184 protein-coding genes, 1 tRNA gene and 2 pseudogenes (1 of these 187 cut by a window edge) are annotated in these 230686 nt (G+C 53.5%); 113 read left to right on the top strand and 74 right to left on the bottom strand.

Annotated elements, in window-relative coordinates; translation table 11 throughout:
* Positions 1–1298 carry the 5' portion of an IucA/IucC family protein gene (locus LZ463_RS10765; RefSeq protein WP_241455629.1) on the bottom strand. It extends 502 nt beyond the left edge of the window, so the window shows 1298 of its 1800 coding nt (coding positions 1–1298); the start codon lies at positions 1296–1298; the stop codon falls past the left edge of the window.
* A gap of 65 nt (positions 1299–1363) precedes the next feature.
* Between LZ463_RS10765 and LZ463_RS10760 the strand changes: the two genes are divergently transcribed.
* The 5 genes from LZ463_RS10760 (at position 1364) to LZ463_RS10740 (ending at position 6844) form a co-directional block, all read left to right on the top strand.
* Positions 1364–1528, top strand: coding sequence for a hypothetical protein (locus tag LZ463_RS10760; protein WP_241455628.1), 165 nt, complete (start codon positions 1364–1366; stop codon positions 1526–1528).
* A 415-nt stretch (positions 1529–1943) separates the two neighbouring features.
* Positions 1944–2411, top strand: a complete 468-nt coding sequence (locus LZ463_RS10755) for a MarR family winged helix-turn-helix transcriptional regulator (RefSeq protein WP_241455627.1) — start codon at positions 1944–1946, stop codon at positions 2409–2411.
* Positions 2412–2493: 82 nt separating this feature from the next.
* Positions 2494–4044 (top strand): efflux transporter outer membrane subunit, encoded by a 1551-nt coding sequence (locus tag LZ463_RS10750; protein ID WP_241455626.1) that lies wholly within the window; start codon positions 2494–2496, stop codon positions 4042–4044.
* Positions 4041–5282 (top strand): HlyD/EmrA/EmrK family protein, encoded by a 1242-nt coding sequence (locus LZ463_RS10745; protein WP_241455625.1) that lies wholly within the window; start codon positions 4041–4043, stop codon positions 5280–5282. Before LZ463_RS10750 ends, LZ463_RS10745 begins: the two co-directional genes overlap by 4 nt.
* Positions 5282–6844 carry a DHA2 family efflux MFS transporter permease subunit gene (locus tag LZ463_RS10740; protein ID WP_241455624.1) on the top strand — a complete coding sequence of 521 codons (1563 nt, stop codon included), beginning with the start codon at positions 5282–5284 and terminating at the stop codon, positions 6842–6844. Before LZ463_RS10745 ends, LZ463_RS10740 begins: the two co-directional genes overlap by 1 nt.
* A gap of 926 nt (positions 6845–7770) precedes the next feature.
* Here LZ463_RS10740 and LZ463_RS10735 read toward each other — a convergent pair.
* Both LZ463_RS10735 and LZ463_RS10730 read right to left on the bottom strand, forming a co-directional pair.
* A complete protein-coding gene (locus LZ463_RS10735) occupies positions 7771–7983 on the bottom strand; it encodes a tautomerase family protein (protein ID WP_241455623.1) in 213 nt (70 codons plus the stop codon).
* 61 nt (positions 7984–8044) lie between these two features.
* The gene (locus LZ463_RS10730) at positions 8045–8785 is read right to left on the bottom strand and encodes an SDR family oxidoreductase (RefSeq protein ID WP_241455622.1); all 741 of its coding nucleotides are present in this window, start codon (positions 8783–8785) and stop codon (positions 8045–8047) included.
* A 121-nt stretch (positions 8786–8906) separates the two neighbouring features.
* On the opposite strand from LZ463_RS10730, the gene LZ463_RS10725 reads away from it, so the two are divergent.
* Positions 8907–9830, top strand: a complete 924-nt coding sequence (locus tag LZ463_RS10725) for a LysR family transcriptional regulator (RefSeq protein WP_241455621.1) — start codon at positions 8907–8909, stop codon at positions 9828–9830.
* Between the two features lie 99 nt (positions 9831–9929).
* Here LZ463_RS10725 and LZ463_RS10720 read toward each other — a convergent pair whose 3' ends face one another.
* On the bottom strand, positions 9930–10283 hold the full coding sequence (locus tag LZ463_RS10720) for a DUF1428 domain-containing protein (RefSeq protein WP_241455620.1): 354 nt from the start codon (positions 10281–10283) through the stop codon (positions 9930–9932).
* Positions 10284–10717: 434 nt separating this feature from the next.
* Between LZ463_RS10720 and LZ463_RS10715 the strand changes: the two genes are divergently transcribed.
* The 3 genes from LZ463_RS10715 (at position 10718) to LZ463_RS10705 (ending at position 13344) form a co-directional block, all read left to right on the top strand.
* A complete protein-coding gene (locus LZ463_RS10715) occupies positions 10718–11482 on the top strand; it encodes a creatininase family protein (protein ID WP_241455619.1) in 765 nt (254 codons plus the stop codon).
* Between the two features lie 276 nt (positions 11483–11758).
* The gene (locus LZ463_RS10710) at positions 11759–12229 is read left to right on the top strand and encodes a cache domain-containing protein (RefSeq protein WP_241455618.1); all 471 of its coding nucleotides are present in this window, start codon (positions 11759–11761) and stop codon (positions 12227–12229) included.
* Positions 12230–12594: 365 nt separating this feature from the next.
* Positions 12595–13344 carry a hypothetical protein gene (locus LZ463_RS10705; RefSeq protein ID WP_241455617.1) on the top strand — a complete coding sequence of 250 codons (750 nt, stop codon included), beginning with the start codon at positions 12595–12597 and terminating at the stop codon, positions 13342–13344.
* 566 nt (positions 13345–13910) lie between these two features.
* On the opposite strand, the gene LZ463_RS10700 is transcribed toward LZ463_RS10705, so the two are convergent.
* The 3 genes from LZ463_RS10700 to LZ463_RS10690 form a co-directional block, all read right to left on the bottom strand.
* Positions 13911–15887, bottom strand: a complete 1977-nt coding sequence (locus tag LZ463_RS10700) for a reverse transcriptase family protein (protein WP_241455616.1) — start codon at positions 15885–15887, stop codon at positions 13911–13913.
* Positions 15888–16414: 527 nt separating this feature from the next.
* Positions 16415–18070 carry an SWIM zinc finger family protein gene (locus tag LZ463_RS10695; protein ID WP_241455615.1) on the bottom strand — a complete coding sequence of 552 codons (1656 nt, stop codon included), beginning with the start codon at positions 18068–18070 and terminating at the stop codon, positions 16415–16417.
* Positions 18067–21405 (bottom strand): hypothetical protein, encoded by a 3339-nt coding sequence (locus LZ463_RS10690; RefSeq protein WP_241455614.1) that lies wholly within the window; start codon positions 21403–21405, stop codon positions 18067–18069. The genes LZ463_RS10695 and LZ463_RS10690 overlap by 4 nt, the downstream gene beginning before the upstream one ends.
* A 286-nt stretch (positions 21406–21691) precedes the next feature.
* Between LZ463_RS10690 and LZ463_RS10685 the strand changes: the two genes are divergently transcribed.
* Both LZ463_RS10685 and LZ463_RS10680 read left to right on the top strand, forming a co-directional pair.
* Positions 21692–21889, top strand: coding sequence for a hypothetical protein (locus LZ463_RS10685; protein ID WP_241455613.1), 198 nt, complete (start codon positions 21692–21694; stop codon positions 21887–21889).
* Between the two features lie 76 nt (positions 21890–21965).
* Positions 21966–23072 (top strand): patatin-like phospholipase family protein, encoded by a 1107-nt coding sequence (locus LZ463_RS10680; protein WP_241455612.1) that lies wholly within the window; start codon positions 21966–21968, stop codon positions 23070–23072.
* An 11-nt stretch (positions 23073–23083) separates the two neighbouring features.
* Here the strand turns inward: LZ463_RS10680 and LZ463_RS10675 are convergent, their stop codons facing one another.
* Complete coding sequence (locus tag LZ463_RS10675; protein ID WP_241455611.1) at positions 23084–23428, bottom strand: hypothetical protein; 345 nt, start codon at positions 23426–23428, stop codon at positions 23084–23086.
* Positions 23429–24319, bottom strand: coding sequence for a LysR family transcriptional regulator (locus LZ463_RS10670; RefSeq protein ID WP_241455610.1), 891 nt, complete (start codon positions 24317–24319; stop codon positions 23429–23431).
* A 121-nt stretch (positions 24320–24440) separates the two neighbouring features.
* Between LZ463_RS10670 and LZ463_RS10665 the strand changes: the two genes are divergently transcribed.
* The 4 genes from LZ463_RS10665 to LZ463_RS10650 all read left to right on the top strand — a co-directional run bounded on the left by LZ463_RS10665 (position 24441) and on the right by LZ463_RS10650 (position 29358).
* Entirely contained in the window at positions 24441–25304 is an 864-nt protein-coding gene (locus LZ463_RS10665) for an MBL fold metallo-hydrolase (protein ID WP_241455609.1), read from the top strand.
* A 725-nt stretch (positions 25305–26029) separates the two neighbouring features.
* A complete protein-coding gene (locus tag LZ463_RS10660) occupies positions 26030–26914 on the top strand; it encodes a hypothetical protein (protein WP_241455608.1) in 885 nt (294 codons plus the stop codon).
* Positions 26915–26975: 61 nt separating this feature from the next.
* A complete protein-coding gene (locus LZ463_RS10655) occupies positions 26976–28148 on the top strand; it encodes a Cut8/STS1 family protein (protein WP_241455607.1) in 1173 nt (390 codons plus the stop codon).
* Positions 28149–28179: 31 nt separating this feature from the next.
* Positions 28180–29358, top strand: a complete 1179-nt coding sequence (locus LZ463_RS10650; RefSeq protein ID WP_241455606.1) for a hypothetical protein — start codon at positions 28180–28182, stop codon at positions 29356–29358.
* A gap of 326 nt (positions 29359–29684) precedes the next feature.
* Here the strand turns inward: LZ463_RS10650 and LZ463_RS10645 are convergent, their stop codons facing one another.
* Together LZ463_RS10645 and LZ463_RS10640 are read right to left on the bottom strand one after the other, a co-directional pair.
* Positions 29685–29894: a hypothetical protein gene (locus LZ463_RS10645; RefSeq protein ID WP_241455605.1), complete on the bottom strand. Its 210-nt coding sequence runs from the start codon at positions 29892–29894 to the stop codon at positions 29685–29687.
* Positions 29895–30187: 293 nt separating this feature from the next.
* Positions 30188–31120, bottom strand: coding sequence for a helix-turn-helix domain-containing protein (locus LZ463_RS10640; RefSeq protein ID WP_241455604.1), 933 nt, complete (start codon positions 31118–31120; stop codon positions 30188–30190).
* A gap of 188 nt (positions 31121–31308) precedes the next feature.
* On the opposite strand from LZ463_RS10640, the gene LZ463_RS10635 reads away from it, so the two are divergent.
* The gene (locus tag LZ463_RS10635; protein ID WP_241455603.1) at positions 31309–32292 is read left to right on the top strand and encodes a hypothetical protein; all 984 of its coding nucleotides are present in this window, start codon (positions 31309–31311) and stop codon (positions 32290–32292) included.
* Between the two features lie 129 nt (positions 32293–32421).
* Here the strand turns inward: LZ463_RS10635 and LZ463_RS10630 are convergent, their stop codons facing one another.
* The gene (locus tag LZ463_RS10630; protein WP_241455602.1) at positions 32422–33303 is read right to left on the bottom strand and encodes a LysR family transcriptional regulator; all 882 of its coding nucleotides are present in this window, start codon (positions 33301–33303) and stop codon (positions 32422–32424) included.
* A 98-nt stretch (positions 33304–33401) separates the two neighbouring features.
* Between LZ463_RS10630 and LZ463_RS10625 the strand changes: the two genes are divergently transcribed.
* Entirely contained in the window at positions 33402–34343 is a 942-nt protein-coding gene (locus LZ463_RS10625; protein ID WP_241455601.1) for a DMT family transporter, read from the top strand.
* 13 nt (positions 34344–34356) lie between these two features.
* Here the strand turns inward: LZ463_RS10625 and LZ463_RS10620 are convergent, their stop codons facing one another.
* Positions 34357–35085 carry a metallophosphoesterase family protein gene (locus LZ463_RS10620; protein ID WP_241455600.1) on the bottom strand — a complete coding sequence of 243 codons (729 nt, stop codon included), beginning with the start codon at positions 35083–35085 and terminating at the stop codon, positions 34357–34359.
* Positions 35086–35258: 173 nt separating this feature from the next.
* Here LZ463_RS10620 and LZ463_RS10615 point away from each other — a divergent pair, with 173 nt between their 5' ends.
* The 4 genes from LZ463_RS10615 (at position 35259) to LZ463_RS10600 (ending at position 39447) form a co-directional block, all read left to right on the top strand.
* Positions 35259–35831, top strand: coding sequence for a hypothetical protein (locus tag LZ463_RS10615; protein WP_241455599.1), 573 nt, complete (start codon positions 35259–35261; stop codon positions 35829–35831).
* A gap of 300 nt (positions 35832–36131) precedes the next feature.
* A complete protein-coding gene (locus LZ463_RS10610) occupies positions 36132–37799 on the top strand; it encodes a serine hydrolase (protein WP_241455598.1) in 1668 nt (555 codons plus the stop codon).
* A gap of 116 nt (positions 37800–37915) precedes the next feature.
* On the top strand, positions 37916–38317 hold the full coding sequence (gene gloA2, locus LZ463_RS10605) for an SMU1112c/YaeR family gloxylase I-like metalloprotein (protein ID WP_241455597.1): 402 nt from the start codon (positions 37916–37918) through the stop codon (positions 38315–38317).
* Positions 38318–38706: 389 nt separating this feature from the next.
* Positions 38707–39447 (top strand): hypothetical protein, encoded by a 741-nt coding sequence (locus tag LZ463_RS10600; RefSeq protein ID WP_241455596.1) that lies wholly within the window; start codon positions 38707–38709, stop codon positions 39445–39447.
* Between the two features lie 338 nt (positions 39448–39785).
* Here the strand turns inward: LZ463_RS10600 and LZ463_RS10595 are convergent, their stop codons facing one another.
* From LZ463_RS10595 to LZ463_RS10585, 3 genes are all read right to left on the bottom strand, one after another.
* Positions 39786–40523 carry a substrate-binding periplasmic protein gene (locus tag LZ463_RS10595; RefSeq protein ID WP_241455595.1) on the bottom strand — a complete coding sequence of 246 codons (738 nt, stop codon included), beginning with the start codon at positions 40521–40523 and terminating at the stop codon, positions 39786–39788.
* A 111-nt stretch (positions 40524–40634) separates the two neighbouring features.
* Positions 40635–41858, bottom strand: coding sequence for a M20 family metallopeptidase (locus tag LZ463_RS10590; protein WP_241455594.1), 1224 nt, complete (start codon positions 41856–41858; stop codon positions 40635–40637).
* Positions 41859–41862: 4 nt separating this feature from the next.
* Positions 41863–43152: an allantoate amidohydrolase gene (locus tag LZ463_RS10585; RefSeq protein WP_489686104.1), complete on the bottom strand. Its 1290-nt coding sequence runs from the start codon at positions 43150–43152 to the stop codon at positions 41863–41865.
* Between the two features lie 549 nt (positions 43153–43701).
* Between LZ463_RS10585 and LZ463_RS10580 the strand changes: the two genes are divergently transcribed.
* From LZ463_RS10580 to aroQ, 3 genes are all read left to right on the top strand, one after another.
* Positions 43702–45033 (top strand): C4-dicarboxylate transporter DctA, encoded by a 1332-nt coding sequence (locus LZ463_RS10580; RefSeq protein WP_241455593.1) that lies wholly within the window; start codon positions 43702–43704, stop codon positions 45031–45033.
* 181 nt (positions 45034–45214) lie between these two features.
* Entirely contained in the window at positions 45215–45928 is a 714-nt protein-coding gene (locus LZ463_RS10575; RefSeq protein ID WP_241455592.1) for a GntR family transcriptional regulator, read from the top strand.
* A gap of 6 nt (positions 45929–45934) precedes the next feature.
* Entirely contained in the window at positions 45935–46570 is a 636-nt protein-coding gene (gene aroQ / locus LZ463_RS10570; RefSeq protein WP_241455591.1) for a gamma subclass chorismate mutase AroQ, read from the top strand.
* 12 nt (positions 46571–46582) lie between these two features.
* Here the strand turns inward: aroQ and LZ463_RS10565 are convergent, their stop codons facing one another.
* Complete coding sequence (locus tag LZ463_RS10565) at positions 46583–47257, bottom strand: hypothetical protein (RefSeq protein WP_241455590.1); 675 nt, start codon at positions 47255–47257, stop codon at positions 46583–46585.
* A gap of 268 nt (positions 47258–47525) precedes the next feature.
* Here LZ463_RS10565 and LZ463_RS10560 point away from each other — a divergent pair, with 268 nt between their 5' ends.
* The 4 genes from LZ463_RS10560 (at position 47526) to LZ463_RS10545 (ending at position 52132) form a co-directional block, all read left to right on the top strand.
* Entirely contained in the window at positions 47526–48041 is a 516-nt protein-coding gene (locus LZ463_RS10560) for a rhodanese-like domain-containing protein (protein ID WP_241455589.1), read from the top strand.
* 21 nt (positions 48042–48062) lie between these two features.
* Positions 48063–49091 (top strand): serine O-acetyltransferase EpsC, encoded by a 1029-nt coding sequence (epsC, locus tag LZ463_RS10555; RefSeq protein WP_241455588.1) that lies wholly within the window; start codon positions 48063–48065, stop codon positions 49089–49091.
* Positions 49092–49332: 241 nt separating this feature from the next.
* Positions 49333–50286 (top strand): family 2A encapsulin nanocompartment shell protein, encoded by a 954-nt coding sequence (locus tag LZ463_RS10550; protein WP_241455587.1) that lies wholly within the window; start codon positions 49333–49335, stop codon positions 50284–50286.
* Positions 50261–52132 (top strand): family 2A encapsulin nanocompartment cargo protein cysteine desulfurase, encoded by a 1872-nt coding sequence (locus LZ463_RS10545; RefSeq protein WP_241455586.1) that lies wholly within the window; start codon positions 50261–50263, stop codon positions 52130–52132. The genes LZ463_RS10550 and LZ463_RS10545 overlap by 26 nt, the downstream gene beginning before the upstream one ends.
* 89 nt (positions 52133–52221) lie before the next feature.
* On the opposite strand, the gene LZ463_RS10540 is transcribed toward LZ463_RS10545, so the two are convergent.
* Together LZ463_RS10540 and LZ463_RS10535 are read right to left on the bottom strand one after the other, a co-directional pair.
* A complete protein-coding gene (locus LZ463_RS10540) occupies positions 52222–52779 on the bottom strand; it encodes a hypothetical protein (RefSeq protein WP_241455585.1) in 558 nt (185 codons plus the stop codon).
* Positions 52780–52859: 80 nt separating this feature from the next.
* Positions 52860–53774, bottom strand: a complete 915-nt coding sequence (locus LZ463_RS10535; protein WP_241455584.1) for a LysR family transcriptional regulator — start codon at positions 53772–53774, stop codon at positions 52860–52862.
* 104 nt (positions 53775–53878) lie between these two features.
* Between LZ463_RS10535 and LZ463_RS10530 the strand changes: the two genes are divergently transcribed.
* Genes LZ463_RS10530 through LZ463_RS10520 form a run of 3 tightly spaced genes read left to right on the top strand, consistent with a single transcriptional unit; the run spans position 53879 to position 55293 of the window.
* Positions 53879–54520, top strand: a complete 642-nt coding sequence (locus LZ463_RS10530) for a chromate transporter (protein WP_241455583.1) — start codon at positions 53879–53881, stop codon at positions 54518–54520.
* Positions 54513–55046, top strand: coding sequence for a chromate transporter (locus tag LZ463_RS10525; RefSeq protein ID WP_241455582.1), 534 nt, complete (start codon positions 54513–54515; stop codon positions 55044–55046). Before LZ463_RS10530 ends, LZ463_RS10525 begins: the two co-directional genes overlap by 8 nt.
* A gap of 25 nt (positions 55047–55071) precedes the next feature.
* The gene (locus LZ463_RS10520) at positions 55072–55293 is read left to right on the top strand and encodes a hypothetical protein (RefSeq protein WP_241455581.1); all 222 of its coding nucleotides are present in this window, start codon (positions 55072–55074) and stop codon (positions 55291–55293) included.
* Between the two features lie 90 nt (positions 55294–55383).
* Here the strand turns inward: LZ463_RS10520 and LZ463_RS10515 are convergent, their stop codons facing one another.
* A complete protein-coding gene (locus tag LZ463_RS10515) occupies positions 55384–60402 on the bottom strand; it encodes a hypothetical protein (RefSeq protein ID WP_241455580.1) in 5019 nt (1672 codons plus the stop codon).
* 557 nt (positions 60403–60959) lie between these two features.
* Here LZ463_RS10515 and LZ463_RS10510 point away from each other — a divergent pair.
* Positions 60960–63374 (top strand): phosphocholine-specific phospholipase C, encoded by a 2415-nt coding sequence (locus LZ463_RS10510; RefSeq protein WP_241455579.1) that lies wholly within the window; start codon positions 60960–60962, stop codon positions 63372–63374.
* 203 nt (positions 63375–63577) lie between these two features.
* Here LZ463_RS10510 and LZ463_RS10505 read toward each other — a convergent pair whose 3' ends face one another.
* Positions 63578–63901 carry a DMT family transporter gene (locus tag LZ463_RS10505; RefSeq protein WP_241455578.1) on the bottom strand — a complete coding sequence of 108 codons (324 nt, stop codon included), beginning with the start codon at positions 63899–63901 and terminating at the stop codon, positions 63578–63580.
* Positions 63902–64353: 452 nt separating this feature from the next.
* On the opposite strand from LZ463_RS10505, the gene LZ463_RS10500 reads away from it, so the two are divergent.
* Both LZ463_RS10500 and LZ463_RS10495 read left to right on the top strand, forming a co-directional pair.
* A complete protein-coding gene (locus LZ463_RS10500; RefSeq protein ID WP_241455577.1) occupies positions 64354–64695 on the top strand; it encodes a hypothetical protein in 342 nt (113 codons plus the stop codon).
* 101 nt (positions 64696–64796) lie between these two features.
* Positions 64797–65132 carry a hypothetical protein gene (locus LZ463_RS10495; RefSeq protein WP_241455576.1) on the top strand — a complete coding sequence of 112 codons (336 nt, stop codon included), beginning with the start codon at positions 64797–64799 and terminating at the stop codon, positions 65130–65132.
* Between the two features lie 260 nt (positions 65133–65392).
* Here the strand turns inward: LZ463_RS10495 and LZ463_RS10490 are convergent, their stop codons facing one another.
* The gene (locus tag LZ463_RS10490; RefSeq protein WP_241455575.1) at positions 65393–66037 is read right to left on the bottom strand and encodes a formylglycine-generating enzyme family protein; all 645 of its coding nucleotides are present in this window, start codon (positions 66035–66037) and stop codon (positions 65393–65395) included.
* Positions 66038–66910: 873 nt separating this feature from the next.
* Here LZ463_RS10490 and LZ463_RS10485 point away from each other — a divergent pair.
* The 3 genes from LZ463_RS10485 to LZ463_RS10475 are packed head-to-tail and all read left to right on the top strand — an operon-like array spanning position 66911 to position 69936.
* Positions 66911–67933 (top strand): phospholipase C/P1 nuclease family protein, encoded by a 1023-nt coding sequence (locus LZ463_RS10485; RefSeq protein WP_241455574.1) that lies wholly within the window; start codon positions 66911–66913, stop codon positions 67931–67933.
* 8 nt (positions 67934–67941) lie between these two features.
* Positions 67942–69318: a peptidylprolyl isomerase gene (locus LZ463_RS10480; protein WP_241455573.1), complete on the top strand. Its 1377-nt coding sequence runs from the start codon at positions 67942–67944 to the stop codon at positions 69316–69318.
* Positions 69319–69345: 27 nt separating this feature from the next.
* On the top strand, positions 69346–69936 hold the full coding sequence (locus LZ463_RS10475; protein WP_241455572.1) for a hypothetical protein: 591 nt from the start codon (positions 69346–69348) through the stop codon (positions 69934–69936).
* A gap of 142 nt (positions 69937–70078) precedes the next feature.
* On the opposite strand, the gene LZ463_RS10470 is transcribed toward LZ463_RS10475, so the two are convergent.
* Both LZ463_RS10470 and LZ463_RS10465 read right to left on the bottom strand, forming a co-directional pair.
* Positions 70079–71206: an HAF repeat-containing protein gene (locus LZ463_RS10470; RefSeq protein ID WP_241455571.1), complete on the bottom strand. Its 1128-nt coding sequence runs from the start codon at positions 71204–71206 to the stop codon at positions 70079–70081.
* A gap of 486 nt (positions 71207–71692) precedes the next feature.
* A complete protein-coding gene (locus LZ463_RS10465; RefSeq protein ID WP_241455570.1) occupies positions 71693–76771 on the bottom strand; it encodes a phosphorylase family protein in 5079 nt (1692 codons plus the stop codon).
* Between the two features lie 496 nt (positions 76772–77267).
* Here LZ463_RS10465 and LZ463_RS10460 point away from each other — a divergent pair, with 496 nt between their 5' ends.
* Entirely contained in the window at positions 77268–79373 is a 2106-nt protein-coding gene (locus LZ463_RS10460) for a hypothetical protein (RefSeq protein ID WP_241455569.1), read from the top strand.
* Between the two features lie 80 nt (positions 79374–79453).
* Here LZ463_RS10460 and LZ463_RS10455 read toward each other — a convergent pair whose 3' ends face one another.
* Complete coding sequence (locus LZ463_RS10455) at positions 79454–82276, bottom strand: choice-of-anchor Q domain-containing protein (RefSeq protein ID WP_241455568.1); 2823 nt, start codon at positions 82274–82276, stop codon at positions 79454–79456.
* Between the two features lie 498 nt (positions 82277–82774).
* Here LZ463_RS10455 and LZ463_RS10450 point away from each other — a divergent pair, with 498 nt between their 5' ends.
* Complete coding sequence (locus LZ463_RS10450) at positions 82775–84205, top strand: diguanylate cyclase domain-containing protein (protein ID WP_241455567.1); 1431 nt, start codon at positions 82775–82777, stop codon at positions 84203–84205.
* 191 nt (positions 84206–84396) lie between these two features.
* Positions 84397–84613, top strand: a pseudogene (locus LZ463_RS10445) (transposase); the annotation flags it as partial.
* Positions 84614–86195: 1582 nt separating this feature from the next.
* Here LZ463_RS10445 and LZ463_RS10440 read toward each other — a convergent pair.
* Positions 86196–87656, bottom strand: a complete 1461-nt coding sequence (locus LZ463_RS10440) for an efflux transporter outer membrane subunit (RefSeq protein ID WP_241455566.1) — start codon at positions 87654–87656, stop codon at positions 86196–86198.
* Positions 87657–87774: 118 nt separating this feature from the next.
* On the opposite strand from LZ463_RS10440, the gene LZ463_RS10435 reads away from it, so the two are divergent.
* The 5 genes from LZ463_RS10435 to LZ463_RS10415 all read left to right on the top strand — a co-directional run bounded on the left by LZ463_RS10435 (position 87775) and on the right by LZ463_RS10415 (position 95054).
* Positions 87775–88458: a TetR/AcrR family transcriptional regulator gene (locus tag LZ463_RS10435; RefSeq protein WP_241455565.1), complete on the top strand. Its 684-nt coding sequence runs from the start codon at positions 87775–87777 to the stop codon at positions 88456–88458.
* A gap of 83 nt (positions 88459–88541) precedes the next feature.
* A complete protein-coding gene (locus tag LZ463_RS10430; RefSeq protein WP_241455564.1) occupies positions 88542–89651 on the top strand; it encodes an efflux RND transporter periplasmic adaptor subunit in 1110 nt (369 codons plus the stop codon).
* A complete protein-coding gene (locus LZ463_RS10425) occupies positions 89648–92716 on the top strand; it encodes an efflux RND transporter permease subunit (protein ID WP_241455563.1) in 3069 nt (1022 codons plus the stop codon). The genes LZ463_RS10430 and LZ463_RS10425 overlap by 4 nt, the downstream gene beginning before the upstream one ends.
* 41 nt (positions 92717–92757) lie before the next feature.
* Positions 92758–93567, top strand: a complete 810-nt coding sequence (locus LZ463_RS10420) for an oxidoreductase (protein ID WP_241455562.1) — start codon at positions 92758–92760, stop codon at positions 93565–93567.
* A 74-nt stretch (positions 93568–93641) separates the two neighbouring features.
* On the top strand, positions 93642–95054 hold the full coding sequence (locus LZ463_RS10415; protein ID WP_241455561.1) for an OmpP1/FadL family transporter: 1413 nt from the start codon (positions 93642–93644) through the stop codon (positions 95052–95054).
* A gap of 191 nt (positions 95055–95245) precedes the next feature.
* Here the strand turns inward: LZ463_RS10415 and LZ463_RS10410 are convergent, their stop codons facing one another.
* The 3 genes and pseudogenes from LZ463_RS10410 to LZ463_RS10400 all read right to left on the bottom strand — a co-directional run.
* Entirely contained in the window at positions 95246–95914 is a 669-nt protein-coding gene (locus LZ463_RS10410; RefSeq protein WP_241455560.1) for a TetR/AcrR family transcriptional regulator, read from the bottom strand.
* A 337-nt stretch (positions 95915–96251) separates the two neighbouring features.
* Entirely contained in the window at positions 96252–96653 is a 402-nt protein-coding gene (locus tag LZ463_RS10405) for a YybH family protein (protein ID WP_241455559.1), read from the bottom strand.
* Positions 96654–96744: 91 nt separating this feature from the next.
* Positions 96745–96945: pseudogene (locus tag LZ463_RS10400) on the bottom strand (TetR/AcrR family transcriptional regulator); the annotation flags it as partial.
* 114 nt (positions 96946–97059) lie between these two features.
* Here LZ463_RS10400 and LZ463_RS10395 point away from each other — a divergent pair.
* From LZ463_RS10395 to LZ463_RS10325, 15 genes are all read left to right on the top strand, one after another.
* Positions 97060–97953, top strand: coding sequence for an NAD(P)/FAD-dependent oxidoreductase (locus LZ463_RS10395; protein WP_241455558.1), 894 nt, complete (start codon positions 97060–97062; stop codon positions 97951–97953).
* A 50-nt stretch (positions 97954–98003) separates the two neighbouring features.
* Positions 98004–98381, top strand: a complete 378-nt coding sequence (locus tag LZ463_RS10390) for an antibiotic biosynthesis monooxygenase family protein (protein ID WP_241455557.1) — start codon at positions 98004–98006, stop codon at positions 98379–98381.
* A gap of 57 nt (positions 98382–98438) precedes the next feature.
* Positions 98439–99239, top strand: coding sequence for an SDR family NAD(P)-dependent oxidoreductase (locus tag LZ463_RS10385; RefSeq protein WP_241455556.1), 801 nt, complete (start codon positions 98439–98441; stop codon positions 99237–99239).
* Between the two features lie 110 nt (positions 99240–99349).
* The gene (locus tag LZ463_RS10380; RefSeq protein WP_241455555.1) at positions 99350–100213 is read left to right on the top strand and encodes a class I SAM-dependent methyltransferase; all 864 of its coding nucleotides are present in this window, start codon (positions 99350–99352) and stop codon (positions 100211–100213) included.
* Positions 100214–100636: 423 nt separating this feature from the next.
* The gene (recA, locus tag LZ463_RS10375; RefSeq protein WP_241455554.1) at positions 100637–101677 is read left to right on the top strand and encodes a recombinase RecA; all 1041 of its coding nucleotides are present in this window, start codon (positions 100637–100639) and stop codon (positions 101675–101677) included.
* A gap of 102 nt (positions 101678–101779) precedes the next feature.
* Positions 101780–102238, top strand: a complete 459-nt coding sequence (recX, locus tag LZ463_RS10370; RefSeq protein WP_241455553.1) for a recombination regulator RecX — start codon at positions 101780–101782, stop codon at positions 102236–102238.
* 600 nt (positions 102239–102838) lie between these two features.
* Positions 102839–103426: a DUF2889 domain-containing protein gene (locus tag LZ463_RS10365; RefSeq protein WP_347176257.1), complete on the top strand. Its 588-nt coding sequence runs from the start codon at positions 102839–102841 to the stop codon at positions 103424–103426.
* 31 nt (positions 103427–103457) lie between these two features.
* Entirely contained in the window at positions 103458–104639 is a 1182-nt protein-coding gene (gene sucC / locus LZ463_RS10360; protein ID WP_277624024.1) for an ADP-forming succinate--CoA ligase subunit beta, read from the top strand.
* 18 nt (positions 104640–104657) lie between these two features.
* Positions 104658–105539 (top strand): succinate--CoA ligase subunit alpha, encoded by an 882-nt coding sequence (gene sucD / locus LZ463_RS10355; protein WP_241455551.1) that lies wholly within the window; start codon positions 104658–104660, stop codon positions 105537–105539.
* Between the two features lie 242 nt (positions 105540–105781).
* Positions 105782–106588 carry a Stp1/IreP family PP2C-type Ser/Thr phosphatase gene (locus LZ463_RS10350; RefSeq protein ID WP_241455550.1) on the top strand — a complete coding sequence of 269 codons (807 nt, stop codon included), beginning with the start codon at positions 105782–105784 and terminating at the stop codon, positions 106586–106588.
* A 29-nt stretch (positions 106589–106617) separates the two neighbouring features.
* Entirely contained in the window at positions 106618–107223 is a 606-nt protein-coding gene (locus LZ463_RS10345) for an FHA domain-containing protein (RefSeq protein ID WP_241455549.1), read from the top strand.
* A gap of 461 nt (positions 107224–107684) precedes the next feature.
* A complete protein-coding gene (locus LZ463_RS29070; RefSeq protein WP_277624016.1) occupies positions 107685–108155 on the top strand; it encodes a pilin in 471 nt (156 codons plus the stop codon).
* A gap of 254 nt (positions 108156–108409) precedes the next feature.
* Positions 108410–108880, top strand: coding sequence for a pilin (locus LZ463_RS29065; protein ID WP_277624015.1), 471 nt, complete (start codon positions 108410–108412; stop codon positions 108878–108880).
* Positions 108881–109375: 495 nt separating this feature from the next.
* Positions 109376–109846 carry a pilin gene (locus tag LZ463_RS29060; protein ID WP_277624014.1) on the top strand — a complete coding sequence of 157 codons (471 nt, stop codon included), beginning with the start codon at positions 109376–109378 and terminating at the stop codon, positions 109844–109846.
* 211 nt (positions 109847–110057) lie between these two features.
* Positions 110058–113084, top strand: coding sequence for a tetratricopeptide repeat protein (locus LZ463_RS10325; RefSeq protein ID WP_241455548.1), 3027 nt, complete (start codon positions 110058–110060; stop codon positions 113082–113084).
* A 36-nt stretch (positions 113085–113120) separates the two neighbouring features.
* On the opposite strand, the gene ggt is transcribed toward LZ463_RS10325, so the two are convergent.
* From ggt to LZ463_RS10290, 7 genes are all read right to left on the bottom strand, one after another.
* Positions 113121–114860 carry a gamma-glutamyltransferase gene (ggt, locus tag LZ463_RS10320; protein ID WP_241455547.1) on the bottom strand — a complete coding sequence of 580 codons (1740 nt, stop codon included), beginning with the start codon at positions 114858–114860 and terminating at the stop codon, positions 113121–113123.
* Positions 114861–115019: 159 nt separating this feature from the next.
* Entirely contained in the window at positions 115020–115607 is a 588-nt protein-coding gene (locus LZ463_RS10315; protein ID WP_241455546.1) for a 50S ribosomal protein L25/general stress protein Ctc, read from the bottom strand.
* Between the two features lie 119 nt (positions 115608–115726).
* Positions 115727–116689 carry a ribose-phosphate pyrophosphokinase gene (locus tag LZ463_RS10310; RefSeq protein WP_241455545.1) on the bottom strand — a complete coding sequence of 321 codons (963 nt, stop codon included), beginning with the start codon at positions 116687–116689 and terminating at the stop codon, positions 115727–115729.
* 121 nt (positions 116690–116810) lie between these two features.
* Positions 116811–116887: transfer RNA gene (locus LZ463_RS10305), tRNA-Gln, on the bottom strand.
* 81 nt (positions 116888–116968) lie between these two features.
* Positions 116969–117826, bottom strand: a complete 858-nt coding sequence (gene ispE, locus LZ463_RS10300) for a 4-(cytidine 5'-diphospho)-2-C-methyl-D-erythritol kinase (protein WP_241455737.1) — start codon at positions 117824–117826, stop codon at positions 116969–116971.
* A complete protein-coding gene (lolB, locus tag LZ463_RS10295; RefSeq protein ID WP_241455544.1) occupies positions 117826–118461 on the bottom strand; it encodes a lipoprotein insertase outer membrane protein LolB in 636 nt (211 codons plus the stop codon). The genes ispE and lolB overlap by 1 nt, the downstream gene beginning before the upstream one ends.
* A 151-nt stretch (positions 118462–118612) precedes the next feature.
* Positions 118613–120427 (bottom strand): tetratricopeptide repeat protein, encoded by a 1815-nt coding sequence (locus LZ463_RS10290; RefSeq protein WP_241455543.1) that lies wholly within the window; start codon positions 120425–120427, stop codon positions 118613–118615.
* Positions 120428–120582: 155 nt separating this feature from the next.
* Here LZ463_RS10290 and mutM point away from each other — a divergent pair, with 155 nt between their 5' ends.
* From mutM to LZ463_RS10255, 7 genes are all read left to right on the top strand, one after another.
* Positions 120583–121404 carry a bifunctional DNA-formamidopyrimidine glycosylase/DNA-(apurinic or apyrimidinic site) lyase gene (mutM, locus tag LZ463_RS10285; RefSeq protein ID WP_241455542.1) on the top strand — a complete coding sequence of 274 codons (822 nt, stop codon included), beginning with the start codon at positions 120583–120585 and terminating at the stop codon, positions 121402–121404.
* A gap of 115 nt (positions 121405–121519) precedes the next feature.
* Positions 121520–123457 (top strand): dynamin family protein, encoded by a 1938-nt coding sequence (locus tag LZ463_RS10280; RefSeq protein WP_241455541.1) that lies wholly within the window; start codon positions 121520–121522, stop codon positions 123455–123457.
* A 9-nt stretch (positions 123458–123466) separates the two neighbouring features.
* Positions 123467–124714, top strand: coding sequence for an A/G-specific adenine glycosylase (gene mutY, locus LZ463_RS10275; protein WP_241455540.1), 1248 nt, complete (start codon positions 123467–123469; stop codon positions 124712–124714).
* 59 nt (positions 124715–124773) lie between these two features.
* Positions 124774–126279, top strand: coding sequence for an alpha/beta hydrolase (locus LZ463_RS10270; RefSeq protein ID WP_241455539.1), 1506 nt, complete (start codon positions 124774–124776; stop codon positions 126277–126279).
* Positions 126276–127118 (top strand): ABC transporter ATP-binding protein, encoded by an 843-nt coding sequence (locus LZ463_RS10265; RefSeq protein ID WP_241455538.1) that lies wholly within the window; start codon positions 126276–126278, stop codon positions 127116–127118. Before LZ463_RS10270 ends, LZ463_RS10265 begins: the two co-directional genes overlap by 4 nt.
* Positions 127115–128278 carry an ABC transporter permease gene (locus tag LZ463_RS10260; protein WP_241455537.1) on the top strand — a complete coding sequence of 388 codons (1164 nt, stop codon included), beginning with the start codon at positions 127115–127117 and terminating at the stop codon, positions 128276–128278. The genes LZ463_RS10265 and LZ463_RS10260 overlap by 4 nt, the downstream gene beginning before the upstream one ends.
* Positions 128279–128425: 147 nt before the next feature.
* The gene (locus LZ463_RS10255; RefSeq protein WP_241455536.1) at positions 128426–128944 is read left to right on the top strand and encodes a hypothetical protein; all 519 of its coding nucleotides are present in this window, start codon (positions 128426–128428) and stop codon (positions 128942–128944) included.
* Here LZ463_RS10255 and LZ463_RS10250 read toward each other — a convergent pair whose 3' ends face one another.
* From LZ463_RS10250 to ilvA, 8 genes are all read right to left on the bottom strand, one after another.
* Positions 128945–130066 (bottom strand): WD40/YVTN/BNR-like repeat-containing protein, encoded by a 1122-nt coding sequence (locus tag LZ463_RS10250; protein WP_241455535.1) that lies wholly within the window; start codon positions 130064–130066, stop codon positions 128945–128947. It abuts the gene before it with no gap.
* An 85-nt stretch (positions 130067–130151) separates the two neighbouring features.
* A complete protein-coding gene (gene rapZ, locus LZ463_RS10245; protein WP_241455534.1) occupies positions 130152–131015 on the bottom strand; it encodes an RNase adapter RapZ in 864 nt (287 codons plus the stop codon).
* Between the two features lies 1 nt (position 131016).
* Positions 131017–131958 (bottom strand): HPr(Ser) kinase/phosphatase, encoded by a 942-nt coding sequence (gene hprK, locus LZ463_RS10240; protein WP_241455533.1) that lies wholly within the window; start codon positions 131956–131958, stop codon positions 131017–131019.
* A 136-nt stretch (positions 131959–132094) separates the two neighbouring features.
* Complete coding sequence (locus LZ463_RS10235; RefSeq protein WP_241455532.1) at positions 132095–132568, bottom strand: PTS sugar transporter subunit IIA; 474 nt, start codon at positions 132566–132568, stop codon at positions 132095–132097.
* A 101-nt stretch (positions 132569–132669) separates the two neighbouring features.
* Positions 132670–135342: an EAL domain-containing protein gene (locus tag LZ463_RS10230; protein WP_241455531.1), complete on the bottom strand. Its 2673-nt coding sequence runs from the start codon at positions 135340–135342 to the stop codon at positions 132670–132672.
* A gap of 225 nt (positions 135343–135567) precedes the next feature.
* Positions 135568–136194, bottom strand: a complete 627-nt coding sequence (locus tag LZ463_RS10225) for a hypothetical protein (RefSeq protein WP_241455530.1) — start codon at positions 136192–136194, stop codon at positions 135568–135570.
* Positions 136195–136239: 45 nt separating this feature from the next.
* The gene (gene queF / locus LZ463_RS10220) at positions 136240–137088 is read right to left on the bottom strand and encodes an NADPH-dependent 7-cyano-7-deazaguanine reductase QueF (RefSeq protein ID WP_241455529.1); all 849 of its coding nucleotides are present in this window, start codon (positions 137086–137088) and stop codon (positions 136240–136242) included.
* Between the two features lie 20 nt (positions 137089–137108).
* Complete coding sequence (ilvA, locus tag LZ463_RS10215; protein WP_277624021.1) at positions 137109–138680, bottom strand: threonine ammonia-lyase, biosynthetic; 1572 nt, start codon at positions 138678–138680, stop codon at positions 137109–137111.
* A gap of 109 nt (positions 138681–138789) precedes the next feature.
* On the opposite strand from ilvA, the gene LZ463_RS10210 reads away from it, so the two are divergent.
* The 3 genes from LZ463_RS10210 (at position 138790) to LZ463_RS10200 (ending at position 141675) form a co-directional block, all read left to right on the top strand.
* Positions 138790–139281: a YqaA family protein gene (locus tag LZ463_RS10210; RefSeq protein ID WP_241455527.1), complete on the top strand. Its 492-nt coding sequence runs from the start codon at positions 138790–138792 to the stop codon at positions 139279–139281.
* A gap of 6 nt (positions 139282–139287) precedes the next feature.
* A complete protein-coding gene (locus LZ463_RS10205) occupies positions 139288–140139 on the top strand; it encodes a metallophosphoesterase (RefSeq protein WP_241455526.1) in 852 nt (283 codons plus the stop codon).
* Between the two features lie 234 nt (positions 140140–140373).
* Entirely contained in the window at positions 140374–141675 is a 1302-nt protein-coding gene (locus tag LZ463_RS10200) for an HAD family hydrolase (protein ID WP_241455525.1), read from the top strand.
* Between the two features lie 127 nt (positions 141676–141802).
* Here the strand turns inward: LZ463_RS10200 and LZ463_RS10195 are convergent, their stop codons facing one another.
* On the bottom strand, positions 141803–142954 hold the full coding sequence (locus LZ463_RS10195; RefSeq protein ID WP_241455524.1) for a beta propeller repeat protein: 1152 nt from the start codon (positions 142952–142954) through the stop codon (positions 141803–141805).
* Positions 142955–143650: 696 nt separating this feature from the next.
* Here LZ463_RS10195 and LZ463_RS10190 point away from each other — a divergent pair.
* Genes LZ463_RS10190 through LZ463_RS10180 form a run of 3 tightly spaced genes read left to right on the top strand, consistent with a single transcriptional unit; the run spans position 143651 to position 148475 of the window.
* Positions 143651–147622, top strand: a complete 3972-nt coding sequence (locus LZ463_RS10190) for a DUF3683 domain-containing protein (protein ID WP_241455523.1) — start codon at positions 143651–143653, stop codon at positions 147620–147622.
* Positions 147622–148059, top strand: coding sequence for an HIT family protein (locus tag LZ463_RS10185; protein ID WP_241455522.1), 438 nt, complete (start codon positions 147622–147624; stop codon positions 148057–148059). The genes LZ463_RS10190 and LZ463_RS10185 overlap by 1 nt, the downstream gene beginning before the upstream one ends.
* A complete protein-coding gene (locus LZ463_RS10180; protein ID WP_241455521.1) occupies positions 148056–148475 on the top strand; it encodes a gamma-butyrobetaine hydroxylase family protein in 420 nt (139 codons plus the stop codon). Before LZ463_RS10185 ends, LZ463_RS10180 begins: the two co-directional genes overlap by 4 nt.
* Positions 148476–148563: 88 nt before the next feature.
* Here LZ463_RS10180 and msrA read toward each other — a convergent pair whose 3' ends face one another.
* Positions 148564–149301 (bottom strand): peptide-methionine (S)-S-oxide reductase MsrA, encoded by a 738-nt coding sequence (msrA, locus tag LZ463_RS10175; protein WP_489686103.1) that lies wholly within the window; start codon positions 149299–149301, stop codon positions 148564–148566.
* A gap of 202 nt (positions 149302–149503) precedes the next feature.
* Here msrA and LZ463_RS10170 point away from each other — a divergent pair, with 202 nt between their 5' ends.
* Positions 149504–150985, top strand: a complete 1482-nt coding sequence (locus LZ463_RS10170; protein ID WP_241455520.1) for an aldehyde dehydrogenase family protein — start codon at positions 149504–149506, stop codon at positions 150983–150985.
* A gap of 2 nt (positions 150986–150987) precedes the next feature.
* On the opposite strand, the gene LZ463_RS10165 is transcribed toward LZ463_RS10170, so the two are convergent.
* Together LZ463_RS10165 and LZ463_RS10160 are read right to left on the bottom strand one after the other, a co-directional pair.
* On the bottom strand, positions 150988–151689 hold the full coding sequence (locus LZ463_RS10165; protein WP_241455519.1) for a hypothetical protein: 702 nt from the start codon (positions 151687–151689) through the stop codon (positions 150988–150990).
* 10 nt (positions 151690–151699) lie between these two features.
* Positions 151700–152734, bottom strand: coding sequence for an NADP-dependent oxidoreductase (locus tag LZ463_RS10160; RefSeq protein WP_241455518.1), 1035 nt, complete (start codon positions 152732–152734; stop codon positions 151700–151702).
* Between the two features lie 116 nt (positions 152735–152850).
* Here LZ463_RS10160 and LZ463_RS10155 point away from each other — a divergent pair, with 116 nt between their 5' ends.
* From LZ463_RS10155 to pcp, 11 genes are all read left to right on the top strand, one after another.
* A complete protein-coding gene (locus LZ463_RS10155) occupies positions 152851–153759 on the top strand; it encodes a LysR family transcriptional regulator (RefSeq protein WP_241455517.1) in 909 nt (302 codons plus the stop codon).
* Between the two features lie 148 nt (positions 153760–153907).
* On the top strand, positions 153908–154642 hold the full coding sequence (gene ubiE / locus LZ463_RS10150; RefSeq protein WP_241455516.1) for a bifunctional demethylmenaquinone methyltransferase/2-methoxy-6-polyprenyl-1,4-benzoquinol methylase UbiE: 735 nt from the start codon (positions 153908–153910) through the stop codon (positions 154640–154642).
* A gap of 40 nt (positions 154643–154682) precedes the next feature.
* Positions 154683–155582: a Tim44 domain-containing protein gene (locus tag LZ463_RS10145; protein ID WP_347176256.1), complete on the top strand. Its 900-nt coding sequence runs from the start codon at positions 154683–154685 to the stop codon at positions 155580–155582.
* A 233-nt stretch (positions 155583–155815) separates the two neighbouring features.
* The gene (locus tag LZ463_RS10140) at positions 155816–156388 is read left to right on the top strand and encodes a ubiquinone biosynthesis accessory factor UbiJ (protein WP_241455515.1); all 573 of its coding nucleotides are present in this window, start codon (positions 155816–155818) and stop codon (positions 156386–156388) included.
* Positions 156385–157950, top strand: a complete 1566-nt coding sequence (gene ubiB, locus LZ463_RS10135; RefSeq protein WP_241455514.1) for a ubiquinone biosynthesis regulatory protein kinase UbiB — start codon at positions 156385–156387, stop codon at positions 157948–157950. The genes LZ463_RS10140 and ubiB overlap by 4 nt, the downstream gene beginning before the upstream one ends.
* A gap of 21 nt (positions 157951–157971) precedes the next feature.
* Entirely contained in the window at positions 157972–158586 is a 615-nt protein-coding gene (locus tag LZ463_RS10130) for a methyltransferase (RefSeq protein ID WP_241455513.1), read from the top strand.
* A gap of 240 nt (positions 158587–158826) precedes the next feature.
* A complete protein-coding gene (locus tag LZ463_RS10125; RefSeq protein WP_241455512.1) occupies positions 158827–159852 on the top strand; it encodes a patatin-like phospholipase family protein in 1026 nt (341 codons plus the stop codon).
* A 127-nt stretch (positions 159853–159979) separates the two neighbouring features.
* The gene (pssA, locus tag LZ463_RS10120) at positions 159980–161329 is read left to right on the top strand and encodes a CDP-diacylglycerol--serine O-phosphatidyltransferase (RefSeq protein WP_241455511.1); all 1350 of its coding nucleotides are present in this window, start codon (positions 159980–159982) and stop codon (positions 161327–161329) included.
* 98 nt (positions 161330–161427) lie between these two features.
* Positions 161428–162159 (top strand): DUF969 domain-containing protein, encoded by a 732-nt coding sequence (locus LZ463_RS10115; RefSeq protein WP_241455510.1) that lies wholly within the window; start codon positions 161428–161430, stop codon positions 162157–162159.
* Complete coding sequence (locus LZ463_RS10110) at positions 162156–163139, top strand: DUF979 domain-containing protein (protein WP_241455509.1); 984 nt, start codon at positions 162156–162158, stop codon at positions 163137–163139. Before LZ463_RS10115 ends, LZ463_RS10110 begins: the two co-directional genes overlap by 4 nt.
* Before the next feature lie 20 nt (positions 163140–163159).
* Positions 163160–163810: a pyroglutamyl-peptidase I gene (gene pcp / locus LZ463_RS10105; RefSeq protein WP_241455508.1), complete on the top strand. Its 651-nt coding sequence runs from the start codon at positions 163160–163162 to the stop codon at positions 163808–163810.
* A 4-nt stretch (positions 163811–163814) separates the two neighbouring features.
* Here the strand turns inward: pcp and LZ463_RS10100 are convergent, their stop codons facing one another.
* From LZ463_RS10100 to LZ463_RS10080, 5 genes are all read right to left on the bottom strand, one after another.
* Entirely contained in the window at positions 163815–164162 is a 348-nt protein-coding gene (locus tag LZ463_RS10100) for a hypothetical protein (protein WP_241455507.1), read from the bottom strand.
* Positions 164163–164379: 217 nt separating this feature from the next.
* Positions 164380–165414 (bottom strand): WD40/YVTN/BNR-like repeat-containing protein, encoded by a 1035-nt coding sequence (locus LZ463_RS10095; protein ID WP_241455506.1) that lies wholly within the window; start codon positions 165412–165414, stop codon positions 164380–164382.
* A 103-nt stretch (positions 165415–165517) separates the two neighbouring features.
* Positions 165518–166927 carry a DUF4407 domain-containing protein gene (locus tag LZ463_RS10090; protein ID WP_241455505.1) on the bottom strand — a complete coding sequence of 470 codons (1410 nt, stop codon included), beginning with the start codon at positions 166925–166927 and terminating at the stop codon, positions 165518–165520.
* 7 nt (positions 166928–166934) lie between these two features.
* Positions 166935–167705, bottom strand: coding sequence for a LytR/AlgR family response regulator transcription factor (locus LZ463_RS10085; RefSeq protein ID WP_241455504.1), 771 nt, complete (start codon positions 167703–167705; stop codon positions 166935–166937).
* Positions 167698–168948, bottom strand: coding sequence for a sensor histidine kinase (locus LZ463_RS10080; RefSeq protein ID WP_241455503.1), 1251 nt, complete (start codon positions 168946–168948; stop codon positions 167698–167700). The genes LZ463_RS10085 and LZ463_RS10080 overlap by 8 nt, the downstream gene beginning before the upstream one ends.
* Positions 168949–169162: 214 nt before the next feature.
* Here LZ463_RS10080 and LZ463_RS10075 point away from each other — a divergent pair, with 214 nt between their 5' ends.
* Together LZ463_RS10075 and LZ463_RS10070 are read left to right on the top strand one after the other, a co-directional pair.
* A complete protein-coding gene (locus LZ463_RS10075) occupies positions 169163–169783 on the top strand; it encodes a DUF4337 domain-containing protein (protein WP_241455502.1) in 621 nt (206 codons plus the stop codon).
* A gap of 260 nt (positions 169784–170043) precedes the next feature.
* The gene (locus LZ463_RS10070; protein WP_241455501.1) at positions 170044–170661 is read left to right on the top strand and encodes a hypothetical protein; all 618 of its coding nucleotides are present in this window, start codon (positions 170044–170046) and stop codon (positions 170659–170661) included.
* Between the two features lie 12 nt (positions 170662–170673).
* Here LZ463_RS10070 and LZ463_RS10065 read toward each other — a convergent pair whose 3' ends face one another.
* The 4 genes from LZ463_RS10065 to LZ463_RS10050 form a co-directional block, all read right to left on the bottom strand.
* The gene (locus tag LZ463_RS10065) at positions 170674–171501 is read right to left on the bottom strand and encodes a substrate-binding periplasmic protein (RefSeq protein ID WP_241455500.1); all 828 of its coding nucleotides are present in this window, start codon (positions 171499–171501) and stop codon (positions 170674–170676) included.
* A gap of 263 nt (positions 171502–171764) precedes the next feature.
* Positions 171765–174107, bottom strand: coding sequence for a DUF6600 domain-containing protein (locus LZ463_RS10060; protein ID WP_241455499.1), 2343 nt, complete (start codon positions 174105–174107; stop codon positions 171765–171767).
* A 210-nt stretch (positions 174108–174317) separates the two neighbouring features.
* Entirely contained in the window at positions 174318–175070 is a 753-nt protein-coding gene (locus tag LZ463_RS10055) for an SDR family NAD(P)-dependent oxidoreductase (RefSeq protein WP_241455498.1), read from the bottom strand.
* A gap of 34 nt (positions 175071–175104) precedes the next feature.
* Positions 175105–176064: a LysR substrate-binding domain-containing protein gene (locus tag LZ463_RS10050; protein ID WP_241455497.1), complete on the bottom strand. Its 960-nt coding sequence runs from the start codon at positions 176062–176064 to the stop codon at positions 175105–175107.
* 107 nt (positions 176065–176171) lie between these two features.
* Between LZ463_RS10050 and LZ463_RS10045 the strand changes: the two genes are divergently transcribed.
* Entirely contained in the window at positions 176172–176597 is a 426-nt protein-coding gene (locus LZ463_RS10045; RefSeq protein WP_241455496.1) for a VOC family protein, read from the top strand.
* Positions 176598–176757: 160 nt separating this feature from the next.
* Here LZ463_RS10045 and LZ463_RS10040 read toward each other — a convergent pair whose 3' ends face one another.
* Positions 176758–177735, bottom strand: coding sequence for an alpha/beta fold hydrolase (locus tag LZ463_RS10040; protein ID WP_241455495.1), 978 nt, complete (start codon positions 177733–177735; stop codon positions 176758–176760).
* A gap of 87 nt (positions 177736–177822) precedes the next feature.
* Here LZ463_RS10040 and LZ463_RS10035 point away from each other — a divergent pair, with 87 nt between their 5' ends.
* Positions 177823–178464 (top strand): TetR/AcrR family transcriptional regulator, encoded by a 642-nt coding sequence (locus LZ463_RS10035; RefSeq protein ID WP_241455494.1) that lies wholly within the window; start codon positions 177823–177825, stop codon positions 178462–178464.
* Between the two features lie 59 nt (positions 178465–178523).
* On the opposite strand, the gene LZ463_RS10030 is transcribed toward LZ463_RS10035, so the two are convergent.
* The gene (locus LZ463_RS10030; protein WP_241455493.1) at positions 178524–180512 is read right to left on the bottom strand and encodes an OPT family oligopeptide transporter; all 1989 of its coding nucleotides are present in this window, start codon (positions 180510–180512) and stop codon (positions 178524–178526) included.
* A gap of 279 nt (positions 180513–180791) precedes the next feature.
* Here LZ463_RS10030 and LZ463_RS10025 point away from each other — a divergent pair, with 279 nt between their 5' ends.
* A complete protein-coding gene (locus LZ463_RS10025; RefSeq protein WP_241455492.1) occupies positions 180792–182003 on the top strand; it encodes a hypothetical protein in 1212 nt (403 codons plus the stop codon).
* Here LZ463_RS10025 and LZ463_RS10020 read toward each other — a convergent pair.
* The 3 genes from LZ463_RS10020 to LZ463_RS10010 all read right to left on the bottom strand — a co-directional run bounded on the left by LZ463_RS10020 (position 182000) and on the right by LZ463_RS10010 (position 184210).
* Positions 182000–182686 (bottom strand): flavin reductase family protein, encoded by a 687-nt coding sequence (locus tag LZ463_RS10020; protein ID WP_241455491.1) that lies wholly within the window; start codon positions 182684–182686, stop codon positions 182000–182002. The two genes, LZ463_RS10025 and LZ463_RS10020, sit on opposite strands and share 4 nt — an antisense overlap.
* Before the next feature lie 90 nt (positions 182687–182776).
* Complete coding sequence (locus LZ463_RS10015; RefSeq protein ID WP_241455490.1) at positions 182777–183574, bottom strand: type IV pili methyl-accepting chemotaxis transducer N-terminal domain-containing protein; 798 nt, start codon at positions 183572–183574, stop codon at positions 182777–182779.
* A gap of 165 nt (positions 183575–183739) precedes the next feature.
* A complete protein-coding gene (locus LZ463_RS10010; protein WP_241455489.1) occupies positions 183740–184210 on the bottom strand; it encodes an Lrp/AsnC family transcriptional regulator in 471 nt (156 codons plus the stop codon).
* 133 nt (positions 184211–184343) lie between these two features.
* Between LZ463_RS10010 and LZ463_RS10005 the strand changes: the two genes are divergently transcribed.
* Positions 184344–184961, top strand: a complete 618-nt coding sequence (locus tag LZ463_RS10005) for a LysE family translocator (protein ID WP_241455488.1) — start codon at positions 184344–184346, stop codon at positions 184959–184961.
* A 38-nt stretch (positions 184962–184999) separates the two neighbouring features.
* On the opposite strand, the gene LZ463_RS10000 is transcribed toward LZ463_RS10005, so the two are convergent.
* Complete coding sequence (locus LZ463_RS10000) at positions 185000–185308, bottom strand: putative quinol monooxygenase (RefSeq protein ID WP_241455487.1); 309 nt, start codon at positions 185306–185308, stop codon at positions 185000–185002.
* Positions 185289–186167 (bottom strand): helix-turn-helix domain-containing protein, encoded by an 879-nt coding sequence (locus LZ463_RS09995; protein ID WP_241455486.1) that lies wholly within the window; start codon positions 186165–186167, stop codon positions 185289–185291. The genes LZ463_RS10000 and LZ463_RS09995 overlap by 20 nt, the downstream gene beginning before the upstream one ends.
* Before the next feature lie 95 nt (positions 186168–186262).
* Between LZ463_RS09995 and LZ463_RS09990 the strand changes: the two genes are divergently transcribed.
* Positions 186263–186853 carry a DUF938 domain-containing protein gene (locus LZ463_RS09990; protein WP_241455485.1) on the top strand — a complete coding sequence of 197 codons (591 nt, stop codon included), beginning with the start codon at positions 186263–186265 and terminating at the stop codon, positions 186851–186853.
* Positions 186854–186895: 42 nt separating this feature from the next.
* Here the strand turns inward: LZ463_RS09990 and LZ463_RS09985 are convergent, their stop codons facing one another.
* The 3 genes from LZ463_RS09985 to LZ463_RS09975 form a co-directional block, all read right to left on the bottom strand.
* Positions 186896–187210, bottom strand: coding sequence for a single-stranded DNA-binding protein (locus tag LZ463_RS09985; protein WP_241455484.1), 315 nt, complete (start codon positions 187208–187210; stop codon positions 186896–186898).
* A gap of 98 nt (positions 187211–187308) precedes the next feature.
* The gene (locus LZ463_RS09980; RefSeq protein ID WP_241455483.1) at positions 187309–188307 is read right to left on the bottom strand and encodes a spermine/spermidine synthase domain-containing protein; all 999 of its coding nucleotides are present in this window, start codon (positions 188305–188307) and stop codon (positions 187309–187311) included.
* A gap of 46 nt (positions 188308–188353) precedes the next feature.
* Entirely contained in the window at positions 188354–188617 is a 264-nt protein-coding gene (locus tag LZ463_RS09975) for a hypothetical protein (RefSeq protein WP_241455748.1), read from the bottom strand.
* Here LZ463_RS09975 and LZ463_RS09970 point away from each other — a divergent pair.
* The 3 genes from LZ463_RS09970 to LZ463_RS29285 all read left to right on the top strand — a co-directional run bounded on the left by LZ463_RS09970 (position 188531) and on the right by LZ463_RS29285 (position 189881).
* Positions 188531–189262 carry a fused MFS/spermidine synthase gene (locus tag LZ463_RS09970; RefSeq protein ID WP_347176258.1) on the top strand — a complete coding sequence of 244 codons (732 nt, stop codon included), beginning with the start codon at positions 188531–188533 and terminating at the stop codon, positions 189260–189262. The genes LZ463_RS09975 and LZ463_RS09970 overlap by 87 nt on opposite strands.
* A 64-nt stretch (positions 189263–189326) precedes the next feature.
* Entirely contained in the window at positions 189327–189680 is a 354-nt protein-coding gene (locus tag LZ463_RS09965; protein WP_277624013.1) for a YkgJ family cysteine cluster protein, read from the top strand.
* A 51-nt stretch (positions 189681–189731) separates the two neighbouring features.
* Positions 189732–189881 (top strand): DUF4279 domain-containing protein, encoded by a 150-nt coding sequence (locus LZ463_RS29285; protein WP_489686102.1) that lies wholly within the window; start codon positions 189732–189734, stop codon positions 189879–189881.
* 38 nt (positions 189882–189919) lie between these two features.
* Here LZ463_RS29285 and LZ463_RS09960 read toward each other — a convergent pair whose 3' ends face one another.
* The 3 genes from LZ463_RS09960 to LZ463_RS09950 form a co-directional block, all read right to left on the bottom strand.
* Positions 189920–193747, bottom strand: coding sequence for an AAA family ATPase (locus tag LZ463_RS09960; protein ID WP_241455481.1), 3828 nt, complete (start codon positions 193745–193747; stop codon positions 189920–189922).
* Positions 193744–194991 carry an exonuclease SbcCD subunit D C-terminal domain-containing protein gene (locus tag LZ463_RS09955; protein ID WP_241455480.1) on the bottom strand — a complete coding sequence of 416 codons (1248 nt, stop codon included), beginning with the start codon at positions 194989–194991 and terminating at the stop codon, positions 193744–193746. Before LZ463_RS09955 ends, LZ463_RS09960 begins: the two co-directional genes overlap by 4 nt.
* A 94-nt stretch (positions 194992–195085) precedes the next feature.
* Positions 195086–196228: a GNAT family N-acetyltransferase gene (locus LZ463_RS09950; RefSeq protein WP_241455479.1), complete on the bottom strand. Its 1143-nt coding sequence runs from the start codon at positions 196226–196228 to the stop codon at positions 195086–195088.
* A 252-nt stretch (positions 196229–196480) separates the two neighbouring features.
* On the opposite strand from LZ463_RS09950, the gene LZ463_RS09945 reads away from it, so the two are divergent.
* Entirely contained in the window at positions 196481–197470 is a 990-nt protein-coding gene (locus LZ463_RS09945) for a M20/M25/M40 family metallo-hydrolase (RefSeq protein ID WP_241455478.1), read from the top strand.
* A gap of 81 nt (positions 197471–197551) precedes the next feature.
* Here LZ463_RS09945 and LZ463_RS09940 read toward each other — a convergent pair whose 3' ends face one another.
* On the bottom strand, positions 197552–198232 hold the full coding sequence (locus tag LZ463_RS09940; protein ID WP_241455477.1) for a Bax inhibitor-1/YccA family protein: 681 nt from the start codon (positions 198230–198232) through the stop codon (positions 197552–197554).
* 410 nt (positions 198233–198642) lie between these two features.
* Between LZ463_RS09940 and LZ463_RS09935 the strand changes: the two genes are divergently transcribed.
* From LZ463_RS09935 to LZ463_RS09890, 10 genes are all read left to right on the top strand, one after another.
* Entirely contained in the window at positions 198643–200067 is a 1425-nt protein-coding gene (locus LZ463_RS09935) for a high affinity choline transporter 1 (protein ID WP_241455476.1), read from the top strand.
* 80 nt (positions 200068–200147) lie between these two features.
* Positions 200148–200477: an FmdB family zinc ribbon protein gene (locus tag LZ463_RS09930; protein ID WP_241455475.1), complete on the top strand. Its 330-nt coding sequence runs from the start codon at positions 200148–200150 to the stop codon at positions 200475–200477.
* An 83-nt stretch (positions 200478–200560) separates the two neighbouring features.
* A complete protein-coding gene (locus tag LZ463_RS09925; protein ID WP_241455474.1) occupies positions 200561–201163 on the top strand; it encodes a DUF502 domain-containing protein in 603 nt (200 codons plus the stop codon).
* A gap of 61 nt (positions 201164–201224) precedes the next feature.
* The gene (gene aspS, locus LZ463_RS09920) at positions 201225–203027 is read left to right on the top strand and encodes an aspartate--tRNA ligase (protein WP_241455473.1); all 1803 of its coding nucleotides are present in this window, start codon (positions 201225–201227) and stop codon (positions 203025–203027) included.
* A gap of 43 nt (positions 203028–203070) precedes the next feature.
* Positions 203071–203871 (top strand): CsgG/HfaB family protein, encoded by an 801-nt coding sequence (locus tag LZ463_RS09915; protein ID WP_489686107.1) that lies wholly within the window; start codon positions 203071–203073, stop codon positions 203869–203871.
* Positions 203872–204154: 283 nt separating this feature from the next.
* Complete coding sequence (locus LZ463_RS09910; RefSeq protein ID WP_241455471.1) at positions 204155–204637, top strand: cache domain-containing protein; 483 nt, start codon at positions 204155–204157, stop codon at positions 204635–204637.
* Between the two features lie 189 nt (positions 204638–204826).
* Positions 204827–205276, top strand: a complete 450-nt coding sequence (gene nudB, locus LZ463_RS09905; RefSeq protein WP_241455470.1) for a dihydroneopterin triphosphate diphosphatase — start codon at positions 204827–204829, stop codon at positions 205274–205276.
* A gap of 19 nt (positions 205277–205295) precedes the next feature.
* On the top strand, positions 205296–206111 hold the full coding sequence (locus LZ463_RS09900) for an endonuclease/exonuclease/phosphatase family protein (protein ID WP_241455469.1): 816 nt from the start codon (positions 205296–205298) through the stop codon (positions 206109–206111).
* The gene (locus LZ463_RS09895; protein ID WP_241455468.1) at positions 206108–207271 is read left to right on the top strand and encodes a phospholipase D-like domain-containing protein; all 1164 of its coding nucleotides are present in this window, start codon (positions 206108–206110) and stop codon (positions 207269–207271) included. Before LZ463_RS09900 ends, LZ463_RS09895 begins: the two co-directional genes overlap by 4 nt.
* On the top strand, positions 207268–208068 hold the full coding sequence (locus LZ463_RS09890; protein WP_241455467.1) for a DUF429 domain-containing protein: 801 nt from the start codon (positions 207268–207270) through the stop codon (positions 208066–208068). Before LZ463_RS09895 ends, LZ463_RS09890 begins: the two co-directional genes overlap by 4 nt.
* Here LZ463_RS09890 and LZ463_RS09885 read toward each other — a convergent pair.
* Positions 208017–208955: a hypothetical protein gene (locus LZ463_RS09885; protein WP_241455466.1), complete on the bottom strand. Its 939-nt coding sequence runs from the start codon at positions 208953–208955 to the stop codon at positions 208017–208019. The genes LZ463_RS09890 and LZ463_RS09885 overlap by 52 nt on opposite strands.
* A 116-nt stretch (positions 208956–209071) precedes the next feature.
* On the bottom strand, positions 209072–209710 hold the full coding sequence (locus LZ463_RS09880) for a TetR/AcrR family transcriptional regulator (protein WP_241455465.1): 639 nt from the start codon (positions 209708–209710) through the stop codon (positions 209072–209074).
* Between the two features lie 315 nt (positions 209711–210025).
* Between LZ463_RS09880 and LZ463_RS09875 the strand changes: the two genes are divergently transcribed.
* From LZ463_RS09875 to LZ463_RS09845, 7 genes are all read left to right on the top strand, one after another.
* Positions 210026–210403 carry an RNA-binding S4 domain-containing protein gene (locus LZ463_RS09875; protein ID WP_241455464.1) on the top strand — a complete coding sequence of 126 codons (378 nt, stop codon included), beginning with the start codon at positions 210026–210028 and terminating at the stop codon, positions 210401–210403.
* 240 nt (positions 210404–210643) lie between these two features.
* Positions 210644–211246: a TetR/AcrR family transcriptional regulator gene (locus tag LZ463_RS09870; protein WP_241455733.1), complete on the top strand. Its 603-nt coding sequence runs from the start codon at positions 210644–210646 to the stop codon at positions 211244–211246.
* A gap of 66 nt (positions 211247–211312) precedes the next feature.
* Positions 211313–213103, top strand: a complete 1791-nt coding sequence (locus LZ463_RS09865; protein WP_241455463.1) for an acyl-CoA dehydrogenase C-terminal domain-containing protein — start codon at positions 211313–211315, stop codon at positions 213101–213103.
* 57 nt (positions 213104–213160) lie between these two features.
* Positions 213161–215548 (top strand): 3-hydroxyacyl-CoA dehydrogenase/enoyl-CoA hydratase family protein, encoded by a 2388-nt coding sequence (locus tag LZ463_RS09860; protein WP_241455462.1) that lies wholly within the window; start codon positions 213161–213163, stop codon positions 215546–215548.
* A 178-nt stretch (positions 215549–215726) separates the two neighbouring features.
* On the top strand, positions 215727–216923 hold the full coding sequence (locus LZ463_RS09855; RefSeq protein WP_241455461.1) for an acetyl-CoA C-acyltransferase: 1197 nt from the start codon (positions 215727–215729) through the stop codon (positions 216921–216923).
* A 72-nt stretch (positions 216924–216995) separates the two neighbouring features.
* Positions 216996–217868 (top strand): alpha/beta hydrolase family protein, encoded by an 873-nt coding sequence (locus tag LZ463_RS09850; protein WP_241455460.1) that lies wholly within the window; start codon positions 216996–216998, stop codon positions 217866–217868.
* 22 nt (positions 217869–217890) lie between these two features.
* Positions 217891–218667, top strand: coding sequence for an enoyl-CoA hydratase (locus tag LZ463_RS09845; RefSeq protein WP_241455459.1), 777 nt, complete (start codon positions 217891–217893; stop codon positions 218665–218667).
* 143 nt (positions 218668–218810) lie between these two features.
* Here LZ463_RS09845 and LZ463_RS09840 read toward each other — a convergent pair whose 3' ends face one another.
* A complete protein-coding gene (locus LZ463_RS09840; protein WP_241455458.1) occupies positions 218811–230606 on the bottom strand; it encodes a non-ribosomal peptide synthetase in 11796 nt (3931 codons plus the stop codon).
* Positions 230607–230686: the final 80 nt, after the last annotated feature.

Genomic DNA, 230686 nt, shown 5'->3' with positions numbered 1-230686 from the left:
AGCAGGACACCGTGGCGCAGCATCAGGTGCAGAAAGGGGGGGAGCATGGATTTGAGCAGGGCGGTAACCCAGTTTTCCGTACCGTTCTGTTGCAGCCAGGGGGCAATTTCCATGGTCCCGTCAGTGCGTACGGCAGTCAATGCCGTGCAGGGGAACACCTGCTCGCCCGCTTGCAGTATGGTTGTTGGCGCTGTACGCCAGATCGCCCCCAGCAGTCCGTAGTTGATATGATGCGCCACGCCAGGTTTGAGTGTGATGCCCATGGGTTCAGACAAGAGGCTGAAACGGCAGCTTTGCCGCAAATACGGGTCATGCTGGCAGATATCTTCCAGCCAGGCACTGATCAGCGGTGCATTGCAGACATGGTGATCAGACAGGATGCGGTCAGCAGAACTGTTGGCAATGGCCAGCGGCAGCTTGAGGTTGTAACGGGACTGTGCTGACAGATTGCTTAAAGAACGTATCGATTGCTGTGGCAGGAAATCTGGTCCGGCTGCGCCCAGGTCAAGCAGGGTGGCGTCGGCCAGCCAGTGCGCGTACTGGATTTGCAGGCTGTGCTGCCAGTGCCAGGGATGAACTGGTAACAGGTAGTAGACTGCGGGGTCTTGTGACTGTGCCCTTACTTGTTGCTCCAGCCTGTGCAGTTCATCACTGCCGGTTTCATGCGCCAGGAAGCTTGCATAATCGCGTCCGTCCATACTGTGGATATCGCAGATGTCCTTGCGGATTGCCAGCCAGCGGAGTTGTAGGGTATTGCCGAATTCCGGCCCATATTGCGCATGGTCGTCAAGACTGAAACCTATGCGCGAGCGATAGCAGGGGTGATATAAATGGCCTTCACCAAATAGCGCTTCCTGCTTGGCATAGGGCAGCTCAAGCGCCGGGCGACGCGGTACTGTCAGCGATCTTGCCTGCTTGGCCGCAGTGTGCAGCAGCTCATTGGTGAAGCGTCGGACTTTGTCATCGTCAGTCCGTAAATGTCTGAGCAGGTGACCTGCCACGCTGGCGATATCATGTTGAGCTGTGCCGGTGCGACTGTCCAGCAAGGGACCGAGAAGGCGTGTGCGACCAAACGCGCTGCCGGTATGCGCTGCGATCTGGTAATCGAGCGCTTCGCCGCCAGCATTTCTTCCCCGTATGTGCAGCACGGCTTTGCCGCGCCCGCCGTCCTCGTGATGATGCTCCAGGTGAGCATCAAGTGCTCCTTCAAAATAAAAACTTTCTATGAACTGGCGCAGGGTGCGTTCTATGGCTGCTTCGATGGCAAGGGGGACTGTCGTTGGTGCAGGATTGGGCATGGTCGTCTTCATTTATGTAAGCATGGCGGGCCGTGTGCAGACGCGGCTATCGCATGAGGTAATGGTTGATTATTGTTTTACTGCGCTGGCCGGAGCAGAACCAGGGCGGGACGGTCAGGCTCGGTACCGGTGCAGCAGGCCATGCCGCAGAGGTTGGCGGTGTCGCGAGAGTGTGGTATGCCAGGGCCGGACGTGATGCGCCGTGCCGGTTGGATGGAAGAATGCGATAAACATGATTGCCCCGCTGAAACTGGATAAATGAAACTGAATACGTGTTTCACACTATCTGCCCACGTCGGATGCTGGCGAACGTGTTTTGCTTGGGGGCTGGCGCTAATGGGGATGGTGAGATTGCTAAACTGGAATCATTATAAATGAGAATCATTATCATTTGTTGATTTTTTTTGAATAAATTTACTTGCAGCCAGCCCGCTCGGTAATTGCAAACAATGTTGATATTTCTGCGCATGGCTGGTGAATTGTCATTGTCAACTGATGGCGTCAGCCTGGTTTTTCGGTGCGTCTTCCCTATGAAAGCGTGCCGGTGTGAAGCGGGGAGAATGTTTTTTCACTTCGTCTGCAAACTTTTAAAATCTGGTATAGACTGTTGACTAGTCAATGATTATTTAATGATTGGATGCAGTCATGAGTACAGAGAACCAGCAGCCTGAGGTGTATTCCAAACAGGTCGAGGATAGTGTCGGCTACCTGATCGCCAGGGCGCGCTCGATGCTGTCACGGGCCATAGAAGAAGCCTTGCGCGAGCTTGATATCACCCACGCCCAGGGCGGGGTGTTTTTGATGTTGTCGATCGGCCAATGCAATACGGCGGCTGACCTGGCGCGCGACATGTTTATCGACTCTGCCGCTATGAAGCGCACACTCGACAAGCTCGAAGCCAAGGGTTTTATACGCCGTTATACCGATGCCTCAGACAAGCGCCTGTTCAAGCTGGCGCTGACAGAAAGCGGCAAGGCCATGGCGGCACGCCTGCCGCCTATCTACGCCAGCGTGCTGGATATTGGTTTTACCGGCTTTGCGCCGGAAGAAATCCAGTTCCTCAAATACCTGCTGCGCAAACTGCTGGCCAACCGGTCTTTGTTAGAGACTTGATAATCATTGCATAGGCAATTAAATTTTATTGCTGTAAGCAAACTCTCTGTATGAAATTCTCGTTTATTAAATAGTGTTCATCATGAAAAAACGCACGTTCAACACCGGTACTGTCCAGCATGCCTTGCGGTTGCTGGCAGCGGGCAGCGCCCTGGCCCTGCTGTCTGCCTGTGTCAGTTTCCAGGGCATACAAAGCCAGGCGCAACTCAAGACATTGACAGCTGACAGTGGCGGCTTCCCTGATCAGGGCGGTAACGCTGCCTGGCCGGACAGCACATGGGCAACGACCATCGGTGGTGCTGAGCTGCAGGCATTGATCGATACGGCTTTGGCCAACAACCCCAGCCTGCAGGTTGCCGCGGCCCGCCTGCGCGCAGCGCAAGCCATGAGCAGTCTGGTTGGCGCCAACGAAAAACCAACAGTTACCCTCAACGGCGAAAGCACTTACCAGCGCTTTACCGAACATGGCCTGGTGCCGCCGCCACTGGCCGGTACGTATGAAAGCAATAACCAGATCAGCTTCAATGCCTCTTATGAGCTGGATTTCTGGGGCAAGCACAGTGCCGAAATGCGCAGCGCCCTGTCGCAGGAAAAAGTCGCCGAAGCCGAAGGCCAGAGCGTACGTCTGATGCTCAGCAATGCCATCGCCCGTGCCTGGCTGCAAATGGCCAGACAATATGCGCAACTGGAACTGAGCAAGCAGCAACTGGCTGTGCGCGAACAGTTTGACAACCTGACCCGGCAGCGCGTGGCTGCAGGTCTTGATACCAAATCTGACACGCAGCAAAGCCTGATCCAGTTGTCCAGTCTCAAGAATGACATCGCTCAATGGCAGGAAGCCATTGCCCTCACGCGCAACCAGATCGCCGCACTGCAAGGTCTGGGACCGGAACAGGGCAAGTTGATAGCCACGCCACAGTTCCGGCAGGTGACAGACAGCGCCTTGCCCGGCAAGCTGCCGCTGGAATTACTGGGCCGCCGTCCTGACATCGTTGCTGCACGCTGGCGCGTCGAAGCCGGGCAGGGCGACATCGATGTCGCCAAGACCCAGTTCTACCCCAACATCAACCTGGTCGGTTTTGCCGGCTTGTCCAGCCTGGGTTTGAGCAACCTGGCCAAGGCGGGCAGCGGCATCATCGGTGTCGGCCCCAGCCTGCACCTGCCCATCTTTGAAGGTGGCCGTCTGCGTGCGCAATTGAAGGGCAAGGTCGCCGCTTATGACATTGCTGTTGCCACCTATAACCAGAGCCTGACCGACGCTTTGCATGAAGTGGCAGACCAGGTGCAAATATTGCAAGCAAGCCAGGCACAGCTGGTTGAGCAAAGGTCTGCAGAACAGGCCGCCCGCGTCAGCCTGCAACTGGCGCAGCAAAGGCAAAAGGTGGGTACCGCCAACAAACTGCCCGTGCTGGCAGCCGAGAGCGCCGTACTGGCCCAGCAAAAAACCTCGCTGGAACTGGCAGTGCGCCACACCGAAGCACAGATCAACCTGATCAAGGCGCTGGGTGGCGGCTATAAAACGGACGCTGCCACCAGCCCTGCCGCGAGTCAAGCAAGTAACAAGGCAGATAACAAGATCAAGAACACCTCAGTCAACACCACAGCAGCAAACACTTCGGAGGCCGCGTCATGAACGCCCCAGCACAAAACAAACCAGTCACTGTTTCACCACAGGCAGAATACACGACAGAAAAAAACGGCAAGCGCCGCATCCTGCTGATCATCGTCACCCTGCTCATCCTGATCGCCCTCGGCGCCTATACCGTCTGGTGGTATACCGTAGGCCGCAATTTTGAACATACCGAAGACGCCTATGCCGCCGGCAACGTCGTGCAGGTGACGCCGCAGGTGGCTGGCACAGTCGTCGCCATTCATGCTGACGATACCGAGCTGGTGCAGATGGGTAAACCGCTGGTTGAACTCGACAAGACCGACGCCAAAGTGGCCGTCGATCAGGCAGAGGCGCAACTGGCGCAAACCGTACGTGAAGTGCGCGTACTGTTTGCCAATAATGGCAGCCTGCAGGCCAATGTCAGCCTGCGCAACACCGAAGTGGAAAGAGCCAAGGCCGACCTGGCGCGTCGCAGCCAGTTGCTGAGCACAGGTGCGGTATCATCGGAAGAACTGGAACATGCCCGCAATGCCGTCAAGAGCGCAGAAGCCGCCCTGCAAGCCGCCAATGAGCAGTTGACATCGAACAAGACCCTGACAGAAAACACCACCGTCACCCAGCACCCGAATGTCTTGCGTGCTGCCGCCCGTGTGCGTGAAACCCTGCTGGCCTTGAGTCGCACCACCTTGCCTGCGCCCACCACCGGCTATGTCGCCAAGCGTGCCGTACAGGTCGGCCAGCGCATTGCTGCCGGCTCGCCTTTGCTGTCCATCGTGCCTTTGAATACCTTGTGGGTGGATGCCAACTTCAAGGAAGTGCAACTCGCCCACATGCGCATCGGCCAGGACGTGGAACTGCATTCCGACCTCTACGGTAGCGACGTCACCTATCACGGCAAAGTGCTGGGCATGTCTGCCGGTACCGGTTCCGCCTTCGCCCTGTTACCGGCGCAAAACGCCAGCGGCAACTGGATCAAGGTCGTACAGCGCGTACCGGTACGCATCACCCTGGACCCCAAGGAGCTGGAAGCCCACCCGCTGCGCATAGGTGTATCGATGCAGGTGCAGGTCAATATTTCGCAACAGCAGGGTGCACCGGTCACGGCCGCAGCACGCGCTGCACCGGCTTACCAGACGGCTGTGTTTGAACAGAATGGCAAAGATGCAGACCAGCGCATCGCCAGCATCATCGCCGCCAATCTGCCAGCTGGCAAAGCGGCTGCTAACGATCATCATGGCAACACCACCAAGGCACAATAATGAGTAACGCTCCACGCTCCCCGCAGGCACCGCACCCGCCGCTCAAAGGCGGGCAGCTGGGCATGGGCACGCTGGCTTTGTCGCTGGCGGTGTTCATGAATGTGCTGGATTCATCGATTGCCAACGTCTCGATACCGGCCATCTCCGGCAATCTTGGCGTGTCGCCACAACAGGGCACCTGGGTGATTACCTCGTTTGCCGTGGCGAATGCGATTTCGGTACCGCTGACTGGCTGGCTGACCACGCATTTTGGCCAGGTCAAACTGTTTCTGTCATCGATACTGCTATTCGTGCTGTCATCCTGGTTGTGCGGCATGGCGCCGAACATAGAAATACTGATTGCCGCCCGTATCCTGCAAGGTGCGGTCGCCGGCCCCATGATCCCGTTGTCGCAGGCTTTGCTGCTGGGCAGTTATCCGCCGACCAAAAGCTCCATGGCCCTGGCCTTGTGGGGGATGACCACCCTGGTCGCGCCCATCATGGGGCCTTTGCTTGGTGGCTGGATATCAGACAATTATTCCTGGCCCTGGATTTTTTACATCAACATCCCCGTTGGTCTGTTCACCGCCTGGGCCACCTGGTCCATCTATCGCAAGCGTGAATCTGCCATCAAGAACCTGCCCATCGACAAGGTTGGCCTGGCCTTGCTGGTGATCTGGGTAGGTGCTTTGCAATTGATGCTTGATAAAGGCAAAGAGCTGGACTGGTTCAATTCCGGCGAGATCATCTTGCTGACCGTGATTGCCGTCATCGGCCTGATCTATTTCGTCATCTGGGAACTGGGGCAGGATCATCCTGTGGTTGACCTGTCGCTGTTCAAGGGCCGTAACTTCAGTGCCGGTGTCATCGCCATCTCGATTGGTTATGGCCTGTTCTTTGGCAGCCTGGTCATCATGCCGCTGTGGTTGCAAACCCAGCTGGCCTACACCGCGACTGAGGCGGGTAAGGTGATGGCGCCGGTCGGCATTTTTGCGATCATCCTGTCACCGATCATCGGCAAGATTCTGCCCAAGGTCGACGCACGCAAGGTAGCCTCCACTGCCTTCATGGGCTTTGCCCTGGTGTTCTTCCTGCGTTCGCATTTCAATACTGACGTCGATACTGCCACGCTGCTGATACCGACGCTGATACAGGGCGCGGCGATGTCGATGTTCTTCATCCCGCTGACCTCCATCATCCTGTCGGGCCAGGCGCCGGAGAAGATACCGGCCGCATCAGGTCTGTCGAACTTTGTGCGCATCATGTGTGGCGGTATGGGCGCATCGATCATGACCACCATCTGGGACAGCCGCAGTACTCTGCATCATGCACAAATTGCCGAAAACACCGGCAGCAGCTTCCCCAACTTTGTGCAGACCGTGCAGGGATTGATGCAGCAAGGCATACCGGAGCAGGGGGCCTATGCCATCATCGACCGCACCATCAATATCCAGGCCAGCACCATGGCGGCGACCGATATTTTCTGGATGTCTGCCTACATGTTCATCGGCCTGATCGGCCTGGTCTGGCTGACCAAGCCCAAGAAATCGGCGGCACCGGTTGATGCGGGCGGGGCGCATTGAGGTGGTTTTTTTGAGGGGCCGCAGCTTGGGCTGGGCCTCGTTAGGGTAGAGCTTCATCATTCCAATTTTTGCCCTCAAAATTGGTTTTTTACGATGTTGTACGTGTTAAGTCTTTTTTGCTTGCATAAGTTGATTGGCGATTGCCGGCCGGGGGTAGCCCGGCGGCTACTCACTTTTCTTGTCTCGCCAAGAAAAGTAAGCCAAAGAAGGCGACCGAGGCATCGCTGCCCCTGCGGGGTTCCCTTTGCTGCAAGTCAAAAAATGGGAAAGTCCGAAAACTCGCTAACGCTCAAACATCGGCCTTTCTTTTTCCATTTTCTGCCTCGCAGCAAAGGCATCGACACATCGGAACGACAAAGATCAAGAGCAACCCCAAAGTCAAAAACAACGTCAATACAACCAGCATTCAAATTTAGGAATACAGAGCTAATCGACCGTTATGGGGTTGAGGTTGCTTTTGACTTTCGCTGTTCCGATGTGTCGATGCCGATTGTGCGGTACAGAAAATGGGAGAAGAAGAGCCGATGTTTGAGCCGCAGGCGAGTTTTCGGATCTTCCCATTTTTTGTACCGCACAATCGGGAACCCCCTTTAGGGGGCAAGACGCCTCGGTCGCCTTCTTTGGCTTACTTTTCTTGGCGAGACAAGAAAAGTGAGTAGCTGTCGGGCTACCCCCGACCTGCAATCGCCAATCAACACATGCAGGAAAAAAGAATGAACATGCACAACATCGTACAAACCAATTTTTGAGACCGAGTGTTGGGCTGATAAACCATTAGCCCAACCTACGAAGCTCTAGCCTGGCGAGGCCAGGCCCAACCCACGATTGCGAATGCAAAAAAATCCGTTTAATTGTGTGACCTTTTTCCTTGCCCTATTAATTTCCGGGCCAAGTGTCTGACCGATAAAGCTCCAACGACAAGCGCTCTAATTCTTCTTCATCCCCATCTTCTCCAGCGTCAATGTTTCATCCGCCCGCCCCCAGCCGCCATCGGCGACTTCTTCTACCAGCACCATGGTGTATGGCCGCACGCCTTCACCGAAATAGTCGACAAACATGGCTGTAGTGCGGTGGATGATTTCCTCCTTGCGGGCAGCATCAAGTATGCCTTCAGGGAATTTGAAATTGGCAAATGGCATGAGATTCTCCTTGTTTAAGAATTGCGTATTGAAATGTGTATTGAAAGAAATAAAATAAGGTTCAGGCGAAACCGCCGTTGACGCGCAAGATTTGCGCATTGACCCAGGCGCCGTCAGTGCCGGCCAGGAAGGCGACAGCAGCGGCGATTTCTGCCGGTGTGCCTATGCGTTCCATCGGGGCCATTCTGGCGATATTACTGACCTGCTCTTCGGTCTTGCCATTGAAGAACATCTCTGTCCCCACCGGGCCAGGGGCGATGGCGTTGACCGTGATATCGCGCCCGCGCAATTCATTGGCCAGCACATGTACCAGGCCTTCGACGCCTGCCTTGCTGGCGATGTAAGGGCCATAGGCGGGGAAGGATTTTGCAATCACGCTGGTGGACAGCGCAATGATACGGCCGCCTTTTTCCACATGCCGTGCCGCCTGTGCCAGCACCAGGAATGCGCCGCGCAAATTGGTCGCGATGACCTTGTCAAACGCATCCAGATTGCTGGCATCAATGCTTGCCATGGGCATGACGGCTGCATTATTGACGACCACATCGATGCGGCCAAATACGTCTCTGGCCGTGGCAAACAATTGCGCCACGTCTTCTGGTCTGGCGATGTCGCCCTGTACCGCAATCGCCCGGCCACCGGCAGCGTGTATGGCGTTGACGGTTTCTTGCGCCTTGACGGCATTGCCCGCGTAATTGACGACGACGGCAAAACCGTCCGCCGCCAGGCGCAGTGAGATGGCCTGCCCTATACCGCGCGAGCCGCCGGTGACGATCGCTGTTTTACTTGCTTCTTTGTTCATGATTTCTCCTGGCTGTTGATAAGGCAGCGTCATACTGCCGCCCGGAAAGTACTTTAATCATTCAATACGACAAGATAAATGCTGATAAACTCAGAACATAATTCAATCCAGCTCAACAATCATGGACCGTCTTGATACCCTGCAACTATTCACCCGCATTGTGGAAACCGGCAGTTTCAGCCGCGCGGCGGACATGCTGGATGTGCCGCGCGCCAGTGCCACCCACGCCATCAAGCAGCTTGAAACACGCCTGGGCACGCGCCTGCTGGAGCGCACTACGCGCCATGTGCGTACGACCCTGGATGGCCAGGCTTTTTATGAACGCTGCGTGCATATCATCAGTGAACTTGATGATGCCGAAGCATCCATGCGTCATGTCGCTGCCAACCCGCGTGGGGTCTTGCGGATCGATATGCATGGCACCCACGCCACCCAGATCGTACTGCCGCGAATACATGAATTCCGTCAGCGTTATCCTGGCATAGACATCGTCGCCAGCAGCGGCGACCGCCTGGTGGACCTGGTGCGCGAAGGCGTCGATTGTGTGATACGCGGTGGCAATCCGCGTGATTCAACATTGGTGGCGCGCCGCCTGGCGCTGATGCCGCAAGTGATTTGCGCCAGCCCGGCTTATCTGGCCAGATGTGGTACCCCGCATCACCCGGACGACTTGATGGCGCACCAGGTCGTCCGCTTTTTTTCCAGTACGGCAGCGATTGATTACCCTGTCGCCTTGAACATAGATGGGCAAGTGAAAGAGTTTGATATCGGCGGCTGGATCACAGTCAACGATGCCGAGAACTATGTCACCTGCGCAGAGAGTGGTTGCGGCCTGATACAACTGCCGCGCTTTCACATTGAAGAGCAACTGCGCACCGGCCGCCTGGTGGAAGTGCTGGCAGACTGGCAAAGCCCGCCTTTACCGGTTACCGCGCTCTACCCCTACCGCCGCCAGCTGTCACCGCGTGTGCGTGTGTTTGTGGATTGGCTGGTAGATTTGTATGCGCAGAAGTTCGGGGTGCTGCCTGTCACACCAAGCGGATAAGCCGGCTGATGGACATTCGTACACCGGTGTTGTGAATCAGATTTCTTGCGCAACAGATCTGATGAATGTCCGATATTTCTTCGGCCGGCAATCAACAAATCACAAATCCACAAATACCTCAAACCCGCCATAAATCATGCGCTTGCCGTCGCAGGGCATGGGGTTGTTTTCCTGGCTCAGGCGCGGGTCTTGCATGACTTTTTCCCAGGCGGTATTGCGTACTTCCTTCGATGGCCAGGTCATCCAGGAAAAGACCACGGTTTCGTCTTCCTTGCATTGCACAGCCAGCGGGAAGGAGGTCAGTTTGCCGGGCGGCACATCATCTCCCCAGCATTCGACAATGGACAGGGCGCCGTATTCCTTGAAGACCGGTGAAGTTTTTTCCGAGTACAGGCGGTAGGCTTCGCGGTTGGCATTGGGGACAGCAAGTACAAATCCATCGACGTAGCTCATGGTAAAACTCCTTCAGAAAATGCAGGGGGCAGGGCGGGGAAGCCCGTTTCGAAAAGCTGGCTGGTACGGGTGACGTGAGCACATTCTAGATCAAAGCATGGATAAGAGAAAATTTTTATTTCGCAAAAAAATCACATCATTTTGCCGCTCTTTTTACAGGCCCAGGCCGGGCCCTGCCTTTTCCCGGCCTGGCCCCGGAATTTCCGGAACTGGCCCCGAAATTTCCGGAACGAGCCGTGCTGATTCCCTTAACCTGATTCCTTTAACCTGATTCCTGATTCCCTCCACCCCGGTTCCGTGCTGCGCACGGGGCTATGTCTGGCCAGCAATAAAAATTTGTCGCATTCAAAAAAATCAGGCAAGATGCCGCATCCGTTTGCCTGTCGGTCCTTCCAGGCCGTCTGATTGCCCTGAACTTTTTGTGAGAAAAAAACATGCGTCTTGCCTATTCCACCTGGCCTGAAATCACTGCCTTTATCGCTGGCTGCAAAACTGTCGTCATCCCGATAGGCTCGAACGAACAGCATGGTCCCATGGGCTTGCTGGGTACCGACTGGATGTGCCCTGAAATCATCGCCACGGCTGCTGAGAAAGTGGCGCTGCAAGGCAGTGAACCGATGATGCTGGCGCCCACCTTCAACATCGGCATGGCGCAGCATCACCTGGGTTTTGCCGGGACAATTTCATTGCGGCCATCGACCTTCATGGCTGCCATTGAAGACTGGGTTTTGTCGCTGGCGCGTCACGGCTTTGACCACATTTATTTTTTGAACGGCCATGGCGGCAATATCGCCACCATCGAAGCCGCCTTCTCGCAGATTTATGCCCACTACTCGTACAACAACAAGACTTGTCCGCTGACACTGAAGTTGCGCAACTGGTGGGATCTGCCCGGTGTGGCGGCGCTCTGTCATGAGATGTTCCCGGCAGGCCACGGTTCGCATGCCACGCCATCAGAAATTGCCGTCACCTACGCGGCTTATCCTGACCAGGTACGTACAGTGGAACTGACACCAAAGATACCGCCAACCGGCCCTATCCTGGACGCCCTTGATTACCGCGCCCGCTTCCCTGACGGCCGCATCGGCGCTGATTCAAGCCTGGCGACAGTAGAACTGGGGCAGCAGATCATCAGCACGGCAGTGCAGGGTCTGCTGACGGATATCAGGGAGTTCAGTGCACAGGTCAAACCTGCCTGAAACCAGCGATATAAAGCTTTATCGACTTGCCTTATCGACTCATATTGTTGACTCATCTTATCGATTTCATATCATCGTTAAGGCAAGTTCAGCGTACTATACTTTCTGACTGAAAAATCTGTTATTGTTTCTCCTGTGGCAAGGTGAAGACAAACGGGTTTGAACTTTGTGATCTGGGTATTTGCCTGCAAAGCTCAAGCTGGTTTTTCCACCTTTATATACCACTCTCAAACGGCCATTTGCGCCCGAGGGAATATCTATAAACGAGGAGACATCATGAAACGCTTTTTCAGCACTGCATTGTTTGCCCTGTCCGTTTTATTCTTCCTGCAGGCGCCTGCCTTCGCCGCTGACCGGGCCACAGCGCAAGACGCGACCGAGATGATCAAGAAGGTCATTGCCTTCTACAAGGCCAATGGTCCCGAAAAAACCTATGCTGCCGTCAATGACCCCAAGGGCCAGTTCATCTACAAGGATTTATATGTCTTTGCCGGTACAGTCAAACCCGGCGGCGTGACCCTGGCCCATGGCGGCAATCCCAAACTGCTGGGCAAACCACTTGGTGAATTGCGAGATGGCGATGGTAAATTCTTCGTCAAGGAAATCAATGAAGTCGCCGGCAGCAAGGCAGGCAAGGGCTGGGTAGACTACAAATGGCCGAACCCCGTCACCAAGGCGCTGGAACAGAAAAGCACTTATGTAGAGCGGGTGGATGACATTTATTTCGCCTGTGGTATTTATAAATAATCGCCTGATGCGGGTGGGCGACGCCACGGCTTTGATGCGCTGCTACCCGCAATTATCCGTTTGATAAATTTCGTCCGCAGAGTCGCAGCGCAATAATCAAGCCATGCCATGGCTGCTATTCACCTCGGGATATCTGAAAAACCATCTGATAAGCCGGCAACGACATGAAACAGATTGCCTTCGGGCGCAGTCACACTTCAGCGATAAAAATTGATAAAATACCGCGGTTTGCCTGTTAAATCGCTGTCTTGGTGTGTTTTCAGATATGTTGATCCTGTCATTCTGAAACTGTTTTCTGCTCTGGTAAACGCCATCACCAGCTCGTTCTGCTGTTCTATTTTCCCTCTATCTGGATTTGATTTTTTATGCCTTACATCGGAGTTGGACTACACGTCCTGGTAGCCTTGTTTTTTGCCATTCATGCAGTACGTCACGGTCGTGAACTATACTGGCTGATGATTTTGTTCCTGTTCCCCTTGCTTGGTAGCGTGGTGTATTTCTTCGCAGTGTTCCTGCCATCGACACGCATAGAGCATGGTGTGCGCAAAACCATGCATGCCGCTGTCAAGACCCTGGACCCGGGGCGTGGATTGCGTGATGCACAAAAAGAATTTGACCTGGTGCCGACTGCACAAAACCAGATGGTACTGGCGGCCGCCTACCTGGCCGCTGGTGATACTGCACAGGCGGTACATCACTATGATATTTGCCTGCAAGGCCCGTTTGCCCATGCCGGTGACATACGTCTGGGCGCAGCAAATGCCAGGCTTATGCATGGCCAGGCAGCAGGCGCCATCGACCTGCTGACGGCATTACGCCAGGAACAGCCAGCTTATCAGCCTGAACAAGTGTCGCTGCTATTGGCGCAAGCTTATGCCAACGCCGGACGCCAGCAAGACGCCGGGGAAGAACTGGCTGCGGCAACAAGTCGTTTTGGCAGCATGGAAATCAAGGCAGAGTATGCGATCTGGGCCTTGCAGGCTGGCCAGCGTGACAAGGCTGATACTGCTCATGCAGAAATAAAGCAGGCGATGAAATACTGGAACAAACACACCAAATCATTGAACAGGGATTTGATCAAGCGTCTCAACAGCGCGTTTTCTGGCCGCGCCTGATCAATAAGTTGATCAGCAGCCAGACGAATGCAAAAAGGGGGTAGTGCTGCAATACCGTGCAGCATTGCCCCTTTTTAGTATCGAGTCAGATACAGCGGCAAGTCGGCGCTCACCTTATCGCCATCCGGCTCCCCCTCTTTTGATACCGTTAGTAAGGCGGGCTTGAGCTGACATGCCTGGCAAAAAAAATGAAAATATTGAAAATTGATCGATTAAATAACAATATTTTAAAAATGCCGTTCGCTGATGTGTCACCACTGTATTTCAATACCGGTGCATGCTGACTTATTCACTGACATTGTCAGGACCATGTAAAGCTGCGCTTGTCCCTCAACCTGGTGACTGCATTCCTTCATTGTCATAGCGGTCAAATGTTGGATACAATCAATCATTGGCACGCTTGACCAGATCATGTTTGACCGGGTTCCAATGAATGTAATCGACGTGCCTGACAAGATCTTCATCGTCACGAATCTGATGCTCCCCGAAACGTTTTTTGCCAGACGCCAGGCTCCCTTCTTAGAACCTGTTGACGACCTGTAGCGAGCGTGCGCACCGGGGTTTCATTATCGGAACAGCACACAAGCCACCAGTACCAGCATGATCCACATGAACTTGCTACGGCCACTGATGATGGAGAGCGCCAGCAAAGGCAGGCCAAGGATCACGGGGTACAGGCTCTTCAGTTGCAGCGTGAAGAAGACGCATAAGAATAACTGGAAGAGGATCGCAAACAGCCTGGCGTTACGCTTGTTGTTCAGCTTGCTTTGCTCGGTCGCGTTATAGGTCTGATTGCCATCATCTGCCTGCCCTGGTCGGGTATTGCCGGCGCTCACATTCAGGTTGACCGGTGCGGTACGGCCCGCTGTTTGCTGACGTCCGTAATCCGGTGTGGCCGTACCCTGTCTGGACGCTTTGGCTGCTTTGGTCGCTTGCACAGCTTCCTGTTTGAGAGCTTTTTTCGCTTCAGCCACTTGCTGTGTCGTCAGTTCCAGTACCGGTGCAGCGGGTTCTTTGATTTGCCACCAGTCCTGGCCGTTGGCGCGCTCTGGTGTCTTGCCCTCAGCGAGCTGCTGACGCAGGCTGGGCCTCGTCGGGCGCGTCACTGCCGGGGCAGCATGTTGGGCGCGCAGCTGTTTTATCTTTTGCAGCCAGGGCTGGCCCTTGGCCGGGTTGACCATGCAGATATAGCGGGCATAACCTTCCAGCGCGGCCAGCACATCGGTATTGCCATTCCAGTGCAAACCGGCTGGCCCTTTCTTTTCTACCTGGTGTACGGTTGCGCGAAAGCGATGCAGGGTCTTGGCGTCGATGGTCGGGCTATGGTTGACGACGATACCGGTCACTTCCTGCTTCTGGCTATAGCGCATGATGCGCTGCTTGTCAGGGTGCAGGGTAAAGCCTTCATCGGCGATGATCTGCTTGACGCGCCACAACAGTTTGCCCACCGGTGGTCGTTCTTTTTGCTTGCTCGAAAACGTCAGGTCGTCGGCATAACGGGTGTAGACAAAACCCAGCTTGGTCGCTGCGGCATGCAGGCGTTTATCGAGTGTATGGCACAGGATATTGGTGATCATGGGGCTCGACGGTGCACCCTGCGGCAGGCTGCGTTTTTTTCCGGCGACATAGTATTTCTGCCTGTCGACGCGCACTTCTTCACTGGCCTGCTCAGTACACAGCAGGCCCAGCACGGTGGCAATATGGTCGCCGTAACCAAGCGACTTGAATACCCCTTTGACACGCTGGTAATCAATGCTGGGGAAGAAGTCTTTCAAATCCAGATTGATGACCACAGCCTGGCCCACATGTGGCGTGGCATTGCTGAGTATGGAATGCTGCGGCAAGAAGCCATGGGCTGCCGGATGGCAAGGCACTTTGGCCAGGATGTGATCAAGCACCCAGTACTGGCAGCGCTTCAGACGTGGCATGGGCGCAGAGATGATGCGCTGGCCGCCGGTTTTTTTGGGGATGGCAAAACGCTGGTAATGACTGACCTGGCTGACCTGGCGCTGAAAACTCATGAAGCGCAATTCTGCCAGCGGTATGCCTATCGCCGTTGCCAGCTCGCTTGCGCTTTGCAGCAAGGGCAATTGATGACGGGCCAGCTTGTCGGTGTTGGTAGCGGTATAGTTGAGACCGCCGGAAACACCTTCCCCCAGATAAACGATATCGGTCTTGCGCTTTTCTTGCCAGGCCAGCGCCTTGGCGTAGCGCAGTTGCGCATGTTTCTGGCGGGTCTGTTCGCGTTTTTCTTTTGCTGCCGCCATGCGTTGCCTGCGCATTTCACGCAGGGCCGCCTTGGGGTCTTGTACACGGTGCAGTTGCTCGCTGAGTGCACGCAGGGTCGTGCTCAGTTCCGCTTCGCGCGTAATGATTTCATCCGTCAGTGTCGGCTTGCCGGTATCAGCGGGCCAGAACCCGAGGCGGCGCATCTCTTGCAGGACCACGGCGTCTTTGGTGGTTGTGCGCAGATGGGCGTACAGCTCATCGCGTGTCATCTGGGACAGCGGTTTTACCGGTGCTGATTGCTGTTGTTGTGTCATGACTCTGGACTCATCATCCCTGCCTGATCGCAGGAAGACTCTTGTGTTCAAAAAACGGTGAGTCAGTCAGTAAAAAGGAAAGCGGCAGGAAGCTCATCGAAGAGCCTTCAGACTGAGAGGCTCCACTCGACGCCGTATCGCACTACCGGCGCGAATGGGGTTCACGGAATCCACATCGTCATTGCGCCGGTAGTGTGATACGGCACAGTGAAGAGAAACTCAGTGATGCATAGCTAAGCAAACTACATGAATGGCGATACACCATCCGGATTGCAAGAGCCTTCCTGCCTGCTGCGATTTTACTGACTAAGCTACCTCCTGTAAATGCGTACTGTTTGCTGCTTACAAAAAATTACTTATTGATGCCTGAGTTGTCCAGGGTTGATGTTTTTGCAGCCTGGGTCAGACCTCGCAGGTTGGGCTAGCGCCTTATCAGCCCAATACCCGGTCGTCAAAAACGTACACGGCTAGCAATCGTTGGGCTGATAGAGCATTAGCCCAACCTACGGAGCTGCAAATCAAACCACTCACTTCCCGTTCGCCACCTGCCGCACGGCCAGCATATGCTCGCAAGGCCCGCGGAACATACGGTTGCGTACATAGAAATCACAACTGCAAAGCCCGTCGACCAGTCTGTCATCATTGTCCAGCCTGATCATGGTCTTGCGCAGTTTTTTGGTGTTTTCCATGTTGGCGCTGACACTGGCCTGCCATTCCATGCCGCCATCGGCAATTCTGGCAGACTGCAAATCAAGCAGCAGGTTTTTGTGCACCAGCCGGGCGGCCAGCGATTCGCGCTCGCTGGCAAAGCGCAGGCTGGCTACATCAATTGGTTCGCGCACCAGGTCGCGCCAGCGGGCTACATCGTCAGCGGCGTCATACACCACACGCCCGGCCTGCATCAGGCCAGTCAGGGCAGAGGCCACCAGCTTGCTGTCAATTTGCAGCTGCTGCGCCAGATTATCGGTACTGGCTGACCAGCGCGTGGACAAGGCATGGGCCACCGCCTGCGAAGTCGCGGCGTCAACATCCAGCCTTGGCGCCAGCAAATCAAACTGCCCGGCGCGTGACCAGTCATTGGCAGTCCAGCCGGACAGGCCAAGGGTGTAGTCCATGTCAGGCAGATGGGCAATCCAGAAGCTGGGCAGGCCCGTACCCATCAACATAACGCTGAAGCTGTCGGCGACGGCGATCAGTCTTTCCAGCGTCAGCAGGCGACGACGGCCCCAGATGCGGACTTCTGCCGCGTTCTTGCCGGTAAAGATGGAACGCTGACACACCAGTTTGACGCCCCAGGGTTCAAACAGCATCTGTACCGGCTGGCCAGGTTCAAGGATGAAACGTATCGAGCGTGGTCCCACGCGTTCCGTCTTGCGGCGCAGGACATGGCAGATGCTGTGCACATCCATGGGGTGCAATGTCAGCCTGTGGGCAGGCAGTGACATGGCCGTGCTGACCTGTAAAAAGCCGCGCATCCAGCTGTCAGGCAGGTCTATCTTGGCCTCATGGTACTGATCGTCCTTGCCGGTCTGCACCTTGAAGCCGTCGGCCTGGATTTCAAAGCGGGTCTCCTTGTAGGCGCGTATCTTCTGGAATTCCTGGTACAGGTCTTCGGAGTAATCGATATTGGTCGTGCCGCAAGAAAATTCACCGAGGTGCCTGAATACATCATGGCGACAACTGAGGCTGGCATAGGTTGACTCATCGCGGCTGAAACATTCAAAGAATACCTTGTCCGGATGCACAGTGATGACCGGGTCGAGGACGATCCACATGTCACGGTTTTCTTTGTACAGGTAATCAAAGTAGGCGCGCTGGGCCTTGTAGAAAGGTTGCATCAGCCTGAACTTTTCTTCCTGCACCTTGGTCAGTTCTGAACGCAAGAGCTTGACCCTGGCTGACAGCTCTTTTTCCTGCGCCATGAAGTCGGCCAGCAGGCTGGCTTCGTTTTCTGCCAGCCAGGCAAAATAGGCGGTACGATCCTTGGGCTGGGTGCGCAGGTCAGATACCACCACGTCATGCAGGGCGCTGATACCTTCGCGGTAGGCCAGGGCCAGTGAAGGTTGCAGGGTGGCAGCAAAATAAGTTGGCGTGCGTAGAGTGTCCGGCGCAAACTGCATGGACGTTGCCGTGGCGCTGTCATTGACCTGACTGTTGCCAAAATAGCGGTATTGAAACTTCATGCGGACTCCGCAATCGTGTTGTCTATGGTGTTGCCAGTGACATGGTTTCTCGGTGCCATCACCTGCAAGGGCCAGTCATCCGCCTGGGCCACGGCTGGGTACTGTGCCTGCAACTGTGTCAGGCCGAGTATGTACTGGGCCTTGTCCTGTATCGCCACGGTCAGGACCTGACGGGTAAAAATCTGCGCGACAAAACGGGCATGATCTTCCGACAGCAAGCCCTGGCCTTGCAGGAAATGGATGACGCGGTTCTTGACCGTACGCGCCTTGTTGACATGCGACAGCACGCTCAGGAAGTAAGGCCGCAATTGCTGCAGATGCTGCAATGCCTGCGTCATGTCAGGCGCATTGCTGACGCTCTGCTCCAGCCACTGGCTGACAAACAGTTGCATGCTGGCGGCCGGATGCTGGCTCAGGTTCAGCACATAATCTGCCGCTTCTTCCACGCGGAAATGACGGGTGATCAATTGTCTGCCCAGTCTTTGCACTGCGGCTTGCTGGTGGTCGCACAGGGCCAGCAGCTGGTTCAGTGTCCATTCTTCCGCAGTGATATGGCTGGCGAAATAATCCGTTGCAAAAGCTCTTGTTTCCGGCCAGCGCGTATCCAGTATGCGCAGGGCATCGTTCAGTTGCTGCCTGACTTCTGCCAGGTGAGTAGTGAAATAAGTTTGCGCCTGCAGGCGCACCTGCAAGATCGCATGCCTGCCGAGCAAGGCCCATTGCAGCACACTGAGGCTGGCAGCCAGTGTACCTTGCGCATGTGCGAGCAAGATACAACCCAGCTCTTGCGCACCTTGGCTGCGCGCCTGCAACAGACGCCACTGCATATCCGCAGGCAGGGCCAGCGTTGCCGTCAGCAAGGGGCCTTGGCACCATTGGATGATGTCGGCATGTACGCTGGCATTTTCATCAGCAATATCGCTGCGGAACATGACGTCAATCAGGTGGGGTAGCAGCCTGTCAGTAAATGCCGTGTGCGTCGCAAGCTGTGTAATCACCGGCGTCATGGCAGCCCTGACGCGGGCATCGCTGGCAGTGGCCAGGCTGGCGACCAGGTCGGGCTGCTCCTGCAAGATGCTGGCGGGCAGGGCGGCAAACAGACGGCTGCCCAGGCTTTGCCGGCCAGGGTCGGCATGCTGCAACAGATCACGCAAGGTATCTGGTGCGATATGGGCAATGCCTGCCGGATGGGCCAGCAGGACGTCGGTCACCAGCACCTGTTGCCAGAACTGCTGTGCCAGCAAGAGATTGCACCAGGCCAGCAGGTCAGCATCCGGCAATTGCGCCACGTGATAGTCCAGCAGGTTTTGGATCAGCCACTGCAGGTCATTTAGTAGCGGTGCGGCTTGCGTATCCTGCAAGCGGCTGGTGTTGGCCCAATGCAGCATGTGATTGAGCAGGATTGCACGCGTCGCCGCTACGGCACTTTGCGCCAGCAGGCGGCAGGCGGCACGCACGCGTGGCATGGGGCTGACGATCATGGTCAGCAAGAGGCCGGCATCCTGGGCATAGCGTTCCGGTGCTTGACTGATGTAGTCAAGGGCAAAGTCGGCTGCCGGTTCATAATCAGCAGTCAGCAGGATGCTGAGCCAGCTCAGGTCCGGCGTCTGTCCGGCAAAACGCAGCTTGATATTGCTGAAGGCAAAGTCCTTGGTCGGCAGGTAAGGGCTTTGCAGTAATCCCTGTAAAGTGCCTGCTTCGAGCTGTACACAAAAATCCTTGTTGTCGATCAGTGCCCTGGCGGCAAAGGCGTGCACACCCAGGCACTGGCTTCGTTGCAACAGACGCAGTAACTGATCGGGGGCGGCGTCCCATAAATGCGGGTAGGCTTCAAGGCGCTTGTCGCGCTGCGGGTAAGCCGGATAAGTGGCCGGGTCGGCTGCTGCTTCCGGGCTGATGGCCTGCCACCATTTGCGTGCCGTACGGCTGGTGGTGAATGGATTGTCAGGGTTGTCATGCCGGTGCAGCAAGTGGTTGAACACCATCCAGCTGGCATAGGGGCCGTTGTAGCGCAGCTCTACATCATAGGCGCGGCGCTGGCGGTTCCATTCCATCAGGCGCTGGATATGCGGTTTGTCTGCCTGCACATCGTCACAGGCCAGCAGGACACCGGTCGCCATGTGGACAAAATCCGGGCTGGACAATGCGCCCAGACGGCGCAGGGTACGCCAGCTGCGGCGGCGCAGGTAGTCACGCGTCAGCTTGGAATAAGCAACCCGGGTATTGGGCTTTTTGACTTCATCAGAGTATCTGACATAGCGTCTGTCCAGATAGACATGGCTGTCATGAGCGGCTGGTGCAAACAGCGGCCAGGACTTTTCAAAGCGTTGATGCAGGACGCCAAACAGCTCTGCATCAGCACGGAATTCTGCCAGCTTGTAAAGATGCCGGAAGGCACGGTACACCAGCAGGCTGACCGGCAAGTTCTTCAACTGTTGCACCAACAGCGGTCGCGCCAGTGCATAGATGCCGGCCTGGGCCATGCAGTCAAGCTGCTCCAGCCAGTCGTCATGGCGCCAATGCTTCCAGTTCTTGGCCGACAGCAGGCACAGCACCAGTTCTTGCAGACCTGCATCGACATCGCTTTTTTCATGCGCTGCCAGCCAGGCATCGTGCAAGTCCGCTGGCCACTGGCCCAGCAGGCTGCGTGCATGGTTCTGGCGTTCTTCTGTACTGCACAGGGCCAGCCAGGCATGCAGGGCAATGTGCCTGACGTGCTCATCTTTGGAGCGCTGGCTCAGCTCATGCATGGCTTGCGCAGCACCGGCATCACCACAACGGCCTATGGCGTGGGCGATGCAATAGTCGAGAATAGGTTCACCGCTGGCAATCAGCTCGACCAGGCGTGGCACGGCGGCAGCCAGGCGGCGCTCGCCTATGCGCCAGACGGTGCGGCTGCGTTCCGCACGGGACAGGCCAGACCAGGCGCGCGGATGCAGGCGGTCAAGCAGGATCTTTTCCTGCTCTTGCTGAGACTGTGGTTTGGCAATCTTTTGCACCAGGGTCTGTGATGAGTGTCCCCACTGCATGGCATCATCCCTGGCAGTTGTCGTGGGCGCAACATCAGGCGGGCTGTCGGCTGCCGTATCTGCATAACCCTGTTCCAGCTTGCTGGCCAGCAGCGCGGAAAAGATATTCTGTGCTTTGTCGAGGCTGACAGGGAAGGGCGTCTTGCTGCTCTCTTGCCATTCGGCATCAGGGCTGCCTTCGCGCAGGTTGACCAGGTACAGCGCGGCTTGTCCTTCTGCCTGTGGCGCCTGGCATAACTCGATTTCACAATGCCGCACAGACGGCTTGCTGCGTACCAGTTTTACCAGTTTAATCATGCCTTGCATAAACAAGCTCCGACCCAAGATAATGACGATAGCCATGGCAAGGCAATGCAACGTGCGGCAAGAAGGTTTGCCACTGCACCTGACTGTACCTGGCTATAAAAGCGAAGCATTATGTCATCTTTATTTCTTGCTGCAATAGATACTTACTTTTAGCTACAAAAGCACACATCCGGCAGGGATGGGTAAAATCCCGCCATGTTAGAATGAAGGTGGCAGTCAATCCTGCAGTTCTTTATCTGTATTCTTTACCCCTATTTTTTACCCCTATTTTTTGACAGGAAAAACCATGCATTACCGTCTGATCTCCCGCAACAATGAAAGTCACATCACCAATGTAACCGAAGCCGGTGACGACTTCCTGGCAGCTGTCAGCCATGGAGCCAAGCTGCGCCATGAACTCAATGCACCTTACCAGGTCGACGTGTTTTCCGTGACACATGACGGTGAAGAACACAAGCTGGCGCAACTTGGCGGCTTTGTCTGAGGTTTACGTCTGCACCTGGCCGTAACGCGGCCCTCCTTTCCTGCATCATCGGTATTTATTGATCACGAGCAAGTAAATGGCTGACCAGAACACAGTATTGATATTGCAGGGCGGCGGCGCCCTGGGTGCTTACCAGGCCGGCGTCTATGAGCAATTGCACGAAGCCGAAGTCCCGGTCGAATGGGTCATCGGCACCTCCATCGGCGCGATTAACAGCGCCCTGATTGCTGGTAACGAACCGCAGAACCGTATCCGGCAATTGCATGCCTTCTGGGACAGCCTGGCCCCCGATGCTGTCCATCGCGAAAATTTCTGGCCTGCCATGACACCATGGATGAATATCGCCGGCAATTTCAGCACCCTGTCTGCCCTGACGCAGGGCGTGACTGGTTTTTTCAAGCCACGCTTTGGCGCTGCCTGGGACATCAACGCCAGGGTACCGCTGGACCAGACCGGTTTTTACGACACTTCGCCACTCAGAACAACGCTGGAAAAATACGTTGATTTTGATTATCTCAACGACAGCCCCATACGCATCAGTGTGTGTGCCGTTGACATTGACGATGGCCAGGGCGTGATTTTCGACAGCAAGAAACAAACCATTTTCCCTGAACACATCATGGCCAGCGGTGCGCTGCCACCTGGCTTCCCACCTGTCAAAATCGGCGACCGCGCCTATTGGGATGGCGGCGTGTATTCCAATTCACCACTGGAAGTGTTCCTGGAAGAAGAAAGAAATGCCGACGCCCTGTGCTTCATGATAGACCTGTGGGACCCGACCGAAACCCGCCCCGCTTCCATTGCTGACGCCATGACGCGTTACAAGAACATTCAGTACGCCAGCCGTTCAAAAGAACACTTGCTGACCCATCAGAAACTGCAGGACCTGCAGCGCGCCATTCGCGAACTGAGCCATCACCTGCCAGCTGCTGAACGCAATAAGGCAGAACTCAAGCCGCTGATGGCGATGGGCTGCGATCACACCGTCAATGTCGTCCACCTGATCATGAAGGCTCTGCCTGATGATCATTACTTCAAGGACGTTGATTTCAGCATGGGCACCATGCAGACCCGTTGGGCTGCCGGCATCCACGATTGCAAGCGGGCACTGCGTCACAAAACCTGGCTCAAGCCGCTGCCGCCGCATGCAGGACTGGTCATCCATGAACTGGTGCAGGAGTGAAGACCTGATCTTCAGACGATAAGTCCCGCCATCAACCGCGTTGCCCGGCAGTCGTTGCAGGTACGACTGCCGCAATAAAAGGGGGAACTTGCCCCGCCTCCATCTGTCCATGAACTGTTTGCAGTTTGATGAAGCAACATCAGGTAAGACATCCTGTCTTTCATCTCTCCAGTAATGGGCACAATCATGAAATCATTCAAAGTTTGCGTCAAAACCATGCGCTGTCTTGCCTGTCTCGTCGTGGCGGCCTGCCTGGGTAAAGGAGTCGTGGCAGCAGAATCAATGGATAAACCCCTGAACATCCCTTTGACATGGGATGAAAGAGCATCACTAATTCCAGCAGCTTTGTGATCCATTCACCACGGTCTGCCCGCAAATTCCGCGACCAGAAAATCGAGCAAGGCCCTGACTGCTGGCGACAGATGCCGGCGTGAAGGGAAGAGGGCGTAGATACTCATGCTGGGCAATTGCCAGCCTGGCAGCACAGTTTGCAGTGCATCGGTTTGCAGGTGGTCAGCCATCAGGTAGGTCGGCTGCATGGCGATGCCGCCGTCGGCCAGTGCGGCCTGTAACAGCACCGTGGCATCATTGGCGCTGAAATGGCTGTTGATATCGATGGCAACCTGCTCGTCGCCGCGCGTAAAACGCCAGGTGTTTCTGCCAAAATTGGCATGGCTCAGGCAGCGGTGCGCCAGCAGGTCTTCTGGTCTTTGCGGTGTACCCATTTTGCGCAGATAGGCCGGGCTGGCAACCAGTACCGATTCACAGGCGGCCAGCGGCCGCGCGATCAGCAAGGGATCAGGCTCGCTGCTGATGCGTATGGCCAGGTCTATGCGCGCCTCCACCAGGTTGAGCGCGCCATCGCCCACATGCAGGTCTATCTTCAGCCTGGGGTGTTGTGACAGGAACCTGCTGATCGCCTGCGCCAGATGGCTGAAGGCAAACGACATGCTGCAGGTCAGCCGCAACTGGCCGCGCAGTTCGGCATCGTCACTGCTGGTTTCTTCTTCCATGTCATCCATCAGCGCCAGCATCTGCTGGCTGCGCCGCAGGCATTGTTCACCGGCATCAGTCAGGGTCACGCTGCGCGTAGTTCTTTGCAACAGGCGGGCTTGCAGCCAGGCTTCCAGCTCGCTGACATAGCGCGTCACCATGGCGCGCGACATGTCCAGCTTGTCCGCTGTCGCACTAAAGCTGCCGCTTGCCGCCACCTCGCAAAACACCCGCATTGCTGTCAATCTGTCCATAATTTGCTCGATTTTTGAAACAGTTATGTGCATTTTACCCAATTTATCTGGCCGGAAATTGAAATTAAACTGTCTGTACTGAATCGTTCAGGATTCTCAAACTCAACAACCGGAGCCCACCATGTTACGCACCACTCTCATCGCCGCCACCCTTGCCGTCACTTTTGCTTCTGCCCAGGCAGCCAGCCCCTTGCAGGTCAAGGTCTACAATGCCGACGGCAACAGTTTTAACGTCAATTCCACCCTCGTTTATGGCGACAAAGAAGCCATGGTCATCGACGCCGGCTTCACCCGCGCCGACGCCCTGCGCATCGCCGCCAACGTGCTCGACAGTGGCAAGCAGTTGAAGACCATCCTGGTCAGCCAGGCCGACCCTGATTATTACTTTGGCGTTGAAGCGCTGAAAGAAATCTTCCCCCAGGCCGAAGTCGTCGCCACCCCTGCCGTGCTGGAAAAATTGACAGCCAAGGTCGCCGGCAAAGTCGCCTTCTGGGGGCCAAAGATGGGCGCCAACGCCCCACGCACACCCTTCCTGCCCAAGGCCCTGACAGGCAACAGCCTCAGTATCGACGGTGAAACCGTAGAACTGCGCGGCAGCCAGGGCCTGCTCGCGCACCGCCCTTACTTCTGGATACCATCAATCAAGGCCATCGTCGGCAACATCGGTGTATTCGGCAACATCCACGTCTGGACCGCCGACACCCAGACCACCGCAGAACGCAGCGCCTGGGTGGCGCAACTTGATGAAATGGCCGCACTGAAACCGCAAATCGTCGTCCCCGGCCACATGAAGCAAGGCACCGCCATTGACGCCAGCGCCATCAGCTACACCAAGAATTACCTGCTGACATTTGAAAAAAATGCCGCTGCCACCAAGACCGGTGCAGAACTGATCGATGCGATGAAAAAAGCTTACCCAGATGCGCCACCGGGCCTGTCACTTGATATTGGCGCCAAGGTCAATAAGGGTGAGATGAAGTGGTGAGATTGAATGTTTCTTCGACGTAATGCGCACAAATGAATGTGCACAAATTCGTAGTGAAAGTTGATTGCCCACGGCATGATGAAATGCTGGGGTGAGCAACGAAAGACACTGGGCTCCTGCCTGCGCAGGAGCGACGGGTGTGAGGTTGTCAGCTGCAATCCGGCAATTCGAATACACAGGAGCGTGATTCACCTTCCATATCAGTTGGCACTGCATCGCAGGTAGATGTACGCAGGTAGATGCAATATCGCCAGCCTCAAAATTGTCGCTCCTGCGCAGGCAGGAGCACAGCGGCGTTCGTTGATCACTGATTGATGTGCCATGCTGACCAGTGATTCAACCAATCCCCAATCCCCAATCCCCAATCCCCAATCCCCAATCAAGGTTTGCACAGTTCCCTGTCAAATTCACCTGCTCCATACATCCGAACAATCGGACTTCTACTGACGGTCTCACACGCGTCGCTATGCATATTTTACGCGTAAAAAATATTTCTTTGACATGTAAAAATAATATCTTTATACGCCAAAGTGATGTTTTCCTGTGAAAAGTAACGCTTTCCCTACTGGCACATAGATTGCAATAAAGACATTTAGGAAACGCAATTTTCCTGTTTTAACCCATTGCATCCATCCGGTATGGATGTGCATGGCGACCGAGTGGGGTGACGCAGATGACGAGCCTGCCCCATTCATTTCATTGACGTACGAATGAAGGAGTTTATCTTGAGTACTGACATTTTTCGCACATCACTTTCACCGCCTCCCGGTGTTGCCGTACAGACTACAAAACTGGCCGACAACCTGCAGTCGATGATCACGGCGCAAGCCATGCTGAGACAGACGGTTGAGATCGTCCAAAACGCCCCCGGACCGGTTCAACAGCAACTCGCACCACTCTTGTCGCAGTTCGTTTTTCCGTTATTGAACATGGGACAGACTGCCAGGCAGGACCTGGAGTTGGTCGCCGCTCGGATGTCCGCATTCATCAGCGATCTTGACCAGGCAGCCGACCAGGTGCAGGGGCAATCGGGCTTCATGCTGCATGTTCTGCTCAGCGGCAACTTCAACGCGCTGGAGATCGGGGCCACGGCGATCCAGGCGGCAGCAAACAATGCCAGCCAGATGCTGACCAATTTTCAGAATACTGCGGACAACGCTTCGGCCGCACTGAACAGTTACAAGCAGAAACTGGAACAGGAAGATGAGAGCCTGCAGCAAAAGGCGCAAAGCCTGGAACAGCAGATGCACGACATGACCAGCGGCAATTGCTGCGAACAGATCGGACATGCCTTCCAGATGGCATTTGGTCACCTCAGGGATGAACTTGAAGAGACCGCAGGCGAGATCCGGCAGGCTGAATATGTCCTCTTGCTCAACAACAATGCCATCAACGGGCTGTCACAGATGGTTGGTCGGCTTGGCGATATCTCGTCGGTGGCGACAGCCCTGGAAGTAAGCTGGCGCAGCATGGCCGACGGGATAGGAACCTTGCAGCAAGACCTCGAAACGCTGCTTGCAGATACCACCCCCGCCGATGTCGAAGCGGACCTTGACTATGCCAAATCAGATTGGCAAGCCGTGGCAGCCACACTCGCCAAAGTTTCTTGAACGCGAATTATTCGCGCACATTTTTATCACCAACGAATTCTTAAATCAGGAGTAATACATCATGGCCACAACAACCAACACATCCGTCCTCGCTGCTAAACTAGGCACCGGCAAATTGCAACAGAACATAGGCAGCATTGGCGCCTATCAGCAGATCATGCAAGCCTTTGTGAACTACATTACCTCTGTCGGTGTGCCCCCGCAGTTACCCGCCAATGACAACGTTCCAGCCAGCGTGACCAATGCCGCCAACGCGGCAATCACGCAACTTGGCGCTGATTTCAAGGCGGCGCAGGCAACGGCCAGCGGGCTGTCGACCCAGATCAACGGCATCACAGACGTGGTCACGGCCGCCGCCACCTATACCCGTCACAGCGAAATCACGATAGGTCAGATCACTCAGTCTATTATCGATTATAAAAAAGGCGGCACACTGGACCGTGACCAGCTGTCCTCATTGCTCCAGCGTATGGCGCAGAACGCAACCCGTCTGGAATCGAGCGTACAGACCGCGCACACCAACACCGACAGTGCCGTCAAATCACTGCAAAGCTGGGAAGCCAAGCTGAACACCGACTTCCAGTCGTTGCAAAGCGCAATCCCGCCAGCGGATGGCAAGGTGCTGAACCTGTCGACATTAACCGAAGCGCAGGCTGCCAAGCAATTGAGCGACCAGGTCGATTCGCTCAATGCAGACATTGCATCGCTGCAGAAAGACATCAACTGGCTGACCTTCGGTGAGGTGTCGGTAGGCGTCGTCGGCGGCCTGATCGCCATCACTAATTTCTGGAACCCGATCGGCTGGGCAGCAGCGGGCCTCACCGCTTTTGGCGAGGTCGAGATGGTCGGCAAGAAGGCGGCGGATATCGCACAAAAAAACACCGACATGCAAAACCTGGGATTGACCGAGGATGAACAGGCCATCCTGCACCCGCTGTATTCGATCAAGAATGCCGTGGCCCAACTGGGTACCGGTGTTGACGCGGCGGAGGCGATTTCAAAAGAACTGTTGTCGATGAAAGATGATTTTGTTGCAGCCGCAGCAGACATTGACAGCTTCATCAATGACGTGACTTCCAATGCCAGCGCCGACGATCTGGCAAGTGATGCTGCCTACGTCAAGTCTGACTACGATGCCCTGCAAACCTTGTGCAATACGCTCATGACGCCAGTGCCCACACAAGTGGTTTCGCAATCGCAGATGACCAAAGTCGTCAATGCAAACATATCTTGATAAGACAGCACAGATGCCCAGGAGATAAAAAATGACCGTTAATATTTTTGATGTGCCGGACAAGCTGGTTGCCCACGTGGTCCAGGCGACTGCTTACGGGCAGAATACGCAAACCGCCAACCTGTTGCTTGAATCAGCGAAACCTGCAGTGCCACAGGCGAACTCAACGCTCAACAAGGAGCAACTGGCCCTGATCATGAACGCGATTGACACGCATTTTGACAGTGCTCAACAGATCGCCACTCAGTGGGAAGTCGGCGACCCACTGGTCGAGACGGCCGCGATCAAGGATAACGTGCAGGGTGCGCTGCTGGCCTTTGCCCGGTTTGGCCAGCATATGGATCTGGAATACGGCAACCTGATCAAGGCCGCCTACAACAAGGACGAAGCCGGCGTGCAAAATGAACTCAGGCGTTTCAAGGGCATACTGGAAGAACTGCTGGCAGAGAACAAGGGCGCCGAGACCTCGATATCGGAATATGAAACCTCACTGGCCGCGGCGCTGAGCGCGTTCAATACGGACTTCGATAAAGTTCTGGCCGAAGTTGGTACGGTGGCGACGGCCATCAGTGGACTGAAGGATAAAATAGCGAGCCTTCAGGGCAATATTGCCGAAAACAATGCGGCGGTGCTCAATACTTTCATTGACACTGCAGGCACTGAGATCGAGCAGGGTGTGACGATTGCCGGCGCTGCGGCAGAAGAAAACATCAGTGGTATCGTTTCAGCGGGTGTGCAGATGGGCGTGGCTTATGTAAAGGGTTTGATAAAAATCATCGAACTCAACGACAAGACGCTGCAAGACCTGCTTGACATCCGCAAGCTGGGTACCGAGATCGGCGAGGATGAAGTGATTCTGGTGACACTGCTGAACATCGGCACCATGCTGACCTCGCTGGGTGCAACCAGGGGCTTGCAACTGACCGTGGTGAGCGATGTGATCGACTATTTCACACAGCTTGACGAGAGCATCGACAGCCTGTTAAAGGACCATGCAGGTAATCTGTCGGCGCAGATAGACACGACCAATTATTCACCTGCAACGGTAGGTTTGAAGAACCCTGCCTTCCCTCCATGGAATGTCATTGTACCGGTGGACAGGGCGGCACGCGTTTTCCAGAAAGTCATGTCACTGGAACCCACGATCTTTGATGACAAGACCCAGTTTGCCAGCCTTGGGAGCAATGCGGTTGGCAGCCTGGCTGCCTGATATGTTGCTGTAGATTGCTTACCTTGGAGTGACATCGGTTTGCCTGACGCAGGACGTATTTGCGACAGGCAAACCCTCGGCTTCTCTCTCAATGATGAGGTGAGCAACCAAAGACACTGGGCTCCTGCCTGCGCAGGAGCGACGATTTTTAGGGCTAGTCATATTACCAATACCTGTGATGTTCTGCGCTTGATATTAAGGGTAAACTGCTGTATCCGTGCATCCGAATTACCAAGACCTTGCTGGTGACCTCACACCCGTCGCTCTTGCGCAGGCAGGAGCCTAGCGGCGTTCGTTGATCACTGATACAGAGCTTGCGACACGACTCAGCCAGGCTCCCCTCGTCCCTCGCTCAAGCCCCGCACAATCTCCTCCGCCAGACACTCCACCGCAGGCGAGCTGTTCTTCCTGCCTTTGATCAGCACAATGTCGAGCGGCTCTATCGGTTTCAAACCTTCAGCCTTGCCCAGCCTGACCAGGTGGGTTGGGGCGCTGCATTCTGACAGGGCGGCGATGGCCAGGCCGGATTCAACCATGGCCAGCAGGCCAAGCAGGCTGGGGCCGCTGTAGGTGGCGCAATAGGGGCGGGCGCTTTCTATTTGAAAAAAATGCCGCCGCCACTAGGACTGGCGCAGAACTGATAGACGCGATGAAAAAAAGCCTGCCCGGACGCGCTACCAGGCCTGTCGCTGGATATTGGTGCCAAGGTCAACAAGGATGAGGTTAAGTGGTGAAAATGATTCACCATTGAAGGAATGCGCCCCTACTGTGCCAGGGCAATTTTGGTTGCCAGAGACGCATGGGCTCTTGTTACAGACTCTGGAGCCTGTTAATACGCCAGGGAGATATGCAATGACATGTCACGCTTTTGGTGCTCATCACCTTCGGGCAGTTTTGGATAGATTTCAAAGAATCCCGAAGTGCCAAACGTTTCCTGATGGTTTTGGAACCAGGTCAAAACCCGGGGTCTTAGTTTTTCCAAACCTTCCAGATAGCTACCGTGCAGCGAAAATACAATGAACCTTGAAGGCGGGCTGATGAATTCAATCCAGCCTGATGGTGTTGGCGTGTTCATATCCGGTGCCTCGATTGCGCAGCCATAGCGGATCTGGTCGACAGGTGTGATATCCGGGTCATCGTAAATAACACCATAATATGGTCCTTTTACGCGAGCCAGAATTTCTTTGGTTTCCAAAGTGAACGCGGACCAGTGCTGTGGTACCTGCACATAACTGCCAACATATCGGCGTATCCACAACCGTAATGGCTGTTCTCGGTTGACTCGCCAGGCAGGAATGGTAAATGCCTCCTTGTTCAAATACAGATGCTGGTTGCGCTTTAAAGTTGCGGCACGCATTTTAAGTGGTGAAATATGCCAATGCTTGCTAAACGCGCGGGTGAATGACTGCTGACCACTATATCCAAGATTAATTGCAATATCTATGAAGGATTGCCTGGTCAGGCAAACAAAGGACGCAGCCGTTTCCAGCTTGATGCGTGTAATGAACTGATCAAGACTCTTGCCCGTTCCATGCTTGAACAACCTGAGCAATTGAAAACGGCTCAAACCAGCCTGGTCTGCCAGATCTTGCACGCTGACAATGGCTTCGCCGTCAAATGCCTGGGTGTAAATTGTCTTTTCTATGGTGGCAATGATGGATAGAAGTTGCGAGTTCATAACTGAGATCCTTGCGCACAATGTGTAAAAAAATGCATTTTCGGATGATATATCATTTGTGCAACAATTTTGAGGATGTCGCATTCTAGCCCAGTTCAATAAGCGGGGATATCTTGCAGTAAAGCATCTCAATTGGAGTGAAAAATAGGCAGGAGCGAACTGGCAAAAAGCAGGTGGTTGTCCTGTCGACTGTTGGTTCGATACCTCAGCCTATGCAGGGTTTGCCTCAGCGTTATTTTTTTGAATCATTCACAGAAAAAGGGAGATGGAAAATGAGCTTAGTTCCAGTATATGAATATTATGCCGAAGGTATTTGGCGCTATATGTATAGCCAAGATGCAAAAATTAAAAACGGTTGGACCAAAGGGGATCTCGTTTTTTTTGCAGAGAAAGAACAGCTGGCCACTAACACACCGATATATAGCCACTATGCTGAAGATCCATGGCGTTTCAATTATTCTCGTTCAGCCGAAGTGAGTAACAATTGGAAGAAAGGTGGCATTGAATTCTATGGTCAGAAAGACCCTGGAACAGGAATGATGCCTGTATTTCTTTATTATGCTGAAAATCCGTGGCGTACTATGCTCTCCATGAACCCCGACCATGGTAATGGATGGACCAGGGATGCAATACTCTTTTATGCCCTTCCAGGTGCAGCGGCGATTCGTTGCGCCGGCGCTGATATTGAATTCTTGGATCCGGTTATACCAGATGCGCGGCCAGACCTGATTGGTTCACAACTGATTTTGAATGATGAAGGCACAACGACCATCGTCCAGCAGATCAGTATGAGCCGGCGCATGACATCGGTATTCGAATGGAGCCTTAGTCAAAAAATCACCGATAGTTATAATGCTAAAGTAACAGGGAATTTGGATAAGTTTGGTGGAATTGAAGCGGGATTCAAATTAGGGATTGAGCTCGGCGCCAAACAGCAGTGGACTACTTCCCAGGAAACTGTGTATGAAATTAATGAGTCTGTCACTGTACCTCCATTGTCCAGAGTCAAGGTAACTGGCGTTGTGAAATGGCTCGATCAGGTTATTTCGCCTTTTAAAATGACGATGAAAATGGTTGCTGCTGATGGCCTCAAATTATCAGGCAAAGAAGTCGCAGATATTTTTCTATGGAAAAACCCAGAAATTTCACTGATTTCCACAACCAATGACACTGCGCTGTTTGCGATATACGGCAAATTTACAGGCTCTTATGGGTTGGAGACCGAGATAAAAACAGAGCGTGTAGCGCCTGTATAAACGCTTGTATGAATTTTGAAAATCTTGCCTTAAACACATCAGAATTCTGAAAAAATAGAAATGATTTTTATTGACTCGGACTAAATAATAGATTTTTTGAAAAGGAAGGTGAGCGGCACTACGCTCACCTCATTTTTTGCCAGACAACTCAAAACCTGTCCCGCTCAAGCCCCGCACAATCTCCTCCGCCAGACACTCCACCGCAGGCGAGCTGTTCTTCCTGCCCTTGATCAGCACGATGTCGAGCGGCTCTATCGGTTTTAAGCCTTCGGCCTTGCCCAGCCTGACCAGGTGGGTGGGGGCGCTGCATTCGGCCAGGGCGGCGATGGCGAGGCCGGCTTCGACCATGGCCAGCAGGCCCAGGAGGCTGGGACTGCTGTAGGTGGCGCAATAGGGGCGGGCGCTTTTGTCGAGGGCGGCCAGGGTGTGTTCGCGGGCGACGCAGCCTTTTTCATACAGGGCGACGGGTAGCGGTGTTTTTTTCCAGGCGGCGTGTTTTTCTGCAGCAACCCAGACCATGGATTCACGGCGGATGAAGTGGCCGTCCAGGCCTGCGCCGCGCGTGACAAAAGCGAGGTCGATCTCGCCTTTTTTCAGCAGGGGTTTGAGCAGGGTGCTTTGCAGACAGACCAGTTCTATCTCTACCTTGGCGAACATTTTTGAAAATCTTTCCAGCACCGGTGGCAGCAGCGTGGCGATGTAATCGTCCGGTGCGCCTAGTACGACCTTGCCCACGACTTCTTGCGTACGCAGGGCCGCCACGGCTTCATGGCTGGTTTGCAGCAACTGGCGGGCGTAGGGCAGCAGGGTTTCGCCAGCCAGTGTCAGGGCGATGCGGCGGGTGTGTCGTTCAAACAGGGGCTGGCCCAGACTGGCTTCAAGCTTGGCGATCTGCATGCTGACGGCTGCCGGTGAGCGGTACACACTGTCTGACGCCGCCGCAAAGCTCAGGTGTTCTGCAGCGGCGACAAAGGTGCGTAGCTGGCCCAGGTTCAATTCAGGATTTTTCATGATTCAGTTTTTCGAAAGAATAACTTCAGTTTAATCAGCTTGTCTGAAGTGAATTGAAAGCTGATGATAACGCAAATGATCTGATACCGGAGCAGTCCATGCAGCAATCCAACAGCAATAATATGACCAGCCATCAGGGCGGACACAACGCCAGCCTGAGCTATGTTGCCGCCATGCTGATGCTGGCCAGCCTTGGTGTGTTTTTTCATGAAGCCGGGTTGGATGCCATCACCACAGTATTTTTCCGCTGCCTGTTTGCAGCATGGGCGCTGGGTCTGTACTGCTGGCAACGGGGCATGCTGGTCAGGCGCAACCTGGCTGGCAAAGGGCTGGCCCTGGCCGGCTTTGGCGGGATGCTGATGGTATTGAACTGGGTTCTGTTTTTCCAGGCGATCAGTCATATCGGTATCTCGCTGGCGACCATTATTTTTCATGTGCAGCCTTTTCTGGTGCTGCTGCTGGCAACTGTGTTTTTACATGAAAAAATCAGTTTACAGCAACTTGCCTGGGTGGGGCTGGGGTTTGCGGGTTTGCTGCTGGCTTGCGGATTACAAACCGCAAGCCAGGATAGGGGGGCTCATGACTTCACCGGTTTGCTGTGTACGCTGGGTGCTGCACTGGCCTATGCTGGTGTGACGCTGACCACGCGGGCCATGCAGAAAAGGCAGTCCGTACCTGCCATGCCACCACATCTGATCGCCCTTGTGCATTGCCTGGTGGGTGTGGTCTTGCTGGGTGGTTTTGTCCACTTGCCTGCATCGGGCGTCAGTTACGCACAATGGGCCTGGCTGGCGGGTATGGGTTTGCTGCCGACGGCGCTGGCCTATGTGTTGATCTATGCTGCTCTGCCGCGCATGCAGACCAGTGCGATTGCCGTGCTGACTTTTATTTATCCGGCGGCGGCAGTTGGTGTCGATTACCTGGTGTATGGCCAGCATGTCAACCTGATGCAGATGGCCGGGCTGTTGCTGATCGTGCTGGCCAGCCTGGGTGTCAGTCTGAACTGGCGCTGGAGTATGCGTCTGTTGGCAAGGCCATGAATTCAGTACAGATTCAACGACGCCGGTTCAGTATGGCCCAGGGGATTTCATGGTCCAGCTCACCGGCGACGATGACATTGCCGTCGATGTCGGATATGCCGCGCAGGCCAACGCCAAAAGCCTGGAAGCCCAGCCTGGTATCATGGCTGCGGTAGTCGATGCGGTCATGGTGGTGGCCATGGAAGCTCTTGCTGACCTGCATGTGCTGGGCCAGTTCGTCTATGCTGGCAAAGCCGTGCGGATGGGCGCTGGGAGCCTCGTGGCTGACCAGGATGTCGGCCTTTTGCTGGGCCAGATGATGATAGTCACCCGGGAAGATGGAACTGTAATGCTTGCGCGGCAAGCCATTACGCCAGCGGTTGTCTTTGCTGCTTTTGGCGACATACTCTTTCTGTGTCAGGAAATTCTTATGTCCCGGTGGCATCCAGATATGGCCACGAAACACGCCGCCCAGTCCGGCTACCCTGCGGCCTGCAATCTCGACCACGCGACCATGCAGGTTGCGTTTTGCCAGACTGGATCCAAACAGGTGATCATAGACCTTGTCGGTATCGGTATCATGGTTGCCATGTATATACCAGACTTCGGTCAGGTCGAGTATGCTGGTCAGTTCCTGTTCAAGCGGCCGCTTCAGTTGCAAGTCACCTAAAAAGATGACAGCGGCTGGGCGATTGCTCATCACAGCATGGATGACATGCTGGAAGTTGCCGTGCGTGTCACCACAAAAATAGATTGCTTGCATAAGGGTTTGCTGGAATTGCTGGTAAAGTAACGCCGTGTTCAGTGTCAAAATAATGACGAATCAAGTGGTATTCAATATACCTCAATTTCACTTTCACATAATTTATTGCAGAATTTGTTACCGAATTTAATTCAATCATTGGTAAATAATCTATGTTTTCATGGCGTACTCTGTTGATTATATTGATCCTGGCCGGCGGTTTTCATTACTGGCGTAACCGTCCCTTGCCGGTGCCGCCAGGCAGTATTGCGCCAAATGAACCGGTACAGGTCAACCTCAGCAATGGGCCGGAATACCAGCATAATAATTACAGCATGAAGGCGCTGGCCGACTTTACGGTCGAAGCGCGGGTCTTGTCCAAGCAGACGTATTCATCAGACCGCGAAGCAGAACTGGCGCCGGTGGACCTGGCGCTGGGCTGGGGTTCCATGTCTGACACGGCGGTGCTGAACCAGCTCAGCATCAGTCAGAGCAACCGCTTTTATTTCTATCGCTGGGAAAACCAGCCGCCCCGCCCGCCGCAAGAAATTGCCACGCACAGCGCCAATATGCACCTGATACCAACTTCGCCCGAGCTGGAAAAAAAGATGCGTGATGTACGCGTGGGCCAGGTCGTCAAAATCCAGGGCAAACTGGTGGAAATCCACGCGCCTGACGGCTGGCGCTGGCGTTCTTCCATGACCCGTGACGACACCGGCGCAGGCGCCTGTGAGGTGATACGGGTGGAGGCAATAGAGGTGCATTGATGGGGAGCTGCTAAAGTCTGCCTGTCTGTCCGCCACATCCTGAGGTGACGAAATCCCTGCGTCTTTTGAATCCTGTATAAAACTTCCAGGAGCAGGGGTTCTTGCCCTATTCCATATCTTTACATTTTGTTTACACTTGTCCCCTCAGTGTTTACAACAACTTTAGGCGCACATAACTACACTTGTGCATGCGTCTGATTGTTGTAACTATGGCACTTGCTCGCATAAAATCCCAGGCGTTTTACTCCATATGTCCCGGTGCTATCCAGGAAGACCTTTATTCAACCACAAGGAAAAACAATGAAATTCCGTTTGTTGATGGGCAGTCTGTTGAGTTCGCTATTATTTATCCCTGCAGCGCAGGCTGATGAGATTGCCGCCAACCTGCAAAAAACGGCCAGCCAGCGCGCCAGCAGCGGGGCGGTACCTGGCCTGGTGGTTGCCACCATTGTCGGCAAAGATCAGCAGGTGCAGGGCTACGGCGTGCTGTCAAAAAAAATGCCGCAAAAGCCGGATGCCAAAACCGTGTATGAAATCGGTTCTGTCAGCAAGACCTTCACCGCCACCCTGCTGGCTGACATGGTTGCCCAAGGCAAGCTCAAGCTGGATGACAGTGTGGCCAGTCTGCTGCCTGACTACAGCATCCCCCAATACCAGGGCAAATCCATCAGCCTGCTGGACCTGGCGACGCAAACCTCCGGTCTGCCGCGCATGCCCGGCAATTTTGCACCCAAACAATATGACAACCCTTATGCCGATTACACGGTAGCCAATCTCAAGGACTTCATGCAAGGCTACAAAATGACGCGTGCACCCGGCAGCCAGTATGAGTATTCCAACCTGGGTTTTGGCTTGCTGGGCCAGGCCCTGGCCACACGCGCAGGAATGAGTTATGCCGACCTGGTCAAGGCGCGCATCACCGGCCCGCTGGGCATGCCGGATACCGGCATCGCCCTGACACCAGCCATGCAAACCCAGCTTGCACCTGGCCACGACAGCTATGGTGGCCCGACTGCCAACTGGGACATCCCGACCCTGGCCGGTGCGGGCGCGCTGCGCTCCAATGCGCAAGACATGCTGCGTTACCTGCAAGCGCATATGCAAGCCGCTGCCAACACTGCAGCCGCAGATGCCATACCGAAGGGATTGCGTCTGACCCAGCAAGCGCACAGAACTGGCGGCATTGCTGGCACCCAGATAGGTTTGGCATGGCACATGCAGGTGGTACGCGGACAGCATGTTATTTTCCATAGCGGCATGACGGGTGGTTATGCCTCGTTCATAGGATTCACTGCCGACGGCAGCCGTGGTGTTGTGGTACTGGCCAATGCAGCTGTCACAGTCGATGATGTCGGCTTCAATGGTTTGGTGCCACCCTCAGCGCCGGTGACAGAAAAAGAGGTTCGTATTGCCGCTAGCGATATGTCTGACTATACGGGCCGTTACCAGCTGGCGCCAGGCGCCATACTGCAAATCACGGCAGGCAAGGAGAACTTGCTGGCACACATTACCGGCCAGCCCCAGGCGCCGGTTTTCATGCGCAAGAAGGACGAATTCTTTTACAAGGCCGTTGAAGCCAGCCTGCATTTTGAACGTGATGCCAATGGCAGGATCAAAGGCCTGTCCCTGCATCAGGATGGTCGTGTCATGCCCGCACCGCGCATAGGTGACGCCCTGCCGGAACCCGCAGCACGTGCAGAAATCAGCCTGCCTGCCGATGCGCTCAAGCAGTATGCGGGCAGTTATGCCCTGGCTCCCAGCTTCAAGATCAGTATCACCGAGGACGGCGGGCAGTTGTTTGCCCAGGCAAGCAACCAGCCGCGCCTTCCGGTATTCGCCTCTGCCCGTGACGAATTCTTCTACAAGGCGGTGGATGCGCAACTGAGCTTCAAACGTAATGCTGCCGGTGCGGTGACTGGCCTGGTGCTGCATCAGAATGGCAGGGACATACCTGGCCCGCGTGAATAAAACTCTCTCGGTCTGAAGCGATGTGATCTGGATGGCGGCCTGTGTCGCCATCCATTTGCCGCGCGGGGTTATACTGCAAGCCTGATTGCTACCCCCACTGCACCCTGTTCAATATCATGCTGCTACGCATACACCACGCCGCCATCATTTGTTCTGACTACCAGCGGTCGAAAGATTTCTACATCAACATCCTGGGCCTGCGCATTGTCGCAGAACATTACCGTGCTGCCCGCGATTCTTACAAGCTGGACCTGGCCTTGCCGGACGGGTCACAGCTTGAACTGTTTTCTTTCCCCAATTCACCCGCCAGACCCAGCAGACCTGAAGCCCAAGGCTTGCGCCATCTGGCATTTGCCGTTGCCGACGTGGCGCAATGCAAACTGGCGCTGGAAGCAAAGGGTGTGGCAGTGGAAGAGATACGCAGGGACGAATTTACCGGCAAGCTTTACACCTTCTTTGCTGACCCGGATGACTTGCCGCTGGAACTGTATGAGACCGCTGGCGCTACAGTTCTCTGAATACGGAAGTGCCTCCATGCAATGAGCACAATGTACCCCAAACCCTCATTCCCGCCTGTCCGGCTATTATGACTTTACCGGGGAGGCAGACCAGCAATATGGTTTTGATTATCTGGTCAGCGCAGGCTGATTTAGGCGGGTGTAACTGTTGACAATGTGCCAGTGAGTATCTGGCAGCCGTCCGTTTTTTTCTGCGCGGACGGCTGGCAATAAGCCCTGGCGTTGATGAAAATCTCATGTCGCTGAGGTACTGTGCTGCAGTACCTCAAGGGCTGGTCAGTGCTACTTGTCATCGCAGGCTGGTGTTTGTTCTGTAAAATGAGGACACTCTGCGTCCTGGCATGAAGCCGATCAATTCATCATGCAATCATTTTCCGGGATATCAGACCATGCGCCAACATTCTGCATCTTCAATCACATCTGCCAGTCTGGGTTTGCTGGCCTGTATGGTTTTCAATCATGCATGGGCACAGACCACGACCCCTGAAGAAGAGACGCAAAGCGTTGAAGTCAAGGCCGTCAAAGACCCTGCCATCATGCCTTATAAAATGGCGTATGAGACCATCACCAAGGTACGTGCCGCCAGCAAGGACAAGGTGGAAATGCTGTTCAGGGCCACCGTCAAAACCGGCATGCAGCCGGTGCCGGACCTGAGCATTTACCTGGATGGCCCCAATACCCGGCGCAAAATCGATATCAGTCCCACAGGTTTTATCCATGTCCCGCTTGATACGGCAGCCCTTGCCGACGGCGCAGATTTTGTCACCAACAAAAAGCGTGGATCATTCAATGTACATATGCAGTTTGTCCCCAAACTGGGGGGCGACACCATCAAATATAGCGAGATCACCGAATCGATAGCGGCCGCCCGCGCCGCCCTGGCCGAGATCGTGCCCTGGTACTGGCGTATCTTCATTCCTTCGGTACGTGAAATCGGCATTTGCTACCCTGACAAGGACCAGGTAGTGAGCATGACCGGAACGGAAGAAAGCAGCCGCCCGGCCACGAAGGAAGACAAGGACATGCTGCAGAATAAAATCTATTGCGCCAGTTTTTCAGCGAAGGAAGCCAGCCTTGACAAGGATGGCATTATCACACCGGCACCAGGGTGGTCGGCGATATTCCGGTAAGGACTTGCCGGGACAAGTCATCGTTCATTGATACTTGCGATCCGTACATCGTGTATACGGGTATACGGATCGCTGATGAGTTTGCAATAAACCTTATAGGACTTACGCAAAACGGGCTCAAAGCTTGCAGCTTACCGTACTTCCCAATTCGTCATACCCGCGCAGGCGGGTATCCATGCTTGATCAGCCTCGCCCATCTTACTGTCTGCGCGAGTTGATTAACGATGGATTCCCGCTGAAAGCACGCGGGAATGACGATTTTGGGCGCATCGTGCCAATTTAGATGTAGACATGGCCGACGCAAAAACCGTCTGGGGCAATTTTGCGTAAGTCCTGCCTTATTTGAAGTTGATCGCCTTGTTCAGTTTTCCCATTACCTCATCTGGCACGTTCTTGCTGCAAATCAGGTAACGCTCGCCACCATCGGGCATGTCGCTGGTCTTGAACTGGATGAACTTGTCCTTACCCGTATTCGATTGTTCTATCAGGTAATTGGCTTCTTCCGGCGCGGCAAACATCAGGTCGGCGGATTTGGCGGCAACCAGTTGCAACATCTGGGTATTGGTACCGTTTGATACCACCGTCTGTGGTTTGATCTTTGCGAGTGCGGTATCGATGTAATGGCCGTAAGAGAATTTCTCCTTGATCAGCACCTTGATGCCAGGCATGCTCAAAACCTCGTCGAGTTTTGCACCGTCTTTCACTTTGACGGTGCTGTTCAACAGCAGGACTGGCGGTTTGTCGCGGTACAGGGCTTTGCTGAATCTGGCAAAGCCCTCACGCTCTTCGGTTTTATACCAGCCTATTGCACAGTTTTTTTCCTTGTTTTCCTGCACCATCGCCAGTTGCCGGTTGGGCGGCGCCTTGGCCCAGGTCACAGCAATGCCTGCCGCCTTGAAGGCATTGGCTGCCGGTGTCGCCGTCAGGCCAGAGGCAGAGCCGTCAGACTCTTCCACGATATACGGCGGGCGCACATTGTAGTTAAGTACGATCTTGTCATCGGCCATACCAGGGCCTGTTATTGACAGGGCAGCCAGTGCCGTCAGGATGGTAATGGAGAAATTGCGCTGATTCATGGATACCGCCTTTCAAAAGAGGGATCATCAACCGATTGCTATTGGTCAGTATGCCTGACCAATAACATCATAGGTGATGGGAGTGGTAACTGCTGTGGAAATGCTGCTGCTTTATTGCAATAAATCCGCCAGACTGCGTGCAATCACCTTGGTCGCCTTGCGCAAGTCTTCCAGGTCCAGACGCTCATCGGCCCGCTTGGCATGGGATTCCAGCACCGTCCTTGGCCCCGCACCATAGATGACCCCAGGGATGCCCGCTTCCGAGAACAGCCGCACATCGGTGTAGAGCGGCGTACCCAGGGCCGGAATCGCTTCCCCAAACACGGTCTCACCATGCTGTTGTATCGCGGCTACCAGCGGTGTATTGCCCGGCAGCGGACGCATGGAGTTCGCCAGCAGGATGCGTTTGACCTCAACACGGATGCCGGGCAGCTCTGCCGCGGTATCGCTGATCAACTGGCGCAGCGTCGCTTCAACCTCTGCCGGATCTTCTTCCGGTATCATGCGACGGTCCAGCTTGAAGCTGACACGGCCAGGGATGACATTGGTATTGGTGCCGCCTTCTATCACTCCCACATTCAGGTAAGGATGGGTAATGCCTTCCACTTTGGAGGTGACCTGCTTGTACAGGGTGTTCTGTGCATACAGGGCATTCAGGATTTTGACTGTTGCCTGCAAGGCATCGATGCCAGAGTCAGGGATGGCTGCATGGGCCATCTTGCCGTGGACCGTCACTTCCATCTGCAAACAGCCATTATGGGCAGTGATGACCTGGTAAGAGAAACCGGCAGCAATCATCAGGTCAGGCTTGATCAAGTTATGTTTCAACATCCAGCCCGGGCCGACTTCACCACCGAATTCTTCATCATAGGTAAATAGCAATTCCAGCGTACCGGCAGTCGGTCTGGCAACCGCTTCCAGGGCACGCAGGGCAAAGGTATAGGTCGAGAAATCGCATTTGCTGACAGCCGTGGCGCGGCCATAGATCTTGCCATCGATGATCTCGCCGCCATAGGGGTCTTTGGTCCAGCCCTCACCGGGTGGCACCACGTCGCCATGGGCATTGAGCAGCACGGTCCTGCCGGGGCCATAAGTCCGGCGCACCAGCAGGTTGGTGATGCTTTGCAGGCCGGCGGCCTTGACTTCGCTGTCGGGGACGGCATGTTTTGTTGCAACAATCCCCATGTCCTGCAACAGGTCAGCGGTGCGTTCTGCGTGCGGGGCATTATTACCGGGTGGTGTGTCTGTCGGCACGCGCACCAGTTCTTGCAGGAACTTGACCTGCTCGTCGAAGTGGGCGTCTATCCAGGCGTCGAGTTGTTGATGTTTGTTCATCGTCTTATTCCTCCGTAGGGAAGTGGGCAGTAAAGTGTTCAGCAAAATAAGTGAATGCCTGTGCGGCCAGAGCGGCATCTTCTGCTGTCATGATTTCATCGGGATGATGGCTGATGCCGCCATTGCCGCAGCGTACAAACAGCATGGCGACATCGGTAATGGCTGCCATCGCCATGGCGTCATGGCCGGCGCCCGAGGGCAGGTGGCGCACGGGCAACTCGCAATGCTGTATGGCGCTGGCGACCTGTTGCTGCAGCCAGGGTGCACAGGGCACACTGGGTGCATCATGGGTCTTGCGCACGGCAAACTGTACGCGGCGGCGGTCAGCGATGCGCTCAATTTCTGCCAGCACATCGGCTACGGCCTGTTCACGCACCGCATCCTGCTCGGCGCGTATGTCGATGGAAAACACGGCCTTGCCCGGCACGACATTGGTGGCCCCGTTGGGTACGGTGAACTGACCAACCGTGCCGACCAGGCCGGGTATGCCCTGGCAGCGTTTTTCTATATACAGGCCGACTTCGGCAGCGGCCATGGCGGCATCGCGCCGCAATCCCATGGGGGCGGTGCCTGCGTGACCGGCCAGGCCCTCTGCCTCCACCATGAAGCGGGTCGCACCGGAAATGGCCGTGACCACACCGAGCGCCAGTTCTTCATTGAGCAGGACCGGGCCTTGTTCTATATGCATTTCAACAAAGGCCAGCACGCTGGCCGGGTCGTAGGCGGCTTTGGCCAGGCCAGCCGGATGAAAGCCGGATGCCTGCATCACTTCGCGCATGCTCAGCCCGCTGTCGTCAAGATTGTCGAGAACGGCCATATCAAAACTGCCGGCAGCGGCACGGCTGCCTAGCAGAGTGGCTTTGAAGCGCACGCCTTCTTCTTCGGCAAAACCGATGATCTCTATCGCAAACGGGAAGCGCCTGCCCGCTGCATGCCATCTGGCCACGCAGGCCAGCGGCAGCAGTATGCCAAGGTTGCCATCGTATTTGCCGGCATTACGCACGGTATCAAAATGCGAGCCGGTCAGCAGGGCGGGGGCACGGGCTGTCAGACCTTCATAGCGGCCGATCACATTGCCTGCCGCATCACGTCGCACGCTCATGCCGGCGGCGCACATCCAGTCGGCCAGCTGGGCTGCCGCATTGTGGTGCGCCGGTGTCAGATAAGTGCGCGTGAGCATATCGGGTACGTCGCTGTGTTGTGCCAGGACATCGGCCCTGTCCATGATTTGCGCGGCACAATCTGCAAAGCTGGGCAGGTCAGTTGGTGTGCAGGAATGCATCTTGCTCGGCATAGGGTGTCTCCTCCGGTGTCTGTTATTGGATGGCTGCTTGATCTTGATGTGGTCCTGATTTTGCTACGCGGAAACTGCCAGAAATCAGCCAGCAATCTGCCAGGAAGCGTCGTTTTGTGGCTCTTGTTGTTTTGTGGTTTTTTGGATTCTACTATTGAATCCATTTATTGCATACAAAAATTGGATGCAGTATATTTGATCCAACAGGGAAGCAAAATACAGATCAAAAACGCATCACAACTCAAATTCAGCCCAGAGATTTGGCGGATGGAAAACCGTCCATCAATCCCCTCCCCTTCAAGGGGAGGGTTAGTGTGGGGATGGGGGCGTGTAGCAAGCGAACGGATTTGCGATGGGAAATACACTCCCGACCCGGCTTTTTCCCAAGGCGAACCCCAAACCGGGGAGATAGCAAAGACGCACGATGCCGCTATTCACAGGCGTTAACGTAATGCAACATGGTTCAACAGGCATCATCAGGACTTCAACACAGGTAGTGAAAAAAGCAGCTCCCCATCGCAGTGCTAACCAGTCATTCAGGAGGTAGTCGTGCAGCGCGTATTCAAACCACTCTTCAAATCACTATTTGGTCAGGTGCTGATCGCCCTGGCAGTAGGGATACTGGTCGGGGTCTTTTCCCCTGGTGTTGGCGTCAGCCTGAAACCGGTTGGTGACGGCTTTATCAAACTGATCAAGATGATCATTCCCATGATCGTCTTTTGCGTCGTGGTGCATGGTATTTATGGCGCCGGTGAATTGAAAAAAGTCGGACGCGTCGGTCTCAAGGCGCTGATCTATTTTGAAGTGGTGACTACCATTGCCCTGGTGCTTGGTCTGGCGCTGGCCTTTTTATTCCACCCAGGCGAGGGGATGAATATCGTCCCTGCATCGCTCGACGCCAGTACGCTTGGCACCTATGTCGACAATGCCAACAAGGTCAAAAGCGCAGGCTTTGCTGAATTTATCCTGAAGCTGATACCCACGACGGTCATCAGCGCCTTTACCTCTGGCGATGTTTTGCAGGTCTTGCTGTTCTCCGTCATTTTTGGCTGTGCCCTGTCACTGGTGGGCGAAAAAGCCCGTCCGGTTGCCGACATGATCAGCAGTCTGTCTGAAGTCTTCTTCAAATGCATGTCTTTCATCATCAAGCTGGCGCCGCTCGGTGTGTTCGGGGCCATTGCTTTTACGGTAGGCAAATATGGCATAGGCTCGCTCAAGCAACTGGGTTTTCTGGTGATGCTGTTTTACGGTGCGGTGATTGTGTTTGTGTTTGGCGTACTCGGCTTTATCCTGCGCCTGGCTGGTTTTAATATCTTCAAGTTCATCCAGTACCTGCGTGAAGAATTGCTGGTGGTACTGGCGACGGCTTCATCCGACAGCGTTTTGCCGCAAGTGATGAAAAAACTTGAATACCTGGGTATCAAGGACACTACTGTGGGCCTGGTGATACCCACTGGCTATTCTTTCAACCTCGACGCTTTTTCCATCTACCTGACCCTGGCCGCCGTCTTTATCGCCCAGGCCACCAATACACCGCTGGCCATGACTGATTTGCTGGCGATACTGGCGGTGGCCCTGGTGACTTCAAAAGGTGCACATGGCGTGCCTGGTTCCGCCATTGTCATCCTGGCGGCCACCTTGTCAGCCATCCCTGCCATACCGGTGGTGGGGCTGGTACTGGTGCTGTCGGTAGACTGGTTCATCGGCATTGCCCGCGCCCTGGGTAACCTGATCGGCAATTGCGTGGCAACGGTGGTCGTCGCCAGCTGGGAAAAAGACATAGACAAAACCCGTGCCCATGCCGTGCTTGATGGCGACCAGGCTGCGATAGCCGCCTATGACGAAGACAAGCTTAAGCGCCAGACAGGTCTTGCCGCATGATTTGATCTGGAATAAGAACCATGCAAAAAAACTGACAAAACAACTGACAAAAACAACGCCCGAAGTCTGCAAGCTTTGGGCGTTTTGCGTATGGGAGTACAATTTCGGGCGCAGCAAGTAATTTTGTATTTCTGCTCACGCAAACGGCGCAGCAAGTCCCAGTTTTACAGGTAACCAGATAATGACAGCAGCAAGCAAGACAGAGCAGGCAGAGCATGTTGAACCGGCCGACAGTTCAGAAGCGATAGCGCGCGACATCACCACCGCCATCGCTGAACAAAGGCTGCCGCCCGGCACCAAACTGCGTGAAGAAGCGCTGGCCCGCATGTATTCCGTCAGCCGCACCAAGATCAGGGCTGCCCTGGTCATGCTGGCCAAGGACAAGCTGATCGACCTGGTGCCGGAAAAAGGCGCTTTCGTCAGCAAACCCGGCGAGCAGGAGGCGCGCGAAATATTCTTTGTCCGCCGCATACTCGAAGCCGCTCTGGTCCGCGAATTTATCGCCAAAGCCAGGCCAGAAGACTATGCACGCTTAGAAGAACACCTGGTGCGCGAACGCCAGGCCATCATCGACAACAATGTGCAGGAACGCTCCATCCTGCTCAGTGACTTCCACATCCTGCTGGCCAATACCGTGGGTAACCAGGTACTGACAGACATACTGATGAAACTGGCAGGCCGCAGTTCATTGATCACCATGCTGTACCAGTCCAGCCGTGACGCCAGCTGTTCATCTGATGAGCATGGTGAATTCTTGCGTGCCGCCAAAGCTGGCGATGTTGAAAGAGCAGTCGAACTGATGGAACATCATCTGCACCACGTCGAATCAGCGCTGCAATTCACTGAGCCGGCCAAGGCTGACAAGAAAGATTTTATTTCGGCGTTACTGGCCTGAATCTGTATGAACAAGACACTCTTCAAGTTACCTGACGTCATGCAACGCAGCAGCTTAAACGTTTTCAAGTTGTGCTTATTCTGTCTGATGTTTGCCAGCGCTTCGATTGTAATGGCGACCGCTGCTCACGCCAAGGTTGATGCAATAGCAGAATCCTCGGCCGACCCCAGACTGGCGCGCTTGCTGACCTTGATACAGCAGCGCCTGAATCTGGCCCAGGACGTGGCCATGTACAAGTGGAACACCAGGGCAGCGATCGATGACCCCGTGCGTGAACAGCAGATACTGGATGCGCTGGCCTTGCAGGCGCCGCAGTATGGCCTTGAGCCAAAAATGGCGCAGGATTTCTTTGCAAGACAGATCATCGCCGGCAAGATGATACAGACAGCCCTGTTTGCCGAATGGACGGACAGGCAGCAGCCTCCTTTCAGTAATCCGCCAGACCTGAAAAATAAAATTCGCCCGGCGCTGGACCAATTGACGACAGAATTATTGACTGCCCTGGCAGCGGCACAGCCCTTGTTGCAAACACCGGCAGGGCGATCAGGGATGGAACTGGCGATTGCTGATGCAACGGCGCAGACAAGCTTACCCGCTTATGCAAGAGCCTGGCAAACTGCCCTCGGTGGCTGGGGAAAGTAATTCCGTGCCGGGTCAGGAACATTTCTTCCTCGGTTGCCAACTCCATTCCCCGGCTTTTTTCACCAGCTTGACCTGCCATTTCACTTGCGGTTTTTGCTGGCACTGGGCTTGTGCGGTGAGTTCGCCAGATGCTGTCCATGCCGGTGTATTCAGATCTGCATCTATCATGTTGCGGTCATCATCGCGCTGGATGAAGTTAAAGCCGGACCAGGACAATTGTCCGTTGACAGCGTAGATTTTCCACTCCGATCCATCCAGACCATTCGGTTGCTGCTCGATCAGGTACGCCCGCCTGTCGTCCGAGAAAAGAACGAATTCGCCGCCTGGAGTTATCTTGCCCGTTTCTTCATTGTAGAGCTTGCCGGTGAACATGTCCTGATCATGATGCATGAGCAGGATGAAACCTTCCTTGCGGTCACAGAAGTGATAGGTGATGCTGTCTAATGAATCATCAAACGGTGGCTTGTCCTCAAATTTGAGAGTGCCGGATTTCCCCTTGATCGTCAGCACATGTTTTGATGGGCGTACCACCACATCTTTTGCCAGTTGCTGCATGGCCCGGGCTTCGTTGCCTTTGCTACTCGGGTCCTTACAGTCCAGTTTGATGGATTCTGCCTGGCCGGGCAGGGCCCAAAAAACAGACAGGGCAATCACGCCAGGCGTTATCAAGGTGCGTAAAAGTGGCATATGGTTTTCAACGATCGTATGTAGATTCTTTTAAAGGTGAACTGGCTTGTACTGGCAGACTGATTTTATTCCCGCCTGCTTAGTAAGCAGACAGAAATTTTACCTGATCAGGTATTTCCAGTCTGTGCCTTATCTGTTTTATGGATAAATAACTTCATTTTTATTCGTTTTACGTTTTAGGTAAATCCCGTACATTGAAACTCTGTTTGCGCAACAACGATATGCAACCACCATATCAAATTCCATTTGATTGCAGCGAGATTTATTGATGAGCGATTCCACTTTCTCTATTACAGAAACATCAGCAGCGGACAGCAGGGGCCTGGCCGTCGCCAGTACACCGCAAGCCATACTGGACGATGCACGGCAACAGGCGCTTGCAGCGGGTTTGCCTTATGCAGGCAGCCTGCACCCTGATGACGCATGGCGTCTGTCGCAGGCGGGCCATGCGGTACTGGTTGATGTTCGCACGGCAGAAGAACGCAAGTTCGTCGGCTATGTCGCTGACGCCATCCACGTGCCCTGGGCTACCGGCACAGCGCTGACGCGCAATCCGCGCTTTGCCAAAGAGCTCGAAAGCAAGGTCAAGGACAAGTCTGCCGTCATCCTGCTGCTGTGTCGCAGCGGTAAACGGTCGGCTGCTGCGGCAGAGGCGGCAAGCAAGGCTGGTTTTGGCAATGTATTCAATGTCAGCGAAGGTTTCGAGGGCGATCTGAATGAGGCGCAACAACGCGGACAGGTCGGCGGCTGGCGCTTCCATCACTTGCCGTGGATACAGGATTGAACAAGGTACAAAGGCAGGCATATGAGTACGCAAACAAACAAGCATATCGGTGAGCATGCAAGTCAGCACACCAGCCATGCACGACGTGAGAGCAAAGCGAGCAGAGGCCAGGGAATCCGCACCTCGCTATTTGGCATAGAACAGGTGGTCAGTGAACTGGCGGCTGTCAGGCATGCCTGGCGCAGCCGGCAGCAGCGCTCGTCCGAACCTGGCGGGCGCGAACTGCCTTCGCGTGATGCCCTGGCAAAGATACTCAATGACTTGCGCGGCGCCTTGTTCCCGATGCGCCTGGGGCCGCCGGAACTGCGGCAAGAAAGCGAAGATTTTTATGTAGGCCATACGCTCGATACGGTGCTGCATTCGCTACTGGCGCAAGTCAGGCTGGAACTCAGTTATGCCTCGCGCTATCACGAAGCAGAAGACCTGCACATCGATGACCGCGCCCTGACCATCGTGCGTGAATTTTCGCGCGCCCTGCCAGACATACGCAGCCTGCTTGACAGTGACGTGATATCGGCTTTCCAGGGCGACCCGGCGGCGCGTACCGTTGATGAAGTCTTGCTGTGCTACCCCGGCATCCTGGCGATGATACACCACCGCATTGCGCACAAACTGTATCAACTGGGCGTGCCCTTGCTGGCCCGCATCGTGGCAGAAATTGCACATGGCCAGACCGGTATCGACATCCACCCCGGCGCCAGCATAGACGGCGGTTTTTTCATCGACCACGGCACAGGTGTGGTGATCGGTGAAACTGCCGTGATAGGCCGACGGGTGCGTATCTACCAGGCTGTCACGCTCGGTGCCAAACGCTTTCCGGCAGATCAGGAGGGCAAGCTGCAAAAAGGCCTGCCGCGCCACCCCATCGTGGAAGATGATGTGGTCATCTATGCCGGGGCGACCGTGCTGGGCCGCGTCACGCTGGGACGTGGCGCTGTCATCGGTGGCAATGTCTGGGTGACCAGCGATGTTGCGCCCGGCTCGCATGTCAGCCAGGCCAGCCTGCGGCACGAACAAGCTGGTAACCAGGCTAGTGGACTGTCACAGTGAAAGCGGAAGTGAAGGACATGTGCCCGGCGAATCAGGGCAAGGCAAGGTTTTGACAAATAAGCACGGCGATAGCGGGGCTATCGCGCGTATTTGCAACGCCGCCATGATCGTCGAGCACATGCCAAGCACTTCGCTTTTCACTTTGACAGTCCACTAGTGCCGAGCAAGGTACTCAAGCCCTTGCGCTGTAGGAATGATTTTCCCCAACCACCCATTCACCTGAACAATAGACGGAGTAAACATGAGTGAAGCAGTAAGTGATGTAAATGCTGCAGCATCTGCGGGCAATTTCGCCCTCAGCGATAATGCTGCAAGACAGTTAGCCAATGCCACCAAGACGGTTCCCCAGTTGTCCACCATTTCACCACGCTGGCTGGTGCATCTGCTGCAATGGCTGCCGGTAGAAGCCGGTATATACCGGCTCAACAAGGTCAAAAACCCCAAGGATGTCAGGGTGGCCTGTTCCCAGCGCGATGAATCGGAATTGCCGCAAACCTTCGTCGATTATGATGAACAGCCGCGCGAGTATTTCCTCAATGCAGTGGCGACGGTGCTCGACGTGCATACCCGTATTTCTGACCTGTACAGCAGCCCGCATGACCAGATCAAGGAACAACTGCGCCTGACGGTGGAAACCATCAAGGAAAGGCAAGAGAGTGAGTTGATCAATAACCCTGACTATGGCCTGCTGGCCAATGTCCATGATGACCAGCGCATTTCTACCCTGACTGGTGCGCCAACACCGGACGATCTGGACGACCTGTTGACCAAGGTGTGGAAAGAGCCGGGCTTCTTCCTCGCCCACCCGCTGGCGATTGCCGCCTTTGGCCGTGAATGCACACGCCGTGGCGTACCACCGCCAACAGTCAGCCTGTTCGGCTCACAGTTCCTGACCTGGCGCGGTGTGCCGCTGGTACCTTCAGACAAATTGCCGATTGAAGATGGCAAGACCAAGATCATCCTCCTGCGTGTAGGTGAAAAACGCCAGGGTGTGGTTGGCCTGTTCCAGCCGGGTCTGGCGGGCGAGCAAAGCCCGGGCCTGTCGGTACGCTTCATGGGTATCAACCGTAATGCGATTGCTTCTTACCTGATTTCGCTGTACTGCTCGCTGGCGGTGCTGACGGATGACGCCCTGGCTGTATTGGATGACGTAGAGATAGGCAAGTACCATGAGTATCCAGACACCTACAAGTAATGCCGGAACGGCAGGCTTGCCTGACGAAGCCGTCCTGAACCGCATGGCCGCAGAATTTTTTGCCCTGGTGCCAGGGGCGGCACAGGCGGCTGCGCAATTCTTGCCGGGTTTGTCGCATCTGCATGATGGTATTGCTGCGCCAGCAACGACCTCAGCAACACCGGCCGCGCCGCTGATAGAACCGCAGACTACCGGCACAGCCCATGCGCCGCCAGTGGCTGATGCAGGTGTTGCCCAGGGTGTGCCGGCTGTGTATGCGGCGGCCTTGCCGCAGAGCTCGTCAGCGTTTTCCCGCCAAGCTGTGCAATCAAATACGGCAGGCAGTTCATCCTATTATTTTCTTGATGGCGGTTCAGCTGCTCCATCGGGTTCTGGCCTTGACGCGCTGGCAGCACAGGCCACAGGCTCATCGCAAGACCAGGTCGTGGCGCGTTCTTTCGGCCTGCCGGGGCAAGACCAGTTGCAGCGCCTGCTGGGGGAGTTATATCCGCAGACTTCGGCAGCATCCGGGCCGGCAAGAAGCGCGGGTGGAAATGCAGCGGATCGCCCGGCGTTTTATTTTCAGCAGGGCGAGCACGATTACTGGGACCAGGCGCCGCGTGCAGCCAATCCTGCACTACGGGCGCCGTTCGACATCAACGCCGTGCGCAGGGACTTTCCCATCCTGGCGGAACGGGTCAATGGCAAACAGCTGGTCTGGTTTGATAATGCCGCCACCACGCAAAAGCCGCAGTCCGTGATAGACAGGATCAGCTATTTCTACCAGCACGAGAATTCCAATATCCACCGTGCTGCACATGAACTGGCGGCCCGCGCCACCGATGCCTATGAAGCAGCGCGCAACAAGGTCGCCCGCTTTCTTGGTGCTGCCTCGTCTGAAGAAATCATCTTCGTCCGTGGCGCAACCGAAGCGATCAACCTGATTGCCAATACCTTTGGCAAAAAGTTTATCGCTGCCGGTGATGAAATCATCGTGTCGCAGCTCGAACACCATGCCAACATCGTACCCTGGCAACAACTGGCAGCCGAAAAAGGCGCGGTCATCCGTGTCATACCGGTCGATGACAGCGGCCAGGTCCTGCTGGACGAATACCGCAAGCTGCTTAACGGCAAGACCCGGCTGGTGGCGGTGACCCAGGTATCCAATGCCCTGGGTACCATTACGCCTGTGCATGAAATCACTGCATTGGCCCATGCTGCGGGCGCTAAGGTATTGATTGATGGGGCGCAGGCGGTATCCCATCTGTGCGTCAATGTGCAGGCGCTCGATGCTGACTTTTATGTCTTCTCCGGCCACAAGGTATTCGGGCCGACCGGCATCGGTGTGGTGTATGGCAAAAAAGCCTTGCTGGAGCAATTGCCGCCCTGGCAGGGCGGTGGCAACATGATTGCTGACGTGACTTTTGAGCGTACCCAGTACCAGCCCGCACCGGCACGTTTTGAAGCAGGCACGGGCAATATCGCCGACGCGGTGGGTCTGGGTGCAGCGATAGATTATGTGGAAAGACTGGGGCTGGACAATATCGCGCTGTACGAACATGCCTTGCTTGACTATGCAACGCATGGCCTGAAGCGCATTCCCGGTGTACGCCTGATCGGCACGGCACGTGAAAAAGCCAGTGTCGCTTCGTTTGTGCTGGAAGGCTATCAGACAGAAGAAGTGGGCAAGGCCCTGAATGAAGAAGGCATCGCCGTGCGTTCCGGCCACCATTGCGCGCAACCGATATTGCGCCGCTTTGGTGTCGAAGCCACGGTCAGGCCTTCATTTGCTTTCTATAACACCTGTGAAGAGATTGACCGCCTGCTGGCAGTCGTGCGCAGGCTGGCACAGGCAAGGCGTGCTTGATGACTGCATGAGGTGCGTGGGTGCAGTAAATGCTTGAAGTAAAAACGGAGGCGCAGAAATGCGCGCCCGTTTTTATTTCTTTCGCCAGATTACTTCGCTTGTTTGTGGTGGGCAGCGATTCTGTCGTTCAGGAAGGTATACACAACAGGATCATTATTGCGCAGATCCCATTTGCCATCAGCAACAGATTTTACATAACTCATGCATAAATCAGCCTTTGCCTCCTGGTTATTGATTCCTTCAATAGGTGCAATGTATGCCTTGAATTGCGCTTCTATCGTATTGGGAAGCACGACCTCAAACATATGCTTGAAGGTATTGCGGTCTTTTTCTGGTACTGATGATTTATTGATTGAATCAAATAACTCTCGTTTGACGATGACATTTTCATCGAGCAAGGACTGATGCCGTGTTTTCCAATCTTTCAGCGCCTGTTGCCCTGCAATACGAACAGAGGCACCATATGTGGAACAATAAGTAAACAATTTTTCCAGCAGGACACGTCCCCCTTCTGGCGATGCAGCCGCTGCACCAATGACTTGTGACTGGTTGTCATATGTCAGCCTTTGGGCATGCGCTGGTGCGTTGATGATCAGTAGTAAAATGCCGGCGAATTTGATGATTGTTGCGGGCCATTTTTTCTTCATAGGGGCTCTGTCGTGTAATTTATCAAGTACTTGCTACTCTGCTGATTGTCAGTAATGCAAAGTGTTTCATTTTAATGACTTTACTTGACAGTACGACTATTTTTTATCATGTCATACAAAAGCTGCGCCGCCGGTGACAGGCGGGCAGCCTTGCGGGCGACCAGCACCAGGGTCCGGGAAATCACCGGGTCTTGCAATCTGATCACGCGCAGGCGTGGGTAAGTACCTTTTTGCATGGCAAGATTGGGTACGATGGCGGCGGCAATGCCCGCTTCCACCAGGCCCAGGGCGGTGGAGTTGCGTTGCACTTCGTAGTGAATCTGCAAGGCGAAACCGCCATTATTGCCATGCAGGCCTTCTGCACCCAGGTAACCGTCGAGCAGGGCGCGATTGCCGCTTGCCTGTCCTGCAAAAATCAGTGGGTGTGATTGCAATTGCGCCCAACTGATGCTCTTGCGCCTGGCCAGCGCATGGTCGTCGCGACAAACCAGAACAAAGCGATCTTCCAGCAAGGGTGTGCTAGACAGTTCAGGGTGGTTGGGGCCGGCCAGCTTGATGCCGAACTCTGCCTCGCGCCGCAAGACAGCTTCGGCAACACCAACCGATGCATGATCGAGTATCTTGATGCGGTTGTCGGGGAACAATGCCGAATACTCACGGATGACCTGTGGCAGGTAGCGCACACCAGCTGTTGGTATGCAGGCAATCGACACGTCGCCACGCAGGGCTTTGCCGGTTTCTCGTATTTCTGTCAGTGCGGCTGACAGCTCCTGCAGCAGACGCCTGGCTTGCGGCAGAAAGTCTTGCCCTGTCCGGGTCAGCGCGATGGATCGCGTGGTTCTCTCCAGCAAGGTCACGCCCAGAAAAATCTCCAGGTTGCGCAGGCGCTGCGTGACTGCCGTTTGCGTGACGAACAGTGCATCCGCTGCCTTGTTAAAACTGCCATGGTCGGCAATAGCGACAAAAGCCTGTACGCCGAGAATGTCGATTTTCATCAGAAAAATGAATCAATTGTCTAAATAAATTCATTGTACTTTTAATTGTGCAAGGTCGAAGATGATCATGTAGAAAAAATATTTGCTGTTTTCATGGGTGCCTTATGTTAAATCCACCATTGCCCGCGGTTACCGTTACTGAACCTGCCAGCCTGTCGGTGTGGCGAATTTTCCTGGTGTTTTCCAGGATAGCCATGACCGGTTTTGGCGGCGTCATGCCTTTTGCCTATCGTGCACTGGTGGAGCAATACCGCTGGCTCAGTGCAGAAGAATTTGCCCGCTACCTGGCACTGAGCCAGGTCTTGCCTGGCCCGACCATCTGCAATGTCGCACTGATGATAGGCAAACGCTATGCCGGTATTGCTGGCGCCCTGGCCGCTGTGGCTGGCCTCATCATTGGCCCCTTTTTACTGGTGATTGCACTGGGCGTCGCCTACCAGCGTTTTGGTGATCTGGCCATGGTGCAGGATGCGCTGAGGGGCATGACGGCAGTTGCTGCCGGCCTGGTGCTGACAACCGCCGTCAAGATGGCCATGTCCCTGTTTGACAAGAGGGGTAAGGATGGCGGCACTGGCAAGCCGGACAAAGGCAAAATGCCCGGTCGCCAGATGGGTTTGCATGTGGTTTTGATGACACTGGCATTTGCCGGCCTGGCCCTGCTCAAGTGGCGTCTGATCGTCGTGTTTGCCCTGCTGGCCTTGCCCGGCAGCGTCGCTGCCTATTTTCTGAAAGATAAAAATGGATGAACAATCGCCCCTGCTGGACCTGTGCCTGCATCTTTCCATCTTGTCGATGATGGCGGTCGGCGGCGGCCTGGTGATGATGGCGCCTGACATCAGCCACTTTGTCGTCACTGAAAAACATTGGGTAAGCAGCGCACAGTTCGCCTCTGCCTATGCCATTGCCCAGGCGGCGCCAGGCCCCAATTTATTGTTCATCTCTCTGGTGGGCTGGCTGATTGCCGGCTGGACCGGCGCCATACTGACCACCCTGGCGGTGATCATTCCGTCGACGATACTGACCCTGTCCGTGATCAGCCTGAAGGCATCAAACTTCAACAACCGCCTGACTGCCGCAGTGCGCGACACCTTTGCGCCGATTTCCATCGGCTTTCTGCTGGCGACGGCCTTTTTGTTTACCCAGGTCGAGACAGCAAGTTGGGGCACCGATGTGGTCACCGTGCTGACAGCCATCATCGTCCTGCGCAGCAAGCTTAACCCGGTACTGCTGATTGCAGCCGGCGCTACCGCAGGGATGCTGCATCTTATCTAGCAGTCTCAACACAGGAGGGAACATCATGCCCGACGCACACGCCAGCCTGACCCTGCAAATGCTGGAATGGATACAGCAGCAACCACGCAGCTACACCGAAGTGCTGGATGTCTGGCACAGCACCTGCCCGCGCCTGTGTATCTGGGAAGATGCCTGCGCAGAGGGCTTGATCAGTTGTGAAGGTGGAGGTAAAGGTTTTGTTACGGTGACAGACAAGGGCAGGGATAGGTTGCATCGGACTCAGTAAGCAGGCCGTCGATTCAGTTTCAAATCGACGGCCTTTTTGTGGCTGTACCACTGCTTTCACAAGGGTACATTGCAGGCTTGCAGCTTGTTTTTACTTGACCTGTATATTCCCCAGCAGGAGCAAATCACCTGGTACATCGCAACTGCTGAAGCTGATGTAATTGCCTGAAGGGAAGAGCAGGTTTTTCAGCGCAAAGACAGAAACCGCTTCAAAACTGATGGACAGTTTCTTCTCGATCTGCGGCGGTATCTGGCTGTTGATACGCTGGTTGACCTGGCTCTTGAGGTCATCTGATCCGCTGGGTCCGCCGCCTGACATATGGCCTTCCACCTTGACCCCTGTGCTTTCCATAGCGATGTTGATCTTCTGGTTGCGGCCGTCACCGCCCACTGACAAAGGCATGAAGGCTTGTACCTTCAGGCTGACTTCGGTGCTGAGGTCTCTGTCTGACGTGCTGGTGCAATTGAAGAAGCAGGGATAGAACGTGGTTGACGAATGCTCTTTATAGTTCATGACCTGATTTTGGGTGCCGCCATAAACAAGCTGTCCATTCGACTGGACTTTCAGGGTGGTGCCGTTCAGACTCCAGGCGATGTCATTGCCACCGGGGATGGAGTAGGTATAGCGCGTCGTTGATCCGCCGCCCTGACCGGAAACACTGCTGCTATGGTTGAGCGGGCTCAGGTCGACGGTGGCAGTCACGCTGGCGCTGGTGAAGGTGGCTGTCCAGGCCTTGGCGCTGCTGCCGGGGTTCTGGCCTTGCAGTGTCCAGCCATTATTGCGCAGGCTTTGCGGCAAGATGTCGCGGAACACCAGTTGAGAGCTGACGATCATGCTGGTGTTCTGACCCTGTGGCAGCGGTTCAGGCACGTTGTTGAGTGAAGCCAGCGAGTAATTGAGCAGGTCACGCCCTCCAGTCATGATGTAGAGCTGCAGCATCTGGTTGCCGCTGGCGGTCTGCAGGGGCTTGAACAGGAAGTTGCTGGGCTTTAAGGCGGGCAGGGTGGGGATCTCTGTCAGGTCCAGCTGGTTGATCAGGTAGATCACCGGGTTCTGTGTGAAGTAAGCCTGTACCGCCTTGTTGAATTCCACCTTGGTAGCGTCACTGAGCTGGATATTGCCTATCGAGAATGCGCCTTGCAGCATATTCAGTTCTACCCTGAGCACATCATGGTTCTGGTTGCCAACCTTGACCTGGCCGTTGACCTTGCCCAAGGGTACGTAGGCCGTCATGGTTTCGCCGGTGATGTTTTGCGGCTGGTCACATATTTCAGGTGAGGTGCCAATCTTTGTGCATACCTTCATTGTGCCTTTGAGAATTTCCATGTCCAGCCTGGCGGTATTATTGCTATTGACACTGAATTCCAGCCTGGGGTAACCGTACTCGACTTCAAAATAGGTGTTGATGGTGACATTGCCCGGATATTTCTCTGATGTCGAGACGACTATCCTGTTCTTGTAGGTGGTCGATGTCTTTAACTCATCATACTGGATGGCCAGGACACGATTAATTTCTGACAGACCCATGTTGAACACGACATCCCAGCCATTGGTGCAGCTGCCTTGCTGATACAGCGCTGTCAGCAGGTTTTCTTTGGATGGCAGGGCGAATGCCTTGAGGGCGGCATGATCCGCTTCTGGCGCGACTGCCCTGCGTGCTACCGGGCCTGCCAGTGCATTGACAGCAGGTGTGGCCATGCGCAGCCGGGCCAGCATGGCCGGGTCGACGATACGCGCTTCCAGTACAAAGGACAGACGCAGGGTGACTGTGCCTGAGGTAAAACGCAAGCCGCGATTGGTCTGGGTTGCTGGGAAAGAGATTTCCCAGGTAGAGAACGGTGTCACCCGGCTCACACCTTCTGACCAGGATTCACCATGATCAGAAAAGGTCGGGCTGTTATCTTCACACTGATAGCCATAGATGCGTTCGCGCCATGGTGTGCGGAAGCTCAACCGGTCACGGTTCATGTCGCGGTCATTGAAAGGGTTGCCGTTATAGGCCAGGCGCAGCAGGTATTGCCCGCTGTCGGTACCCGCCACACCTTCGACAGTGGCCAGCACGGCAATGATGCGGGCATTGGCATACTTATAGAAGACAGCATTGTCCAGGAAGATGGTCTGGCTGTAGATATTGCCGTTGGTCAGCTCTTGTGGATTGACGCCCTCGATCACGAATTCTATGGGTTTGGTGCGCACCGGCTGGTAAGGCGCCAGCGCACTCTTTGCCGCCAGGGTGCGGCCGTGTTGCTGCACGATAGCGGCGCTGAACTTGAGCAGACTGAAAGACGTAATTGGTGTTGCTGCCTGCAGGTAGGCATATTGCAATGCCTGGTCCTGCGTCAGGAAAGCCCTGGCCAGTATGGTCAGCATCTGGTTCTGCATGTAGGTCAGCTGGCCGGTCAGGCCCATCAGATCGATGGCAGAACGGTCGAGGTCCTTGACATTGGCAGGATTGAGTTTCTTTTGCAGCTCGGCCAGTCGGGCTGCCTGACGGGCATTGAGTTCTTGCTGCAATTGATTGGTATAGATGTTGCGCTGTATGGTGTGCAATGAAGATTCTGCACCGGCGACAGCCTTGCCGCGCAATACCATGATCTTGAAGGCGGTCTGCAATGCAGCCTTTTCCGCCTTGACATCGGGGCCGGTTGCCATCACCTGGTCAAAATAAAGCGACATCTCATCCCATGACTGGCTTGATGGATTGCCAAACTGTCCGGCATCGAGGCCGTCAAGTGCGGCTTGTGCACCATTGAGTCCGGTCAGGCCGGTACTGATGCCGGTGTACAGTTTTTGCGTGGCGTTGAGTACATTCAGGGTTTTCTGTATGCGTTGCGCCATCAGCCCCAGGTCCTTGACCGCAGAAATGGACGAGGCCGGAATCAAGAAGGACGTACCCAGGCTGAACAGGTTGGTCGCCACATCAAGACCAAACTTGATGATCTCCATGGTTTCCCATTTTTCGACCGCTGACTTGTACTGTTGCGTGGCGACATCCACATCCCCTCTGGCATGCAACAGTTGCTTGTTGAGTTCATTGAGTTTTGTCTGCTGTTGTGCAGCTTCAGCCTTGCCCTGGTCTATCATTGACTGGTAAAAGCCCTGCATGTCTTTTTGCTGAGCGATATTGGCATCGACAATGCCACTGACCAGCTTGCCTGATTCGATGATGTTTTCATTGAGGGTCTTGCCGACATCGATGACCAGTTCCTGCAGGCGGCGGTTGGCCATGCGCTGTTCATTCTGCACCAGTTGCAGCTGGATACGGTCAAGGTAGCCGAGAATTTTCTGTACGTATTGCTGGTAATCGTCGAACGGCAGAATCGGTACGAAGGCGCCTGATTCCGGGTCGTTGACAAAATTGGCCAGGTCCATGGCGCGCACGCGCAGGGCGATCACTTCGGGGTCGTCGGGCAGGACAGGTATCCAGCTGGCTATCCAGTTCAGGTAACGGCGCATCAGTAATTGCAGGCCATCGTTGGCGCAGGCCGACTGGTCGCTCAGCACGGCTTCGGCAAAACTCATGGAATATTGCAGGCTGTTGATCAACTTTGGTACAGCTTCCTGGTCAGGCGAGAGGCGCACATCACCAGCCAGTATGGGTACTGCGCCGGCGCCGCTGCCTTGCAGGCCAAAGCGCAGGCCGTCCACAATCACGCTGTAGCGGTCACCTGCCCGGTTGCGCACTACCAGTGCACCGAGAAATTCGTCGCAGGCCAGCTTGAGCTGGTCGTAACCGGCGTCACTCAATTCCAGCTGCCGCGGCTGTCCCTTGCTGCGCATGTCAAACACTTGGGCATACAGGCTCAGGTTCTTGCCCGGCACAGCAAAGGCGGCATTGGTCTTCAGGGCCAGCACATTGGCAAACAGGGTGAAATTGACGACCTCGGAGGCGGCGACAAACTGCATCTCGCCTATGTCAAGACGGGCCTTGTAGACATTGATGTTTGGCGTCGCGATGAAGGACGTGACATCATTGAAATCGGCTGGCAGCATGCGTTCAAAATCGCGGTCGTCATAGACCATGAAGTTGGCTTGTACATTGTCGCGATATTTCTGCACCATCGCCCCCTTGAATACCCGCTGCCAGAGCAAGAGCCGCTTCTGTTCTATCATCACCCCCATGCTGGCGAGCGTTACCTTGCTGACGGTCTGTTCGGTAAACTGTTCTTGCAGGGTAAACAGGCTAAAGCTGGCATTGGGATTGAACAAGGCAAAAATACTGTTTTTTTGCGACCAGATTTTGTCCAGCCAGGACTGGTTTTGCAGGCTGTCAGTAAATGCCGCGCTATTGCTGAGGCACAAGACCTTGCCATATTCAGCCACCAGGCCAAATACGCCTGTCTTGCTGTCAGTGGTGAACTGCACAAAATCTTGTGAACCCGGGCCGGACAGGATGTTATTGCCATTGGCATAGGCTTCTTCGATACGGGCGAATTTTTCAGGCAGGTAGGCAAATACCTGCAGGATGGTGTCGCCAAATTCCAGTGCCGACACATAGTGGGTGCCGTATTGCTTGAAGGACGCCAGCACCCGTTCTGCATCGCTTTGCACCAGTTGATCACCATAGTCTTGCTGACGGCTGCGGCCGGCATGGGGCAGCTTGGTGATGTCAGACATGAAGCTCTCTGTCAGGTGATAGGCTGCATCGGGCTGACGTGGCCGCGCATGCACCAGAATGCCGCCAGTCTGTGACGCATGGGTGACTTCACTGTCAACACGACGCAATTTCACCAGTGCATAGCGATAGTCTGCCCTGGTCAGGTCAACGCCGATTGCGCCGGACAACTGTTGCAGCGAAGCGGTGCTCTGATAGGCGCCGCCAAGCAGGGCGCCAGCGCCGATCTGTACCGCGTCAATGTCAGCAGCCGGGGTCAGTATCTGGTAAGGGATCAGCGCATCAAGCAGGCTCAGTGCATTGTTGTGCAGGCTGATGTCGGGATAAGTCCAGGTGCCGCGTTCCATCGATACGGCAGGCGCGGCGGGCGTCATGGCTTCGTTCGTGGTTGGATAGAGGATATTGAGTTTGTTCTGTGCCGGGTCCCAGTCAGGATTGAGGCCGATGGTGAGGTTGGTGGAAAATCCCAAGACAAAGCTGGAGGTGGTCATCATGTCTTCCTTGTGTATTGCCGGTCAGTCATGATGCATGGGTACAGGTCACGAGTAGGCCACGAATTGTGGCCATGCCTGATCGTACCTGACACCCGCCGGGCAGGTTGCCAGGGAGGGGAGGGCACAGGGACGCAACATGCTTGCCGGGCTGTTTGATCTTGTTGAACAACGATTCATGTGTTGCGCGGCAAAAACGCATACAGCGTACTCTTGCTACCGGCACCGCATGTGCTGCCTGGTTGGATAAAGGTGTGCTTTTCAGCAATAAAATATTATCTAATAGGCTAGACTAATTATAAACATCAGATTTTGAGGCGACAAGGAGGATTTCAAAAAAATTAACTATTATTTAATTTCCTGACATCACCCGGTGGGCTGGAATTGCCGGTGTAGTCAAGCTGCCACAGCTCTGCTCCTTGTCACCATCCCTGTCTTGTCTCTTCGCGTCTTTTTCTCATTGAAATATTGCTGACATATTTAAAATATATTATCTACTGGCAAATACACATGCCTGAGACAAGCATCAGGTCATGCCAAAACTAATGGGGACAGGGAAAATGATTTCAAACAGCAGACGGAAGTTCTTGCAGTTTTCTGCCGCAACAGCCGGCTCCGGCATCTTGCCGGGGCTGATACAGCAGGCCCTGGCGGTGCCGGCCAATAATATCACCGGCACCCTGGCTGATGTCGGCCATGTTGTTATCTTCATGCAAGAGAACCGCTCTTTCGATCATTACTTCGGGACTCTGGCAGGTGTGCGCGGTTTTGATGATCCGCGTGCCATTACCTTGCCCAACGGCTCACCGGTCTGGCAGCAGCCAAACCCGGCTGGCGGCAGCGTGTTGCCTTTTCATTTTGATGCAAAGAACACCAGCGCCCTGTCCGTCGGCACCAATCATTCATGGAAAGGTTCGCAACAGGCCTGGCAGGGCTGGGATGCCTGGGTCGGCAAAAAGACCGTGCAGACCATGGGTTATTTCGACCGTGGCGACCTGCCGTTTTACTATGCACTGGCTGACGCTTTCACGATCTGCGACGCCTATCACTGCTCGGTCTTTGGTGCGACCGATCCCAACCGCATGTATTCACTGACGGGCACCAACCAGGGGTGGCTGGGCGCCATGGGCAGCCTGTACAACATTGATGCCAGGGGTTATTACAATGGCGAACCGGCCAATGACAATATCTCGCCCGCCGTCACTGCCAGCGCACCCAACTGGCAGACCTATGCTGAAGTGCTCGAAGCCAACCAGGTCAGCTGGAAGGTCTATCAGGAGTGGGATAATTACGGCGACAACTACCTCGCTTATTTCAGGAACTTCCGCGTCAATGCCGACGGCAGCCGCCTGAGCAGCAACTCGCCGCTGTATCAGAAAGCACGCACACTGGCGCCAGGTGCCAGTGTCGGTGGCAGCCGGGGCGATGGCCTGGTCAGCGCCTTCGCCGACGACATACGCAACCGCCGCCTGCCGCAGGTATCATGGATATGCGCGCCGAATGACTACACCGAGCATGCGCCCAATTCACCCAATGCCGGTGAAAACCTGACGGCGCGCCTGCTGGCGGCGCTGGTGGCTGAACCTGAAGTCTGGGCCAAGACTGTGTTCCTGCTGATGTACGATGAAAACGATGGCTTTTTTGACCATGTGCCGCCAGACATTCCCCCCATTACGACCGCCATGGGGCGATCCACCCTGGCCGACAACGGCTACTATGAAAAATCCGGCACCGAACCGGTAGGCCTGGGGCCGCGCGTGCCCATGCTGGTGATTTCACCCTGGAGCAAAGGCGGCAAGGTCTGCTCACAACTGTTTGACCACACGTCCAAACTGCGCTTCCTGGAAGAATGGCTGGTCAATGGCCTGGGCAAGAGCCGCGCAGCCGTTACCTGCTCGCAGATATCACCATGGCGACGCACGGTCTGCGGGGACCTGACATCAGCATTTGATTTCAGGTCGCCAGACCAGAACTGGCCAGCCACGGTACCCAAAAGCGCTGCCTATGTGCCGGTCAGCGGCAAGCCTTATCCCGCACCGCCTGCGAACCAGGTCCAGCCAAGGCAGGAAGCCTACCAGGCGGCACAAGGGCCGCGTCCGGCATGTCGGTTGCCGTATGAGTTGGCTGTGCATGTTCGCGCCAATACCAGCAAGCAAGTGGAAGTCAGTTTCATCAACACCGGCACGACAGGCGCTGCCTTCATCGTCTATTCCAGGGCGCGCAGTGACGGCCCCTGGTACTACACGGTGGAGGCCGGCAAGCAGATACAAAATGAAATCTGGAACTGGAGCGGCGACAGCTATCACCTGGCTGCCTACGGCCCCAATGGTTTCATGCGCGAATGCAGGGGCAGCGTCACCGCAAGCAGCAGGCCAGAGGTGCAGGCCGTACATGACACTGCCAACGGCAAACTCTTGCTGTCCTTATCCAATGCCGACAGCAACCAGGCTTGCAACCTCACGATCAGTGACAATGCCAGCGGCTTGCTGGCGACGACCTATACCCTGGCCGGTGGCCAGACTCTGCGGCTGGAATTTGCACTGACCGACAGCTTTGGCTGGTACGATTTCAGCATCAGCAGTAGCAGCGATGCGCAATTCCTGCGCAGGCTGGCTGGCCATATCGAGGCGACGGCCAGCAACAGTTTCAACAACCGCACAGACCCGCGCCTTGGCGGCAAGCGCAATGAGGTGAGCCTGACTACCGCAACACCGCGCATCACGCACGGCAGCAGTGTCACCGTAAGCTATGCAGTGCCGCAGGCACAGGTGAACAGCAGGAACTGGATTGGTGTCTACACCGCCGGCGCAGTGCCGGGGCAGGTCAATTCACTGGTCTGGCAATATGCCGGCAATGCACAGGGCAGCATCACGCTCAATACGACCGGCCTGGCGGCAGGCAATTATGCAATCTGGTTTTTGTACAATGATGCGTACACACCATTGACAGGTCAGCTGGCCTTGAGCATTGTGTAGTTGTTGCCTGCATCAAAAAATGGGCCGCTCCAGTGTGCAAGATGGCGGTGTCATGTCGTTCAAACCATGTCGGGGGTGCCGTTGATCCGGCGTGCACCTAGGCCGACAACAAATCTCGCCGTGCTGCCGACATGGTTCTGATAAAAAACGCGTGATGACTGGCAAGAAAATGCATCAATTCTGCCACGTGGTCACGTACCCGTTCAATGACCGGCAGTGAGCTTGAGACCGGCAACGCAGGACACCAGGCCAAAGATCAGTGCGATACGTACCGGACTCACCGGCTCGCCAAAGCTGATCATGCCGATGACCACCGTACCCAGCGCACCTATGCCTGTCCAGACGGCATAACCAGTCCCCAGGGGAATGGCGTCCCTGGTCGCCATATCGAGCATCAGCATGCTCATGCAGAGACAGGCAATGAAGCCCGCAGTCCAGGGCATATTCTTGAAGCCATCGGTATAGCGCAGGCAGGTAGTGAAACCAACTTCAAAGAAACCACCCAAAATCAGATAAATCCAGGCCACTTAAATCTCCAGTGAAAACATAATGCTCAAACCTGGGATGCGTCAGGTTTTCACTACTATGCCATTTTTTTTGGAATTAGGCTGGACAGGGCTTTGTGCGTCACTTTTTGTGAGCAAGACATTAGTGGAATAGATATTTTCTGTTTATCCAGGCTTGCTGAAGCTGGATTCTTACGCTGCAAAAAAAAGACGCCTGCTCCAGGCAGGTGTCTTTTTTGCGTAATCTTTATTGCAGTTTTTATGTATACCTGTGCGCGTAACGCGCCAGCAGGCATTCTGGTTGACAGCACACATGTCGTTTAGAACAACAACACTAAGCTGCATGACATGTGGTTTTTTGCGTCAACGCAAGTTTGCTGGACAGCGTTTTTGGCTTACGTAGACTGACTACGAAACTGAAAAACAAACGGTTAAACAGTTAAGCAAACAACCCACACGAATAGGAAAATATCATGAACAAAATCATCACCGCACTCATCGCTTCCACCGTTCTGATGGGTAGCGCATTTGCACAGACACCCGCCAGCGCATCGGCTACTGCAAAACCTGCCTCTGCCGCCGCAGCAGCCAGCGTCGCCAAATCGGCACCGGCAGCCAAGGTCACTGCAGCGTCTGCATCCGCTTCTGCATCAGCACCAGCAGCGATGACACCGGCAGAAACCAAGCCAGCGGCTGACAAGGCAGCAAAACATGAAAAGCATGAAAAACACGAGAAGCACGAGAAGCACGCAAAAGAAATGAATAAAGATGAAATGAAACCTGCATCTGCTTCTGCCAGCGCCGCATCCAAATAAGTTTCAGGAAACGCGTTCAGTAATACACAAACCGGCAGCACGTGCTGCCGGGAAAAAATCAACAAAATCAATATCGCTCAACACTATTAAGGGAAACTATCATGAACAAGATCATCACCGCACTTATCGCTTCTACCGTATTGATGGGTAGCGCATTTGCACAGACACCCGCCAGCGCCAGTGCATCGGCTACTGCAAAACCTGCCTCTGCCGCAGCAGCTGCCAGCGTGGCGAAATCTGCCCCGGCCGCCAAAGTGACAGCAGCATCTGCATCGGCCAGCGCCAGCACACCTGCACCAGCAGCACCTGAAGCCAAACCAGCAACAGAGAAGCATGCGAAACATGCCAAGCACGACAAGCATGCGAAAAAAGACATGAAAGCGGACGATGCCAAGGCAACTGCACCAGCAGCTTCTGCCCCGGCTGCATCGAAATAAGCCGCTAAGAACGTGTTTGCGATCTGTAGCGAGCGAGTGTCAGCGGGGTGAAGAGCAGCGCAAAAGGCGGAATGTACTTAAGTACATGAGCATTTTGAGCAGCACATGAACCCCGATCACACTTGCGCAGTAAGATCGCGATCATGTTCTAAGCCAGCACCCTTGTCATGAGGGTTGCCATTGAAGAGATCGACGTGCCTTCCGTTTTGGATCGCACGTCGATTTTTTTGCGAGCCTGATAATCGTTGATACGCTGGCATTCACAGCGAGCGCGCCAGCCGAAAGCCGAGATCATCAATCTGGAATGTAGGGTGACTGCGCCGTCTGTTTGTTGCCAGGCAGCCGCGCTCATGATCCGCCCAGCCGCCGCCACGGAACAGACGGTAAGCACCATATACCTCGGGATCATACTGGTCATTACACCATTCCCAGACATTGCCCAGCATATCGTACAGACCCCAGACATTTGGCTGCTTTTGGCCAACCGGGTGCGGGCGGCCGGCAGCATTGCCGCTATACCAGGCGATATCGTCCAGATCACCATAACGTGCGGCATTGCTGCCGGCGCGGCAGGCAAATTCCCATTCTGCCTCAGTCGGCAGGCGATAGCCTTTGCTGCCCTGTACCAGTTCAGCACCGCTGTGATCGGCGGCGATGACATAGCTCTCTGCCAGCCCGGTTGTCTGTGACAGCAGATTGCAAAAGCGTACGGCATCGAGCCAGGACACGCTTTCCACCGGCGCCTGCCTGTCCGTATGAATGGAAGGAGACAGACCTGTTAGCGCCGCATACAGCGACTGTGTTACTGGCGTGGCTGCCATTTCATAGGCAGCCAGCCTGACCTGCCATTGACGGCCTGTCCTGTCATCGCGCAGGGCGATTGTGCCCGCGGGAACGGGGCGCATGCGCATGCCTGGATCTTGTAAAAAATCTTTCATGGTCAAAAAATGTATTGCCTTGATGGCGGAATAAAAAATGCCGGGATACTTCACTCGGCTATCCCGCCATGGTGGCAAGCTGGCCGGGCGATGATATCGGCGACCGGCATTGCTGCCGGCCTTCATGTCAAAGCGGGATCAGGGATGGGGTGTACAACAGCGCAAGCCTGTCTGGACGGCGAAGCTGCTGCATGGTGAAAAGTGAAGCCAGGCTTCCAAGCCTGTGTCGGTCAGCGATGTCATTGCTGATAGTCCTTGGTGTTCATGGATTTTTTGCGCATCGGTCAGATAGTTTTTATAGCCTGATATGGATACGGATGCTGTCTGCATATTACCGTGATTCAAAAAGACTGCCAAGCCTGGTGCGGCAGTCGGCGGTTCAGTCAATAAACAGGGATACAACAGGCATAGCGCGGCCAGGTGGTGTGTTCCTGCATAAACGCTCCGGCCTGATGCTTTTGCATGCAGCATCTGCTGTCTGGTTATTTGTGGATGACGCAGCATTTATCCCATGCTCAAACTGAGGCAGCAATCTGCTGCCGGTGTCAAAGGGTGCCAGCCTCATCCTGTCTGCTGTGCCTGCTTAATATATAAGCATAAAAAGTGACACAATGATTACATTTCATTAGTAGTCACATTCTAGAAAAAAGTGAAGTCTTTCATTTCCATTCATGTTAAAAAGTCAATGCACTGAAGTTGTGCAATTTTTAAGAGAAATTGTACGGATCAGGTGTTGGCTGCGAGCTTCTGGTGCGCCCTGTTCCGGGGACAGGGGCTTGTGGCGACGATCATTTCACTAGCCAAGTTTCGCTCCTTTTCAATCCAACACAAGGACGTTCCATGAAATTCGTATTTAAAATGGCTGCGGCAGCTACCCTGCTATGCAGCCTTGCTCCAGCACAAGCGTTCCAGCAAGAGACGCATCGCCGTATCGCGATCGACGCGGTCAACTTCATGAAAAACAACCCGGACAAGACCAACTACAACGCCCTGGTCAGTGGTCTGGCACGCTCCGGTATCAGTATCGACCAGTTCGCCACGGCCATGGGTCAGGGCGCTTATGATGTCGACGATTTTGCTGACACCTATATCTGCGGCGCAGTCACGGGCGATTGCCAACTGGCGCCGATCTGGGGTGCGGCACAAAGCATTGTCAAGTACACGTCTTACTGGCATTTCCAGAACCATACGGCAGGCCCTGATGTGCACGGCAATCCTTTTGGCGGCTACAACTATGCCAAGCTGACCGTGGCAGGTGATGTCGACAACCTGGCGGCGTCCTGGCTGGTCGGTGATTATCTGGATGATGGTCCTGGCGGCATGAAGGGCTGGTTTGGCGACGGCAGCAAATACAACACCTATGGCGTGACGGAAGCGCATTATCGCCTGGGCGGTTATTCCACACCGAGCCAGTATGCCGATTTTGAAAAAATCCCCTTCCAGCCTATCGACAACCTGGCGCAATACTGGTTCCAGCAATTCCTGGCCAGCCCCAGCCTGCAAAGCCTGGGCTTTGTCATGCATTCCACCGACCTGTTGCAACCGCACCATACCTGGACCACTTCTGCCCGCAATCACTCCGGCTGGGAACAATGGGTCAATGATTATTACTACAGCCAGAACCTGAACGACCCGGCACTGGTCAAGACAGCCATGGCTGACTTCACACCGCTGGCGCCCAATGCGACCGACATACGCCAGTTGCTGACCCAGGGCGGCACCTACTCTTACCAGAACGGCGGTATCGTGCTGTCTTCGACGGACCAGAATGACCGTGTCCGTGTTGGTCGCCAGGTCGTGCCCCACGCAATCGCCATGCTGGTGCATGTCATGAACCGTGCAGCCCTGCGTTTGAATAACTGAGGTCTGCCATGCACAGCACAGGCTACCTCCTGCAATTGAAAATGGGTTTTGTCACCTGTCTGTCTGTGCTGTGCTTCGCCACGTCTGCTGCAGGGGCAGACGTGGCCCCGGCATCGACTCCCGCATTGACTCAAAAAATGCCGCCTGAACTGGCCGCGCGCCTCAATGCCGCACCTGTCTACAGATTGACACTCGATGTACTGGCCCGGATGGCGCAACTGGAAAAACCCAATACCAGACGCACCGACATTGTCGACGGCATCATCAGCAACCGCCTGCTGGCCGGGGCAGTACGCAGCCGTTTCAGCGAAGAAGAACTGCATCCCGCAAGACGGGTCGCCTTTGAACCCGATGTGACGCTGGATAACCAGTTGAGTGGTTATCTGCGCACCGTGTATCGCAAAGAGATTGAAGCCAGCATCAGCAAGCTGCCAGGTGGCAGGCTGGACGCCCTGATACAGGAACAGGGCAAGCTTGAAGATGAAGAACTCAATACTGTTTTCGGTCCCAGGAACAGGGTGATGCTCGACTACAGCCTGAGCCCGGCGCAGCAGCTTGCTGCCGGGCGTGTACAGGTCTTGCGTTGCAACTTTGCACCAGCCGCCCAGATCAATCTGCAAGCCTTGTTCCGCCGCCAGAATGTGCAGGGCCGGGTGGAATTTTTTAATCGCAACCGTGACTTCATCCGCCAGCAGGCGCAGCTTTATCTGGCTAACCTGTATGTGCTGGACTGGGCACAACAGCGCTTTGGCGCCCCAGCACTGGCTGATTTGCGACAGGCGATCGAAGAAAAAAATATCGCACAAGCCGTCATGGGCCTGCATGGCATAGGCGCTGATACTGATTCTGAAAGCCGTGTGCTGAACCAGCTGGCAGCGCAGGTGAAGCCGGATGAAGTACTTGGCTATTTTCGCGCCCACAAGGAAGAATTCAAACGCATCATCGCCGTCAAGGCACGCCATATCCGCCTCGATAACGAAGCCCAGGCCAGGCAGGTCGCTGAACTGTTGAAGCAAGGCGGTGACTTTGCCAGCCTGGCGCAACAGTATTCGACTGCGCCTGATGCCAAACAGGGTGGTGACCTTGGCAGCATCGCACACCAGGGCAAGCTGCCCTGGCTGGCAGAACTGGCTTATATGCAGGAACCGGGCAAGGTATCACCACCGATACGTGCGGCAGTCGCACCCGATGAAAAAGCCTGGTGGGAAATCGTACTGGTAGAAAAACGCGCGGAAGGCTATCAGGACCCGGCGTCTGAAACCGTGCGCTATCAGGCCAGCCGCGCTCTGGCGCAAGAAAAAGCGATACGTCAGTTGTCGACCCTGCAGGCCCAGTTACGCAAGAGCGCCCGGCTGGAAATCAATCAGGACGCGCTGACAAATTAGACCATGAGTGAGTGAGGGAGTGCAGACATGAACAAAGCCATCTTCATCGCAGCATCTGTCGCCGTGACGGCGGGGCTGCTGGCCTGGCAATTCTGGCCATCGACGCAGGACAACCCGGTACCGCAACAACCTGCATCCACAGCGGCCAGCACCACTGCACAGGTCAGGCCAGAACAGGTACGCGCAGCGACGTGGCCACCCGCTTTTCCCGAGCGCAATGATGAAAGAAAGTATGTACCCCTGCTGCCTACCGGCCCGGAATTATCAGCCGCACAGAGCCTGCTGGCGACCCGTGATGGTGATCCGCGCACACCGCCCATGCAGCATGAGCAGTCTGCGCAAGAAACACCGAGCGCCGCCGAGCTGGCCGACCCCAAGGCTTACCAGCAGTTCGAGGCAAGGCAAAACACCCGTCTGTATGCCGCCTATGTACAGGCCGCCGATGAAGAAATACCACGCCTGCGCGAAGCAATTGCCCGTGCCCGCGACATGGGTATCCCACCGGCAGATATCGCCAAAGGCGAAGAAAAGCTGCGCCGCATCGCCGCCATGCAGGCGCAATTGCGCAACGAACATCCCGAGTTGCAACATGCAGGCGCCAAGCCGCCCATGAAATGACACCGGCCTGCACAAGAAAGATGCGGGTCAGGCCGGGCAATGCAGTAACGCAAAATTGGCTTAAACCAGACAAAAAATAAGGCGCAATATCATTGCGCCTTACCAGACTCATGGCTTGATGCTGTGGTCAGTTCATACTGACTCAGGCCCTGGAGGCATAGCCATCAAACAAAAGCCCCTTGAAGCGTTTGCGGAAGATCACCCCTATACCGGCCAGCAGCATCATCACCATGTTAAAACTCAGTATCCTGGTGCCGCCCAGATCGACAAATGGCGCAGTATTGGAATGCATGGTGGCCGCATTCAAGCCACGGTCATAGGTTGCGCCGATGACCAGTTCCTGGTTGTTGATGGCATTGGTCAGGTACAGCCCCTTGCCAGCCGGGTGCAGCAGCATCTTGTTGTCGCGCCAGACAAATGAGACACGCAGATCGATAGAGTCAATATCTACCGTACCGACCACATGGCCGGCATTATTGATGTCAGTGGCAAAACTGTTGCCCGTACCGATGATGGCGCCAAGGTCTGTCATGCGCTTGCCGTCATGGACAAAGGCATGCCAACGGCGGTCCGGCATTTCTGACGTACCAACGATCATGCCCTGGTCATTGATGGCCGTGGCAGAACTGTAGCGGCCACCGAGCGTGCCCAGGTCAACCATGCCGCGTGCCGCATCATACACAAAAGCGTGACGGAAGCCATCTGTGGTCGTCGCCGTACCCACGACCTGACCCAGGTTGTTGATGCCGCTGGCATAGCTGACTTTGCCGCCGAAGGTACCGAGGTCCTTGAGCGGCTCACCCGGCTGGCGCAGAAAGGCATGCCACTCGCCATTGGCCGTATCGGCAAAACCGACAGCTGTACCACTGTTATTGATAGCCGTGCCATGGCTGCTGGGGCCGCCCAGGGTGCCCAGTTCCTGCATGCCATTGGCCTTGCTGTAGATGAAAGCCATCCAGGTGCCATTTTTTCTGGAACTTGAACCGACGATCTCGCCTTTGTCATTGATGCGTTTTGCCTCGCTTTCTGTCTCATCGAGCGCATCCAGCGGGATCATTTTCCCCTTTTCAAAAAACACGGCATGCTGCCGGTCTTTCTCATCCTTGATCACCGCAGCCACCTGGCCAGAGGCATTCATGTCATACGCCACAGAGCCGCCTTTTTTCGGCGAAATGATGCCCAGTGACTGAGTGGTCGCACGGGCCTCAATACCAGCGTCAACACCCGCCATGGCCAGCAAGAGAAAACAGCTACGCAGTGCATGATGCATACAAAGATCCTTTCAGTGGGATTTTTTGCAGAAAAATGTGCGATGTAAATATACATCAATATTTTTTTGCTTATCATGCAAAATGGTAAAGCTGAATTAAATCAATGTAAGGCTCTAGAAACTCAAACAGGATTTGGCAAAATGGAGGTGGTGCACATCAATGATTGGGATCAGTGATCGACCGTGAGATGGATAAGCTAGATGCTAAAAATGACATCACTCATTGATAGGATTTACCCAAAATCACCCCAAAGCTTGCAGCTCACCGTGCTTTACAATTCGTTATACGCGCGCAGGCGGGTATCCATGCTTAATTAGCCTCGCCCGTCTTACTGTCTGTACAGGTCATCAACGATGGATTCCCGCTAAAAGCACGCGGGAATGACGGTTTGGGGGCATCGTGCTCATTGCGATAGCGGTATGACCGACGCAAAAACCGTCCGGGCCAATTTTGTGCAAACCCTGACTGACCCTCATCCCACCTGATTACGACAATGCATCCTTCATTTCATCAGGGCTGAGCTGCCAGACGACAGGCCAGTTGTTCTCATCCATGGCACGCCATTTCAGGTAACGCCATACATTTCCACTGGCGTTCAACAAGGTGTTGGTAGCGGGAATCCAGGCAGCAGCGCCACCGTCCATGATCGTACTGACGCGCAGTGTTTGCCCGGTGGCTGCATCCCAAAGGCGTATGGTGTTGTCGTCTGAAGTCGAGAGAATGTTGCGCCCGTCAGGTGAAAACACACAGGACGTCACCCAATCCGTATGTCCAACAAACTCCTGTAGCAGTGTACCGGTGGCAGACTCCCACAGGCGCAGGGTGCTGTCGTCTGAAGCCGAGAGCACGCTACTCCCATCAGGCGAAAACGCGCAGGACGTCACCCAATCCGCATGTCCAAAAAACTCCTGTAGCAGTGTACCGGTGGCAGTCTCCCACAGGCGTAGGGTGCTGTCGTATGAAGCAGAGAGCACACTATACCCATTAGGCGAAAACGCGCAGGACGTCACCGCACCGGTATGGCCAACAAACTCCTGTAGCAGTGTACCGGTGGCAGTCTCCCACAGGCGCAGGGTCTTGTCAGTAGCTGAGAGCATACTATGCCCATCAGGCGAAAACGCACAGGACAACACCGTACCTGAGTGTCCAACAAACTTCCGGAGCAGCTTGCCGGTGGCTGTCTCCCACAGGTGTAGGGTTCCTTCATATGAAGCTGAGAGCAGGCTATGTCCATCTGGCGAAAACGCGCAGAAGTGCACAATATCCCCATGTCCAGAAAACGTACGTAGCTGCGTGCCAGTGGCGGTCTCCAACAGGATCAGGTAGCCTTCATATGTACCCGAGAGCAGGCTATGTCCATCTGGCGAAAACGCGCAGGATGTCACACAATATGAAGTTCCAACAAACTCCCGTAGCAGCGTGCCGGTGGCGGTCTCCCACAGGTGCAGGCTCTTGTCGTTAGAACCCGTGATTACGTTAAACCCATCAGGCGAGAACGCACAGAAGGCCACCCAAGACGAATTACCAACAAACTCTCGGAGCAACGTGAAAGTGGATATCTCCCACAGGCGCAGGGTCTTATCTTTTGAAGCCGAGAGCAGGTTACGCCCATCAGGCGAAAACGCGCAGGACGTTACCCTATCCGTATGTCCAACAAACTTCTGTAGCAGCGTGCCGGTGGTGGTCTCCCACAGCCGCAGGGTTTCGTCGTCTGAAGCCGAGAGCAGGCTATGTCCGTCGGGCGAAAAAGCGCAGGATGTCACACAATCCGTATGTCCAACAAACTCCCGCAGCAGCCTGCCGGGGGCGATCTCCCACAGGCGCAGGGTCTTATCTTCTGAAGCCGAGAGTACACTATGCCCGTCAGGCGAAAAAGCGCAGGATGTCACACAATCCGTATGCCCAACAAACTCCCGCAGCAGCCTGCCGGTAGCAGTCTCCCAAAGTCGCAGGGTAGTGTCCGTTGAAGCTGAGAGTACACTCTGCCCATCTGGCGAAAACGCGCAAGACGTCATATGAGACGAGCACCTAACAATTATCCGTAGCAGCTTGCCGGTGGCGACCTCCCAAAGTCGCAGGGTAGTGTCCATTGAAGCAGAGAGTACACTCTGCCCATCAGGCGAAAAAACGCAAGATGTCACTGAAGACAAATGTCCAACAAACTCCCGTAGCAGTGTGCCGGTGGCGGTCTCCCATAGGCGCAGGGTCTTGTCAAGTGAAGCTGAGAGCAGTTTATGCCCATCTCTCGAAAACACACAGGACGTCACCGTATCCGCATGTCCAACAAACACTCGTAGCAGCGTGCCGGTGGCGGTCTCCCATAGACGCAGGGTGTTGTCATGTGAAGCCGAGAGCAGGCTATGCCCATCAGGCGAAAACGTGCAGGATGTTACGCCAGACGTATGCCCACGTAACCAGGCTAATTTTCTTTGTGCTTCCACATGATGCCCAGGCGGCACCCAAGCTGCCCGGATTTCTGACGCCACCTGCGGCCGCATCTGCATGCCATCTGCCGCTGCTTCAGCCCAGCTGCTATTTGCCAGTTCACAATGCAGTACCTCTGCCTGGTCGCAATGACTGTGATCAAACACAGCAGCACGCAAATCGACATTCCAGAATTTGGCACGTCGCAAATTGCCGTGGCTAAAGTTACAGCCTGCCAGATTCAGGCGACGATGTGTCTCGCTGCTAGGAAGGGGCGCTTCACGACGACTACCAAAACGCCAGTCGCTCAGGTCTGCACCCTGCAGGTCCATGCCATCCAGGCGCGGCAGGGGCCAGCCTGAAGCATGTGCACGCAAGCCGTAGGCTAACTGCAACTCACTGGCCAGCGCCAGGTAAGGGCTGCGCCACACCGCCAGTGTTTGCAAGGGGGCTGGCCCGCCAGCATCCGGGGCCCATTCAGCCAATAACTGGCCCAGAAAGTCCAGTGTTTCATTACTGACCATGGGCAGGCGCCAGGCATCGCGCGCATCAGCGTTGTCACTGAGCAGTGCCTGTAACAAATACTCTGCCAGAAAGAACTCTTGCAAGGAGGTATGGGCGAATTCAAAGCGGCTGTCTTTGCCCTCCACATCGACACGCTTGAGGAAGGTGGAATTGCGCAAATCTTCCTGCAATAGATCACGTGGTTTGGTTTGAAAGTCTTCATACGGACCTTGCTGCGCCAACCACTGACCCAGCCAGCTTTCCAGTTGTTTGGCTGTGATGCCTTTGAGTTTGTTGCGCCAGAAATGCGCTGCCAGTGCGCTTGCCAGTAGCAGCTTGTCTTCTGGTTGGAAACTCTGTTTTTCTTTGTCGCGGATCAGCCATTGTTTGGCCACTTCACGGTATAAGGTGGCGCCTGTCACGCGCTTGCCCTGAGCGCGCCACTGTTCCAGCATGGGCACAAAGTCGGCCACCAGTTTTAATGTGAAGGGCCGTCCGGCCAGCTCACGCAGGTTATGCACCGCCTCAATCTGCGCCATCAACTGTTCAATATTGGTATTGGGGAATACCGCTGTCATATAGCTGCGTATTTGCTGCTCTGTCAGCGGCTGCAATAGCAAGGCACGGTACTGGCTTTGATTGTGGCTACCTCGGTGTTCACCGGTCAAGTGATTGTCTTGTTCAGACAGCGAGCGAAAAAACTGGGTGCGACAGCTCAGCAGCACACGTGGCAGCTTGCTCTGGGCTTTGTTTTTTTGCCGCTCACGTGCCTCTGGCAGCACGCGCAACAAATTGGCTGTAAAACTCAGGCCTTGCTTGTCGCCTATGCGTGACAGCACTTCGTCAAGCCCGTCAAAAATCACCAGCGCACCGTTATCGATGCTGTCCACTACATCTTCATAAGTGGGCAGCACACCATCGGTTTGCAGATAACCGTTGCGCAAGCAATCGTTGATGGTTTCTTGCAGCGTGGGCACTTTTCCGGGGTGCAATGCGCTTGCAGCCAGCAATGTGTCTACCTTGCGCAAGTCGAAGTATAGCGGTGCTGGACTGTCGACGTTCTGGTTGCGCTGCTGCCGCAGGTGCGCCGTGACACGCTGTAGTGTGGTGGTTTTACCCATGCCGTATTCGCCAAGCAGGGCATAGATGGGGCGTTCTTCTGGCTCACTTAGCCAGGTCAGGATGTCGTCAAATGCGACGACCTTTCTGGGGTCATTGTCTTGGCTTTTCTGGTAACTTGCAGCCTCCAGAGCATGCAATTCTGCGCGATAACCATATTGGCCGCTTACCAGGTGCTTGCCGTCATCAATAACTTCGAGATGGACGCGTTCAAGGCATTGGCGACGCAAGGCCGTTGCGGCAAGTTTGTCGGTGACGGCGTTTGCTGTTGAATGTGGGCGTTCTGCATCTTCGGCAATGTCACCATACAGTTGTCCGTCATCAAGCATGGCCTTGATCACCATTGCCGCATTGGTCGCTGCAAGTTTTTGCTTGTTCTCTTTACCTTCGCCCTTATTGCCATCGGCAAAGTCGCAGATGGCTTTGACGACTATCCAGTCCACGCTTGTATCGTCGAGCGCTTTGGCAATGCCGGCGGCTTCCATTTCACCACCGACGATGCCCCCTTGCCCTGCTATGGCTTTCAGGTTTTCGCGATAGTCATGGTTGTCCACCAGCTTTTCGCCGGTCAGCATGCCGCCAAATTCCAGGGTGGGCCAATCAGGTTTGCTGTGATCATGTTTATTGCGAACATCAAGAGTCTCAAGCGTGCGCACCAGGCGGCGTGAGGCGGGAGGGCGGTCATTGGCCAGCGTGAAGCTGCCATTTTTGTTGACGCGTGCCGACTCATAGTCCACGATGAATTTGGAAACCAGCACGTCCCCCACTTTTTGTTTATGCTCGTCAACACCAAAGGCAATACCGACGCTGACAATGGCTGCGGGTTTGTAGGCCAGATGCAGATCACTGGCGGCGCGCTGTGATTCTCTATTACCCTGGCGGCTATGGTAGTGAAGCACGCGCACATTGCCATGCTGCCCTAACTCATCAACGCTGACCACTTGACCGGCATGGTGTTTGTTGGTGGCAGGCGGCGTACTGTCGTCTGCCCAGAAAGTCTTGCGCACGGCGGCAAACTCGTTCTCGTTGTAGGTGATCAGCGCTACCACAGGGGCTTCACCAACAGGCATGCCGGTCTGGCCTATGATGAGGCGATTTTCTGGTATGGCGCTTAAGCCCTCCAGTTCTGCAATAGGGGTTGGCGGCGGACCAGTGAACCACAATCTGCGCTTGGCCGTGCCCTGGTCTTTGGCTCCCTCATAAATAAATCCCAGCGACAGGCCTTGTGTCTGCGCAGCATCGGTGATGGTGCGTAACAGCTTGGACAGTTGTGCGCTGGCGCTTTTGGTTTCTGCCATGGGGAACAGAATCGTGTGCAGGGTCTTTAGTACGACCGATCCTTCGTCATCCAGGTTTTGCAAGATTTTGTCGCTAAGTTCGCGTGCAGCCGGACTGAGCTTGTCTTGCAGGCGACGCACTACATTATTGGCTTGTGCGCGACTTAATTTGCGGGAATTGGTAGGTGAGTCTTGCTGATTTGCCGGCTCTTTCTGAGTGGCTGGGGGAGGGATAGCCATGATGTGCCTTTTATCAGGAGGGATGGCAAATCTTAAAACGATTTGATTTAATGGTCAAGCTGTATTGGTAGCATTGGGTTGTATTGAAAAGATATAGCTATTTGTGTGGCAAAAAGGAGAGAATTTGCCTTTGTGTTAATGCTGCGTTCTATTGATTGACTGAGGAGGCAGGCGTCAAATGAAAAAAGGAGATCATCAGTATTTCGACTGGGGCGAGATGTACTGGCGTGGTCACAAGAGCAATTTGATGCTTGTATTTATTGCAATAAATGCCAACATCGCGACTGTCAGGCGCTTAACCACTTGCACTGTGGAAGCGGCGCGTGATGAATACGATTCCGGGTTATAAGCGGGAGAGATGGATACAGTACCGTTTATCTTTATCCAGCGATATGATAGTAGGTTTCAATTGCTGCTTCGATGACAGTCTGCGGCGCAAATGCTGGCAGGTGATGTACACGTGCCCAGTGTATGAAAAATCCTTACGGAAAATAATATGACATTGAACGCCTCCGCGCCGACTTCAGGACTGTCGGACAACATTACATCTTCAGGAACGGTCTTGAAAATTTCGCCTTCGCTCTCAGACGCGCAGACAGATGATGTGGCGAACATGGTTCTGGACATACTGAACAACTACGCGGTCAACCTTGATACAAAAAATTTTCCGGCCAGCCTGTATGCGGAATCGCTGTTGTATATGGTTTACTGGTTTCATCGTCTGCGTGATCCGGTTCGCAAGGAGGATATTGCAGACTGCGTAGGCAGATATTTAAACCAGGCCCCAGGATCAGAAGTGGTCAAGGCCCTGCTGTCGGACCAGCAGTTGAAGGTCCAGGCAAAGCAGCGCATAGACCAGGGTGTCATGGTGCGCAAGACGGTTGATGTGCTGGTCATGCGCGACGGGCAGCATGGCCGCGAATTCCTGACACTGGACCGTGCAGTGTTCCCTGAAGGTATTGCTTTGCCAGGCGGCTTGCTGGTGGATGAAGATGAACAGAATGCCAGCGGTATTCCCGGTAACATCTTTGCTGCACTCAGGGTCAGCGCCAGCAAGGTGCTGGGAACTGCAACGCCAGAATACGGTATTGCGGAAGAGGGCGGGCGTAAATACTATTTTGCCCGCAATCAAACAGCGAAGGGTGAAGGGAACGAAGCCCGTATTTACATGGACAGGACGGTGACGCACAGCTACCGCGATCATCTGAAGGAAATCGCTGTTCCATCTGACCCGCGCCATATCGTTGATACCATAGGATTCCTGGTTGAAATTACCGACACCGGCAAGGTTCATGGCAGGTGGCTGCCTGAGAGCGTGATCACGACGCCGTATGCAAAAGAAGGCTCGTTTGCCTTTGGTCATCACAAGCAGATAGCGGCGTCACTCATCGCCAAAAATTTCACGAGGACACAGGGTGTTTCCCATCATGAATGGATACGTGAATGGGTCAGGAATCCGGTGGATTTATACCGTGAGTTGCGCCAGCGCTTTGCATCGCATGACAATAGCCTCAACACACCGGTGCTTGAGTTGCTGCCAGTCGTTGAATATTTCCGCAGCCAGATGACACTCCCGGCGATGGAAGAAAAATGCCGCAACGACGCGGCGCTGGCTTTCATGCGCGACCAGATGCTGTACAAGCTGCATCACGTGACGATACAGAATGGTGCGATGTGCCCTTATGAACCTACCTTGCGCATCCTGTTCGAAGTGGTAGGTTTTTTTGATGTGGTTTGCCGCACCGAGAAAAATTTGAGCACGCATTTCCAGAAGAAATACTGGTATCGCTATGAAGAGCTGATGCGCCGCATGCCGGAGGTCATTATCATCCCGACCTTTGACAATATCTCGGCAACTGACCTCATGAAGATACGCGGTACACCGGTGTATTTTATCGGGGTGTCAACCGAGTCTGTATATGTCGATGAGTTCTGGCAATCCCCGCTCGAATTTCTCATCCATGACCTCAATCATGCCTGGAAGATGATGGACATGGATGACCGTTTTTTCCAGCACAGGCCAGAAATCAGTCGGGACGAATTGATAGCCAAATCAAATGACTTTATCCGCGACTACTTCCCGACGATAGCGATACAAAAGACAGATACGGAAGAGCAAAAGGAAATGAAAAAGCTCAAGAAAATCCTGCTGTTTGAAGTGGGGCATGAAGATGCCAGGCCTCTGCTACCAGAGATCATCAGCGAAGCATTGCTGGAGGATGAAGGCTATGAATTTCCGGATATCGTCGTCCGCTATGATGAGAGTGGCAAGCAGGCCTACCTGGAGCAACGTACCATACCGGGTATCACAGCGCTTTCTTACGTCAGGCATAAATTGCAGCATGGTTTCTTTGACCAGACTGATTCGCAAAACATCCAGATTGTCTCACCCAGATATCGTAGCGTGGAATGGATAGTCAGGGCGACAGAAGAATTGCTTGCTGAAATGCAGGCGACGATTCCAGCCGCAGTTCAGGCTGAAGGCTTGACACAATACCTGACGCGGCAGGCGTGCTCTCGCGGGCCGGCGATACTTCATGCACCTGAGAATCTCGACCCGGCTGTCGATGAATATGGAGACGGGACCGTCTCGCGGGAATAGGTAGTTCATTTTTGGAGAGTGCCAGTGCTTGGGCTGGCACTCCCGGTGTTGTTCAACATCTGTTTGAAGCTGGGCAGATGCTATTGCCCCTTGATGACGATAACAGCAGCCTCCCAGCCTGGGTATCCGGCGCCACTGCCACCTACCGTACCAGAAATACCAAATGCACCTGTAGCATTTGGCGTCAATCCATAAATACGTGAAGTGATCGCCGTGCCGGATTCCTGGCTCACCAGTTGCCACGCACCATTCGTGCTAAACGGGATGGCATTGCCGAATCCCAGATCAACGAGCGCAAGAACGAGATCATTCGCCCTGGTGCTCGTCTGCGTTGATGAGGACAGGGCTGTGCCTGCAAATCGCGGGCCTGTGCTGGTTGCCACAGGAACGTCGAGCAGGTTCACCGCATCGGCATTCTGGATTTCCACCAGATGTATGCTGCCCTGGTTGGGGATGCCTACTGTCAGCTTGTAGATACCTGATGCGGTGGCTTTTGCCGCATACAGATCAGTGCCCATGCCATCCACATAGATGCGTCCCAAGGATGTGAAAGTACTGATGTCTGCATGCCCCTGGTTATCAGACAGGGTGCCTGATATGCCCAGCGCATTATTGTTCACACCCACGGTCACCAGTATCCAGTTACCTGCCGACACATTGCCCGGCATCTGATGCACGCTTGTTCCAGCGGTGATCACGCCAGAGTATTGCTGGCGCACGCTGGGTGGAGTGGATGGATCAGGGTTGCTTGCCAGGTTGGCGGCACAGCTTGCCGTCGTCCCGCCATTGCTGCCAGAACAGCTCCATGCCCAGCTCTTGCCGGTAAATGACACCAGTGAGGCCACACCAGAAGAGCAAAGCTGGCTGCTTGGTGCCGCGCTGAACGACATGCCATTGGCAGCACCGCACATGCCATTGACAGGTGTGGGTATGGGTATGACCGCGCCGCTGAGTTCAAATGCGCCTATGTCCTTGCTGTTGCCTTGCGGACGTGCAGTATTGCCGATGTCGTCATTGACGGCGAAAATGTCAGGCTGGTTCGCTGCATCCACTGCCGGGCTGCTTGCCTGCAAGCTGTAGTTTGCCGCCGCTGCATCCTTGAACAGCGGGTTGCCAGAGACGGCCAGGTTATCACCCAGTGTCGCTGGTAATGGCACGCTCTGCCCATTGCTGAAGTACAGGTTTTGCTTGAAGTCGTAGCTGGCCGTTGTTGACGGCGTACTGTAATCAATCAGCCAGGTCGTACCAGACTGGGTGCCGGGGCCAAAGGCAAAAATATTATTGTAGAACTTGTTATGTATGCCAGCGCCGCTGCCAAAACCTTCATCCATGATATAGGCCTTGTATCCCGAAGCACCGGTCATGGCGTTATAGATGGTATTGTAGGCAAACCACATGTTCTGTGTCGTGGCAGTGGAGTTGATGCGTATCGGATATGACTTGGTGCCGGTAATGACATTGTTCCAGCTACGGGCTTCATACGTGCCCATGTGCGTGCTGCCCTGGTCATTGAAATTGATGCCGTATTTGGCGGCATTTTCCAGCCAGTTGTGGTGTATGCGTATGCCGGTAAAGCCCTGCCAGATGCCGCCGTGCGGAAGTGTGTAAGAGCCTGCACCGCCTTCATTGTCATTGAACTGCACGGCTGAACCACCGGTGATATTGTGTATCCAGTTATAGGCAACTTCCCAGTCCTGTGCCGTGGTATCGGCATAGATGCCATGGTTCTGTAATTCGCTGGTGCCGGCGATGTCGTGAATGTTATTGCCAAGAACCTGGTTTCCTTTACCGTGGCCAGAAACACCCGCCGCATTGAGCGTTGCAGAATTACCGGCGACCCATGGCCCCAGTTCATTGTTGACCACACGCCATGGACCAGCGGTGTACTGGAAGTTGACAGGTGCTGCATCGCGGGCTGCACCGCCCGCTACATCCATGCGCAAGTTCGATATCGAGATATATTCGCCGGTTGTGCCGGCAATGGCAGACCAGGGTCCAGCGATACCGCCCGATGCGCTGGCCGGTGTCGTGTAATGCACATCCTCAATGGCGTTGCCATTGACCGGGCCAGGGTAGGCTGTGATATGTATCCATGCTGAAGGGCTGCCGTTCCTGGCATAGGTGCCGCCGCCAAAGCGCATCCAGGTTTTGTCTTGACCATTTGTATCATGCCAGGCGCCGCCGCGTATCACGACCTGGTCGCCCGCTTGCATGGCAAAGTAGGCACCCTTCAAGGTGCTCATGTTCTGCAATGAACGCCAGGGTTTGGCAATATTATTGACCACCGCGCTGGTGTCAGAGCCGGACAAGGACACGAAAAGTACCCGGCCAGCACTTGGCGTAAAGGTGTTGTCAGTATTTGATGACGTGCCATTAAACACGACTTTGACAGGCAACGCGCTGCCTGCAGGCGCCCCGCCAAGCGGGCCTACCTGTACCGTGATTTGCTGCAATCCAGTCTTTGCGCTTGATTTTGCATTGCCCAGATAACGGTAGTTGGCCACTTCCTTGTCGTTGATATAAACCCTGGTATTCGTACCGAGGTCGCTCGCAGAACCAAAATTCTTGCCGAAGATGGAAAGATAGCCACCCTGGTTGTTTTCACCACCTGTGGTCGGTGCGCTCAGTGTGTCGGTAAACAAAATTTGCGGTGCAGGGCTGGTGCTGGAGGCGAACCCCTTCGCAGTGCTTGCGCTCAGTAGGGGCGAAGCAGTCTTTGTCGTTTGTGCCAATACATTCTGCGGGAAAGAGCTACCGGTTGAAGCTGGTGGCGGGTTCGATGTCTGTACCTGTGGCGCAGTTGAAACCGTGCTATTGTTCGCACCACCGCATGCACTGAGCAGGGCGACTACGCTGGCCTGCAGCATCCACGACATCCATCCAGACTTGCGAAATTTATACATCACTGTACCTTTTGAAAGAGCGCTTCCTGGTAAAACAGGTTGGGCGTTGTCATGGTCAAGAATAAAAGCAAATGCTGGCAGATTTAGCATTTATTCACAATCGTAATGATTTTTTGTTACCAAAATCTACAATTGGTAACCTGGGGTTTTATGAAGCTGGCAAAATCTGCACGCAACAAAAACACCGCTTGAAATAACAGATGGTGCTTTTTGCTTTCAATGTGTGCGGGACGATGTTACGGACTATTTGTTATTTCGATAAAACTGTAGAAAAAATGTTGGTTCGCTGCTGATATCAAGCAGTGAAAGAAATGAGAAGTTAATGTTATGTCAGCGTGATAAAAATCCTGGAATACCCGCCAGGGGAATTGAAAAGCTCATGGAAAATCAAGCAGCAATAAGTAACAAAAAGTGGCGAATCCGCTATAGATTGAAAGCGAATTCGTTCCGAAATATCCTAAAATAAATACTACGTATAAACCTGCCTGGGGTCGCAAAATGAAAAAAAATAAAAGACAACTTGACCGGTTAGAACGAATCATTGAGACACAATCACGTCTCGTTCAGGCAGACCTGGACCTCACCGCATTCATGCAGCTTGTTGTCAATACATTACAGGAACTGACAGGGGCCAAAGGTGCGGTAGTCGAACTGGTTGATGGCGACTATATGGTCTACCGTTCTGCCAGTGGCGCAATATCCCAGCATGTTGGCTTGCGTCTGTTGAGAGCAAACAGCTTGTCAGGATTGTGTGTCAGTAGCGCCCAAATCCTGCAATGTGATGATACTGAGACCGATTCGCGTGTTGATGCCAATGCCTGTAAAAAAGTGGGTGTCCGCTCCATGATCTGCACACCGCTTTTTGAACGTGGCCAGCCAGTGGGTGTCCTCAAAGTCATGTCCGAGCAGGCATACGGTTTTGACGAAGAAGATTTGCAGACGCTGGAACTCTTGGGGGCGGCCCTGGGGGCTGCGCTTGGCAAGCAGGTTGCTTTTGATGAGATGCTGCGTGTACAGGCACAACTACGTTCAAGCGAAGAGCGGATACGCACCATCCTCGAATATGCCAACGATGCTGTAATATCGATAGACAATGCCGGCATCGTGACGCAATGGAACCGCACTTCTGAATCCTTGTTCGGCTGGACCAGTAATGAAGCCATGGGCCGCAATATTGCGGATCTGATCGTGCCGCCTGCCTTCAGAAGTTCCTTTGTCAATATCCTGACGCATCTGGGCAGGCTAGGAAAAAAATCCACAACCGCGCGGCGCGAACTTCTCGCTGTTGACCGGTATGGCAAAGAGCTTTCTGTCGAAGTCAGTTTGAACGTTAATAATGTTGCAGGCCAATTCGAATTCACGGCTTTTCTGCACGATATTTCTGAACGCAAGAAATGGGAATCCACCCTGAATGAAATGGCCTTGTCAGACGGCCTGACCGGGCTCCCCAACCGCAGGCATTTCATGCAAGTGCTACATCATGCAATACTCAGGCAACTGCGGCAAAACAATGGTCTGGCTTTATTGTTCATGGACCTGAATGGGTTTAAAAAAATCAATGATACGAATGGCCATGACACAGGGGACGCCGTGTTAAAGGAATTTGCGAAAAGAGTGTCAGGCTGCCTGCGTGAGAACGATACGATGGCCCGCCTTGGCGGTGATGAATTCGTTGTGCTTGCCGAAGGTGTACGGGTATTGGAACATGCCCGGATTTTGGCCGGGAAAATAGTCGCCGCGCTGGATCTTCCACTGCCCGGTACAACTATCATGATGTCAACCAGTATCGGTATCAGCATTTACGATTCTCCGGCGAATGCCGAACAATTCCTCAAGGAAGCCGACATCGCCATGTACAAGGCAAAACAAGGCGTATCCAACAGAAGTGCAATTGCTGCATTTGTGGAAGAAACGCCATTGATCAATTGATCTGGTGCTGGTGTCGACGCTCATTTAAACCGAACTGCCTGAACATCTACCTCATCTACATCAAGCACTGACGAAACCGTAGACAATTTAAGTCTGAACCGCTTTTTCATTTAAGGAATCTCTGATTAAGTAAACGAACCCTGATTCAGAGACGTTAATATAAGCATGTTCCTTGCCGAATCTTAGACGCCATGAAGCAGGCAACATTTGCCGAAGGTGGATTTGAACGCTACGCCAAGACGACGGAGCGGGCAGTGTTTTTATCAGAGATGAATCGTGTTGTGCCGTGGGCCATGCTGTGTGCACTGATAGAGCCCCATTATCCCAAAGCAGGTAGAGCGTATGCTATGCATTTATTTGCTGCAACGATGCTTCAACCTGTCAGACTCTGCCATTGAGGAAGCCTTACCCGCGCGGCGCTAACTGAGATCAAAAGACACGGGGCCTACCTATATGGATTGTCAAACAGCCAGTGTGATAGACGATATGTATTGCAACTTTCAAGCTGGCTTAGGACAGAAGCGGATAAAAATCGGAAACAGCGACGCAGCCTAAAACAGCTTCACCTGAATTTGAGAGAGCTGGGATTTGAAGGGACGTATGACAGGGGGGAGCCTTCGCCAGGAAGCAGAAGGTGGATCAAACTGATTGGGGCAATTCAGCTAGCAAACGAACAGCTTTATCAACTACCCAATGAAAAGGCTTCCAATAAATCGAAATATCTGCCCGACTTCATTATTTGTTTTCACACAGATATTCATGGTTTGGTCTATTCACCAGCAAAGACCGAGATCAGGGGCATACTTGATTTTGAAAGCCGATATTTAAGAAATAGCTTGATTAGCAATTCCTAATTTCATCTGATATTCTATATAGGTCTTGCAATAGGGGGTAAATCTTGGAAGTAGAGATATACAGGCCATCAAGTTTTTTGAGAAATGCACTTGGACGAGCACAGCCGTTGTCCGTATTCTTCAATGGGAAGAAGGTGGGCTCTTTGAAAACGGGTGAATCCAAGTCGATTGTTGTGCCCGACATGACTGGCGTCCTCCAAGTTGGAATGACCAAGGCTGACGAGGGGCTTGAACTGCAGACCAGCGACGATAGTCTAGATATTGCGGAGTGCTCCGTTTCCAGTCCTCGATACGGAATAAACATTTCTGACACAGGCAAACGGCTTGAGGCAGGCACGAACATGTGGGTCGTTCTCGATGTCATCAGTCTTTGCTACGTCCCCTATTTCGGACGTCGAGTTTTCTACATCCGTTGAAAACCAGCCGACAGGCGCTGCCAGAAACCGTCTGGCGGAAAGATGCTTAGCTGCTATAGCCAGCAACGATGATTGTTGTTACTGGCCGGCCAAGTGGCATGCCAGATCCATCGGCGATGATCACAATATCCAAAATTGTATGATCTACTTCCAGCCGTTGTAGAGATCGTGTCGTATCGTTACCGCTAGACCAGAAAAAAATCGGAGCTAAGTGTAAAAAATTCAGAGCGCGAGTTAAATAATTTTAAATATCAACGACTTACCTTTTTGTAAGACATTATTTTTTGAACTAAAAGACCGTCTGGCTCTGAACTTTCAGGTGTTTCATTCCGCCAACTCTGAACTTTTCGGTTCACCCAATTTATTCAAATCTTTTCGTCGCATCTACTCAATATGTCATCTATTACCATCTAAAAAAGTGACGATCTATGGTTGGTTACGACATAATTTTTGATTGCTCGTAAATTGAAACAAGCTCTCAGCGCGGACAACGGTTGGGTCTAACGAAGGTAACATTTGTGAACCATAGTGGCCAAAACAACTCATCCGTTCGCTTTTCTTTGCGCCATTATTCAAACCTGCCGAAAATCTCCAGATATTGCGTTATCTTCAAGTTTATGGTGTGGCTCTGGCAAGATGCTATCGCACAACGTCAAGCAGGATAGCGGCCATGCCATGATGACCAGGACGAACGCGTGCATTTGCTTGCTCATACTGAGACTATCTGCTTGCCATAGTTGCGGGAAGGTTGCCCTGCCAGCCACCACCTAGCGCCTTGAATGCCGCAACCGCCGTGCGTGCTGATTCGGTTTGTGCCTGTGCTTGCATGTCGGAGGCGCGTAACAGGTTTTCGTCCGCTTGCAAGACTTCAATCAGGCTGACGACGCCTTTTTGATAGGCTGCAAACGAGGCACCTCTTGCACGGCCCAGCGAATCCACACCCTGGGCTAGTATACTGGCTTGATCCTCACGTTTGACCAGGGCCGAGAAAGCGTTTTCCACATCTTCGGTCGCACGCAGCACGGCGAGCCGGTATGCTGCCAGTGCTTCGGCTTCTTGTCCCTTGGCCAGGCCAATCTGCGCATTGATGCGGCCAAAGTCGAACAAACGCCAGCGCAGACCCAGCACACCAGCTGCCTGACTGGCACCACTGGTGAACAGGTTGCCAGCAGATACGGAGGTCGCGCTGCCCATCAGCCCACTAAGAGACAGTTTGGGATAATACTCGGCAACCGCCATGCCGATACGGGCATTTGACGCTGCCAGGCGGCGTTCTGCCACGATCAGGTCAGGCCGGCGCCGGAGTAAATCACCGGGCGAGCCGCTCGCTGCAATTTGCGGGGCAGCCGGAATAGCAACGGTATTGGTCAGGTCCGCCCGGTAAGTGCCAGGTGGTTTGCCCAGCATGACATCCAGCGCATTCATGGCCGTATCCAGCCCTGTTTCGAGGATGGGTACCGATGCCCGTACCTGCGCCAGCGCGCCTTCGGCCTGTCGCACCTGAAGTTCAGCGGCCAGTCCCTTGCCGTACAGCAGATTGATGGTGGCGAACAGGTCTTGTTGTGTCTGCACTTGCTTGCGGGCGATATCCAGGCGGGCTTGCAGGCCGCGAATACTAATATAGATGTCGGCTACCTGTGCTGCCACCGCCAGACGTGTTGCCGTAACGCCAGCCTCTGAAGCCTGATAGTCGGCAAGTGCCGCTTCCCGGCCACGACGCACACCACCGAAGACATCCAGTTCCCAGCCAACAGTGAGATTGGCTTCATAGGCGTTGCCGTAGCGATCAAAATGGGGCTTTGAATTCAAGATTTGTCCCATTGGCGTTTCAACCGACTGGTAGGCGCGAGCACCCTGGGCATTGATGGTGCCGGATGGCAGCAGCGCGGCATTGGCTGCGCTGAGTCCTGCCTGTGTCTGGGCGACACGGGCGGACGCCTGGGCGAGATCCAGATTTTGCTCCAGCGCAAGTTTGACGAAACGGGTCAGTTGTGGATCGCCAAAGCCTTCCCACCAGATGCTGAAGTCAGCGCTGGCTTTGGCATGCCTTTGCTCAATCGCGGTTTGACCCAGATAGCGGTCTGGCATGGCAGGGGCAGGTTGAAGGTAATCCGGCCCGACAGCACAACCCGCTGCAAGACTGGTGACGACAAACATCAAAAGAGAGCGTTTGATAGGCATGGACATCTCCCATACAGTGAAGGGACTAAATAAAGGGAAAATCGAAGAAATTGAAGTGACTATATCATGAAATAGTCACTCGTTGTGTAAACCAAATTTAAAAGGTAAGCTATCGGGTATGAGCAAAACAACCACCCCAAACACCCCAGGCCTCGTGGCCGGCACCGCTGACATTGTAGCAACGGCCACCTTGGCGACCACGCATCCGGGCACAGCCCGTGGCCCCGTTGACCATGAAGTGCGGAATCAGATTGTTGTCGCGGCCACCGAGCACTTTCGGCTGTATGGCTATGAAAAGACCACGGTCTCTGACCTTGCCAAGGCCATTGGTTTTTCCAAAGCCTATATATATAAGTTCTTCGAATCCAAGCAGGCCATAGGTGAGCTGATTTGCGCAAATTGCCTGCGCGAGATCGAAGCCGATGTCAGGGCTGCCGTTGACGGGGTCAAGCATCCCCCAGAGAAGTTCCGGCGTATGTTCAAGACTATTGTTGAGTCTGGCCTTCGCCTGTTTTTTGAAGATCGCAAGCTGCACGACATTGCAGCTGCGGCTGCTACCGAACAGTGGGAATCGGTACGCGCCTATGAAGAGCGCATCAAACTCATGCTGCAAGAGATTCTGCGACAGGGTCGCGAGACCGAAGAGTTTGAGCGCAAGACACCGCTTGATGAGACTACCGCAGCGATCTACCTGGTCATTCGTCCTTATCTCAATCCCTTGATCTTGCAGCACAGCCTGGGTTCTACCGATGATGCACCGGCCCAGTTATCCAGCCTGGTGCTGCGCAGCCTTTCGCCATAAACACAAAATAGTTGAGTGACCATTGACTTAATTGGTCACTAGTACCAAAATAGGAATCCTATTCAGTTCTATATGGGATTCCTATGTTCCGTCGCCTTGTTTCGTCTGTTGTCATCTCAGCATTGCCGCTTGCGCTGGTCGCTTGTGGCGCAAAACCGCAATCAGATCCACGTACCGAAGCGCCGTTGGTACGTGTGGCTACTGTGCAGAGTGCAGTCGCCGCATCACGTACTTTCACGGGTACCGTCGCCGCCCGGGTGCAAAGCGATCTTGGCTTCCGGGTTTCTGGCAAAGTGCTGGAGCGCCTTGTGGATACAGGGCAAACGGTGAAGCGCGGGCAAGTGCTCATGCGTATCGATCCGGTTGATCTGAAGCTGGCAGCCCATGCCCAGCAAGAAACGGTTACCGCCGCCAGGGCGCGGGCGCAGCAAACAATGGAAGATGAAGCCCGCTACCGCGACCTGCGTGGAACCGGCGCGATATCGGCCTCCGCCTACGATCAGGTGAAGGCGGCAGCCGATGCAGCCAAAGCCCAGCTCAATGCCAGCGAAGCCCAGGCTGAAGTCGCCCGCAACGCCAGCCACTACGCAGAGTTGCTGGCAGATGCTGATGGCACCGTTATGGAAACGCTGGCCGAACCCGGCCAGGTCGTCAGTGCTGGTCAGGTGGTGGTAAGGGTCGCCCGTGCCGGGCATCGCGAAGCAGTCATCCAGTTACCGGAAACCTTGCGCCCTGCCATCGGTTCAACTGGTCAGGCCACGCTTTTTGGCAAAGAGGGTCTGACTGTTCCGGCCAAACTCAGACAACTCTCAGATACTGCAGACCGGCTGACCCGCAGCTTTGAAGCGCGGTATGTGCTGGATGGCGAACTGGCCAATGCTCCATTGGGCGCTACTGTCACCATTCAGATTGCTGGCGGACTTAGCGTTGCGCAGGACAGCTTACGTGTACCTATTGCCTCCCTGTTTGATGCTGGCAAGGGGCCAGGGGTCTGGGTCATCGAAGGTGAACCGGCAAAGGTTACCTGGCGAGCCGTCAAGGTCCAGCGTCTGGATGACGATGGAGGGTACATCACAGGACAACTGAAGCAAGGCGACCGGATTGTCGCACTCGGCACGCATTTGCTGCGCGAAGGTGAGCAAGTGCGGGTGACCAGCCTGGCCGCCGCCACAACCCCGGGAGTGACGCCATGAGCGAAGCCCGCTTCAACCTGTCGGCGCTTGCCGTGCGCGAGCGGTCCGTCACGCTGTTCCTGATCTTCCTGATCTCGGTAGCAGGCATCCTCGCTTTCTTCAAGCTTGGGCGTGCAGAAGACCCGCCGTTTACGATCAAGCAGATGACTATCGTCACCGCATGGCCGGGCGCCACAGCGAAGGAAATGCAGGATCAGGTCGCTGAACCACTGGAAAAACGCATGCAAGAGTTGCGGTGGTATGAACGCACCGAAACCTACACACGTCCTGGTCTGGCGTTCACCATGGTTTCCTTGCTCGACAGTACGCCACCTTCCGAGGTTAAAGAAGAGTTCTATCAGGCCCGTAAGAAGCTTGGGGACGAAGCTAAAAAGCTGCCTGCCGGCGTCATCGGACCACTCATCAACGACGAGTATGCCGACGTCACATTTGCGCTCTTTGCGCTGAAAGCCAAGGGCGAACAGCAACGCTTGCTGGTACGTGATGCGGAAGCGCTGCGCCAGCAACTGCTGCACGTCGCAGGTGTGAAAAAGGTCAACATCATCGGCGAGCAACCCGAACGCATTTTCGTCTCTTTCTCGCACGACCGCCTGGCCACATTGGGCGTCGCGCCGCAGGATATCTTTGCTGCGCTCAATAACCAAAATGTATTGACCCCCGCCGGTTCCATCGAGACCAAGGGGCCGCAGGTCTTTCTTCGTGTCGATGGCGCGTTCGACAACCTGGACAAAATCCGGCAGACCCCGGTTGCTGCCCAGGGGCGGACGCTGAAATTGTCGGACGTGGCGACTGTCGAACGCGGTTATGAAGACCCGGCGACTTTCCAGGTCCGCAACAACGGCGAACCGGCACTGCTGTTGGGCATCGTGATGCGTGACGACTGGAACGGGCTTGATCTGGGCAAGGCGCTTGAGGCGGAAATCACCAAAATCAACGCCAGCCTTCCGCTGGGAATGTCATTGACGAAGGTGACTGATCAGTCCGTCAACATCAGTTCGGCAGTGGACGAATTCATGGTCAAGTTTTTCGTGGCCTTGCTCGTCGTGTTGGTGGTCTGCTTTGTCAGCATGGGCTGGCGCGTCGGCATCGTGGTCGCAGCAGCGGTACCGCTGACCCTGGCTGCTGTGTTCGTCATCATGGCGGCCACTGGTAAAAACTTTGACCGCATCACGCTTGGTTCGCTGATTTTGGCGCTGGGCCTGCTGGTGGACGATGCCATCATCGCCATCGAAATGATGGTGGTGAAAATGGAAGAAGGCTATAGCCGTGTTGCGGCATCTGCCTATGCCTGGAGCCACACCGCAGCCCCCATGCTGTCCGGCACGCTGGTCACGGCCATCGGCTTCATGCCCAATGGATTTGCGCGTTCTACGGCAGGCGAATACACCAGCAATATGTTCTGGATCGTCGGCATTGCCCTGATCGCGTCGTGGGTGGTGGCCGTCGTATTCACACCCTACCTGGGGGTGAAGATGCTGCCAGACATCAAGCAGGTTGAAGGTGGGCACGAAGCCATCTACAACACCCGCAACTACAACCGTTTCCGGCAAGTGCTGGCGCGTGTCATCGCCCGCAAATGGCTGGTGGCAGGTACAGTCGTCGGGACGTTTGTGCTGGCTATCGCGGGCATGGGGCTGGTCAATAAGCAGTTTTTCCCGACCTCTGACCGGCCAGAAGTGCTGGTTGAAGTGCAGATGCCGTATGGCACTTCCATTGAGCAAACCAGTGCCGCGACGGCAAAGGTCGAAGCCTGGCTCGCGAAGCAAAAAGAGGCCAGGATCGTGACATCCTACATCGGCCAGGGTGCGCCACGCTTCTTCCTGGCGATGGCCCCTGAATTGCCCGATCCCTCGTTTGCCAAGATCGTCGTGCTCACCGGTGACGACAAGGAACGCGAAGCCCTCAAGTTCAGGCTGCGTCAGGCAGCGGCTGATGGGCTGGCACCCGGGGCGCGTGTGCGCGTTACCCAGATTGTGTTCGGCCCCCCTTCACCATTTCCCGTGGCCTACCGCGTCATGGGGCCGGACCCGGACAAGCTGCGTACGATCGCCGCGCAAGTCGAAAGCATCATGCACGCCAGTCCTATGCTTCGCACCGTCAATACAGATTGGGGGCCGCGTGTACCTGCCTTGCACTTCACGCTCAACCAGGACCGGCTTCAGGGTGTTGGACTGACCTCTGCTTCCGTTGCCTTGCAGTTGCAGTTCTTGCTGAGTGGGGCACCGCTGACCGAGGTACGCGAGGATATCCGTTCTGTGCAGGTGGTTGGTCGTGCGGCTGGCAATATCCGCCTCGACCCGGCGAAGATCGCAGGCTTTACGCTGGTCGGTTCGGCCGGGCAACGTATCCCATTGTCTCAGGTAGGTACCGTCGATGTACGTATGGAAGATACCATGCTGCGGCGTCGTGACCGCACGCCGACCCTCACGGTCCGTGGCGACATCGCCGAAGGCTTGCAACCGCCGGATGTTTCCAGCGCCATCATGCAGCAATTGCAGCCAGTCATTGGGCAGCTTCCTGCGGGTTACCGGATTGAAATGGCTGGCTCAATAGAAGAAGCCGGTAAGGCTTCTACGGCGATGCTGCCGCTGTTCCCGATCATGATTGCGCTTACGCTGCTGATCATCATCTTGCAGGTCCGCTCGATCTCGGGGATGGTCATGGTGTTCCTGACCAGTCCACTGGGGCTGATTGGTGTGGTGCCGACGCTGCTTTTGTTCCGGCAACCCTTCGGCATCAATGCGCTGGTTGGCCTGATCGCGCTGTCCGGCATTCTCATGCGTAACACGCTGATATTGATCGGGCAAATTCGTGAAAACGAAGAGGCCGGGCTGGAACCTTTCCGTGCTGTTGTCGAAGCGACTGTGCAACGCGCCCGGCCTGTGATCCTGACGGCATTGGCAGCTATCCTGGCCTTCATCCCACTGACCCATTCTGTCTTCTGGGGGACGCTGGCCTACACACTGATTGGTGGCACCTTTGCGGGAACGATTCTGACCCTGGTGTTTTTACCGGCGATGTATTCCATCTGGTTCAAGATCAGGCCAGCGCCATCGCAAAGCTGACTTGCCATTCATCCCGATTTACCTTTGCAAAAGGAACTGTTATGTCGAATTCTAAAGTTGTCGTTATTACCGGCGTGTCATCAGGTATCGGGCGTGCCGTAGCCATGAAGTTTAGCAAGCAGGGTTGCCGGGTATTTGGTACCGTGCGCAACACCGCCAAAGCCCAGGCAATATCAGGCGTTACCCTTATTGAGATGGATATCCGTGACGAAGCGTCAATTGAGCGTGGCATCCAGACCATCATCGACGAGGCCAAACGCATCGACGTGCTGGTCAACAGTGCAGGTGTGACCCTGCTCGGCGCGACGGAGGAAACCTCGGTTGCCGAAGCGCAAACCTTGTTTGACACCAACCTCTTCGGCCTCTTGCGCACGATCAAGGCTGTGCTGCCACACATGCGCGGGCAACGTTCTGGCCGCATCGTCAACGTCAGCTCGGTACTGGGCTTTTTGCCTGCGCCGTATATGGCACTGTATTCGGCCTCCAAGCATGCGGTTGAAGGGCTGTCAGAAACCCTGGATCATGAAGTGCGTCAATTTGGCATCCGCGTGGCGCTGGTGGAACCATCCTTCACCAAAACCAACCTGGATCTGAACGCGCCCCAGACCGCCTCCAGAATTGCTGACTACAGCAAAGAACTGGCCATCGTTTCCCAGGCAATCCAAACCAACGTCCAAAAAGCGCCAGAGCCCGATGGCGTTGCCACCACCATTGTCAACGCCGCCTTAGGTGCATGGAAGATGCGCCATACGCCCAAAGGTGAGGCGTCTCTTCTGGCCAAACTGCGCCGCTTCATGCCCGCTGGCCCTGTTGAGAAAGGTCTGCGGAAGACCTTCGGGCTGGCCGGGTAATCTTGCTGAGAAACTGTATTGAGAAACTGTACTCATGAACTACCTAGACGATTAACAATGACGGAGACTACACCTTGAACCCAAAAATCCTTACCCTGACCATTGCTGCCGCCCTGGGCGCTGTATCTATGTCCTCCCACGCATCTGGCTACCGTTTTGGTTCCCAGAGCGTTTCTGCCCAGAGTACCGCTGACGCCAACGCTGCCGAAGCAGGCGATGCTTCGACCATCTTCGCCAATCCGGCTGGCCTGACCCGTCTGGACGGTACCCAGATCGTCGGTGGTGTGACTGCCGTCATACCACATTCGACCTTCACTGATACCGGCTCCAAACGTTTCACCGGCACCAGTTCTGGCGGCCTGACGAGCCAGGATAGCTACACACCGGGCATGGTGGCGGCACCGTCCCTGTATGTCAGCAAGAAACTTAACGACCAGTGGACCGCCGGTTTTGGCCTGTTCGTGCCTTACGGTACCAAGCTGGATTACGATAACAACTGGTCTGGCCGCTATGCGATGACCAATGTGAAGCTGGAATCGGTCAACCTGAACCCATCTGCCGGTTTCAAACTCAACGAGCAGCATTCTTTTGGCTTCGGCGTGAGTGCACAGTTCATGAAAGCCAACCTGGGGCAGGGGGTTGATGTACCCGGTTCCATCGCCGCCCTGACTGGCACACCGGCCGCCACGGCACTGCTACGTAGCATTGTTGCCGCAGGCGGCAATCCGGCTGTGCTTGCAAGCGTCAAGGATGGTCACGGTTCTATGGATGGCAACGACTGGGGTTATGGCTGGAATATAGGTTACTTGTTCCAGCTGGATCAGGATACGCGCCTGGGCCTGTCCTACCGTTCTTCGGTCTCGCACAAACTGAAGGGCAGTGCGGTGTGGGATTTCAATGTCACCCCTGATCAGGTAGTTAACAAGATCATTGCCGCCAACTCGACCAAAAGCAATTCTGCCGTACTGCTGAATGTTCACACGCCCGAGACTTTCTCTGTCAACGGTTTCCGACAAATCGACTCCAAATGGGCGGTGATGGGTGATGCTACCTGGACACGTACTTCACGCTTGCAAAACTTGAATATCCAGTTTCCAGGAACCGTGCAGGGCGACGAGGTGATTCTCCAAAATTGGAAAAATACCTGGCGTTTCTCAGTGGGAACAAGCTACAAGCTCGACGAAAAGTTCACGCTGCGCGGTGGCATAGCCTACGACCAGTCGCCAGTTGCCAGCACCACTCTGCGCCACCCGGCTTTGCCAGATGAAGACCGCATGCAGTTATCGCTGGGTACGAACTGGAAGCTCAACAACAACGCGTCCATTGATCTGGCGTATTCCTATCTGCATTTCCGGGATGCGGATGGCAGCTTCAAGAATTCTTGCTCGCCGCTGATCAGTGGATGCACTGGCAACGGAGAACTCACCCAGGGTACCTGGAAAACCCGTCTGCATATGATAGGCGTGGCTTACAACTACCAATTCTAAGTCGAACGGTTGCCATGTCTTTGCCAAATTTTTACAGTGAGTTGTTTCATGTAATGTCCTCTATTGAGTGGTGAATGGCTCAACGGTGTACCGATAGTCCGGAAATTTGGCAGCAAGGATGATGAACGTTGAATGGCACACAATACCGGTGCTGCCTGGCCGGATATTGTGGTCGCCTCACGATGCCATCATTATTTCTTGACCTGCCGATGGGTATGCGTGACCTTTTCGATGCCACCGTGCCCGGCGATAAACATGGCGACGGCGGACCTGCAATATGATTCGATTTCGTGGTCATCCCCGGCTCTCGCCTCGTCGAAGCGTGCGATAAGCAAGAGATCGGATCCCTTGAAAAGCGCGGCAAACAAGCGGGCAGACCGCATAACATCGGGCACGTTGAGAATCCCCTTCGCGTGCAACTGACGCAACTTGGCCTCAATCTCGGCGATGACATGGGCGGGCCCGGCTTCGTAATGGAGCTTGCTTAACGACTGTTGATTCGTCTTATCGGCCAAGACCATGGCTTCGACACTGCGGACGTCTGGTCTCAACAGCGTGCGAAGCAGGGATGATCCCATCACCATGAGCTGATCTTCGGCCGAACCGTCGACGCTTTCAGAAAGGGCCTGTGGTGCAAACGGATGGCAGTGGGCCACCATGGCTGCGCTGAACAGAGCCTCCTTGTTCTCGAAGTGCCGATAGATACTTAGCTTGGATATCTTCGCCCGCTGGGCGACCTTGTCCATGGTCGTCGCTTGAAAACCCAATTCCACAAAGAGTTCGCTGGCGGCGTCGACTATCGTGTGGCGAAGCGCCTCGTTGGCGGGCCGGCCACGCCGGCCCTGGCTGCTTTTGGTCATGATAATTACAGTTCTTGATAGTATTCTATTTCTTGGGTTGCGGTACTACGCAGCATTTGAAATGTGCAAGCCAAAGATTGGATTTTCCCCTGCCTCCCCACGTCGAACTTCCCTGTGCGGCCCGGCGATAGTCGCTTGGGGTGTATAAATGGACTTAGAACCTATTTGCGATCTTACTGCGCGAGCGTGATCGAGGCTCATGTGCTGCTCAAAATGCTCATGTACCTTAGTACATTCCGCTTTTTGCGCTGCTCTTCACCCCGCTGACGCACGCTCGCTACAGATCGCAAACAGGTTCTTAGACAAAACGGTCGTTCATGTAGACAGATCAGGTTGTCTAGCTCGTCTTGGTAGTGCAATATCTTGCAATATTCCAAGCTCCATCAGCCGATTTCCGCATTAGAAAAAGTTCTTCATAGGTGGCGGGCGCGACCTCTCCGGTTGCCTTGATGGTTTCAGTGCCCTTGGTCGCACTGCGAACGAACGCCCAATCAGCACTTGTTTGCACGACCTCTTTGATTTCATAGGCCATATTGAAATCGATTTTCCCGAAGACGCCGGGGTAAATCTTTGCGAGCGCCTCTTTGCCTGCGGATGAGGGCCTGCCGGGAGCCATCAATACGCCGTCATCGGCATATGTTGCGATAACACCTGCAACGTCCTCGCGATTAAAGGCAGTCAGGTAAGAAACCGCAGTCGCTTCGATCGCGGCCAATTCTGTGTTCAGTGATTCACTCATGATCTTATCCTTCATCATTTTCTTCCTTCTTGCTTGGTTGGCACAATGATTTTTAAACCTCGGGGTCACACCGGTGAAAGGCAAGGCGAGTGGCCGTGCTGAACCAGGCGCCCTTGCCCTCAAAGTGTCGATAGATGCTGAACTTGGATATCCTCGCTCACTGGGCGACCTTGTCCAATGTCGTCGCTTGAAAACCCAATTCCACAAAGGGTTCGCAGGCGGCGTCGACTATCGTTTGGCCAAGTGCCTCGTTGGTGGGTTGGCCGCGCCAGCTCTCACTGTTTTCGGTCACGACAATTCCAGTACTTGACAGTATTCAAATTCTGGAATTATGATACCATGAAGTATCTTAAATGTACAAGCCAGCCCTAACCCAACCCTCATCCACAACACGGAGCCCATCATCATGAATGACGTCATCATCATCGGCGGCAGCTTTGCCGGCCTCGCCGCCGCCCTGCAGCTTGGCCGTGCCCGCCGCAAGGTCATCGTTCTCGATACCGGTCGGCCACGCAATCGCTTCGGTCACCACTCGCACGGCGTTCTCGGCCACGATCACAAGCCACCGCTGGACATCCTGGCCGAGGCGCGGCAGCAACTGGCGCGCTACCCGGCGATCAGGCTGGTCAATGCCCGGGCTGAGAGCGTGTCTGGTGCCATCGACGATTTCTGCGTCGTCACTGACGATCACGAAAACCTAAAGGCACGCCGCCTGATCCTGAGCTACGGCGTCGCCGACCAGATGCCTGATGTCCCGGGCTTTGCCGAAAGCTGGGGTACTTCCATTGTGCCTTGTCCCTATTGCGATGGCTATGAAGTCGCCGACCAGCATTGGGGCGTCGTCTGGTCTGGCCCGCAGTCGCACCAGTCCGTCAGGCTGTTTCGCGACTGGACAGACAAGTTGACTGTCTTCGCCGATGGTCACGACATTTCGCCCGAACTCCGGGCCGATCTGGCGCACCGCAACGTACCCGTCGCCGATGGCCGAATCGTCGAGATTGCCCATCACAAGGGCCATATCACCACCGTCAATCTTGATACCGGCCGCAATGTTGCGGTCGATGTCCTGTTCGCCCAGCCGCGCAACAAGCCATCGGCAAGCCTGCATGAATCACTGGGCCTCGCCACGGTGGATACACCCACCGGTGTCGCCATTAAGGTCGATGAGCGCCGTCAGACCAGCATGCCCGGCATCTACGCCGCCGGCGACCTTGCCACACCTTTCTTGCCCTCGGTCACCCAGTCCTCATGGCAGGGCGCGATGGCGGGTATCTTTGCCCAGCAATCGATGCTGGCTTGAGAGTAACCAGTATCGATCACGCCAGTTTCAATTCATACAGGAACACCACCATGACCGACCCAAAGCCATTCACCCCCTTAGATGACAAATTCCCGCTTCACCGCCAATTCGGCATCGCGGCCTCACCAGTCGTGCTCATTAACCTATTCACGGTCGATCCTGTCGACGAGGCGGGCTTCCTGGATGCCTTTACGGCGGCTGCCGGAATGCTGACAAAGCAGCCGGGCTTCATATCTACTCAATTGCACCGAGCAATCGGCGATAGCCCGACCTACCTGAACTATGTTGTTTGGGAATCCACCGAGATGGTCCGCGCCGCGCTCACCCGTCCCGAATTCGTGGCGATGCTTTCTGGCTATCCTTCATCCGTCGTAGCCAGACCGCACCTGTTCCAGAAGGTCGCCGTCCCTGGTTTTTGCACGGCTTGATGGTGGAATTGGCGACTGAGCCCCTTTCGTTAATTTAAAGAGTTAAGGAAGAAAACAATGTCGAAAGAACTTATGAACAACTTCGCTGGAAAATGGGCTCTGATCACCGGGGCGTCGAGTGGCCTCGGCCTTGAATTCGCAGATCTGCTGGCTGCGCAGAAAGTCAATCTCGTATTGGCGGCCCGACGGCAGGAGTCGATGGAAAAGCTTGCCTCCGATCTACGCCGCAAATACGGGGTGGATGTGTTGGTCGAGGCGATCGATCTTGCCTCGCCGGGCGCGGCCAGCCGCTTGAAAGGCAGTCTCGACGCGCGGTCGGTGACCATCGACATCTTGTTGAACAACGCCGGATACGGCTTGCACGGCGATTTATTGGAAACGCCGATCGAGCGCACTGCGAACATGATCCAGCTCAACATCACGACGCTCACAGAGCTGACCTATCTCTTCGGCCACGATATGGCCAAGCGGCGATCAGGACATATACTTCTCATCGCTAGCCTCATGGCCTTCCAGGCCGTTCCCAGCTACGCGGCCTATGCGGCGACCAAGGCATATGTACTAACCCTTGGCGAGGCCCTGCACGACGAATTCCGCCCGCATGGTGTGGTTGTTACCACTCTCTGCCCAGGGCACACCGCGACAGGCTTCGATGAGGCAGCTGGCGCAACCACATCGGTCTTGCTACGTCTCCTCACCATGCAGCCTCGTCCGGTCGCCGTAAGCGGCATTCGGGCGTTGCTGCAAGGAAAGGCTATGGTGGTCGCGGGCCTGTTAAACAAGATAGTAGCCTTTTCAAATCGCCTGACGCCGCGATCAATGCAAAGGGCTACGTTGAAAAGAATAGTGGACGCTTAACGCCTGGGGCGCTGGTGTCTGGGGTTTTTCGAACAAGCCGAGGCTCTGACTGTGATGCGCGCTTTGGCATCGGAGAGCTTAGTTAAGAACACATCAGAACGAGGATATATATGGCAGAACAAAATGCCGGTCAGGTCGCCGCCTGGAATGGTCAAAGCGGAGATCGCTGGGTCGCTAACCAGGCCCGGCTCGACGCCGTGGTGGCGGTGTTTGGTCAGGCTGCGATCGAAGCTGCCGCGCCCGCGAAGGGCGAGCGTGTGCTGGACATTGGTTGCGGCGCGGGCGCGTCGAGTCTGGCACTGGCCGCTCGCGTCGGTCCGGGTGGCCAAGTGTTGGGAGTGGACATATCCGAATCGCTGATCGGCTTGGCACGCACGCTTGCGCCACAGGATACGCCGGCCCTGTTCCAGGTGGCCGATGCCAGCAGCGCCGGGTTGCCCGAGGGCGCGTTTGACATTCTGTTCTCGCGTTTCGGGGTGATGTTCTTCGACGATCCGACAGGGGCGTTTGCCCATATGCGATGCGCGCTTCGGCCCGGTGGGCGGGTCGCTTTCGTCTGCTGGCGCGGCGCGGCCGAGAACGATTGGGTGCGCCTGCCGATGGGCGCGATCAAGGGCATCCTTCCGCCAGGCGCGCCGCCCGATCCCGAAGCGCCCGGCCCATTTTCGTTTGGGGATCGGGGGAGGGTGTCGCGCATCCTGACGGCAGCCGGCTTCACCGATATCGTTATCGCACCCTTCAATGCTTCCGTCCCGTTCGGCGAGGGCGAGACGCGGGACGCTGCGATCGACGACGCGGTAAGGATGGCGCTCGAGGTCGGCCCGCTGTCGCGAGTACTAGCTGATCAGCCCGACGACATCCGCGCCCGCGCCTCGGCCGCGACTCGTGCAGCCTTCGCGAGCCTCCCCGGTGAGCGGACGGTGATGATCAACGGCGCGGCGTGGATCGTCATGGCAGGCAATCCGGCAAGCTGACAAGGATTCACAGGGAGACGCTCCCGCTAGATGAAGCGGGGGCGTCTTTGATCGGCCAGATTGGTGCCCCATTTGATTTGGCGGCAGCCAATAGAGACCTAGAGGTTTTGGTGACGGGTTGCTAAGAAACGGTTTGTTTTTTCAAACACGAATTCAAAGGTAAATGAAATCGATGCCGCTCTCTTAATACAGTCCAAGAGTTCAAAGTTCGGAGTTAAATGAAAAAAATTCAGAGTTAAATGAAAATCGACACAAAGTCCAGAGTTCGGTGAAAATCGATACTTTTCTTGTAAAATTCATCATTCTAAACTTCTTGAAAAAGTCGCTTGCATAAATCACTGTTTTTTTATACAGTACTGCAAATCGCAGGAAATTAAGCCTGTATTACTTTTTCCACCCGCCGCTTATTGAATGAAAGAATGTATGGACGATAAGAAACCAGAAAATGCCTCAGAAAAAGCAAAGGCACTTGCAGCAGCGCTGGCACAGATAGAAAAGCAGTTTGGTAAAGGTTCGGTCATGCGTATGGCCGACGGCGAAGTGGTGGAAGAGGTGCAGGTTGTTTCTACCGGCTCTCTGGGTCTGGATATCGCGCTGGGCGTCGGTGGCTTGCCACGTGGCCGTGTGGTTGAGATTTATGGTCCTGAATCTTCTGGTAAAACCACGTTGACGCTGCAGGCGATTGCAGAAATGCAAAAGCTGGGCGGTACCTGTGCGTTTATTGATGCTGAGCATGCATTGGACGTAGGTTATGCGCAAAAACTGGGTGTAAATCTTGGTGATTTGCTGATTTCTCAGCCGGATACCGGTGAGCAGGCGCTGGAAATCACTGATGCGCTGGTGCGTTCTGGCAGTGTTGACCTGGTGGTCATCGACTCGGTGGCAGCATTGACACCACGTGCCGAGATTGAAGGGGATATGGGTGATTCCTTGCCTGGTTTGCAAGCGCGTCTGATGTCCCAGGCTCTGCGTAAGCTGACTGGCAGTATCAAGCGTACCAATACGCTGGTGATCTTTATTAACCAGATTCGTATGAAGATTGGTGTCATGTTTGGCAGCCCAGAAACGACGACAGGTGGTAATGCGCTGAAGTTTTATGCCTCCGTGCGCCTGGACATTCGTCGTACCGGCTCCATCAAGTCCGGTGATGAAGTGGTGGGCAATGAAACCAAGGTCAAGGTCGTCAAGAACAAGGTGGCGCCACCATTTAAAGAAGCGCATTTTGACATCATGTATGGTGAAGGTACTTCACGCGAAGGTGAGATTCTGGATCTGGCAGCCGATGCCAAGATCATAGAAAAAGCCGGTGCATGGTATAGCTATAACGGTGATCGTATCGGCCAGGGCAAGGACAATGCACGTACTTTCCTGAAAGAGCGTCCTGAACTGTCATTTGAAATTGAAAACAAGGTACGCGAACATCTGGGTGTACCTTTGTTGACAGCAGTGGCGACGGCTGAGTAAGCTGAAGTGTTAAGTTTGAGCACTCAGTTGTAACACTGTTGGCGCCATAGTCTTGAATTATGCCGGTTGGTAGCTGCCAACCGGCATTCTTGCTTTTAAAGTATGAAAAAACCTGCCATTAGCCTGAAAGCCCGTGCCTTGCGTTATTTATCCATGCGTGAACATAGCCGCATGGAGCTGGAGCGCAAACTGGCGCGGTATGCCGAAGAGGGGGATGATGTGGCGGCTGTGCTGGATTTTCTGGAGGCGGCCAAGTATCTGTCCGGTGAGCGTTTTTCAGAGTCCCTGGTCAACCGCCGTCAAGCCAGGTTTGGTAATAACCGTATCCTGGCCGAGCTACAAAGTCATGGCCTGGATGCGCAGGATATCGAGAACGTCAAGGAGGAGCTGAAAGAATCTGAGGCCGAAAGGGCGATTCAGATTTTGCACAGAAAGTTTCCGCATGCACCGAAAGACCATCAGGAAAAAATGAAACAGGCGGCTTTTTTACAGCAGAGAGGCTTTTCCAGTCGGGCGGCGCAGATGGCTATGCGGGCGCCACGGGACGAGGATGTGGAGTAAATGTAGGGTAAACGAACACATCAGCAACGCTGCTGTAACCCAGCGCAAGCTGGGGCACAGCGGCTTCGCTTGATTTTGTTTGTTCTTAATTTATTTGTATGGACTCAAAAATCCTGAATAAGGTCGCGGCAGATTTGGCCGTAAAGCTGTTAAAACGATGGATTCCTGCCTGCGCAGGAATGACGAAGTGGAGGATATTCTTTCTATTGAGGCTGAGTTGATAAGCCGCAGTCTGTTGATCCAGCCTTGGTCTGCAAAGCAAAAACTTCGGACCGAACTTTAAAATATGCATCAGTCGGCGACTTGAATAAGGTCGGCTTTCATGTATATATCGATATTGTAAGAAAAGACATTTACCTGATAATCGCCTGGGTTTCTTCTGCCAGACAACAAAAAACTTAATTTTCTACTTAGATTTCTGCATAAGCATGCTCAGAAAACTGCTTAAATTGTAGTCATATGATGAGTTCCCGGCTGGTCTGTGCTACACTCTGCTGGTTTTTTTGCAGGGCCGCAGGAGCGGCTGTTATCGTAGAAGCTGCGGTAACGACACGCAATTGTGGCTATTTATTCAGTATTTTGGTTTAGCCGCCAGCAGGCATGATGCCCTTATCTTCGTCAACCAACAGACGCGCCTTAAAGCACACGCGTACTATCCAGATCGAAGCGTTCGCGCGCGATGATGGATTGTGGGATCTTGACGCCCGTATCACTGACTATAAACCTCGCGATATCACTCTTGCGTCGGGCGTGCGCCCGAATGGCAGCGCGCTGCATGATCTCAGCCTGCGCATTACCGTAGACTTGCAATTGACCATCGTTGATGTGGAAGCCTCATCCGATGCCGTGCCTTATCCCGGCTATTGCGAAGTCATTACCCCGGATTATAAAAAACTCATCGGTTTGAATTTGTTGAGACAGTTCCGCCAGGGCGTCAAAGAGCGCATGGCCGGTGTGCATGGTTGCACCCATCTGACGGAAATGGCACAAATTCTGCCGACGGCTGCTGTCCAGGCTTTTGCCGGGGACGTGATTGATACCCGTGACGGGGCGACTGATCGCGGCCAGCAGACGCAACAACCATTTCAATTAGACCGCTGTCATGCCCTGCGTATCGACGGGCCGGCGGTAGTCCAGTATTACCCGCGTTGGGCAAAAGCATCGCCTGGCGTGAAATCACCCAGCTAGTTTGTTTGTTTAATTATTTATACCTCAGTGTCTGAAGGGAAGTCGTATGAAAATTCATGAGTATCAGGGTAAAGAAATCCTCCGCAAATTCGGAGTGACAGTACCACGCGGTATTCCATGCCTGTCTGTTGACGAAGCTGTCAAAGCAGCTGAAACGCTGGGCGGACCAGTCTGGGTTGTTAAAGCACAGATACACGCCGGTGGCCGTGGCAAGGGTGGTGGCGTGAAAGTCGCCAAGTCCCTGGAACAAGTGCGTGAATACGCAAACGCGATTCTGGGAATGCAACTGGTTACACACCAGACCAGCCCAGAAGGTCAAAAGGTTCGTCGCCTGTTGATCGAAGAAGGCGCAGATATCAAAAAAGAACTGTATGTCAGTATGGTTACTGACCGTATCAGCCAGCGCGTGGTCTTGATGGCCTCCAGCGAAGGTGGTATGGATATTGAAGAAGTGGCGGAAAAACATCCAGAGCTGATCCATTCCATCGCAATCGATCCGACCAATGGTCTGCAAGATGCTGAAGCGGATGACATCTCCCGTAAAATCGGCGTGCCTGAAGGCTCTATCGCTGATGCGCGTGTGCAGTTGCAAGGTCTGTATAAAGCCTTCATGGAAACTGACTGCTCCCTGGCTGAGATCAATCCTTTGATCCTGACTGGCTCAGGCAAAGTCATCGCCTTGGACGCGAAATTTAATTTCGACGCGAACTCCCTGTTCCGTCAGCCAGAAATCGTCGCTTACCGCGACCTGGACGAAGAAGACCCAGCTGAAATCGAAGCTTCCAAATTCGACCTGGCTTACATCTCTCTCGACGGCAATATCGGCTGCCTGGTCAACGGTGCCGGTCTGGCGATGGCAACGATGGACACCATCAAGCTGTTCGGCGGCGAACCAGCCAACTTCCTCGACGTAGGTGGTGGTGCGACGGCAGAAAAAGTAACAGAGGCCTTCAAGATCATGTTGAAAAATCCAGGCTTGAAAGCCATCCTGGTCAACATCTTTGGCGGCATCATGCGTTGTGACGTGATCGCTGAAGGCGTGATCACTGCATCCAAGGCAGTATCCCTGAAAGTGCCACTGGTTGTGCGTATGAAGGGTACCAACGAAGACATCGGCAAGAAGATGCTGGCTGACTCTGGCCTGCCTATCATCTCGGCAGACACGATGGAAGAAGCAGCGCAGAAGGTTGTTGCTGCAGCAGCTCAAGCTTAATCATTGCAAGGAACAGATATGTCCATCCTGATCAATAAAGACACTAAAGTCATCACCCAAGGTATCACTGGCAAAACTGGCCAGTTCCATACACGTATGTGCCGCGATTACGCAAACGGTAAAAACTGTTTCGTCGCTGGCGTGAACCCGAAAAAAGCGGGCGAAGATTTTGAAGGTATCCCGATTTTCGCTAACGTGACAGAAGCTAAAGCAGCAACTGGCGCGACAGTTTCTGTTATCTATGTTCCACCAGCAGGCGCTGCCGCTGCGATCTGGGAAGCCGTTGAAGCTGACCTGGATCTGGCCATCTGCATTACTGAAGGCATCCCTGTCCGTGACATGATGATGCTGAAAGACCGCATGGCTAAAGCCGGTAGCAAAACAAAATTGCTCGGCCCTAACTGCCCAGGTCTGATCACTCCAGACGAAATCAAGATCGGCATCATGCCAGGCCACATCCACCGTAAAGGTCGTATCGGCGTGGTTTCCCGTTCCGGTACGCTGACTTATGAAGCAGTAGGTCAATTGACTGCACTGGGTCTGGGCCAGTCTTCTGCTGTTGGTATTGGTGGTGACCCTATCAATGGTCTGAAGCACATCGACGTCATGAAGATGTTCAATGATGATCCGGATACTGATGCAGTGATCATGATCGGTGAAATCGGTGGCCCGGACGAAGCGAATGCTTCTTACTGGGTACGCGACAACATGAAGAAGCCAGTTGTCGGCTTCATCGCCGGTGTGACTGCGCCTCCGGGCAAACGCATGGGCCATGCTGGCGCGCTGATCTCTGGCGGTGCTGACACGGCACAAGCCAAGCTCGACATCATGGAAGAATGCGGCATCAAGGCGACGAAGAACCCGTCAGAAATGGCACGTTTGCTGAAAGCCATGCTGTAATCAGTCAATAAGGCAACTTTTGCAGGCCTGGTCTTGCATAGCGTTGCTTTATCAGAGCTTTACCGGAAAAGAGTCGCATTTTATGCGACTCTTTTTTGTTTCAGGGCCGGTTTACTATGGATATCCAGTGCAAATAGATTTCCTTAATGTTAAGCTTGTCCTAAAGAGAAAAAAACAATCCAAATCGTATATCCGGATTAATGCAATTTAATTAATTCAAGGTTCCAGCACAGCGTTTATTGATGCCATACCAGCGTGTTTTAGAATTTGCCGCCCTTTCTGATACGGGCCTCGTCAGGTCGCATAACGAAGATGCCATCATCGTTTGTGCTGACTATGGCTGCGCCATTCTGGCTGACGGCATGGGAGGGTATAACGCGGGCGAAGTTGCCAGCGCCATGACGGTGCAGATCATTGCAGATTATCTGTGTAGCAAGATGGATGCCATCTGGTTCCCTTCCATGGGGCCCAGGCCCCTGGCGATGGCGCGCTGGATGAGCGAAGCCATAGAGATGGCCAATCTCAATGTCTTGTATACGGCGCAAACCAATCCTGATTGTGCCGGCATGGGGACTACCGTGGTGGTGGCATGTTGTTTGCAAGATAAACTCCTGCTTGGGCATGTGGGAGACTCGCGCGCCTACCGCTACCGCGACGGGCTGCTGACGCGCCTGACACAGGATCACTCTGTCTTGCAAGAGCAGATCAATGCCGGTCTGATATCGGAAGAAGATGCACGCTATTCTTCGATCAAGAATTTGATCACCAGGGCCGTTGGTACCATGGAAGCGGTGCAGACTGAGTTGCATACTCACCATACCGAAGAACAAGATTTGTATCTGATGTGTTCGGATGGATTGACCGATATGCTGGAGCATGATGAAATCCTCTCCATCATTGACCAGCACCATGCCGATTTAAATCGATGCTGCGAAGTACTGATAGACAGAGCCAAAAGCAGAGGGGGCCTGGACAATATCTCTGCGATCCTGTTCCGGCTGGTGAGCGAAGAGAATAAATCCTGGTTGCAAAGAACTTTTACCCGCTAGTGCGGGGATTATGAATTGATGAGAGATTTATGGCGAAAATTATCGTCACCTTTAATGGTCTGGTTCAACAAGAAATCACAATCAGCAAATCACGCCTGACCGTAGGGCGGCGACCCAGCAACGATATCGTCATTGATCACCTGACAGTCAGCGGCCAGCATGCGGCGATTGACACTTCATCCAATGGCTCGTTCGTACTTGACCTTGGCAGTACCAATGGCACCATGGTGAACGGGCAGCCCGTCAAAAAGCACTTGCTGCAAGATGACGATGTCATTGATATTGGCAAATACAAGTTGCGCTTTCAGGTAGAGCAGGCGAGCAAACAAAGCTTTGTGGCCGATAGTGCGTCCGCTGCGACTCAGAATGAAAGGCCAAATGCCAAGATTAAAGTTATGAATGGCCCCAATGCCGGTAAAGAACTGAAACTGGTCAAACCAGTCACAACGATAGGCAGCCCTGGCACCCAGGTCGTCGCCATTACCCAGCAAGGTCAGGATTTTGTCATTGCGCAAGTTGATGGAGACGTGTCTGCAACCGTCAATACCAATTCCATCAAGAACACGCCGCATAAACTCAAGCATGCCGACATGATTGAATTGTCCGGCACAAAAATGGCTGTTATCTTTTATTAAATTCAAGAACGTCTATTGGAACGTCTATTGTTAACCGGGGTAGAGCTGCTTAGATGCTCATGCCCTGGTGAATATCAAAAAGAGCAAGCAATAAGTATTTGATTTTATTGCGTTTTGCTTCAATTCTCTTTTATGCCTCTGCCTGCCGGAGATTGATTCTCGGCATCATTTTTGCACCCATAATTTACATATTCTCTCTATTGAAGATACAATTTTTTACATAACTGACAGACTTGTCAGCTGCATCCGTGAATTGACGTGGAGCTGACAAAATTTGTATGGCTAAAAGAATAGGTAATGACGGTTTTCGTCAGTCTGTTCATGTTAATGTCATAAGTAAAGACGAAATTTTTGTATTTCTATATGAGAATCGCTTGTTTCTATCAGTAAACAGAAACTGGCACAGTGCTTGCTACATGTGAAGCGTAGTTCCTGATTTTAACTTTTTCCTGGAGTTCATAATGAAAGCTATCCCTAAACAGCTGCAACGCGGCTTCACACTGATCGAATTGATGATTGTTGTTGCAATCATCGGTATCCTGGCAGCGATCGCTATCCCTCAGTATTCTGACTATACATCCCGTACACGTGCTGCTGGCGCAAGAGCTGAAATAGATAGCTTGCTGACATCGATGGCTCTGTGCTACCAAGAAAACAATGGCGTTTGGACAGGCTGTTTTACAATGGGTACTAATGGTATTCCTCAAGTTCAAACATCCAAATTCTTGCCATCTCTGCCTACAGTCGCAGCTGGTTCTGTACAACTGGTTAGCGCTGCAACAGCAGGCGGCGGTGCTTCGACACAGTTGACAGGTACATTGACACCAACAACAGTGACCAATCAAGCAAATATGATCTGGGCTTTCGGTGCTGCTGACACGATCTGCAATGGTCAACGTGGTTTGAAATCTGGTGCAGGCGGCTGCCCATAATAGGTTTCTGCTTGTACATAAAAAAGCCCTTCAATTTGAAGGGCTTTTTTTATGGCACATATTTTATGAAAAAATGTTGTAGACAGCTTTTTTACGAGAAACAAGTTTTTAATAGTAATAAGTGACTTTTTTTGCCGTAATTGACGATTTTTGGCGATTATTTCCATTTTTTGAAACCATTTGAACATAAATGAAAATGGTACGGGATTTGCTTGGTTGTGCATCAGCTGGGTAAATTTTTTCTGGAGATACTGATGAAAATGACCATCAAACAACTGCAACGCGGTTTTACGCTGATCGAATTGATGATTGTTGTCGCAATCATCGGCATCTTGGCAGCGATTGCTATTCCTCAATATTCTGACTACACCTCGCGTACTCGTGCAGCTGGTAGCAGGGCCGAGATTGATAGCCTGCTTACTGCCATGACTATGTGCTACCAGGATAATAATGGTGTCTGGACGAACTGTACAACGATGGGGACAAATGGCATCCCAGCCGTGGTTACTTCTAAATTTATTGCTGTTGCGCCGACGCTTGGTGCGGGCTCTGTCGCATATACCAGTAGTGCTACGGCTGGTGGAGGTGCTTCGACGCAATTATCGGGGACATTGAATGCAACGACGGTGACCAACCAGGCAAATATGATTTGGGCTTTTGGCGCAGCTGATACTATCTGCAATGGTCAGCGTGGCTTGAAGTCTGGTGCGGGTGGTTGCCCATAATAAGTTTTGGTTGTCCGTAAAAAAAGCCCTTCAACTGAAGGGCTTTTTTATGTAGGTTAAGGCATGACTTTCGTAAGCAAATTAACGCAGTCATCATGTCGTTGTATTTTAATTATTGGTAGAGTTTAGAACTGTGCTAGCGATGTTTCAAGACATGGTTGCTGTTGCGGTAATTTACTTAAGCAAATGTCGGAAAGATTACCTGCACTCATTTTCTATGAGTCTGATCTAAGGTGATCTCGGAGTACTGTAGTCAGAAATGATTCCTTTTCATAGGAGTGAGTGTGGATTTTCAAAAAAGTTGGGGTTGGGCGTAATGAGCAGGATTTATGATGCTTGACAATGATCTGCCATGCTTTGTGGTAATTAATTCTTAGAAGTTTTTGCATATTGATAATCCCTTTGGTATGCAGCAGTTTCAATTTTCGATTCATATTGAAATGGGCATGAAACTTGCTGAATTCGAGTTCCGATGTTAATTTTTATGGAATCTAAATGAAAACTCTCTCCAAACAGCTGCAACGCGGCTTCACACTGATCGAATTGATGATTGTTGTTGCAATTATCGGTATCTTGGCAGCGATTGCTATCCCCCAGTATTCTGACTACACATCTCGTACACGTGCTGCTGGTGCAAGGGCTGAGATAGATAGCTTACTGACTTCGATGTCTCTGTGCTATCAAGAAAACAATGGCGTTTGGACAGGCTGTTTTACAATGGGTACTAACGGTATTCCTCAAGTTAGAACATCTAAATTCCTGCCATCCTTGCCTACAGTTGCTGCTGGCTCAGTACAGGTAGTCAGTGCCGCAACAGCAGGTGGCGGTGCTTCGACACAATTGACAGGTACATTGACACCAACAACAGTAACAAACCAGGCAAATATGCTCTGGTCCTTTGGTGCCGCTGATACGATCTGCAATGGTCAACGCGGCCTGAAATCTGGTGCAGGTGGTTGCCCATAATAGGTTTCTGGTTGTACATTAAAAAGCCCTTCAATCCGAAGGGCTTTTTTTATACTGATGAGAATTAGCCATCTGGTGGAGTCTGGAGATTTATCCATAGTTTTTGTTCTGCAACTTACAATGGAAAGAGTAAACTAGCCTACTGCCAAGGGAAACGGATTTACAGTCCATCATCTTGTGATCGTGCAAATTAAAAAATGGGAATTCGCTTATGCTGAGCTGGTTTAAGAAACAGTTTTTTTCTGCAGACCAAAATAAAGCCGCTAATAAGAAAAACGAGCAGGATGGCGATCTTGCTGATGGCGCTGTAAAAACTGTTCAGGAATTGGGACCAGAGCAACTGGGCGACGCGAGTTTTAAAGATGGCAACTTACCTGCTGCGATCAAGTATTTTCAATTGGCTATCGAAGATAAAAGCGCTGATGCAACTTTGAATAATAAGCTTGGGGATGTCTTTTATGAACAGCAAGATTTTGTACAAGCCGAGGTTCAGTATCGTCGTGCGCTTGTAATACAGCCCAATTTTTTTGATGCTGAAATCAATCTTGGGTTATGCCTGGACGCGATGGGCCGATTTCAGGAAGCCCTGGTTTGCTATGAGCACGTTATTCAAAATCAGCCAAATAACCACATTGCTTTCTATAATTTTGCTGTTACCCAAACTTCACTGGGCAACGTGACAGAGGCGCAGTCTGCTTATCTCAAGGCAATCTCAATCAAACCAGATTTTAGCCATGCTCATTTTAACCTTGCGGTCTTGTTCCAGCGTCAAGGTAAATTAGTGGATGCGGAGGCGCATTATCTTCAAACTTTATCCGTTAACCCTGCGCATTTTTTGGCTTATTGCAATCTTGGTATTCTTCATCTGGAGAAACAGGAATACCTTGTGGCGCGTGAGAAATTGTTGCAATCCTTGAGCATCAATCCTCAGCATGTAGAGACAATCTACAATCTTGGCAAGGTTGCATTTGCACTGGGTCAGACGGACGCAGCTGTTGACTATTTCAAACAAGCATTGAAACTGCGCCCTGATTATATTGATGCAATTGTCAGTTTGGGGAATGCCTATAACAAATTACATTTGTTGCAGGAGGCTGAGTCGAGCTATCGTCAAGCCATTCATTTTCGACCGGAACATCCCGCGGCATATTGTAATTTGGGGGCTCTGTTGCATGAGCAGAAAAAATATCAGGAAGCAATCATAGTTTATACGCAGGGAATGGCCAATAATGCCCAATCCGTGCTGCTATATAATAATCTTGGCAATACCTATAGCTCCATCAATCGATTGTCTGAAGCCGAGGTCTGCTACAACCAGGCATTGCAGATTGGCAGCAAGGATCTGGATAAAGATGCAGGCATGGTTGGCCTTGTCAGTAGCGATCAAGCGCCTACCTATTCAAATCTCGGCTTGCTCCACCTGGAAAAAGGCGACTTTATCCTTGCTCGTGAGAATTTTTTACTATCCTTGGAAAGTAATCCTGAGCATGTCGAAACTATTTACAACCTGGGGCTGATCGCACTCAAACTTGAAGAGATGGATGTTGCACTTGCCTATTTCAAACAGGCCCTGGGTTTGCGACCTGACTTCGCAGAGGCAATGATAGGTTTGGGGAGCATTTATACCAAGCAAAAAATGCTAAAAGAAGCCGAAGCGGTTTATCGCAGGGTAATAACCTTGCAACCGACAAACCCCGCCGCTTACTGCAACCTGGGTGTTCTCTTATTTGAACAGAAGCAATACAACATGGCGATAGAGATTTATGAGCAAGGTATTGCTAATAATGCTACGTCAGTCATGTTATATAACAATCTGGGGACAGCACATTGCTCGGCCAATCGCTTTGAGGAGGCAGAAGCGTGTTTTGCCAAAGCTTTGCAGATGGGCAGTGAGGTTACCAAAGTTTATACCAATCTTGCAGGTTTGCTTGCCGGTCAGGGGAAGTTTGAGGAGGCAGCAAACAAGAATCTTCATGCGGTCAATCTGGCCCCCGATTATGCTCAAACCTATAGCAATTTGCTGTTCATGCTTAACTACGATCCTGATCGCAGTGCGGAAGATATTTTTGCGGCATATCAGGAGTATGAAAGGAGATATGCGCTTCGCTATAAGGACGATCAATTGCCTTTTAAAAATGATCTGACCCGCCAGCGCCGTCTTAAAATCGGTTATGTGTCGCCGGATTTCTGTCGCCACCCTGTTCAGTATTTTTTAGAACCCTTGATGAGTCACCATAATAAGGCATTGGTCGAGGTTTATGCCTATGCGCAACTGAGTGCGCAGGACAATGTTACTGAACGCTATAAGGGATATGCAGACCATTGGGTAGAGACGAATGGTCTGAGTGACGACATGTTATGTCAGCGCATACGTAATGACGGTATCGATATCTTGATTGACCTTGCTGGTCATACCGCTAATAACCGTTTGTCAGTATTTGCGCGCAGACCTGCGCCGGTCCAGGTGTCATGGTTGGGATTTGCCTATACAACGGGCTTGACAGCCATTACTTATTTTCTTGCTGATGAAATGAGTGCTCCACCGGGTACGGATCACTTATTTGCTGAGCAAGTATGGAGGCTCAATACGCCACTGATTGTTTACCGACCAGCGGAAGGTATGGGAGAGGTCAACCAACTTCCAGCGCTGACTGCAAATTGTATTCGCATAGGGACTTTGACGAGATCGATACGGGTGAACTATAAGACTATCAGGGCATGGGCTGCAATTCTGAAGCGAGTTGAAAATGCAGTGCTGGTTGTGGATAGTGCTAATTATCAAGATGTAGCGTTGCGTCAGGCGCTGATTGATAAATTTGCCGCTCACGGTATCGATGAATCAAGACTTGATATTGGTTATCACAGTCCGCCGTGGGACGTTCTAAGGTCGCTTGATATTGGACTGGACTGTTTCCCGCATAACTCTGGTACAACATTGTTTGAAACTCTGTATATGGGTGTCCCCTATGTGACTTTGGCTGGACGTCCCGGTGTGGGGCGTTTGGGCGGGAGTATACTTGCGGGGGCTGGGCATCCTGAGTGGATTGCAACTACGGAAGAAGAGTACGTAGATAAAGTCGTGACAATGGCGCAGGATATTCCTAGACTGGCTGAGATCAGATCAACTTTACGCAGAGAAATGCAAAACAGCCCCTTGATGAATGAATCTGGTTTTACTCAAGAAGTCGAAAGTGCATATCGCTCTATGTGGAATAAGTGGTGCGACGCCCCGGCCTGAGAACTGCTCAACCAGCAGGCCAGGGTAATAAAAATCTTAAAAGCCCACAGCGCTGCCATCGGGATTGCGGGTATCAGAAAAACCGGAAAAGCCCTGGCTGGTGATCTGTATGGTCTGGGTTTTACCCAGTGTGGCGGCGGGTTTCAGGACCTGACCTTTTTGCTCCAGCAGGCGCAAGGTATCGGCGCTGATGCCTTTTTCCACGCGTAACTGGTCCGGCACCCACTGCTGGTGCACGCGTGGCGCTACGGTGGCTTCTGCGGCATTCATGCCGTGATCGATAACGTTCAATATGATTTGCAGGGTCGTGGTGATGATGCGGCTGCCACCAGGACTGCCGGTGACCAGGAAGGGTTTGCCATCCTTGAGGACGATGGTCGGTGACATTGAACTCAGGGGGCGTTTCCAGCCCTGTACGGCATTGGCGTCACCGCCGACCAGGCCAAAGGCATTCGGGACACCGGCCTTGACCGAGAAATCATCCATTTCATTGTTGAGCATGATGCCGGTGCCGGTGGCGACGATGCCGCTGCCGAAATTCAGGTTCAGGGTGTAAGTGGTCGCTACCACGTTGCCAAATTTGTCGGCCACGCTGTAATGCGTGGTCTGATCGCTTTCATAGGGCTGTGGTTTGCCCGGCTTGATTTCTGCAGAAGGGGTGGCGCGGTCAGGCTGGATTTTCTTGACCAGCTCGTCCGCATAGCTGCGTGAGGTCAGGCCCTTGACCGGCACTTTGTAATAGTCCGGGTCACCAAGGAATTCTGAACGGTCGGCATAGGCCAGCTTCATCACTTCACTGAGCTGATGCAGGGTCTGGGCACTGTTTGCTCCCTGTTCCTTCAAGGGAAAATGTTCAAGCATGTTGAGCATTTCGATGATGTGTACGCCGCCGGAGCTTGGTGGCGGCATCGACACCACTTCATAGCCGCGATAGTTGCCGCGTACCGGTATGCGCTCAACGGCGCGGTAGTTTTTCAGGTCAGCGGCGGAGATCAGCCCCTGGTGCTGCTGCATCTCGGCAACGATTTTTTTGGCAATCGCACCTTCATAGAAGGCAGATGGTCCCTGTTCGGCAATCAGGCGCAGTGAGGCTGCCAGATCCTTCTGAATCAGGCGTTCGCCAGCTTGCAGGGGTTTGCCATCCCTGAAGAAGATGGCGCTGCTGGCTGGCCATTTGCCAAGCTGGGCTTTGCTGGAATCGATGGTCTCTGCCAGATGCGGGCTGATTTCGAAGCCTTGCTCGGCCAGGCGTATTGACGGGGCGATGACGTCGCGCCACTTCATGCTGCCATATTTGCGCAAGGCGACATCCATGCCGGCAACGGTGCCCGGTACGCCGACAGCCAGATGGCTGTACAGGGATTTGCCGGGAACAACTTTACCATCGGCATCCAGATACATGTCGCGCGTGGCTTTTTCCGGCGCCAGTTCGCGAAAGTCGAGTGCAATATCCTTGCCTGACTTGCTGTCGTGTATCACCATGAATCCGCCACCACCTATATTGCCGGCGTTTGGCAAGACCACGGCCAGGGCAAAACCGACTGCCACGGCGGCGTCTACGGCATTGCCACCACGCTTGAGTATGTCAAGACCAACCTGGCTGGCCAGGGCTTGTTCGCTGACCACCATGCCTTGTTTCGCATACACCGGGCTGATGAGAGGGTAACTGCTATCGTATTTGATGCCTGCCGCCAATTGTGCCTGGCTGGCGGGGCTGGCAAGGCTGAAGCAAAGGGGGATAAGCAGGCTGAGAGACAGCTTCTTCAGAATGGGCATGGCAAAAACTCCAATGACAGATGTTCAATAAGAATGCAGACAATTCTGACACGAACTTGCAAATTGCGTATTCTGTTTACTGCATTTTCAAATTCACAAAACAAAAAAGCCATCCCGGAGGATGGCTTTTGTTCATTTGCGAACTTTTAACAGCGCAAATTATTTTGCTTCGGCTTCAGCGGAAGCTGCGCCAGCTGGAACAACAGCGATAGCAACAGTAACGTCACCACCGTGTACAACAGCTGTCACGCCTTTTGGCAATGTCAGTTGGGATACGTGGATGGATTGACCGGCTTCCAGTTTGGACAGATCAACTTCAACGAATTCTGGCAAGTCTGCTGGCAGGCAGGAAACGTCCAGTTCAACTGCAACGTGGCTGATCACGGCAGAAGACAGTTTCACTGCTGGAGAAACTTCAGCGTTGACAAAGTGCAGAGGCACTTTAACGTGGATCTTCTGGTTAGGATCAACGCGCTGGAAGTCAGCGTGCAATACCAGTTGTTTGTAGGCGTGGACCTGGAAGTCGCGCAACAATACTTTTTCTGCTTTGCCATCAACTTCCATATCCAGGATGGAAGAGTGGAAGGCTTCTTTCTTCAATGCATGGTACAGCGCATTGTGGTCCAGAGTGATAGCTACCGGGGCTTCTGTGCCGCCGTAGATGATGCCAGGTGTTTGGCCAGCATTGCGCAGGCGGCGGCTCGCTCCGGTCCCCTGTTCTTTGCGTGCAAATGCGATTACTTTCATGGTGTTACTCCAAAAAATGCAAAACTGTCATATGGTTTTGCGGTATTGAACCCCCGCGACCAGGGGCCCAGAAAAAAGCACCATCATATGAACATGATGATGCCGGAAACTTGTCAAACTTAATCTGTGAACAAAGAAATGACAGACTCACCTTTGGTAATGCGGCGGAAAGTCTCTGCCAGCAGGCTGTCGCAAGACAACTGACGTATCTTGGAGCAGGCGCGTGCGGCTTCTGTCAGTGGTATGGTGTCGGTCACGACCAGTTCATCCAGCGGCGATTGCGAAATACGCTGAATTGCCGGACCGGACAGTACAGGGTGCGTACAATAGGCCAATACCTTCTTGGCGCCGCGTTCTTTCAGTACTTCTGCTGCCTTGGTCAGGGTGCCGGCAGTATCGACCATGTCATCCATGATGACGCAGTTACGGCCTTCGACTTCACCGATGATGTTCATGACTTCAGAGACATTGGCTTTAGGACGGCGTTTGTCGATGATGGCCAGGTCGCAACCGAGGCGTTTAGCCAGGGCGCGGGCACGTACCACACCGCCAACGTCTGGTGACACGACCAGCAGGTCGTCATAATTTTTTGCTACCAGGTCGCCGAGCAAAATCGGGGACGCATAGATATTGTCAACCGGGATGTCAAAGAAACCCTGAATCTGGTCCGCATGCAAGTCCATGATCAGTACACGGCCAACGCCAGCTTCTTCCAGCATATTGGCAACTACCTTGGCAGAAATCGCCACGCGTGCAGAACGCGGACGACGGTCCTGGCGGGCATAACCAAAGTAGGGGATGGCAGCGGTGATGCGGCCGGCAGAAGCACGTTTCAAGGCATCAACCATCAACATGATTTCCATCAGGTTGTCATTGGTTGGCGCGCAGGTGGATTGCAGAACGAAAACATCTTTGCCGCGGACGTTCTCATTGATCTCGACCATGACTTCACCGTCAGAGAACTTGGAAACATCTGCTTTGCCGAGGGGAATGCCCAACTGTTTGGCGACACCGGCAGCCAGTGCAGGATTGGCATTGCCAGTGAAAACCATCATGTTGTCATTTGCGCGCGCATTTGCCATGGCTGGACCTATCGGCTGAGATTTTGTGGGTCTGGCTTATTTTGCATGGGTTTTATGCAAAAAAAGCCGCTGATAAAACTGAAAAAGCCGCCGCACAATCTATGCGGCGGCTTCAATTTAATGGCAGGGGAAGAAGGATTCGAACCTTCGCATGCCGGAATCAAAATCCGGTGCCTTAACCAGCTTGGCGACTCCCCTACACAACCGTTTGCCTGCTTCCAAAATTCACCGCTATTTTAGCGTTAAACTGGCATCAGACCAAATATTTCGCGATACTGCTTACTTCACATACTGCGCCATTGGATGGCGATTCAGTGCTTTTGCCTTCCATGATGTCCAGCAATCCGGCACTTGTTCCAACACTTTGTCGGCTGCTGATTCTTCAGCAAACGCGCAAAAAACACAAGCTCCTGATCCTGTCATCCTTGCATGTCCGTATTTCGACAGCCATTGTATGGCTGCTTCAACTTGCGGAAACAATGCACAGGCAACTGTTTGCAGATCATTTTTCCAGTGAATTTCTTCAGTGCTGGAAAAGTCCGCTATTCTGACTGGCTTCGTGTCTCTTGTCAACTCCTTTGCTGAAAAAATTGCTGGCGTTGGCACCTGCACGCCCGGTTCTATCACCACAAACCAGCATGAAGGGGTGTCTAAAGCCTGCAATTCTTCGCCTATGCCTTCGGCAAAGGCATTTTCGCCAAACAGGAAGAACGGCACGTCGGCACCGAGCTGCAGGGCCAGCGCCATCAATTCGCTTCGTGTCAGGCCGGTATTCCATAAATGATTTAAAGCCATCAATGCAGTGGCTGCATCCGAAGAGCCGCCACCCAGGCCGCCACCCATGGGCAGGTGCTTGTGCAGGGTCAGGTTGGCCCCCAGTTTGCAGCCGCTGTGGCTTTGCAAGAGCTTTGCCGCCCGTACGATCAGGTCGTTTTCGGCAGCTACGCCGGGGACTTCATTGCATCTGTGGATGAGTCCGTCATCGCGCACGGCCACATCAAGGTAATCGCAACGGTCTATCAACTGGAATGCCGTTTGCAGCAGATGGTAACCATCGGCACGGCGGCCGGTGACATGCAGGAACAGATTGAGTTTTGCCGGGGCAGGGCAGTTGTTTAATTGTGGTGTTGGCGACATCATTGACCCTGGTCAAGCGCGATACGGATGGACACTTCACCCGCCTGTTCGGTATATCTTTGCAAGTTTATCAGCTTGGGAAGGCTGGAGTTTTCATGCCAACTGACGTAGCGCAATTTCCAGCCCTGAGTCATCAGGGTCTGGTCTTCCGGCTTCAACGGCTTCGCGGTTTTGCCGTCGATGGCGACAAAACCTTGCAGCCAGTCACGCAAGCCTGCTACAGGCAGGGGCCAGCCCAGGGTGTTTTGCATTAGCTGGTCGAGATTGTCTGCCTGTTGTGGTTCTTTTCCGGCCTGTTCAAGTATCGCCAGGTTGGCAGTCTGGGTGATGATTGCCATGGTTTGCCCCAGCGGTGAAAGGAGCCTGACGTGTATGCTGTTGTTGTCCTGCTCCCATTCAAAGTTGACGGTCATGCTTTGCGGCTTGTCAGCCTGGCGGTATTGAATATTGATTTTGCCATTGAGCTGTATTTGCTCCTGATAGCTGCGCTGTCCATTTGTTGTGGTTGGCAGGGCGGATATTGCAGGCTTTGTTGCAGCTGTTTCTACGGGCGGATGCAGGCTGGTGCAGGCGCTGCTCAACAGCAAGCAGCAGACTGCTGCAATCAGGCCGGATGAGTTGTGTTTGTCAGGCATGGATGATTGTCATATGTCGCGGTGGGCGAAGCCCTGGCCAGTCTTGCTAGTCGCTAGTCAATGGCAGGCGGTATTGCTGACCGCCTGCCATCGCGCGTATGGTCTATGGTCGTTACGTCAGCCGCTTGTCCTGGCTGTATCGCGGAATGTTTCAGGGTTTGACCTTGAGCCTGTCCAGTGTTTCTTTCAAGGTAAGGTTGTCCGGGTCTTTTTGCTGGGCATCGCGCCAGATTTTTTTTGCATTGTCTTTCTGTCCCATGGTCCACAAGACTTCACCAAGGTGTACGGCAATTTCAGCATCGGGTCGCATCTGGTAGGCGCGGCGCAGCGCTTGTTCGGCTTCCGGAAACTTGGATAACCTGAAGTTCACCCAGCCCAGGCTGTCGAGGATAAAGGGATCATCCGGGGCGATCTGGTTGGCCTTTTCTATCAGTGTGACTGCTTCATCAAGGCGCACATTGCGGTCGGCAAAGGAATAGCCAAGGGCATTGTAGGCATGCTGGCTGTTGGGCGCCAGTTCTATTACCTTGCGCAGCGAAGCTTCCATGCGGTCCAGTTCTTTTTGCGATTCGGCCAGCATGGCAAAGTCATACAGCAGATCAGGGTTGTTCGGCTGTTGCTTGATACCTTCTTCGAGTACCGCTTTGGCCTGGTCTGCCTTGCCGGCATCGCGCAATAACTGGGCTTCGCTCTGCACCAGCTGCACCTGCTCGGCCTCGGACGTTGCCTTGATACTGCGCAGGAAATTCAGCGCCTCATCCTGCTTGCCTTCTTTGGCATACAGGAAGGCACGGCGCACCTGCACGTTGAACCAGGCAGTATTGCGGCCGTCATAGGATTCAACCTGGGACAGCCATTCCTGCGCTGCCTTGTAGTCCTTGCGTTCTGCGGCGATGCGCGACAGGTTGACCAGGGCCGTGGTCGGGTCGCGTTCTTCGCCGGCCTTGCTCTCTTGCGCCCTCAGGTATTGCAGGAAGTATTTTTCGGCTTCCTGCGAGTGGTTACGCTCCATGGCCAGCACGCCCAGGGTATAGATATTGTTGATATCGTCAGGCTTTTCACGCGACAACTGCTCGAATTCATGCGTTGCCGCATCAAGCTGTTTCAAGTCTATCAGTATGCTGGCATAGGCCAGGCGTACGTCGCGCGCCCCGGGGTTCTTGGCCAAAAATGCAGCCAGCGCCTTGGCTGCTTCAGGCTGTGATGACGCCTGGGCTATCGTCAGGATAGCCAGCTGCGAATCAGGTTTGCTCTTCAGGACGGCTTGCGCTTCAGTCGTCGCTCGCTTGTTGTCACCCCTCGTATACGCGCCCTGTGCCAGCGCCATGTGGGCATCGGCACTGTCCTTGTAGGGTTCGAGCAGGGTTTCCAGGGTAGTGAAGGCGGCATTCTTGTCGCGTGCCCGTGATAACAGGCGCTGGGCTTGCAACATGATGATACCGGCCTGTTTGCTGTCGGCAGACTTGAGCTTGTCGGCAAAAACCTCCTGGATTTCCGCCAGGTTGTTATTCATCACCATAAAACCCAGGTAATACTGGGTCGCTTCATTCGAATTTGGCGCCAGGTCGCGCCATAAGCGTACTGCTGCAAGGGCTTCCCCCGACTGCTTGGCGGCCAGGGCAATCTCCGCTGAGCGTCTGGCAATGCGCGGGTCACGCGTTTGCTGGGCAAGCGAATACAGCGTCACATAGGCACCCTGCCAGCTGCCACGCTGGAAGGCGATTTCTGCAGTCAGGAGTTTGTAGAATATCTCTTCCGACAGGGCGACCGCCGGTAGTTTGTCTTCATTGGCCGGTGCCGTCGTGCTCACGCCATGCAGGGTTTGTTCAGCCGACAGGGCAGCCTGGGCAGCGGCGCTGACATGATGTGTATCATCGACAGCGGTGCTGCCTTGCTGGCCCATGCTTGCGCATCCGCTCAGCAGTGCTGCGCTGATCAGCAGGGCAGCAGGCCGTAAACGCGACACAGCGGATACAATAGAGGCAGATAAAGGTAGTGACAGTGTTTTCAAAACGAATCCGGAAATGACATTGATAACTGATTTTACGCCGAAGCTGAAGAACTGTGGGTTCGACAGTGCTTTCACACTGTGTCAAATTGTAATGGTAAAAGTTCCCTCTCATGCCAGAATTACCTGAAGTAGAAGTCACCCGGCGCGGTGTGGCGCCTCATCTTGACGGCAAACAGGTCACCGCAGTGATCTTGCGGCGTGAAGGTCTGCGCTGGCCTTTTCCTGCCAGGCTGCCGACTTTGCTCTGCGGTTATCGCATCCTGGCGACTGGTCGGCGTGGTAAATATCTTTTATTGCATTTCCAGCATGGTACTGTGCTGATACATCTGGGCATGTCTGGCCATCTGCGGGTGCTCGACAAAGATGTGCCGCCACAAAAACATGATCATATTGACATTGTTATTGGCAGCCAGGCCTTGCGCATGACTGATCCGCGCCGTTTTGGCGCGGTACTCTGGCATGACCAGGCAGATGGGAATCTGGAAGAGCATCTGTTGCTAAGACAATTAGGAGTAGAGCCGCTGGAGCCCGGATTTGATGCCACCCTGCTGTATAAAATGACCCGCCAGCGCAGCGCTCCCATCAAACAAGTCCTGCTGGCAGGCGATATCGTGGTCGGGGTAGGCAATATCTATGCCTCTGAAAGCCTGTTCAGGGCAGGCATCAATCCCAAAATTCAGGCTGGACGCATCAGTCTGGCGCGCTATACTTTATTGGTAGCGGCAATACGGGAAACCCTGGCTGCGGCGATAGAACAGGGGGGCAGCACCCTCAAGGATTTCATCGGTGTGGACGGACAAAGTGGGTATTTTCAGCAATCTTACTTCGTTTATGACCGTGCCGGCGAGGCTTGCCGGGTCTGCGGCGAAACCATAAGTCAAATACGACAAGGCCAGCGTAGTAGCTTTTATTGCAAAAAATGTCAAAAATAAATGCACAAAAACATCTGAAATGTAGGCAAAATCCAATTTTAAGTATTTTTTTTCAGAGCTTACACAGAGCTTGCATATATACTTGGACAATTGAAAAAAGTTAACTGAGGGGAACATGAGCAATCTGGTTCAGAAATTCCAGGAGTACAGCGACTGGCGCAAAGGAGTGGTCAAAGCGCTCGAGCAGTATCGTACATGGATACATGGATCGGATATGGCCGACGCCGCCAGTGACCAGCGCATAGCCCGCCTGATGGAAAGGCTGGTAGATGACAAATTGTCTATCGCTTTTGTCGCAGAATTTTCACGCGGCAAGTCTGAACTGATCAACGCCATATTCTTTGCCGATTACGGCCAGCGTATCCTGCCATCTTCTGCAGGCCGCACTACCATGTGCCCAACCGAGCTGCTATATGATGACACCATACCCCCATGCATACGGCTGCTGCCCATAGAAACCCGGGCAGAAGCGCAGTCCACCAGTGAATACAAGGGCCAGAGCCACGTCTGGACGGTGCTGCCTTTGAACATCAATTCCGGCGACGGCATGCTGGAAGCCTTCAAACAGGTCAGCCTGACCAAAAAGGTCAGTACCGACATCGCCAAGCAATATGGCCTGTTTGATGAAAACGACCCTGATGCCAGTCTGGAAGTTGATGAAGACGGCCTGGTCGAGATTTCACAGTGGCGTCACGCCATCATCAATTTCCCTCACCCTCTGCTGAAGGAAGGGTTGATCATTGTCGATACTCCCGGTTTGAACGCCATCGGTACCGAACCTGAACTGACACTGAACCTGATCCCGAATGCCCATGCTGTGCTGTTCATCCTGGCAGCGGATACCGGCGTCACCAAGAGCGACATCGATGTCTGGCGCAACCATATCGGCAACGGACCTGGCCGCATGGCAGTCCTGAACAAGATAGACAGCATGTGGGATGAATTGCGCACACCTGAAGAAGTGGAAGCGCAGATCGTCCGCCAGATCGCTACCGTTGCCCATAACCTGGGTCTGGAAGAAAAACAGGTATTCCCCATCTCGGCACAAAAAGGTTTGCTGGCCAAGATCAACAAGGATGCGCCTTTGCTGGCCAGGAGCCGCCTGCCCACGCTGGAATATGCGCTATCCAAGGAATTGATACCGGCCAAGCAAAGCATTATCCGCGCGCAGCTGACTTCAGAAATCAATGAAATCACCAGCGCCCAGCAAGCCGTGATCACGGCGCGCAGCCGCAGCGTGATTGAACAGATGATGGAATTGAAGAGCCTGCGCGGCAAGAATATGAATGTCATCGAACACATGATGAAACGTGTCGATGCCGAGAAAAAAGAATTCGACGCCAGCCTCTTGCGCATGCAGGGCACACGTTCAGTCTTTACCCGCTTGTCCACCGAGGTGTATACCAGTCTGGGCATGGACATCCTGCGCGAAGAAATCCGCCAGGCACGCGAATCCATGGAAAAGAGCAAGTTCTCGGTTGGCCTGCGTGACTCGGTCAGACAGTTCTTCAGCCAGGTCAAGCATAACCTCCTGACTTCGAACAAAAAGACTGACGAGATTTCAGAAATGATGACGGTCATGTACCGCAAGTTCTCTACCGAACATGGTCTGGCCCTGTCTTCGCCGATGTCGTTCTCGCTGGATAAATACATCAAGGAAATCGAGGCAATAGAAGGCGTATACCAGAAGCAGTTCAGTACCGCGACCTTGCTGACGACACCGCAGGTAGTGCTCATGCATAAGTTCTTTGACTCTGTTGCTGCCCGCGTCAAGCAAAGCTTCTTGCAGGCAAACCGTGACGTCGAGGCGTGGCAGAAAGTCGTCATGGCGCCGCTGGAAGCGCAGATACGTGAGCATAAGGGACAGTTGAAAAACCGCATGCAATCAATACAGCGCATCCATGTGGCGACCGATAGCCTGGAAGACAAGATCACCTCCTTTGAAAGCATGCAGGCTGAAGTCGAAGCGCAGAAAAAGGCATTGACCGAACTGGAAGACAGCCTGAAATCTGCACTGACAGCCGAGCTGAGCGCACTCAGGGTTGCTGCCTGATATAAATCAATGAAATCTTCCGTTGCAAAGAACAGGGTGACCCCGCAGGGTCACCCTGGTTTATCTTCTGATGCTGTTGTTGTGACAGGCAGCGACTATAGTGACCCGAGCTTTTCATCCGCCCTCATCGAATGGCAAAAACAACATGGCAGGCATGGTTTGCCCTGGCAGCAAAGCCGCGAAGCTTATCGCGTGTGGCTGTCTGAAATCATGTTGCAGCAGACCCAGGTGACTGCCGTCATCCCCTATTACCAGCGTTTCCTGGAGTCTTTTCCTACCGTATTTGATCTGGCTGCAGCGCCTGTTGATGATGTCATGGCGCACTGGAGCGGGCTAGGCTATTACACCCGCGCCCGCAATCTGCATCAATGTGCCAAGCAGGTGGTAGAGCGCTATCAGGGGCATTTCCCGGCTGACCCTGTACTGTTGCAGCAATTGCCGGGCATAGGCCGCTCCACGGCGGCGGCTGTCACGGCTTTTTCGTATGGTACGGTGGCGGCTATCCTCGATGGCAATGTCAAACGTGTCTTCGCCCGCGTATTCGGCATCGATGGCTACCCTGGCAGCAAACCGGTAGAAGACCAGATGTGGAAACGTGCACAGGCGCTGTTGCCTGAACAGGATATACGAGCCTATACCCAGGGCCTGATGGACCTGGGAGCTACAGTATGTACACGCAGCAGCCCCAAATGCCGGCAATGCCCGTTTGTGGCGCGCTGCGTTGCCTATCTCGACGGGCGCACGGCTGAACTGCCTGTGCGCAAGCCCAAACAGGCCGTGAAAGAAAAACATGCCGTCATGCTAGTCGTGCAGGATGGTGTACAGGTCTTGCTGGAGCGCCGCCCGCCAACCGGCATCTGGGGTGGCTTGCTGTCATTGCCGGAACTGGCAGGCATGCAAGAAAGCAATGAAGTCATCACATCGATAGATGCCCAGGTAGCGATGGTCAGGCAAAGCGCGGGCCGCTTTGGCGAAGTTGCCAGCATGACCGTATTGCCGGTATTTAGCCATGTCTTCACGCATTTCAAACTGCATGTCCTGCCGGTGCAGGTAAATCTGGCGAGACGTCACAACCAGATTGCCGAGACTGCCCACAGCTGGCAAAACCTTGGCGATGTTGCCGAGCTGGGTTTGCCAGCGCCGGTCAAGACCCTGTTGCTCAACCTGGCTGAACAGACCGGCCTGTCTTCACCAGCAGCAGGCTCGCAAGCCATGCTCCCTTTCGGCGCGTCTGTCACACCATCATTTACTGAGTAGCAAATAGCGCTTAGACTATCGCCCTGTCGATACAAAATAACAAATCTCAGGAGATCAATTTGTCCAAAAATCTGATGCACAATCTGATGTCCGGATTGTTGTCGGGGTTGGCATTGTGCACCTCGGTGACAGTCCATGCTGCGACCACCAGGGCTTGTCGCTTGCCTGACTTCCCGCAGGAAGTGCAGTGTGGCCAGATACAAAGGCCGCTGAATCCCGCCCAGCCGCAAGGCAAGCAGATAGACATTCACTATGTCGTCGTCCCCTCACAAGACCGCAACAAATTGCCCGATGCCGTTTTCTTGCTGGCAGGTGGGCCAGGGCAGAGTGCCATCAAAGTGGCAAGCTGGGGCACCAGTCTGCTCTCACGCCTGAACCGCCGCCGTGACCTGGTGTTTGTTGATCAGCGCGGCACCGGCCGCAGTGCGCCACTGGAATGTCCGGCGCTGGAAAAGGCCGATGAGGTTTTGTCGCCCGAACAAAAAACCAGGCTCACCGATGAATGCCTGCAGCAATTGCAGAAGCTGACGTATGGCGAGCTGCAGTACTTCAGCACCAGTATCGCCGTGCAAGACCTGGAAGCCGTACGCCAGCAGCAAGGCTATGGCCGTATCAACCTGGTAGGTGCTTCGTATGGCACACGTGCCGGCCTGGAATACCTGCGCCAATATCCGCAATCGGTACGCCGTATCGTGCTTGACGGCGTGGTGCCGCCGAGCATGCGTCTGGCGATATCTGATGCGCAAAAAGCGCTCGATGCCCTGTTCAAGGATTGTGTCAAAGAACCGGCCTGCAATGCCAGCTATCCTGACCTGGCCAACCGCTGGAAAAAACTGCTGGCAAGTCAGCCACAAAAAGTCAGCATGCTGCATCCGCGCCTGGGCACACCCCTGAAGTTTGAAATGACGCATGACGGCCTGATCGGTCTGGTACACGGTACCCTGTACAACCCGACCGGCCTGTCGACCCTGCCCTATGCACTGACCCAGGCAGAACAGGGCAATTATGCCCCGCTGGTCACCATGAGCGGAGCTACCAACCTGCCAGGCCCTGGTGGCGTCTCGTACGGCATGCATTTCTCTGTCTGGTGTGGCGAAGCTTTTGCACAATCACCAACCTTGCCGGCCAATGATGAATTTGAAAAACTCATGGTGCAGATGTATACCCAGACCTGTAAAAAATGGCCGCGCGCCGATATTCCGGCCGGCTTCTTTGAAGTGCCCGCCAGCGCGTCGCCCGCCTTGCTGTTGAGCGGTGGTGTAGATCCCGTGACACCGACCAGATATGGTGAACAGGTTGCCAAAGCGCTAGGACCGCAGGCACGCCATGTGCAGATAGAAAATGCTGGCCATGGCCTGTTGGCGCAAGGTTGTGTGCGAGACGTGGTGCATCGCTTTTTGAACGCCAAACAAGATGACGAAGCAGTCAAGATTGATGCCAGTTGCGTACGGCAAATTCCGCGTGCGCTCGCATGGCAGGCGCCAGTGCCCGCAAAGAAGACCGGCACACCAGACAAGGTAGCCGATGTGCCCGCCTCCGACAAAAACAAGGAGGTCAAGCCATGATCGTCGTCAAAGACTTGCACAAGGAATTTGTGCGCGTTGGCAAATCACAAGGCAATGCTCTCGTGAATGCCGCCCGTCAACTTGGTTTGATGAAAAAATCCCAGGAAGTGGTAAAAGCCGTCAATGGCGTCAGCTTCACCGCCAATGATGCCTGCATCACCGGCCTGCTCGGCGCCAATGGCGCTGGCAAGACCACCACACTGCGCATGGTGGCTGCATTGCTGCAACCTGACAGCGGCGACATCCGTGTTGATGGCAGTACAGTAAAAGCGGGTATATCATCAACCCAGTCACATATGGGGGTCTTGTCGGATGCGCGTGGCCTGTATCCGCGCCTGACTGCCAGGGAAAATATTCACTACTACGGCCTCTTGCACGGCATGGATGCAGACCATGCGGCGCAGCGCACCGAACAGCTGGCGCAATGGCTGGACATGCAGGCACTGCTGGACCGCCGCACCGACGGCTTCAGCCAGGGCGAACGCATGAAAACCGCGCTGGCCCGCGCATTGGTGCATGACCCCAAGAACATCATTCTTGATGAACCCACCAATGGCCTGGACGTTGTTGCTACCCGCGCCTTGCGCGAGTTTTTGCGCTTCTTGCGCTCGCCCGAAGGCGGCGGCAAGTGCATTATTTTCTCTACCCACATCATGCAGGAGGTTGAACGCCTGTGCGACCAGGTGGTGATCGTCGCCAAAGGCTGTGATGTTGCTCACGGAACGGTTGATGAATTATTGCAGCAGTCAGGTGAAGATAATTTTGAAGACGCCTTTGTCAAGCTGGCCTTTTTGCATCCACAGCCTGCGGCACATAATCTGAATGGGGTGAAATCATGAATGCAACGCTCGCCATATTGCGTAAGGAAATCCGCGACGCCCTGCGCGACCGCCGCACCCTGCTGGTAGCCCTGATCAGCTCGCTGCTGGGGGTGCCGCTGATGCTGTTTATTTTTTCCGTAGTTCTGACGCAAGTGGAGTCACAGGAAGAAAAACGCTCCATCATGGCGCGCGGTATCAGCCATGCAGTCGGCCTGCAAAACTTCATAGAACGCCAGGGTTACAAGATCAAGACCGCCCCCGATGATTATGAAGCCAAGTCACAAAGCAAGGAGCTGGATCAACCTGTATTGCTGATCCCCGACGACTTTGACGACAAACTCGCCAGCGGTGAAAAAGGCACGCTGGAAATCGCCTACGATACCTCCAACCGCCAGGCTGAATTTGGCGTGCGCCCCCTGCGTCGCCTGCTTGAAGCCTACGCACAAGAAACCGCCACCATGGGACTGATGATGCGCGGTGTTTCGCTGGAATTATTACAGCGCATCGAAGTCAGGGAAAAGCATTTGAAAAAACCGGAAGAGCGCAAGGCGACCATCACCACCATGCTACCCATGATGGTCCTGATGGCCATCGTGCTGGGCGGCATGTATGCCGCCATCGACACGACAGCAGGCGAACGCGAACGGGGCTCGCTGGAACCGCTGATGATGAACCCCGTCACCGGCCTGCAACTGACCCTGGGCAAATGGGGGGCTGTGGCTTTGGTCGGCATGGGCGTGGTAGTGCTGACCATCTTCAGTTTTTTTCCTTCGCAATGGCTGATAAATAATGAAACCCTGAAGGCAGAATTCCAGTTCAACTTCAGGGATGCGATGGGTTTTCTGCTGGTCTTGCTGCCACTGGCTGCCAGTGTGGCAGCCATACAGATTGCCGTATCGCTCGACTGCAAGAGCTATAAAGAAGCGCAGGTACGCAATCAGATGGTGACGATGTTCATCCCTTTCGTTTCTTTGATCCCCATCATTTTCCCTGGCCGTGAACCAGCCTGGTTTCAATGGGTACCGGTGCTGTCACAAAACCAGATGATGAACCAGGTCCTGAAGGGCGAAACCCTGAGCCCTGTGGCCGTCGGTATCGCTTTCCTCGTCTGCGCCCTGATGAGTGTGGTCAGCCTCGCGTATATTTCGCAGAAGATGCGCAGGGTGGTGATGCATTAGATTGTGGTGTTGCTTGCTGTGGTTTCAAGCGTAGCCGTAAAGCTCCGTCCCCTTCAAGGGGAGATTGATGGGAATTCGCAAAGCATGCTTTGCGCCATCAATCTCTAAGCTGCTTGCAAGCAGCGCAGTGGAATGGTTGGGATGGGGATGGGTGTTCGACGCAATGTGGATTTTACGTTGGACTGTTTTCTCAACCTGCATTTGTTGACTGACGATCACCGGCCGGTGGTAGACCGGCGGCTACTTACCTTTTTGCTTCGCCAAAAAGGTAAGCCAAAAAGGGTTGAAGCACTGCTTCAACAAGGCGTCGATTCCACTGCGCCGCTTGCATGCGGCTTAGATGCTGGCAGCGCAAAGCGTGCTTTGCGAAACCCTGCCAACATCCCCCTGAAGGGGGGTCCCTTTGCTGCAAGTCAAAAAATGGGAAGGCTCGAAAACTCGCCTTCGGCTTTGCCCGAGGAACATGCGCTTGCAAGCGCATGCCGTTACGCAGGCGTGGTGCATGCACCACGAAATCCCTGCTACACCTCAAACATCGATCCTTCTTTTTCCATTTTCTGCCTTGCATCAAAGGCAGCGACACATCGGAACTGCAAAGGTCAAAAACAACGACAACTTCAACGTCATTCGGCAGCCAACTATATTCCTCGCGGTAGTCGTTTCTGATCACTGCAAACGCGCATTCTCCTGCGTCAGCTTGAACACATCTACCCCTATCGCATAACCGACAAAACCTTTTTCTGTTGGCAGCAGGCGTATCTTGTTGACGGCGCGGCCCATGGGGATGTGTTTCCAGTTTTGTCCGCCATCTGTGGTCTGGTAGGCGCCGTCGACGGTACCTACCCAGCCGGTATTGGCGTCGATGAAGCCTATGCCGAATTCCCTGACTTTCAGGTCATTGACCATGGGGACTTCGCGCCAGGTCTGGCCGCCGTCTTCGGTCTTGGCGACGTAGCGCTGGCTGGTGGCCGGGTCGGGGTTGTAGCTTTGTATGGTGACATAGCCGGTGTCGCGGGTGGGGAAGCTGGCTTTCCAGGTGATTTCAAACGGGCGGATGGATTCGTAGACAGTCTTCCAGGTCTGGCCGCCATCTTTTGTCATGATAATGCGGGCGTGGGATTTTTCGGTGTCATTGCTGGATGCGCCAAACACAAAGCCGGTGTTGGCATCGAAGAATTTGACGTCGAGTATCATGCCTGTGTAAGGCGTCATGTCTATGTTCTTCCAGCTGGCGCCGCCATCAACGGAGCGCAGCAGGGCAGCCGGGCCACCGACGCGGCCCCCGGCATGGATAATGGTTTTTGATGTTGCCCCACCGGATTTGTCATGCAGAACGTCAATCGCGCACAGGCCCTTGATGCTGATGCCTTCCAGTCCCTTGGCAACTTGCCAGTTGGCGCCACCGTCAAAGGTCTCATACAAGGGTGTGGTGTCGGTAACGCCGGGGTAGTAGTCGGTGCCTATATTGCCGGCATAGCCATGCTGCGCATCGACAAAGCCGACGGTGCGGAAGAAGGTGCCGGGTTTGGATAATTGTTCCTGCCAGTTGCTGCCACCATCCGTGGTTTTGTATATCTTGCCGCCGCCATTGACGTACCAGCCCAGGTCGGGCTGTACAAAGAAAATATCGTCCTGCTTGCCCTTGTATGGCACGGTGTTGAGCTTGCTCCAGCTGGCGTCGCTGCTCAGTTGATAGCGGGGCGTTGTTGATGTCGGGGTTGTGCTGCAGGCGCTCAAGCCCAGCAGGGATGCCAGTATTGTTGCCGTCCAGATTGTTGTGGTTTTCATTTTCTTTCAGGTATGAGATGCATGGCCAGTTTGGACTGGGCCGCATACCGGAAGTTGCACAATTATTTGCTTGCCAGATAAATTTCTATGGCAAACGTCTGTGCCTGACCAGGACCTGTTCTTGCTCCTTGAACAGGGCGGCGAGTTTTTCCACCATGTAGACTGAGCGGTGCTGGCCGCCGGTGCAGCCGATAGCGACGGTCAGGTAGCTGCGGTTGTCGCGCTTGAAGGCGGGCAGCCATTTGCTGATCAGCTGGCTGATGTCGTCAAACATTTCCTGCACCATGGGTTGCTCTTTCAGGTAGGCGATGACAGGCTCATCGCGACCGGTCAGCGGGCGCAACAACGGATCATAGTGCGGGTTGGGCAGCATGCGCACGTCGAAAACAAAGTCGGCATCCAGCGGGACACCGATCTTGAAAGCGAAGGATTCAAACATCAGCGTCAGCGGGGTATGGCCGATTTCTATGACGTCCTTGACCCAGGCGCGCAGTTTGTTGGCGGAGAGGTCGCTGGTGTCGATGACCTGGGCGATGAGTTGAATGTCCGAGAGTATTTCTCGCTCTTCCTGTATGCATTCAGTCAGGCTGAGTCTGTCCCCGGGTTCTTTGTCCAGGCCCAGGCGGTGCGACAGTGGGTGGCTGCGCCGGGTTTCAGAAAAGCGCGCAACCAGTGACTCGGTACTGGCAGTCAGGAACAGGACTTTGACATCATGGCCTTCGGTGCGTAGTTTGAGTATGGCGTCCGGCAGGTTGTTCAGCTGATGGGCGCTGCGGGTGTCGATGGCGATGGCGGCCGAGGGGATGCCTTCCCTGGTCAGGGTAGTGATCAGCTCAGCCAGCAGGCTGGGCGGCAGGTTATCGACGCAATAGAAACCGGCGTCTTCCACCACATTCAGTGCGACCGATTTGCCCGAGCCGGAGATGCCGGAAATAAGCAGGATTTGCATTTCAGTCACCGCTTTCCATGGCGCGGCGCTGGCGCTCCATGAAGTCTTCCAGCGTATTGATACCGCGCAGTTGCAGGATGGTATTGCGCACCGCAGCTTCAAGCAATACCGCGATATTGCGGCCGGCAGCAACGGGGATGACGACTTTTCTGATGGGCAGGCCGAGCACTTCTTCTGTCTGCGAATCGATGGGCAGTCGCTCGTAATTTTCTTCCAGGGTGCTGCGTTTGACCAGGTGTACGATGAGCTTCAGGCGCATTTTGCGGCGCACGGCAGTTTCACCGAAAATGGTTTTGATATCGAGCAGGCCCAGGCCGCGTACTTCGAGCAAGTTTTGCAATAGCTCGTGGCAGCGGCCTTCTATCATGTTGGGGGCAATGCGCGAGAACTCGACCGCATCGTCAGCCACCAGGCCGTGGCTGCGCGAAATCAATTCCAGACCGAGTTCACTTTTGCCCAGGCCAGACTCGCCGGTAATCAATACGCCCACGCCGAGTACGTCCATGAACACGCCATGCATGGTGATTTTCTGTGCAAGTTTTTTTGACAGATACACGCGCAGGTAATCGATGACCTGGGCAGACGGATAAGGTGTGGAGAACAGCGGGATATTATTGTCGTCGCAGGTCGTCAAAAAAGCCGGTGGTGATTCCAGCCCCTGTGCCACGATCAATGCCGGCGGTGCGCCGGCGACCAGTTCGCGCATGAGGTTATTGCGCGAGGCATTGGACAGGCGGTTGTAATACGACAGTTCCTGATGGCCCAATACCTGGATGCGGCCAGGATGGATCAGGTTCAAATGGCCGACCTGGTCGGCAGAGGATGCGGCGTCGCCAGTGATCTGCTTGTCGGCCCCGGCAAAACCGGCAAACCAGCCCAGTTGCATGGTGTCGCGGTTATCGTCGTAGATTTTCTGTACCGTGAGTTCTGTCAATGATGGCATGGCTATATAGGCTGAATCTGACGATATAGGGTTGTTATGATGAATTAAATCTTAGTGCAGGCAGAGGACAAGCATGCCTGCCATGTCAAATGGTGACGATGACCTTCTGTGCTTATTGCTGTGATAGCAGGCTTGTTCACGGTGTGCCTGGCAGGTTCGGACGCCAGGCCATGATTTTTTCATAAATCGAGGCGGCGCTGGTTTCCGTATTCAGGGTATCGCGAAAACTCTCGTTCGATAGCATTTCTGCGACTTCGGACAGGATTTCCAGATGCTGCTGGGTGACATTATCAGGCATCAGCAAAAAAATCAGCAGGCTGACTGGCTGGCTGTCAGGGGATTCAAAGGGAATCGCTTCCTTTAACCTGACCAGGGCAGCAATCGGCACCTTCAGGCCCTTGATGCGACCATGCGGAATGGCGACGCCATGCCCGAGGCCGGTAGAACCCAGACGCTCACGGGCGAAAAGATTATCAGAGACAACCGAGCGAGCAATGCTGCAATTATTTTCGAATAACAGCCCGGCCTGTTCAAATGCTCTTTTTTTGCTGGAAACTTCCAGGTCCAGAAGTACGTTGTTGAGAGGCAGGATTTTTGCAATATTCGTCATGGTGCAAGGTCGATTTACAGCGAATGGTGCGACGCACAAAATTAGGTTTTGACAAATTATAGGCTTCTTTTGGGCCGTATGCGCAAACTTCTGGAACAGTTTTACCGAACGTTGTCTCTTAGTAAGATTTCAAATTTCTCTACAGGCAAGGGGCGACTGAAGTAAAAACCCTGCATTTCCTGACAACCCGAGTCCGCCAGGAAGAACATCTGATCTGCTTTTTCTACACCTTCTGCTGTGACGCTCATACCCAGGGCATTGGCCATGGCAATAATGGCATGCGTCAGTACAACAGAATCCTGGTTTTCCGGCACTTCACGAATGAAGGAGCGATCTATCTTCAAATTATCGATAGGGAAACGTTGCAAATACGATAAAGATGAGAAGCCGGTTCCAAAATCATCAAGGGAAATACTGACACCCAGCTGCTTGATTGCATTGAACACTGGCAGCAGCAAATCGATGTCACCCATCAAGAGGCCTTCGGTAATTTCCAGCTGCAAAGCCGAGGGCGGCACACCGGTTTCCTGTAATACCTGCTGTATGTATTTGGGCAGACCTGGGTCCTGGAATTGCTTGGGTGAGATGTTGACGCTGACCACCAGGTCGGGTATGTATTTTTGACGCCATAGCTGGGTTTGCTTGCAGACTTCACGCAAGACCCAGCGGCCCAGCGGCAATATCAGGCCAATTTCTTCGGAAATGGGGATGAATTCATTCGGTGGCACCAGACCAACGTCAGGCATTTGCCAGCGTATCAGGGCTTCTGCACCGACCACACGTGAAGTGCTCAGGCAGATTTTTGGCTGGTAGTACATCAGGAATTCATTATCCGTCAGCGCGCGACGCAGATTGGTTTCCAGTGCATAGCGGTGCTGGGCGCGTACATTGAGTTCTGTCGTGAAGAACTGGTAGTTGTTGCGGCCAGACTCTTTGGCGTGGTACATGGCTGAATCGGCACAGCGCATCAGGGTTGGGCCATCTTCGCCATCATGCGGGTAAACACTGATGCCTATCGACGTACCCAGATGGTATTCATTGCCGTCAATGACAAAGGGGTCACGCATGCGCGCCAGCACACGTTCTGCCAGGTCACGCAGGTGCGAGGCATCTTCAAAGGCTTCAGCGACGATGACGAATTCATCGCCGCCAAGACGGGCCAGCATGTCGGTTGTGCGTATGCAGGAGCTCAGGCGTGAAGACACGTCGCGCAGCAAGGTATCGCCAGCGGCATGACCAGCCGTATCATTGACGTTCTTGAACCTGTCAAGGTCGAGGAAGAGCAGGGCCAGCCGGTGTTGCGTACGTTTTGCACTCGACAGGGCCTTGGCCAGGCGCTGATTCAGTTGATGGCGATTGGGCAAGCCGGTCAGTGCATCATACGAGGCCATGAAGTGGAGTTGCCTTTGTGTTTCGCGTACTTCGGTCGTATCGGTAAATGAGATCAGTACGGCAGAAACACTGGCGCTGCTTTTTTTGTTGATGGGCAGCACATTGACCAGCAACCAGACGAGGGAGCCATCGCGCAATTCCACACCCATGGACAGGTTGAGGATGGCTGTCTTGCTGCGGAACACCAGTGAGGCCGGGTCTTCACCCATGCGTATGGCCTGCCCCTCATCGCCGAGCAGGCTCTTGAAATAGCGATGGCGGCGGCCGACTGTCGTGATGTCTTCTATCTTCAGGATGCGCTGGGCGCTGGGATTGCAGGTCAGGATCTGGCCGGTAGGGCTGATGACCATGATCCCTTCACTAAGATTGGTGACCACGGAGCGATAGCGTTCTTCGCTTTCTTCCAGGCTTTGCTCCATGTTCTTTTTGTCTATCGCCAGCCCGATCAGGTCGCAGGCATCCATCATCATTGCCTGTTCATCTTCATTCGGGCTATGCACCATCTGGTGGTAGACATCGATAGTGCCCAGCAGGCTGTTGAAGGCCGTCGTGATAGGCAAAGACCAGCACGAACGCAAGCCATAGCGCAGGGCTGGTTCGCGCAAGTTCTGCCACAAGGGACTGACGGCAATATCCTGCACGATGGTGGTGCGCTGGTAGTAAATCGCTGCTGATGCCGAGCCTGAGCTGGTATCAACCGGCAGGTTGCTGAGCAGGGCGCAAAAACCATCTGGCAATGAAGGGCCGGCGCCAAACGATAATTGCCCGGTACTGGCGTCAAACAGGGTAATGGCGCAAAAGGCGCCATTGTCGAGCAACCTTTCCATACGGTCACAGACGTCTTCCAGAATATCGGCCAGGGGTTTGTCGAGCGCAATCATCTCGAGAATTTCTTTCTCGTGATGCAGGGCTTCATGAACGCGGCTGGATTTGTAACGGACCTGGTCAGACAGGGGGAGGGCGGTGACGGTGGAGTGGGAGCTGACAGAAGGACTGACTTCGCGTACAGTCAGCAGGATGGCAGTTTGTTCACGGAAACTGAACTGCGTACCCCGGACTTCTATATCGAGCAATTGCCCGTCGAGACGTATGCACTGGCAGACATGCTTGCTTTGTGCACCCTCCTGCCGCAATTTTTGCAGGATGGTGCGCGCTCCTTCATGATAGCGCCCGTGCAAAAAGGCTTCAGGTTTGAGACCTATCAACTGTTGCTGGTCTGCAGCGCGCAGCAACTCTGTACCGGCCGGATTGGCGTAGACCAGGCTGTCGTCAATCAGGACATACATGGCATCCGGATTATGTTCCAGCAAGGCCATATGCCAGTCATGACTGGTCACATGCTCGCGCGTGCTGTTAGTTGAAAACGGTACCGGAATGATCACGACGACAATCTATAAAACAAATAAGTGGGTCTACTTTACATCAAGCATCTTTTTAGGACAATGATGGTAAATAGTTAGCATATCGAAAATATATCGTATGCCGGGAGGATGGATGTTGGGGAAGTTAATAATTTGGCTTGAAATTTTTTCATGCAAGCCGGGGGACTGTTTTCCAGATGGCAATGACCGACACGCCCGGCCGACTTGGCCGGGCGCTATGACGCTTTATTTCAATTCAAAACGGGCGAACAGGAACAATACGTCACCATTACCCTTGTTCCTGGAAAAACGCGGCACATAGGTTGCCATCAGCTTGCTGCTGCGTGTGCCTATGGACGCCACCGGCAGGATGGCAGGAAAGGGGATGCCGCTGAAATAATCGGTACGGCTGATCAAAAGAGCAGTCAGGCCACCGCCGACCTCAACCTTGTCACCCAGAGGTTTCATCCATTGGTAGGCATAACCGGCCATGGGCTGGGGTTTGTAATGCGAATCGGAGATCACCATCGCAAACAGGGATTCTTCATTGTCTTCCTTGGTGCGTATGGCTTTGCTAAATCCCATGCCCCAGGTATGTTCATTCAATTCTGCAATTCTTTCTCTGGTATAAGTGCCGCGTCCATGGTGGGTGTGGCCGGCGATCATGATGGAAAGGTCGCCTTCATCAAGGATTTTATTGGTCTTGGCCTTGGCGCTGTCCCACCAGCCCATTTCTTCCTGGCTGGTGGCCTGGTTATTGGCCTGGTTGCTGGACGGGTTATTGGCTTGGGACTGAGCCTGCGATGACATGCAAACCATCAGGCTGGAGGCGCACAGGATGGCGCGCAGGGAAATAGTGGTCAACTTCAACATAAATAAGTAAAAAAGAATAGTTGGAAATGAGGCATGCCGTCAGGCTTACTGACGGGCATTGCGGCGATTGTCCGGACCCTGGCCCGAACTGAAATTGCTGCGCCATGGATTGATGTCGAGCCCACCCCTGCGGGTGTAGCGGGCATAGACGGATAATTTCTGCGGTTTGCAGTGGCGCATGATGTCGACAAAAATGCGTTCCACACATTGCTCGTGGAATTCATTGTGATCGCGAAAACCGATCAGGTATTTGAGCAGTTTTTCCTGGTCTATTTGTGGTCCTACATAATGAATCTGTACGCTGCCCCAGTCTGGCTGGCCGGTTACCAGGCAGTTGGATTTGAGCAGATGCGAAACCAGGGTTTCTTCCACCGGCGCCTCGTCAAAGTTGGCACCCAGCAAATCCGGATTGGGGCTATAGGATTCAACTTCAATATCAAGCCTGTCGAGCAACTGGCCTGGCAATTCATGCATGGCCAGTTTGTCGAAATGATCTGGTGTTGTCAGTTTTACCTGGACTGCCGCGCCAAAACCGGCGGACAGGTCGGCTTGCAACAGGCTGACCAGTGCATCGGTGCCTGCCAGGCGGGTCTGGTTGAAAGAATTCAGATAGAGCTTGAAGGACTTCGATTCTATGATGTTGGGTGAGTCTGCCGGTACGGTCACGGCAGCAATGGCTACCTGCGGCTTGCCACGCAGGTTCAGCCATGAGACTTCATAGGCATTCCAGATATCGACACCAAAAAACGGCAGGCTGTCGGTCAGGCCTATCTCTTCCCTTTTACCGGAACGAGGGATAGGGAAGAGCAGGCTGGCGTCATACTCGGCCTTGTAGGTCGCGGGTTTGCCCAGCAAGGATTGCTCTGGCGAATTTGGTGTAGAAGATGCGGTCATTTTTTCTTGCGTGGACTACATTAGCCCAAAAATAATTGATAAACGGGATTCTTGCTTTCATCCCAATAGCGGTAACCCAGGGTCGCCAAAAATTCACGGAAAGCCTTCATCTCTTTCTTTGGAACCTGTAAACCGACTAAAGTTCTGCCGTAATCAGCGCCGTGGTTACGATAATGGAACAAACTGATGTTCCAGTTTGGTGCCATGCTATTCAGGAAACGTCCCAACGCACCCGGACGCTCAGGGAATTCAAAGCGGTACAGCAATTCATCCCTGGCCAGGCTGCTCTTGCCACCGACCAGGTGGCGTATATGCAGCTTGGCCAGTTCATCATGGGTCAGGTCCAGGGTGGGGAAGCCATGCTTTTCAAAATTCTTGGCAATTTTGCCAGATTCCAGCTTGTCGTGTACTTGTATGCCCACAAAAATATGGGCAGTCTTTTCATCACTGATGCGGTAATTAAATTCTGTGACGTTGCGCGCACCCACCAGTTCGCAGAAACGGCGGAAGCTGCCACGTTCTTCTGGTATGGTGACGGCAAACACGGCTTCACGCGCTTCACCGACCTCGGCACGCTCGGCGACAAAGCGCAGGCGGTCAAAATTCATGTTGGCACCGCAGGCGATGGTGACCAGTGTTTCATTCTTCAGCGGTTTTTTCTCTGCCTTGGCGCGTTCTATGTAGGCCTTGCAACCCGCTACAGCCAAGGCACCGGCGGGTTCCAGTATGCTGCGGGTGTCCTGGAACACATCCTTGATCGCGGCACAGACGGCGTCGGTATCAACCGTAATCACTTCATCGACATATAGTTTCGCCAGGCGGAAAGTTTCCTCACCGACCAGTTTGACGGCTGTGCCGTCAGAAAACAGACCCACATCATTCAAGGTCACGCGCTTGCCAGCCTTGAGGCTGCGCGCCATGGCATCGGAATCTGTGGTTTGTACGCCGATAATTTTGATATCAGGGCGCACTGCCTTGACGTAAGCAGCCACGCCAGAGATCAGGCCGCCGCCGCCAATAGCCACGAAAATCGCATGGATAGGCTCGGCATGCTGGCGCAAAATCTCCATGCCCACTGTACCCTGGCCGGCAATCACGTCCGGGTCATCAAATGGGTGGACGAAGGTCAGCTTGCGTTTCTTTTCCAGTTCCAGGGCGTGGCCATAAGCATCGGTATAAGAATCACCAAACAGCACAATTTCAACCAGATCACCACCATGGGTACGCACGGCATCGATCTTGACAGGCGGTGTGGTCGTTGGCATGACGATCACGGCCTTACAGCCTTTTTTACTCGCACTCAGCGCCACACCCTGGGCATGGTTACCAGCAGAGGCGCAGATAACGCCACGCTTGAGTTGCGCAGGCGTCAGGTGGGCAATCTTGTTATAAGCACCGCGCAGCTTGAAGCTGAACACGCTTTGCATGTCTTCGCGTTTAAAATAAATTCGGTTATCCATGCGAGCCGACAGGCTGGTGGCAAATTCCAGCGGGGTTTCAAAGGCGACGTCATAGACGCGCGCTGTCAGGATCTTCTTCAGATAATCGGTGCTCATGGATGTCTTATTGTTGGTTAAAAATGGCTTATTCAGGTCTGATTCAAAGCTAATTCAAGCTAATTCAGGTCTAAATACTTACTTGCTGATTTGAAATCGCAGGCGCCATTATAATGTATGCCTTTTACAGGCATATCAAACCACGATGATAGAAACCGCAGTCCATTGGTTATTAAACGCTCTGGCAGTGCCTGAAATCGGTTTGAGTTCGGTATTTCTGGTCAGTTTTATTTCAGCCACCTTGCTGCCTTTGGGCTCTGAGCCAGCGGTTTTTGCCGTCATCAAGGCTAACCCGGCGATTTTTTGGCAAGTGATCATCGTCGCCACCATAGGTAATACCCTCGGTGGCATAGTCGATTACGGTATGGGTTATGCTGCCAAACAGGCTTTTGACCGTGAGCGTGAGAGTTACTGGTACCGCTGGCTGCAGCATTTTGGACCCAAGACCATGTTGCTGGCCTGGCTGCCCGGCATAGGCGACCCCATTTGTACACTCGCGGGCTGGTTGCGCATGCCTTTCTGGCCCAGTGTGTTTTACATGGCAGTAGGCAAATGCCTGCGTTACATCGTCATCACCTGGCTGTTGCTGAAAGTACCAGAAGGTTACTGGACCAAAATCGCCAACTTCATCTTTTGATCCGGCATGGGCAGGGGTAAATATTATGGCTGGTGGCGGCGCGCAGGTGAGGGGCTGGAGGCCGCTTTCTATCAGGAAAACTGGGCAGCACGCATAGCCTATGCGTTGAAACTGCAAGGTGGCTTGCATATAGACAGGCGTGATTTTTACCTGCCCCTGCCAATAGGCTTTCACTGCAAGCTGGCCTTTATTTCTGACCTGCATGCAGGCCCGCTGACGGATGTGCGTTTGCTGGAACAGGCGTTTGCTGCCATTGCTGCTTTTGCACCAGATGTGATCCTGTTTGGCGGTGATTTCGTCTCGCTGCATGCCAGGCATATGCGGCATCTGCTAAACCCCCTGGCTATGCTTGACTCTGCCACTCCCAAGTTTGCCGTCATGGGCAACCACGACTTATGGCTTGATGATGTACATATTGTCGATTGTTTGCAAGAAGCTGGCGTGCAGGTGCTGGTCAATCAAAACATGCTCTTGCCTGCACCTTTTGAAATGATTTCGGTTTGCGGCCTTGATGAACCCGGTGTTGGCATGCCGGACGCTGACCAGACATTTGCCGGTGCAGGCGAGGTGCGTCTGCTGCTCATGCATTCGCCGCTGGGCCTCAGGCATGTCGCCGGGCATGATTTCCAGGTGGCCTTTTGCGGCCATACCCACGGCGGGCAAATTGCCACACCCAATGGCAAACCGCTGGTCTTGCCCCCGGGCTCGGGTGAGCGCTGTTATGCCAGGGGCTTGTTTGCCTTGCCGCATGGACGTCAATTGCTGACCAGCCAGGGCATAGGCATGAGTGATTTACCCATACGCCTGTTTGCCCCTTCCGAAGTGCATTTATGTCATTTGTATTCTGCACGGATGTAGTAGAACGGGAGGAGCAGCCATCGCTTCGACATTAATGTATATACAAATTTACTTAAAATTTGTGCGTGTATTTATAGGGATGTCACAATGTTTGACTATAATGCTTGTCGGAAAGTAGTCAGCAAAGCGGTATCCACACGATGACGCATGCAAGCTCTGTACGCTTAATCAGGTTTTTAATAAAGATGCATGCCCGGGCACATGGCATGTCACGCGCTCAACAAGGAAATAAAAATGCAAGATACTAAACAAACCCGTCAACAGCCGCGCCGTGGCTTTTTGCAAGGTCTGGTTGCCACTGCCGCAGGTGTAAGTCTGGCTGCGCCTGCACTGGCTAAACCAGCCGCGGCAGCGCCCGCAGTATTCCTCGATGCGGCTAAATGGTCGCCACGCAACCGTGAACTGGTGGCTGCACTGATCGCCAAGCATGGCAACACCAGCAAGACCTATTCTGCCAAGCGCAAGCCTTATGCCGTGTTTGACTGGGACAACACCAGCATCATGAATGATTGTGAAGAAGCGCTGTTGATGTACCAGATCAACCACCTGGCTTTCAAACTGAGCCCGACAGAATTCTCCGCCATCATCCGCCAGAATGTACCAACAGGTAATTTCACCGCTGACTACAAAAATGCAGCCGGCAAGGTAGTGGACCTCGAAAGCATCTGTACTGACCTCGACAGCGATTACGCTTACCTGCACGCCAACTACAAGGGCATGGCAGGCAGCCGCAGCCTGGAAGAAATTGTTGAAACCGCACAGTTCCAGGACTTCCGCGCCAAGCTCTACTTCCTGTATGAAGCTGTCAATGACACGCATGGCGTGAACGTGGGCTACCCATGGGTGATCTACTTCTTTGCCAACATGACCGTGGCTGAAGTCAGCGCCCTGGCAGAAGCATCAAATGACGCCAACCTCGGCATGAGCCTGACCAAGACCAAATACACCAGCCCGGCATCTCTGCCAGGTGTGGCTGGCGTCATCACGACTTCCCACTTCCACGGCATACGCCTGTGTACAGAAGTGGCGACACTGATGAACACTTTCCGTCAAAACGGTTTTGACGTGTATGTCAGCACCGCTTCGCTGGAAGATGTGGTTGCCGTATTCGCGACCAATCCAAAATATGGTTACCACGTACAACGTGAAAACGTCCTGGGCCTGCGCCTGGAGCAAAATGGCGACGTGTATAAAAACGCCTACCGCAAAGACTGGCCACTGAACTGGGGCCCAGGCAAGACTGTTGTGATCAAGCGTGAACTGGTCGCCAAAAAAGGCTACGGCCCGGTATTTGTTGCTGGCGACAGCGACGGTGACTACGACATGCTGCGCGATTTCACCGAAACCGAAATTGGCCTGGTCGTGAACCGCCTCAAAAAAGGCAAGATCGGTGAATTGTCCAAAGCCGCTGCTGATGCCGCCAAAGAAGCGCACCCACGCTTCTTGCTGCAAGGTCGCCAGGAATCGACAGGTAACTGGTTGCCTGTTGAGACTACGCTGAAGTACGGCAAGACAGCGCCTGCTTTGCTGGGATAACTGTATTGAAACTGCGGAAGCTTGCCTACAGCTTTCCGCAGATATCCTTGATAACAAGCCGTTTTCCTAATTGCGGAAATCCAGAGTAATTTTAGTCAGTCTCTTATTTTCTCTCAGTCTGTTCTGATCAGCGCCTGGAAAATGCCATCTTGCCTGAAGAGCGTACCGCTACATTGTCTCCAATGGCAATCATGTAGTTGACGTTGGCATGCGGTGCTGCGGTTTTGTCCCAATGCACACCATCGCAACTGTAGACGACAGCGTGGTCATCGGCTACAAAACTGCTTGCATAATCAACGGCCATGACTTGCCCGCCACCTGCGACCATCTGGTTGCCATGCACAGGGGTACTGCCTCGGCCCCTGTATCCGATTTTCCAGCTAATGCTATCAGTGCTGTAAGCAATCACACCTTTGGCGTCTATCGCTACATACTTGCCGTTGACATATTGCATTCCGGTGATGGTATCGGCAGGAAACCCTTCATCACTGGTGATTCCTTGTGTCTGCCAGGTACTGCCGTCGCTGCTGACACTGAGCTGATTTTTACTTCCGCCGTAAGTAAAGAATTTGCCATTGGCAAAGGCGACCCATACTGATCCTATTACTTTGGTGTTAGCCAGACTGGTTGCTAAATTCCAGTTCCTGCCATCTGCACTCCAGATGATATTGCCGTTTTCGCCAAGTACAACGAACCTGCCATTACCGTAAGTAATATCTACAGGTTTAATAACTGGTACTGCCTGTGCAGACTTGTTGTTGCCATCCGAGATCAAAACATCTTCCCATTTCACGCCATCGCTGGTGATGGAGGCCATCAAATTGGTGAAATTGAGTCCCGCATTGCCAATTTTGACAAACTTCCCACCACCATAGGCGATATTCGGACTGTTGGTGGAGGAATTGCTTACCTTGCTCCAATTTTCACCATCTGTGCTTGCCAGGGTATCTCCATAACCCATACCTAAAAACAAGCCATTGCCATACACAACGATACTGAAATAAGGTACGTTCTTTGCTGCATCAATTTCTGTCCAGGTTGTTCCAAACTTGTTTGTGCAGCCATAGGCTGTCACCGTGCCAGTGTTAATACCCGTATTGGTACCAGTACCTGTGTTATTACCCGTGCTCGTATTTGTTCCGCTACTTGTATTAGTTCCGGTACTGGTCCCAGTGTTAACTACGGCAGTATTGTTTACAGGGCCGTTGCCACCGCTGCCACCACCACAGGCAGATAAAAGAAGAGTCAAAGAGAGAGTTGTTGCGTGTGTTAATTTCATATTATTGGTAATCAATGATTGCTTGGATTGAGCATGGCGACGATTTGTTCTTTCAATCGTAAGTAGTGCCGGCATTGTAACAAATTATTTCATGTGCAAAAAACCAAGATTTGTCTATTGCACGGGATTTCGTGTCAGGCTTGGCATATTGCTCCCATGCTTTGAATTATCGCGGAGCTGCAAACGAGCCATCAAATACATGGCATCATTAGGGCAGTTGCTGGCATGTAATTGGTACAAGCTTGATTATGTTCCTGGGTTCGTCTGTTATTACTTGTTACCTCATGGGCATCCGGCGATCAGCTTAGGACGGTTGAAGCTTGACTGGCCGACTGTGGATTTATAGCCCAGAGATTTTACCGCTGAGGCAAAGACGAAAAGCCGTAAAAAAAGGTGACGCCAGTTCTGCACGCATTCTCTTTTGCCTGTGGATTACTGCCTATCTATCTGCGCAAAGGTGTAAAATACGACAATCGATGTAAATCAAATTTGCCCGCCAGACTTTTGTGCAATTCTAATTGTAATGATTTTGCAATTTAGCCAGATTTTTAGCATTTTTGTGGCTTTATGCCGAATTCCATTCGGGAAATTGCCAGAATCACCATTCATTACCGTATAAACTTCAAGGCTGTTGGCGCGTGGTGCATCGCAATAAGTTAGAATGGACTTTTATATATCCGTCCAACCACGTCACTGATGAATGCTCCAGCCCAGATACAGGCCTTGCTCGCAGATGCACCCCAAGGCGCTACCCCGACCCGCGTGCGGGAAATTCCCTATAACTACACTTCGTTCTCTGACCGTGAGATCGTGATTCGTTTGCTGGGCGAAGACGCCTGGCAACTGCTCGATCAATTGCGCGGCAAGCGCCAGACCGGGCGATCCGCGCGCATGCTGTATGAAGTGCTGGGGGATATCTGGGTAGTGCGTCGCAATCCTTATCTGCAGGATGACATGCTTGATAACCCGCGTCGTCGCCAGGATTTGATTGACGCCCTGAACCACAGGCTGGCAGAAGTCGAGAAACGCCGACTCAGTACCGTCAATGACGATGCCGAGCGCAGCAATAGCGTAGAGATACTGGTGCAGGCCGCCCGCAAGGCCGTGGCCGCTTTCTCCAAGGAATTCCGCGATACCTATGACTTGCGCAAAAAAGCCAACAGGCTGCTGGCACGTTACACCGCCAAAGACAATATCAAGTTCGATGGCCTGAGCCGCGTCTCGCATGTGACTGATGCGACTGACTGGCGTGTTGAGTACCCGTTTGTCGTACTGACGCCGGACACTGAAGATGAAATGGCGGGCCTCGTCAAAAGCTGTATAGAGCTGGGTCTGACGATTATCCCGCGTGGCGGCGGCACTGGTTATACAGGTGGCGCTATTCCGCTGACGCCTTTGTCGGCTGTCATCAATACAGAAAAACTGGAGCAGTTGGGCGAAGTTGAAATGACGCGCCTGCCTGGTGTGGACCGCGATTATGCTGTCATCTATTCCGGTGCTGGTGTCGTCACCAAGCGCGTGTCGGATGCGGCAGAAAAGGCTGGTTTTGTCTTTGCGGTTGACCCGACTTCTGCCGAAGCTTCCTGCGTAGGCGGCAATGTCGCCATGAATGCTGGAGGCAAGAAGGCGGTTTTGTGGGGCACTGCGCTAGACAATCTCGCTTCGTGGAAGATGGTGGACCCCAATGGTGACTGGCTCGAAGTCACACGCCTTGAGCATAATCTCGGCAAGATCCATGATGTGGAAGTGGCTAAATTCAAGCTTGAATGGACCCACCCCGGCGAGAAACAGCCGTTCAAGACCGAGCAGCTTGATATCAAGGGCCGTGTCTTCCGTAAAGAGGGCCTGGGCAAGGATGTGACGGACAAGTTCCTCGCGGGTTTGCCGGGCGTGCAAAAAGAGGGCTGCGATGGTCTGATTACGTCGGCGCGCTGGATCCTGCACAAGATGCCCAAGTTTGCGCGCACCGTCTGCCTGGAATTTTTTGGCCAGGCGCGCGATGCGATACCGAGCATTGTCGAGATCAAGGATTATCTCGACGGTGAAACCAGAAAAGGCGGCGCCATCCTGGCCGGTCTGGAACATCTGGACGAGCGTTATCTGCGTGCCGTAGGTTACACCACCAAATCCAAGCGCGGTGTCTTGCCCAAGATGGCCTTATTCGGTGACATCGTTGGCGATGACGAGAACGCCGTGGCCCAGGCCGCGTCCGAAGTCATACGCATAGCCAATACCCGTGTCGGCGAAGGTTTTGTTGCTGTCAGCCCTGAGGCGCGCAAGAAATTCTGGCTGGACCGTGCCAAGACAGCGGCGATTTCCAAGCATACCAATGCCTTCAAAATCAATGAAGACGTGGTGATACCGCTCAACCGCATGGGTGAATACACCGATGGCATAGAGCGCATCAATATCGAACTGTCGATACAGAACAAGTTGGCCCTGTTGGCTGCGCTGAAGAATTTCTTTGCACAAAAGAACCTGCCGCTGGGCAAGAGTGAAGATGCCGCCGGTGACGATATCCCTGCTGCAGAATTGCTGGAAGACCGTGTCAACCAGGCCGATGCCTTGTTGCAGGCAGCAGAGGCACGCTGGACTTATCTGCTCAATCATCTGGATAAACCCCTGGCAGAAGCCAAGGCAGAATTACTGCAACTGGGCCTGGACAAGCTGGAATTTGTCTTTGAAGAAAGACTGAAAACCCAGCCCGATGCGACCGTGTTTTCCATCGTCCAGGACAGGACAGTGCGGATTTCATGGAAGACAGAAATTCGTGCGCAATTGCGCCAGATTTTCAACGGTTCAGCCTTCAAGCTGATACTTGATGAATGTGTGGCCGTGCATAAAAAAGTCTTGCGCAGCCGTGTGTTCGTTGCCTTGCATATGCATGCCGGTGACGGCAATGTACATACCAACTTGCCGGTCAACTCTGACGACTATGAAATGCTGCAGGTGGCACATCATGCCGTTGCCCGCATCATGGTGCTGGCCCGTTCGCTCAATGGCGTCATCTCGGGCGAGCATGGCATAGGTATCACCAAGCTGGAATTCTTGACCGAAGACGAGATCAAGGATTTCCGCTCCTACAAATTACGCATTGATCCTGAAGGTCGCTTCAACAAGGGAAAACTGCTAAATCTGCCTGACTTTGCTGCCGACTTGCGCAACGCCTACACGCCTTCGTTTGGCCTGATGGGGCATGAGTCGCTGATCATGCAACAAAGCGATATTGGAGCAATCGCCAACAGCGTCAAGGATTGTCTGCGCTGTGGCAAGTGTAAACCTGTCTGCGCCACCCATGTGCCGCGTGCCAACCTGCTGTATTCGCCGCGTAACAAAATTTTGGCAACTTCGCTGCTGGTGGAAGCCTTTTTGTATGAAGAACAGACCCGTCGTGGCATCTCCATCAAGCATTGGGAAGAATTTGAGGACGTGGCCGATCACTGCACGGTCTGCCACAAATGCGTGAACCCCTGTCCGGTTGATATCGACTTTGGTGATGTCTCGATGAACATGCGCAATCTCTTGCGCAAGATGGATAAAAAATCCTTCAACCCCGGCACGGCATCGGCCATGTTTTTCTTGAATGCCAAAGATCCGGCCACCATCAAGGCGGCACGTGAGGTCATATTCGGCTGGGGTGTGGCGGCACAGCGCCTCGGTAATACGGTGCTCAAGCAACTGGCCAAAAAGCAGACCAAGGCGCCGCCGGCATCGCTGGGCAAACCTGCGATGAAAGAGCAGATCATCCACTTCATCAATAAAAAGATGCCGGGTAACCTGCCCAAGAAAACTGCACGCGCCTTGCTTGATATTGAAGATGACAAGATCATCCCCATCATCCGTAATCCGCAGACCACCACTGCTGATACCGAAGCCGTGTTTTACTTCCCCGGCTGTGGTTCCGAACGCCTGTTTTCGCAGGTCGGTCTGGCAACCCAGGCCATGTTGTGGAACGTTGGTGTGCAAACCGTTTTACCGCCAGGTTATCTGTGCTGCGGTTATCCGCAACGCAGCGCCGGGCAGTATGACAAGGCCGAAAAGATGATCACTGATAATCGTGTGCTGTTCCATCGCATGGCGAATACACTCAATTATCTCGACATCAAAACTGTTGTTGTGTCTTGCGGCACCTGTTACGACCAGTTGGCTACCTATGAATTCGACAAGATATTCCCTGGCTGTCGCATCATCGATATCCATGAATTCCTGCTGGAAAAAGGCATGAAGCTCGAAGGCGTCAACGGCACCCGTTATATGTATCACGACCCTTGCCATACACCGATGAAATTGCAGGACCCGCTGAAAACGGTGAATGCCCTCATCACCACGGTGGACAATGTCAAGATAGAAAAGAATGATCGCTGTTGTGGTGAGGCAGGTACGCTGGCAGTGTCGCGCCCGGATATTTCTACACAGATACGCTTCCGCAAAGAGCAGGAAATGTTGAAGGGTGCAGACAAGCTGCGTGCTGATGGCTTCAACGGAGACGTCAAGATACTGACTTCGTGCCCGGCCTGCATGCAGGGACTGACGCGTTACAACGAAGACAGTGGCACGACGGCAGACTATATTGTCGTCGAGATGGCCAAGCATGTGCTCGGTGAAAACTGGCTGCCCGACTATGTGGAGCGTGCCAATAACGGTGGTATAGAAAGGGTGCTGGTGTAATGGGTGTGCAAGCTGCGAATTGTGAATTATGTGACGCGAGTCTGGGCGACGTGATCGTCCGGACGGCGCAATTCAGGGTGATACTCGTTGATGATGCCAGTTACCCTGGGTTTTGTCGTGTCATCTGGAATACCCATGTCAGGGAGATGACTGACCTTGATGCATCGGACCGCAATGTTTTCATGCAGGCAGTCTGGCAAGTCGAGGCTGCGGTCAGACAGATCATGCAACCGCATAAAATGAATCTGGCCAGTTTGGGGAATATGGTGCCGCATCTGCACTGGCATATTATTCCACGCTATGCCGATGATGCGCACTTCCCCAATCCAGTCTGGGCGACAGCGCGCGCAGAGGGACCAGATGAAGCAGGTCTGGCTGCACGCCGTAGCCTGCTGCCGCTATTACGACAAACCATTATTACCAGTTTTCAGCCATGAGCAAGGGCAACCCGCAACCGACCGCCTTGAACGCACGCACACTGTCGCGTGTGCTTGAAATCAGTTTTGATGATGGCAAGGAATTCTCTTTGCCTTTTGAGTTGTTACGCGTGTATTCTCCGTCCGCCGAAGTGCGCGGCCACGGTCCTGGACAAGAGACCTTGCAGACCGGCAAGCGTGAGGTCGGCATCGTTGGCATAGAGCCAGTCGGCAATTACGCCATCAAACCGATTTTTTCCGACCAGCACAGCTCGGGGATTTTTACCTGGGATTACCTGTACTGGCTGGGTGAAAACCAGACCCAGGTCTGGCAGGAGTACCTGGAGAAATTGCAGGCAGCCGGGCACCCTGGCGAGAGCGGGCGTGATGCACCGATGTTGCCAAAAACAGGTGGTGGGTGTGCGACCAAACACTGAAGTGCTGGCCCGCCACAATTAAATAGCCATCATTTCACCGGACGGCCACACACTTACCGTCGGCAAGATTGTTACCGTCGGCTTCACATCATTTGGCAGAGGCCAGTCTGACCAGTACGGGTTCGGTGTTATACATTGCAGGAAATAGCCGCTTCAGCGCCTCCACTTTGGGCAGGTCGTTGACGACGATGTAGCCATGGTCGGGGTGCAGCGTCAAAAAGTTCTGGTGATAGTTTTCGGCAGGGTAAAAACCTTTGAAGGTCTCTATGGTTGTCACCACCGGGTGATGGAATGTCTTGCCCTGGTTCAGTTGATCGACATAGTCTTGGGCGATTTTGCGTTGCATCTCATTCATGGGGAAAATCGCAGAGCGGTACTGTGTACCGGTATCCGGCCCCTGGCGATTTAATTCTGTGGGATCATGGGCAACAGAGAAAAAGATTTGCAATAGCTTACCGTAACTGACCTGTGATGGGTCATAGGTGATCTGCACGGTTTCTGCATGGCCGGTCCTGCCTGATCCCACTTTGTCATAGTGCGCCGTGTCACGGTTGCCGCCAGCATAACCGGACACGGCATCGCTGACCCCGCGTACGTGCTGGAATACGCCCTGCACACCCCAGAAACAGCCACCGGCAAGCAGCAGGGTTTCGCTGCGGCCAGTACTTGCCGGTTTTTCATCGCTGAAAGGGGCAGGTACGACGAAACTGCTTTGAGCGGATGATACCGGACTGCAAGCCAGTAATGAGGAAATCATCAGGGCGCAGAAGGTCCTGGTGATAACCTTACCAGTGAATGAGCTGATGATGGCTGTCGATATGTCCATGGGATTTTATCTTTCTAGAGTTTTTTTACTAACGGCGATCGTTATATCCTATGCTGCTTGTAGCAGTTGATAAGTGCTGGTGTTATCTGGTCAACTTGATCTGCTATGGTTTGTCGTGGCAACACGTGTTTCCTTACAAAACGTCGAGGGACGGGACAATAAAGCTGTTGTGAAGCGATAACAATCTCAAGGAGGCTTTTGCATGAACGCACCACAAGATTTGCGGCAGACACCTTTGGCCTCGTTTCAAGCGAGCGAAGCTGATCCTCAGAATATCCGGGCAGTATTTGAGTCGCAGCAGGCAAAAGCGCTGGCCTGGCGTGCTTCAACGGCTGGCGAGAGACTCGCGCGTATCCGGCGTCTGCGTGACGCTATGCTGGCGCACCGTGAAGCATTTTATGCCGCTTTCGCTCAGGACTATCGCAAATCTGCTTCTGAAGTGGAGGTATCCGAATTCTTGCCCATCATGGATGAAATCCGTCATGCAACCGGGGCCCTGAAGCGCTGGATGAAACCGCAAAAGAAATGGCCGACTTCCACCATGCTGGGGACATCGGCCTGGGTGCAGTACCAGCCACGCGGGCGGGTATTGATCATCGCCCCCTGGAATTATCCATTGAGTCTGTGCTTTGGCCCCCTGGTGTCGGCACTGGCAGCAGGCAATACTGTTATTATCAAACCGTCAGAGATGACTCCGGCGGTATCAGCCCTGATGGCGGACATCATTGCCAGCATGTTTGCCGGTGACGAGGTCGCCCTGTTTCAAGGCGGCCAGCCTACCTCACAGGTTTTGTTGAACCTGCCGTTTGACCATATCTTCTTCACCGGCTCGCCCTCTGTCGGCAAGGTGGTCATGGCGGCTGCCGCCAAACACCTGACCAGCGTGACGCTGGAACTGGGCGGCAAGTCGCCAACGATCGTTGATGAAACAGCTGATCTGACACTGGCTGCCGAAACGCTCATCTGGGGTAAGTTCCTCAACAATGGACAGACCTGTGTTGCCCCTGATCATGTGTATGTACACGAGAGCGTCAAACAGGATTTTATAGCAGCCTGCAAACAGGTTCTGGAAAACCGCTATGGCAAGACTGCCGCCGAGCAAAAGCATAGTCCCGACCTGACACGCATTGTCAACAGGCGCCATACCGAGCGCTTAGCGGGCCTGTTGTCCGACGCGCTGGAACATGGAGCGATTGTTCATGCGGGTGGTGAGGTGGATGTGGCGCAATGTTATGTCGCACCGACCCTGCTTGAGCATATCCCAGACGATGCCGCCATATTGTCAGAAGAAATTTTTGGACCCTTGCTGCCCATCATGGCTTATAGCGATCTCGATGAGGTAATTGCCAAGATCAATGCTGGACCCAAACCTCTGGCTCTGTATATATGGAGCCGCAGCAAGGCCAGTACCGGCAAGGTGTTGACCATGACCAGTTCTGGCGGTGCATGTGTCAATCATTGTGTGGCCCAATTTGCCCATGGCAATCTGCCTTTCGGTGGCGTCAATAATTCCGGCATAGGCAATGCCCATGGTGAATACGGTTTCAGAACTTTTTCGCACGAGCGCGCTGTGTTGCGCTCTTCGCCGTTGATGCTGATTAAGCTGTTCTTCCCACCCTATACGGAAAAACGCCGCTACCTCATACGCAAGACGGTTGATATGCTGCGCCTGCCCATGCTGTGATCTTATTCCAGATCGGCATGGTCGAGGTAGACGGTCCCCAGTATGCTGACTGGCTTCCCTACTTTGTCTTGCAGCACTTTTAAGAAATCAGCTTCACTGGCGGCGTGTAGACCTGTTTTTTTCAGTTGAATGTCTTCCGTGGTGACGTTGGCAGGCAGGCTGACGGCCAGCACATGATCAAAGTCTGGACGGCTGTCGATTTCCTTCAGCAGAAAGCGTTTCTGGCCCTTGCCTATTTGCTGGTATTTCGTCATATCGCTGTTGCGCATGGCTGGGGACAGCTGGCGAAAAATGACTGTCTTTTCAACCACCACCGGCACGTTCCTGTATTCGGTTGTGCCACCTCGCTCAAAATGGCCAAGGACAACATTCGCCCTGAAAATGTTCAACGGTACTTTCGCATCCAGAGCCAGTCTTGCCATCTCGAATTGCTCTGGTTCCATGGTCCATAGGACCGGCTTCTGTTCCAGTCTTCGTTTGATGAGCTTGTCGAGTTTTGCATCGGCGCAGCGTATCTGCAAAACTACCTGGTAGTCATGCGGCGCGTGGAACATGGGCAGGTGCGAGACGTACATGCCTTCGCTGTTGCCAAACAGTACCATGCCGTGCACACCATAAGTGGCCCCGTGTTTTTCTGCCGACTGGCTGCTGGCAAGCAGGCAAAGTGACAGGGCAAGAACAAGCAGGTGAAGCAGGCGTTTCATCGTCATGGCCTCAGACTCTGACCAGCAGTTTGCCACGATGCTCCCCGGTGAACAGCGAATTCAAGGCAGCAGGCAATTGTTCAAAGCCGTCGATGACGGTTTCTTCAAATACCAGCTCGCCAGCCTTGACCCAGGGGGCAACTATAGCCAGCATTTCATCCATGCGGTGCAGGTAGTCGCGTGCAAGTATGCCCTGTATGGTGGCGCGCTGGTAAAGCATGTGGTGCAACAGGCGTGGCCCCATCTCCGGTACGTCGAGGCCGCCGTTGTACTGGCTGATCTGGCCGCAGATGATGATGCGGGCACGGCGTTTGATGATGGGGATGATGGCGTCGGTGACCATGCCACCTACATTATCGAAATATACGTCAACACCGCCTGTCAGTGCCTGTATCTGCTGGCTCAGTGCATCGGCGTCAGCAAAGGCCTTGTAATCGAGTGCCCAGTTGGCCCCCAGTTTGTCTGTCAGCCAGGCGCATTTTTCCGCCCCACCTGCGATGCCCAGGACTTTTGCCCCATGGCGTTTGGCAAATTGCACGACCAGTGAGCCAACTGCCCCGGCAGCACCGGATACGACGACCACTTCACCGGCATGTGGTTTGCCTGCTTCGGTCAGACCAAACCAGGCTGTGCGGCCCGGCATGCCCAGTACACCCAGGGCCGTGCTGACCGGGGCGATTGCCGGGTCTATTTTTGTCAGTGAACTGACATGCACGCGGGCATGGCTTTGCCAGCCTGTCATGCCAAAGACCCAGTCACCTGCTTTGAGACTGGCGGCATTTGATGCAAGTACCTGACCGACCACGCCAGCGGTCTGTACAGTATGAAGGGCATGCGGTTCCGGGTTATAGGTGGGCTTGGATGACTGGTTGATGCGCATATAGGGATCAACGCTGATATAGCGGGCGGCGATCAGCACTTCATCACGGTCCAGGGCTGTATCGAGCGGCTGTTTGTGCAAAGTGTAGTGTTCGGCGCTGACGGTGGCAGTTGGGTGGCTGGTGTATAGCCATTGCTGGTGCAAGGTGTCTGGACTGTTGTTCATGATGGGGTAAAAAAGGATGAGATGGCAGCATGCTAGACCTGTTAAAATGTCTCGTAAAGCAATAAATATTCACTTTTTATGTCCAAATTGGACATTTTCTTGGGCATTTTCGTAAAATGAACCTGATAGACCTGAAAATCTTTGCCTGTGTGGCAAGGCAACCCTCACTGGGAGCGGCAGCACTCGAGCTGCATCTGACACCTTCCGCTATTTCCAAAGCGCTGCGCAGGCTGGAGGGCGATCTTGATACTGTCTTGTTTGATCGTTCCGCCAAGCAATTGAGTCTCAATACCAGTGGCCAGCGCATGCTGGAGTTTGCTCGCAATATGCTGTCCATGGCTGATCAGGCCAAGGCGGACGTGCGCGGTGAAGATGCCCGCATCAGTTGCCGTGTCGCCGGCCCTGCCATCTTGCTGTGGCGGCATGCAGACCAACTGGCACAGGCCATGGCAGCCTATCCTGCCGCCAGCCTGCACCTGCTCAGCCTGTATGAAGAAGATGCCCTGGCGGCACTGGCCAGGGGGGAGGTCAGCCATGCCCTGGTCACCGGCGAGGTCTTGCATGGCCGTGCGGGCCATTGGTCGGCGGACTGGGCCAGCGTTTCGCTGGGCATGCTGAAGCTGCAATTGCTGGCCGGACAACAGCATCCCTTGCTGGCGACACCTGCCGGTGCAGAAGCAAGGTGTTTCAGTAGCGAGCAGGTGCTGGCGCATGATTTCGTCAGTCCGGCACGCTCCCTGTTTTGCGGCAAGCAGCGTGGCAGCCATTCTGACGGCTGGCGTGATGATCAATTCCCGCGCCGTATTGTCTACTGGATAGATGATTTGCAACTGCTGCTGGCCATGGTCAGGTCAGGCAAGGCCCTGGCATACCTGCCTGATTTTGCCCTGGACGATGCCAACCTGGTTCGTCTGGAGGTGACAGACTGCGGTTTCCAGTGTATGGAAGAAGTTCACCTGGTCTGGAATACCCGGAACGCGGCACAGTGGCAGCAGGCCGTGGTCAAGGCGCTGGCAGGGGCGTGAATTGATTTTTTGGACGGAGCATAGAAATTTCCGGCGCTTGAGATACAATCCGTTACATAAGAAGATGAATGTCTGGCAGCGGGAATTTTCTATATCAGCTTGAAAACCGTGATAATTCAGGATTCTTGAAGAAAACAGGGCAAATAACATGAGCAACACCACACATTTTGGTTATACCACCGTAGAAGAAGATCAAAAAGTCCACAAGGTGGCCGAAGTGTTTCATTCAGTGGCAGCCAAATATGATGTCATGAACGATGTCATGTCGGCTGGCCTGCACCGCGTATGGAAGGTGTTTACTGTGGCACAGGCCGGTGTACGCCCTGGCTTCAAGGTACTCGACATTGCCGGTGGAACGGGCGACCTGACCAAGGAATTCGTGCGTCAGGCCGGCAAGACAGGCGAAGTCTGGCATACCGATATCAATGAATCCATGCTCAGGGTAGGTCGTGATCGCCTCTTGAATAAGGGGCTGATTACCCCCACTTTACTTTGCGACGCTGAGAAATTGCCCTTCCAAGACAATTACTTTGACAGGGTGACCGTGGCATTTGGTTTGCGCAACATGACACACAAGGAACAGGCACTGGCAGAAATGCGACGTGTGCTGAAACCAGGCGGCAAATTGCTGGTGCTGGAATTTTCCAAAGTGCCGGAAGCCTTGCAAAAACCATATGACCTGTACTCTTTCAAGGTCTTGCCGTGGATGGGGCAAAAGATAGCCGGTGATGCCGAAAGCTATAAGTACCTGGCTGAATCGATACGCATGCACCCCGATCAGGAAACCCTGAAGGGTATGATGCAAACGGCAGGCCTGGAAAGCGTGCAGTATTTTAATCTGACGGCAGGTGTGGCCGCATTACACACGGGTATCAAGTATTGAATGAGTTTGCAGTAAAAACATTGAAACAGACAGGAGTCAAATGATGAAAAAGTTTCTGATCGCCATGATGGTTGTGGCAAGTACGCTGGCAATGACAGTGTCTGACGCAGAAGCCAAGCGTCTGGGCGGTGGCGGCTCCATAGGCCGACAGTCCAATAATGTGACACGTCAGGCTGCACCGCCAGCGCCATCCAATACCAGCGGTTTCAATCAAGCCAGACCTACTGCTCCTGCGGCGGCAACGCCTGCAGTTACCCCGCCTAAACCGGGCATTCCCTGGAAGGGTATCGCCGGTGGCCTGATCGGCGGCGCCTTGCTGGCCGGTGTACTGTCACACTTTGGCCTTGGTGGCGCAGCGGCTGGCATGCTGGGTAGTTTGCTGACCTTTGCCTTGATAGGCTTTGCGATTTTCTTTGTGATACGTCTGTTCCGTCGAAATAACAATGCAGGAGTATCAAGTTTTAATCAGCCTGCTTATGCAGGTATGCCGCCCTCCACACAGGAACCCGTGGCATTCCAGAGCCATGCGGCGCCAGTTGCCAGTGCAGCGCCAGCCGCCCCTTGGGGTGTGCCTGCTGATTTTGATGTGCCAGGCTTTTTGCGTAATGCCAAGACTTATTTCATCCGCCTGCAAGCGGCCTGGGACAAGGCTGACATCAATGATTTGCGTGAATTCACCTCGGCAGAAATGTATGCCGAATTGAAACTGCAGATACAGGAACGCGGTGCTTCGCCCAACGTGACCGACGTGGTGACCTTGAACGCAGACCTGCTCGGTATCGAAACGGTTGGCGCAGATTACCTGGCCAGCATCAAGTTCACCGGCATGATCAAGGAGGCACAAAATGCCCCTGCCGAAGCCTTTACCGAAGTCTGGAACCTGTCCAAGCCAGTCAATGGACAAGGTGGCTGGGTACTGGCAGGTATCCAACAAATGTAATGAAGTTTGATACGTCGCAGGTATGCCACTGCGATAAGCTGTTAAACTATGACCGCCCGCATTTGCTGGGCGGTTTTTTATTTGCAAAATATAAGTGCCGGTCGCCTGAATCATGCCTGTCACCAGCTTTGCTGCCAATTGCAGCCAATTGCAGCCCCGGATTATCTGCCTGGCCTGCAACGAATACGCAACAAGCGATAAGTTCTTTATTTTGCAATTGTCCTGATTTGAACATGATCCCCATCGCACCTTTTATCAATCATCTGCTGGCGCAGGAAAACTGGGCCAAAAACAAACTCCTGCCACATGCAGGCAAGGTTGCCTGTATTGACTTGCAAACCATGCAGTTGCGCCTCAAGGTAGCTGCCAATGGCTTGGTTGAGGATGCCGACGCCGGAACAGCAACGCAGGTGACTATCTACGTCAAACTCAGTGACCTGCCACTGATGGCGCAAAATCGCGAGCGCGCTTTTTCTTATGTGAAGATAGAAGGTGACGCAGATTTCGCCAACACCATATCCCACCTGAGCCAGAACCTGCGCTGGGAGGTAGAAGAAGACCTGAGTAAACTGTTTGGTGATGTCGCGGCCGTGCGCATGGTAAGCCTGGCAAAAACAGTGCACCAGACTGCACTGGAAACCCATCAGAAAATCCAGGAAAACCTGGCCGAATATTTTTTGGAAGAAAACCCCATGCTGGTCAGGCCCGTTGCCGTACAGGGCCTGAGCAATGAAGTCAACAGGACGCGGGATGATGTCGAGCGTCTGACCAAGCGCATCGAAAAACTGGAAAGGATGCGCGGATGATATTGAAATTCCTGAGGCTCTCCAAGATCATACGTATTGCCGTTAAATACGGCATTGATCAGATTGCGATTTCTGGCCTGGCTGTGCCGCGTATTGCCCGTTTTATTGATATTGTGCTGTTCTGGCGCGACCTGTCGGCGCCGCGCGGCGAGCGTTTGCGCCGTGCGCTGGAAGAACTCGGGCCTATCTTCGTCAAGTTTGGCCAGGTCCTGTCGACCCGCCGTGACCTGATGCCCCCCGATATTGCCGATGAACTGGCCAGCCTGCAAGACCGTGTACCGCCATTTGACCCTGACCTGGCGATTGCGCAAATTACCAAGTCCCTGGGGGCGCATCCCGATCAGCTGTTTGCCAGTTTTGAACGTATCCCGGTGGCGTCGGCATCCATCGCCCAGGTGCATTTTGCCACGCTCAAGGATGGCCGCGAAGTGGCCGTCAAGGTGCTGCGTCCGGGCATGAAAGAAGCCATTGATGACGACGTGGCACTGATGCAGATTGCCGCCGGCTGGCTGGAAACATTATGGGCTGATGGCAAACGCCTAAAGGCCAAAGAAGTTGTGGCGGAGTTTGACAAATATCTGCATGATGAACTTGATCTCATGCGTGAGGCTGCCAATGGCAGCCAGTTGCGCCGCAATTTTGCTGATTCTGATCTGCTGCTGGTGCCAGAGATGTACTGGGACTATTGCTCGTCTTCCGTGATCGTGATGGAGCGCATGCAGGGCATACCGATTTCGCAGCTGGACAAGTTGCGCGATGCCGGTGTCAACCTGGAAAAACTCTCACGCGATGGCGTGACGATTTTCTTTACCCAGGTATTTCGCGATGGATTCTTCCATGCCGACATGCATCCGGGGAATATCCTGGTATCAACCAGGCCAGAGACCCTGGGTCGATATATCGCCCTTGATTTTGGTATCGTCGGCACACTCAATGATTTCGACAAAGACTATCTGTCACAAAACTTCCTGGCCTTTTTCCGTCGCGACTACAAACGCGTGGCAGAAGCTCATATAGAGTCAGGCTGGGCGCCGAAAGAAACCCGTGTCGATGAACTTGAAGCGGCAGTACGTGCCTGCTGCGAACCCATCTTCGACCGTCCACTGAAAGACATCTCCTTTGGACAGGTCCTGCTGCGCCTGTTCCAGACTTCACGCCGCTTCAATGTGGAAGTGCAGCCACAACTGGTGCTCCTGCAAAAAACCCTGCTGAACATTGAGGGACTGGGCCGCCAGCTCGACCCCGATCTGGACCTGTGGAAGACGGCCAAGCCCTACCTGGAACGCTGGATGAGCGAGCAGGTCGGCTGGCGTGGCCTGCTGGAAAAGCTCAAGGACGAGGCGCCGCGCTACAGCCATATTTTCCCGCAATTGCCACGCCTGGCCCACCAGGTTCTGAGCCGCGCTGCCGAGCCACCGGCGAGCGATGAGCTGATGGTTGCCTTGCTCAATGAACAGCGCCGCACCAATCGCCTGCTGCGCACTATCGTGTATTTCACGATAGGTCTGTTTTCTGGACTGGTCGTAGCACAAGTGTTGCTACGTTTTTACTTCAGGCACTGATTCTCATGCTGACATTGCACCATGGCTGATTTTACAACCCGCGACCCGCGCCATCCTGATTTCTGGGACGAGCGTTTCAACCGAAATTTCACCCCCTGGGACAAAGGCGCCGTGCCGCATGACTTGCAGCGATTTGTCGAAGCTGCAGCCAGACCGCTCGCCTGCCTGATCCCTGGTTGCGGTAATGGTTATGAAGCGGCTTATCTGGCGCAAGCCGGCTGGCCGGTGGTTGCCATCGATTTTTCACCTGCTGCCGTACAGAGTGCAAAAGCAGCAATTGGTGAGTGGGGCAAGTATGTGCTGGAAGCTGATTTCTTTACGTACCAGCCGGGGCAGATGCTGGACCTGATTTATGAACGCGCATTTTTCTGTGCCTTGCCGCCGGAGATCCGCCCTGCCATAGTGATGCGCTGGGCAGCTTTATTGCCTGCTGGTGCTACCCTGGCCGGGTATTTCTTTTTTGATGATACAGATGGTGCCTCAAAAAAGGGGCCGCCATTCACTATCCATTCAGCAGAATTTGCAAAACTGATGTTTCCCTTTTTTGAATTGCTGGAAGAGCATGCTGTCAGTGATTCATTACCGGTATTTGCCGGTAAAGAGTATTGGCAAGTATGGCAGCGCAAGGCTGTCTGATGAAGGACCATCTCCAGACATCCGGTCGGATTCTTTGATTAAGCGAATATTTACCTGCCCGTTTTTTTCAATAGTGTTATCGTTAGCACTCGTGCTTGCCATCCTGATCTGTTGACAGGCAGTAAGCGCGTTCTTCATTCAGGCCAGGTAATCTGTATTGCCCACATCGTCAACGTCATCGTACGGTCACGTGCCTGATCCACTCTCCTTCAAGCTGCATGGCAAAGAAAGGAAAGTCATATGTCAAACAAAACTGTTTCGCTGGCCCTGCAGGGCGGTGGTTCGCATGGGGCGCTGACCTGGGGTGTGCTGGACAGGCTGCTGGAAGACGGCCGTATCGATATCGAAGCCATCAGTGGCGCCAGTGCCGGTGCCATGAATGCGGTAGCTTTGGCGCACGGTTATCTGCAAGATGGCCGAGATGGCGCACGACAGGCGCTGAAAACCTTTTGGGACAGTGTTGCCAGCAGTGCACCGTTCAGCCTGCCCGTCGATGAACATGTACTGACAGCGGGCATTGCCGCACAATCTGAACTGCCCAGTGGTATCAAGCATCTGTTCGGACTGACGCGTTTCTTTTCGCCTGTCCAGCTCAATCCTTTTGACATCAATCCCCTGCGTGACATCCTGGCTGCGCAGATTGATTTCGATCGCCTGCGCAAGCAGGCTGGCATGCAACTGTTCATCGCCACGACACAGGTCAGTACCGGCACCCTGAAGCTGTTTCGCAACCGCCAGTTAAGCCTGGATGTCTTGCTGGCCTCTGCCTGTCTGCCGATGTTGCACAGGGCAGTGGACATCGAAGGGGAGGCCTACTGGGATGGAGGATTGACTGCCAATCCTCCGCTGTTCCCGCTGGTGCACAAGTGCGCGGCGCGCGATATTATCGCCATCCTCCTGCACGCACAACCGCATGCACAGACACCGACGTCGGCAAACGACATCTGGCATAGATTGACGGAAATGGGTTTCAGCTCCACCTTCCATACGGAACTGCAAGGGGTATTGCTGGCAAAAAGGGAAGCACAGCGTGGCTGGCTGGCCTGGGGCAAGCTGGAAAGACGTTTGCGCAGGCTTAATCTGCACGTCATTTCAGCGCCGGAATTGATGAGCCAGTTGAGTGCACACAGCAAGATGAATGCGCAGTCAGGTTTTTTGCACAGCTTGCATGCCGAGGGGCGGCAACGTGCCCAGCTATGGCTGGATCAGCATTTCGAACAAGTCGGCCAGACCTCCAGTTTCCGGCTGGCGGGCCTGTTCAGGTGAACGCGGGCAGGTTCGCAAATTCGCAATCCTGGCTGAAATTTTCGCATGTAACAGACACTTTCGTTTCAACTGTTGCAGCTCACTAGTGTTACCATCATCAGGTTTTCACTGGTATTTGTATACAGCCATGCGTTTATTCAAGTCTTCTCCCGATTCTATTCATGTCAACGCCATACCTTTGGCGGCCGACACGGTGCGCACCCTGCACAGTGCAGCAAGCTACCGTACCGAATTGCTGGATAAAATTGCCCGCGCCAGGCACCGCATCTATCTGTGCAGCCTCTACCTGCAAAATGACGAGGCCGGCGCAGAAATCATGCAAGCTCTGTATGACGCAAAAAAGCGGCATCCTGCGTTGGACATTGCCGTACTGGTTGATTGGCACAGGGCGCAACGTGGGTTGATCGGCGCAGCCAAATGCGGCGGTAATGCCGCCTGGTACCAGGAGATCAGCAAAGCCCATGCCTATGCCGTGCCGCTGTATGGCATACCGGTGCAGACCAGGGAGTTGTTCGGCGTGCTGCACCTGAAAGGGTTTGTTATTGATGATGAAGTCATCTATAGCGGCGCCAGCCTCAATAATGTCTACCTGCACAAGCATGATAAATACCGGCACGACCGCTATCTGCTGGTGCACAACAAGCTGCTGGCCAACAGCATGGTGCAGTTCATTCGCGAGCACATCCTGTCAGCCGCTGCCGTGCACAGACTGGATATGCCGGAGATCCCGGCAACCCGCAGCATACGCCGTGAGATAAAACTGTTCCGTGACAAGCTCAAGCGTGCCCGTTATGAACACCATGGTATAGAGCCGGACCTGCCAGAGAATGGCCTGACCATTACGCCACTGGTTGGCGTTGGCAAAAACAATCCGCTCAATAAGCTGATCTGCCAGTTGCTGGCAGCAAGTACGGAACAGATTACGATATGCACGCCATACTTCAATTTTCCGCTGGCGGTGACGCGTGAAATCAACCGTGCCCTGAAACGCGGTGTGCACATTTGCATCATCGTTGGCGACAAGACTGCCAATGATTTCTTTATCCCGCCTGACCAGCCTTTCAAGGCGATTGCCGCCTTGCCTTACCTGTATGAAGTCAATCTGCGCCGTTTTGCCAAGAAGCACCAGCCGCAGATCAATACCGAGCAATTGCAGTTGCGCTTGTGGAAGGATGATGACAATACCTACCACTTGAAGGGAATGTGGATAGACAGGAATTATGCCTTGATGACGGGCAATAATCTTAATCCACGGGCGTTCAGGCTGGATCTGGAAAATGCCTTGCTGATCCATGATCCGCAGCAGCTTTTGCAACAACAGAGGCAAGACGAGTTGAATAGCATAATGGAAAGAACTACGGTGATCAGCCATTATCGCCAGATTGAAAAAACCAGTGAATACCCTGATCCGGTACGCAAGCTGCTGGGCCGGCTCAGCGGCACGCGGCTGGACAGGCTGGCCTATCGGGTACTCTGACAAACCAGCCGTTAAGCCAGCCGTTAAACCAGCCGTTCAGCAGTATCCAAGGTGGGCAACAAGATCCACGAAAACGACAAGAAATTACAGGAGACAAAATGGACCTGGCGTTACTATTGCCATTGATAGGCATACCCGTGGTTGTCCTTGGTTTTGCCTTGCGCTTTAACCCGCTGCTGGTGGTGACGGTTGCAGGTCTTGTGACAGGTCTGTCGGCAGGCATGGATGTCAGCAGTCTGCTGGAAACCTTTGGTGAAAAATTCCTCAATAGCCGGCAATTGGCCAGTGCCTTGCTGATCTTGCCTGTCATTGGTTTGCTGGAGCGTTACGGCTTGCGCGAACAGGCCCAGCAATGGGTGGCAAGTATACGCAGCGCCACCACGGGCCGTATCCTGATGCTGTACTTTGTCGTGCGCGAAGCCAGTGCCGCCATGGGCCTGCTGAGCCTGGGCGGGCAGGCGCAAACGGTGCGCCCTCTGCTGGCGCCGATGGCGGAAGGGGCCGCCAGCAATGAGCATGGTGATTTGCCGGTAGCCATTCGTGACCGTATTGCGGCACACGCCGCTGCCTGTGACAATGTGGCCCTGTTCTTTGGCGAAGATATCTTCATCGCCTTTGGCGCCGTATTGCTGATGACAGCCTTTCTCAAGGAAAACGGCATACAGGGCATAGAACCGCTCAGCATAGGCATCTGGGGGATACCGACGGCCTTGTGCGCCCTGTTCATCCACCTGTTCCGCCTGTCCTTGCTCGATACCCGCATCGCCCGCGACATTGCTGCCTGGCGTAGCGCCAGGCAAGATGCAGCCGAGACCGGGGGCCAGGCATGAGTATCATCAACATCAACCAGGTGTTTTACCTGATCGGCATTATCGTGCTGCTGGTCGCGGTCATGAGCTGGCGTGATGCAAGCAATCCGCGACGCCATACCACGGCCCTATTCTGGCTGCTGTTTGGTTTTACATTCGTGTTTGGTGACCTGATGGTGTCCAGCCTGGGCAAGCCGCTTGCCTATAAGCTGACTGGCGTGATCGTGCTGGTGCTGGCGGCGCTGGCAGGCTTTCATCTGCTGGGGGCAGGCAAACACGTGGATGTAGACCGCGCGGCCAGATTGCAAAGGGTCAGCATGCTTGGCAACCGTCTGTTCATACCGGCTCTGGCAATACCGCTTGTGACAGTGATTTTTACGGTTGCGTTGAAAGACTTGCAGATTGGAAGCAACTATCTGCTCGATCAAAAAAACCTGACCCTGGCAGCACTGGCGATTGCCTGCATGTGCGCACTCGGTCTTGCTTACTATTACACTGGCGGCACGCCTTTGCAGGCCGTGCGTGAATCACGCCGACTGGTCGATTCCATAGGCTGGGCGCTGATATTGCCGCAAATGCTGGCCATGTTGGGAGGGGTGTTTGTGGCTGCCAGGACAGGGCAATCCATACAGTCTATCGTGCAATTATTCGTCAACCCTGACAGCCGCTTTGCCCTGATCATCATGTACTGTGTGGGCATGGCCCTGTTCACCATGATCATGGGCAATGCTTTTGCTGCTTTCCCTGTCATGACAGCCGGTATTGCCCTGCCATTCCTGATCAACCAGCACCATGCCAATCCGGCAGCACTGGTTGCGATAGGCATGTTTTCGGGCTATTGTGGAACACTGATGACGCCGATGGCAGCCAATTTCAATATCGTGCCGGCAGCCCTGCTGGAATTGCAGGACAAGTACCAGGTCATCAAGATACAGGTTCCGACTGCCTTGCTTGTCTTGATTTGTAATATTTTGCTTATACACTTCCTGGTGTTTCCATAGAGACTTAACGAAGGCTATCAATGAAGCGCATACTGCTGACAGGTTTTGATCCCTTTGGTGGCGAACAGAGCAATCCTTCGTGGGAGGTAGTGCGCAGGCTCGATGGTTTGCTGATCGGGGACAGTCACCAGATCGTCAGCGCCCGCCTGCCCTGTGAATTTGTCAGCTCCCTGCATTTGCTTGAGGCTGCTTTGCGGCAACATCAACCTTCCATCGTCGTGTGTCTGGGGCAGGCTGGTGGCAGGCCTGACATCAGTCTGGAGCGCATCGCCATCAATGTTGACGATGCTCGCATGCCAGATAATGCCGGTGCACAACCTGTCGATACGCCGGTTATCCAGGGTGGCCCGGCGGCTTATTTCAGCAGTCTGCCCATCAAGGCCATTGTGCAGGAATTGCATCTGGCAGGCATACCGGCTTCGGTATCACAGACCGCCGGCACCTTTGTCTGCAACCATGTGTTTTACGGGCTCATGCATTGCGCCAGCGCGATGGACAATATACAAAGGGCGGGCTTTATCCATATCCCCTATTTGCCGGAGCAGGCCGTGGCCCACGCGGCAACGGCCTGCATGCCGCTGGACATGCTGAAAACCGCGATCCTGAAAGTGCTGGAAAGTATACTGAAGACCGACAAGGACTTGCGTATTGCTGGCGGGGCTACCCACTAAATCTTCAACGCAGCTTGGGCGCTTTGGGTAATTTGCTGTCCATGCCCTCTGCCTCAGTTGCCTTGTCGCCGGTGGTTTCGGTGCAAACCTGGGTGCCGTTCAAAGACTTGCTATTGCTGCCATTATTGGTTGATTTCTGACTGACATCGGTTTTGTCCGCTGGATTGGCAGGCAGGTTTTTCTCCACCTTGTTGACCAGCACTTCTGCCGCCGGTGCATAGGGCCTGAAGTAAGAAATCAATTGCGCATCCATGGTCGATACTGCCAATGGCTCTGCCTTGCTGCCAATGACTATCATCAGCATGGCGCAGGCAAGTCCCAGTCTTGCTAAGAAATTCAGTCTCGTTTTCATTTTTTTATTTCCTTTGTTCCAGGCAAATCATGGCCGTATTCTAGCCCGATACTGTACCAGCAAAGATTATGCCAGAAACCTGACAGCACCATATACTGATAAAAAACAATCACTTAGACAGCGGGGTTGGCAAAAAAACCTGTCTGACTGTCCGCTGTTGCTGCTCATTTTCGGACAAGGCGTACACTACGGACATCTTGACCAGTATAGGACAGCATTACCTGTTTTGAAGTTTCATCAGCAAACCTTTTGGTCCGACTGCCCATCCCAGTTCTGCATTGGCAAAGGCGACCGTGTTCATTGGGGTGCTGGACAAAACCTGCCAGGTCTTACCCGCGTCGCGCGATATGCCTGAGCCGGCGAGGCCTGCTGCTACATAGGTATTGGCAGCGCCAGGTACGGTGGCAATGACAGACATGAAACCCTGCGGCAATACCTGCACTGCCTGCCAGGACTGGCCCCCATCTTCTGTACGTGCACCATTCATGGTGTTGAGTTGTGGCAATTTATAATCACCACCCACAGCCATACCGTTTTTTTCATTGAGAAAGGCGACAGAAAAAGCACCTTTGCTGGGTGCCCCGGCAGGGATGGGCAAATTTACTGCTGACCAGGTTTTGGCCTGGTCATGACTGGAAAACACCCTGGTCTTGTCTGCGCCACCACTGACTATCCAGGCATTCTTGCTGCCGTGGCTGGTAATGCAGGTACCGCTGGCGGCAAAGCCGCCTTCATTGCTTAAGGCGGCCAGACCTTCATGCGTCTGCTCCTGCCAGTGCAAGCCACCGTCAGTGCTCAGCAAAACCTGGAAGCTGCCATCAACGGGGTCGCCAAACAGCAGGCCGGTCCTGGCATCAGGAAATGTCATGGCGTTCCAGAAACCGCTTGCTGCCTGATTGGTTTTCAACAACTGCCAGGACGCGCCGCCATTGGTCGTCATATACAGCCTCGACAAGGGGCCTGGCCCGGCGCTCATGATGATGGCATGGTCTTGATCAAAGGCCTGGATGTCACGGAAATCGAGGGCTTCGGCACCGGCTACCTGCATTGCTGTCCAATGCTCACCATCGCTGGTGCGCAGGACTGTGCCTTTGGCGCCGCTGGCCCAGGCGACTTTTGTGCTGACCACTGACAGACCGCGCAATTCCACCTGGGTGCCGCTATCGACTGGCGACCAGTATTCCACCGCCAGCGCAGGCAGGAAGGTTAAACTGCCTGCCAGGATGACAGATAAAGAGGTGATAATTTTCATGGTATCCGCTGCTTGTTTTGCTGCCGTATTGTAAATGTCCTTATGTTGTTTGCCTATTGGCTTCTTGCATCATTATGTAGTATTAGCGGGCTGTCAGACTTCATTAGTGGGCTGCAACCTGGCGCAGGTAAGCGGCTTGTATGGCCGAGATGGTCTGGTGCATGATGTCGGCGACTTCCGGAGTCTCATGATCTTTACCGGCGTTCGCCATCACCTCCTGCAACTGGCAAAGTTGCTGCACCGTCAGCAGTGCTGCGGTTGATTTGCCCGCATCGGCCTGCAAGGCGATTTCTTCACCCCTGATGCGCATGGCATGGCGCAATTCTTCCATGCGTATTTGTGCTGCACGCATGTCCCTGTTGGTGTTGATATCCAGCCTGACCAGGCTTTCATCGGCATGCAGGCGGGCATCGACATCGGTACTGGAACTGAACTTGACGATGATGGCAACCAGTTCTATCGTCAAAAACCACAGCAGCCACCAGATGAATTGCAGGCGACGGTAATCATCGTTTTGCAGCATATTCCAGGTGGCGGCAAAGTCAGCAGCAAAGCCTGCCTGCGCTGCCAGTGCTATCTTTTTCTCCTGGACTTGTGCCAGGTCGATGCTGTGTGCTTTTGCCGCCTGCATGCTGACCTGGCTTTGTTTTAATTGTGTGGCGATGTGTGTTTTCTCTGCCAGTTTATCATTGCGCCAGGCGAGTATGGTGTGGTTGATCTGCTGTTCGTCGCGCTGACAGATTCTTTTTGCCGTATCAATGCTGGCTTGCTGCTGGCTGATTTTCCCGACAAGCCTGACTGCATCAGCAGAGGTATCGGACAAGGCAGTCAGTTCCTGTTGCCATATCCGGATCTGGCGCAAGCCGCGGCGCTCCTGCTCTTTGGCATGTTCACGGCATTGCTGCAACTGGGTACGCAATGCGGCAAGATTTGGCGGATCGCTGCGGCTGTTTTCTTCCGCCTTTTGCAATTGTACGCCCAGCTCTTCAGCCTCTTGCCGCAAGTCTGGTACGCCGCTTGCTGCCTGTGCGGTTTGCAGATTCAGGATTTGTTTTTCCCTGGACATTTCAGCGACCCTGACATCAATCTCGGCACGGTTGCTGTCGACAAAGAAGGGGTAGACCATGGTTACTGCCGACAAGGCCGCCAGTAAGGCGCGCCAGCTGAAACCCTGTAACTTGCTGGCCAGGCTGGATTCGGCATGAATGCTCATGATCATCTGTCTTTCCAGGCACCACTGGAATAGCGCCCAGATGGAACCTGCAATAACCGCACCTGTCGCACTGACATTGGCCATGGTGGCCAGCATATGCGCCATGCCATAGCCGGAAAATACAGCGAAGAAGATCACCAGCGCACCTATGCCAAAATATTTGTGGCGGCCACGGGCATACAGGTAATTACCCTTGTCGTCCTGCTGGTCAAGTACATTCAGGCTGACAGCAGCCGACAGGGCGAGCAAGGCCTTTGCTGTCTGCGCCCAGGCAGCAGCATTCATTATTTTTGCAGTCATGGATGACTCACATATTTCTGAACAGGTTCATGAAGGGCTGGCTGACACTCAGTGTCTCAGGCCGGTTCTTCAGCCTGACAATACCCTTGCCTGATTCGTCCCTGGTGATGGAAGCAATGGCGCGCATATTGACGATGGTCGATCTGTGGATTTGCTTGAACAGGGAATTGTCCAGCACCTGTAACAGATCACGTATGGGTTTGCGCAACAGGGATTCACCCTCGGCAGACATGACCACGGTGTATTTGCTGTCAGCCTGGAAGTAGGCGATATCATCGACCATGATCAGGCGGGTTTCATTGCCGACACTGGCGGTTATCCATACCAGCGGTTCCGGTTTGGGCATGTCGGCCGGACCACCGCTGAGCTGGCTGACCAGTCTGCTGATCGCTTGCAGGTCGACCGCGCCCGTCATCATGCGCAGTTGCAGGCGCTTCACGGTCGCCAGCAAACGCTCTGGCGAGATTGGTTTCAACAGGTAGTCAACGGCGCCTTTTTCAAAGGCGTCAATGGCATACTGGTTATAGGCAGTGACAAAGACTATCTGGCTGTGCGGGCTGGCCTGGCTCATGGCCGAGGCGACTTCCAGACCGCTGAGGCCAGGCATGCGTATGTCCAGAAAAACCACGTCGGGCTGGTGTTCGGCAATTGCCTCGAGGGCGCTGCCTCCATCATCGCAGGCAGCAACGATGTCCAGCTCTGGCCAGGCCAGGCTCAGTTGCTGCAACAGGGCTTCACGCAACAGGCTCTCGTCTTCGGCGATAACACATTTAGGCATGATGATCTCCGGTCTCGTCGGCCGGTACGGTGATGGTCGCCGCCACCCCGCTGGGGAAATTGCCAACCAGGACAAAACTGGCCCGGTTGCCATAGGCCAGACGCAGCCTTTCCCTGACATTTTTCAAGCCGATGCCGGTCCCGGCGATTTCTGAACCCAGGCCATTGCCGTCGTCAGCAACCGTGACGGCGACATTGTTTTCATGCAGCCTGGCGATGATCCAGATGGTGCCGCCGCCGGTCTTGGGTTCCAGCCCGTGCTTGATGGCGTTTTCTACCAGGGTTTGCAGCATCATCATGGGAAAGGGCAGGGTTTTCAGCTCTGCCGGTACCTGAATTTGTATATTCAGGCGGGCACCCATGCGTATCTTCATGATGTCCAGATAGGCGACGGAACGTTCCAGTTCTTCCCCTATGCTGGAAGCGGTGTCCTCGGTACGTGGCAGGGAGTGGCGCAAATAGGTGATCAGGTTACCCAGCATCTGGTCGGCTGCTGCCGGATCAGCCCGCGTCAGCAATTGTGCGCTGGCCAGGGTATTGTACAGAAAGTGCGGCTCCACCTGGGCATGCAGCAGATTGAGTTTGGCGACGGTCAATTCTTTTTCGGTGACGGATTGGGTAACGCTGGCTTTTTCCTTGCGCCTGCGCTCTGCGATGCGCCGGGTGATGGCGCGAGTGATGGCTTCGGCATTTTCCAGGTTGGTGCCATTATCGACCAGGAATAAATCTGTCCAGGCCGGACGCTCCGGTTCGCAGATCAGGGTCAGACTACCGACGCCATCACCGGGTGTGATCGTCGCCAGGATCTGATTGCGTTTGGTCGTCAGAAAGTCCAACAACTTCAGTTCATCGATGAAATTAGGCTGATACGGGTCTATGCGTTTGATCTTGGTGCGTATTTGCAGGCTGTCCCTGGTGCTTTCGGTATGTTCCACACCCGGCAATTCACGTATGGCGGCGTCGACCAGGTCGAAGGCTTCGCTGGCTTCGAGCGGGATTTCTATCTGTCGGCGTTGACGGTTGGCCAGGGTGGTGGCGTCAACCTTGCTCGAAATCAGTCTCACCCTGCGTACGTGCGAAAAACTGACACCCATGACCAGGGCCACCAGACCAAAAGGAATGAGAATAAATTCACCAGGCATACGGTTTTTGAAAATGCCATTGACGATGAATATGGAGGTAAACAGGATCAGCGTACTCCAGCCAAAACTGGCGCGAAGAATGAACCAGGCAGTCGTGAACATGATGGTTTCCTTGTTGTTTTTTCGATTGCTGCCAAGAATAATTGTCTATGAGGTTTTCGTCTCCTCTTTTCCGACGGAAACGAAAAAATACGGACGAATTCCGGAAATCGGGGAGTAAAAGCTTTTTTTACCTTGTCATCTTCTACTATTGGCAAAAAAGCTTTAGTTGGTGCGACAATACTGCGGTGATGTCATTTTAAGCATAGAGGTAAATATGGATATAGACCCAATGGAAACCGTCGAGCAACTGAACGAGCCGGCAGACGACAGTCAGGACAAAAAAGACCAGGTCAGCCATCAATTGAATATCTGGGTAGCCATCACTGTGGCCCTGCTGGCGACCTTTATGGGTATCTGCAAGGTCAAGGATGACAATATTGTCCAGGCCATGCAGCAATCACAAGCCAACAAGATAGATCACTGGGCGTTCTACCAGGCCAGGAATATGCGGGAAGAATTGGCTAAATCAACGGAATTGCAGCTGCGCCTTGCTGCCAAAAATGTACCGGCTGATCAGAAAGCAGAATATCAGGCCGCCATTGATAGTTATGCGAAACTGGCCAGGGAGCAGCATGAGAAAAAAGATGAACTGAAAAAGCAGGCAGAGCAAGATCAGGTTGATTACGACAATGCCAATTACAAGGATGACCAGTTTGACTTGTCAGATGCCTTGCTGGCGATAGCGATTTCCTTACTGGCCGTGACTGCGCTGACCAAACAGCGCTGGCTGTATTTTGTGGCTCTGGTGCCGACAGGTTTCGGGGTCTTGATGGGGCTGGCGGGTTTGCTGGGCTGGCACATACATCCAACAGCCCTGGTGGCACTTTTGTCCTGAGGCTTGTACTGGCGAAGATGTCAGGATTGCATGCCGGTAATTGTTGAAGTCATGCTATTGTCAGAGACATCCTGGTCTGGCAGGGCCCTTGAACCTGTTGACGATCTGTAGCTGGCCTGTGTTGGCGGGAGTGAGGGGCAGCGCATAAGCTCCGCTTGAATTCAGATTGCGCAGGTGCAGTAAGATCGTCAACAGATTCTCGCAGTTCGTCCAGGACGGTAGTGCTCCACTCCCTTGAACCGTTATGATAGGAAATGTCCATGAACGTCAGTCTCAATTTCATCAACAATTCAAACGATACAAATAATTCTGAGATCGTTATTTTCCAGAAGAATGTGGCGACCAATTTTGACGAGTTGGCAGTTGCCTGGAAAGTCATCAAAAATTGCGGCCCGGGTGATAATTATCCCTTTACTTTCCCCGTGAACATGACCACAAGTGCGAGTGATTCTTATGGTAACCATACACCACAACTCAGCGCGAACCGCGGTCAACTGTTCAGTATGGAGTCCACTACTTCTGGTAACAGACTGGTTGCCGCTGGCAGTGGCAGTAGTCCCAAGGAGGTGCAGCTACTGAATAATTTGCCGAAAGGCGCGGTCAATGCATCCATCTATAAAGGCGGGCAATTGCTGGCTATCAAGACTTCCATTGCACCACAACAAAAAGCCTTGTTCGAATTCAAGCCAACCATCTGGATAGGCGTGGCTTCCCAGGTCGTGCAGGGGCAGGTCATGAACTCGGCCATCATCTCCAGCATCAATACGGAGTTGTCATTGCTCGGCATAGCCAGTGCAGACATCGTCATGACAGGCGGTGGCCCAGGTAAAAACGCAACGCCATTTGCGTTCAATCTGGAAAACATCCAGATGGCTTGAGTCTACAATAGACTAAGGCTTGCCCGGTGGGTCCAGCCTGATCACTGCCATTGGTGGTGGTTCGTTTGGCAGCCATTTTTGATGGATGCGGGCGAACTGGCCATCCTTCTTCAGCCAGCGCAAGGCGTCTTCCCAGATCTTGATGGTCGTGGCCGGGGTCTGGGACGAAAACGCCAGGTAGAGTTCCAGGCTGTCGAGGACTTTAACTTTTTCTACTTCATCGGCGTTGTGGCCGATGTCTTTTAATACTGACGACACGACCAGGCTACCTTCCACCCATAAGTCAAAACGTTTTGCCAGCAGCATATTGGCGATGACTTGTGGCGTGGGTGCCTGCTCTATATTCTGGAAGCCTTTCTTGCGCGCCGTATCAGCGAAGATGCTGGAGCGGTAAGCGCCGACCTTGAGCTTTTGTATCTCGTCCCCCAGGCTTTGCAGGCGGGCGGCATTGCCTTTGCGTGTATACAGCGAGGTGGTGGAGAGGGCGATAGGCCCCAGCAAGACCATCAGCTTTTCTCTTTCCTCTGACCGGCCTACGGTAAACAGCAGGGTGTTAGGCTCTTCCAGCAAGGCCTTGTAGCCGCGTGCCCAGGGGACGACCTGTATCGGCTGGGTACTGCCTATATGCGCCTGCAAGGCTTGTACCACTTCGACCGCCATGCCTTCAGCCTTGTTGCCGCTGCCAAAACTGATGGGTGGCCAGTCTTCGGTAAATATCTGCAAATCCTGTGCTTGGGCTGCCGGGACGTTCATGCCAAGCAGGGCAATCAGGAAGACGTTAAGCAGACAGCGGCAAAAGGATGGGCGAAGGCTTTGATCAGGTGCATCTTTAATCAACATGGCGATGTGCAAAAACATGAGCAATACAGACGGGACATCAGAAGGAATATGGCGACAACTGCCAGCCTTGTCTGGAATTTACAGCAATTCGTCTGAGCTTGGATAGATGATTGGTCAAACTGTGTCGGTAATGCAGCATACCGACACAGTTTCTTGCGAATTTGCCTTTTGCACCACGGCAGGTAAGCACTTAGACAAGCACTTAGATAAGCAAATATATGGTTTGTTTTGCAAGTGACCTGGCTGCTCGTGTATATCCCTTGTTATTTCTCGTTCAGGTTGCGTTTTGGATTGTGTGCTTCTTCTTTCTCTTTGGGCTTCTCCGGCCTTGCCACTGGTGCTGCAGCTGGAGCCGAAGGCATGGCAGCAGGCGCAGGGGCGGGCCGTTCCATGCGTACGGCTTGTGCTGGTTGTGGTACAGGTGCAGGCATCATCACCGGCGCCTGGCGTTGTTCTACGTGCACAGGTTGCTGAGGTGGTGTGATCACGGGTGCAGGCCGTGATTCCATTCTTGGCTGCTGTGGCGCCGGTTGTATCATCGGCGCCTGTTGTACCTGTACAGGGCGTTCGACCGGACGTTCCATGACACGCTCTGCAGGGCGATCCATGATGCGATCATTGCCGCGCTCCACCGGTCTTTCGCGGTGTACTTCCGGCTGACCGTTATTGTTCCAGGTATTGCCGTTACCGTTGTACCTTTGTGAGCGATCGACATTCTCGGCTGGCCGTCCGGAATTGGGTGAGTTCATGATGGCATTATTCACCGGTGCGTTGGTTGCAGGTGTATGCACACCCATATTGTTATTGCCGTTATTGTTGACGGCTGGCGGCACATTGACGATAGCGGCCGGTGTATTGACGCTTGCACCAGGTGTAGACGGTGCATTGTTGATGACAGGGCGCGGGTTGTAAACATTGTTTGGCATGTTGCTATTGTTTGGCACACCATTATTCGGGTAGCCACCGCGCTGTACCGTATTGGCCGGTGCAACAGCGGCAGGTACATTGGCGCCTTGCGCCGGCATCAGGTTATTTGGCTGCGGCTGGTTGTTTCCACTGATACCGTTCATTGTACGATTGCCACTGCCGGCAAAATTGCTAGCCTCTGCCGGGCGGTTTATTTGTCGGCCATCGTTTGGGTTGGCTGGATTGATGTTGGTGATCTGCTCAGGGCGGGTCGGGGCCACTACCAGGTTTCTTTGCCTGAATTGCTCACCATTGTTCATGGGGTTGCCAGGGCGCTGGCGTATCTCGCCAAAGCGGTTGCTGACGGCTGGCGTGATATGTGGGGCTTCAGTCACGACGACAGGTGGTTTTTTATCCTGGGTGATCACGCGGTTGTTTGACACCGGCAGGACATAGTCGCCACGTACAAATGTATTGGTCGGCACGACTGTCCAGGCGCGCCGGTTAGCCAGATGAACATAGTTATTGTTCACGACGACATTGTTGATGACGATATTCTGGTTGAGGCGTTGTATGTAATACTGGTTGCTTGTATAGCCGGGCCTGTAGCTTTCGCCAGGACCAAGCGGGAACCAGGCGACAGACGGGCCAAGATGGTGATTGCGTGCCGGGCCCGAGCCAGAAAAATACTGACCGTCGTTACCAACAAAGGCGACCAGGGCTGGTGCATACACCGGTCTGTAGTGTTTGTGATAGGCACCAGGCACCCAGGCCCAGCGTGTTCCAATATATGCCCAGCGGCCATAGTGATACGGCGCAAAACCCCAGGGTGCACGGTCTACCCAGGTCCAGCCCCAGGGAGCTACCCATACCCAGTTGCCATCACGGTAGGGTGCCCAGGTCACGCTGACCTGGCTGGGGTACCAGACCGGGCCATAGTCGACGCTGGTTTCCCATGCGCCATAGCGGTCAAGCTGTTCATAACCTATCACTTCACGCGAGACATAGCGGGCGGTTTCCACGCTTTCTTCTGCACGGTCGCGGTCTGCCGCCCACAGGTCAAAAGCATCGGGTGGTGGTACGCTGCCTATCATGGTGTGTTGCAGATTGCTGCCGGCGAAGCGTGACTGCTCACCCTGTCTGATGGTGATGCTGTCATGCTCGCCACGGGCAATCGCCATGCCGTGCCTTACCTGCACGGTCGTGGTGTTGTCACTGTTGATATTGATGCGGTATTCGCCCGGTTCCTGTAACGAAAACACCAGGTTGGGTGTACGTATATCGAAGTTTTCCCTGTTGCTCAGCTCGCGTATCTTCAAGACCATGCTGCCTTGCGTCATGTCGATCTGGGTATTGTCATCATCAAGCAGGCTGAAGCTGATACTGGTGTTGTCCTGCATGCGCAAGGCATTCGCACCGATATGCAATTCTGCCTTGCCAGCGTAAGGAACCTGGATGCTGTCACCGGTGGAAATCGGACGGTTCGCCTGCAGGCTGGTCCAGTTATTGCTGCCGGCGTCAGCAAAGCTGATATTGCCATAGGAGTAACTGAGTCTGGCAACACGACCTGGCGGCTCGTCCTGCGCATACACTGGGGCAAGCATGAACAGGCCGGCAACAGCCAGTGCGGCGATTTTCAACACGGCTTTGCCGGTAGACGGTAAAATCCGGATTGCTTTGTGTTTGGTGATGACAGACATGAAATTATTCCTGGCGCAAAGTTTGAACATGAGCTTAAAAAAGCGCAATGAGTTCTTCCTTAACGCACGAGCAGTGGTTTTGGATGTCAGGAAACTTCATAAAATCTGAAATTTTTTTGTATGGCAGGTTTTTTGTGATGTGCGCTGCAGCATCAGGCATCAAAAATCAATAGTCAAAAATAATGATGACGTGCGAAAACATTTGCCTGCTTAAGCCGGACTGTTATTGCTCAGTACAATCTGGTCTATGCTGCAAATCCTGTCCTGGCTCAGTGCAAACTGTATGGCGGCAAAAACATTTCTGGCTGTCAGATAATCGTTGGCCGTACTGCCCGCTGCTTTGGGCGTATTCCAGGCTGTTTCATCAAAAGCAGAAATGTTCTTGAAGTTGGGCGGGAAGATGGAGCAGATGCGCAAACCGCTGCCGCGGTGGCGTTCGCGCAGGTAATTCATGAATGTTGCTTGCGCAGCCTTGGCTGCGGCAAAGGCTTCATGGGCAGTTGCATGGATCAGGCCGGGCAGGGCGGGTGAGCCATTCATGTTGATGATGTCGGGGCAGGTCGAGTTTTTCAGCAGAGGCAAAAAATACTTGGTCGTGTAGATGACACCGGTCACGGTGGAATTGATGGTCTCGGCAATTTCTTCGTCACTGCCGGTGCTGATATCACCGGCCAGCCAGTAAGACGCATTGTTGATCAGTATGTCTATGTGTCCCGTCATTTTCTGCACAGCACTCGCGCAAGCCTTGATGTCGTTCAGGCTGCTGGTATTGACCTCGAAGGCATGGATCCGTGCAGCAGGTACTCGTGCTTGCACCGCAGCCGCCGTTGTCTGTGCTTTTTCCAGTGTGCGTGCCGATATATACAGCTCTGCTCCCAGTTTTGCGAAACATAGCGCCAGTGAGCCACCGAAGCCATCAATACTGGCGCCGGTGAGTGTAATTTTCTTGTCTTGGAATTGCATGTATTGCTCCACGATTCATCCAGATGATCCAGATTCAACCTGGATCATTGACTGTATTGAGCCATTGTATCTGTGCCAGCTCTGCCGCGCTTTGCACGGTAAATTCTTTCGCCTGGCTGATGAGCCAGTCATGCACACATCGGACAGCGGGGATGCTCATGCCTTGTTTTGTAGAAAGGAGATAATAATGGCTCAGACTATGCAGACCGCTGTCGAACAGCCTTTGCAAGTGACCGGATTTAATCCTGGTGCTGACATGGCTGTGGCGCTCAAAGGCAATGCCATGTCCATGTTCAGCCGCCTGTAATACCAGGTTGCTGTCATCAAAGCTGATGCTGCGCAGCGTCTGCTGCGCGTGCAGGCCCAAGGCCTTGAAATACGCAGACCAGGACGAACCGGCGCCTGTGGTATTGGCATGCACCAGCAGTGGTAGTGTCGGCAAGTCTTTTTCTGTCGCTGGCTGGTGCAGGGTGATGAAATCTGCTGAAGCTACGGGGTAATAATATTCGACCATCAGTTTGTGACTGTTCACATTCGCCCATTTGCCAGTACCAAAGCGCAAGGCCAGGTCGACGCCATTTTCACCCAGTTCCGCCAGCTCTACGCTAGCCTGGATTTGTATGGAGATATCGGGATAAGCCAGATAAAAATCATGCAACCTGGGGAGCAGCCAGTAAGCAGCGAAAGCGGGCAGGCTGGCGATCCGCACCACCTGGCGTGGGCTGCGGTAATGCTGGCTGATGCGATCGATGGCGGTACCCAGCTGGTCAAGCGAGAGTGTCACTGCCGCATGCAGTTCACGCCCGGCATCGGTCAGCCGGACACCGTTCTGGCGTTCGAACAACTCCAGCCCCAGTTGCTCTTCCAGTGAACGTATGCGATGGCTGACTGCGCTATGCGTGAGGCTGAGTTCTTGCCCCGCCAGGCGAAAATTCTGCAAGCGGCCCGCTGCCTCAAAAATACGTAAATCATTCAAGCCTGGAATTTTTTGCATATCTGTTTTTATTCTGTGAATTTTTTTCTACACCCTGGTGCATATTTGTCGCTAGTCACCATGATGCCGCCGCAAGATACTGTGGACTTCGTTGACAGGGAGTATGTATGCAAAATCAATATATAAGCAAGACCAGTTTGCCGCGCAGGCAAATGAAGATGGATCATATCTCCCTGCTGGTGACTTCACTGGAAGTCAGCATGCCTTATTATGAATGCCTGTTACCGCAACTGGGTTTTGTCGAGAGCAAGCCCCAGGTCTGGACTGATGGTGATGGCTTCTTTTTTCATTTCTTGCAGGCGCATCCGGATACCCGGCCCTATGAACGCTATGGGGCAGGCATGAATCACCTGGGTTTTGGCGCAACATCAGCAGAACAGGTCTTGCAGATCCGTCAGACCATGCAGGAGGCCGGGTTTGACGTGCCCCACATGCAAAATCTCGGCGGTTCACTGGCTTTGTTCATGAAAGATGCAGACGGCATACGTTTTGAAATCACTTACTATGCGCCAGGTGCTGATGTGGTGGGCTAGTGTAGTGCTGCACTCTTCTTGCGACATAAAAATGCGTCTTTCGCGCCGACTCATCGTTGCAAATCCGCGCAATAGCTCACTATTGCTTTGGTTTGCGCCTCGATTCGACACCAAATCCGTCATTTTTATTCGTCGCAATCTACGTGCAACACTACACTGATCATGCAGGAGCGGCAAGGCTGGCCAGCCATTGCCTGCCAAGCCGCACAAGTTCAGCATTGAATTCCGGCAGCAAGGAAAAATGTCCCCAGTCGATTTCTACATAAGTTTTTTGCCCTGACAGGCGCTGGTAGCAATTCATGGTCAATTGTGGTTTCACCATCCTGTCGCGCTTCTGGTTGATGACCAGTACGGGCACCTGTTTATTGTCTTCCAGCGCTATCGCAAAGGGAGTCGCCAACATACTGGCAAAATAGCGGGCCGTGACTGTGCGTAAAGTCAGTGGATCGGCCTGCCATTTGGCGTAAAAGCCTTGCGCCAGGTCACGTTCATCCACCATGTTTTCAAAGCGTGCCAGCGGGCGGTAGGGCAGACGCAGTTGCGGCGCCAGTCTTGCCAGCAGGCTGCTCGTGGCCCTGCACATCCTGGCCAGACCGGGGAATTTTGCCAGGTTTGCAAAACGGGTAAAAGCCAGGCCGGTGACCGGGTCGCCAAAATCATACAGGTTCAGGCAAACGGCGGTGACCGGTGGCTTGTGCTGTTTTGCCAGCACGGCGGCAGCGGCATAGGTCAGGCCGCCGCCTATGCTGCCACCGCACAGGTAGAGCGGGCCGGCAAACTCTGTCCTGGCCCAGTTTGCCACATCGACGATGTTTTGCACTGCCTCGGCAACAGTAAAGTCCCCTGGAGCGCCGCCTGATCGTCCCTGGCCTTTCTGGTCGGGGACGATCACGGTATAGCCCTGCTCGTAAAAAGCAAGAGCCAGGCCGACGAAGAGGCCGCCATAGCCGCCACCGCCATGATTCAATATCAGCACCGGGGCTGCGTTGTCCTGTTGCTGGTAGAGGTCCATATGCAACTCCACCCCGGTGGATGGCAGGTGCCTGGTCTGTAATACCGCCAGCACCCGTGCCAGCAAGGCAGGGGGGTGATAACAATGCCAGTAAGTCTCGCTGGAGCGTGCCTGATGGATATTCATGGTGTGATAGCCTGGTAGATACATGTCAGGCTATAATATGAACAATTACTCACATTGTCTATTCGCTTTCCGGGGGCTTTATCCACCATGGCCAAATCGGGTGCTCAGCCTTTAAAACAGCCGCTTCAGCAGCGTTCCAGGCTGACTGTGCAAGCCATATTGCAGGCAGCTATTCACATTTTTGATGAATTTGGCTATGCTGCCGGCACCACTGCACGTATCGCCAGCCGGGCTGGCGTGTCCATAGGTTCCTTGTACCAGTACTACCCCAACAAAGATGCCATACTGACAGCGCTGGCTGAGCAGCATCTGGCAGAGGGCCTGGCTCTCAGTGTGCAATTGCTGGAAACATTGCGAGCCTCAGAACAGTCGCTGGAGTCCACGCTACACGATATTGTTGGTCACATGATACGTTTGCATGAGCACAATCCCGGTTTGCACAGGCTGCTGTATGAAGAAGGCCTGTTGCCGGCAGCCCTGCGGCAAACTGCGAAACAGGCAGAACAGTTCCTGATCGCGGAAGTGGGACGCTGTCTGGCCTTGCGCAGCGATGTGCGGCAGGCAGACAGGCAGATGCAGGCTTACTTTGTCGTCCATGCGATAGAGCATTTCACCCACAGGCTGGTGATAGACCAGGCGCCGGCAGAATTTTTACAGCGTGGCAAGGGCGAACTGGTGGACATGCTGCTGTGCTATTTACAGGCTAGGACCACAAGCAAATCGACATAAAAAAATCCGGTCAGGTAAAACCTGACCGGACTGTATTTGCCTGCTTGTTTCGTTGCAGCTTACATCATCACATTGATGATGGCGTTACCTATACCCAGTATCGCTGCACCAGATATCAGGCCGGCACTGATGGCTTCGCAGCCCTCGACCCAGAAAGTATGGCCCTTCGAGCCTTTTTCCGGATTTTTCTTGCCCATGTACCAGAAGATCAGGGCGCCTATCCACATGGCAAAGCAGGACTCAGGTGGCAAGACTACGCCCAGGCCTATCGAGACCGCAGACAGCGGAATGCGGCCACGGGTGACGATATTGCCGACTTCAATGAACACAGCGCACAAACCAGCTACAGCCATGGCGATGATGGCAGAAACCGGCAAGCCGCTGACACCCTTGGCGATGATCTCGGCCACACCCTTCCATTGCAGGGCAGACGGGAAGGCAAACTGCTCGCTGACAATCGTGGCCGTACTGCGCAGGCCATTGGCGTCCGGCGGCAGGAACAGCAGGAAGAACAGCGGTACGCAAGCCAGTGCACCAGAGACGATGCCGATGATATGGCCCAGGACCTGATGGCGCGGTTTGCCACCGAGCATGTAGCCTGGCTTGATGTCTGACAGCAGTGATGAAGCATTGAAGGCGATGTCCGAAGTCATGCCTGCTGGTAACAGGTTATTGGCCGGATTGCTGCGGTCAATCGCACCCATGCTGAATTGCGTGATCTTGGCCAGGGCCCCAATCGGCGCCCAGGAAGTCAGTGCCATGGCATTGATACAGATGACGGTCAGCACAAAAATCAGCGGGAAAGCGACCAGTGCCATGATGAACGGCACGCCGAACAGCAGATTGACCAGCCAGGCAGCAACCGCACACAGCACCGGTACGCCGACATAAGAAATCCACAACGGTACTTCAATGTCCTTGAGCGGGTCGGGGCCGTTGTCTTTTTCCTTCTTGCCGTTGCCGGTCATGGATTTGAAGGCCGCCTTGAACAATTCAGGTTTGGCCAGCAGACCCACCATGGAGCCGACCACCATCATCGTCACTGCCCACCACAAACCCCACTGATTGACGATTTCGGTACGAGAAATCGGTACTACCGTGCCATTGGGCAGGGTGCGGGCGGCGATGTCGCCATTTTGTATCATCCATGGCGCCAGGATGACAAAATTGATGAAAGCGCCCAGCATGACGCTGCTGGCCACCCGTATGCCCATCAGGCCACCGACGCCAAACATGGCCACGTCCAGGTTCAGGCGCAAGCCCAGCTGACGGATATCGGTGCCCAGGATATTCGGTATCGACCAGTGAAACTTGGCGGCTGCCGTATAGTAATACGTGTCCAGCCTCTCCTGCAGGTTCCATGCTTCTGTCATGCCTGCCCACTTGTCCATGCGCAAAATCTTGAACTGTATCAGGCGCATCCAGCCATCGCTGACGATCATCTGGTATAAACCGGCAAACAGGCTGGTATAGCCAAGCAGCTTGGCTTTGTACAGGCCGCTGCCGGCGCCGTCGGTGTACAGTGAATCAAGCACCACACCGCAGGCCCGGCCTTCCGGGAAGGGCAACTGGTCTTCATTGACAAAGCGGCGCTTGAGCGGGAAGGCCACCAGTACGCCGATGAGCGCCACCACCATGACCCAGACCAGCATTTGCCACCAGGGGATGATCTTGCCGGTGATGAGCATATAGGCAGCCAGGCTCGATATCATGGGGTTGATCATATAACCCGCAGCCGTGGCGATGGATTGCGTACAGTTGTTTTCCAGTATGGTGTAGTCGGCAGTAATACCGAGGCCATGCAGGATACGGAAAATGGCAAACGACAGAATCACCGAAGTCAGCCCCACACCTATGCCTATGCCCGTCTTGGCGCCGATGTACAGTGCCGTGGCAGCCAGTATGCCGCCGAGCAAAAAACCGGTCAGTGCCGAACGCAGGGTGAGCTGCGCCATGTCCTTGCGGTACACATTATCAAACCACCATTGGTCCTTCTGTCGTCGCGTCCAGGTGCGTATCTGGTCCTCATCCAGCTGTTGTAGAGCCATGTATCCTCCTTCGTTATATGTATAGTACTGCGTGTATAGTACTGCGGTAGCACTGCGTCCTTATGGGCTGCATATGGGCTGCATTTCACGCCTTTTTGTACGCACTTTTTAGTTCATGTCTTAATATATGAGCGCAGGCGGTAGCGAAATATAGAGTCAGGTGCATGGCGTGTCAATTCTTGCTTGCTGTTACCGTGAACCAGAATGCTGTTGCCTGGTCCAAGCTGGACAGGCATGACACAATAAAATGCAAATCACACCTTACTGGAGAACAGCAATATGACGCTTGATCAAATCGCCGAAGCCTATGTCAAGCTGGTGCTTGCCCTGGGGCAGCATGATGCCGGCTATGTCGACGCCTATTACGGACCTGCCGAATGGCAGGCAGCTGCCACAAAACTACCCCTGGAAGACTTGCTGCAACAGGCGGACAGCCTGCTGGGGCAAGTGCAAGCCCTGCTTGCGGCACCAGCCGGGCAGGAACTGCGCCAGGACTTTTTGCGCCTGCACATCGCCTCCGTCAAGACCTATGCTGCCCAGCTGGCTGGCCATAAGCTGTCTTTCGATGATGAGTCCCTGGCGCTGTATGATGCCCGTTCGCCTGACCTGAGTCCGGCAGATTTTGATCCCATCCTGGCAGAGCTGGGCCAGCTCTTGCCTGGTGAGGGCGACCTGAACACCCGTCTGTCTGCCTATGCCAAACAGTTTGAAATCCCGCAAGACAGGCTCGATGCCGTCTTCAAGGCAGCCATCAACGAGTCCCGCGCGCGCACCAGAAAATACATCAGCCTGCCGGAAGAAGAAAATTTTGAGATTGAATATGTCAAAGATCAGGTCTGGAGCGCCTACAACTGGTACAAGGGCAATAGCTATAGCCTGATACAGGTCAATACTGACTTCCCCATGTTCATCAGCCGCGCCATCGACCTGGCCAGCCATGAGGGTTATCCCGGCCACCATGTCTTCAATCTGCTGATAGAAAAACACCTGGTCAATGAAAATGCCTGGGTAGAGTACAGTGTCTATCCCCTGTATTCACCCATGTCCTTTTTGGCCGAGGGCAGTGCCAATTACGGTATAGAAGTCGCCTTCCCACACGCCGAGCGCATGGCTTTTGAAAAAGAAGTCCTGTTCCCGCTGGCGGGCATAGACCCGGCCAGGGTTGAACATTACTACCAGGTGCAGGCTGTCCTGCAAAAGCTGAGTTACGCAGGCAATATGGTCGCCAAACAGTATCTTGATGGCGACATCGATACCGAAGCTGCCGTTGCCATGCTGATGAAATACGCGCTGTCTGACGAAGCCAGGTCCAGGCAGCGCCTGCGCTTCATGGAAAGACACCGTTCCTACGTCATCAATTACAACCTGGGCCAGGACATGACCAAGGCCTATGTAGAAAAACTCGCCAAACCGGGCGATGAAGAAAGTCGCTGGCAGGTCTTTGCCGAGCTTTTGTCCCAACCCAGGACGGCATCCATGATGAAAATTTAAGTCTGGGACAGAACGGGTAGTTGACGTGCCTTGTCGACCTCTGGACTGCGGTAAGCTTTTTCCGGTATTGTCGACAGGGTGGACGCATGTAATTGCTGATTGTCGAGTCCATAGAATTTCTGAAAACTCATGATCAGCGGTTGCCATTTATCCGGGTCTATACGGTCAGGATTGCCGTCAAGCAGTAGCGATGCATCCACATGCAGGCGCTGTATACGCAACTCGAATGTCAGTATGCCGCCTTTTAGCATGGCTTCATCGTCGGCGATGCCATGCATGGCAGCTACCGTACACTCCTGCTGCACCAGGCATTCTTGCACTCTTGCTGCCGCTACGGTCTCTGATTGTTGCGGTGTCAGTCCCGCCAGTTCAAACTTGTTTTTTTCGTAGCGGTAGCCTATACCCGCCTTCCATGGCGACATCGCGTCTGAGCCTGTGGTCTTGGCCAGGCGATTGACGGCTTCCACTTCGTTTACCGAAGCCAAGTTCAATACACAGACGCCATTGCGCCGCAGATTGCGCGCCGTCTGCGAACTGGAGCCTACGCCGATGACGGCACGCCAGCCCAGCCAGAAGATGGATGAGATTGGTGCCAGGTTAAAGCTGCCATCCGGGTTGACCGTGCTGACCAGTATTACCGGTGTACCAAAATACAGGATACTTGATTCGCTGCTGATATGCATTTCTTCCTCGCTTGTGGTTGAACAATGGGAAGAGTATGCAGGCACAGCATGCTGCCTGCTGGCTGGTTTCGGACGGGAAATTTCATCGGCTTATGCTGCAAGCTGTTGGTACATCAGGGTTATTCTGTCCATCACTTCCAGTATGCGTTCACTGGTGGTTGCAACATTGCTGGCAGATTGGCGCTGGGATTTACCATCAGTACCGGCTTGCAGGGCAGCTTCAAAAAACACCCACTGGCTTTGTGCCAGCGCCAGTTCACCTTTGAGACGTGTACTGTCACCGCTTGCTGCATTCAGGGTTTGCATGGCAGCGGCAAATTCATGCCGGGCCTGTGTCATCATGGCAGGAACATCCGGACTGGCGATATGCCAGTGTGCTGCCTGGTACATCTTGGCCAGGCGTTGCGACAGCATGCGCTGGCGACCAGCCAGGTTGACCAGTTTGCCGGTACTGCCGCCAGCCAGTTTCTCCAGTTGAAGGGTAACGCCATCAGCCATGTGCAGCAGGTTTTCACTGAGCTTCAACACGGTTTTGGCATCGGCCTGGTTCGGCGTCTTGCCTACCAGCAGTTGTTTGTAATCCAGCCAGGTCTTTTCCATGGATGTCAGGTTGTTGCGTATATCTGCTTGCGGCGCATAGGCCAGTAATTCGACCAGTTGACGGTCAAAACCGGACATGGACTGATCGAGGATTTTTTTCGATAACTCGACTTCCACTTCTTGGCCAATTTGCAGATAAGCTTTTGCCAGCCTCTGCGTCAGCATCCTTTGTCGCCCGGCCTTGTTGATGGCGTCGCTGATGCCGGCAACCTGTGCCTGACTGCCGGATGATAAAACCAGGCTGCCTGCAAGGATGATGCCGCCGGTGATGAATGATCTGCGCTGCATGTGTACCTCCCTTGATGTTGGAAGGCATACTAGGTGACGTCATAACCAAACACCATTCGTCATTGGAACTAGTTCTTTATTATTTTTGACGCTGACATGATCTGGCGCAAATTTATATCGTGCATATGTGTATGGTTTCAGGTAGAAGATGGCGATTACTGTTAATTAGCTCTTGCCTGATTCAACGACACCACCAGACATATCCGTCAGGGCACGCAAGGGAATAGGGGCAGACATCACAATCGAGGTACGGGTCTCACCATAGTGATTGATATTGCCGACAAAGTTTTCCAGATGGCGGATGTTGCGGCTGACCACGCGCAACAAAAACGAATCCTGCCCCGTCACATGCAGGCATTCTATGACTTCAGGCAGTGACTTCAGGTGGGCTATCAGGCTGGCTTTCTGTGGTTGCGGTACGGTGATGCCGACGATGGCCATCACATCAAGGCCGACTGCTTCGGCATTCACTTCGGCGCGGTAGGCGCTGATGACACCGGTTTCTTCCAGTTTCTTCAAACGCTCAGACGTGGCTGGCATGGACAGACCGGTTTCTTCCGCCAGTGCTTTCAATGAAATGCGGGCATCACGCTGCAAGGCAGCGAGGATTTTCCATGATTTTGTATCAATATCCATTTGTTTAAGCGCAGATGCGAGTTCGCAGAAATACTGAAGGTAATTTAGCAGTTCTGGCTTATTTTATCCATGTTAATCACAACATTGATTTGCCATACTGTCTGCCATGTTTGAACAACAAAGGCAGATTAAAATGGATTTCACCTTGTTCCTGAAAGCAGCCCTGATAGGCTTGTCAATCGCTGCGCCGGTCGGCCCGATAGGGTTGCTGTGCATACAGCGCACCATGGTGCATGGCATGCGCACCGGTTTTGTCAGTGGTCTGGGCGCCGCCTGCGCCGATGCCGCCTACGGCGCTATCGGCGCATTCGGGCTGGCGACAGTGACCGATTACTTTGTATCGCTGTCATTGCCGCTGGCAATTGCAGGCGCCCTGTTCCTGGCCTGGATGGGGGCGAAACTCATTACCAGCAAGCCGCCTGCTGCAAGCCAGGGCGTGCCGGATCAGTTGCAGTCCCTGCGCGCTTTTGCCAGCATTTTTTTGCTGACGCTGACTAATCCCATGACTATCGTGTCATTCATTGCCGTGTTTGCCAGTATTGCCGGGCCGGTGGCCCTCAAACCCGGTGCTGCCGCCGTGATGATAGCCGGCGTATTCATCGGCTCAGCTTGCTGGTGGTTGATCTTGAGCAGCGGTGTCGCCCTGCTGCGTGAAAAACTGGATGACGGGCTGATGCTCATCATCAACCGCGCCGGTGGTTGTCTGCTGCTCGGTTTTGCGATCTGGCAGGTCTGGAGTCTGTGGTGCTGATGATGCCAGTCCCGACCTGCCGTCAATCGGCAAGATAACTATTTTTGCGGCAGGCGTGTCGTGGCAACCGTATCGTAAAAAGTCAGGGTGGGGCTACCTGCCAGCAAACCATCCATGCTTTTCAGTGCGGCTTGCAAATAGTCTGCCTGCAGGTGGGTATCGCAGGCAGCCTGGTCGCGGTACAACTCATAGACAATGAAGCATTGGGGCTTTTCACGGTTCTGATGCACGGCATAGTAAATATTGCCCGCTTCATGCTCTGTGGCGGCGACCAGTTGGGCCAGTATTTGTTTGACGGCATCCCGGGATGCGGTTTGTGCTTCAATTTCAGCCAGTAATGTCAACATGGTGATTTTTTAAAGAGAGTGGATGAAGCGCCATCATGCCCGGTTGCTGCCAGCTGGTCTTGTAAAAATGCGTCCTGGCGCGCGCCGCTGTCAGGTATGCCTGTGGGTTTGTACCCGTGTGCCGTCTGAATTCATGATTGAAATGGGCCTGGTCATAATAGCCGTGGTCCAGCGCGATGGCATGACTGTTTTCCGTGTCATCCAGCATCAGGGCGCGCAAGCTGTGTTCAAAGCGGCTGATACGTTTGTAGGTATTGGCAGTCAAGCCACTGGTAGCCAGAAAGCGTCTTTCAAACTGACGGCGGCCCAGGCCAAAATGATCGGCCAGCGCTTCTATGCTGAGGCTGTCATAGTGACGGTACAGACTATGCATGGCCTGCGTCATCAGGGTGTCTGGCGCAGTACGGTGCAGATGCTGGCAAAAAAAATCCTGTATCAGATTCAGCCGTGCTGCCAGATTACCCGCTTCATCCAGTTGCTCTTTGAGGTCACGGGCAGCCTGGCCCCAGATATCTTCCAATGCCGTTACCTGATCGACGAGCGCCGCCAGCGCCACAGGCGTAAAGTAAGGCAGCATGCCAGCCTTGAAACGCACGGCAATAAACCCCAGTGCATCCGATGGCATCAGGGACAGAGCCTGCTGGCGCACACAAAACAGGTGAGCCTGCTCGCAGGTTTGCTGTCCTGACGAGCGGGTCTGGTATTGGAAGGGGCGGCCATAGTGGAAATACAGTTCAGCCCCAGTGCCAACCACCAGTTCCGGCAGGGCGACTGTTTCACCTGCCTCGCTTTCCCAACCCCACAAGCGGTCTATATACGGGCGCAGGGCGTGCACAGGCAGTAACTGGAATTTTTTCATGTTGCATCACGGTGCAGCTGGAAATAACGCCTGTGATTGTAAAGCTTTTGCCTGTGTTAAGCTTGCCACGGTCAAGTTCTTCAACAAGGCACAGCATGAGCAAATTATTTTCCGCTGCTTGCGAACGCAACAGCGCACCCATACTGCAAGTCATCACGCCGCTATTAGCTGACTGTCGCAAGGTACTGGAGATAGGCAGCGGCACCGGCCAGCATGCCGTCTATTTCGCACAGCACCTCACCCATCTGCAATGGCAAACCAGCGACCGCGCAGATTATCACCCCAGCATACTGGCATGGCAGGCTGAAGTCAGCCTGCCCAACCTGTTGCCACCACTGGAATTGAATATAGGTCACAGCAACTGGCCAAAAGAAAAATTTGATGCTGTCTTCACCGCCAATACCTGCCACATCATGGCATGGGAAGAAGTACAGTTGATGTTTGGCGGAGTCGCCGCCCTGCTGCAAAATGGTGGCCGTTTCTGTATCTACGGCCCCTTCAATTACCATGGCCAGTTCACCAGCCCCAGCAACGAACAATTTGACACATCACTAAAACAGCAAGCCGCCCACATGGGCATACGCGACATCGAAAAAATCACACAGCTGGCTGAGCAGCATGGCATGCGCCTGCAAGATGATGTCGCCATGCCCGCCAATAATCGTTTGCTGGTACTGATGAAGTAAGCACGGCCCAGTGTGTTAAAAAACGGTGCACCCTGCGCGAACCTACTCTTGATCAGGCGTATTCGAATGCATCGTGATCACGGTATGCGCAACCAGATCCAGCGCCGGTCTGGTCTTGCCCTGCTTGTCCGTCCAGACCTTGGGTGTCAGCGCTCCCGACAGCGACAGACTGTCACCGTCATGCAGCGCCAGCAGGGTATTGCGCACCTTGTCATTGAAGGCTATCACATTGCAGATGATCAGTTCGCCATCATCCGTTGCAGCGCGTACCTTGCAGGTCACATAAGCAGAGCCGGCATGGCCGCTGCGTTCTTCAGCAATACCGAATAAGCGTCCGGCGATGAGTGCGTCTATCATGGATGATTTCAATGGTTCCTTGTTGAGCCCGAAGTTATTACATTTGCCCTTGATATGCAAGGAAAATGATGCAGTCGTTAAGTCCTGAAAAGGCAAATCTATGCGGCGCATAAATAATTGCTGGCGAATGCATCAAAGTCAGCCCGGCTCTTGCCAGTAGTCGTGTGCAATCTGCGTGCAATATCGGAAAAAGAAAACTGATGCTGCCCGTCAAGTAAGGCGGCATTACCCGAAAATCCAGATTGTGTCATGTTAACATCAATGTTTTTTCCTGAAATCAGGATGCGATTGAGGCTGTTTCTTGCGTTGCACCACCATAACTGCTCATCAAAAATGGTATGCAAACATAGCATGATTTTGAAGAGCACCTCATGATTACCCCATAGGTTGGAAATCAGCGCCCCTCCTTCACACAAAACCTGATGACAACTTTGATAGAACGATTCTGTACTGAGTGCGGGCGCCAAACCGTCTGCCACAAAGCCATCGTGCAAAATGAAGTCAAACTTTTCTGAAGTCGTTTCAATAAAGTCTAGCGCGTCAGACTGTATGACCTGGAAGCGGTGATCGTCTTTTTGCACATGAAACACGTCGCGAAGTGCGATAACATCTTTATCAAGTTCTACGACAGTAATGCAGGTATCGGGTAATTTTTGATAGCAATACTTGGCAAGAGAACCCCCACCCAGACCAATCAGCAAGATATGCGCGGGCGCTGGATTGAACAGTAAAAATGCCATCATTGCCTGGGTATAAGTAAGTATCAACCTGTCTGGCGACGATATGCTCATCGCACTCTGTATGGAGTTGCCATCAAAATGCAAAGTGCGCAAATCTCCATCGTCAAACACAAATGCCCTGCCTTTACTTTGTATCAGTGTTTCTTCAAAAGTGAGTGTATTGCTTTTTGATTTTGACATGGTGTTATCATTGTATGATAATGAAATTCGCATTAATGTATCATTTAATCGACTCAGTCTGCTCACTTTTGGAGCAGTCACGAGTAGGAATTCTTGTGATAGGCCGAATTTTCTCATGCAAAACATGTAAAATTTAGCAAGAAAGTACTTACCTATGCCGACAAAAGGCTCAAGCATGCGGAAGGTGCGACATTTTCTGTTTCGCCTCTTTCAGAAACGTTTTTTATTCAGTAATAAGCGGCATATCAGGCAACTGGAAAAGCTGCACATTGCACATCAAGGTAAGCCTTTCATTTATGACGATGAGCACCTGAGATTTTTGTATTTCAGCCAGACCTGCATGCAAAGCGTCATGAATTTGAATGCACCAGACGATTTGGTGTTTGCCTATACGCGTGACATGATGGGGTTTTTGCTGCATAACCCTGCGCCCCGGCATATTCTGATGATAGGCCTGGGAGGTGGTTCCCTGGTGAAATTCTGTCATCGGTTTCTTCCGGATTGTCGCATCACCGTGGTGGAAATCTGTGCCGATGTCCTGGCTTTACGTGATCAATTCATGTTGCCTGCAGACGACGACAGGTTGGAGATCATCCATGATGATGCCATCAATTATTTGCAAAAAACTGAGCTGTCGGTAGACGTCATTCTTCTTGACGGTTTCACTATTGACGGTCTTGCCAGTGAATTGAATACGGCGAAATTTTACGCATCTTGCCATCGTGCGTTGAAGCCGGAAGGCATCCTCGTCGCCAATTTTTGGGGTAAAAGAAAAATACTCACGTCCATGATACAACTGTTACGCAAACAGTTCGCCTACAATACCTGGTGGTGTAGGGCCAGCGACTGCTATAACCTGGTGGTTTTTTGTTTGAAAGGCTCCTGCAGTAGTTTTAAATTCATCAATGTGAATAGAGCGTATGTCGGGGAGCAGGCCATGGCATTGCATCTCAATGAGTTACATCAACGTTTACAGACTATCCCTGCAGGTGCGCAGCGGATCGATGCGACGATTCATAAGCAAAATATTGAATTGGACCTGCTTGACGCTCACTTGAAGGAAATCATCGCCTCTGACAAAGGCGTTCCAGCTAATTATATGGAGTGGAAAGCCCAGGTTAAGCGACGCTGATGCAATGGCGATGCCTGGAATTTGCTGGCCAAAAAAGTTTGCATTGATCTGAACGCAACAATAAATGACATCCAACTACCAAAAAATCCGCTTTTTTAGAAGGCATATACCCACATTTTCCTGCATTCCTGGTTGTCATGATTGCTGTGGTCCAGTGACAGCGTCGTCTGAAGAAATGGCCAACCTGCCGCAAAAAACCGACGCAGAGCATGAGGCAGCACTGGCTGACCTGAGTTGTCCCCATTTGTCCGACAAGGGATGCCAGGTCTATGATGATCGCCCTTTGATTTGTCGCCTGTTCGGCACCAGCAAAAGCCTGCCATGTCCCCATGGCCGCCGACCAGAGATGATGATAGACGAAGACCTGGAAGCAAAGATCATGCTCTTCATGCGTGAGACACGCCAGGTGCTTGTATAAGGATGGCGGTTGTACAGAACAAACACCTCAAATCTGGCACACTCTTGAGCCATGCCAAGCAGGTGTCTGAGAATGATTGCCTATTACGGGTCTAACCCAGGTTTGCATCTGTCCGCTGAATTAATTAAACGTCTGGCGACGCTGGATTTATCTGTGGATTTCGATCTTTATAATTATGCAGAGGATAAGGACGATTTATAGCAAGGCAATGTGGTGCTTGCTAACGTCCTGTATATTGCTTACCCCACTCCCACCGAACTGCTCCCCCCTGACACCCTCTGCACCAGCACCCTGGTCGCTATTCTTTCCGTCATCTCCTGGACATGTGAAATTACCCCCACCTTGCGACCCTGGGCTTGCAGGCTGTCAAGCGCATCCATGGCGATGCGCAGGGTGTCGGCGTCGAGGCTGCCGAAGCCTTCGTCGATGAACAGGGATTCAACCTTGATGCGGTTGCTGGACAGTGATGCCAGGCCCAGCGCCAGGGCCAGCGATACCAGGAAGGATTCGCCGCCCGACAGGGAATGGACAGAGCGGTATTCATCGCCCATGTCCTGGTCGATAACCATCAGGGCCAGGGTGTCCGCGACACGTTGCAGGCGGTAACGGCGTGACAGTTGGTGCAGGTGCTGGTTGGCATAGGCGAGCAAGACGTCGAGTGTGATTTGCTGGGCATAGTTGCGGAATTTCTTGCCGTCGGCAGAGCCTATCAGTTCATTCATCTGTGCCCACAGACGGGTCTGTGCTTCCTGCTGTTGCAGTTCGTCTATCATGTCTTTGGCTTTCTGGTGACGGGCTTCGTCCTGGGCCAGCGTGACTTCATGCCGGCCCAGTTGCTGCTGCGCCTGCTGGCGTTTGCTGTTCAATTGCTTCAGCAAGTTTTGCAGATTTGTGATGTCGTCGGCTTCTGTCTCATTTTCGGATGAACTGCTGCCACCCTGATTAACAGGCATTGAAGTTTCGTCTGCGGCTGCATCAATGCTGGCGAAGCTCAGGCTGGCGGGGCGCTGTTCAAGATGTGTCTGTCTTTGCTGGCGTCGCTCGTGGAGTACCGTTGCGGCCTGCTGGCTGGCCTTATCCAGGGTTTGTATGGCCGTGCGTTCAGTCTGTAGCCAGTGATAATCATGTCTGAGCAGGTCATGCAGGCGTGCTTCATCAAGGCTTGCATTGCGGGTTTGCTGTTGCTTCAGCCAGGCAGACAGCTGGTCCTTGGCCAGTTGCAATTCATGACTTTGCGTAGTAATGCGGCTGTTGATTTGTTTTTGCGCTTCATGCAGGCGCGTTAGCCGTTCGCGTATGTCGTCATGCGTTTTTTGCTGTATTTGTATAGATTCTCTGGCTGCCCTGATGTTGCTGTTCAGTGTGGTCTCTACCTCTTGCACTGTGCTGCCCTGGAATAATTGCCGGCGTTCAGTTTGTCTTTGTGTGAATTCTTTTTCAGCCGCCTGGTTGCGCTTGTGCTCGCTGGCATATTGCTCATCAAGTTGACGGGTTTGCACTTGCAGTTTGTCCGCTTCAGTTTGCAGTACGGCAATCTGCTCATTCAATTGCCTGTGTGCCTGCTGCTGGTTTTGCCATTGCTGTACGTGACGGGCGCAACGGTCCTGGAACTGTGCCGGTTCCGTGTGCCAGCCCTCACGCCAGTCGCTACCGTCTTCGCCCTGGGTGGCAAAGGCTGCTTCCAGCTGGTCCAGGGCATCAGTCAGTTTATGGCTGGCGTCCTGTTCTTTTTCACGACATTGCGCAAGTGCCGTACTGGATTTTTCCACTGCGTGACCTATGCTGGTGTGCTCTTCCTTGATGGCTTGCAGGGTGCTTGAGGTTTTTTCCCAATTTATCTGGGCCTGGTCCCTGGCTTTTAATGCTGAGGTATAAACCTGTTCGCTGTGCTGCACTTGCTGTAATTGTTGTTGCAGATGGTTTTGTTGATTGTCCAGCCAGGCGGTGATGTCATCTGCGGTACTGGCTGCGGACAATTCGGCAACGATGCTGCTTGATGTCCAGGTTTCCTGCAGGGTTTGTCGCCGCGTCTCTGCAGTCATCCGATCCTGGGCAAGCTGTTTTAGCTGGGCCTGGTATTGTCTGCTTTCAGCACTCGCGGTGGTAGCCCTGTCGCGGCTGCACTGTTCTGCCTGCTGGCATTTCGTCAGTTCATTTTGCAGTTCTGCCAGCAAGGCATGCAGTTGCGGGTTGGTGGTTTTGTAGGGGTGTTCAGTAGCGCCGCAGACCGGGCAGGCCTGTCCGTCTTGCAGGCTGTCACGCAGGCTTTCTACATTGGCATTGCAGGCTGCCTGGGTCAGTTGCAGGCTTTTTTCTGCCTGCTCCCTGGCGGCTGCCAAACCAGGCAATTGTTTTTGTGCAGTAGCTGCGGCTTGCTCGATAGCCTGCATGCTTGTTTGCAATGCCTGCTGCTGGGTTTGCAGATTCTGTATGCGCGATGTGTGTTCCTGCAACTGCCTGTGCAAGTCAGTTGCCGTACTTAATTGCGTGCGCCTTTGCTCCAGCGACTGTCTTCGTGTTTGCAGGGCAGGCAGATCAAGTTGTGCCAGTTCTTGATGTGCTGCATCGCGCGATTGCCCGGCTTGTTTGCAGGCAAGTGTGCTGGCTTCCAGCTGTTTTTCCTTGTCTGCCCATAATTGTTCTTGCCGGTCTTTTTGTTGCTGCAAATTGACAATGTTTTGCTGCTGGAAGGCGAGATCTCTTTTGGCCGTGCCAGCCTGTTTGAGCAATAATTCCCATGTGGTCCACTGTTCAGCCAGGGTTTGCAGGCTTGCATGCTGTGTCAGCCAGGTGCTGGTATCTTGCCGTTTCTTTTGCAGCAGGGCCAGTTCAGTCTGCTTGTTGTTGAGGTTCTGCCGCGCAGCGCCCAATGCCTGCTCTGTCTGTGCCAGGGTTTGTTGTGCGGCATGCCAGTTACCTTGCAGTATCAGCAGGCTGCTGTCCAGTGCCTTGGCTGCATCGAGTGCAGGGCTGGCCTCTTGCAAGGCTTGTTCGGCTGATTGCAAATCCTGCCGTGCTTTGTCCAGATTGAAGTGCTGTTCTTGCGCAAGCAGGGTGTCTGCTTCTATTTTTGTTGCAGTGTCACTCAGGTCGGTTTGCCCCTGATGGATAGCGGCCTGCAGACGCGCTATTTCGTTTAACAAAGGGCGGGCCGCCTGCACGGCTTCGACTTGTTGCAAGTGGTCACGTTGTGCTTCGGCAGCCTGTTGTTGCTGTTCATTTTTCTGTAACTGCAAGATGGCGTCTTGCTCGGCGCGCAGGAGTTTGCCGTCATCTTCATGCCAGCGCAAATGGATGTGCAATTCTTCAAGCTGTGCATCAAACTGGGCCAGCAGGTTTTTACTGGCTTGCACATCACTGTCCAGTTGTGTGCGTTCTTCTGCGCTCAGGGGTTTATTGTCGGCCAGGCGCACATGGATGCGTTCGAGTTTTTCCCGCTCGTCCCTGGCGCGGGCAAAGGCACGCTGTGAAATCTGGCCATAGATGTCACTGCCTGTCAGGGTTTCCAGCAATTCGCCACGGTCATTGTCATCTGCCTTCAAAAAGCTGGAGAATTCATTTTGCGCCAGAAGGACGGCGCGGGTGAATTGTTCAAACTTTAGCCCCAGACGTTTGACGATTTCTTCCTTGACTTCGGTATTTTTACCACCTATTGGTGTCAGTTGCGGCAGTTGATGCAAGCTCATACTGGTTGGTTGCAAGGCTCCGCTGGCCTTGTTACGCGAGCGGCGTACGCTCCAGCGCGAGCGATAAGGCTGACCGTCAGTGCCGACGAAATCGACTTCGGCATAACCTTCACCGGTGCCACGGCGCAGCAGGTTGCCGGCATTTCTCTGGGTGATGGCTTCAGCGCCATCTGGCAGTTTTGTTGCACCGGCCCTGACCAGGCGCGGCGTGTCTTCATACAAGGCCATGCACAGTGCATCAAGCAGGGTGCTCTTGCCTGCGCCGGTGGGGCCGCTGATGGCGAACAGACCTGCGGACTGCAAGGGTTCTTGCGTGAAATCGACAACAAATTCACCTGCCAGTGAAGCCAGGTTCTTGCCGCGTATGGCCAGTATCTTCATGATGCATCCCCTTCATGCAGGACTTCATTGAAGGCTTGCAACATGTCGGCTGGCGCATTTTGCTGGTACTTGCCCTGATACAGACGACGGAAGATATCTTCAGGTTGCAGCTTGTCCAGGGTATCCTGTTCTGCCGCTGGTTCTCCTTTTTCGTCGCCGGTTTTGCCTGGGTAATGCGGGTCTATTTTTAGCAGGCGCAACGGTTTGCCTGCAATATAGCTGTCTATGCGGGTACGCAAGCCGGGTTCAGGCGCATCGAGTTTGACCCTGACTTCGAGGTAGGGATCATATTGCGGCCCCTGGTTTGCTGTGACCAGGCCCGACAGGTCCAGGCTGTCAAGCGCATCAAGTACTGCAGGCAAGGGAGCAGGCTGCCTGGGTATGCGCAAGAGTTGCACGGCGCGTGGTACATGCAGTGGCGTCACCTGCCTGAGCTGCTCACCGTCGATGTCAACACACAGGACCTGGTGCTGGTAATCGACCTCGGCAAAAGACAGGGGCAGGGGGCTGCCGCAATAGCGCAGATGTTCCTGCCTGCCTACTCTTTGTGACAGATGCAGATGACCAAGCGCGGCATAGCAGATGCTGGCGTCAAACATGTTTGCAGATAAGGCTTCAGTGCCGCCGATGACAATGCGGCGCTCTGAATCTTCAGATATCTCACCACCGACCATATGACAATGGCCCATGGCGATAATGGCCTGACCAGGCTGGCGCAGGCTCAGTGCATATTGCGTGACATCCTGGTAAAGCCGGGCGATGCCTGCCATGTAAGGATCGGCGGCATTATCGACGCGCGGCACATCACCGGGGCGGAGAAATGGGATGGCCAGGCACCAGGCAGTGACTTTTCCATCTTGATGTAAGGGCACTACCATGCTGGCCAGATTGATGCTGCCGTCAGCCAGGCGTGGCACCAGGCCGACGACGCTGACGCCCATGCCGTCGAGTAAGGGGCCGGGTGCTTCCAGTCGGCCTGGCGAGTCATGGTTACCAGCGATGATGACGATGTCCAGTGCCGGCAGGCGCGTCTTGGCTTGTTGCAAGAAGCGATAGAACTGCTTCTGGGAAGTGGCCGACGGGTTGGCGTTGTCGAACACATCGCCAGCGATCAGCAGGGCGTCGGCCTGCTGCTGTTCCAGTGTATTGCAGAGCCAGTCAAGAAAATGCTGATGCTCAAGGCCGCGTTCGGCACTGTGCAGGGTCTGGCCCAGATGCCAGTCAGAGGTATGTATGAAGCGCAAGACAAGTCCTTAATTGGGCTGGTGACTGGTGGTAATGCTGGCCAATATAACGGCGTCAGTATACCTGCTTCGATACCTGGGGATGAGTTGATCGTTATGCTGTTTTCGCAGCAGACCAGTTCTTGCGCAGCTTGCGCATGTCGAGAATGCTTTGGCCCAGCTTGCGTCGCCAGGCATTGTTTTTGACGCACTGGTATTCAACGTAGTCAGTAACGTCAGGGGCCCAACGGGTTTTTGATACATCTTCACCAACTGACAGGTTGACCCTGGCTATCTGCTGGGCAAATGACCATTGGATGATCTCTGCCAGCAGCGTCGTCATCACGCTATAGCGGGAATAAGCCAGGTCGTAACCGGAATAGTAAAGATACAGTTCGTCGCCCATCACAAAACCCATGCGCAAGGCGACGGTCTTGCCATCAAGTTCAAGGCAAAACAGGCAGACCCTGTCGGCAAAGCCGGTTTCGAGCAGGCCAGCGATGAAATGGCAATGTTTTTCGTCGGCAAAATAATCGGGATGTTCCACCGTGTCCCTGGCCCCTGCCCGCTGGCGGTGCAGTGCATAAAACTGGTTCAGGCCAGCCTTGACTGCATCACGTCCACGCAAGATTTTATGCTGCAGCTTGATATCATCGCGCGCCAGAGAGTTATAACAGTGGCGTAGTGATTCCTTGATATTGCGCTTGAGTCCTGATTTAAAGTTTTGCCAGTCACCTTGCAGGTGCAGGATGTAATTCGGTATCGCTCTTTCATCGAGAGCATGGACCGCCGTATTGCTGGCCAAAAAATGCGCTGCATGCTGCCTGGTGTGGATAAGCTGGAATTCGGTGAGACCGAAGGTTTCCTGTCTGGACAAGTCTTCCCATTGCTGCAAAATGGTTTCGTTGAAATCGGGCAGGGCCAACGGTATGCGGATTTCTGTGAGGTTGGGGTCGGCGCCAAAGGGGCGTACATACCGATAGATGAACAGGCTGTGCAAGCCGACATGGGTATTGGTCAGCGGCATGACGGCAACCAGCCTGCGCTGGCCCTGATCCTCTTCATACAGGGTGCAGATAGCCAGTTCGTCTTTGTGGAACAGCGATGAATCAGAAAAAACCGACCACCAGCAGCGATTCCAGTCATAGGTCTGGAAAGGCAGCAAGTGCGGTACTTGCTGTTCCAGCAGACGCCATGGGGCTGCCAGGGCATCAAATTCCGCGACTGTGGTAACGACAAGTTTTTTTAAATTCAACATCTATCAAGGTAAAACTGGTGTGTGAGCGGCCAAAGTTGTAAAGCAGGAATTTATTTTATGTAAATCTTTATGGATTACAAGCAACTTATGAGCCCTACAGGAATTTATGCCACGTAACGCAGGGAATTGCAAGCCTGTCATTTTTGTTGCTGATGTTTGACAAATAGCAAGGTCAGCCTTGAGAATCTGTTGTGCTCAGTCAGTATCACCATTTTTTGAACACCTTTACCAAAATTTATCTTGATCATATCCATGAAAAATAAGCCCCTGGTTCGCTTGCTGTCTGCTTTGCTTTTCAGTTATTGCATGACACCTGTCCAAGCTCAGGAACAGACTCAGGCCCAGGCCATGCTTGACGTCAAAAAACTGGCCAGTGCAGAAATGGCGGGGAGGGCTACTGATACCAAAGGTTCTGAACTGGCGCGCGATTACCTGATCAGTCGTTTGCAGCAACTGGGTGTGCGGCCTTGCAGCGATGATTATGTGCAGGCGTTTGAATTCCAGACGCGCCAGGGTGGCAAGCGCAATGGCAGGAATATCCTCGCCTGCCGCCCTGGCGGCATGAACGGCCATGAGACTGCACCCATGATAGTGATTTCTGCCCATTATGATCACCTGGGTGAACGTGCCGGCCAGATTTATTACGGGGCCGACGATAATGCCTCCGGTGTGGCCGCCGTGCTGGCGATTGCCACTGCCATGCAGAGTCAGGCGCCGCAACATGATGTCATGTACATCTTCTTTGATGCGGAAGAACTGGGCCTGAACGGTTCACGCGCTTATGCCGCCAAGCCGCTGGTGGAGATGCAGCGGGTAGGTATCAATATCAACTTTGATATGGTAGGGCGTGGCGATAAGGGGGAGCTATATGCAAGCGGCAGTTACCACACGCCGGTGCTGAAAACCTTGCTGGCGCCGCTGGATGGCAATCAGGGCGTCAAGCTCAGGTTTGGTCATGACAGGCCAGAACAGGGCACGGATGACTGGACCAAACAGTCAGATCACCTGCCTTTCTTTTTGGCCGGCGTGCCACACATTTATTTTGGCGTGGAAGATCATGCAGACTATCACCAGCCTGGTGACACCGCAGACAAGATCAATCCACAGTTTTACCTGGGCGCGGTCGATTTGCTGACCAAGGCCAGTTATTTGCTGGACCGCGCATTGCTGACGACGAATTTCAGGGTCAAGGACGGACAGACTATCGCTTTGCCCGCACATGGCAAGGATGTCAGCAAGTAAGGATCAGGTGGGGATTTGAAGTGTCGGATACAGCATAGATGACCAGCCTGCCGCAGGGCAGGCTGGTAGATGATGCAGAGTTTAGTCGCGGAAGTTCATGAAGATGCGCAGAACATACCAGAACATCAGGGCGACGGAAGCAAACAGCTCCAGTGCTGCACCGACATAGCGGTCTTCAGGGTAATGATGGATGACGTTGGAGGCGTCATACAGGATTGCCGCACCGGCAAAGGCTACCATGGCGACGCAAAAGAACAGGCCCAGCTGGAAACCGAAGATCATGCCGCAGGCGATCAGGATCAGGGCAACCAGGCCGCCCCATTTCAATACGCTGCCCAGGAAAGAAAAGTCTTTGCGTGATACATAGGCAACGCCGATCAGGCCTATGGTCGCCAATACAGTGACCAGGCCAGCGTTGGCAATCGCACCAGGAGCCACCTTGTTAGCGATGGAGAGGATGGGAATGAAAATTACTGCTTCTGCCAGGATGTAGGCACCCAGTGCCGCGTATTGCAGAGGCAGACTCTCAACCGTATGCGCAGCGCGTGATGCCAGCCAGCCGATCAGCATGAATGCGCCCAGGATCAGGAACCAGGGCAGATGACGCATGGCCTGTGCCATGACATCGGCGATGCCGGTCTTGAACAGGATGACTTCAACGGCGGTAAACGCCAGAATCGCGCCGCCCAGGTGATTAAAAGTCTTGCTGATAAAACGCTCGCGCGCCGGTCCGTAACCTTGGTGGGTGCTTGCCAGTTCCATGTATGTCCCTATCATAGATGTGCTACGCCAGCCTGAAACAACTGCGTAGTCTGGATTGATAACAAAGCTGCAAAATTTGCAAGCTGCGGCCGATTTTATATGAATCCTGCAGTTTGATGGTTATTATGTTTCAAAGTGTTTCAAATAATTGTAAATGTAATAAGTATTTGCTTTCCAATTTTGTGCAAGGAAGAGTGGTCTGCTGGAGTTGTCATGGGGTAATGTAGTGATTGCCAGTACATTTTGATACATAAGGCCAGATAGCGAGGTTTTTGCACAAATAAGCCTCATATCGAGCCAGATATTGCAGAAAATTGGCTGTCTCGTGATCGAACTTCGTGTAACTTACGTCTATAATGCCCGCAGCAAAAAAATGCGGGTTTTTTATTGACATCATTGCACGTCTTTCCATGAATACTCTTATCTGGTTCGTCATCCTGTATTGGGTTATTTCTGTTGGCATTGGTTTGTATGCCGCTCGTTACGTTAATAACTCCAAGGACTATGCCGTGGCAGGCCGTTCTCTGCCCATGTATGTGGTGACGGCAACCGTATTCGCCACCTGGTTTGGTTCGGAAACAGTGCTGGGTATTTCATCGACCTTCGTCAAGGAGGGGTTGAAAGGCGTGGTGGCTGATCCTTTTGGTTCTTCACTGTGCCTGATCTTTGTTGGCCTGTTCTTTGCGCGGCCTTTGTATCGCATGAATTTGCTGACGATTGGTGACTACTATCGCAACAAGTTTGGCCGTACCGCTGAAATTCTGGTGACCCTGTGTATCGTGGTGTCCTATCTTGGCTGGGTGGCTGCCCAGATCAAGGCGCTGGGCCTGGTGTTCAGTGTGGTGTCGGGCGGTTATATCTCCAATGATGTTGGCATGATGATCGGCGCCGGCAGCGTTCTGATCTATACCCTGATGGGCGGCATGTGGTCAGTCGCGATCACTGACTTTTTGCAAATGATCATCATCGTGGTCGGCATGCTCTATATTGGTTGGGAGGTGTCGGGCATGGTCGGTGGCGCCGGTGTGGTCATTGAACATGCCGCCAATGCCGGCAAACTGGAATTCTGGCCTCAGCCTACTGCCAAGGAATCGCTGTGGTTCTTTGCTGCCTGGATCACCATGATGCTGGGTTCCATACCGCAGCAGGACGTGTTCCAGCGCGTAGCTTCCTCCAAGAATGAAAAAATTGCCGGCAACGCATCGGTATTGGGCGGTGCCCTGTATTTCTGCTTTGCCTTCATCCCCATGTTCCTGGCGTATTCGGCAACCCTGATCGACCCCAAGATGGTCGAAAGCCTGATAGACAAAGACTCGCAACTGATCTTGCCGACGCTGATCATGACCAAGGTGCCCATGCTGGCCCAGGTCATGTTCTTTGGTGCTCTGCTGTCAGCCATCAAGAGCTGCGCCAGTGCTACTTTGCTGGCGCCATCAGTGACCTTTTCTGAAAATATCCTGAAACCCTTCTTCCCTAAACAAAGTGACAAGCAATTCCTGTTCATGATGCGTGCAGTCGTGCTGGTGTTCACTGCCATTATTACTCTTTTTGCAATGAATACAGCGTCCAGCATTTACAAGATGGTGGAAAACGCCTATAAGGTGACCCTGGTCGCTGCCTTTGTGCCGCTGGCTTTTGGTCTGTACTGGAAACGCGCGACGACCCAGGGCGGGCTGGCTTCTATCGTCCTGGGTATTGTTTCCTGGGTGAGTATGGAAATCGCGGCACCCGAAGGTTTGTGGCCACCGCAACTGGTTGGCGTCCTGATGAGTATGACAGGCATGATTCTGGGTTCTTTGCTGCCACAGTTCATTCGCAAGAAGACGCATGTTTGAGCCTGCTTTGACGCAATGCGCAAATTCTGATCAAAAACCTTTATAATTCAGGGTTTTACCAGTTTTTTAAGGGCGTAGCCATGCCGATTTATGCTTATCGCTGTGAAGAATGCGGTTTTGCCAAGGATGTATTGCAAAAGATTTCTGACGAGCCGTTGAGCGTTTGTCCGACCTGCGGCAAATCCTCGTTCAAGAAGCAAGTCACTGCTGCCGGTTTCCAGTTAAAAGGTTCCGGCTGGTATGTGACCGATTTCAGGGGGGGCTCTGGCGGTGCCGCGTCAACTGCACCTGCCGGCGATTCAGGCAGTTCTGCTCCTGCTGCCGAAACCAGCAGTGCTGCCCCGGCTGCACCTGCCGGGACGGCGCCAACGGCTTCAAGTGCGTCATCAGAAGGCAACAAAGCTGCCTGATACTTTGACACTTGGGCCATTGCACCTGGATAGTCTTGAACTTTCCCCTTTTTATCGGTTTATAGAAGAACGAAACGATCACCATGCGTAAATACTTTATTACCGGCTTGCTGATTTTAGTGCCCCTGGCGATTACGCTCTGGGTACTGCATGCTGTTATCAGTACCATGGATCAGTCTTTACTACTGTTGCCGGTAGAATGGCGGCCAGAAAAGCTGGTGGGCTTCAAGATTCTGGGTTTTGGTACCGTACTGACTTTGCTGATTGTTTTTGTAACAGGTTTACTGGCCCAGAACTTTATTGGCAATTACGTCATCAAAGCATGGGAAGCTCTGTTACAGCGCATTCCTATCGTCAGTTCCATCTATTCCAGTGTCAAGCAGGTATCGGACACCTTGTTTTCTTCTTCCGGCAATGCCTTTCGCAAAGCCGTGCTGATTGAATATCCGCGCCGTGATTGCTGGACCATTGGTTTTCTGACCGGCGTACCTGGTGGTGATGTGGTTAATCACCTTAAAGGTGATTTTGTCAGCGTATACGTGCCGACGACACCGAATCCGACCTCGGGCTTCTTTTTGATGATGCCCAAGGATCAGGCGATAGAACTGGATATGAGTGTTGATGCCGCACTCAAGTATATTGTTTCCATGGGCGTGGTGGCTCCCGAGCATCTCCCCACCAAATAAATGATGTGGTTATCCACCGCATCAAATCATTTTTAATTTTGAATACAGACAGGTAAGAATTATGTCCATGCGTACCCAATACTGCGGCCTCACTACTGAGGAATTACTCGGCCAAACCGTCAGCCTGTGCGGCTGGGTGCATCGTCGTCGCGATCACGGCGGCGTGATCTTCATCGACTTGCGCGACCGTGAAGGTCTGGTGCAGGTTGTTTGCGATCCTGACCGTGCCGACGTGTTCAAGGCTGCAGAAACAGTCCGTAATGAATTCTGCCTGCGCATTACCGGTCTGGTACGCAGCCGTCCGGAAGGTACTGGCAATAACAATCTGAAGTCCGGCAAGATCGAAGTGCTGGCGCATGAAGTGGAAGTGCTGAATCCTTCCATCACGCCACCGTTCCAGCTTGATGACGACAACCTGTCTGAAACCACACGCCTGACCCACCGCGTGCTGGACCTGCGTCGCCCACAGATGCAAAACAACCTGCGCCTGCGTTACAAGGTGGCGATGGAAGTGCGCAAGTTCCTTGATGCGAATGGCTTTATCGATATCGAAACACCAATGCTGACCAAGTCCACACCAGAAGGCGCGCGCGACTATCTGGTGCCATCCCGCGTCAATGCCGGTAACTTCTTCGCTTTGCCACAATCCCCGCAATTGTTCAAACAATTGCTGATGGTGGCCAACTTTGACCGTTACTACCAGATCACCAAATGTTTCCGCGATGAAGACTTGCGCGCTGACCGCCAGCCAGAATTCACCCAGATCGATTGCGAAACTTCTTTCATGAGCGAACAAGAGATTCGCGACATGTTCGAAGGCATGATACGCCTGGTCTTCAAGAACACCCTGGACATCGACCTGCCAAATCCTTTCCCTGTCATGGACTTCGCAGAAGCCATGGGCCTGTATGGTTCCGACAAGCCGGACATGCGCGTCAAGCTGCAATTCACAGAATTGACAGACGTGATGAAAGACGTGGACTTCAAGGTATTTGCCGGTGCAGCCAACATGGTCAATGGTCGCGTAGTCGGTTTGCGCGTACCTGGCGGTGCAGCCATGACACGTGCTGAGATTGATGCTTACACCCAGTTCGTCGGTATCTATGGCGCCAAAGGCCTGGCTTACATCAAAGTCAATGAAAAAGCACAAGGCCGTGACGGTCTGCAATCCCCTATCGTCAAGAACATCCACGACGCAGCCTTGACACAAATCCTGGAACGCACAGGCGCACAAGATGGCGACCTGATTTTCTTCGGTGCCGACAAAGCCAAAGTTGTCAACGACGCTATCGGCGCATTGCGCGTGAAAGTTGGTCATAGCGAATTCGGCAAGGCCAACGGCCTGTTTGAAGATGTCTGGAAACCATTGTGGGTCATCGACTTCCCGATGTTCGAGCACGATGAAGAAAACGACCGCTGGACTGCGACTCACCATCCATTCACTGCACCAAAAGACGGCCATGAAGACCTGATGGAAACTGATCCGGGCAAGTGTATCGCCAAGGCCTATGACATGGTCCTGAACGGTTGGGAACTGGGCGGTGGTTCTGTCCGTATCCACCGTGCTGATGTACAGAGCAAGGTCTTCCGTGCCTTGAAGATTGATGATGCAGAAGCACAATTGAAGTTTGGTTTCCTGCTCGACGCCCTGCAATATGGCGCGCCTCCACACGGTGGTCTGGCATTTGGTCTCGATCGTATCGTCACCATGATGACAGGTGCAGAATCCATCCGTGACGTGATCGCTTTCCCGAAAACCCAGCGTGCCCAATGTCTGTTGACACAGGCACCGTCTGAAGTCGATGAAAAGCAATTGCGTGAGTTGCACATCCGTTTGCGTGCAGCAGAGCCAAAACTGGCTTAATGTACTGATCTAAATTTTGTCACGGCGGGAAACAGGAATGAGAATGGTAATTCAGGCTGGTAACAAGAAAGCTTTGTTTCTATTATTAAGTGCCAGCTTGTTTCTCGCGGCATGTGGACAAAAGAAAACTGAACTGGGTGAGGGTTCGTCCGAAGTGACTGGCGCTGCCGGTCCCGCTGGTGCCAAGGGCGCCAGCAAAACGCTGGTGAAGTGTGATGCACCAGTGGCGACCCTTGCCCTGGTGGAAAACCCCAACGGCTATACCCAGATCAGTCAGTACAACCTGCCATCTTCACCGGTGCCCCTGATACGGTTGCTGGCCCAGCAAAGCGGCTGCTTTCGCGTGGTTGACCGTGCGTCTGGCTTGAAGGCGGTGATCAACGAGCAGGAGCTGAAAGACCAGGGCATCATCCGCAAGAACTCTACCGTTTCCAAAGGCAAGGGTTACGAAGCACAATACACCATGACACCGAGCCTGACTTTTTCTGAAAGCAAGGCTGGCGGCGGCATAGGTGCCATCATGGGCATGATCCCCATCCTGAAGAACTTTGTCGGTTATGCTGAAAAAGTCAGTTTCAAAGAAGCGCAAGTGGCCTTGCTGCTGACTGATAATGAAACCACCGAGCAGGTCGCAGCTTCAACAGGTTCGGCCAAATCCACCGACCTGGGCCTGGGCGGCCTGGCTTTCGGCGCCAATGGCGGTGGCTTTGGTGCCGGCTGGAGCAATACCAATGAAGCCAAGGTCATTGTTGCCGCATTCCTCGATGCGCACAACAAGCTGGTGCCGCAAGTACGGCAGTTGCAGGAAAAAGAACTGCCGCCTGCTGTGCCGGTGAAAAAATAAACCTGCCTCAGCGTTGCTATTTTGCTGGAAAGAAAAGCCTGCTTTGCAGGCTTTTTTGCATTTTGCTGCATCGCATGTATTGTTAAGACTTGCCGGTTTTGCTGACAGCCCGGTATTTAAACTCATTCCTTTGCGCTATATCTATGGCAATGCAAAAAAATCCTTCAATGTAAACTCTTGTTTCCTTCAATAGCATAGCCCTAAAAAGCTGCTATAAAGAAACAAGTGATAGCTATAGCGGCACTTATGATGATGGTAAGTATTTACTTGCAAGGAGATTTGAATGAAACGTTTTTCAGCTAAATTAATACCGATGATATTAAGTATGCTCGCCTATGCGCCGTTCGCACATGCGGCAGGTGAACATGGGACTGAAGCCGAGGCGCAGGACATGGTCAAAAAAGCTGTTGCGCTGGTCAAATCAGCCGGTGCAGAAAAAGCCTACAAAGCCTTCACTGATCATCCCGATGGCGCATTCAAGGAAAAAGACCTATACGTCTTTGTGTATGACTTTGAAGGCAATTGTCTGGCGCAAGGGGCGAATGCAAAAATGGTCGGCAAAAACCTCATGAGCATGAAGGATGTGGATGGCAATGCCTTCATCAAGGGCATGATAGACCTGGTGAAAACTTCATCCAAGGGTTGGTATGGTCCCTACAAGTTCAATAATCCTGCGACCCAGAGCTATGAGCTGAAGCGCTCCTATTGCGAGCGTGGCGCGGGGGACAGCATGGTCTGCGTAGGGACTTACTTCGAAAAGAAATAAGTCATACCGACAAGTCAGGCAAATATACTTCTGGCCAGCGTTGCCATGTCGTAGTGCCTTCCATGCACGGCATTCTGTTGAGACTAAGGCTCAAGGAATGCCGTTTTACCTCGCTGTATCAAATATGGACGTGCCAAAGGGGTTAGAATGGTGGTTTGGAAAACTCTGGATCATCCTTTTCGGCCTGGCATGTCAACGCATAAAATCCCTGAATCTGTACTGGTAGTTATTTACACTGCTGCACTGGATGTACTCTTGCTGGAGCGCGCTGACAAGCCGGGGTTCTGGCAATCTGTCACGGGATCGAAAGATACCGTCGATGAAGCGTGGCAGAGCACCGCCATCCGTGAAGTTGCCGAAGAAACCGGCATAGATGCCACACAGTTTGATTTGCAGGACTGGGGTCTGACCAATATCTATGAAATTTACCCGGTCTGGCGTCACCGTTATGCGCCGGGTGTCACGCAAAACACAGAACATGTATTTGGTCTGTGCGTCAGCACTGACGTGGCAGTCAGGCTGGCCGCGCGCGAACACTTGCAATATGCATGGCTGCCCTGGCAGGAAGCAGCGGACAAGTGCTTCTCCGCTTCGAATGCCGAAGCCATACTGCAACTACCAAAGCGGATCGAGGTTTAACGAGCTGAAGGGAGCCACCATGAAGCTGCGCATTGCCACCTACAATATCCACAAGGGCGTCAGTGCATTTGGCCGCAAGGCACGCATACATGGTATCAAGGAAGCGATAGACCTGCTTGATGCCGACCTGGTGTTTTTGCAGGAAGTGCAGGGACAACACGACCTGCATGCCGAAAACCATACCCTGTGGCCGCAGGAGGGGCAGCATGATTTCCTGGCCGGGCAATCCCATGAAGCCGTATATGGCATGAATGCCGTGTATGAACATGGCCATCATGGCAATGCCCTGCTGAGCCGCTATCCGATCGCTTCTTTCGTCAACCATGATGTGTCTGACCATGCCTATGAGCAGCGTGGCATATTGCATGCCATCGTACTCGTTGATCAGGTTCAGGTACATTGTTTCGTCATCCACCTGGGTCTGTTTGCTGCCAGCCGCCGTCGCCAGGTACAGGCCCTGATACACACCATCAAACGGGATTTGCCTGACAATGCGCCCCTGGTGATAGCCGGGGACTTCAATGACTGGAGCCAGCGTCTGAGCCAGACCCTGTACCAGGAGCTGGGTGTCATCGAAGCCTTTGATGTCGATGCCCAGCATGCGTCACCGCAGTTTTCTTTGAAAGGCATGCGTACCATATTGAGCAAGGCAAATGGACGCCATGCCCGTACCTTTCCTGCCGGTTTGCCCTGGTTGTGTCTGGACCGCGTATATCTGCGCGGCTTTAAGGTAGAAGAGGCCCATGTCTTGAAAGGTGCCCCCTGGTCCACTCTGTCTGATCATGTCCCGATTACAGCCAGCCTGGAATTGCTGCCCCAGACTAAAAGCCCATGAGCAAGCTGCATTTCATTGAAGGGAATGATGTCGAACTCCTGCATAGTGGTGCACAGTTTTTCCCTGCGCTGATCACAGCCATCAATCAGGCGCAACATGAAGTCTATCTGGAGTCATATATCTTTGCGGCCGACCAGACAGCACAAGCCGTGCAGGCGGCGCTGGTGCAGGCAGTAGCGCGCGGCGTGCAGGTCAGGGTAGTCATAGACTGGATAGGCAGTGACCGCCAGGCAGCACTGGCGCTCACACAACACTTTAATGATCAGGGAGTAGTCTGTCGCTGTTTTAATCCCTGGTTCAAGCGCGGCCTGGCGCGCACTCATAGAAAAATCTGTGTGGTTGACAGGCAGCTTGCCATCGTTGGTGGCCTGAATATCATCGACGATAGCATTGCTGACGATGGCTCTGGCCATATCCTGCCTTATCCGCGCTGGGATTTTGCCGTGACAGTTACTGGCCCCCTGGTTGCCTATATCCACCTCGAAGTGGAATCCCAATGGCGCAAACTGGGCAAGCTGGGTTTGCGTACCCGCCTGGAATTGATGAAGCACTTGCGTGCCGATGCCAAGGTCGCTGGCAGGCAAATCACGGCAGCGGCACTGGTGGTGCGTGATAATCTGCGTAACCGCACCACCATACAACGTGCGTATTTGCAGGCGCTGGGCATGGCAAGGTCACGTGCCATTCTGGTGACGCCTTACTTTGCGCCCGGCAGAAAATTCCGCCGTGCCCTGGTCTCTGCTGCCACCCGTGGCGTTGATGTAGTGCTTCTGCTTGGCGTTGGCCAGTTCGCGCTGCAGGATGCCGTATCGCAATCTTTTTACCCCAAATTGCTGACAGCAGGTGTGCGCATTGTTGAATACCGCAAGACGCAACTGCACGCCAAAGTCGCGGTCATTGATGAAGACTGGGCAACGGTAGGCTCCAGCAATTTTGATGGCCTCAGCCTGTTCGTCAACCATGAAGCGAATGTCGTTATCCGCGATAAAACCTTTGCCGCTAGCCTCGCGCATGAGCTGGAGCTGGGCATTGCCGATGGCACAGAAATCCTTGCAGAAGATGTGCACAAAAAAGCCTGGTACAAGCGCGCTTGGTATGGCACAGCTTATCTGATTTACCGCGGCCTTATGCGCATCGTCACCTTCGGACATTACGGATGAAATTGCACGGCGTGGATTTCACCTCGGCCCCATCACGCCGCAAAGGCATCACGATTGCCAGCGGCCAGATGCAGAGGGATGTGCTGCATCTGGAGTATCTGCAAACGCTCAGCGACTTCACCGCGTTTGACGACTGGCTCATGCAGCCCGGTCCCTGGATTGCAGGTTTTGATTTGCCATTTTCGCTGCCGCGTGAACTGGTAGAACACCTGCAATGGCCAAGCAACTGGCCAGACCTGATGCGTCATCTGCAAATACAGACACGCGCCGAACTGCGCCTGCAATTCAAGGCATTTTGCGATGCGCGTGAAGTCGGTAATAAATTCGCCCATCGGGCCACCGATGGCCCGGCAGGTTCATCACCTTCCATGAAATGGGTAAATCCACCCGTCGCCTACATGTTGCACGCAGGAGCCCCGCGCCTGCTGGATGCCGGCGTCAGTATTCCCGGCATCTACCACGGCGACCCGCAACGCATTGCCCTCGAAGCCTACCCCGGCATGGTGGCCCGCAGCATCACCAAAGCTTCGTATAAAAGCGATGACAAGAGCAAGCAAACACCAGAACGCAGGCAGGCCCGCGAGCTGATCGTCGCCGCTTTGGAAGCGGGGATCACACTCTGGAAAGTCAAGCTGGATGTAGGAAGCTACAAAACAGAACTCCTGGAAGACGGCAGCGCCGATCTGCTCGATGCAGTGCTATGCATGCTGCTGGCTGCCTGGGCCTGGCAGAGAAGGGACCAGAACTATGGTTTGCCAGAATTTGATGCACTGGAAGGCTGGATAGTTGGCGCTTGAGTGAATTCCTGTTTTTCCATTTTTAATTCCAGGATATACGAAGCAATAGCATAAGCAAGTACCGCATACACTGCCAGTCTGGGATCAAAGACTGCCAGCGCAAGTGCAGCGCAGACGCAGCCTGCTGCCCGGTACAGGGAATCTTCTCTTCTTACTTTTGCCTGTAAGGCTGATGCCATCGCTGCTACAGCCAGTATGATGGCGCTGTAAAAACACCAGTCCATAAAATGTCCCGGATTGATGTCAAAGACAGATGCTGCAAATGCTTCTTCGGCGAAATTTCCTTGTTTATATAAAAAGCTGAACAAACTGGAGAAATTAAAACTAGTGGGCGGCAATGAATTCAAATAATTTGTTGAGCAAATGATGAGCAGGGCTAGTGCAGCTTTGAACAGTGAAAATAAACCCCAGGCGCTGGGCTGTCTGCTTATCCATGTGAGACAAGCGGGGTATTTGTTTTTCTCTGCTGGCGATAACAGGTTTTTCAGACTCATGAACATGCCCAGGCTGGTGAGCAGCATGAAAGCCAGATACGCCAGGCTCTGCGTTGAGTGCCTGGCGTACTGGAATTTTTCTTGACCATGCAGCACGCCCAGCGTCAGTGCGGCGATGGCTGCAACTATAAATCCTGCGTATCTGTTTTTCTGCGGCTTGTGCACCAGCCTCGCCCAGATATGCAGCAAAGGTGTGCACAATGCATAGGAACCCAGCAGCAAGAACAGCATGAACAAGAACTGCATGCCAAATGCACCCAGACTCAGTCCCCGGCCATAAAGGCATGTCGCCACAGCCGCAAGCAACCAGGTAAGCGGCGCAAACATGGGGGCCAGCACATAGGCTGGGAAGGGGATTTGCTGTGCCCTGCTATCGCGGCGGTCAGTCGGCATCGTTTTTCAGTAATTTCCACAAGAATTCACTATATGCGTTCGCTAGTGGGAATTTACAGTGCCGATTTTATCGTCATCAATCACCTGCTTCTGAAAAGTTTCGCATTTTAAGCCCGCTAATTCGCCCGTGTAGCTTCCTTGATGCCCTCAGTGATAAAGCGCAGCAAGAACGGTGCGGCGAGGTCAGCCTGGCGCGCCGGGCACAAACCGTCAGACAGGCGCTCTATGCGGGTATCGACTACGTGATGCAGCAGGGCACCAAGGGCGAATTGATAGCTCCAGTAAACACTCTCGGCATTGGCATGGGGCAGGGCATCATGCAGGGCGGCGATGAATTCGCGGGCCATGGGATCATAGTATTCGCGTGTGATGCGGTCACTGGCTTCGTGCTGGTCGATGACGCCACGCATGACCATGCGGGAAAAATTGGCGCCATCGCTTCTTTCATTGAGCTTCAATACCGGCAGCACAAAGGCGGCGACGATGGCTTCCAGCGCCGTGTCCGGAGCGCTATGTGTGCGGGCGTGACGCAAGCCGTTCAGGCGTTCGGCGATGTAGCTGCTGTGATGCTCATAGATGGCGTGATACAACTCGTTCTTGGCGCCAAAATAATAGCCGATCAGGGCTATCGGCACACCAGCCTCGTGGGCGATGTCGCGGATGGAGACACCCTCGTAACTTTGAGCAGCAAAACATTTCTCTGCAGCAATGAGGATGGCCCGTTTTTTTCCACTTAGTTCTTCAACAGAGCTCATGAGCTGATCCGACCAAATTGGTAAGTATGCAAAAATACAAGGCTTTGCCGAATTGTACGGTCGTTCAGTTTATTGTCTATGCGCACTGCAACATGACTGAGCAAGGGATAATGGAGTGTTGCATGCACAAACATTGGGCAAAAATGCCTTGTATTTGACTGACAGCTGCCATACATTGCTTCAAAATAGAATGAACGTATTTTTCGGGGGACGTGATCCGGTCAGTCAGCGCAAATGACCAGGCCTTGTCATCAAGACGTTAGTTCCGCGAATTATCCTGCGAATTATTTTGAATCAAGGCTAGTAAAGAACAGCATGAGTGAATCCACACGTATCGATAAATGGCTGTGGGCAGCCAGGTTTTTTAAAACCCGCAGTCTGGCGACCAATGCCATAGAGCTGGGCCGTGTCTTGCAGAACGAGCAGCGTGTCAAACCTGCGCACAGTGTCAAAGTAGGGGATGTGATAGAAGTGCAGCAGGCAGAACAGGTCTGGCAGGTCAGGGTTTTGCGCATATTGGAAATGCGCGGCCCGGCAACACTGGCCCAGACCATGTATGAAGAAACGCTGGCAAGCGCAGAAAAGCGGGCCAAGGCAGCAGAAGACAGGAAGTATTTCCGCGAACCAACGGCGCAATTGCAAGGCAGACCCACCAAGCGCGACCGTCGGCAACTCGACCAGACTCGTAGTTAAGGTCGGCCAGAAAACAAAAAAACGAGACGGCAGGAGGTAAAACATAATAGATACTCTCCTCTAAAGACGGAATCTGGTTTGACTTTTCATGCGCTGTGCATAATAGTACGAGCGTTCGATAAATTCATTTGTTTGCATCACTTTTTGCTTCATTTATTGGGTATCACTGGTAAGTAAGACTGCGGCAGACATGAATCTTCTCAACACAATCAAAGTAATATGAATATGACATCAAAATTCATGCGTAAGGGAGAATTGACCCGCGCCGCCATTCTGGATGTAGCCCTGGACGCTGCCAGCCGCGATGGCATTGAAGGGCTGACCATCGGTTTGCTGGCCGACAAGATGAACATGAGCAAGTCTGGTGTGTTCGCTCATTTCGGTTCGCGTGAAGATTTACAGATCGAAGTGCTGAAGCTGTACCACCATCATTTCGAGCAAGAGGTGTTTTATCCAAGCATGAAAGAAGAACGCGGCCTGCCGCGTTTGCAATCCATGTTTGCGTTATGGGTCAAGCGCGTCACGGTAGAGATTGCATCTGGCTGTATCTACATCAGTGGTGCAGCTGAATACGATGACAGGGCAGGGCCGATCAGGGACGAGCTGGTCGGTATGGTCCATGCATGGCAAGGTGCCTTGCACCGTGCAGCAGCACAGGCAATACAGCTGGGCCATCTGCGTAGCGATGTCGAACCTGAACAGATTGTGTATGAAATGTATGGCCTGATTCTGGCACTGCACCATGATGCGCGTTTCTTGCGCAAGCCTGGCAGCGTGGAGCGGGCCGAAGCCGGATTTGAACGAATGATCGAGTATTACGCGCCAGTGAAAGAGACTGTTTGAAACCACTGCCGCTTTAAAATTTTGTATCCACATTTACCGTTATAACTTTGCCGTCAGGAGAAAATCATGGGTCAATATATCGCTCCATTGCGTGACATGCAGTTCGTGTTGCATGAACTGTTGAATGTAGAAGAAGAATTGAAACAGCTGCCCAAGCATGCTGATGTTGATGGCGACATCATCAACCAGATTCTGGAAGAAGGCGGCAAATTCACTGCCAATGTATTGTTTCCGCTGAATCACTCCGGTGACCGCGAAGGCTGCCACCACGACAAGACCAACCACACTGTTACGACACCAAAAGGCTTTAAAGAAGCCTACAAGCAGTATGTAGAAGCAGGCTGGCCTGCATTGTCCTGCGACCCTGAATTTGGTGGCCAGGGCTTGCCACTGGTGATCAACAATTCTTTCTACGAAATGTTGAACTCGGCCAACCAGGCCTGGACCATGTACCCAGGCTTGTCCCATGGCGCCTATGAATGTATCCATGAACACGGCACGCCAGAACAAAAAGCCCTGTACCTGCCCAAACTGATTTCCGGCGACTGGACAGGTACCATGTGCCTGACCGAGCCACACTGCGGTACTGACCTCGGCATGCTGCGTTCCAAGGCAGAGCCACAGGCAGACGGCAGCTACAAAATCACTGGCGCAAAGATCTTTATCTCTGCCGGTGAACATGATATGTCGCATAACATCGTCCATCTGGTGCTGGCACGCCTGCCAGGCGCACCGGAAGGCTCCAAAGGCATTTCCCTGTTCATCGTTCCTAAATTTTTGCCGAATGCGGATGGCAGCAATGGTGAGCGCAATCCTATTTTCTGCGGCGCGATCGAAGAAAAAATGGGTATCCACGGCAATTCCACCTGCCAGATGAATCTGGACGGCGCGACAGGCTGGCTCATCGGCGGCCCGCACAAGGGTTTGAATGCGATGTTCGTCTTCATGAATGCCGCACGCCTGGGCGTGGGTATGCAAGGCCTCGGCTTGACAGAAGTTGCTTACCAGAATGCATTGGTCTACGCCAAAGACCGTATCCAGATGCGCAGCCTGTCTGGCCCTAAAGCACCGGACAAACCAGCTGACCCTATCATTGTCCACGCTGACGTACGCCGCATGCTGCTGACAGCCAAAGCCTATGCTGAAGGCGCACGTGCATTCTGCTCTTACGTTGCCCTGCAACTGGATAAAGAACTGAACCACCCTGATGAACAGGTGCGTAAAGATTGCGCTGACGAAGTCGCCCTGCTGACACCTGTCATCAAAGCCTTCATCACTGACAATGCCTGGACCGCGACTTCTGAATGTCTGCAAGTCTATGGTGGTCACGGCTTCATCGCTGAATGGGGCATGGAGCAATATGTACGCGATGCCCGTATCAACATGATCTATGAAGGCACCAACACAGTGCAATCGCTGGATTTGTTGGGTCGTAAGATCCTGATGGACAATGGTGCAAAACTGCGCAAGTTCGGTGCCAAGGTACAGGCTTTTGTTGAAGCCAATGGCACGAATGAAGCACTGTCCGAATTCATCACGCCTTTGGCAGAACTCGGCGACAAGGTTACCAAGCTGACCATGGAAATCGGCATGAAAGCCTTCCAGAATCCAGATGAAGTCGGCGCTGCTGCCGTACCTTACCTGCGCGTGGTTGGTCATATGGTGTACAGCTACTTCTTTGCGCAAATGGCAAAGATCGCTCTTGAAAAACAAGGTTCAGGTGATAAATTCTATGTCTCCAAACTGGCAACTGCACGTTTCTATTTTGCCCGTCTGTATCCGGAAACAGCAATGCTGATTCGCCAGGCACGCTCTGGTTCCGCCAATCTGCTGGCACTCGAAGCTGACTTGTTCTGATCAAACATGCGCCCCTTCCCATGTTAGTGGGAAGGGGCGTTCTACCTGAGGTTAAAAATGACCAATTTCATCGTTAAAAAAGTCGCCGTTCTGGGCGCTGGCGTGATGGGTGCGCAAATTGCTGCTCACTGCATTAATGCAAAAGTACCTGTTGTTCTGTTCGATCTGCCAGCCAAGGAAGGCCCTAAAAACGGCATCGTCCTGCGCGCCATCGAGAACCTGAAGAAGCTCAATCCTGCTCCGCTGGGCAACAAGGATGATGCAGCTTTGATCGAAGTCGCCAACTATGAAGACAATCTTGACGTACTGGCCGGTTGCGACCTGATCATTGAAGCCATTGCAGAACGCATGGACTGGAAACATGATCTGTACAAAAAGGTTGCTCCGCACATTGCGCCAAATGCGATTTTCGCGTCCAACACTTCCGGCCTGTCCATCACTTCCCTGTCTGACGGCTTTGATGCAGAACTGAAAGCCCGCTTCTGTGGCGTCCACTTCTTCAATCCACCGCGCTATATGCACCTGGTGGAATTGATCCCTACCGTTGCAACCCGTCCGGAAATCATCGACCAGCTCGAAGGCTTTTTGACGACAACACTGGGCAAGGGCGTAGTCCGCGCAAAAGACACACCTAACTTCATCGCCAACCGTGTCGGTATCTTCGGCATGCTGGCAACGATTTATGAAGCAGAAAAATTTGGTTTGACCGTTGATGTTGTCGATGACCTAACAGGCAAAAAACTGGGCCGTGCTTCTTCCGGTACTTTCCGTACTGCTGACGTGGTTGGTCTGGATACCATGGGCCATGTCATCAAGACCATGCAAGACAATCTGTCTGATGACCCTTTCTTCGCAGTGTATAAAACACCAGAAGTGCTGGCCAAACTGGTCGCTGCTGGTGCACTCGGTCAAAAATCCGGTGCAGGCTTCTACAAAAAAGTCGGCAAGGACATCCAGCGTCTGGACTTCGCTACAGCACAATACGTGACTGGCGGTGCCAAGGCTGATGACGTCGTCGCCCGCATGCTGAAAGAAAAAGACCCAGTCAAGAAAATGAAGACCCTGCGTGAATCGACCAATGTACAGGCACAGTTCCTGTGGGCGATTTTCCGTGATGCCTTCCACTACATCGCCGTACATGGCGCAACCATTGCCGACAATGCCCGCGATATCGACTTTGCGATGCGCTGGGGCTTTGGCTGGAATGTCGGTCCGTTTGAAACATGGCAGGCATCTGGCTGGCAAGAAGTCGCTGGCTGGGTCAAGGAAGATATCGATGCAGGCAAGGCATTGTGCAATGCACCGCTGCCAGCCTGGGTATTTGACGGCCGCACTGGTGTGCACACTGCCGAAGGTTCCTGGTCTCCAGCCAGTGGCAGCTATTCTCCACGTTCCACACTGGCAGTCTATGACCGTCAAGCCTTCCGTGCCCCGGTACTGGGTACAGGTGCAGCGACTGGTGCTAACGCTGGTACGACCTTCTTTGAAGATGATTCCGTCCGTATCTGGCATCAGAACGATGACGTACTGGTTTTGTCTTTGAAGACAAAAATGCATGTGATTGGCCCAGGCGTCATTGAAGGCATGGAAAAAGCCATTGCTGAAGCCGAGAAAAACTTCAAGGGCCTGGTCATCTGGAGTGCAGATGCAGCTGACGGTGGCGCTTTTTCTGCCGGTGCTGACCTGCAAGCCATGTTGCCTTTGTTCATGTCCGGCGGTGTGAAAGCCATCGAACCTGCAATCTCACGCCTGCAGGATGCACATCAGGCCCTGAAATACGCGAACATTCCTGTAGTTGCTGCTGTCTCCGGCCTGGCGCTTGGTGGTGGTTGCGAATTGATGATGCATGCAGCCAAACGCGTAGCATCCATCGAGTCATACATCGGTCTGGTAGAAGTGGGTGTGGGCCTGGTGCCTGGCGGCGGTGGTTTGAAAGAAGCCGCAGTGCGTGCCGCAGCTGATGCCAAAGGCACAGAGTTGCTGCAATTCCTGAAAAACTACTTTACCAATGCAGCGACGGCCGCCGTCTCCAAATCCGCGCTGGAAGCACAGAAGATGGGTTACCTGTCTGCTGATGATGTGATCGTTTTCAATCCTTACGAATTGCTGCATGTCGCCAAGGTTGAAGCACGTGCCATGTTTGACGCCGGTTATCGCGCGCCTATGCGCAAACTGGTGCCAGTCACGGGCCGTCATGGTATCGCCACCATCTCTGGTCAGTTGATCAATATGCGTGACGGTGGCTTCATCTCTGCGCATGACTTCAAATTGGGCAAGATGATCGCTGAAGTGGTTTGTGGTGGTGATGTTGATAATGGCAGCCTGGTCAGTGAACAATGGTTGCTGGACATGGAGCGCAAGGCGTTTATGGAATTGCTCAATCATCCAAAAACACAAGAGCGCATCATGGGCATGATGCAAACTGGCAAACCAGTCCGTAACTAAATAAAAAGCTTACAGACCAAAAACCGTTGGAGACAGAAACACGGAGACACAGAGATGGCACAGAGAACACCCTGTTATTTTCACTCTCTCCGTTTTTCCTCTACGTCTCTGCGCCCTGTGGTGAGAGGTTTTTGAAGCGTAAGCCTGAGCTGACCTTAACGAATTGAGGTAATCAAAAATGACTAAACAACTCCAAGACGCCTACATCGTCTCTGCTACCCGTACTCCGATCGGCAAATCTGGTCGTGGCATGTTCCGTAACACCCGCCCGGATGATTTGCTGGTGCGTGTCATGCAATCTGCCCTGGCGCAAGTGCCTAATCTCGATCCCAAGCTGATCGAAGACGCCATCATCGGTTGTTCTTTCCCTGAAGGCGCACAAGGCCTGAACCTGGCGCGCATGGGTGTATTGCTGGCGGGCTTGCCCAATACTATTGGTGGCGTCACCATCAACCGTTACTGCGCATCCGGTATCACCGCTGTTGCCATGGCAGCAGACCGCATCCGCGTCGGCCAGGCTGACGTGATGATTGCTGGTGGTGTCGAATCCATGTCCATGGTACCGATGATGGGGAGCAACCCATCCCTGAACATGGACATCCTGAAAGACGAAAACGTGGGCATGGCTTACGGCATGGGCCTGACAGCAGAAAAAGTGGCAGAACAATGGAAAGTGTCCCGTGAAGCGCAAGATGAATTTGCCCTGCAATCGCACCAGCGTGCCATTGCTGCACAAAACGCAGGTTATTTTGATGCAGAGACCACTTCAGTCGACATCATCGACCGTGTGCCTAACCTGGCGACCGGCGAAATCGAACTGAAGAAACGCACAGTGACCCGTGACGAAGGCGCACGCCCTGATACATCACTCGAAGGTCTGGCAAAACTGAAACCGGTGTTTGCCGCCAAAGGCAGTGTGACCGCTGGTAACAGCTCGCAAACTTCCGACGGCGCCGGCGCCCTGTTGATCGTCAGCGAAAAAATCCTGAAAGAGTTCAACCTGACACCGCTGGCACGCTTCGCCTCTTTCGCAGTGCGTGGCGTACCGCCAGAAATCATGGGCATCGGTCCTAAAGAAGCCATCCCGGCAGCTTGCCGCGCCGCTGGCATCACACAAGACCAGATCGACTGGTTTGAACTGAACGAAGCTTTTGCAGCACAATCGCTGGCCGTCGTACAAGACCTGGGCCTGGATCCTGCCAAAGTTAATCCTATGGGCGGCGCGATCGCTCTGGGTCACCCACTGGGTGCAACTGGTGCGATCCGTTCTGCAACGACTATCCATGCTCTGCATCGCAATAAACTGAAATACGGCATGGTCACCATGTGCGTAGGTACAGGTATGGGTGCAGCTGGTATTTTTGAACGTATGTAATTCTTACGTGCTTGCCTGAACAAAATCAAACCGCGTAGACTGAGACTGCGCGGTTTTTTTTAAGGAGCTGTGATGGAGACGATACAAATCATTACCGCTGACGGCACTGTGCTGACAGCCAAAAAATTCACACCTACAAGTACAATAAAATCAGTTGTCGTCATGCCGGCGGCTATGGGTGTGAAGCAAAATTTTTATGAGCCCTTTGCGCATTTTTTGGCGGAGAATGGCATTGCTGTGCTCAGTTTTGATTACCGCGGCATGGGTGAATCCATCCCTGCGCAATACCGCAAATCCCTGCGTGGCTTCGAGACTGACATCCTGGTTTGGGCAGAGCGTGATTACAATGCCGCCCTGAAAACTGCCAAGGAATGGCAGCCCGGTGTACCCCTGCTCATCGTTGGCCATTCCCTGGGGGGACAATTGCCCGGTCTGGTGCCGGACAATCACCTCATTGATGGTATGCTGACAGTTGGTTGTGGCAGCGGCTACTGGCGCGACAATGCACCTCAGCTGAAACGCTTTGTCTGGCTCATGTGGTATTTTCTCGTGCCTGTGTATACCCGCATCTGGGGCTATTTTCCCGGCAAAAAAATGCGCAAGGTCGGCGACTTGCCCAAGGGGGTGATTTATCAATGGTCACGCTGGTGCCGTAGCCCTGAATATTTTGTCGAGAAAGATGGCAGCCCCATGCAAACCGGTCATCACAAAATCCACAAGCCCATACTCTGCATGAGCTTTACCGATGATGAAATGATGAGCCGCCGCAGCATAGACAGCATGCATGACTACTACAGCAATGCGAAGGTAGAGCGCCGTTATATCAACCCCAGGGAAGTGGATGCCAGACGCATAGGGCATTTTGGCTTCTTCCGCCCACAGTTCCGCAACACACTCTGGCAGCAAGCCTTACAATGGCTGACCACTGCACCACAATCCACCTGATCAATAAAAAGAGACGACAACAATGGATATCCTGACCCAAAAAGAAAACGGTATTTTGACGATCAGCTTCAATCGTCCAGAAAAGAAAAACGCCATCACCCAGGCCATGTACCAGGCCATGGCCGATGCCCTGCGTGATGCAGAAACTGACGTGGCCGTACGCGCCATCCTCATCACCGGCAAGCCAGAAATTTTTACTGCTGGCAATGATCTCGAAGATTTCATGAAAAACGCCAGTAGCCTGGCCGCACCAGACGCGGTGCCGCCTGTCTATCAATTCATGCAGGCGCTGAATGAATCCGGCAAGCCCGTGATTGCTGCCGTGTCCGGTGCAGCTGTCGGCATAGGTACCACCTTGCTCATGCACTGCGACCTGATCTACCTGGCCGACAATGCCAAGCTGTCCATGCCTTTTACACAACTGGGACTGTGCCCGGAATTCGCCTCCAGCATGGTTTTCCAGCAAATCGTCGGCTACCAGCGCGCTGCAGAAAAACTCATGCTCGGCGAAGCCTTCAGCGCACAGGAAGCGTTTGAAATGGGCTTCGTCAACAAAGTCTTGCCACTCGAAGAACTGCTCCCTTACGCCCAGCAGCAAGCCGCGAAACTGGTCGCCTTGCCTGCTGCATCGATACGCGCAACCAAACGCCTGATGAAAGGCAACCAGCCAGCCGCCATCAGCACCAAGATGACAGAGGAGAACAAATACTTCTCGGCGATGTTGAACGCGCCGGAAGCCAAAGAAGCGTTTATGGCCTTCTTCCAAAAACGCAAACCGGATTTCAGTCAATTCAATTAAACCTGTCGTCCGGAATTTTTGTAAAAGGCAGTAAAGCGCAAAAATAGTTAAGATTCATGAGCTGATGTCTGGCATGTTCTTGTGAAGCGGCCAGCATCAGCTCGAGTCAATACACATCAGCATTCACAGCGACACAGTCTCCATCAGCTTAGCGAGGTCAGCATTTTTTGCGCCAGTGTGGTGACCTGTGGTTCTCTCAGCATGCTGAAATGATCTCCATCGACAAACTCACCTGGAAGACTGTCATCATTGTCACTCCTGATTGCGGCCTGGTAGCGATGTATTGCTACAGAATCGAATTGAGCCTGATAGCCAGTCAGTAAAGAAATGTGCCCTTGCATCACTATTGTCTGCGCACTGATATCTGACAGCAATTCACTGCTGATCTCAACACCAGTCCATTTGTGTATATAAAGCAGGGCCGATGCTTCATTTTCGGGTGACAGGAAAGTTGAAACATCTAACCCGGCTTGCTTCATGTCTGTTTCCATTCCGAGTATCTCGCTGGACGAAAACTCTCGTCCGCGCAAGTTTGAAAGCAGGGTGAGCAATATGCTTGCCTGCTCTGTGTCGTCATGCGCGCTATGGTCATTACCGACCAGGCGTGTATCTATCAGTCCGAGATAGGATACTTTTTCTCCTTGGCTCTGTAGTGTCTCAGCGATCGCGGTGGCAATCAAACCGCCAGTAGACCATCCGGCCAGTTGATAGGGGCCGAATGCTTGTATGCTGCGAATTGTCTGGCAATATGCAGATGCCATTGCATTGAGGTTGTCGAATTGTCGGGATGTATTGTCGACTTCGGGGCTCTGGATGCCATAAACCGGGAATTTGTTACCCAGCTCAAGCGCGAGTTCACGATATGAAAACACCTGTCCACCCGCAGGGTGTACAAGGAAAAGTGGCACACCATCTCCGTACGGTTGCAGAGGTACAATATATGTGTGAGACTGCTGATTGGCTGACACTGCTTCTGCCAGCTGCGCTACAGTCGGGCCTGAAAATATCGACGCGATTGGCAGACGCACATTCAGCTGTTTGGTCACTTTGTGGAAAAGTTTGAGACATAACAGTGAGTGACCTCCCAGCGCAAAGAAATTGTCGTGAATGCCAACACGGTCCAGCGACAGTACATCTGCCCAAATATCAGCCAATACCGATTCAAGATAATTGCGTGGCGCCACATAACTGTCAGCTTGATACTGCACGTCAGGGGCCGGCAGATTTTTACGCTCAATTTTTCCACTGTTATTCACTGGAAACTTGTCGAGAACGACTATATGAGCTGGTACCATGAATTCTGGCAACGTTCTGGTCAGCGATTCACGAAGTACAGATCCAACTGGCGCGACTTCGCCCGTCGCCGCTACAACATAGGCAACCAGACGTTGATCTCCCGGCACGTCCTCACGAACCAGGACCGTTGTCTGGGATACGCCTGCCTGTGCTTGCAATGCAGCCTCAATTTCAGCAAGTTCAATCCTGAATCCGCGTAACTTTACCTGACTGTCACTTCTTCCTATATACAATAAATTGCCGTCGTGTTGGTGGCAGGCAATGTCCCCGGTCCGGTACATGCGGGCTCCCGGGGTTGTGCCGAATGGGTCGGCTACAAATCGCTCGGAAGTCATTCCCGGCATGTTCAGGTAGGCTCGTGCCACACCGGCACCGCCAATGTAGACCTCACCTTTGACGCCATAGGGTACCGGTTGCAAGAACGAATTCAGGACATACACCTGTGTATTGACGTTCGGCCTGCCAATCGGCAGGTCGACGTATGCTCCCCGATTGTCTGCCTCAAAACATGTCGAGCTGATGGTCGTCTCGGTAGGGCCGTAGGTATTGATCCAGCGTATGGCTTTGCTGCCTGGCAGGGTATGCCATTGTTGCAGTGTTTCTGCGTGTGCTTTCTCACCCCCAACAATGACTATGCGCAGCGATTCTGGTAACGGTGTTGCATCGGTCAACATAGCCTGTGTCCACTCGTGCCAAAATGCAGTAGGCAAGTCAAGCACAGTAATTCCCTTGTCTTGAAGCAGTTCTGAGAAAGCCAACCCTGTTGACGGCAATTCCTGGGGACGCAGAACGATTTTGGCACCTGTCAGTAATGGCGGGAAGATCTCTTCTACGGATGCGTCGAAAGCCAGTGATGCAAATTGCAGAACGACATCGTCTGTGGTCAAGCCACAAGTTTTGATATGGGTATTGGCATGCTGTGTGACGTTTGCATGTGTTATCAGCACTCCTTTTGGTTTGCCAGTGGAGCCAGAGGTGTAAATCGCATAGGCCAGGTTTTCTGGAATGCAGCCTGTTGGCAAGTTGTCTGACGAATAGCTGTGGAGTTGGCTCTGATCTTGATCGATGTAGAAAGTGGGCGTGTCAGGATGTGTGATCCGCGCACCAGATTCTTTTTGACTGATCAGGATTTTGGGGCTGGCATCGGACAGTATCGCAGACAGGCGTGCGCTTGGATATGCCGGATCGAGAGGTAGGTAGGCAGCACCAGCTTTGAGTACGGCGAGCAAACTCACGATCATGTTGGCAGAACGATCAAGGCAAATTCCAACCAACGCATCGGCACCAATACCTTGTTCACGCAGATGTCTGGCGAGCTGGTTGGAACGTGCATTCAGTACGGCATAGCTGATTGTTTCGCCGTGAGATTCAATGGCGATTTGACCAGGAGTCCGGGCAGCTTGCAGTTCAAACAGACGATGAAGAGGCTGATTGTCTGAAGTGTCTGCTGTCAACAGGGGGAGGGGCACTGGATGATGGTATGCCGCAGAGTTGACAAGCCCCTGGTCAAGGTGTGAACTGAACGGGTCGCTGATCATTGCCTTGATAAAATTCTGATAGCCGGTAGCAATTTCGTTGATCCATCGCTGATCATATTGTTCAGGATCGTACGAGATTGAACCCTCGACAAGCATTTTGGGGGATAGTGAAAAATCCACGGAAAACGGCAAGCTGTTTTCCCCAAGACCTGTACGATCGAGCACAGCACTCAAGGTCTGCTCATCCAGGTTTTGGTAAACATGAAAATTTGTAAAGTTAAAGAGGACGTCAAACAGGCGTTGACCGCCAGCCAGTTGCATTACCTTATGTAGTGGAAAATGCCGGTACTTGTAAAGAGTCTGTTCCGCATCTGCAGTGCGTTGAATCAGATCCAGCCAGTTCTCCGGTTGCAGGTGCAAGCGTAAAGGCAAGGTATTGAGGAACAGTCCTAGAATTTTGTCACCATCAACCAATTCAGGCCGACCGTGGGTAACAATGCCTGTTGCCACATCGGTAAGGCCACTAAACTGACTCAGGACCTTGAAGTGCAGCGCCAGCAGTAGCGTTTTCAAAGGTACTCTTGTCTGTTTCGCGAGTTGCTGCAATTGCTGTGATTCTTCCGCGGAAATGCTCAACGATATCGTTTCCAGCATACCGCTCTTCTCCGGAGCCAGGGAAGGTTTGTATTGTTGCAGTTTGGTCGGCGAATAATCGAGCACAACTTCTTGCCAGTAATGAACAACTTCTGGGCGCGATAGTGCCCTTTGCTCCTCGACAATGTAATCGCGCATATGCGCTTCCAGCATTGGTACATCAAGCTCGATACCATCGAGCAGGGCCTGATATCGCTGTAATATCTCGGTTGCGAGAGATGCCTCACTCCAGCCGTCAAGAATGGCGTGATGGAAATTGAGTGTCAACTGAAATTCAGTGTCGCTCCAGCGATGCAGAAAGACACGCAGCAATGGCGCCTTGCTCCATTCAAATGGAATTTTGGCCTGCCGGATTGACCATTCGTGATAGTACAAATCCTGATCAGCCAGCAATTGACAATCATGCTGCTCGACAGGTATCTCGGCATGAGAATAGACCACTTGTAGAGGTTCACTTAATTCAGTGAGCAATATTCCTGTACGCAAAATCTCATGTCGGGCGGATAGCTGCTGGAAAACAATATTCCATAATGCAGACATGAATGGCATCCGTAAGCGGTAGCCGATGACATCGTGGTAAAGTGCGGAATCTTCTTCAAACACGCTATGAAACAGCATCCCTTGCTGCAGATGGCTTAAAGGGTAGGCATCTTCTGCATCTGCCGGTAATCGCAGGCGATCACTTTCACTGACCAGCTTGAATGCGACGTGTTCTTCACCAGACGCACTGTGACTGTTTTTTGTCAGTAGTGAAGCGAGTTCCCTGACAGTAGGATGACTGAACAGCTGTTGCAATTCAAAATCATAACCACGATGCGCCAGCATGGCTTTGAGTTGAATTGCCCGTAGCGAGTCACCACCCAGATCAAAAAAGCTGTCATGTACACTGATTGCCCCGACATGCAGCAATGCCTGCCAGACCTCGATAACCAGGGATTCTTGTGCTGTACCCGGCAATTCGATCTGCGTATCTGAAACTCCGGTAAAATTTTCAGGTCCTGGCAACGAAGCCATATCGATCTTGCCATTGGTGGTCAGTGGCATGGCCTGAACCTGAATAAAAAATGTCGGAACCATGTAGCTGGGGAGGCGAGCGAGCAAACGCGCTTTCAAGTCGCTTGCTGAAGGCGCGGAATCACCATTTCCGGCAGACCAGTAGGCAAGCAGCTGTTTTTCCCCATCGAGAATATGCCGGCTCACAACAACTGCATCGGCGATACGCTCGTCTTCAAGGATGGCGTTTTCGATCTCAGACGGTTCGATCCGGAAACCACGTAATTTGATCTGCTGGTCCGCGCGTCCGACAAAATCGAGTGAACCATTCTCGAGCCAGCGGACCAGGTCGCCACTGCGATACATGCGAGATCCTGGCTTGTCAGCAAACGGGTCTGCCAGGAAGCGTTCGGCAGTCAGGGCCGGGGCTGCCAGATAACCGCGCGCTACACCGAGATCGCCAATATACAACTCACCGATGCTGCCTATCGGCGCTGGCTGCATATAGGGATCAAGCACGTAGAGTCGGGTGCCTGAAATCGGCTTGCCTATTGGGACTGACTGCAACTCTTCGCTCAGATCGGGAATGCGATATGTACTGGCAAAAGTCGTGGTTTCGGTTGGCCCATAACCATTGATCAGCACGCCCTTGCTTAACAGCTTCTGCGCCTGGCGAACATGCTGTGCAGATAAGGCATCACCACCTGTCAGTAACTGACGCAAGGAACATAGAATTTCCGGGCGATGATCAACGATGGCATTGAAGAGGCCGGCCGTCAACCAGAGTACGCTGACATGGTGACGTGTGACTGCTTCTGCAATAGCATCAACCGCATGCATATGCGGCGAGGCGATAGCTAATTTTGCCCCGTTCAGCAGCGCTCCCCAGATTTCTATTGTCGATGCATCAAAAGTCAATGGTGAAACCAGCAAGAAGACTTCTGTGTCATCAAGCGTAATGAAACTGGGTGTCTTTGCCAGCCTAGTCACGTTGCCATGGGATATCATGACCGCCTTGGCTCTTCCGGTGGACCCGGAAGTAAACATGATGTAGGCAAGCTGTGATGCGATGCCGGGGCGGCCCGGATTGGTATTGGCGCATGCCGCGATCTCCCTTGCATCCGTTTCCAGGCAGATGACTTTGGTGAAGGTCAGCTGAAAAGCAGGTAGCTTGTCGACAAGATCGACAGAAGTCAGCATGATGCCAAGCTCAGCGGCATGTAAAATTTCACTTAAACGCTCTTCAGGGAGATTGAAATCGACAGGCACGTAGCATCCGCCAGCCTTCAATATGCCGAGTATGCAGACTATCGCCTCCGGGCCACGTTCAAGACAGAGACCAATACGCGTTTCCTGGCTCGCACCACTCAACATCAGGTAATGGGCAATACGATTTGCACGACGATTAAGCTCTTCATAAGTGACCGGGCCGCTTTCTGTGAGCAAGGCCACAGATGCTGGTGATAGTACAACTTGTTCTTCAAATACATCATGGAGGCAGCGACCTGTGCTTGCAGGCACAATCCCGGTCTGCCAGTTATTCAATTGCCTGAGTTGATGTTCAGGTATGGGTAACGCTGTCAAACAGGTTTTTGGGGAGGTGATGAAGCTCGTCAGCAAGTGCTCGAAATAATTAGCCCATCGCGTGATCGTATCAGGATCGAACAAATCACTATTGTAAAGTAGCGTGCAATCGTAACCAACGGATCTTTCAACGACATGCAGACTTAAATCATATTGGGCGACGTAAAATTCATTGTCGACTGATTCCACCGTCAGCCCGGCAAACTTGACGGTCTGATCGGCCGATGCCTCCGTGTAGGATGGATCGGAGGTGTTGTGCAGGACAAAATTTACCTGGAAAAGCGGGGAACGACTCGTATCCCTTTTTGGTTGAATGCGTTCAACAACCTGATGAAACGACACATCCTGGTTGGCATAGGCATCAATGGTTATATCGCGAACCTGTTCCAGCAATTCGTGGAAATGTGAAACATGAGAAAGATTGGTACGTATCACCATCAGGTTTGCAAAAAAACCAATCATGGATTCAGTCTCGGAACGGTTGCGGTTGGCAATCGTCGTTCCTATGCTGATGTCATGCTGATTGGATAGTTTCGCCAGCATGACCGAGAATGCGGCAAGCAAGCCCATGAAAGGCGTGACATCAGCAGCACGACAAAGTGCCGTAAACGGTTCGCTGATCGCTGTGCCAATGGTGAATTTGCATGCTTGCCCGACAAAAGTCTGTGCAGCCGGGCGCGGATGATCAAGCGGGAGTTGTAAGGTCGGGGCACCGGCGAGCTTGGCTTCCCAATAATTCAATTGAAGGTTTAATTTTTCTCCTTGCAACCAATTGCGCTGCCAGATCGCGAAGTCAGCGTATTGCATGGTCAGCTGGGTGAGTGTCGCCTGGGTGCCAGCGCAGGCGGCTGAATACAGTTCACTCAGTTCATGTACGACCAGGTTGGTCGACCAGCCATCCGAGACAATATGATGCATGTTCAGCAGTAGCACATGATCGTTTTCCCGGATCTTATACAGATCGATACGCATCAGCGGAGCGACAGCGAGGTCAAAGGCCTGATTCGATGATGTGGCAAGTTGTGCTGCCAGATTTGCATCCCGTTCGCCAGAAGGGAAATGCGAGAGATCAAGGTAGCGCAGCGTCAGGTGCCTGTGGGGCTCGACCACTTGTTCCGGGATACCATTCGATACCAGGAAACGCGTACGTAAAATTTCGTGGCGGATGATGATTTCGTTAAATGCTGTTTCCAGCGCATGGGTGTCCAACTCACCTGACAGGCGGACTGCATTGGGCATGTTGAAGAGCGATGTGCCCTGGTTGATCTGTTCAATAAACCAGATGCGCTCCTGTGCAAACGACAAAGGAATATTGGCAGGCCTTACATGAATCAATGCTGATTCTGATTCATTTGATGCAGATTGCAATGAGGATTGAACCCGTTCTGCGAATTGTTCTATTGTTGGGGCCTCAAACACAACACGAAGTGCAAGATCAACACGGAATTCAGCACGTATTTTGCTGGTAAGTCGCGTGGCCAACAAGGAGTGGCCGCCAAGTTCAAAAAAATTGTCTGTGACACCGACCTGGTCAAGCCCAAGAATGTTGGACCAGATCACTGCCAACTCTGCTTCTATTTTCGTTCTTGGTGCGACATAGCCTGTCTGGCCGCGTCTCAAATCTGGAGCGGGCAAAGCTTTGATATTCAATTTTCCGTTGGCAGTCAGGGGAAGATGAGACAACACTATCCAATGCGCCGGAATCATATAGTCAGGCAAGGATAGTGAAAGGGCGGTGCGCAAAGCTGATGTGTCTGGCGCACCTGCAGAAATCTCATAAATCACATATGCCACCAGACGACTGTCACCATTCGCATCTTCATGTAAGCGTACAACAGCGTCACGTATTTCCGGGAGACGGGTCAGTGCGACCTCGATCTCACCGAGCTCGACGCGAAAACCGCGAATCTTGATCTGTTTGTCCATGCGACCGAGATATACAAATTCGCCATTTTCAAGCAGCTTTCCCAGATCGCCTGATCTGTAAAGCCGCTCGCCGGACTCATAGGGGTGCTGAATAAAGCGCTCCTCTGTCAGTTTGTCACGTCCCAGGTAGCCGCGGCCAACACCGAGCCCGCCTACACATATTTCACCAGGCACACCCAGAGGCATCAGATGTTGATGACTGTCAAGAATATAAACGGTCGTGGTAGGAATGGGCACGCCGATATTATTGACTCCGGCTTCGATATCCCTTGCTTCTATGCGTTTGAATGTGACGTGAACACAGGTCTCGGTAATGCCGTACATGTTGATCAGGTCGATGTGTGGGTACGCATCATGAAAATCCTTGAGTAAGGTCGGATTCAGATTTTCACCCCCAAATACGATGTAGCGTAAGTTGGGCAAGACAAAGTCTTTGTGTTTGAAGACTTCCTGTACCAGACTCTGAAAAGCGCTTGGTGTCTGACTTAACACCGATACTTTTTCATTGACGAGGAGATCAAGGAAGCGGGCCGGGTCTTTCCGCACTGGATCAGGAACCACGACAACACCAGCACCGTAGAGCAGGGCACCATACATTTCCCAGACGCTGAAATCAAAGGTATAAGAATGGAACATGGACCAGACATCGTTACTGCCGAACGAAAACTGCAATCTGTCGTTGAGAATCAATCTCACAACGTTACGGTGTGTCAGCAAACTGCCCTTGGGCAAGCCTGTCGAGCCTGACGTATAAATAACATAGGCCAGGTCATCCGGTGTCCCGGCATGATCAGGATTATGCGACGGTTGTGCAGCTATTGATGCTGCATCGGTATCAAGTTCGACTCTATGTGAGGTTCGCAAGCTGAGTCTGCCTCCTGATCCGGAGTTGCAGATAATCAGCGATGGCGAACAGTCTCCCAGCATGAATTCTATCCGCTCGGCAGGATGCGTCGGATCCAGTGGGGCATAAGCTGCCCCGGTTTTCAATACAGCAAGAATGGCCACGATCATGTCAACTGAGCGCTCCAGGAAAAGCGCCACCAGTTGACTCCGCTGTACGCCATTAGTCAGCAGGTAATGTGCGAGCTGGTTGGCGCGCACATTTAATTCGCGATAAGAAATCCGCTCTTCATCGCAGACAACGGCAATGTGCGTTGGTGTACGCTCTACCTGTTCTTCGATCAAGGCATGCAGGGTTTGATGATCGGGGTATCTTGCATGGTGTGGATTGGCCAGAGCGATTTGCTGGGCAATTTCAAATTCCACCAGGATATCGGCATGACCTACACTTTGAGACAAATTCTTGCACATCGCGGCAAGCATGCGTACATAATGGCGCATGAGATTTCTGACAAGCGCGGTATCAAAGTAGAGTCCGTTATACACCAGGTCGCCATGCAATACGCCGTCCAGGCGATGCATATAAAGATGCAGGTCGTACTTGCCGTAGCCGAGATTTGTTTCAATCGGGTGGGCAACAAATGATTCGGCCTGCCACGAAGATTCTTCATGTTCGCTCGATTGAAAAAGAACATCGAACAGCGCAGTGCGGCTCATGTCCTTGACCGGGTTGATAATGGATACCAACTGATCAAATGGCAGGTCAGGATGCCTGTTTGCACCCCTGGTAGAACGTATGACCTGTACAAGCACATCACGCAAAGGCATGCCTGTGGGAACTTGATTCCGGATCACGACAAGGTTGGCAAGCGGGCCTACGACATCTGCCAGGTTTTCTCTATGCCGGCCAGAGATGCTGGTTCCCACCACAATTTCGTCGTGTGGAACGTAGCGTCGCAAAACTGCTTCAAAACCGGCAAGCAGGATATCTGATGTAGAACAAGCTTCGGAAGCCGCCAAACCAGACAATGCCTTGTCCAGTTCAGCGTCTATGTCGAAACCATGCCATGCCGGTTCAAAGACATGCACGGCCGGACGGGCGCATTTCAACGGTAATTCCATGACCTGCAAAGTACCCTGCAATTGATGGCGCCAATATAAAGCCTGTTCTTGCAGGCATGACGGATCGCTGTAGCGTTGCCAGTGCATATAATCCGCATACTGCAATACCTGTTCAAGGCATGCATTGGTCGTATCGGCATCATATGCGCGCAATATTTCCCTGCCAATTATTTGCATGGAAAGCCGGTCAGTGACAGCGTGATGCGCTGTCACACAAAGAATTGCCCGCTCCTCGCTGTAGCGAACAAGCTGCGCACGGATGAGTAAATCGGTCGAAAGTGAAAATGGCAGCATGGCGTATGCCAGTGCAATTTCGGTTGCGTCGTCTTCCTTGCAATGATGTTGAGCAATTGTCAGGCTGGCGCCTGGTGCAATATGTTGCCAGCCCTGTGCGTCACTGGTAACAATATGAGTACGAAGAACTGAATGACGGGCGATGACCTGATTGATGGCTGCTTCAAGTCGTTCTGCATCTATCTCGCCGTCGATTTGCAGCAACAAGGGGATATTGTGATATGTCGGACTGGCTTCATAGAGGCGATTCCTTTCGAATTCATCGACGAACCAGAGCCGTTCCTGGTGATATGACAAGGCAATTGGTCCACAGGGTGCTGGTCCGGCCACAATATCGGGGATATCTGTTGAATAGCTCGATAATTCCAAATCATCAAGAATACAGTCAGGCTGTTGCCCGATAGTCGCCAATAGACAATCGAAATGCTTTGCCATCCGTACAATGGTGTCCTGCTTGAACAATGCTGCGTCGTATTCGAACCCGCAGTGCAGTGCGCCGTCGGTTTCAGTAGCATACAGAGTCAGGTCGAATTTGGCGATGCCGCGTTCTACAGGTATATTTTCGATCTCCAGGTCAGCAAACGCGGCGTTGGCAGCTGATACATTTTGAAGCAGGAACATGACCTGGAAAATCGGTGCATAACCACCTTCGCGCTCCGGTCTCAAGGCATCAACCAGCTTTTCGAATGGCAGATCCTGGTGTGCATAGGCATCAAAAGCGTTGGTACGTACCTGTTCAAGGAGGTCCTGGAAGGATTGATTACCATCAAGCCTGGTACGTAAAACCAGGGTATTCACAAAGAAACCGATCAGGGATTCGATTCCCGGATGATTCCGGTTCGCTATCGGCATGCCGACGCAAATGTCGTTCTGACCGGAGTAACGGGAAAGCAGAATATTGAATGCGGCACTAAGCACCATGTACAGCGTTGTTTGTGTTTCACGGCAAATAGCACGCAGGGTCTGGACATTTTCCCGTGATATGGAAAATTCATGCGTAATACCACGATATTGTTGTGTTGCCGGACGTGGAAAATCCGTGGGTAGTGTCAACACTGGTGGTGCGCCGCGCAGTTGCTCCGTCCAGTAATTCAGTTGAGACCGCAATACATCACCTTGCAGCCAATGACGCTGCCAATACGAGAAATCGCCGTATTGAACGGGAAGTACTGGCAATACCGGAACCACATCGTTGATATGCGCAAGGTAGCATTCCGATAATTCACGTACCAGGATATTCATTGACCACCCGTCTGACACAATGTGGTGCAAAGTCAGCATGAGAATTTGTTCTGCATCATCCATGTGAATCAAGCCGGCGCGGAGCAGGGGGCCATTTTCCAGATCGAATGAAGTCTGTGCTTCGTCCTGCACCAGCCATGCAGCCTTCGCCTCTCTCTCGGAATGTGGAAGTGCTCGCAGGTCGTGCTGCTTGATAACAATGTTGAGATCGTTAACAATGAATTGTGCAGGCTCGTCATTGAACTCTCGGAAACACGTCCGCAAAATCTCATGACGGGCGACCACATCGTTGAGGGCACGTTCGAAGGCATGCACATTCATTGGTCCGTGCAACCGCACTGCAGTCGGTACGTTATAGAGCGGGCTTCCTGGATCAAGCTGGTCAAGGAACCAGAGCCGCTGTTGCGCAAAAGAGAGTGGAGGAGGCTGATGGCCTGGTGCTGCAGTAACAGGAGGTATGCTGAGCCCAGCCTGAGTGGTTTGTGCTGCACTGATTTTTTGCGCCATGGTGGCGACGGTTGGCGACTCAAATACGCTTCTTAAAGGTAGCTCAACCTTGAAAATTGCACGAACCTTGGAAATAACCT

Source organism: Undibacterium paludis, assembly GCF_022568815.1.
Lineage (GTDB): Bacteria > Pseudomonadota > Gammaproteobacteria > Burkholderiales > Burkholderiaceae_D > Undibacterium.
This window is presented reverse-complemented; position numbering and strand designations above follow the sequence as displayed.

Bases quoted from the DNA above. Each gene is read 5' to 3' on its own strand.
- LZ463_RS10755 (WP_241455627.1), top strand. From the start codon at position 1,944: ATGAGTACAGAGAACCAGCAGCCTGAGGTGTATTCCAAACAGGTCGAG.
- LZ463_RS10750 (WP_241455626.1), top strand. From the start codon at position 2,494: ATGAAAAAACGCACGTTCAACACCGGTACTGTCCAGCATGCCTTGCGG.
- LZ463_RS10745 (WP_241455625.1), top strand. From the start codon at position 4,041: ATGAACGCCCCAGCACAAAACAAACCAGTCACTGTTTCACCACAGGCA.
- LZ463_RS10740 (WP_241455624.1), top strand. From the start codon at position 5,282: ATGAGTAACGCTCCACGCTCCCCGCAGGCACCGCACCCGCCGCTCAAA.
- LZ463_RS10735 (WP_241455623.1), bottom strand. From the start codon at position 7,983: ATGCCATTTGCCAATTTCAAATTCCCTGAAGGCATACTTGATGCTGCC.
- LZ463_RS10730 (WP_241455622.1), bottom strand. From the start codon at position 8,785: ATGAACAAAGAAGCAAGTAAAACAGCGATCGTCACCGGCGGCTCGCGC.
- LZ463_RS10725 (WP_241455621.1), top strand. From the start codon at position 8,907: ATGGACCGTCTTGATACCCTGCAACTATTCACCCGCATTGTGGAAACC.
- LZ463_RS10720 (WP_241455620.1), bottom strand. From the start codon at position 10,283: ATGAGCTACGTCGATGGATTTGTACTTGCTGTCCCCAATGCCAACCGC.
- LZ463_RS10715 (WP_241455619.1), top strand. From the start codon at position 10,718: ATGCGTCTTGCCTATTCCACCTGGCCTGAAATCACTGCCTTTATCGCT.
- LZ463_RS10710 (WP_241455618.1), top strand. From the start codon at position 11,759: ATGAAACGCTTTTTCAGCACTGCATTGTTTGCCCTGTCCGTTTTATTC.
- LZ463_RS10705 (WP_241455617.1), top strand. From the start codon at position 12,595: ATGCCTTACATCGGAGTTGGACTACACGTCCTGGTAGCCTTGTTTTTT.
- LZ463_RS10700 (WP_241455616.1), bottom strand. From the start codon at position 15,887: ATGACACAACAACAGCAATCAGCACCGGTAAAACCGCTGTCCCAGATG.
- LZ463_RS10695 (WP_241455615.1), bottom strand. From the start codon at position 18,070: ATGAAGTTTCAATACCGCTATTTTGGCAACAGTCAGGTCAATGACAGC.
- LZ463_RS10690 (WP_241455614.1), bottom strand. From the start codon at position 21,405: ATGCAAGGCATGATTAAACTGGTAAAACTGGTACGCAGCAAGCCGTCT.
- LZ463_RS10685 (WP_241455613.1), top strand. From the start codon at position 21,692: ATGCATTACCGTCTGATCTCCCGCAACAATGAAAGTCACATCACCAAT.
- LZ463_RS10680 (WP_241455612.1), top strand. From the start codon at position 21,966: ATGGCTGACCAGAACACAGTATTGATATTGCAGGGCGGCGGCGCCCTG.
- LZ463_RS10675 (WP_241455611.1), bottom strand. From the start codon at position 23,428: ATGGATCACAAAGCTGCTGGAATTAGTGATGCTCTTTCATCCCATGTC.
- LZ463_RS10670 (WP_241455610.1), bottom strand. From the start codon at position 24,319: ATGGACAGATTGACAGCAATGCGGGTGTTTTGCGAGGTGGCGGCAAGC.
- LZ463_RS10665 (WP_241455609.1), top strand. From the start codon at position 24,441: ATGTTACGCACCACTCTCATCGCCGCCACCCTTGCCGTCACTTTTGCT.
- LZ463_RS10655 (WP_241455607.1), top strand. From the start codon at position 26,976: ATGGCCACAACAACCAACACATCCGTCCTCGCTGCTAAACTAGGCACC.
- LZ463_RS10650 (WP_241455606.1), top strand. From the start codon at position 28,180: ATGACCGTTAATATTTTTGATGTGCCGGACAAGCTGGTTGCCCACGTG.
- LZ463_RS10645 (WP_241455605.1), bottom strand. From the start codon at position 29,894: ATGGTTGAATCCGGCCTGGCCATCGCCGCCCTGTCAGAATGCAGCGCC.
- LZ463_RS10640 (WP_241455604.1), bottom strand. From the start codon at position 31,120: ATGCGACATCCTCAAAATTGTTGCACAAATGATATATCATCCGAAAAT.
- LZ463_RS10635 (WP_241455603.1), top strand. From the start codon at position 31,309: ATGAGCTTAGTTCCAGTATATGAATATTATGCCGAAGGTATTTGGCGC.
- LZ463_RS10630 (WP_241455602.1), bottom strand. From the start codon at position 33,303: ATGAAAAATCCTGAATTGAACCTGGGCCAGCTACGCACCTTTGTCGCC.
- LZ463_RS10625 (WP_241455601.1), top strand. From the start codon at position 33,402: ATGCAGCAATCCAACAGCAATAATATGACCAGCCATCAGGGCGGACAC.
- LZ463_RS10620 (WP_241455600.1), bottom strand. From the start codon at position 35,085: ATGCAAGCAATCTATTTTTGTGGTGACACGCACGGCAACTTCCAGCAT.
- LZ463_RS10610 (WP_241455598.1), top strand. From the start codon at position 36,132: ATGAAATTCCGTTTGTTGATGGGCAGTCTGTTGAGTTCGCTATTATTT.
- gloA2 (WP_241455597.1), top strand. From the start codon at position 37,916: ATGCTGCTACGCATACACCACGCCGCCATCATTTGTTCTGACTACCAG.
- LZ463_RS10600 (WP_241455596.1), top strand. From the start codon at position 38,707: ATGCGCCAACATTCTGCATCTTCAATCACATCTGCCAGTCTGGGTTTG.
- LZ463_RS10595 (WP_241455595.1), bottom strand. From the start codon at position 40,523: ATGAATCAGCGCAATTTCTCCATTACCATCCTGACGGCACTGGCTGCC.
- LZ463_RS10590 (WP_241455594.1), bottom strand. From the start codon at position 41,858: ATGAACAAACATCAACAACTCGACGCCTGGATAGACGCCCACTTCGAC.
- LZ463_RS10585 (WP_489686104.1), bottom strand. From the start codon at position 43,152: ATGCCGAGCAAGATGCATTCCTGCACACCAACTGACCTGCCCAGCTTT.
- LZ463_RS10575 (WP_241455592.1), top strand. From the start codon at position 45,215: ATGACAGCAGCAAGCAAGACAGAGCAGGCAGAGCATGTTGAACCGGCC.
- aroQ (WP_241455591.1), top strand. From the start codon at position 45,935: ATGAACAAGACACTCTTCAAGTTACCTGACGTCATGCAACGCAGCAGC.
- LZ463_RS10565 (WP_241455590.1), bottom strand. From the start codon at position 47,257: ATGCCACTTTTACGCACCTTGATAACGCCTGGCGTGATTGCCCTGTCT.
- LZ463_RS10560 (WP_241455589.1), top strand. From the start codon at position 47,526: ATGAGCGATTCCACTTTCTCTATTACAGAAACATCAGCAGCGGACAGC.
- epsC (WP_241455588.1), top strand. From the start codon at position 48,063: ATGAGTACGCAAACAAACAAGCATATCGGTGAGCATGCAAGTCAGCAC.
- LZ463_RS10550 (WP_241455587.1), top strand. From the start codon at position 49,333: ATGAGTGAAGCAGTAAGTGATGTAAATGCTGCAGCATCTGCGGGCAAT.
- LZ463_RS10545 (WP_241455586.1), top strand. From the start codon at position 50,261: ATGAGTATCCAGACACCTACAAGTAATGCCGGAACGGCAGGCTTGCCT.
- LZ463_RS10540 (WP_241455585.1), bottom strand. From the start codon at position 52,779: ATGAAGAAAAAATGGCCCGCAACAATCATCAAATTCGCCGGCATTTTA.
- LZ463_RS10535 (WP_241455584.1), bottom strand. From the start codon at position 53,774: ATGAAAATCGACATTCTCGGCGTACAGGCTTTTGTCGCTATTGCCGAC.
- LZ463_RS10530 (WP_241455583.1), top strand. From the start codon at position 53,879: ATGTTAAATCCACCATTGCCCGCGGTTACCGTTACTGAACCTGCCAGC.
- LZ463_RS10525 (WP_241455582.1), top strand. From the start codon at position 54,513: ATGGATGAACAATCGCCCCTGCTGGACCTGTGCCTGCATCTTTCCATC.
- LZ463_RS10520 (WP_241455581.1), top strand. From the start codon at position 55,072: ATGCCCGACGCACACGCCAGCCTGACCCTGCAAATGCTGGAATGGATA.
- LZ463_RS10515 (WP_241455580.1), bottom strand. From the start codon at position 60,402: ATGATGACCACCTCCAGCTTTGTCTTGGGATTTTCCACCAACCTCACC.
- LZ463_RS10510 (WP_241455579.1), top strand. From the start codon at position 60,960: ATGATTTCAAACAGCAGACGGAAGTTCTTGCAGTTTTCTGCCGCAACA.
- LZ463_RS10500 (WP_241455577.1), top strand. From the start codon at position 64,354: ATGAACAAAATCATCACCGCACTCATCGCTTCCACCGTTCTGATGGGT.
- LZ463_RS10495 (WP_241455576.1), top strand. From the start codon at position 64,797: ATGAACAAGATCATCACCGCACTTATCGCTTCTACCGTATTGATGGGT.
- LZ463_RS10490 (WP_241455575.1), bottom strand. From the start codon at position 66,037: ATGCGCCCCGTTCCCGCGGGCACAATCGCCCTGCGCGATGACAGGACA.
- LZ463_RS10485 (WP_241455574.1), top strand. From the start codon at position 66,911: ATGAAATTCGTATTTAAAATGGCTGCGGCAGCTACCCTGCTATGCAGC.
- LZ463_RS10480 (WP_241455573.1), top strand. From the start codon at position 67,942: ATGCACAGCACAGGCTACCTCCTGCAATTGAAAATGGGTTTTGTCACC.
- LZ463_RS10475 (WP_241455572.1), top strand. From the start codon at position 69,346: ATGAACAAAGCCATCTTCATCGCAGCATCTGTCGCCGTGACGGCGGGG.
- LZ463_RS10470 (WP_241455571.1), bottom strand. From the start codon at position 71,206: ATGCATCATGCACTGCGTAGCTGTTTTCTCTTGCTGGCCATGGCGGGT.
- LZ463_RS10465 (WP_241455570.1), bottom strand. From the start codon at position 76,771: ATGGCTATCCCTCCCCCAGCCACTCAGAAAGAGCCGGCAAATCAGCAA.
- LZ463_RS10460 (WP_241455569.1), top strand. From the start codon at position 77,268: ATGACATTGAACGCCTCCGCGCCGACTTCAGGACTGTCGGACAACATT.
- LZ463_RS10455 (WP_241455568.1), bottom strand. From the start codon at position 82,276: ATGTATAAATTTCGCAAGTCTGGATGGATGTCGTGGATGCTGCAGGCC.
- LZ463_RS10450 (WP_241455567.1), top strand. From the start codon at position 82,775: ATGAAAAAAAATAAAAGACAACTTGACCGGTTAGAACGAATCATTGAG.
- LZ463_RS10440 (WP_241455566.1), bottom strand. From the start codon at position 87,656: ATGCCTATCAAACGCTCTCTTTTGATGTTTGTCGTCACCAGTCTTGCA.
- LZ463_RS10435 (WP_241455565.1), top strand. From the start codon at position 87,775: ATGAGCAAAACAACCACCCCAAACACCCCAGGCCTCGTGGCCGGCACC.
- LZ463_RS10430 (WP_241455564.1), top strand. From the start codon at position 88,542: ATGTTCCGTCGCCTTGTTTCGTCTGTTGTCATCTCAGCATTGCCGCTT.
- LZ463_RS10425 (WP_241455563.1), top strand. From the start codon at position 89,648: ATGAGCGAAGCCCGCTTCAACCTGTCGGCGCTTGCCGTGCGCGAGCGG.
- LZ463_RS10420 (WP_241455562.1), top strand. From the start codon at position 92,758: ATGTCGAATTCTAAAGTTGTCGTTATTACCGGCGTGTCATCAGGTATC.
- LZ463_RS10410 (WP_241455560.1), bottom strand. From the start codon at position 95,914: ATGACCAAAAGCAGCCAGGGCCGGCGTGGCCGGCCCGCCAACGAGGCG.
- LZ463_RS10405 (WP_241455559.1), bottom strand. From the start codon at position 96,653: ATGAGTGAATCACTGAACACAGAATTGGCCGCGATCGAAGCGACTGCG.
- LZ463_RS10395 (WP_241455558.1), top strand. From the start codon at position 97,060: ATGAATGACGTCATCATCATCGGCGGCAGCTTTGCCGGCCTCGCCGCC.
- LZ463_RS10390 (WP_241455557.1), top strand. From the start codon at position 98,004: ATGACCGACCCAAAGCCATTCACCCCCTTAGATGACAAATTCCCGCTT.
- LZ463_RS10385 (WP_241455556.1), top strand. From the start codon at position 98,439: ATGTCGAAAGAACTTATGAACAACTTCGCTGGAAAATGGGCTCTGATC.
- LZ463_RS10380 (WP_241455555.1), top strand. From the start codon at position 99,350: ATGGCAGAACAAAATGCCGGTCAGGTCGCCGCCTGGAATGGTCAAAGC.
- recA (WP_241455554.1), top strand. From the start codon at position 100,637: ATGGACGATAAGAAACCAGAAAATGCCTCAGAAAAAGCAAAGGCACTT.
- recX (WP_241455553.1), top strand. From the start codon at position 101,780: ATGAAAAAACCTGCCATTAGCCTGAAAGCCCGTGCCTTGCGTTATTTA.
- LZ463_RS10365 (WP_347176257.1), top strand. From the start codon at position 102,839: ATGATGCCCTTATCTTCGTCAACCAACAGACGCGCCTTAAAGCACACG.
- sucD (WP_241455551.1), top strand. From the start codon at position 104,658: ATGTCCATCCTGATCAATAAAGACACTAAAGTCATCACCCAAGGTATC.
- LZ463_RS10350 (WP_241455550.1), top strand. From the start codon at position 105,782: ATGCCATACCAGCGTGTTTTAGAATTTGCCGCCCTTTCTGATACGGGC.
- LZ463_RS10345 (WP_241455549.1), top strand. From the start codon at position 106,618: ATGGCGAAAATTATCGTCACCTTTAATGGTCTGGTTCAACAAGAAATC.
- LZ463_RS29070 (WP_277624016.1), top strand. From the start codon at position 107,685: ATGAAAGCTATCCCTAAACAGCTGCAACGCGGCTTCACACTGATCGAA.
- LZ463_RS29065 (WP_277624015.1), top strand. From the start codon at position 108,410: ATGAAAATGACCATCAAACAACTGCAACGCGGTTTTACGCTGATCGAA.
- LZ463_RS29060 (WP_277624014.1), top strand. From the start codon at position 109,376: ATGAAAACTCTCTCCAAACAGCTGCAACGCGGCTTCACACTGATCGAA.
- LZ463_RS10325 (WP_241455548.1), top strand. From the start codon at position 110,058: ATGCTGAGCTGGTTTAAGAAACAGTTTTTTTCTGCAGACCAAAATAAA.
- ggt (WP_241455547.1), bottom strand. From the start codon at position 114,860: ATGCCCATTCTGAAGAAGCTGTCTCTCAGCCTGCTTATCCCCCTTTGC.
- LZ463_RS10315 (WP_241455546.1), bottom strand. From the start codon at position 115,607: ATGAAAGTAATCGCATTTGCACGCAAAGAACAGGGGACCGGAGCGAGC.
- LZ463_RS10310 (WP_241455545.1), bottom strand. From the start codon at position 116,689: ATGGCAAATGCGCGCGCAAATGACAACATGATGGTTTTCACTGGCAAT.
- ispE (WP_241455737.1), bottom strand. From the start codon at position 117,826: ATGTCGCCAACACCACAATTAAACAACTGCCCTGCCCCGGCAAAACTC.
- lolB (WP_241455544.1), bottom strand. From the start codon at position 118,461: ATGCCTGACAAACACAACTCATCCGGCCTGATTGCAGCAGTCTGCTGC.
- mutM (WP_241455542.1), top strand. From the start codon at position 120,583: ATGCCAGAATTACCTGAAGTAGAAGTCACCCGGCGCGGTGTGGCGCCT.
- LZ463_RS10280 (WP_241455541.1), top strand. From the start codon at position 121,520: ATGAGCAATCTGGTTCAGAAATTCCAGGAGTACAGCGACTGGCGCAAA.
- mutY (WP_241455540.1), top strand. From the start codon at position 123,467: ATGAAATCTTCCGTTGCAAAGAACAGGGTGACCCCGCAGGGTCACCCT.
- LZ463_RS10265 (WP_241455538.1), top strand. From the start codon at position 126,276: ATGATCGTCGTCAAAGACTTGCACAAGGAATTTGTGCGCGTTGGCAAA.
- LZ463_RS10260 (WP_241455537.1), top strand. From the start codon at position 127,115: ATGAATGCAACGCTCGCCATATTGCGTAAGGAAATCCGCGACGCCCTG.
- LZ463_RS10255 (WP_241455536.1), top strand. From the start codon at position 128,426: ATGGGTGTTCGACGCAATGTGGATTTTACGTTGGACTGTTTTCTCAAC.
- LZ463_RS10250 (WP_241455535.1), bottom strand. From the start codon at position 130,066: ATGAAAACCACAACAATCTGGACGGCAACAATACTGGCATCCCTGCTG.
- rapZ (WP_241455534.1), bottom strand. From the start codon at position 131,015: ATGCAAATCCTGCTTATTTCCGGCATCTCCGGCTCGGGCAAATCGGTC.
- hprK (WP_241455533.1), bottom strand. From the start codon at position 131,958: ATGCCATCATTGACAGAACTCACGGTACAGAAAATCTACGACGATAAC.
- LZ463_RS10235 (WP_241455532.1), bottom strand. From the start codon at position 132,568: ATGACGAATATTGCAAAAATCCTGCCTCTCAACAACGTACTTCTGGAC.
- LZ463_RS10225 (WP_241455530.1), bottom strand. From the start codon at position 136,194: ATGTTGAAGTTGACCACTATTTCCCTGCGCGCCATCCTGTGCGCCTCC.
- queF (WP_241455529.1), bottom strand. From the start codon at position 137,088: ATGACCGCATCTTCTACACCAAATTCGCCAGAGCAATCCTTGCTGGGC.
- LZ463_RS10210 (WP_241455527.1), top strand. From the start codon at position 138,790: ATGATAGAAACCGCAGTCCATTGGTTATTAAACGCTCTGGCAGTGCCT.
- LZ463_RS10205 (WP_241455526.1), top strand. From the start codon at position 139,288: ATGGGCAGGGGTAAATATTATGGCTGGTGGCGGCGCGCAGGTGAGGGG.
- LZ463_RS10200 (WP_241455525.1), top strand. From the start codon at position 140,374: ATGCAAGATACTAAACAAACCCGTCAACAGCCGCGCCGTGGCTTTTTG.
- LZ463_RS10195 (WP_241455524.1), bottom strand. From the start codon at position 142,954: ATGAAATTAACACACGCAACAACTCTCTCTTTGACTCTTCTTTTATCT.
- LZ463_RS10190 (WP_241455523.1), top strand. From the start codon at position 143,651: ATGAATGCTCCAGCCCAGATACAGGCCTTGCTCGCAGATGCACCCCAA.
- LZ463_RS10185 (WP_241455522.1), top strand. From the start codon at position 147,622: ATGGGTGTGCAAGCTGCGAATTGTGAATTATGTGACGCGAGTCTGGGC.
- LZ463_RS10180 (WP_241455521.1), top strand. From the start codon at position 148,056: ATGAGCAAGGGCAACCCGCAACCGACCGCCTTGAACGCACGCACACTG.
- msrA (WP_489686103.1), bottom strand. From the start codon at position 149,301: ATGGACATATCGACAGCCATCATCAGCTCATTCACTGGTAAGGTTATC.
- LZ463_RS10170 (WP_241455520.1), top strand. From the start codon at position 149,504: ATGAACGCACCACAAGATTTGCGGCAGACACCTTTGGCCTCGTTTCAA.
- LZ463_RS10165 (WP_241455519.1), bottom strand. From the start codon at position 151,689: ATGAAACGCCTGCTTCACCTGCTTGTTCTTGCCCTGTCACTTTGCCTG.
- LZ463_RS10160 (WP_241455518.1), bottom strand. From the start codon at position 152,734: ATGAACAACAGTCCAGACACCTTGCACCAGCAATGGCTATACACCAGC.
- LZ463_RS10155 (WP_241455517.1), top strand. From the start codon at position 152,851: ATGAACCTGATAGACCTGAAAATCTTTGCCTGTGTGGCAAGGCAACCC.
- ubiE (WP_241455516.1), top strand. From the start codon at position 153,908: ATGAGCAACACCACACATTTTGGTTATACCACCGTAGAAGAAGATCAA.
- LZ463_RS10145 (WP_347176256.1), top strand. From the start codon at position 154,683: ATGATGAAAAAGTTTCTGATCGCCATGATGGTTGTGGCAAGTACGCTG.
- LZ463_RS10140 (WP_241455515.1), top strand. From the start codon at position 155,816: ATGATCCCCATCGCACCTTTTATCAATCATCTGCTGGCGCAGGAAAAC.
- ubiB (WP_241455514.1), top strand. From the start codon at position 156,385: ATGATATTGAAATTCCTGAGGCTCTCCAAGATCATACGTATTGCCGTT.
- LZ463_RS10130 (WP_241455513.1), top strand. From the start codon at position 157,972: ATGGCTGATTTTACAACCCGCGACCCGCGCCATCCTGATTTCTGGGAC.
- LZ463_RS10125 (WP_241455512.1), top strand. From the start codon at position 158,827: ATGTCAAACAAAACTGTTTCGCTGGCCCTGCAGGGCGGTGGTTCGCAT.
- pssA (WP_241455511.1), top strand. From the start codon at position 159,980: ATGCGTTTATTCAAGTCTTCTCCCGATTCTATTCATGTCAACGCCATA.
- LZ463_RS10115 (WP_241455510.1), top strand. From the start codon at position 161,428: ATGGACCTGGCGTTACTATTGCCATTGATAGGCATACCCGTGGTTGTC.
- LZ463_RS10110 (WP_241455509.1), top strand. From the start codon at position 162,156: ATGAGTATCATCAACATCAACCAGGTGTTTTACCTGATCGGCATTATC.
- pcp (WP_241455508.1), top strand. From the start codon at position 163,160: ATGAAGCGCATACTGCTGACAGGTTTTGATCCCTTTGGTGGCGAACAG.
- LZ463_RS10100 (WP_241455507.1), bottom strand. From the start codon at position 164,162: ATGAAAACGAGACTGAATTTCTTAGCAAGACTGGGACTTGCCTGCGCC.
- LZ463_RS10095 (WP_241455506.1), bottom strand. From the start codon at position 165,414: ATGAAAATTATCACCTCTTTATCTGTCATCCTGGCAGGCAGTTTAACC.
- LZ463_RS10090 (WP_241455505.1), bottom strand. From the start codon at position 166,927: ATGACTGCAAAAATAATGAATGCTGCTGCCTGGGCGCAGACAGCAAAG.
- LZ463_RS10085 (WP_241455504.1), bottom strand. From the start codon at position 167,705: ATGCCTAAATGTGTTATCGCCGAAGACGAGAGCCTGTTGCGTGAAGCC.
- LZ463_RS10080 (WP_241455503.1), bottom strand. From the start codon at position 168,948: ATGTTCACGACTGCCTGGTTCATTCTTCGCGCCAGTTTTGGCTGGAGT.
- LZ463_RS10075 (WP_241455502.1), top strand. From the start codon at position 169,163: ATGGATATAGACCCAATGGAAACCGTCGAGCAACTGAACGAGCCGGCA.
- LZ463_RS10070 (WP_241455501.1), top strand. From the start codon at position 170,044: ATGAACGTCAGTCTCAATTTCATCAACAATTCAAACGATACAAATAAT.
- LZ463_RS10065 (WP_241455500.1), bottom strand. From the start codon at position 171,501: ATGTTGATTAAAGATGCACCTGATCAAAGCCTTCGCCCATCCTTTTGC.
- LZ463_RS10060 (WP_241455499.1), bottom strand. From the start codon at position 174,107: ATGTCTGTCATCACCAAACACAAAGCAATCCGGATTTTACCGTCTACC.
- LZ463_RS10055 (WP_241455498.1), bottom strand. From the start codon at position 175,070: ATGCAATTCCAAGACAAGAAAATTACACTCACCGGCGCCAGTATTGAT.
- LZ463_RS10050 (WP_241455497.1), bottom strand. From the start codon at position 176,064: ATGCAAAAAATTCCAGGCTTGAATGATTTACGTATTTTTGAGGCAGCG.
- LZ463_RS10045 (WP_241455496.1), top strand. From the start codon at position 176,172: ATGCAAAATCAATATATAAGCAAGACCAGTTTGCCGCGCAGGCAAATG.
- LZ463_RS10040 (WP_241455495.1), bottom strand. From the start codon at position 177,735: ATGAATATCCATCAGGCACGCTCCAGCGAGACTTACTGGCATTGTTAT.
- LZ463_RS10035 (WP_241455494.1), top strand. From the start codon at position 177,823: ATGGCCAAATCGGGTGCTCAGCCTTTAAAACAGCCGCTTCAGCAGCGT.
- LZ463_RS10030 (WP_241455493.1), bottom strand. From the start codon at position 180,512: ATGGCTCTACAACAGCTGGATGAGGACCAGATACGCACCTGGACGCGA.
- LZ463_RS10025 (WP_241455492.1), top strand. From the start codon at position 180,792: ATGACGCTTGATCAAATCGCCGAAGCCTATGTCAAGCTGGTGCTTGCC.
- LZ463_RS10020 (WP_241455491.1), bottom strand. From the start codon at position 182,686: ATGCATATCAGCAGCGAATCAAGTATCCTGTATTTTGGTACACCGGTA.
- LZ463_RS10015 (WP_241455490.1), bottom strand. From the start codon at position 183,574: ATGCAGCGCAGATCATTCATCACCGGCGGCATCATCCTTGCAGGCAGC.
- LZ463_RS10010 (WP_241455489.1), bottom strand. From the start codon at position 184,210: ATGGATATTGATACAAAATCATGGAAAATCCTCGCTGCCTTGCAGCGT.
- LZ463_RS10005 (WP_241455488.1), top strand. From the start codon at position 184,344: ATGGATTTCACCTTGTTCCTGAAAGCAGCCCTGATAGGCTTGTCAATC.
- LZ463_RS10000 (WP_241455487.1), bottom strand. From the start codon at position 185,308: ATGTTGACATTACTGGCTGAAATTGAAGCACAAACCGCATCCCGGGAT.
- LZ463_RS09995 (WP_241455486.1), bottom strand. From the start codon at position 186,167: ATGAAAAAATTCCAGTTACTGCCTGTGCACGCCCTGCGCCCGTATATA.
- LZ463_RS09990 (WP_241455485.1), top strand. From the start codon at position 186,263: ATGAGCAAATTATTTTCCGCTGCTTGCGAACGCAACAGCGCACCCATA.
- LZ463_RS09985 (WP_241455484.1), bottom strand. From the start codon at position 187,210: ATGATAGACGCACTCATCGCCGGACGCTTATTCGGTATTGCTGAAGAA.
- LZ463_RS09980 (WP_241455483.1), bottom strand. From the start codon at position 188,307: ATGCTTGAGCCTTTTGTCGGCATAGGTAAGTACTTTCTTGCTAAATTT.
- LZ463_RS09970 (WP_347176258.1), top strand. From the start codon at position 188,531: ATGATGGGGTTTTTGCTGCATAACCCTGCGCCCCGGCATATTCTGATG.
- LZ463_RS09975 (WP_241455748.1), bottom strand. From the start codon at position 188,617: ATGACAGAATTTCACCAGGGAACCACCTCCCAGGCCTATCATCAGAAT.
- LZ463_RS09965 (WP_277624013.1), top strand. From the start codon at position 189,327: ATGACATCCAACTACCAAAAAATCCGCTTTTTTAGAAGGCATATACCC.
- LZ463_RS29285 (WP_489686102.1), top strand. From the start codon at position 189,732: ATGCCAAGCAGGTGTCTGAGAATGATTGCCTATTACGGGTCTAACCCA.
- LZ463_RS09960 (WP_241455481.1), bottom strand. From the start codon at position 193,747: ATGAAGATACTGGCCATACGCGGCAAGAACCTGGCTTCACTGGCAGGT.
- LZ463_RS09950 (WP_241455479.1), bottom strand. From the start codon at position 196,228: ATGTTGAATTTAAAAAAACTTGTCGTTACCACAGTCGCGGAATTTGAT.
- LZ463_RS09945 (WP_241455478.1), top strand. From the start codon at position 196,481: ATGAAAAATAAGCCCCTGGTTCGCTTGCTGTCTGCTTTGCTTTTCAGT.
- LZ463_RS09940 (WP_241455477.1), bottom strand. From the start codon at position 198,232: ATGGAACTGGCAAGCACCCACCAAGGTTACGGACCGGCGCGCGAGCGT.
- LZ463_RS09935 (WP_241455476.1), top strand. From the start codon at position 198,643: ATGAATACTCTTATCTGGTTCGTCATCCTGTATTGGGTTATTTCTGTT.
- LZ463_RS09930 (WP_241455475.1), top strand. From the start codon at position 200,148: ATGCCGATTTATGCTTATCGCTGTGAAGAATGCGGTTTTGCCAAGGAT.
- LZ463_RS09925 (WP_241455474.1), top strand. From the start codon at position 200,561: ATGCGTAAATACTTTATTACCGGCTTGCTGATTTTAGTGCCCCTGGCG.
- aspS (WP_241455473.1), top strand. From the start codon at position 201,225: ATGTCCATGCGTACCCAATACTGCGGCCTCACTACTGAGGAATTACTC.
- LZ463_RS09915 (WP_489686107.1), top strand. From the start codon at position 203,071: ATGGTAATTCAGGCTGGTAACAAGAAAGCTTTGTTTCTATTATTAAGT.
- LZ463_RS09910 (WP_241455471.1), top strand. From the start codon at position 204,155: ATGAAACGTTTTTCAGCTAAATTAATACCGATGATATTAAGTATGCTC.
- nudB (WP_241455470.1), top strand. From the start codon at position 204,827: ATGTCAACGCATAAAATCCCTGAATCTGTACTGGTAGTTATTTACACT.
- LZ463_RS09900 (WP_241455469.1), top strand. From the start codon at position 205,296: ATGAAGCTGCGCATTGCCACCTACAATATCCACAAGGGCGTCAGTGCA.
- LZ463_RS09895 (WP_241455468.1), top strand. From the start codon at position 206,108: ATGAGCAAGCTGCATTTCATTGAAGGGAATGATGTCGAACTCCTGCAT.
- LZ463_RS09890 (WP_241455467.1), top strand. From the start codon at position 207,268: ATGAAATTGCACGGCGTGGATTTCACCTCGGCCCCATCACGCCGCAAA.
- LZ463_RS09885 (WP_241455466.1), bottom strand. From the start codon at position 208,955: ATGCCGACTGACCGCCGCGATAGCAGGGCACAGCAAATCCCCTTCCCA.
- LZ463_RS09880 (WP_241455465.1), bottom strand. From the start codon at position 209,710: ATGAGCTCTGTTGAAGAACTAAGTGGAAAAAAACGGGCCATCCTCATT.
- LZ463_RS09875 (WP_241455464.1), top strand. From the start codon at position 210,026: ATGAGTGAATCCACACGTATCGATAAATGGCTGTGGGCAGCCAGGTTT.
- LZ463_RS09870 (WP_241455733.1), top strand. From the start codon at position 210,644: ATGCGTAAGGGAGAATTGACCCGCGCCGCCATTCTGGATGTAGCCCTG.
- LZ463_RS09865 (WP_241455463.1), top strand. From the start codon at position 211,313: ATGGGTCAATATATCGCTCCATTGCGTGACATGCAGTTCGTGTTGCAT.
- LZ463_RS09860 (WP_241455462.1), top strand. From the start codon at position 213,161: ATGACCAATTTCATCGTTAAAAAAGTCGCCGTTCTGGGCGCTGGCGTG.
- LZ463_RS09855 (WP_241455461.1), top strand. From the start codon at position 215,727: ATGACTAAACAACTCCAAGACGCCTACATCGTCTCTGCTACCCGTACT.
- LZ463_RS09850 (WP_241455460.1), top strand. From the start codon at position 216,996: ATGGAGACGATACAAATCATTACCGCTGACGGCACTGTGCTGACAGCC.
- LZ463_RS09845 (WP_241455459.1), top strand. From the start codon at position 217,891: ATGGATATCCTGACCCAAAAAGAAAACGGTATTTTGACGATCAGCTTC.
- LZ463_RS09840 (WP_241455458.1), bottom strand. From the start codon at position 230,606: ATGGCGCAAAAAATCAGTGCAGCACAAACCACTCAGGCTGGGCTCAGC.